The 230,686-nt window shown below is 61.7% G+C and carries 191 protein-coding genes, 2 tRNA genes and 4 pseudogenes (2 of these 197 cut by a window edge); 92 read left to right on the forward strand and 105 right to left on the reverse strand.

Features of this window, described 5'->3' with window-relative positions; genetic code table 11:
• The 7 genes in view from BFQ01_RS13515 to BFQ01_RS13545 are tightly spaced (at most 51 nt apart) and all read right to left on the reverse strand, a layout consistent with a single transcriptional unit that may run on beyond the window.
• Positions 1-343, reverse strand: the 5' end (the start) of a protein-coding gene (locus BFQ01_RS13515; RefSeq protein WP_065925655.1) for a glycosyltransferase. It extends 755 nt beyond the left edge of the window; only the first 343 of its 1,098 coding nucleotides appear in the window; the start codon lies at positions 341-343; its stop codon lies beyond the left edge, outside the window.
• Between the two features lie 39 nt (positions 344-382).
• Positions 383-1,147 carry a hypothetical protein gene (locus BFQ01_RS13520; protein ID WP_027604939.1) on the reverse strand — a complete coding sequence of 255 codons (765 nt, stop codon included), beginning with the start codon at positions 1,145-1,147 and terminating at the stop codon, positions 383-385.
• 51 nt (positions 1,148-1,198) lie between these two features.
• Entirely contained in the window at positions 1,199-2,155 is a 957-nt protein-coding gene (locus tag BFQ01_RS13525) for a glycosyltransferase family protein (RefSeq protein WP_065925656.1), read from the reverse strand.
• Between the two features lie 23 nt (positions 2,156-2,178).
• Positions 2,179-3,576, reverse strand: coding sequence for a PIG-L deacetylase family protein (locus tag BFQ01_RS13530; protein WP_065925657.1), 1,398 nt, complete (start codon positions 3,574-3,576; stop codon positions 2,179-2,181).
• Positions 3,573-4,469, reverse strand: coding sequence for a GNAT family N-acetyltransferase (locus tag BFQ01_RS13535; protein ID WP_065925658.1), 897 nt, complete (start codon positions 4,467-4,469; stop codon positions 3,573-3,575). The genes BFQ01_RS13530 and BFQ01_RS13535 overlap by 4 nt, the downstream gene beginning before the upstream one ends.
• Positions 4,469-5,599, reverse strand: a complete 1,131-nt coding sequence (locus BFQ01_RS13540) for a glycosyltransferase (RefSeq protein ID WP_065925659.1) — start codon at positions 5,597-5,599, stop codon at positions 4,469-4,471. Before BFQ01_RS13540 ends, BFQ01_RS13535 begins: the two co-directional genes overlap by 1 nt.
• Positions 5,583-7,340: a carbamoyltransferase family protein gene (locus tag BFQ01_RS13545; RefSeq protein ID WP_027604944.1), complete on the reverse strand. Its 1,758-nt coding sequence runs from the start codon at positions 7,338-7,340 to the stop codon at positions 5,583-5,585. Before BFQ01_RS13545 ends, BFQ01_RS13540 begins: the two co-directional genes overlap by 17 nt.
• 277 nt (positions 7,341-7,617) lie before the next feature.
• On the opposite strand from BFQ01_RS13545, the gene BFQ01_RS13550 reads away from it, so the two are divergent.
• Positions 7,618-9,717 carry a TonB-dependent receptor family protein gene (locus tag BFQ01_RS13550; protein WP_065925660.1) on the forward strand — a complete coding sequence of 700 codons (2,100 nt, stop codon included), beginning with the start codon at positions 7,618-7,620 and terminating at the stop codon, positions 9,715-9,717.
• Between the two features lie 170 nt (positions 9,718-9,887).
• On the opposite strand, the gene BFQ01_RS13555 is transcribed toward BFQ01_RS13550, so the two are convergent.
• The 12 genes from BFQ01_RS13555 to glnE form a co-directional block, all read right to left on the reverse strand.
• Positions 9,888-10,814 (reverse strand): ABC transporter permease, encoded by a 927-nt coding sequence (locus tag BFQ01_RS13555; protein ID WP_065925661.1) that lies wholly within the window; start codon positions 10,812-10,814, stop codon positions 9,888-9,890.
• The gene (locus BFQ01_RS13560; protein ID WP_065925662.1) at positions 10,811-11,797 is read right to left on the reverse strand and encodes an ABC transporter permease; all 987 of its coding nucleotides are present in this window, start codon (positions 11,795-11,797) and stop codon (positions 10,811-10,813) included. Before BFQ01_RS13560 ends, BFQ01_RS13555 begins: the two co-directional genes overlap by 4 nt.
• Complete coding sequence (locus BFQ01_RS13565; protein WP_065925663.1) at positions 11,790-13,313, reverse strand: sugar ABC transporter ATP-binding protein; 1,524 nt, start codon at positions 13,311-13,313, stop codon at positions 11,790-11,792. The genes BFQ01_RS13560 and BFQ01_RS13565 overlap by 8 nt, the downstream gene beginning before the upstream one ends.
• Positions 13,313-14,299: a sugar ABC transporter substrate-binding protein gene (locus BFQ01_RS13570; protein ID WP_065925664.1), complete on the reverse strand. Its 987-nt coding sequence runs from the start codon at positions 14,297-14,299 to the stop codon at positions 13,313-13,315. The genes BFQ01_RS13565 and BFQ01_RS13570 overlap by 1 nt, the downstream gene beginning before the upstream one ends.
• A 190-nt stretch (positions 14,300-14,489) precedes the next feature.
• Positions 14,490-15,932 carry a lipopolysaccharide kinase InaA family protein gene (locus BFQ01_RS13575; RefSeq protein ID WP_065925665.1) on the reverse strand — a complete coding sequence of 481 codons (1,443 nt, stop codon included), beginning with the start codon at positions 15,930-15,932 and terminating at the stop codon, positions 14,490-14,492.
• On the reverse strand, positions 15,932-16,684 hold the full coding sequence (locus BFQ01_RS13580; protein ID WP_065925666.1) for a lipopolysaccharide kinase InaA family protein: 753 nt from the start codon (positions 16,682-16,684) through the stop codon (positions 15,932-15,934). The genes BFQ01_RS13575 and BFQ01_RS13580 overlap by 1 nt, the downstream gene beginning before the upstream one ends.
• Entirely contained in the window at positions 16,681-17,415 is a 735-nt protein-coding gene (locus BFQ01_RS13585) for a lipopolysaccharide kinase InaA family protein (RefSeq protein ID WP_065925667.1), read from the reverse strand. Before BFQ01_RS13585 ends, BFQ01_RS13580 begins: the two co-directional genes overlap by 4 nt.
• On the reverse strand, positions 17,415-18,221 hold the full coding sequence (gene rfaP, locus BFQ01_RS13590; RefSeq protein ID WP_065925668.1) for a lipopolysaccharide core heptose(I) kinase RfaP: 807 nt from the start codon (positions 18,219-18,221) through the stop codon (positions 17,415-17,417). The genes BFQ01_RS13585 and rfaP overlap by 1 nt, the downstream gene beginning before the upstream one ends.
• Positions 18,218-19,342 carry a glycosyltransferase family 4 protein gene (locus tag BFQ01_RS13595; RefSeq protein ID WP_065925669.1) on the reverse strand — a complete coding sequence of 375 codons (1,125 nt, stop codon included), beginning with the start codon at positions 19,340-19,342 and terminating at the stop codon, positions 18,218-18,220. The genes rfaP and BFQ01_RS13595 overlap by 4 nt, the downstream gene beginning before the upstream one ends.
• Positions 19,342-20,403 (reverse strand): lipopolysaccharide heptosyltransferase I, encoded by a 1,062-nt coding sequence (gene waaC, locus BFQ01_RS13600; protein WP_065925670.1) that lies wholly within the window; start codon positions 20,401-20,403, stop codon positions 19,342-19,344. The genes BFQ01_RS13595 and waaC overlap by 1 nt, the downstream gene beginning before the upstream one ends.
• Position 20,404: 1 nt before the next feature.
• Positions 20,405-21,439: a lipopolysaccharide heptosyltransferase II gene (gene waaF, locus BFQ01_RS13605; RefSeq protein ID WP_027604956.1), complete on the reverse strand. Its 1,035-nt coding sequence runs from the start codon at positions 21,437-21,439 to the stop codon at positions 20,405-20,407.
• A 54-nt stretch (positions 21,440-21,493) separates the two neighbouring features.
• Complete coding sequence (gene glnE / locus BFQ01_RS13610) at positions 21,494-24,433, reverse strand: bifunctional [glutamate--ammonia ligase]-adenylyl-L-tyrosine phosphorylase/[glutamate--ammonia-ligase] adenylyltransferase (protein ID WP_065925671.1); 2,940 nt, start codon at positions 24,431-24,433, stop codon at positions 21,494-21,496.
• Positions 24,434-24,816: 383 nt separating this feature from the next.
• Between glnE and aceE the strand changes: the two genes are divergently transcribed.
• The 4 genes from aceE to msrA all read left to right on the forward strand — a co-directional run bounded on the left by aceE (position 24,817) and on the right by msrA (position 32,831).
• Positions 24,817-27,462: a pyruvate dehydrogenase (acetyl-transferring), homodimeric type gene (aceE, locus tag BFQ01_RS13615; protein WP_065925672.1), complete on the forward strand. Its 2,646-nt coding sequence runs from the start codon at positions 24,817-24,819 to the stop codon at positions 27,460-27,462.
• Positions 27,463-27,473: 11 nt separating this feature from the next.
• Positions 27,474-29,114 carry a dihydrolipoyllysine-residue acetyltransferase gene (gene aceF, locus BFQ01_RS13620; RefSeq protein WP_065925673.1) on the forward strand — a complete coding sequence of 547 codons (1,641 nt, stop codon included), beginning with the start codon at positions 27,474-27,476 and terminating at the stop codon, positions 29,112-29,114.
• Positions 29,115-29,417: 303 nt separating this feature from the next.
• Positions 29,418-32,111, forward strand: coding sequence for a putative bifunctional diguanylate cyclase/phosphodiesterase (locus tag BFQ01_RS13625; protein WP_065925674.1), 2,694 nt, complete (start codon positions 29,418-29,420; stop codon positions 32,109-32,111).
• A gap of 72 nt (positions 32,112-32,183) precedes the next feature.
• Complete coding sequence (gene msrA / locus BFQ01_RS13630; RefSeq protein WP_065925675.1) at positions 32,184-32,831, forward strand: peptide-methionine (S)-S-oxide reductase MsrA; 648 nt, start codon at positions 32,184-32,186, stop codon at positions 32,829-32,831.
• A 104-nt stretch (positions 32,832-32,935) separates the two neighbouring features.
• Here msrA and BFQ01_RS13635 read toward each other — a convergent pair whose 3' ends face one another.
• Positions 32,936-33,772 carry a 23S rRNA (adenine(2030)-N(6))-methyltransferase RlmJ gene (locus BFQ01_RS13635; protein WP_065925676.1) on the reverse strand — a complete coding sequence of 279 codons (837 nt, stop codon included), beginning with the start codon at positions 33,770-33,772 and terminating at the stop codon, positions 32,936-32,938.
• Positions 33,773-33,947: 175 nt separating this feature from the next.
• On the opposite strand from BFQ01_RS13635, the gene BFQ01_RS13640 reads away from it, so the two are divergent.
• Positions 33,948-35,225 carry an O-acetylhomoserine aminocarboxypropyltransferase/cysteine synthase family protein gene (locus tag BFQ01_RS13640; protein ID WP_065925677.1) on the forward strand — a complete coding sequence of 426 codons (1,278 nt, stop codon included), beginning with the start codon at positions 33,948-33,950 and terminating at the stop codon, positions 35,223-35,225.
• Here BFQ01_RS13640 and BFQ01_RS13645 read toward each other — a convergent pair.
• From BFQ01_RS13645 to putP, 3 genes are all read right to left on the reverse strand, one after another.
• Positions 35,211-35,936: a DUF4123 domain-containing protein gene (locus tag BFQ01_RS13645; protein WP_065925678.1), complete on the reverse strand. Its 726-nt coding sequence runs from the start codon at positions 35,934-35,936 to the stop codon at positions 35,211-35,213. The two genes, BFQ01_RS13640 and BFQ01_RS13645, sit on opposite strands and share 15 nt — an antisense overlap.
• 15 nt (positions 35,937-35,951) lie before the next feature.
• Positions 35,952-37,967 carry a type VI secretion system Vgr family protein gene (locus BFQ01_RS13650; RefSeq protein WP_065925679.1) on the reverse strand — a complete coding sequence of 672 codons (2,016 nt, stop codon included), beginning with the start codon at positions 37,965-37,967 and terminating at the stop codon, positions 35,952-35,954.
• Positions 37,968-38,170: 203 nt separating this feature from the next.
• The gene (gene putP / locus BFQ01_RS13655; RefSeq protein ID WP_065925680.1) at positions 38,171-39,655 is read right to left on the reverse strand and encodes a sodium/proline symporter PutP; all 1,485 of its coding nucleotides are present in this window, start codon (positions 39,653-39,655) and stop codon (positions 38,171-38,173) included.
• Positions 39,656-40,115: 460 nt separating this feature from the next.
• Between putP and putA the strand changes: the two genes are divergently transcribed.
• Both putA and BFQ01_RS13665 read left to right on the forward strand, forming a co-directional pair.
• Positions 40,116-44,069, forward strand: a complete 3,954-nt coding sequence (gene putA, locus BFQ01_RS13660; protein ID WP_065925681.1) for a trifunctional transcriptional regulator/proline dehydrogenase/L-glutamate gamma-semialdehyde dehydrogenase — start codon at positions 40,116-40,118, stop codon at positions 44,067-44,069.
• 152 nt (positions 44,070-44,221) lie between these two features.
• A complete protein-coding gene (locus BFQ01_RS13665; protein ID WP_065925682.1) occupies positions 44,222-46,024 on the forward strand; it encodes an acyl-CoA dehydrogenase in 1,803 nt (600 codons plus the stop codon).
• On the opposite strand, the gene BFQ01_RS13670 is transcribed toward BFQ01_RS13665, so the two are convergent.
• Together BFQ01_RS13670 and BFQ01_RS13675 are read right to left on the reverse strand one after the other, a co-directional pair.
• Complete coding sequence (locus BFQ01_RS13670) at positions 46,021-46,311, reverse strand: cell division protein ZapA (RefSeq protein ID WP_017526490.1); 291 nt, start codon at positions 46,309-46,311, stop codon at positions 46,021-46,023. The genes BFQ01_RS13665 and BFQ01_RS13670 overlap by 4 nt on opposite strands.
• Positions 46,308-46,538: a hypothetical protein gene (locus tag BFQ01_RS13675; protein ID WP_003187970.1), complete on the reverse strand. Its 231-nt coding sequence runs from the start codon at positions 46,536-46,538 to the stop codon at positions 46,308-46,310. The genes BFQ01_RS13670 and BFQ01_RS13675 overlap by 4 nt, the downstream gene beginning before the upstream one ends.
• Positions 46,539-46,829: 291 nt before the next feature.
• Here BFQ01_RS13675 and BFQ01_RS33335 point away from each other — a divergent pair.
• The 5 genes and pseudogenes from BFQ01_RS33335 to selO form a co-directional block, all read left to right on the forward strand.
• Positions 46,830-47,585 (forward strand): annotated as a pseudogene (locus tag BFQ01_RS33335) (MCP four helix bundle domain-containing protein); the annotation flags it as partial.
• Positions 47,577-48,440 (forward strand): methyl-accepting chemotaxis protein, encoded by an 864-nt coding sequence (locus BFQ01_RS33340; RefSeq protein ID WP_370671258.1) that lies wholly within the window; start codon positions 47,577-47,579, stop codon positions 48,438-48,440. The pseudogene BFQ01_RS33335 and the gene BFQ01_RS33340, both read left to right, overlap by 9 nt.
• A gap of 335 nt (positions 48,441-48,775) precedes the next feature.
• Positions 48,776-50,518: a potassium/proton antiporter gene (locus BFQ01_RS13685; RefSeq protein WP_027604969.1), complete on the forward strand. Its 1,743-nt coding sequence runs from the start codon at positions 48,776-48,778 to the stop codon at positions 50,516-50,518.
• A 52-nt stretch (positions 50,519-50,570) separates the two neighbouring features.
• On the forward strand, positions 50,571-53,954 hold the full coding sequence (gene mscK / locus BFQ01_RS13690) for a mechanosensitive channel MscK (protein ID WP_065925684.1): 3,384 nt from the start codon (positions 50,571-50,573) through the stop codon (positions 53,952-53,954).
• 48 nt (positions 53,955-54,002) lie between these two features.
• Positions 54,003-55,466 carry a protein adenylyltransferase SelO gene (gene selO, locus BFQ01_RS13695; protein WP_065925685.1) on the forward strand — a complete coding sequence of 488 codons (1,464 nt, stop codon included), beginning with the start codon at positions 54,003-54,005 and terminating at the stop codon, positions 55,464-55,466.
• Between the two features lie 18 nt (positions 55,467-55,484).
• Here selO and BFQ01_RS13700 read toward each other — a convergent pair whose 3' ends face one another.
• On the reverse strand, positions 55,485-55,886 hold the full coding sequence (locus tag BFQ01_RS13700) for a helix-turn-helix domain-containing protein (RefSeq protein WP_027604972.1): 402 nt from the start codon (positions 55,884-55,886) through the stop codon (positions 55,485-55,487).
• Positions 55,887-55,892: 6 nt separating this feature from the next.
• On the reverse strand, positions 55,893-56,180 hold the full coding sequence (locus tag BFQ01_RS13705; protein ID WP_065925686.1) for a type II toxin-antitoxin system HigB family toxin: 288 nt from the start codon (positions 56,178-56,180) through the stop codon (positions 55,893-55,895).
• Between the two features lie 235 nt (positions 56,181-56,415).
• Here BFQ01_RS13705 and trxC point away from each other — a divergent pair, with 235 nt between their 5' ends.
• Entirely contained in the window at positions 56,416-56,850 is a 435-nt protein-coding gene (gene trxC, locus BFQ01_RS13710; protein WP_065925687.1) for a thioredoxin TrxC, read from the forward strand.
• A gap of 58 nt (positions 56,851-56,908) precedes the next feature.
• On the opposite strand, the gene BFQ01_RS13715 is transcribed toward trxC, so the two are convergent.
• Positions 56,909-57,679: a ParA family protein gene (locus BFQ01_RS13715; protein WP_053139210.1), complete on the reverse strand. Its 771-nt coding sequence runs from the start codon at positions 57,677-57,679 to the stop codon at positions 56,909-56,911.
• Between the two features lie 337 nt (positions 57,680-58,016).
• Here BFQ01_RS13715 and BFQ01_RS13720 point away from each other — a divergent pair, with 337 nt between their 5' ends.
• From BFQ01_RS13720 to BFQ01_RS13815, 20 genes are all read left to right on the forward strand, one after another.
• Positions 58,017-58,736 (forward strand): beta-ketoacyl synthase chain length factor, encoded by a 720-nt coding sequence (locus tag BFQ01_RS13720; protein WP_065925688.1) that lies wholly within the window; start codon positions 58,017-58,019, stop codon positions 58,734-58,736.
• A complete protein-coding gene (locus BFQ01_RS13725) occupies positions 58,712-59,524 on the forward strand; it encodes a lysophospholipid acyltransferase family protein (RefSeq protein WP_027604977.1) in 813 nt (270 codons plus the stop codon). Before BFQ01_RS13720 ends, BFQ01_RS13725 begins: the two co-directional genes overlap by 25 nt.
• Positions 59,502-59,771: a phosphopantetheine-binding protein gene (locus BFQ01_RS13730; protein WP_027604978.1), complete on the forward strand. Its 270-nt coding sequence runs from the start codon at positions 59,502-59,504 to the stop codon at positions 59,769-59,771. Before BFQ01_RS13725 ends, BFQ01_RS13730 begins: the two co-directional genes overlap by 23 nt.
• Before the next feature lie 9 nt (positions 59,772-59,780).
• On the forward strand, positions 59,781-60,035 hold the full coding sequence (locus BFQ01_RS13735) for an acyl carrier protein (RefSeq protein ID WP_003187949.1): 255 nt from the start codon (positions 59,781-59,783) through the stop codon (positions 60,033-60,035).
• Positions 60,032-60,577 carry a COG4648 family protein gene (locus tag BFQ01_RS13740; protein WP_065925689.1) on the forward strand — a complete coding sequence of 182 codons (546 nt, stop codon included), beginning with the start codon at positions 60,032-60,034 and terminating at the stop codon, positions 60,575-60,577. Before BFQ01_RS13735 ends, BFQ01_RS13740 begins: the two co-directional genes overlap by 4 nt.
• Entirely contained in the window at positions 60,574-62,244 is a 1,671-nt protein-coding gene (locus tag BFQ01_RS13745) for an acyl-CoA synthetase family protein (protein WP_065925690.1), read from the forward strand. Before BFQ01_RS13740 ends, BFQ01_RS13745 begins: the two co-directional genes overlap by 4 nt.
• Positions 62,245-62,519: 275 nt before the next feature.
• The gene (locus BFQ01_RS13750) at positions 62,520-63,254 is read left to right on the forward strand and encodes a glycosyltransferase family 2 protein (RefSeq protein WP_065925691.1); all 735 of its coding nucleotides are present in this window, start codon (positions 62,520-62,522) and stop codon (positions 63,252-63,254) included.
• Positions 63,251-64,186, forward strand: coding sequence for an LpxL/LpxP family acyltransferase (locus BFQ01_RS13755; RefSeq protein ID WP_065925692.1), 936 nt, complete (start codon positions 63,251-63,253; stop codon positions 64,184-64,186). Before BFQ01_RS13750 ends, BFQ01_RS13755 begins: the two co-directional genes overlap by 4 nt.
• Positions 64,170-65,711, forward strand: coding sequence for an HAL/PAL/TAL family ammonia-lyase (gene hutH / locus BFQ01_RS13760; protein WP_065925693.1), 1,542 nt, complete (start codon positions 64,170-64,172; stop codon positions 65,709-65,711). The genes BFQ01_RS13755 and hutH (BFQ01_RS13760) overlap by 17 nt, the downstream gene beginning before the upstream one ends.
• Positions 65,704-66,132 carry an acyl-CoA thioesterase gene (locus tag BFQ01_RS13765; RefSeq protein ID WP_065925694.1) on the forward strand — a complete coding sequence of 143 codons (429 nt, stop codon included), beginning with the start codon at positions 65,704-65,706 and terminating at the stop codon, positions 66,130-66,132. The genes hutH (BFQ01_RS13760) and BFQ01_RS13765 overlap by 8 nt, the downstream gene beginning before the upstream one ends.
• Positions 66,126-66,818, forward strand: coding sequence for an outer membrane lipoprotein carrier protein LolA (locus BFQ01_RS13770; RefSeq protein ID WP_065925695.1), 693 nt, complete (start codon positions 66,126-66,128; stop codon positions 66,816-66,818). The genes BFQ01_RS13765 and BFQ01_RS13770 overlap by 7 nt, the downstream gene beginning before the upstream one ends.
• Complete coding sequence (locus BFQ01_RS13775; protein ID WP_065925696.1) at positions 66,808-69,120, forward strand: MMPL family transporter; 2,313 nt, start codon at positions 66,808-66,810, stop codon at positions 69,118-69,120. The genes BFQ01_RS13770 and BFQ01_RS13775 overlap by 11 nt, the downstream gene beginning before the upstream one ends.
• Before the next feature lie 33 nt (positions 69,121-69,153).
• The gene (locus tag BFQ01_RS13780) at positions 69,154-70,401 is read left to right on the forward strand and encodes an NAD(P)/FAD-dependent oxidoreductase (RefSeq protein WP_065925697.1); all 1,248 of its coding nucleotides are present in this window, start codon (positions 69,154-69,156) and stop codon (positions 70,399-70,401) included.
• Entirely contained in the window at positions 70,398-71,132 is a 735-nt protein-coding gene (locus tag BFQ01_RS13785) for a class I SAM-dependent methyltransferase (protein ID WP_065925698.1), read from the forward strand. Before BFQ01_RS13780 ends, BFQ01_RS13785 begins: the two co-directional genes overlap by 4 nt.
• Positions 71,129-71,611, forward strand: coding sequence for a hypothetical protein (locus tag BFQ01_RS13790; RefSeq protein WP_065925699.1), 483 nt, complete (start codon positions 71,129-71,131; stop codon positions 71,609-71,611). Before BFQ01_RS13785 ends, BFQ01_RS13790 begins: the two co-directional genes overlap by 4 nt.
• Positions 71,608-72,774 (forward strand): beta-ketoacyl-[acyl-carrier-protein] synthase family protein, encoded by a 1,167-nt coding sequence (locus tag BFQ01_RS13795; RefSeq protein WP_065925700.1) that lies wholly within the window; start codon positions 71,608-71,610, stop codon positions 72,772-72,774. Before BFQ01_RS13790 ends, BFQ01_RS13795 begins: the two co-directional genes overlap by 4 nt.
• Entirely contained in the window at positions 72,771-73,232 is a 462-nt protein-coding gene (locus BFQ01_RS13800; protein ID WP_027604991.1) for an ApeP family dehydratase, read from the forward strand. The genes BFQ01_RS13795 and BFQ01_RS13800 overlap by 4 nt, the downstream gene beginning before the upstream one ends.
• Complete coding sequence (gene fabG, locus BFQ01_RS13805; RefSeq protein WP_065925701.1) at positions 73,229-73,957, forward strand: 3-oxoacyl-ACP reductase FabG; 729 nt, start codon at positions 73,229-73,231, stop codon at positions 73,955-73,957. Before BFQ01_RS13800 ends, fabG begins: the two co-directional genes overlap by 4 nt.
• A complete protein-coding gene (locus BFQ01_RS13810; RefSeq protein WP_065925702.1) occupies positions 73,957-75,183 on the forward strand; it encodes a beta-ketoacyl-ACP synthase in 1,227 nt (408 codons plus the stop codon). The genes fabG and BFQ01_RS13810 overlap by 1 nt, the downstream gene beginning before the upstream one ends.
• 25 nt (positions 75,184-75,208) lie before the next feature.
• On the forward strand, positions 75,209-75,655 hold the full coding sequence (locus BFQ01_RS13815; protein ID WP_065925703.1) for a hypothetical protein: 447 nt from the start codon (positions 75,209-75,211) through the stop codon (positions 75,653-75,655).
• Positions 75,656-75,765: 110 nt separating this feature from the next.
• Here BFQ01_RS13815 and BFQ01_RS13820 read toward each other — a convergent pair whose 3' ends face one another.
• Positions 75,766-76,674: a LysR family transcriptional regulator gene (locus BFQ01_RS13820; RefSeq protein ID WP_065925704.1), complete on the reverse strand. Its 909-nt coding sequence runs from the start codon at positions 76,672-76,674 to the stop codon at positions 75,766-75,768.
• A 172-nt stretch (positions 76,675-76,846) separates the two neighbouring features.
• Between BFQ01_RS13820 and BFQ01_RS13825 the strand changes: the two genes are divergently transcribed.
• A complete protein-coding gene (locus tag BFQ01_RS13825) occupies positions 76,847-78,067 on the forward strand; it encodes an MFS transporter (protein ID WP_370671259.1) in 1,221 nt (406 codons plus the stop codon).
• A gap of 26 nt (positions 78,068-78,093) precedes the next feature.
• Here BFQ01_RS13825 and BFQ01_RS31460 read toward each other — a convergent pair.
• The 11 genes and pseudogenes from BFQ01_RS31460 to pilM all read right to left on the reverse strand — a co-directional run.
• Positions 78,094-78,588, reverse strand: a pseudogene (locus tag BFQ01_RS31460) (cytochrome b/b6 domain-containing protein); the annotation flags it as partial.
• Between the two features lie 195 nt (positions 78,589-78,783).
• Positions 78,784-79,851: a uroporphyrinogen decarboxylase gene (hemE, locus tag BFQ01_RS13835; protein ID WP_065925707.1), complete on the reverse strand. Its 1,068-nt coding sequence runs from the start codon at positions 79,849-79,851 to the stop codon at positions 78,784-78,786.
• Positions 79,852-80,094: 243 nt separating this feature from the next.
• Positions 80,095-81,513: an FAD-dependent oxidoreductase gene (locus BFQ01_RS13840; protein ID WP_053140574.1), complete on the reverse strand. Its 1,419-nt coding sequence runs from the start codon at positions 81,511-81,513 to the stop codon at positions 80,095-80,097.
• A 32-nt stretch (positions 81,514-81,545) separates the two neighbouring features.
• Positions 81,546-85,991, reverse strand: a complete 4,446-nt coding sequence (gene gltB, locus BFQ01_RS13845; protein ID WP_065925708.1) for a glutamate synthase large subunit — start codon at positions 85,989-85,991, stop codon at positions 81,546-81,548.
• A gap of 351 nt (positions 85,992-86,342) precedes the next feature.
• Positions 86,343-87,887: an SPOR domain-containing protein gene (locus BFQ01_RS13855; RefSeq protein WP_065925709.1), complete on the reverse strand. Its 1,545-nt coding sequence runs from the start codon at positions 87,885-87,887 to the stop codon at positions 86,343-86,345.
• A gap of 10 nt (positions 87,888-87,897) precedes the next feature.
• Entirely contained in the window at positions 87,898-88,998 is a 1,101-nt protein-coding gene (gene aroB, locus BFQ01_RS13860) for a 3-dehydroquinate synthase (RefSeq protein ID WP_027605004.1), read from the reverse strand.
• A gap of 123 nt (positions 88,999-89,121) precedes the next feature.
• Positions 89,122-89,640, reverse strand: coding sequence for a shikimate kinase AroK (gene aroK / locus BFQ01_RS13865; RefSeq protein WP_003171222.1), 519 nt, complete (start codon positions 89,638-89,640; stop codon positions 89,122-89,124).
• A gap of 4 nt (positions 89,641-89,644) precedes the next feature.
• Positions 89,645-90,901 (reverse strand): annotated as a pseudogene (locus BFQ01_RS13870) (type IV pilus secretin PilQ); the annotation flags it as partial.
• 138 nt (positions 90,902-91,039) lie between these two features.
• Positions 91,040-92,011 carry a pilus assembly protein PilP gene (locus BFQ01_RS13875; RefSeq protein ID WP_065925711.1) on the reverse strand — a complete coding sequence of 324 codons (972 nt, stop codon included), beginning with the start codon at positions 92,009-92,011 and terminating at the stop codon, positions 91,040-91,042.
• Positions 92,008-92,559 (reverse strand): PilN domain-containing protein, encoded by a 552-nt coding sequence (locus tag BFQ01_RS13880; RefSeq protein ID WP_065925712.1) that lies wholly within the window; start codon positions 92,557-92,559, stop codon positions 92,008-92,010. Before BFQ01_RS13880 ends, BFQ01_RS13875 begins: the two co-directional genes overlap by 4 nt.
• Complete coding sequence (gene pilM, locus BFQ01_RS13885) at positions 92,556-93,212, reverse strand: type IV pilus biogenesis protein PilM (RefSeq protein ID WP_065925845.1); 657 nt, start codon at positions 93,210-93,212, stop codon at positions 92,556-92,558. Before pilM ends, BFQ01_RS13880 begins: the two co-directional genes overlap by 4 nt.
• A gap of 221 nt (positions 93,213-93,433) precedes the next feature.
• On the opposite strand from pilM, the gene BFQ01_RS13890 reads away from it, so the two are divergent.
• A complete protein-coding gene (locus BFQ01_RS13890; RefSeq protein ID WP_370671260.1) occupies positions 93,434-95,893 on the forward strand; it encodes a penicillin-binding protein 1A in 2,460 nt (819 codons plus the stop codon).
• Positions 95,894-96,029: 136 nt separating this feature from the next.
• On the opposite strand, the gene BFQ01_RS13895 is transcribed toward BFQ01_RS13890, so the two are convergent.
• The 3 genes from BFQ01_RS13895 to rpmE all read right to left on the reverse strand — a co-directional run bounded on the left by BFQ01_RS13895 (position 96,030) and on the right by rpmE (position 98,534).
• A complete protein-coding gene (locus tag BFQ01_RS13895; protein WP_027605010.1) occupies positions 96,030-97,298 on the reverse strand; it encodes a malic enzyme-like NAD(P)-binding protein in 1,269 nt (422 codons plus the stop codon).
• A 181-nt stretch (positions 97,299-97,479) separates the two neighbouring features.
• Complete coding sequence (locus BFQ01_RS13900; RefSeq protein WP_065925714.1) at positions 97,480-98,286, reverse strand: thermonuclease family protein; 807 nt, start codon at positions 98,284-98,286, stop codon at positions 97,480-97,482.
• Positions 98,287-98,300: 14 nt separating this feature from the next.
• Positions 98,301-98,534, reverse strand: a complete 234-nt coding sequence (gene rpmE / locus BFQ01_RS13905; RefSeq protein WP_005784030.1) for a 50S ribosomal protein L31 — start codon at positions 98,532-98,534, stop codon at positions 98,301-98,303.
• A 230-nt stretch (positions 98,535-98,764) separates the two neighbouring features.
• Here rpmE and BFQ01_RS13910 point away from each other — a divergent pair, with 230 nt between their 5' ends.
• From BFQ01_RS13910 to BFQ01_RS13955, 10 genes are all read left to right on the forward strand, one after another.
• On the forward strand, positions 98,765-100,984 hold the full coding sequence (locus BFQ01_RS13910) for a primosomal protein N' (protein ID WP_065925715.1): 2,220 nt from the start codon (positions 98,765-98,767) through the stop codon (positions 100,982-100,984).
• A gap of 110 nt (positions 100,985-101,094) precedes the next feature.
• Positions 101,095-102,831 carry an arginine--tRNA ligase gene (gene argS / locus BFQ01_RS13915; RefSeq protein ID WP_027605013.1) on the forward strand — a complete coding sequence of 579 codons (1,737 nt, stop codon included), beginning with the start codon at positions 101,095-101,097 and terminating at the stop codon, positions 102,829-102,831.
• A 1-nt stretch (position 102,832) separates the two neighbouring features.
• Positions 102,833-103,534: an SPOR domain-containing protein gene (locus BFQ01_RS13920; RefSeq protein WP_027605014.1), complete on the forward strand. Its 702-nt coding sequence runs from the start codon at positions 102,833-102,835 to the stop codon at positions 103,532-103,534.
• Positions 103,535-103,792: 258 nt separating this feature from the next.
• The gene (gene hslV, locus BFQ01_RS13925) at positions 103,793-104,323 is read left to right on the forward strand and encodes an ATP-dependent protease subunit HslV (protein WP_010563201.1); all 531 of its coding nucleotides are present in this window, start codon (positions 103,793-103,795) and stop codon (positions 104,321-104,323) included.
• Positions 104,324-104,360: 37 nt separating this feature from the next.
• Positions 104,361-105,698 (forward strand): ATP-dependent protease ATPase subunit HslU, encoded by a 1,338-nt coding sequence (hslU, locus tag BFQ01_RS13930; RefSeq protein ID WP_027605015.1) that lies wholly within the window; start codon positions 104,361-104,363, stop codon positions 105,696-105,698.
• A gap of 79 nt (positions 105,699-105,777) precedes the next feature.
• Entirely contained in the window at positions 105,778-106,155 is a 378-nt protein-coding gene (locus BFQ01_RS13935) for a gamma-butyrobetaine hydroxylase-like domain-containing protein (protein WP_065925716.1), read from the forward strand.
• 249 nt (positions 106,156-106,404) lie between these two features.
• Complete coding sequence (phaC, locus tag BFQ01_RS13940; RefSeq protein ID WP_065925717.1) at positions 106,405-108,084, forward strand: class II poly(R)-hydroxyalkanoic acid synthase; 1,680 nt, start codon at positions 106,405-106,407, stop codon at positions 108,082-108,084.
• Positions 108,085-108,219: 135 nt separating this feature from the next.
• Positions 108,220-109,065, forward strand: a complete 846-nt coding sequence (phaZ, locus tag BFQ01_RS13945) for a poly(3-hydroxyalkanoate) depolymerase (protein WP_027605018.1) — start codon at positions 108,220-108,222, stop codon at positions 109,063-109,065.
• Between the two features lie 88 nt (positions 109,066-109,153).
• A complete protein-coding gene (gene phaC / locus BFQ01_RS13950) occupies positions 109,154-110,836 on the forward strand; it encodes a class II poly(R)-hydroxyalkanoic acid synthase (RefSeq protein ID WP_065925718.1) in 1,683 nt (560 codons plus the stop codon).
• A 27-nt stretch (positions 110,837-110,863) separates the two neighbouring features.
• Complete coding sequence (locus BFQ01_RS13955) at positions 110,864-111,484, forward strand: TetR/AcrR family transcriptional regulator (RefSeq protein ID WP_065925719.1); 621 nt, start codon at positions 110,864-110,866, stop codon at positions 111,482-111,484.
• A 38-nt stretch (positions 111,485-111,522) separates the two neighbouring features.
• Here BFQ01_RS13955 and BFQ01_RS13960 read toward each other — a convergent pair whose 3' ends face one another.
• Positions 111,523-112,185: a response regulator transcription factor gene (locus BFQ01_RS13960; RefSeq protein WP_065925846.1), complete on the reverse strand. Its 663-nt coding sequence runs from the start codon at positions 112,183-112,185 to the stop codon at positions 111,523-111,525.
• A gap of 371 nt (positions 112,186-112,556) precedes the next feature.
• Here BFQ01_RS13960 and BFQ01_RS13965 point away from each other — a divergent pair, with 371 nt between their 5' ends.
• From BFQ01_RS13965 to BFQ01_RS13990, 6 genes are all read left to right on the forward strand, one after another.
• A complete protein-coding gene (locus BFQ01_RS13965; protein WP_065925847.1) occupies positions 112,557-113,138 on the forward strand; it encodes a fimbrial protein in 582 nt (193 codons plus the stop codon).
• Between the two features lie 98 nt (positions 113,139-113,236).
• Entirely contained in the window at positions 113,237-114,004 is a 768-nt protein-coding gene (locus BFQ01_RS13970) for a fimbrial biogenesis chaperone (RefSeq protein ID WP_235865639.1), read from the forward strand.
• 8 nt (positions 114,005-114,012) lie between these two features.
• Positions 114,013-114,780, forward strand: coding sequence for a fimbrial biogenesis chaperone (locus BFQ01_RS13975; protein ID WP_065925721.1), 768 nt, complete (start codon positions 114,013-114,015; stop codon positions 114,778-114,780).
• Positions 114,781-114,938: 158 nt separating this feature from the next.
• Positions 114,939-117,524 carry a fimbria/pilus outer membrane usher protein gene (locus BFQ01_RS13980; RefSeq protein WP_083244881.1) on the forward strand — a complete coding sequence of 862 codons (2,586 nt, stop codon included), beginning with the start codon at positions 114,939-114,941 and terminating at the stop codon, positions 117,522-117,524.
• Positions 117,511-118,530: a fimbrial protein gene (locus tag BFQ01_RS13985; protein ID WP_370671256.1), complete on the forward strand. Its 1,020-nt coding sequence runs from the start codon at positions 117,511-117,513 to the stop codon at positions 118,528-118,530. The genes BFQ01_RS13980 and BFQ01_RS13985 overlap by 14 nt, the downstream gene beginning before the upstream one ends.
• A gap of 18 nt (positions 118,531-118,548) precedes the next feature.
• Entirely contained in the window at positions 118,549-119,070 is a 522-nt protein-coding gene (locus tag BFQ01_RS13990; protein ID WP_065925722.1) for a fimbrial protein, read from the forward strand.
• Between the two features lie 69 nt (positions 119,071-119,139).
• Here BFQ01_RS13990 and BFQ01_RS13995 read toward each other — a convergent pair whose 3' ends face one another.
• From BFQ01_RS13995 to BFQ01_RS14005, 3 genes are all read right to left on the reverse strand, one after another.
• Positions 119,140-120,120, reverse strand: coding sequence for a phasin family protein (locus BFQ01_RS13995; protein ID WP_065925723.1), 981 nt, complete (start codon positions 120,118-120,120; stop codon positions 119,140-119,142).
• Between the two features lie 12 nt (positions 120,121-120,132).
• Positions 120,133-120,555, reverse strand: coding sequence for a phasin family protein (locus BFQ01_RS14000; RefSeq protein WP_027605028.1), 423 nt, complete (start codon positions 120,553-120,555; stop codon positions 120,133-120,135).
• A gap of 105 nt (positions 120,556-120,660) precedes the next feature.
• Positions 120,661-120,936, reverse strand: coding sequence for a polyhydroxyalkanoic acid system family protein (locus BFQ01_RS14005; protein ID WP_027605029.1), 276 nt, complete (start codon positions 120,934-120,936; stop codon positions 120,661-120,663).
• A gap of 144 nt (positions 120,937-121,080) precedes the next feature.
• On the opposite strand from BFQ01_RS14005, the gene ubiE reads away from it, so the two are divergent.
• The 12 genes and pseudogenes from ubiE to BFQ01_RS14060 all read left to right on the forward strand — a co-directional run bounded on the left by ubiE (position 121,081) and on the right by BFQ01_RS14060 (position 131,179).
• Positions 121,081-121,851, forward strand: a complete 771-nt coding sequence (gene ubiE / locus BFQ01_RS14010; RefSeq protein WP_003171186.1) for a bifunctional demethylmenaquinone methyltransferase/2-methoxy-6-polyprenyl-1,4-benzoquinol methylase UbiE — start codon at positions 121,081-121,083, stop codon at positions 121,849-121,851.
• On the forward strand, positions 121,851-122,474 hold the full coding sequence (locus BFQ01_RS14015; RefSeq protein ID WP_065925724.1) for a ubiquinone biosynthesis accessory factor UbiJ: 624 nt from the start codon (positions 121,851-121,853) through the stop codon (positions 122,472-122,474). Before ubiE ends, BFQ01_RS14015 begins: the two co-directional genes overlap by 1 nt.
• A complete protein-coding gene (ubiB, locus tag BFQ01_RS14020) occupies positions 122,471-124,075 on the forward strand; it encodes a ubiquinone biosynthesis regulatory protein kinase UbiB (protein WP_065925725.1) in 1,605 nt (534 codons plus the stop codon). The genes BFQ01_RS14015 and ubiB overlap by 4 nt, the downstream gene beginning before the upstream one ends.
• 41 nt (positions 124,076-124,116) lie before the next feature.
• The gene (hisI, locus tag BFQ01_RS14025; RefSeq protein ID WP_012721796.1) at positions 124,117-124,509 is read left to right on the forward strand and encodes a phosphoribosyl-AMP cyclohydrolase; all 393 of its coding nucleotides are present in this window, start codon (positions 124,117-124,119) and stop codon (positions 124,507-124,509) included.
• A 2-nt stretch (positions 124,510-124,511) separates the two neighbouring features.
• On the forward strand, positions 124,512-124,844 hold the full coding sequence (locus BFQ01_RS14030) for a phosphoribosyl-ATP diphosphatase (protein WP_027605032.1): 333 nt from the start codon (positions 124,512-124,514) through the stop codon (positions 124,842-124,844).
• Between the two features lie 26 nt (positions 124,845-124,870).
• Positions 124,871-125,149 carry a twin-arginine translocase TatA/TatE family subunit gene (locus BFQ01_RS14035; RefSeq protein WP_003171180.1) on the forward strand — a complete coding sequence of 93 codons (279 nt, stop codon included), beginning with the start codon at positions 124,871-124,873 and terminating at the stop codon, positions 125,147-125,149.
• Positions 125,150-125,159: 10 nt separating this feature from the next.
• On the forward strand, positions 125,160-125,570 hold the full coding sequence (tatB, locus tag BFQ01_RS14040) for a Sec-independent protein translocase protein TatB (protein WP_065925726.1): 411 nt from the start codon (positions 125,160-125,162) through the stop codon (positions 125,568-125,570).
• Positions 125,567-126,358: a twin-arginine translocase subunit TatC gene (gene tatC, locus BFQ01_RS14045; RefSeq protein ID WP_027605034.1), complete on the forward strand. Its 792-nt coding sequence runs from the start codon at positions 125,567-125,569 to the stop codon at positions 126,356-126,358. Before tatB ends, tatC begins: the two co-directional genes overlap by 4 nt.
• Positions 126,355-127,062, forward strand: coding sequence for a 16S rRNA (uracil(1498)-N(3))-methyltransferase (locus BFQ01_RS14050; RefSeq protein ID WP_065925727.1), 708 nt, complete (start codon positions 126,355-126,357; stop codon positions 127,060-127,062). The genes tatC and BFQ01_RS14050 overlap by 4 nt, the downstream gene beginning before the upstream one ends.
• A gap of 217 nt (positions 127,063-127,279) precedes the next feature.
• Positions 127,280-128,251: pseudogene (locus tag BFQ01_RS33345) on the forward strand (methyl-accepting chemotaxis protein); the annotation flags it as partial.
• A gap of 141 nt (positions 128,252-128,392) precedes the next feature.
• A complete protein-coding gene (locus BFQ01_RS33350) occupies positions 128,393-129,106 on the forward strand; it encodes a methyl-accepting chemotaxis protein (protein ID WP_370671261.1) in 714 nt (237 codons plus the stop codon).
• Positions 129,107-129,271: 165 nt separating this feature from the next.
• Positions 129,272-131,179 (forward strand): methyl-accepting chemotaxis protein, encoded by a 1,908-nt coding sequence (locus BFQ01_RS14060; protein WP_065925729.1) that lies wholly within the window; start codon positions 129,272-129,274, stop codon positions 131,177-131,179.
• Positions 131,180-131,191: 12 nt separating this feature from the next.
• On the opposite strand, the gene BFQ01_RS14065 is transcribed toward BFQ01_RS14060, so the two are convergent.
• The 22 genes from BFQ01_RS14065 to hutC form a co-directional block, all read right to left on the reverse strand.
• A complete protein-coding gene (locus tag BFQ01_RS14065) occupies positions 131,192-131,926 on the reverse strand; it encodes an amino acid ABC transporter ATP-binding protein (RefSeq protein WP_027605038.1) in 735 nt (244 codons plus the stop codon).
• Positions 131,919-132,878 (reverse strand): amino acid ABC transporter permease, encoded by a 960-nt coding sequence (locus BFQ01_RS14070; RefSeq protein WP_065925730.1) that lies wholly within the window; start codon positions 132,876-132,878, stop codon positions 131,919-131,921. The genes BFQ01_RS14065 and BFQ01_RS14070 overlap by 8 nt, the downstream gene beginning before the upstream one ends.
• A 94-nt stretch (positions 132,879-132,972) precedes the next feature.
• Complete coding sequence (locus BFQ01_RS14075; RefSeq protein ID WP_065925731.1) at positions 132,973-133,770, reverse strand: transporter substrate-binding domain-containing protein; 798 nt, start codon at positions 133,768-133,770, stop codon at positions 132,973-132,975.
• 210 nt (positions 133,771-133,980) lie between these two features.
• Positions 133,981-134,790 carry a transporter substrate-binding domain-containing protein gene (locus tag BFQ01_RS14080; protein ID WP_065925732.1) on the reverse strand — a complete coding sequence of 270 codons (810 nt, stop codon included), beginning with the start codon at positions 134,788-134,790 and terminating at the stop codon, positions 133,981-133,983.
• Positions 134,791-134,967: 177 nt separating this feature from the next.
• Entirely contained in the window at positions 134,968-137,538 is a 2,571-nt protein-coding gene (gene mdoH / locus BFQ01_RS14085) for a glucans biosynthesis glucosyltransferase MdoH (protein WP_065925733.1), read from the reverse strand.
• Positions 137,531-139,210, reverse strand: coding sequence for a glucan biosynthesis protein G (locus BFQ01_RS14090; protein WP_235865643.1), 1,680 nt, complete (start codon positions 139,208-139,210; stop codon positions 137,531-137,533). The genes mdoH and BFQ01_RS14090 overlap by 8 nt, the downstream gene beginning before the upstream one ends.
• A 323-nt stretch (positions 139,211-139,533) precedes the next feature.
• Positions 139,534-139,971 (reverse strand): D-aminoacyl-tRNA deacylase, encoded by a 438-nt coding sequence (gene dtd / locus BFQ01_RS14095; RefSeq protein ID WP_065925734.1) that lies wholly within the window; start codon positions 139,969-139,971, stop codon positions 139,534-139,536.
• Complete coding sequence (gene pip, locus BFQ01_RS14100) at positions 139,968-140,939, reverse strand: prolyl aminopeptidase (RefSeq protein ID WP_065925735.1); 972 nt, start codon at positions 140,937-140,939, stop codon at positions 139,968-139,970. Before pip ends, dtd begins: the two co-directional genes overlap by 4 nt.
• Positions 140,940-141,042: 103 nt before the next feature.
• Complete coding sequence (locus BFQ01_RS14105; protein WP_065925736.1) at positions 141,043-141,972, reverse strand: alpha/beta hydrolase; 930 nt, start codon at positions 141,970-141,972, stop codon at positions 141,043-141,045.
• A 353-nt stretch (positions 141,973-142,325) separates the two neighbouring features.
• On the reverse strand, positions 142,326-143,273 hold the full coding sequence (locus tag BFQ01_RS14110) for a choline ABC transporter substrate-binding protein (protein WP_065925737.1): 948 nt from the start codon (positions 143,271-143,273) through the stop codon (positions 142,326-142,328).
• 131 nt (positions 143,274-143,404) lie between these two features.
• Positions 143,405-144,205, reverse strand: coding sequence for an N-formylglutamate deformylase (hutG, locus tag BFQ01_RS14115; protein ID WP_065925738.1), 801 nt, complete (start codon positions 144,203-144,205; stop codon positions 143,405-143,407).
• Positions 144,206-144,216: 11 nt separating this feature from the next.
• Positions 144,217-145,422: an imidazolonepropionase gene (gene hutI / locus BFQ01_RS14120; RefSeq protein WP_065925739.1), complete on the reverse strand. Its 1,206-nt coding sequence runs from the start codon at positions 145,420-145,422 to the stop codon at positions 144,217-144,219.
• Between the two features lie 15 nt (positions 145,423-145,437).
• Entirely contained in the window at positions 145,438-146,847 is a 1,410-nt protein-coding gene (locus BFQ01_RS14125; RefSeq protein WP_065925740.1) for an amino acid permease, read from the reverse strand.
• 160 nt (positions 146,848-147,007) lie between these two features.
• Complete coding sequence (gene hutH / locus BFQ01_RS14130; protein WP_137211651.1) at positions 147,008-148,546, reverse strand: histidine ammonia-lyase; 1,539 nt, start codon at positions 148,544-148,546, stop codon at positions 147,008-147,010.
• A gap of 33 nt (positions 148,547-148,579) precedes the next feature.
• Positions 148,580-150,088: a histidine ammonia-lyase gene (hutH, locus tag BFQ01_RS14135; RefSeq protein ID WP_065925741.1), complete on the reverse strand. Its 1,509-nt coding sequence runs from the start codon at positions 150,086-150,088 to the stop codon at positions 148,580-148,582.
• Positions 150,089-150,142: 54 nt separating this feature from the next.
• On the reverse strand, positions 150,143-150,967 hold the full coding sequence (locus BFQ01_RS14140; protein WP_051429333.1) for a quaternary amine ABC transporter ATP-binding protein: 825 nt from the start codon (positions 150,965-150,967) through the stop codon (positions 150,143-150,145).
• Entirely contained in the window at positions 150,964-151,815 is an 852-nt protein-coding gene (locus BFQ01_RS14145; RefSeq protein WP_027605053.1) for an ABC transporter permease, read from the reverse strand. The genes BFQ01_RS14140 and BFQ01_RS14145 overlap by 4 nt, the downstream gene beginning before the upstream one ends.
• Positions 151,816-151,886: 71 nt before the next feature.
• Positions 151,887-152,852 (reverse strand): ABC transporter substrate-binding protein, encoded by a 966-nt coding sequence (locus BFQ01_RS14150; protein WP_027605054.1) that lies wholly within the window; start codon positions 152,850-152,852, stop codon positions 151,887-151,889.
• Between the two features lie 70 nt (positions 152,853-152,922).
• The gene (locus BFQ01_RS14155; protein WP_065925742.1) at positions 152,923-154,383 is read right to left on the reverse strand and encodes a purine-cytosine permease family protein; all 1,461 of its coding nucleotides are present in this window, start codon (positions 154,381-154,383) and stop codon (positions 152,923-152,925) included.
• Positions 154,384-154,525: 142 nt separating this feature from the next.
• Positions 154,526-156,196 carry a urocanate hydratase gene (hutU, locus tag BFQ01_RS14160; RefSeq protein ID WP_027605056.1) on the reverse strand — a complete coding sequence of 557 codons (1,671 nt, stop codon included), beginning with the start codon at positions 156,194-156,196 and terminating at the stop codon, positions 154,526-154,528.
• A 406-nt stretch (positions 156,197-156,602) separates the two neighbouring features.
• The gene (locus tag BFQ01_RS14165) at positions 156,603-157,163 is read right to left on the reverse strand and encodes a HutD/Ves family protein (protein ID WP_065925743.1); all 561 of its coding nucleotides are present in this window, start codon (positions 157,161-157,163) and stop codon (positions 156,603-156,605) included.
• The gene (hutC, locus tag BFQ01_RS14170; RefSeq protein WP_223841674.1) at positions 157,160-157,870 is read right to left on the reverse strand and encodes a histidine utilization repressor; all 711 of its coding nucleotides are present in this window, start codon (positions 157,868-157,870) and stop codon (positions 157,160-157,162) included. The genes BFQ01_RS14165 and hutC overlap by 4 nt, the downstream gene beginning before the upstream one ends.
• A gap of 147 nt (positions 157,871-158,017) precedes the next feature.
• Here hutC and BFQ01_RS14175 point away from each other — a divergent pair, with 147 nt between their 5' ends.
• Positions 158,018-159,382: a formimidoylglutamate deiminase gene (locus tag BFQ01_RS14175; protein WP_065925744.1), complete on the forward strand. Its 1,365-nt coding sequence runs from the start codon at positions 158,018-158,020 to the stop codon at positions 159,380-159,382.
• A 129-nt stretch (positions 159,383-159,511) separates the two neighbouring features.
• Here BFQ01_RS14175 and BFQ01_RS14180 read toward each other — a convergent pair whose 3' ends face one another.
• From BFQ01_RS14180 to BFQ01_RS14205, 6 genes are all read right to left on the reverse strand, one after another.
• Entirely contained in the window at positions 159,512-160,081 is a 570-nt protein-coding gene (locus BFQ01_RS14180; protein ID WP_027605060.1) for a lipocalin family protein, read from the reverse strand.
• Positions 160,082-160,111: 30 nt separating this feature from the next.
• The gene (locus tag BFQ01_RS14185) at positions 160,112-160,366 is read right to left on the reverse strand and encodes a hypothetical protein (protein WP_027605061.1); all 255 of its coding nucleotides are present in this window, start codon (positions 160,364-160,366) and stop codon (positions 160,112-160,114) included.
• A 176-nt stretch (positions 160,367-160,542) separates the two neighbouring features.
• Positions 160,543-161,553: a class 1 fructose-bisphosphatase gene (locus BFQ01_RS14190; RefSeq protein ID WP_027605062.1), complete on the reverse strand. Its 1,011-nt coding sequence runs from the start codon at positions 161,551-161,553 to the stop codon at positions 160,543-160,545.
• Between the two features lie 110 nt (positions 161,554-161,663).
• A complete protein-coding gene (locus BFQ01_RS14195) occupies positions 161,664-163,016 on the reverse strand; it encodes a DUF3999 domain-containing protein (RefSeq protein WP_065925852.1) in 1,353 nt (450 codons plus the stop codon).
• On the reverse strand, positions 163,016-166,531 hold the full coding sequence (locus tag BFQ01_RS14200; RefSeq protein WP_065925745.1) for a DUF2339 domain-containing protein: 3,516 nt from the start codon (positions 166,529-166,531) through the stop codon (positions 163,016-163,018). Before BFQ01_RS14200 ends, BFQ01_RS14195 begins: the two co-directional genes overlap by 1 nt.
• A gap of 133 nt (positions 166,532-166,664) precedes the next feature.
• Positions 166,665-169,115, reverse strand: a complete 2,451-nt coding sequence (locus BFQ01_RS14205) for a glycogen/starch/alpha-glucan phosphorylase (protein ID WP_065925746.1) — start codon at positions 169,113-169,115, stop codon at positions 166,665-166,667.
• 238 nt (positions 169,116-169,353) lie between these two features.
• Here BFQ01_RS14205 and BFQ01_RS14210 point away from each other — a divergent pair, with 238 nt between their 5' ends.
• A complete protein-coding gene (locus tag BFQ01_RS14210) occupies positions 169,354-169,788 on the forward strand; it encodes a YkgJ family cysteine cluster protein (RefSeq protein ID WP_024072902.1) in 435 nt (144 codons plus the stop codon).
• Between the two features lie 247 nt (positions 169,789-170,035).
• Here the strand turns inward: BFQ01_RS14210 and typA are convergent, their stop codons facing one another.
• Complete coding sequence (typA, locus tag BFQ01_RS14215; protein ID WP_032890153.1) at positions 170,036-171,856, reverse strand: translational GTPase TypA; 1,821 nt, start codon at positions 171,854-171,856, stop codon at positions 170,036-170,038.
• 139 nt (positions 171,857-171,995) lie between these two features.
• Positions 171,996-173,450 (reverse strand): tRNA uracil 4-sulfurtransferase ThiI, encoded by a 1,455-nt coding sequence (gene thiI / locus BFQ01_RS14220; RefSeq protein ID WP_065925747.1) that lies wholly within the window; start codon positions 173,448-173,450, stop codon positions 171,996-171,998.
• A gap of 334 nt (positions 173,451-173,784) precedes the next feature.
• Here thiI and glnA point away from each other — a divergent pair, with 334 nt between their 5' ends.
• The 5 genes from glnA (at position 173,785) to ntrC (ending at position 179,345) form a co-directional block, all read left to right on the forward strand.
• Complete coding sequence (glnA, locus tag BFQ01_RS14225; RefSeq protein WP_024072899.1) at positions 173,785-175,191, forward strand: glutamate--ammonia ligase; 1,407 nt, start codon at positions 173,785-173,787, stop codon at positions 175,189-175,191.
• Between the two features lie 275 nt (positions 175,192-175,466).
• The gene (locus tag BFQ01_RS14230; RefSeq protein WP_065925748.1) at positions 175,467-176,006 is read left to right on the forward strand and encodes a chorismate mutase; all 540 of its coding nucleotides are present in this window, start codon (positions 175,467-175,469) and stop codon (positions 176,004-176,006) included.
• 98 nt (positions 176,007-176,104) lie between these two features.
• Positions 176,105-176,530 carry a cupin domain-containing protein gene (locus BFQ01_RS14235; RefSeq protein ID WP_065925749.1) on the forward strand — a complete coding sequence of 142 codons (426 nt, stop codon included), beginning with the start codon at positions 176,105-176,107 and terminating at the stop codon, positions 176,528-176,530.
• A 296-nt stretch (positions 176,531-176,826) separates the two neighbouring features.
• On the forward strand, positions 176,827-177,912 hold the full coding sequence (gene glnL / locus BFQ01_RS14240; protein ID WP_024072896.1) for a nitrogen regulation protein NR(II): 1,086 nt from the start codon (positions 176,827-176,829) through the stop codon (positions 177,910-177,912).
• Positions 177,909-179,345, forward strand: a complete 1,437-nt coding sequence (gene ntrC, locus BFQ01_RS14245) for a nitrogen regulation protein NR(I) (RefSeq protein ID WP_027605069.1) — start codon at positions 177,909-177,911, stop codon at positions 179,343-179,345. Before glnL ends, ntrC begins: the two co-directional genes overlap by 4 nt.
• A gap of 529 nt (positions 179,346-179,874) precedes the next feature.
• Here the strand turns inward: ntrC and BFQ01_RS14250 are convergent.
• Positions 179,875-180,315 carry a hypothetical protein gene (locus tag BFQ01_RS14250; RefSeq protein WP_053140400.1) on the reverse strand — a complete coding sequence of 147 codons (441 nt, stop codon included), beginning with the start codon at positions 180,313-180,315 and terminating at the stop codon, positions 179,875-179,877.
• On the opposite strand from BFQ01_RS14250, the gene BFQ01_RS14255 reads away from it, so the two are divergent.
• On the forward strand, positions 180,314-180,769 hold the full coding sequence (locus tag BFQ01_RS14255; protein ID WP_046070509.1) for a tRNA (cytidine(34)-2'-O)-methyltransferase: 456 nt from the start codon (positions 180,314-180,316) through the stop codon (positions 180,767-180,769). The genes BFQ01_RS14250 and BFQ01_RS14255 overlap by 2 nt on opposite strands.
• Positions 180,770-180,883: 114 nt before the next feature.
• Here the strand turns inward: BFQ01_RS14255 and secB are convergent, their stop codons facing one another.
• From secB to BFQ01_RS14270, 3 genes are read right to left on the reverse strand one after another with little or no spacing between them, the layout of a single operon-like run.
• Positions 180,884-181,363 carry a protein-export chaperone SecB gene (secB, locus tag BFQ01_RS14260; protein ID WP_014716520.1) on the reverse strand — a complete coding sequence of 160 codons (480 nt, stop codon included), beginning with the start codon at positions 181,361-181,363 and terminating at the stop codon, positions 180,884-180,886.
• Between the two features lie 42 nt (positions 181,364-181,405).
• Complete coding sequence (grxC, locus tag BFQ01_RS14265) at positions 181,406-181,660, reverse strand: glutaredoxin 3 (protein WP_010213876.1); 255 nt, start codon at positions 181,658-181,660, stop codon at positions 181,406-181,408.
• Between the two features lies 1 nt (position 181,661).
• Positions 181,662-182,075, reverse strand: coding sequence for a rhodanese-like domain-containing protein (locus tag BFQ01_RS14270; protein ID WP_065925750.1), 414 nt, complete (start codon positions 182,073-182,075; stop codon positions 181,662-181,664).
• Positions 182,076-182,226: 151 nt separating this feature from the next.
• Here BFQ01_RS14270 and gpmI point away from each other — a divergent pair, with 151 nt between their 5' ends.
• The 4 genes from gpmI (at position 182,227) to BFQ01_RS14290 (ending at position 187,362) form a co-directional block, all read left to right on the forward strand.
• Positions 182,227-183,753 carry a 2,3-bisphosphoglycerate-independent phosphoglycerate mutase gene (gene gpmI / locus BFQ01_RS14275; RefSeq protein WP_065925751.1) on the forward strand — a complete coding sequence of 509 codons (1,527 nt, stop codon included), beginning with the start codon at positions 182,227-182,229 and terminating at the stop codon, positions 183,751-183,753.
• Between the two features lie 185 nt (positions 183,754-183,938).
• The gene (locus BFQ01_RS14280) at positions 183,939-185,234 is read left to right on the forward strand and encodes a murein hydrolase activator EnvC family protein (RefSeq protein WP_065925752.1); all 1,296 of its coding nucleotides are present in this window, start codon (positions 183,939-183,941) and stop codon (positions 185,232-185,234) included.
• A gap of 30 nt (positions 185,235-185,264) precedes the next feature.
• Positions 185,265-186,581 carry a S41 family peptidase gene (locus BFQ01_RS14285; RefSeq protein WP_027605074.1) on the forward strand — a complete coding sequence of 439 codons (1,317 nt, stop codon included), beginning with the start codon at positions 185,265-185,267 and terminating at the stop codon, positions 186,579-186,581.
• Between the two features lies 1 nt (position 186,582).
• On the forward strand, positions 186,583-187,362 hold the full coding sequence (locus BFQ01_RS14290; RefSeq protein WP_065925753.1) for a divergent polysaccharide deacetylase family protein: 780 nt from the start codon (positions 186,583-186,585) through the stop codon (positions 187,360-187,362).
• On the opposite strand, the gene BFQ01_RS14295 is transcribed toward BFQ01_RS14290, so the two are convergent.
• The 7 genes from BFQ01_RS14295 to BFQ01_RS14325 all read right to left on the reverse strand — a co-directional run bounded on the left by BFQ01_RS14295 (position 187,353) and on the right by BFQ01_RS14325 (position 193,052).
• Positions 187,353-188,108, reverse strand: a complete 756-nt coding sequence (locus BFQ01_RS14295; RefSeq protein ID WP_065925754.1) for a substrate-binding periplasmic protein — start codon at positions 188,106-188,108, stop codon at positions 187,353-187,355. The genes BFQ01_RS14290 and BFQ01_RS14295 overlap by 10 nt on opposite strands.
• A gap of 66 nt (positions 188,109-188,174) precedes the next feature.
• Positions 188,175-188,945: an imidazole glycerol phosphate synthase subunit HisF gene (hisF, locus tag BFQ01_RS14300; RefSeq protein ID WP_003171107.1), complete on the reverse strand. Its 771-nt coding sequence runs from the start codon at positions 188,943-188,945 to the stop codon at positions 188,175-188,177.
• Between the two features lie 9 nt (positions 188,946-188,954).
• Complete coding sequence (gene hisA / locus BFQ01_RS14305; RefSeq protein ID WP_027605077.1) at positions 188,955-189,692, reverse strand: 1-(5-phosphoribosyl)-5-[(5-phosphoribosylamino)methylideneamino]imidazole-4-carboxamide isomerase; 738 nt, start codon at positions 189,690-189,692, stop codon at positions 188,955-188,957.
• A 39-nt stretch (positions 189,693-189,731) separates the two neighbouring features.
• Positions 189,732-189,989, reverse strand: a complete 258-nt coding sequence (locus BFQ01_RS14310) for a DUF2164 domain-containing protein (RefSeq protein WP_065925755.1) — start codon at positions 189,987-189,989, stop codon at positions 189,732-189,734.
• The gene (gene hisH, locus BFQ01_RS14315) at positions 189,990-190,628 is read right to left on the reverse strand and encodes an imidazole glycerol phosphate synthase subunit HisH (protein WP_065925756.1); all 639 of its coding nucleotides are present in this window, start codon (positions 190,626-190,628) and stop codon (positions 189,990-189,992) included. It lies immediately after the preceding gene.
• Positions 190,628-191,221 carry an imidazoleglycerol-phosphate dehydratase HisB gene (gene hisB / locus BFQ01_RS14320; RefSeq protein WP_017849940.1) on the reverse strand — a complete coding sequence of 198 codons (594 nt, stop codon included), beginning with the start codon at positions 191,219-191,221 and terminating at the stop codon, positions 190,628-190,630. Before hisB ends, hisH begins: the two co-directional genes overlap by 1 nt.
• A gap of 169 nt (positions 191,222-191,390) precedes the next feature.
• Complete coding sequence (locus tag BFQ01_RS14325) at positions 191,391-193,052, reverse strand: OFA family MFS transporter (RefSeq protein ID WP_065925757.1); 1,662 nt, start codon at positions 193,050-193,052, stop codon at positions 191,391-191,393.
• A gap of 325 nt (positions 193,053-193,377) precedes the next feature.
• Here BFQ01_RS14325 and BFQ01_RS14330 point away from each other — a divergent pair, with 325 nt between their 5' ends.
• The 4 genes from BFQ01_RS14330 (at position 193,378) to BFQ01_RS14345 (ending at position 197,100) form a co-directional block, all read left to right on the forward strand.
• Positions 193,378-195,588 (forward strand): AsmA family protein, encoded by a 2,211-nt coding sequence (locus BFQ01_RS14330; RefSeq protein ID WP_065925758.1) that lies wholly within the window; start codon positions 193,378-193,380, stop codon positions 195,586-195,588.
• On the forward strand, positions 195,585-196,652 hold the full coding sequence (mutY, locus tag BFQ01_RS14335; protein WP_065925759.1) for an A/G-specific adenine glycosylase: 1,068 nt from the start codon (positions 195,585-195,587) through the stop codon (positions 196,650-196,652). The genes BFQ01_RS14330 and mutY overlap by 4 nt, the downstream gene beginning before the upstream one ends.
• Positions 196,649-196,921, forward strand: coding sequence for an oxidative damage protection protein (locus tag BFQ01_RS14340; protein ID WP_027605083.1), 273 nt, complete (start codon positions 196,649-196,651; stop codon positions 196,919-196,921). The genes mutY and BFQ01_RS14340 overlap by 4 nt, the downstream gene beginning before the upstream one ends.
• A gap of 103 nt (positions 196,922-197,024) precedes the next feature.
• Positions 197,025-197,100, forward strand: a tRNA-Phe gene (locus BFQ01_RS14345).
• A 129-nt stretch (positions 197,101-197,229) separates the two neighbouring features.
• Here BFQ01_RS14345 and BFQ01_RS14350 read toward each other — a convergent pair.
• From BFQ01_RS14350 to BFQ01_RS31480, 5 genes are all read right to left on the reverse strand, one after another.
• Positions 197,230-197,499 carry a hypothetical protein gene (locus tag BFQ01_RS14350; protein WP_027605084.1) on the reverse strand — a complete coding sequence of 90 codons (270 nt, stop codon included), beginning with the start codon at positions 197,497-197,499 and terminating at the stop codon, positions 197,230-197,232.
• Positions 197,500-197,593: 94 nt separating this feature from the next.
• Positions 197,594-199,198 carry a hypothetical protein gene (locus BFQ01_RS14355; protein WP_065925760.1) on the reverse strand — a complete coding sequence of 535 codons (1,605 nt, stop codon included), beginning with the start codon at positions 199,196-199,198 and terminating at the stop codon, positions 197,594-197,596.
• A gap of 85 nt (positions 199,199-199,283) precedes the next feature.
• On the reverse strand, positions 199,284-200,249 hold the full coding sequence (locus BFQ01_RS14360; protein WP_065925761.1) for an arsenic resistance protein: 966 nt from the start codon (positions 200,247-200,249) through the stop codon (positions 199,284-199,286).
• 41 nt (positions 200,250-200,290) lie between these two features.
• Entirely contained in the window at positions 200,291-200,572 is a 282-nt protein-coding gene (locus tag BFQ01_RS31475) for a type II toxin-antitoxin system RelE/ParE family toxin (RefSeq protein ID WP_256097741.1), read from the reverse strand.
• 16 nt (positions 200,573-200,588) lie between these two features.
• Positions 200,589-200,783 carry a type II toxin-antitoxin system RelB family antitoxin gene (locus BFQ01_RS31480; protein WP_074848438.1) on the reverse strand — a complete coding sequence of 65 codons (195 nt, stop codon included), beginning with the start codon at positions 200,781-200,783 and terminating at the stop codon, positions 200,589-200,591.
• 199 nt (positions 200,784-200,982) lie between these two features.
• On the opposite strand from BFQ01_RS31480, the gene BFQ01_RS14365 reads away from it, so the two are divergent.
• Both BFQ01_RS14365 and BFQ01_RS14370 read left to right on the forward strand, forming a co-directional pair.
• A complete protein-coding gene (locus BFQ01_RS14365; protein WP_065925762.1) occupies positions 200,983-201,954 on the forward strand; it encodes an alpha/beta hydrolase family protein in 972 nt (323 codons plus the stop codon).
• A gap of 17 nt (positions 201,955-201,971) precedes the next feature.
• Positions 201,972-202,376, forward strand: a complete 405-nt coding sequence (locus BFQ01_RS14370; RefSeq protein WP_027605088.1) for a hypothetical protein — start codon at positions 201,972-201,974, stop codon at positions 202,374-202,376.
• 74 nt (positions 202,377-202,450) lie between these two features.
• On the opposite strand, the gene gabP is transcribed toward BFQ01_RS14370, so the two are convergent.
• Positions 202,451-203,842: a GABA permease gene (gene gabP, locus BFQ01_RS14375; RefSeq protein WP_065925763.1), complete on the reverse strand. Its 1,392-nt coding sequence runs from the start codon at positions 203,840-203,842 to the stop codon at positions 202,451-202,453.
• Positions 203,843-204,397: 555 nt separating this feature from the next.
• On the opposite strand from gabP, the gene BFQ01_RS14380 reads away from it, so the two are divergent.
• The 5 genes from BFQ01_RS14380 to BFQ01_RS14400 all read left to right on the forward strand — a co-directional run bounded on the left by BFQ01_RS14380 (position 204,398) and on the right by BFQ01_RS14400 (position 208,561).
• Positions 204,398-205,171 carry an ABC transporter ATP-binding protein gene (locus BFQ01_RS14380; RefSeq protein ID WP_065925764.1) on the forward strand — a complete coding sequence of 258 codons (774 nt, stop codon included), beginning with the start codon at positions 204,398-204,400 and terminating at the stop codon, positions 205,169-205,171.
• Positions 205,172-205,184: 13 nt separating this feature from the next.
• Positions 205,185-205,937: an ABC transporter substrate-binding protein gene (locus BFQ01_RS14385; protein WP_065925765.1), complete on the forward strand. Its 753-nt coding sequence runs from the start codon at positions 205,185-205,187 to the stop codon at positions 205,935-205,937.
• A 74-nt stretch (positions 205,938-206,011) separates the two neighbouring features.
• Positions 206,012-206,704 carry an ABC transporter permease gene (locus BFQ01_RS14390; protein WP_027605092.1) on the forward strand — a complete coding sequence of 231 codons (693 nt, stop codon included), beginning with the start codon at positions 206,012-206,014 and terminating at the stop codon, positions 206,702-206,704.
• Positions 206,704-207,393, forward strand: coding sequence for an ABC transporter permease (locus BFQ01_RS14395; RefSeq protein WP_065925766.1), 690 nt, complete (start codon positions 206,704-206,706; stop codon positions 207,391-207,393). Before BFQ01_RS14390 ends, BFQ01_RS14395 begins: the two co-directional genes overlap by 1 nt.
• Positions 207,374-208,561, forward strand: coding sequence for a methyltransferase (locus BFQ01_RS14400; RefSeq protein ID WP_065925767.1), 1,188 nt, complete (start codon positions 207,374-207,376; stop codon positions 208,559-208,561). The genes BFQ01_RS14395 and BFQ01_RS14400 overlap by 20 nt, the downstream gene beginning before the upstream one ends.
• Before the next feature lie 240 nt (positions 208,562-208,801).
• On the opposite strand, the gene bcsQ (BFQ01_RS14405) is transcribed toward BFQ01_RS14400, so the two are convergent.
• From bcsQ (BFQ01_RS14405) to BFQ01_RS14455, 11 genes are all read right to left on the reverse strand, one after another.
• Positions 208,802-209,731, reverse strand: a complete 930-nt coding sequence (gene bcsQ / locus BFQ01_RS14405) for a cellulose biosynthesis protein BcsQ (protein ID WP_065925768.1) — start codon at positions 209,729-209,731, stop codon at positions 208,802-208,804.
• A gap of 175 nt (positions 209,732-209,906) precedes the next feature.
• Positions 209,907-211,031, reverse strand: coding sequence for an alginate O-acetyltransferase AlgX-related protein (locus tag BFQ01_RS14410; RefSeq protein ID WP_065925769.1), 1,125 nt, complete (start codon positions 211,029-211,031; stop codon positions 209,907-209,909).
• 12 nt (positions 211,032-211,043) lie between these two features.
• Positions 211,044-212,459 (reverse strand): MBOAT family O-acyltransferase, encoded by a 1,416-nt coding sequence (locus BFQ01_RS14415; protein WP_027605097.1) that lies wholly within the window; start codon positions 212,457-212,459, stop codon positions 211,044-211,046.
• 17 nt (positions 212,460-212,476) lie between these two features.
• Complete coding sequence (locus tag BFQ01_RS14420; RefSeq protein WP_065925770.1) at positions 212,477-213,142, reverse strand: DUF4397 domain-containing protein; 666 nt, start codon at positions 213,140-213,142, stop codon at positions 212,477-212,479.
• Positions 213,142-213,807 (reverse strand): SGNH/GDSL hydrolase family protein, encoded by a 666-nt coding sequence (locus BFQ01_RS14425; RefSeq protein ID WP_065925771.1) that lies wholly within the window; start codon positions 213,805-213,807, stop codon positions 213,142-213,144. The genes BFQ01_RS14420 and BFQ01_RS14425 overlap by 1 nt, the downstream gene beginning before the upstream one ends.
• A 17-nt stretch (positions 213,808-213,824) precedes the next feature.
• On the reverse strand, positions 213,825-217,664 hold the full coding sequence (locus BFQ01_RS14430; RefSeq protein ID WP_065925772.1) for a cellulose biosynthesis protein BcsC: 3,840 nt from the start codon (positions 217,662-217,664) through the stop codon (positions 213,825-213,827).
• Positions 217,646-218,842, reverse strand: a complete 1,197-nt coding sequence (gene bcsZ, locus BFQ01_RS14435; protein WP_027605101.1) for a cellulose synthase complex periplasmic endoglucanase BcsZ — start codon at positions 218,840-218,842, stop codon at positions 217,646-217,648. The genes BFQ01_RS14430 and bcsZ overlap by 19 nt, the downstream gene beginning before the upstream one ends.
• Positions 218,839-221,106: a cellulose biosynthesis cyclic di-GMP-binding regulatory protein BcsB gene (gene bcsB, locus BFQ01_RS14440; RefSeq protein WP_065925773.1), complete on the reverse strand. Its 2,268-nt coding sequence runs from the start codon at positions 221,104-221,106 to the stop codon at positions 218,839-218,841. The genes bcsZ and bcsB overlap by 4 nt, the downstream gene beginning before the upstream one ends.
• Entirely contained in the window at positions 221,103-223,322 is a 2,220-nt protein-coding gene (bcsA, locus tag BFQ01_RS14445) for a UDP-forming cellulose synthase catalytic subunit (RefSeq protein ID WP_065925774.1), read from the reverse strand. Before bcsA ends, bcsB begins: the two co-directional genes overlap by 4 nt.
• Positions 223,319-224,368 carry a cellulose biosynthesis protein BcsQ gene (gene bcsQ, locus BFQ01_RS14450; protein ID WP_083244882.1) on the reverse strand — a complete coding sequence of 350 codons (1,050 nt, stop codon included), beginning with the start codon at positions 224,366-224,368 and terminating at the stop codon, positions 223,319-223,321. Before bcsQ (BFQ01_RS14450) ends, bcsA begins: the two co-directional genes overlap by 4 nt.
• A 573-nt stretch (positions 224,369-224,941) precedes the next feature.
• The gene (locus BFQ01_RS14455; RefSeq protein WP_065925775.1) at positions 224,942-225,352 is read right to left on the reverse strand and encodes a hypothetical protein; all 411 of its coding nucleotides are present in this window, start codon (positions 225,350-225,352) and stop codon (positions 224,942-224,944) included.
• Positions 225,353-225,540: 188 nt separating this feature from the next.
• On the opposite strand from BFQ01_RS14455, the gene BFQ01_RS14460 reads away from it, so the two are divergent.
• From BFQ01_RS14460 to BFQ01_RS14485, 5 genes are all read left to right on the forward strand, one after another.
• Positions 225,541-225,616: transfer RNA gene (locus tag BFQ01_RS14460), tRNA-Thr, on the forward strand.
• Between the two features lie 164 nt (positions 225,617-225,780).
• On the forward strand, positions 225,781-227,109 hold the full coding sequence (locus BFQ01_RS14465; protein ID WP_065925776.1) for a tyrosine-type recombinase/integrase: 1,329 nt from the start codon (positions 225,781-225,783) through the stop codon (positions 227,107-227,109).
• Positions 227,110-228,013: 904 nt separating this feature from the next.
• Complete coding sequence (locus tag BFQ01_RS14470) at positions 228,014-228,994, forward strand: integrase domain-containing protein (protein ID WP_065925777.1); 981 nt, start codon at positions 228,014-228,016, stop codon at positions 228,992-228,994.
• Positions 228,991-229,266 carry a hypothetical protein gene (locus tag BFQ01_RS14475; RefSeq protein ID WP_065925778.1) on the forward strand — a complete coding sequence of 92 codons (276 nt, stop codon included), beginning with the start codon at positions 228,991-228,993 and terminating at the stop codon, positions 229,264-229,266. The genes BFQ01_RS14470 and BFQ01_RS14475 overlap by 4 nt, the downstream gene beginning before the upstream one ends.
• A 435-nt stretch (positions 229,267-229,701) precedes the next feature.
• On the forward strand, positions 229,702-230,686 hold the 5' end (the start) of the coding sequence (locus BFQ01_RS14485; protein WP_065925780.1) for a metallophosphoesterase family protein. The gene runs 2,159 nt beyond the window's last position; 985 of the gene's 3,144 nt are visible here — the first part of the coding sequence; its start codon is at positions 229,702-229,704; the stop codon falls past the right edge of the window.

Below are 230,686 nucleotides of genomic sequence, written 5' to 3' on the forward strand. Positions count from 1 at the left end.
CGGCCCGCACCTGCGGCAGGTGCTTGAGCACCGGTAAAAGCACTCGCGCGACACCGATGCCATCTAGCAGTACAACCTGCACATCCTCAGGCAGGGCCTTCTGGAAGCGCGCACGCATCCAGGGCATCAGCCACTTCCACAGGTGCCGCCCCTTGAGCCTGGCGGATGAGAGGTTCCACTCGACGGCCTGTTCGACCAGGCCATCGCTGCCAGCGGCGCTGCCCTGAAGCAACCAGGTGTGCACCGGTACATCGCTGTCGGCCTGGGCCAGTATTTGCTGATGAACCTTCTGCACCGAAGCGAATGCAGAGCCACCAGCCCACATGATGTTGAGAATACTCATCGAAAAAACCTTATGCGGCGTTGGTGTGGCTCGTCGTATTTACTGGCGGATCAACCAACCGATGCCGACCCCCAGGATCAGCATGAGCACCAGCTTGACCCGCTCTCGCCGCTTGCGCCGCGCCTTGGTCAAGCGCTCTTCCGCCGTCGCCACATGCAAACCGAAACCGGTGTGCAAGACCGCATCGCCCTCCAGGGTGACGGCGCCCAGGTTCAGCTGCGCGTAACGCCTGGAAAGCCCTTTCTCACCCTCGAACCCGGCATAGGGCGCACATAACCGGTATTCCTTGATACGTCGCAGCCCCGGGTTCAGCGAGAACCCTTGCCACTCAGGCTTGTCGGACAGCAAGGAATAACAAGGTACCCCGCCAATCACCTCGCGCGGCCCCAGATGAATATAGGGGCTGTGCACCTGCAAGTCGTAAACGTAATTGCGCAACCAGACTTGGAGAATATCGGGACGCTGCTCCAGCACTGTCTTCGAATCCTCGACAAAACCGGGTCGATAAAACGCCCAGTCATCTTCGCAATGGAATATGTACGGGGTCTTGACCGACCCGTAGGCCAAGTCGATGGATGCCAATTGCCCCAGCTTCGGGCGGTTGATCAGGAACGTGCAATGGCCGAGCCAATGCTCGGGAATCGCCAGGCGTACCGCGTCATCGCCAGAGTCTTCGGTAATGAAGACTTCGCGGATGGCCGCTGTATTGAACAGATCGAAGCTCGCGAGCGTGCGCTTCAGCAAATCGAAGCGACCACAACTGGTCACGACGAGCGTTATATCGCTTTGAGCGGAGAATTGCATTCAAGCCTCGATAATATCATAAGGCCACCAAGCGCGGCCACCTGGCAGATATCAAACGCCTAGTTTCAAGCGCAGCGTTTCCAGCAAACTCAACGGTGCCCGGGGCCGCAGCGGCGGCTTCAGCGCCTCGACAATGCGCTGGCCGATGCGCGCAAAGCTGAACTGGCTGACCGCGAGGTCCTGCCCGTTGCGCGCAATCTCGGCCGCCAGTTGAGGATTGGATCGCAATGCAGCGAGTTTTTCCTGCAACTGGGGAATGTCTTTATAGAACACCACATTGACCATGTCCTTGAAGCCAAGGGCCTGGTTTTCCCCGGCACCCTGGTCAAACGCCAGCAGCACACAACCACAGGCCATGGCTTCGAAGTTCTTGATCATATACTCGCCCATGCCCACGTCGGCACTGACGAAAAAACGAATCCGGTTGAGGGTTGCGCAGTATTCCTCACCGGATTTGGTGCGCGTAACCACCAAAGGTTCAACGCGGGCCAACTCATCGAGCAATGCCTTGCGACCACTGTAGGCCACGCTGTTGGTGCTGCCGACAAATGCCAGCTCAATGTCGCGCTCCAATCCCTGGGCCTGCAACAGCGCCTGATCGTAGCCCTTGGGCACGAACACCGCATCGAAGCCTTCGGCGCGCAGGCGCTCGGTCACCATATGCCCCGAACTGATGACCCGCACCCACGGCAAGCGACGGTAATGGGCACTGAACTTGCCCGTGTACTTGCAGGGAATGTAGTTCTGGTAGGCATCGTGTTCGAGGATCACCAGGTTCGGGATCGTACGGATAAAGCCGGCCTGGCGAATCTCCTGCTTGAACCGCAGGAAGAACACGATGCGGTCATAACGGCTCACGTCGACTTCACGCTTGAAGTAACCGCGCAGGTTGCGCTGCTCAGCACTGCTCAGCCAGCGGGTATCACACTCGCAGTGCTCGGCAATGCCTTCGTACAGGCGATCGAGAATCGCGCGCTGTTCTTTCTGTACCAGAAACAAAACTTTCATGACCTTCCCTTTCACAACTGCCGTCACAAACGCCAGAACAACTCATGCCGTCGTACGGCCTTGCGGAAAAACTCGTTCTCACCATAAGGCGACCGCGCCCGTCCCGCCAAGACCCGTTGCAGCCAGCGCCGCACACGACGCTTGAACGGCGGGGCGGGTTGCAGGTCATGCATCATGCCCAGCGCCATGGCCTTGTCGCGCTGCCGGGCCGGCGACAGCGACAGGCTGCACGGCCACAGTTCCAGCGCGTCATCGAACAGCGGCGGCAAGGCAATACCGGTGCCCGCGTCGCCCATGGGCCAGCGGTCGTTGTCATGCAGGTGGTTGGCGTAGCCGAGCACGGTGGTCGGCTGCCACTCCAAACCTTGCAAGGCTTCGATCACCGCTTGCTGCGCACAGATGTGGTCCGGATGAGGATCCAGGACCGGATGGGGCAAGACGATCACTTCAGGGCGTGCGGTCAGCAGCAACTGACGCAGATCGGCGAGCAGGTTTTGCCAGGTCGGCAGGCCATCGGCATCCGCCGGCAACGGGAAAGGGTTGAATTGGCGGAACAGGCGGGTATCCGACAGGTCGGCCTCGCGCGAAGCGATCGGCTGATCAGGCGCAGCGCGCATCGCCGGCAGTTGCAGGCAGAAGTAACCCAGCTGCACACAGTGTGCCTGTGGTACGCCGGCCCAAAGCGGCACGGCAATGCTGTCCCAGGCACGCAGGCGCCCTTTGGTCCGCGCGGCATCGACCAGATCCAGGCCCATGCGCTGATAGTGCTCGGCTTCGATTTCACCGGCGGTAAGGGTCACGATCCACGGCTTTTCGGCCTGGCTGTAAAGGCCGAAGGCAGCCAATTCGGCATCGTCGGCATGAGGCGCGATAACCATGACCCGCTGCGCCGAATAATCCGGCGTACCCCAGGCCCACAGCCGAGGAGCGCCCTGCAGGCTGCAAAAGCGCCCGCGTAAACGCAACTCACCGGACATCAGGGCCGGCGCCCAGCCACTGAGGTTCAGGTAGCGAACGCCATTCACCCCGCGCTCGAAGGCCTGTCGGTCAGTGCTCTCTCCGCCCAGAATCTCAATGGCCGGATCCAGGAAGCGTCCCAACCAACCACTCTTGACCTTGATAGCCAATACCAGGGTCGCCTCGGCTTGCAGCGGCGAATCCACCCGCAGCCGGTCACCGTCGAAGCGAACCCCGGCCACCTCGGCATCCGTCGAAAACCGGTATCGGTAGTCTTCGTTGGGCGCATAAAACAGATGGTCGGCAAACCATGCCTCGTGGGCGATCCAGGCCAGCACACCGAGCGCCAACGGCAGCCACCACGCCACCCAGATACCAATCACCACCAGCAGCAGCAAGCCGATCAGCAAGCCGACCCGTTTGTTGCGCCGATGGCGCTTGAGCAATTGCTGTTTGCGGCTCATACGGTCAGCACCGGCACAGGGTTGCACCAACGGTCCTTGTACTCGCGGTCGGCACGCCCGAAGGAGAAACGCAGCGGCTTGCCGACTTCACGTGCCTGTTCCCAGGCGCCCTGGGTATTGAGGAAGCTCAGGACACTCCCCGGGCTGAACGCCCGGGTTTCAGGGTCGACGCCACCGTTGACGTACTCCACGCTGATCCACTCCGGCGACTCGACCCGGTACACCAACTGGACCGCGATGGGCGCATCATTGAGGAAGATCACCGAACCGATCAGCCATTCGCGCAGCAGCTCGATCACCTCGGCCATGCGTTCGGCGCCGGTGGCGACAAAGCCCCAGCGACGCAGGAACAGGTCGCAGTAGATCGCCGCCAGCTCCTCGCTGGAAAACTCGCTCACCGGTCGCACCACCCCACCGGCCTCTTCGAGCAAGCGCAGTTCGCGACGCTGGTTGTAGCGAAACTTCTTCGACAGTTCTTCCGGGGTGCGGGCCATGGCCAACTGTTCGGCCTGGGGCTTGAGGCCGCTGAAACGGCCTTCATTCAGGGCCGACAAATAGCGTGCACGGTGCCGCAAGGGCGCCTGGGCTGCAGGCGCGGCGGGCAGGATCAACTCGGCGTTGCCCAGGTCGAACAGGCCTTTTTTGCCGCGCTGCTTGAGCACATCCTTGGACAAGGCCAGGTCGCGCCCCCAGGTCGCGATGCAGGCTTGAAGCTCGCCGCCCTGCTCCCAGGCCAGGTAACGCACCGGGATGTCGGCCAGCCCGGCCAGACGTTCGATCACTTGTGGGTGGGTCGCGACACTGCCGCCAAAACGCTGCCAGGCATCGCTGTAGACCGGCGCATCGACGACGGACCAGCCACGCTCGCGCCAGCCTTGGAATCGATTGAGCATCAAGCCCCCGCGGTCAGTTCAATAACGTGTGGCAATTGCCAGAAGGTATCGCGTACCGCCTGATCCGAGAAACGCTCGCGCAGGCGCTCCAGCATCATTTCGGCGCACTGCCGTTGCTGGTGTTGATCCATTGCTGCCAGATGCCGCAGCCCCTGGGCAAGGTGTTCGGCATCGCCGAAGGGAAACAGGATACCCACGCCCTCGACCACCTCCTTCGCACCGCCACAGGCCGTGGCCAGCAACGGGACGCCGGCCGCCATGGCTTCCAGCAGCACCATGCCAAAGGGTTCATGGTCGGAGCTCAGGGCAAACACATCGAATGCCCGGAAGTACCGACGCGCATCCGGCACCTGGCCGAGGAACAGCACCTTGTCGGCAATGCCCAGCTCCCGTGCGAGGGCCTTGAGGTCCTGCTCCAAGCGCCCGCTGCCGAGGATCGCCAGGCGGCTTTCGGCCGGCAAGTGCGCCAGCGCCTGGGCAAAGCCCTTGAGCAGTGTGGCCTGGTCCTTGTCCGGGTGCAGGCGGCCGACATTGCCGACCACCCATTCGTCCGGCGACAACCCCAACGCGTCGCGCGCCTCATGTGCAGGCACCTGTGTGGCCTGCAAGGCGTCGACGTCGATGCGGTTGTACAACGTCTGGATGCGTGCCGCCGGCCAGGTCGGCAGGCAACGGCGCAGATCGTCACGCACCGCGTCGGAAACCCCCAGCAGGCTCAGACGCTTGCGGAAGATCCCGGCAAACAGCCTGCGACTGCGACGCTGATAGTCACCAAAGGCGTGATGCACGCCAATCACCGGCAGCCGTGTGCCGAGCAAGGCGATGTAGATCGGCTTGAAACGGTGCGCGATACAAAAACTGAAGTTGCGCGACGCGGCGATCTTGCGCAGTTCACGAATGGCACCCAGCTTCAGGCCACGAATGGCCTTGGAGCTGAATTCCATGAACAACACTTCATCGGACGCACAACCGGCGGCCACGTGCGGGTCGGCGACCCCGGTGAGAAACACCGTGGTCACCTTGTAGCCGGAGCCTGCGAACAAACTGGCGTACTGCCGCGCGCAGTCCAGGAATGGCCCGTCATAGCCATGGCAGAACTGCAGGACGTGGCGTTCAGCCGAGCGCGTCATAAGGGTCCACGCCGTCCTTGACGACCAGGATGTCTTCCATGATCAGGTACTGCAGGTCGGAGCCGAAGAACATGTTCAGCGCGTCGGTCGGCGAGCAGATCATCGCTTCGCCACGACGGTTGAGCGAGGTGTTCAGGGACACGCCGTTGCCGGTCAGTACTTCCAGCTCTTTCATCATGTCGTAGTAGCGCGGGTTGTATTCGCGCTTGAGCACCTGGGCGCGGGAGGTGCCGTCTTCATGCACCACTTCCGGCACGCGGGTCTTCCACTCTTCCGACACTTCAAAGGTGAAGGTCATGAACGGCGCCGGGTGATCGACCTTGATCATCTGCGGGGCCACGGTGTCGAGCATCGACGGGCAGAAAGGCCTCCAGCGCTCGCGGAACTTGATCTGGTGGTTGATACGGTCGGCCACGCCGGTCGCACTTGGGCAACCGATGATCGAACGACCGCCCAAGGCACGCGGGCCAAACTCCATGCGGCCCTGGAACCAGGCCACCGGGTTGCCGTCGACCATGATCTTGGCAATGCGCTTGGGCATGTTCTCGATCCTGCGCCAGTTCGGCTTGCTCTCGTGCTTGGCGCAGGCGGCGATCACGTCTTCGTTGCTGTAGGACGGGCCGAGGTAGACGTGTTCCATCTTCTCCACCGGTACACCACGAGCGTGGGACACGTAGGCGGCGGCACCGACGGCGGTGCCGGCATCGCCGGACGCCGGCTGCACGAACAGCTCTTTCACGTCGTCACGGGCAATGATCTTCTGGTTCAGCTTGACGTTCAGCGCGCAGCCGCCGGCGAAGGCCAGCTTGCCGGTGTCCTTGAGGATATCGCCCAGGTAATGGTCGATCATCTGCAAGGCCAGCTTTTCAAACAGCGCCTGCATGCTGGCGGCGTAGTGAATGTACGGCTCGTCGGCGATGTCGCCTTCGCGCTTGGGGCCCAGCCACTCGATCAGTTTCGGCGAGAAGTAGAAGCCCTTGCCCTTCTCTTTATAACGGCGCAGGCCAATGACGTTGGCGTAGTCGGTGTTGATCACCAGCTCGCCGTTTTCAAACGAGGCCAGGCGCGAGAAGTCGTACTTGCTGGCATCGCCGTACGGCGCCATGCCCATGACCTTGAACTCGCCGTCGAGCATCTCGAAACCGAGGAACTCGGTGATCGCGCCGTACAGGCCGCCGAGGGAGTCCGGATCGTAGAATTCCTTGATCTTGTGGATCTTGCCGTTTTCGCCGTAGCCGAAGAACGTGGTGGCGTACTCACCCTTGCCGTCGATGCCGAGGATCGCGGTCTTCTCCTGGAAGCCGGAGCAGTGGTAGGCGCTGGACGCGTGGGCCAGGTGGTGTTCAACCGGTTCGATCTTGATTTTCTTCGGGTCGAAGCCCAGTTGCTCCAGGCACCAGACGATCTTGTTGCGATAGCGCTTGTAGCGACGGTTGCCCATCAGGATCGCGTCAAGTGCGCGGTCCGGGGCGTACCAGTAACGCTTGGCGTAGTGCCAGCGCGCCTCGCCGAACAGGCTGATCGGGGCGAACGGGATCGCCACCACATCAACGTCGGAAGGCTTGATGCCGGCCTGTTCCAGGCAGAACTTCGCCGACTCGTAGGGCATGCGGTTCTTTGCATGTTTGTCGCGTACGAAGCGCTCTTCTTCGGCGGCCGCGATCAGCTTGCCGTCGATATACAAGGCTGCGGAAGGATCATGGCTAAGGGCGCCGGACAGGCCAAGAATCGTCAATGCCACAGGGGTCTAGCCTCTTTTAGTCTGCATGCAGGCGGGTTGCGCCTGAAAAAAGTGTGCTTCCCGCCTGGGCAGGAAACAGCTAAAGGGCGGGATTATAGCTCAAAAGCAGTGGGAAGCTGTTAGCGGCAAGAGTCGCCTGCACCATCGCCGTGTGTGCAGTGCGAGCGCGCTGATGGGTCGCGTAGCCGAATTCCAGAATGATAAAAATCTTCCCAGTCACTAAACTCGCGCCCTTTTGCGCGTTTACACCCTAAGCGCCACGGATTCCGGCTGACTCATGACCCCTCTCGCTCGCTTCAACCTGTTGCTGCCCGGCCTGCTCGCCCTGTGCGGCGTCGCCCAGGCTGATGACCCCGCGCTGATCCTCGACCCCAGCGTCGTCACCGGCTCGCGCAGCGCCAGCCCGACCTTCGACCTGCCCTACTCGGTGGACGGCATCAGTCGCGAGCAGATCAGCGACGGCCAATTGGGCATCAACGCCTCCGAAGCCCTGGCCCGCGTGCCCGGCCTGGTGGTGCAGAACCGCCAGAACTATGCCCAGGACCTGCAGATTTCCTCCCGTGGCTTCGGCGCCCGCTCGGCCTTCGGTGTGCGCGGCATCAAGCTGATCGCCGACGGCATCCCCGCCAGCACCCCGGACGGCCAGGGCCAGGCCGCCACGTTCAACCTCGACACCGCCGAGCGTATCGAAGTGCTGCGCGGCCCGGCCGCCACCCTGTATGGCAGCAATGCCGGCGGCGTGATCCAGATGTTTTCCCGCGATGGCGAAGGCCCGCCACGCATCGGCGCCGAAACCCTGGTGGGCAGCGACGGCCTGAACAAGAACCACCTGAGCGCCGAAGGCGCGGCAAACGGCGCAGGCTTTGTACTCGACGCCTCGCGCATGGATACCAACGGCTACCGCGACCACAGCAGCGCCCGTCGCGACCAGACCTTCGCCAAGCTCAATGTCCAACCGGATGACGACAGCAGGCTGGCGCTGATCTACAGCAGCCTGGAGCAGAACGGTACCCAGGACCCACTGGGGCAAACCTGGGACGCCTACAAGGCCGACCCGCGTTCGGTGAGCAGCAATGCGCTGACGTACAACACACGCAAAAGTATCGATCATCAGCAATTGGGCATGAATTATGAACGGTACTTCGGCGATGCGACGCTGCAGGTGAACGGGTATACCGGGCGGCGGAGTGTGGTTCAGTATCTGTCGATCCCGGACAGGTTCGGCAGTGGCGCCGCCAATCCGGCTAACGCTCGCGGCGGTGTGGTAGCTTTCGACCGCAAGTTCTATGGCGGCTCCCTCCATTGGTTGCAACCTATCACCAGCGCACCCGGCGAGCTGACCCTGATCACCGGCCTCGACTACGACCGCAGCCAGGATGATCGCCAAGGTTATTCCAACACCGTCAATGGGGTGCATGGTGTCAAAGGGGCCTTGGGCCGCGATGAAATCGATACCGCCACCAGCCTCGACCCGTTCGTGCAAGCCAACTGGCTGCTGGGTGACTGGACCCTGCAAGCCGGCCTGCGCCACAGCACCATGGAAATGGACGTAGACGATCACTTCCTCAGCGACGGCAACGACAGCGGCAGCAAGACCTACCAGAAGAACACGCCGTCGATCAGCGTCATGTACGCCTTCACACCTGACTTGCACGGTTATGTAAGCGCGGGCAAAGGTTTCGAAACCCCAACCCAGGCCGAGTCCGCGTATTCCAGCACGGCGAACGGCTTCAACTTTGCGCTCAAGCCATCGGTCAGCCAACAGTATGAAGTTGGCCTGAAAGCTCGCATTGGCCAGGACACCCGCGTGAATGCGGCCCTCTTTCAGATCACCACCGAGGACGAACTGGTAGTGCAGCAATCCAGCGGAGGGCGCACCACTTACCAAAACGCCGGCCGCACCCTGCGTCGCGGCTTCGAACTGGGCATCGAAAACCAACTCGCCGAACACTGGAGCACCAACCTCGCCTACACGCGCCTGCAAGCCACCTATGACAGCGACTTCACCAGCGGCACAACTGCCGTCGACAAAGGCAACTACCTCCCCGGAGTGCCGCAAACCACGCTGTTCGCCGAGCTGAACTGGAAACCCCGGGACTGGGTCAGTACCGCAGTCGAAGGCCTGTACCGCAGCAAGGTCTACGTCGAAGACACCAACAGCCAACACGCCGCGCCGGGCTACAGCGTGTTCAACTGGCGCGCACGGTTCGAGCAGAAGGTCGAACACTGGACCTTCCACCAGACCCTGCGCCTGGATAACCTGCTGGACCGCCAGTACGTCGGTTCGGTGATCGTCGGCGACGGCAATGGCCGCTACTACGAAGCGGCGCCTGGGCGCTCCTGGTATGCCGGGGCGGGTGCCGAGTATCAATTCTGAACGCACCACACCTTCAATGTGGGAGGCCCCGCGCTGTCGCGCAGCAAACCGGAACCCCTGTGGCAAGCCCGCTCACCACCGGAATGCGGGCGCCTGAAATTGTTTATGCCCTAAGGGGAGTTTGCTCATGCCCCCAAGCGTCGGATGGAGTCCAGCTTTGGGGTGCAACACTAGACGCGCTCCAGCATCCGCCGACTGGCGAAACTGAAGCTCAGCACGATAAAGATCAGCACCCCGGTCGCCACCTGCTGCCAGTAGAAATTCCAGCCGATCAGCAGCAGCCCGTTGGCGATCACGTTGATAAACAACACGCCCAGCAGGGTCCCCGGAACATTCGCCCGTCCCTGTCGACTCAAGGTGGTGCCGATAAACACCGCGCCAATCGCATTGAGCAAAAACGCGTTACCGGACAGCGGCACATAGGCGCTGACTGTCGAGCTGAGCAACACGCCGGCCACCCCACAGGCCAGGGAGGTTGCCAGGGCCACGATGGTGACGATGCGCCGCACCGATAACCCCGAGTAATACGCCAGCAGCGGCTGGGTGCCCTGGGCCAGCAACTCACGGCCCAGGCGTCCGCGCGCCAGGGCCAGGCCGTAGAACAGCGCCAGCCCCACTACCACCAGCAGCGGTGTCAGCCCCATGAGTTGAGGCTTCAAGCCTTGGCTGATATAGATCGGCTGGCCGCCGTCCGAGAGCAGTTGCTGGGCGCTGGTGCCGATAAACAACGTGCCAAGGGTGGCCAGGAACGGACTGATGCGCAGCCCGGCAATCAGGCCGGCATTGACCAGCCCCACCAGCAGCGCCGCCGCCAGCGCGCCCGTGGCCGCCACCGCCCAGCCATGGCCGCCATTGAGCAGCACCACAAAGCTGAAACTGGCAAAGTCCAGCGCCGTGCCCACCGACAGGTCGATGCCACCGGCCGCCACCGCGTAGGTCATGCCGATGGCGACAATCGCCAGCAGCACGAAGTTGTTCAGCACCAGGCTTTGCAGGTTGCCTGCGCTGAGGAAGCCCGGCGCTTGCAGCGCAAACACCACGACAATCAGGGTGAACACCAGTGGCAATGTCAGCGGCAATACTGCGCGTGCGCTCATGCCGTCGCCCCTCGGTTCAATGCACTGGACGCCGCGACGACCAGCAAGATCAACATGCCCTGCACACCATTGACCCAGAAGCTGGAGAGGTTAAGCAGTTGAAAGCCATTGATCAGAAAACCAATCAACAGCGCCGCCAGCAACGTCCCCGGAATGCTCGCCACCAACCGGCGGGAAAACACCACGCCGAGAAAGGCGATCGCCACCACCGACAGCAGCATGTCGCCGGAGCCGGTGGTGCTGCCGCTGAAGAACGCAGCCGAACACAGCGCAGCCACGGCGGCGCACAGACCGGACAGCAGATAGCTCGACAACACGTAGACGGGCACACCAATGCCCGCCGCTTCGGCCGCCTGGGGGTATTCGCCCACCGCATGCAGGCGCAGCCCATAGGCCGAGTGCTGAATCAGCAGCGTCAGCACGCCCGCCGTCACCAGCAGTACCCAGGCCAGGGCCGGTACGCCCAACCAGGCGCCGCCACTGAGCAGGTCCAACAGCGGCGAGTCCGTGGAGACCACCGTGTTCTCCGTCAGCACCAACTCCAGCCCGGCCAGTACATTCATGCTCGCCAGGGTCGCCAGCAACGGCGGCAAACGCAGCACCACCACGGCCAGCCCATTCAGCAAGCCGACCGCCAAACCGCAGCCCAGGGTCAGCAGCAACGTCAACCCGAGATCCAGGCCGGCATTATTGAGGCGGCTGAATACCGCCGCGCACAAGCCCAGGTTGGCCGCCAGCGACAGGTCCAGCCCTCCAGCCACCACGTTCGAACCGCCGCCGATAATCACGCAGGTGAGCCCGAAGGCCAGCACGCCGAGGATCGCCGACTGGCTGAACACATTGGCCAGATTACCCACCGACAGAAAATTCGGCGCAGCCACGGCAAACCCCATCAGGATCGCCACAAAAACCCCCACCGACCCACGGCGCAGCACCAGCACCCACAATCGCTGCGATAACCCAGGCGTCGCCGCTTCAAGCATGTTCCACCTCTCGAGCGCTTAAAGCCGCAGCAGCCACGGCCCCCGTCGCACAGGCCAGCAACTGATCGCTGTCCGCCTCCCCGGCACGGAATTCACCGGCGATCTCACCCCGATGCAGCACCAGGATTCGGTCACTGATCCCCAACAACTCCGGCAAATCCGACGACAACACCAGCACCGCCGCGCCCTCTTCCACCAAGCGTCCGATCAAGCGATATATCTCTACTTTGGCACCCACATCCACGCCCACACAGGGCTCATCCAACAGGTACACCGCCGAGCGGCGGCTCAGCCATTTCCCCAGGGCGACCTTCTGCTGGTTGCCACCACTGAGCTGGCTGACCGCCACTTGGGGCCCAGGCGCCTTGATCGCCAATTCGTCGATCAGCCGCAGGCTTTCCGCCTGCTCCTTGCGGCGGCTCAACAAGCCCCAGCGGCTGAACCGCCCGAGCCCCGCCAGCGTCAGGTTTTCCAGCACCGAAAGCACTGGCGAAATCCCCTGGCTGCGCCGCTCTTCCGGCACCAGCGCAATGCCCTCGGCAATCGCCTGGGCCGGCGAACGCAGGCGCAGCAAACGCCCGTCCAGATGCACACTGCCGCTGTCGGCGCGCTCGACACCGAAGAGTGTCTTGAACAACTCCTTGGCTCCCGAGCCGACCAGCCCGGTCAGGCCGACGATTTCTCCGCGCCGCACGTCCAGATCGATCTGCCGATAGCGCCGCGCCAGGCTCAACCCGCGTACCTGCAACAGCGGCGCTCCCAGTGCAACCTTGGCCTTGGGGTACATCTCCTGCACCTCGCGATTGACCATCAGCCGCGCAATCTCGGCGCTGGACGTATGCCGGGGCTGCACCACCGCCACGTCCCGACCATTGCGCAGCACCGTGACTTCATCGCACAGACTGTCGATTTCCTGCAGGTAATGGGAGATGTACAGGATGGATAAACCCTGGTCGCGCAGGCGCTTGACGATGCGCAGCAACTGGTCGACCTCGCGCTTGACCAACGCCACGCTGGGCTCGTCGAACACCAGGATCTTCGGCTGGCGAATCAACGCCCGGGTGATTTGCAGCACCTGGCGTTCGGCGCTGTTCAGCTCGCTCACCAGCGCACCGGCGGGCAATTGCAGATCAAAATATTCCGCCAGCAAGCGCTCGGCTTCACGTTGCTGCCGACGTCGATCCACAAAGGGCCCGCGCCGCAATTCATGCCCGAAAAACAGCGCCTCGCCCACGGTAAAACTGGCGGGCAACAGACGCTCCTGATGGATGAACTGCACGCCCAGCGCATCCACCTGACGCGGTGACAAGGCGGCGTACGACTGGCCATCGATACTCACCTGCCCCGCGTCCGCCTTGTGGATGCCGGCCAGGATCTTGATCAAGGTCGACTTGCCCGCACCGTTCTCCCCCACCAGGCCGTGGATGCTGCCGCGTTCGACTTTAAGGCTTGCGTCATCCAGCGCCAGGGTGGCGCCAAAGCGTTTATGCAAGTGTTGCAGGACCAATGCCGGCATCAGTCACCCCGCAGTTGCTGAACCTGGTCCAGGTTGGCCGCGGTGGTCAGCAGCGTGGCCACATGGGTTTCCTTGGGCAGGTCTCGTTGCCCGGCAAGGTAGCGCGCCACGTTCTGCACAGCGGTCTTGCCGATCAACGCCGGCTGCTGCGCCACCACCGCCCCCACCGGCGAATTTGCCTGGCCGAGCAGCGCCAGCACTTCCGGCGTACCGTCGACGCCGTAAGTCTTGATCTCGGTGCGCCTGGCATCGATCAGCGCCTTGCTCGCGCCCAACTGCGGAATGTCCCACGCCGACCAGATCGCCGAGACGCTGCCCGCCGGGTACTTGTTGAGCAGCGCCGAGACTTGGGAATAAGCATCCTGCACGGTGTTGGGGATCACGTCGCGAAGCTCCGGCTGGATGATTTCCAGCTGGGGGTAATCCTTGAGCGCCAGCTTCAACTGGTCATAACGGATCGCACACACCGGCACGCCGTAGAAACCGTTGAACACCAGGATCTTGCCTTTGCCGCCGGCGTCCTTGATCAATTGTTCGGCCAACGCCTTGCCGGTGGCGACGTTGTCGGAGGTGGTGTTGTTGAGGCTGTACTGGGACGGTGCATCGATGGTGAACAGCGGGATGCCAGCCTTGCTGATGCGCTTGAGCCAGGGATCGATCACGCTGAGGGTGCCGAGGGTCTGGATCACGGCGTCGGGCTTCTGGGTGACCACGGTTTGCAGCTGGGTCACCAGGTTCTTGTCGTTACGCCCGGCATCGAGGGTGATCGGCGTGCCGCCCAGGCGCTTGATCTCATCGACCTGGGCCTGGAACGCCTTGATATCGAAATAGTGACTGGTGCCGGTCATGCTCACGGCAATGCGCTTGCCGGCCAGGGACGGCACAGCCTCATCGCCCTCGGCGGCCTGGACACCGACGACATGGCCCAGCAACAGCGCGGCGCCAAGGCAGATCAAACGGGAAAGCGAGGAAAGGCTGGAAGGCATACAGGGCTCCGCTGCGACGGGTGAAAGGGTTCACCAAGAGGCATTGCAGAGCCCGTGCCAGGTTTTTTATTACATCAAATCAAGGGGATAACGTTTGCGGGTTAAGGCGGGCTGTCGTTCTGGGCCAACAACTGTCTGATAACTGTTGCTCAGGCAACAGCTCTTGATCGGTCACCCTGCGCGGGAACGGTCAGGTCGGTTGCTTCGGCAAACGCTGATCAATCAGCTGATACAACGCACTACTCTCAGGCCAGTTCCGCATAAACCGCGCACGGTCCCTGGCATACGCCGGGGCGAAGCTGGCGGCAGAGCTGTGTTGGCACATCGCGTCGAGGTCGATCAGCGACCAGCGATCCTTATCCCAGAACAGGTTATGGCCCTTGAAGTCGCCATGGCTGATGCGCTCGCGAATCAGCTCGGCGAACAACTGGTCCAGCGCCAACAGTTCGTTTTCCGGCGCGTCACCGTGTTCGATATAGGGCGCGAACCGCTCGATGATGTCCGGGCCCGGCAGGTATTCGGTGACCAGGTAAGCGCGGCTGCGCAGCCAGAAAAAACGCTTTTCCAGGACGGCCAGCGGCTTGGGCGTGGCGATGCCGAGGAAGGCCAGGCGATTGCCTTCGCGCCAGGAATGCCAGGCGCGGCTCGGGCGCCAGAAGCGCTTGAGCCAATGGGCAACGCCCTTGATGTTGTAGCGCTTGATCACCAAGGGCCGGCCGGCTACGTCGACCTTGGCCACGCTGGCCGCACCACCGGTCTTGTACAGGTGGCCCTGGTCGAGCAACGCATCCGCCTGCTCCAGCACCGGCAGCATCGCCGGTTCTTCCTCGCGACGGATCGCACGCAAGGCAAAGGCGCCACGCACCACACTGAACAGCGTGCAGTCGCGGCCCACCTTGTTCAACAAGTCCTTCAGGCGCCAGGCGCTGACCTTGCGCACCTGTTTTTCCAGGGCTTGCAGGGGCAAGGCGTGCTCGCCGTTGCTCAGCAGGTAGTACACCAGCAGTTCTTCGGTAAACGGCTCGAGGTTTTTCGGCAACTGGGCGAAAAACACCCCGAGGTTTTCCAGCACGCGGTTGCGCGACAGTGGCTTGCCCGCCTCCTCCACACGAATGCCGGCGCCATCGATCAAGTACAGCTTGCCGTCCTGGCGCAGCAGGTTGTCCAGGTGCAGGTCTTCCTGCCACAGGCCCTTGGCATGCATCTGGCCGATCGCACCCAGGGCCTCGGCCAGCACGGCGGTTTGCTCCTCGGCCAGTGGCGGTAGCGCTTCAACGGCGTGCCAGGCATCGGCCAGGCTCTCGGCACCTTCGATAAACTCGAACAGCAGCCAGCCGCCCTCGCCGTCCTGCAAGCCATCGGCGAGCAACAGCGGGGTGGTCAGGCCTTGCTCGGCCAGCAGGCGTACGCCGCTGAGTTCACGCTGGAAATGCCGTGCGGCCTTGCTGCCCACTAATAATTTGGCCAGCACCGGACGCCCGCGCCATACCGCCGCGCCCACGTAACGCTCACCCGGCAATACCCGCAACAGGCTCAGCAGTTGCAGTTGGCCCGGGCCGGCGGCATCCGCCAGGTCGATGGTGAGGGGCAGGCTCGGCCTGCGACCGGCGCTTTTCAACTCGGACAGGCGCATCAGCGGTTCTCCTTGTGGCTACGCCGCTTCGTCAGGCGTTGCAGCCAGGTGGTGACGAGTGCGCTGCCTTCGGGCTGATCGAGGTAAGCCGCCAGCAGTTGACGCACCTGGGCGTCGGACCACTGTGGCGCACGGCGCAACAACGGCTCCAGGTCCTTGACCCGGTCACGCCAGCCGAACAACAGCGGGCGGGTTTTCTCCAGGTCGATCAACTGCGCGGCGTAGCCGTCACCGGTGGCCTGCAGGAAAATATGCTTGGGGTAGAAACAGCCATGCACCTGGCCGACGCTGTGCAGGCGGCGCGCCAGTTGACCGCAGGCCAGCAGGATCGCGCAGTGCTGGGCATCGCTGAGTTGCGCCCATTGCTCCAGCAATGAATCCAGGTCATTCCAGCCGTCCAGGGCACGGGTCAGCAGCATCGCGCGGTGTTCACCGGCGACTTTGCGCTCGCCGTAGAACGCCGCCTGCAGCGCCGGGATCCCGAGCTTGCGGTAACGGCTGATATTGCGGAACTCGCGGGAGAAACTGGGCTCGCCCAAAGGCCGGTGCAAGCTGCGCGTGAGGTAGTTGCTCTGGCGCTTGAGGTAATAGCCGTGGCCGTCGAGCTCCAGGCGAAACACGCTGCTCCAGCCGCCACGGCTGGTGTTCGGCTCGTCCACCGCGTCCAGTTGCCGGGCCCACAGGGCGTCGAATGTCGCGAGGCCGTGGCGCTCCAGCAGGGCGCGATCTTCAGCCGCCAGGAAATCACTCATTCACGTCCCTCGAAAAACTTCACTACGTGGCGAATCCGCCGTTTGTCCGACTCACTCAGGTGCCGACACCCACGGTACTGCATGTAGAAGCGCAGGCGCTGAGTGGCCGACAAGTGATACTTGGCCACTTTGTCCAGGCAGGCCAGGTCCTTGGTGATGCGGTACTTGAGCCAGAAACCGCGCCAGAAATCACCGTTGGGGCAATCGATCAGGTACAGGGTGGCCTGGTCGTCGATCAGCAGGTTGCGCCACTTCAAGTCGTTATGGGTAAAGCGATGATCGTGCATGGTGCGCGTGTATTCGGCGAGCTGGCGACTGACCGCGCTGACCCACTTGGGGTCGCGCAGGCGCGCATCCTTACGTTCGGCCAGGACCGAGAGGTCTTCGGTCCTCGGCAACTCGCGGGTGATCATTGCGCCACGATCATAGGCCAGGCCGCTGCGCTCCAGGCCCCAGGCGACCACATCGGCGGTGGGAATGCCCCACTTGGCGAAGCGCTTGAGGTTCTGCCATTCGGACTTGACCCGCGGCTTGCCCAGGTAGCGCCGCAGGCCCTTGCCGGCACCGGTATAGCGCTTGACGTAGTAATTGACCCCGCCACGCTCCACCCGGATCACTTCCGACAGCGGGTCGCGGGTCAGCCGCTCGCCTTGCAGGGCAAATACCGCTTCGAGGCTTCCAAAATCATCCGCCAGGGCGGCGTAGGCAGGCTCCAGGTTCCAACCCGCCATCAGATCGCATCCCCATAACGTTGCTTGCGCGCGTAGAGCTTGTCGGCCTTGCGCTGCATCAGGCCCAGGGACGCCGACTGCTCGGCCAGGACCTGGCGCAACGGCTGGCGGAAGTAGCCCTTGAGGAAGCGCAGTTTATCGCGCCGGGTCAGGCCGATGTCCAACGCCGAGTAATACAGCGCGGAGAGGTCCTTGTCGCGCCAGCGCAGCGGCAGATGGGCGCGCATTTGCGCCCGGTGCAGGTCGATCACCGAGAGCTTGATGTTGCGTGGATCGATCGGCTTGGACGTGTCCAGCAGGAAGTGGCACAGGTAGCAGTCGCGGTGATTCACGCCGCCCCGGTGCATGTCGCCGACCATGCGCGCCAGTTCGGCCGTGAGCGCATGGCGCAGTGCAGGTGTGGGCGGTTCGGCGACCCAGTTGACGGTCAGGTCTTCAAGGCTGATGGTCGGCGCCAGCTCTTCGGTGATGATGAACGAGTGCTGGTCCGCCGGGTTGCTGCCCTTTTCGCCGAAGGCCACGCCGGTCATGGTCGGTACGCCGATCGCCTGCAAGCGGTGAATGGCATCCCATTCCAGGCCTGCGCCGAGCACCGGCAGCTTGGCGGTGATCAGGTTCTTGAAGATTTCCGCCCAGCCGATGCCGCGGTGGATTTTGACGAAATACGGGCGGCCATCCACCTCGGTGCGCAGCGTGCGACGCGCCGCCAGTTCACGGAATACCTGGCCTTGCAGTTTCTCGACTTCGGCGAAGGCATCACGCCCGGCCCATAACGTCTTGAACGGTTCGGCAAGAATCAACTTCATCGTTTTGGCTCCGCCAGAATCACATCCGCAGCGTGCTGCGGCATGCTGTAGAGGTCGGCCGTCTCGGCGAAGGCCAACCCATTGCGGCCCCAGGCCGCGCGCTGTGCAGAATCGGTCAACATCTGCGCCAGGTACTGGTTCAACTGAGCCTGTTCAAACGGCTCGTCCAGCACCAGGCCGCTGTCGGCTTCGGCGATGTAATGGGCATAACCACACACGGCCGAGACCAGCACCGGCAACCCGGCCACCAGGGCTTCGAGCAACACGGTGCCGGTGTTTTCGTTGTACGCCGGGTGGATCAACAGGTCGGCGCCCAGCAGGAAGCGCGGAATATCGCTGCGCCCCTTGAGGAACTGCACGTTATCGCCCAGCCCGAGGGTGGCGCTTTGCAGTTGGAATACCTTGGGGTCGTCCTGGCCAATTACAAACAGGCGCGTGCGTTTTTTCAGCTCGGCCGGCAACGCGGCGACGGCCTTAAGGCTGCGGTCGACGCCCTTGGTCTTGAAGCCGGAACCGATTTGCACCAGCAGCAGGTCGTCATCACCCAGGTTGAACTCCTTGCGGAACCCCTCACGAATCTCGGCCGCATTCGGCGGCGCTCGGCGGTCCTGGGCAATACCCGGTGGCAGCAGGTGGAAGCGCTCCAGCGGCGTGTCGTAATGCTTGATGAACAGCGGCTGCTGCACTTCGGAAATCATCAAGACTTCGGTCTTGGCGTCCTTGGCAAACACCGCGCGCTCGTACTCGGCAAAGTGGCGATAGCGGCCAAAACTGCGGTACAGCGAATGGCGCAGGTTTTGTGCCTTGTCTTCGAAGCAGCCGTCGGCGGCGTAGTACACGTCCAGGCCGGGCATCTTGTTGAAGCCGATCAGGCGGTCCACCGGGCGCTTGGCCAGGTCGGCCTCCATCCAGGCGCTGAGCTTCTCGTTGCGCCGATGGTTGAAGAACGCCTTGACCGGCGCCACCAGCACTTCGAAGCCGGGCGGAATGTCGCCCTCCCAGATCAGCGTGTAGACACGAATCTGATGGCCGCGCCGCTGGCACTCCAGGGCGATGCGCATGAAGTCGCGCTGCAGGCCGCCGAAGGGGAAATATTTGTACAGAACAAAAGCCAGTTGCATCAGTGCAGCTCCTCAGCCAGTAACAACGTGCTCAGCCGGGTTGCCACACGCTCAGGGTTCAAGCGCGTGAAACACAGGGGCGACTCGCGCTTGATGTCGAACCGACGCAGGTCGTCGGCCGTCGGTTGATAGGTACATTGTTTTTGCAGGCACGGCGCACAGGCAAAGTCGCTGGCCAGGTGAATCTGGCCCTTGCCGTAGGCGCCGGTCAGGCCGGGGTTGGTGGGGCCGAACAGGGAAATGGTCGGCACATCCAGCGCCGCCGCCAAATGCCCCAGCCCAGTGTCCACCGCCACACAGGCGCGGGCGCCGGCCAATACCCGGGCCACGCCGGCCAGGTTCAGCTTGGGCAGCACTTCGGCGTTGTTCAGGCCTTGGGCCAGGCGCTCCGCACGGGCCTTTTCGGCGGCGTTGCCCCAGGGCAACTTCACGTCCACGCCCAGGCGGCCCATACGTTCAGCCAACTCGCGCCAGTAGGCCTCGGGCCAATGCTTGGTGTCCCAGGTAGTACCGTGCAGCAGCAGGACGAAGGGCTTTTTCGGCGGCAGGCCGAGCAGTTTTTCGGTGCTGAGGCCGTAGTCGCCCAGGCCTTTGGGCAAGTCATAGCCGAGGGCCACGGCGAACAGTTGGCGCAAACGCTCCACCGCATGCTGCCCACGGGCCACGGCCAGGCGCCGCGAGTAGAAGCGCGCCGCAATCGGCTCACGGGCCGAGTGTTTGTCGAATCCGGCCACCGGAGCCCGCACGTAGCGGGTCAGCCAGGCGCTTTTGAACAGGCCCTGGGCATCGATCACCAGATCGTACTTGGTCGACTGGACTTGCTGCTTGAAGCGCCGCCACTCGCCGCTCTTGAAGGTTTGCCAGAGGTTCTTGCGCCAGCGGCGGATCGCCACCGGGATGACCTTGTCCAGCGCCGGGTGCCAGGTGGGGATTTCAGCAAAGCCTTCTTCCACCACCCAGTCGAAGCGAATGCCGGGGATCGCCCGTGCCGCGTCAGTCAGTGCCGGCAAGGCATGGATCACGTCGCCCAGGGATGAGGTCTTGATTACCAGTACCCGCAACTCAGTGAACCTCGACCACGTCGCCCTGCAATCGCTGCAAGGCATCGGTTACCGGCTGCGGCAGCAATTGGCGCAGGCAGTTGTAATGGCCGAAGCGGCAGGTGCGATCAAAGCACGGGCTGCACTCCAGCCCCAGGCGCACCACTTCGACCTGGTCGGCCAGCGGCGGGGTAAAGCCCGGCGAGGTGGAGCCGTACACCGCCACCAACGGGCGGTTCAGCGCAGCGGCCACATGCATCAGGCCGGAGTCGTTGGACACCACGGCGTCCGCACAGGAGAGCAAGTCGATGGCCTCGGCCAGGGACGTGTCGCCACTGAGGTTCACCGCTTCTTCGCGCAGGCCCGGGATCAGGCGCTGGCGAATGTCTTCACCCACCGAGTGATCGTTTTTCGAACCGAACAGCCACACCTGCCAGCCTTCGCGAATCTTCATCTCGGCGACTTTGGCGTAGTGGTCCGACGGCCAGCGCTTGGACTCGCCAAACTCCGCACCGGGGCACAGGGCCAATACCGGACGATCCAGGGCCAGGCCGAACTTGGCGAGTGCCGCATCGCGGGTCACCGGGTCGATCTGCAGGCTGGGGCGCGGGTATGGCTTGGGCAGCTCGGCGCCCGGCGCATAGGCCAGGGCCATGAAGCGTTCGATCATCAGCGGGTAACGCGCCTTGTCCAGCGTGCGTACATCATTAAGCAGCACATAACGAAACTCGCCGCGCCAGCCGGTGCGCTTGGGGATACCGGCAAAATACGGCACCAGCGCCGACTTCAGCGAGTTGGGCAGCAGGATCGCCTGGTCGTACTGGCCCGCCAGGGATTTGCCGATGCGGCGGCGGGTCGCCAGTTCCAGGGCACCGTGGCCGAGCGGAAAGCTCAAGGCCTTGCGCACTTCGGGCATGCGCTCAAGGATCGGCCGGCTCCACTCGGGGGCAAGCACGTCGATCTGGCAGTCCGGGTAGCGCATACGCAGGCTCTGGAACAGAGTCTGCGCCATCACCATGTCACCGACCCAACTGGGCCCAACGATCAGAATATTCATGTAGTTTCCACAAACGATGCGGGGAGGCTTATGCCTCCCCGCCCTAATAGTGTTTCAACCCAACCCCAGCGCCTGCCAGATTCGCATCACCTGGCGCCGTTCGTCAGCGAACTGATCACCGGGTACCGTACCGGCCTCGTTCTGCAAGGCCTGGCGATGCGCGGCGGAACGGTAGGCCTTATACACCTCGCGCAGCAGATGGGCATCGGCGGCGGGCATCAAACCCACCTGCTCCAGGCCTTCCAGAATGCGGATATTGTCGGTATAGCGCAGCAACGACGGATGTTGCGCAGACCACGCCAAAGCCGCGTATTGCACCATAAATTCAATATCGACGATACCTCCGGCGTCCTGCTTGAGGTCGAACAGCACCGTGGCGTCGAAGGCATTGGCGCCGGTGCCGGCCGCCGTGGCCTTGGTACCCAGGTTGTCACGCATCTTGGCGCGCATCTCGCTGACCTCCTGGCGCAACTTCGCCAAGTCGCGCTCACGCCCCAGCACCTTAGCCCGTACCCGCTCGAATGCCTGGCCCACATCCTGGCTGCCCACCAGCACCCGCGCGCGGATCAGGGCCTGATGTTCCCAGGTCCATGCTTCATTTTGTTGATAGCGGTCAAACGCCCCGAGGGAACTGACCAGCAACCCGGATGCGCCGGATGGGCGCAGGCGCATGTCCACTTCATACAACTGGCCGGAGTTGGTCTGGGTGGTCAGCAGATGAATGATCCGCTGGCCCAGGCGCGTGAAGAACTGCGCGCCGTCGATCGGCTTGGCGCCGTCGGTCTCGGCCTGCGGGTCGCCATCGTGGATAAACACCAGGTCCAGGTCCGAACCATGCCCCAGTTCGATGCCGCCGACTTTCCCATAACCGACAATGATGAACCCAGGATCGCACAAGGTGCCGTCCAAACGCTGCGGCGAGCCGTGGCGGGCCACCGTCTGGCGCCAGGCCAGGGCCAGCACTTGTTCGAGGATGGCTTCGGCGAGCCAGGTCAGGTAGTCGCTGACTTTCATCAACGGCAGGCTGCCGGCGATTTCCGAAGCGGCCACGCGCAGGCGGTGGGCCAGCTTGAAGTGCCGCAGGGCTTCCATCTGCTGTTCAAGATCATCCTCGGGGATGCGCGTAAGGCGCTCGCGCAACTCGGCGGCAAGTTCCGGCGCCAGCGGTGGCTTGAACAGGCGGCCTTCGTTGAGCAACTCATCCAGCAGCAGCGGGAAGCGCGTGATCTGCTCGGCGATCCACGGGCTGGCGGCGCACAGGGTCAGCAGGCGGCGCAGGGCGTCGGGATTTTCCGTCAGCAGCACCAGATAGGCGGAACGCCGGGCGACGGCCTCCACCAGCGGCAGTACACGCTCCAGCACCAGGTCCGGGTTGGCGTGCTCGACGGCCTGGGCCAGCAAGCGCGGGATAAAGGCATCCAGGCGTTCACGCCCCAGGCGCTGCATGGCCCGCAGTTGCGGGCTGTTGCGCAGGCTGGCCAAGGCTTTAAGGGCCTTGGTGGCGTCGGTGAAGCCGCCTTCAGCCAATTGACGGCAGGCGGCCTCTTCATCCTGGGACTCTTCCCACAGCGGCAGCCATTCTCCGCCCACGACCAACTCGCTTTCCGCCCCTTCTTCTTCATCAGGATCCGCAATCACCTGGCGGAAGTGCCAGTCCACACGGCCACGCCAATGCATCAGGCGCTCATGAAAGGCCGCCCAGTCGGCAAACCCGAGCATAAAGGCAATGCGCGCCTGGTCTTCAGGGCTGTCCGGAAGCATTTGGGTCTGGCGGTCGGCAATCGCCTGGATCGCATGTTCGGTGTAACGCAGGAATTCATAGCCATTACGCAACTCGGCGATCACCGCCGGCGGCAGGTAGCCCTGGCCTTCCAGGGTGCCGAGCACCTTGAGCAGCGGCCGCTGCTGCAGGCTGAGGTCGCGGCCGCCATGGATCAGCTGGAACGCCTGGGCGATAAATTCCACTTCGCGGATGCCGCCCGAGCCCAGCTTGATATTGTCGGCCATGCCTTTGCGTCGGACTTCCTGCTGGATCAGCTGCTTCATGGTGCGCAGCGCCTCGATGGCGGAAAAGTCCAGGTAACGGCGGTACACGAACGGCCGCAGCATATCGAGCAGCTGCGCACCGGCCATTTGGTCACCGGCGACCACGCGCGCCTTGATCATGGCATAGCGTTCCCAGTCGCGACCCTGGTCCTGGTAGTACTGCTCCAGCGCGTTGAAGCTGAGCACCAGGGCGCCGGCCGAACCGTAGGGACGCAGGCGCATGTCGACACGGAACACAAAGCCGTCGACGGTCATCGGGTCGAGGGCCTTGATCAATTTTTGACCAAGACGAATAAAGAACTCCTGGTTATCCAGGGAGCGCTTCACGCCCACGGTTTCGCCGCCCTCGGGGTAGGCGAAGATCAGGTCTATATCCGACGACAGGTTCAGCTCCACCGCACCGAGCTTGCCCATGCCGAGGATGACCATATGCTGCGGCTCGCCGCTGCGCCGCCCGGTCGGTGTGCCGAACTGCACGCAGTGGCGCTGGTACAGCCATTGGTAGGCCTGGTCGATGCTGGCGTCGGCCATGTCGGAGAGGTCACGACAGGTTTGCACCAAGTCGGCCTGACGGGTCAGGTCGCGCCAGATGATGCGCACTTGCTGGCGCGTACGCTGACGACGCAGTACGCGGCCCAGCTCATCTTCTGTTTCGGCCTGTTGCACGGCACCGGCAATCTGCCCGCACAGCTCGCCCGGCGCAAAGCCGCGGTCCAGCTCGCCCCAGGCCGCCAGCTCGAGCAACATCAAAGGGTCACGAACACTCTGTTCAATGACGAAATCACTGGCGGCGCACACCCGGGCGAAGTCGGCCCACCGTTGCGGCGTCCACGAAGAAAGGCCATGATCGTCGTCCAGCGCGGCCACGGCGTCACGAAATGACTGCTCGGCCCGCTGGGCCTTTGGCAACAGAATGGCCGGCAGTTCGGCCAGCGTTGGAAGGCTCATGGTCTATCCTTGGTCGGCGTGTAAATGGCTTGCTGCTGTGAAGGCAAGCACCGCGCTCGATGAAGGACTGTCGAACAAAGGTGATAAATAGCTGAAAATATGTAATTTTTGGCAGGCAACATTAAACTTCTACCTTTTCTTGTTCGCAAAAGATCAACAATAACGATTATGCTCACCAGCCAGACCGAGCAATCCGCTCGGTCTTGTGTAGTTTTACTACTCGTATATACATTCGAAAGGCTGAAATGGCCGACGATTTGTAGTAAAACTACAGGACGCCGAAGCAACCTTCGGCCATCCAAGAATTTATGTCGTCTGCCCACAAGGCCAGTCGCAAACTTCAGGCAACCGATTCTGGTAGCCTTTCCGCCCTGGAGCAAGCCATGCAAGACCTCGATCCCGTCGAAACCCAGGAATGGCTGGACGCCCTGGAATCGGTTCTCGACAAAGAAGGCGAAGACCGTGCTCACTACCTGATGACCCGTATGGGCGAACTCGCGACCCGCAGCGGCTCGCAACTGCCCTACGCCATCACCACGCCATACCGCAACACCATCCCCGTCACCCACGAAGCACGCATGCCTGGCGACCTGTTCATGGAACGCCGCATTCGCTCGCTGGTACGTTGGAACGCCATGGCGATGGTAATGCGCACGAACTTGAAAGATTCTGACCTGGGCGGTCACATCTCCAGCTTCGCTTCCAGCGCAACCCTGTATGACATCGGCTTCAACTACTTCTTCCAGGCCCCGACCGAAGAACATGGCGGCGACCTGATCTACTTCCAGGGCCACACCTCGCCAGGCGTCTACGCCCGTGCGTTCATGGAAGGTCGCATCAGCGAAGAGCAAATGAACAACTTCCGCCAGGAAGTCGACGGCCAGGGCCTGTCGTCCTACCCGCACCCTTGGCTGATGCCTGATTTCTGGCAGTTCCCGACGGTATCCATGGGCCTGGGCCCGATCCAGGCGATCTACCAGGCACGCTTCATGAAGTACCTGGAAGCCCGTGGCTTCATCCCGGAAGGCAAGCAGAAAGTCTGGTGCTTCCTGGGCGACGGCGAGTGCGACGAGCCGGAATCCCTGGGTGCCATCTCCCTGGCCGGCCGCGAGAAGCTGGACAACCTGATCTTCGTCATCAACTGCAACCTGCAGCGCCTCGACGGCCCGGTTCGCGGCAACGGCAAGATCATCCAGGAACTCGAAGGCGTGTTCCGCGGTGCCCAGTGGAACGTGACCAAGGTCATCTGGGGCCGTTTCTGGGACCCACTGCTGGCCAAGGACGTCGACGGTATCCTGCAACGTCGCATGGACGAAGTCATCGACGGCGAGTACCAGAACTACAAGGCCAAAGACGGCGCGTTCGTACGTGAACATTTCTTCAACACGCCTGAACTCAAGGCGATGGTTGCCGACCTGTCCGACGACGAGATCTGGAAACTCAACCGTGGCGGCCACGACCCGTACAAGGTCTATGCGGCGTACCACGAAGCGGTCAACCACAAAGAACAACCGACCGTCATCCTGGCCAAGACCATCAAGGGTTATGGCACCGGTGCCGGCGAAGCGAAAAACACTGCGCACAACACCAAGAAGGTTGATGTTGAAAGCCTGAAGCTGTTCCGCGACCGCTTCGACATCCCGGTCAAGGACGAAGAGCTGGAGAACCTGCCGTTCTTCAAGCCGGAGCCGAACAGCGCCGAAGCCCGCTACCTGAGCGAGCGTCGTACCGCACTGGGCGGTTTCGTGCCACAGCGCCGCGCCAAGAGCTTCAACATCCCTACACCTCCGCTGGATACCCTCAAGGCAATCCTGGACGGCTCGGGCGACCGTGAAATCTCCACCACCATGGCCTTCGTGCGGATCCTCGCGCAGCTGGTCAAGGACAAGGAAATCGGCTCGCGTATCGTCCCGATCATCCCGGACGAAGCCCGTACCTTCGGTATGGAAGGCATGTTCCGCCAGTTGGGCATCTACTCCTCCGTCGGCCAGCTCTACGAGCCAGTCGATAAAGACCAGGTGATGTTCTACAAGGAAGACAAGAAGGGCCAGATCCTCGAAGAAGGCATCAACGAAGCGGGCGCCATGAGCTCCTTCATCGCTGCCGGCACTTCGTACTCCAGCCACAACCAGCCGATGCTGCCGTTCTACATCTTCTACTCGATGTTCGGCTTCCAGCGTATCGGCGACCTGGCTTGGGCAGCGGGCGACAGCCGTACCCGTGGTTTCCTGATCGGCGGTACCGCCGGCCGTACCACACTGAACGGCGAAGGCCTGCAACACGAAGACGGTCACAGCCACATCCTGGCTGCCACCATCCCGAACTGCCGCACCTTTGATCCAACCTACGGCTATGAGCTGGCGGTGATCATCCAGGACGGCATGAAGAAGATGACCGAAGAGCAGCAGGACGTTTTCTACTACATCACCGTGATGAACGAGTCCTACCAGCAGCCAGCCATGCCGGCCGGCGTGGAAGAAGGCATCATCAAGGGCATGTACCTGCTCGAAGAAGACACCAAGGAAGCGGCGCACCACGTGCAGCTGATGGGCTCCGGCACCATCCTGCGTGAAGTCCGTGAAGCGGCGAAGATCCTGCGTGAAGAGTTCAACGTCGGCGCCGACGTCTGGAGCGTTACCAGCTTCAACGAACTGCGTCGCGACGGCCTGGCCGTAGAGCGCAACAACCGCCTGCACCCGGGCCAGAAGCCTGCGCAGAGCTATGTCGAAGAGTGCCTGGCCGGCCGTAAAGGTCCAGTCATTGCCTCTACCGACTACATGAAACTGTTTGCTGAACAAATTCGCCAGTGGGTCCCGTCCAAGGAATTCAAAGTCCTGGGCACCGACGGTTTCGGTCGCAGTGACAGCCGCAAGAAGCTGCGTCACTTCTTCGAAGTCGACCGTCACTTCGTGGTGTTGGCAGCCCTGGAAGCCTTGGCTGACCGCGGTGAGATCGAACCCAAGGTGGTAGCTGACGCTATCGTCAAGTTCGGGATCAACCCGGAAAAACGCAACCCACTGGACTGCTGAGGAGATTTTTTGTGAGCGAACTCATTCGCGTACCTGACATCGGCAGCGGTGAAGGTGAAGTAATCGAGCTGTTTGTGAAGGTCGGCGACACCGTCGAAGCCGACCAGAGCATCCTGACCCTGGAATCGGACAAGGCGAGCATGGAAATCCCTGCTCCCAAGGCCGGCGTGGTCAAGAGCCTGAAAGTGAAGCTGGGCGACCGCCTGAAAGAAGGCGACGAACTGCTGGAACTGGAAATCGAAGGTGCCGCTGATGCGGCCCCTGCGGCGGCACCTGCTGCCGCTGCTGCACCGGCGCCTGCCGCGGAAAAACCTGCCGCTGCTGCCGAGGCTCCTGCAGCCCCGGCTGCTGCTCCAGCCGCAGCGACTGTCCAGGACATTCATGTTCCGGACATCGGTTCGTCGGGCAAGGCCAAGATCATCGAGCTGCTGGTCAAGGTCGGCGACACCGTCGAAGCCGACCAGTCGCTGATCACCCTGGAGTCCGACAAGGCCTCCATGGAAATCCCATCGCCGGCTGCCGGCATTGTGGAAAGCATCGCGGTCAAGCTGGAAGACGAAGTCGGCACTGGCGACTTCATCCTCAAGCTGAAAGTACAAGGCGCTGCACCGGCTGCCGCTCCAGCCGCTCCGGCTGCGGCAAAGGCTGAAGCTGCACCGGCCGCTGCCGCCCCTGCGCCTGCTGCAAAAGCCGAGGCCGCTCCGGCCCCTGCTGCTGCACCTGCGCCAAGCGGTGCCAAGGTTCACGCTGGCCCGGCGGTACGTCAACTGGCCCGTGAGTTCGGCGTCGAGCTGAACGCTGTGTCGGCCACTGGCCCACACGGTCGCGTGCTGAAGGAAGACGTGCAGGTCTACGTCAAAGCCATGATGCACAAAGCCAAGGAAGCTCCGGCTGCCGGCACTGCTACTGGCGGCGCGGGCATTCCACCGATCCCGGTGGTGGACTTCAGCCGCTTCGGCGAGACCGAAGAAGTGCCGATGACCCGCCTGATGCAAATCGGCGCGTCGAGCCTGCATCGCAGCTGGCTGAACATTCCGCACGTGACCCAGTTCGACCAGGCCGACATCACCGACCTGGAAGCTTTCCGCGTTGCGCAGAAAGCCGTGGCCGAGAAGGCCGGCGTGAAACTGACCGTGCTGCCGCTGCTGCTCAAGGCCTGTGCGCACCTGCTCAAGGAGCTGCCGGACTTCAACAGTTCGCTGGCGCCAAGCGGCAAGGCGATCATTCGCAAGAAGTACGTGCACATTGGTTTTGCCGTCGACACGCCGGATGGCCTGCTGGTACCGGTCATCAAGAACGTCGACCAGAAGAGCCTGCTGCAACTCGCTGCCGAAGCGGCTGCACTGGCTGCCAAGGCCCGTGACAAGAAGCTCACCGCAGACGACATGCAAGGCGCGTGCTTCACCATCTCCAGCCTCGGTCACATTGGCGGTACGGGCTTCACGCCAATCGTCAACGCGCCGGAAGTGGCGATCCTGGGTGTTTCCAAGGCCACCATCCAGCCAGTCTGGGACGGTAAAGCGTTCCAGCCGAAGCTGATGCTGCCACTGTCGTTGTCCTACGATCACCGTGTGATCAACGGCGCGGCTGCTGCACGCTTCACCCAGCGCCTGAGCCAGTTGCTGAACGACATCCGCACCATCCTGCTGTAAGCCACAGCGGCCTCCCTTTCATCGGGGAGGCCTGGTTGCAACGATTTCCGAGCGCCACGCTCGTACCTCAACCCCGTCAATTTGGCGGGGCTTTTTTTGCTTTTCTCTACAGACAGAACAGGGTTGTACACCTTCTGTCATCCTGACTGAAGAATTCCTCCGCCTGGCCGATAACCCCCTTATAGCACTTAGCCTTCATCCTCTCTTGTCAGCCCGCGCCGCATGATGCAACCTTGCCGCAGGCAACAGTAAAGAGGGCGTGAGCCCGGCGCCGTGCGCGTTATTTGAAGTGAGTTCCCCCCCATGAAAAGCCAACCCGATGTCGCCCGTATGGCGGCCGAGGTAGTGACGCAGTTACCGGTGCCTTCGCGCCTCGGTATGCTGCGTTTCGAGCGGCTTAATGAGGCAAGCTGGGCCCTTCTGTACCTCGACCCTAACTGCGAGCGCCAATTCGGCCTGTCGGCGGTCGAGCTGTGTGCGCTGCTCGGCACCCCCTTCGCCAGCCTGATGGAGCCTCAGGCGCGCTATCAACTGCACGACACCATCCAACAGCAACTGAGCGACAGCCCTCACTATCTGGTGCGCTACACCCTGCACACCAACGATGGCCCCCTGAGCCTGCTGGAAATGGGCGAAGCCTACAAACAACACAATCGCCATCTGCTGCGCGGCTACCTGATGGTGGTCGACGGCCTGTTCAACGAAGTCTCCCTGCCCGCCCCGACGGAGGACCTGGAAAGCCAGAACAGCCGCCTGCAGATCGCCCTGGAGCTCAACCAGCGCGCCCAGCAGGAACAACTGCAGCACCTGGAGCGGGTGCGCGCCCAGCAGGAGCTGATCCTGTTGCTGGCCCGCCAGCGCTACACCGCCAACAATTCGCTGCAGGAAGCCGCAGAGCTGATCACCCGCAGCGCCTGTGACATCTACCAGATCGACTGCGCAAGCATCTGGAACCTCGAAGGCCAGCGCCTGGTACCGATCTCGGCCTACCACCGCGATGACCAGCAGCACCACCTGCCTGAGCCCATCGACGCCAGTTGCTTTCCGGATTACCTGGAAGCCCTGCACACCAGCCGGGCAATCGACGCAACCAACGCGATGCGCGACCCGCGCACCCGGGAAATGGTCGAAAACCTGCGCGCCAGGGACGTCCACGCCATGCTCGATGCGAGTATCCGCGTCGACGGCCAGGTGGTGGGCGTATTGTGCCTGGAACAGGGAGGCAGCCCGCGTGCCTGGCAGGCCGATGAGATTGCCTTTGCCGGCGAACTGGCCGACCAGTTCGCGCAAGTGATCAACAACCACAACCGCCGTACCGCCACCAGCGCCCTGCACCTGTTCCAGCGTGCCGTGGAGCAAAGTGCCAATGCCTTTTTGCTGGTCAACTGCGACGGCGTGGTGGAGTACGTCAACCCAAGCTTTACCGCGATTACCCAATACAGCGCCGAAGAAGTCCACGGCCACCGCCTGGCCCAGCTGCCGGCCCTGGAAAACCTCAGCGAACTGCTGTTCGACGCACCGTCGAGCCTGGCCAAGAGCAACAGCTGGCAGGGCGAGTTCAAGAGCCGACGTAAAAACCTCGAGCCCTACTGGGGCCAGCTGTCGATTTCCAAGGTATATGGCGACAACCGTGAGCTGACCCACTACATCGGCATCTACGAAGACATCACCCAGAACAAGCTGGCCCAGCAGCGCATCGAACGCCTGGCCTACACCGATAACCTGACCAACCTGGGCAACCGTCCGGCATTTATCCGCAACCTTGATGAGCGCTTTGCCCGCGACAGCGACAGCCCGATCAGCCTGTTGCTGGTGGACATCGACAACTTCAAGCGCATCAACGACAGCCTCGGCCACCAGACCGGCGACAAGCTGCTGATCAGCCTGGCCCGCCGCCTGCGCAACAGCCTGAGTGCCGGAGGCAGCCTGGCGCGTTTTGCCAGTAACGAATTCGCGGTGCTGCTGGACGACACTGACCTGGAAAGCGGCCAACAGGTGGCCAGCCAACTGCTGGCGACCCTCGACAAACCGATGTTCGTCGACAACCAACTGATCAGCGTCACCGGCTCCGTGGGCCTGGCCTGTGCACCGCTGCATGGCCGTGACCCGCAGACCCTGATGCGCAACGCCGGCTTGGCCCTGCACAAGGCCAAGGCCAACGGCAAACACCAGGTACAGGTGTTCACCGAAGCCTTGAACGCCGAGGCCAGCTACAAGCTGTTCGTGGAGAACAACCTGCGTCGTGCCCTGACCCAGAACGAACTGGACGTGTTCTACCAGCCCAAGCTGTGCCTGCGCAGCGGCCGCTTGCTGGGCATGGAAGCGCTGCTGCGCTGGAACCATCCGGAAAAGGGCATGATCCGCCCCGATCAGTTCATCAGCGTCGCCGAAGAGACCGGTTTGATCATCCCGATCGGCAAATGGATCGCGCGCCAGGCCTGCCGCATGAGCAGGCAACTGAGCGCCGCTGGCATGGGCAATTTGCAGGTAGCAATCAACCTGTCGCCCAAACAGTTTTCCGACCCGGACCTGGTCGCCTCGATCGCCACGATCCTCAAGGAAGAACAGCTGCCGGCCAACCTGCTGGAACTGGAGCTGACCGAAGGCCTGCTGCTGGAAGCGACCGAAGACACGCGCCTGCAACTGGACCAGCTCAAGAGCTTCGGCCTGACCCTGGCCATGGACGACTTCGGCACCGGTTACTCGTCGCTGAGCTACCTGAAAAAATTTCCCATCGACATCATCAAGATCGACCGCAGCTTTATCCACGAAATCCCGGACAACCAGGACGACATGGAAATCACCTCGGCCGTGATCGCCATGGCCCACAACCTCAAGCTCAAGGTAGTGGCCGAAGGCATCGAGACCCCCGAGCAACTGGCGTTCCTGCGTCGGCACCGTTGCGACGTTGGCCAGGGCTACCTGTTCGACCGGCCGATCCCCGGTGCAGAGCTGCTCGAGAAGCTTAGACGCTATCCGCGCGGGCCAATCGCCTGACAGCGCTGTAACACTCGGGCACACTGGCTGTCTGAAATTTACCGCTAACTCAACCTGACGAGAGGACTGCTCATGGTCTTGCGCTCGGAAATTCTGGTGAACAAAAACGTGCTGCCTACTCAAGAACAAGCGTTGCCTGGTCGTGAAACCCCGATGAACCTGCCGCAGACGCACTTCGTCAACGGCAACCCGCTGCTGGGCCCATTCGTCGACGACGTCGGCTTCGCGATCTTCGGCCTGGGTTGTTTCTGGGGCGCCGAGCGCAAGTTCTGGCAGCGCGATGGCGTGGTCAGCACCGTGGTCGGCTATGCCGGTGGTTTCACGCCGAACCCGACGTATGAAGAAGTCTGCTCGGGCCTGACCGGCCACAGCGAAGTGGTGCTGGTGGTGTATGACCAAGCCAAGGTGAACTACGAAGACCTGCTGAAGATGTTCTGGGAACTGCACAACCCGACCCAGGGCATGCGCCAGGGCAACGACATCGGCACCCAGTACCGCTCGGTGATCTATGCGACCACGCCTGAGCAACTGGCGGCGGCAAAGGCCAGTGCCGATGCCTATCAAGCAGAATTGACCAAGGCCGGCCTGGGCACCATCACCACCGAAATCGAAGAGGCGCCGACGGTGTACTTCGCCGAGGCGTATCACCAGCAGTACCTGGCGAAGAACCCGCAGGGCTACTGTGGGATCGGCGGTACCGGCGTGACTTGCCCGATCTGAAGATCGGAGCTGCAAGTTTCAAGCTGCAAGTGGTGTTTTCTGCTCTCACTTGCAGCTTGCAGCTTGCAGCTTGAAGCTTGAAGCTTGCAACTTGCAACTTACAACTACTCAGCTATGAGCCAATCCATCTGCCACCCACCCTGGGTCTGGCCAAGCTTCCTGGACAGCCACGGCAGCAGCTCACGCAACTCCTCTTCCAGGCCCCACGGCGGGTTGGCAATCGCCAGGCCCGAGCCGGTCAGGGTGTTGGGCGTGTCCAGCGGATGCACCAGCAATTCCACGCGCAGCAACTTCGGCGCACCGGTGCCGGCCAGGTCCTGGTAGAAGCGACGCAGCATGCGCTGGTCCTTCACCGGGTACCAGATCGCCGCGACAGTCTGGCGCATACGGCTGACGGCTTCCTTGAGGGCGGCGGCGCAGCGCTGCATTTCGTCGAGCTGTTCAAACGGCGGATCAATCAGCATCAGCGCACGTTTTTCCGGCACCGGTAACAGCGCGCGCGGCACATGCCAGCCTTCGCCCAAATGAACCTTGACCCGACGATCGCCCTTCATGTTGTCCTTGAGCAACACGCCGTCTTCCGGGTGTTTTTCATTGAGCAGCACGCGGTCCTGGGGGCGCGTAAGGCGGCGCGCCAGCTCCGGCGAGCCCGGGTAGTAGCGCAACTGGCCATCGGGGTTCATCTCGTGCAGCACGCGCATGTAGTCGGCGGTCAACGGCGGTAGATCGTCGGCGCCCCACAAACGCGCGATACCTTCCAGGTACTCACCCGTGCGATTGGCCTGATCACCTTGCAGGTCGTACAGACCAATCCCGGCATGGGTGTCGAGGTAGGCGAACGGCTGCTCCTTGCGCGACATCAGGGCGATGAGGCGGGTCAAGGTCAGGTGTTTGAAGACATCGGCGTGGTTGCCGGCGTGAAAGGCGTGACGATAATTCATGGTTGCTCCTGCGCAGGGGGCGAAGTTTACCTTCTAAGGGCGCAAAGGTGCAGGGCCGCATGCCGGGCGGTGCTTATGCCGCAAACGCAGGCAGCCCGTTGAAAAAAATCTAAATGCCGACGGCAAGGCGGATTTATTGTGGCCTTCCACCACTCCAGGGAGGTCAATAACAATCATGAAAGACGCCACCATCGCGCTGCACCACGGTTTCAAGTCGGACCCGACCACCAAGGCCGTCGCCGTGCCGATCTACCAGAACGTCGCCTTCGAATTCGATAACGCCCAACACGGCGCCGACCTGTTCAACCTGGACGTACCCGGCAATATCTACACGCGCATCATGAACCCCACCAACGATGTGCTGGAGCAGCGCATCGCCGCCCTTGAAGGCGGTATCGCAGCGCTGGCAGTCTCGGCCGGCAGCGCGGCGATCCACTACGCAATCCAGACCTTGACCCGTGCGGGTGACAATATCGTCACCACTCCGCAGCTTTATGGTGGCACCTACACCCTCTTCGCCCACCTGCTGCCGAGCTTTGGCGTGGAGGTGCGTTTCGCCCGGGACGATTGCACTGCAGCCATCGCCGAACTGATCGATGACAACACCAAGCTGGTCTACTGCGAAAGTATCGGCAACCCCGCGGGCAATATCATCGACATCGAAGCCCTGGCCGACGTTGCCCATGCCCGTGGCGTGCCGCTGGTGGTGGACAACACCGTGGCCACGCCGATCCTGTGCAAGCCGATCCAGTTCGGCGCCGACATCGTGGTGCACTCGGTGACCAAATACGTCGGCGGCCATGGCAACTCCCTGGGCGGTGTAATTGTCGACAGTGGCACGTTCCCGTGGACGAAATACGCGGATAAATTCCCCGGCCTCAACCAGCCCGAGCCGGCCTATCACGGCGTGGTCTATACCGAAAAATTCGGCCCCGCCGCCTTCATCGCTCGTGCCCGTACCGTGCCGCTGCGCAACACTGGCGCAGCATTGGCACCGATGAATGCCTTCTTGCTGCTGCAAGGCTTGGAGACGCTGGCCTTGCGCATGGAGCGTCACACCGAAAACGCCCTGAAAATCGCGCAATTCCTGCAAAGCCATGCCGAGGTTGAATGGGTGAGCTACGCCGGCCTGCCGGACCACCCGCACCACGCATTGGCGCAGAAATACATGCAGGGCAAACCGTCGGCGATCCTGTCCTTCGGCTTGAAGGGCGGCTTTGATGCCGGTGTGCGCTTCTACGACGCCCTGCAAATCTTCAAGCGCCTGGTCAACATCGGCGACGCCAAGTCCCTGGCCTGCCACCCGGCTTCCACCACTCACCGACAGATGAACGAGCAGGAACAGGCCAAGGCCGGCGTGAAGCCGGAGATGATTCGCCTGTCGGTGGGCATCGAAGCAATTGAAGACCTGGTCGACGACCTGCAACAGGCGCTGGCCTCAACTCAACTCTGAGTCCAGGTAGCCCGCCAGCGCTTCAGCGCTGATGTCCGTACTGCGCGCGAAGTAGGCGACCTTGTGCCGCAAGGTCGCCGGCGTAAAAGCGGCATACAGGTCGGGGCGCTGCTCTTCAAGCCACTGCAGCAGGTTGTCGATCAGGGTCTGTGGCGACTGCGCGGCCAGGTGTTCCAATAACGATTCAGGCACTCGCCACCAGGGACTGGCTTTGGCCGCCGTTACCGACGCCGTCGCAACGCCCAGCGACTGGCCATTGATCAGGTACCGCTGGAACACCGGCAACACCGCGCCGATTTCATCGCCCAGCTTCTGCACGATCGGCAGGAACTGAGCGCCATCCCAGAAGCGCAGGAACACACTCCGCTCATCGGGAAGCAGTATCTTGGTCAGGCTTTGCAGGTGGGCGACTACGGCTTCCAACGGACTGGACGAAACCGCGAGCCACCCCCAATCCGTAGCTTCAGTGGTTGCAATCCAATCGAGGAAGGCACTGTCGGATTCGACAATCCCTACGCAGGGCATCACCTCACCCCACTCGGCATAGGCCGTGCCTGCCCAGATCGCTTGAGGCGGCATCCCGGCTGCCGAGACTTTCCAGGCAGCCAGCGGTTTCGCATCACTGGCACTGCTCAGCACCACATAGAGCCGCTCGTTGGGGAGTAGAGGGCATTGTGCAAGCCAGTCATCGGGGGTCAAGGGTTGAGACATCAGGATAAATTCCTTTTAAGGTTGAATGGGCGGGGAGACACCGCACTGCCCGGCACTGCAGCGTTGGCACTCTTCGCAAAACGGCGCGTTTCGTTTCAGGCTGGCGACCTGTATCCGGCTTAGGGGTGCGGGAATAACCGCCAGCAATGCCGCCTTCACCCCAGGCATCAATGGCGAAGCCGCCGGAGCAGGCGCGCCTCCCAGCTGAATCGGCGCGCTGCTGAAGATCCCGTCTGCCGACAGCGTAATCGACTGCCCACCGGCCTGAATTGTCACGCTTGCGCCCGCCTCTATAACGACGCTCTGCCCGGCGCCAATCTGGATGGCCCGCCCGGCCCGCATCTGCTGCGAACCACCGACCACCAGATGATCGTCCTGCTTGAGTTCGGTCAAACGATTGCCATGGGTGATGCGCTGCTCTTCGCCATGCAGTTCATGGTACGACTCACCGCCCACCCTGATGCGGCATTGATTGTCGATCTGCACCTGCTGGTCGTGCAGCACATGTTGGGTCCAGTCCCGCTGGGCGCGCAGGTAGATCTCCTCGGCGCCCTTGCGGTCTTCGATGCGCAGTTCGTTGTAGCCACCGCCACCGGGGCTGCTTTGGCTACGGAAGATGCTGCGGGTCTTGTCTGCCGGCAGGTCGAGGGGAACCGGCGTCGCCGCGTTGGGCAGGCAGCCCATCACCAGCGGCATGTCCATATCTCCATTGACGAACCCCACCAGCACTTCCATGCCCACGCGCGGGATAAGCACCGAACCATATCGGTCATGGGCCCAACCGCTGGCCACCCGCAGCCAGCAACTGGAATGATCGTTATGCTCGCCAACGCGATCCCAGGCCAGTTGCACCTTGACCCGGCCGTATTCGTCGCAATGGATTTCACTGTCGACGGGGCCGGTGACCACGGCGTTCTGGTAACCCGACAAAGTCGGCCTCGAGTGCTCAGGTGAGGGCGGGCGGAAGATCACGTCCCACGGAGTCGCCACACATTCATTGCGATACCCCTGAAGAAAATCTCCACCGCCAACCTCGGTGACAGCCTCCTCCAGAACCTGGGGCTGCCTGCCTTCGTGGGTAACTTGCGTCACCAGCCACACGTCATTCCATTCGTCCCGCGGATGCCCAGTCAACTTGAGGAACCGGCCGCTGCTCAATGCAGGGTCATCGCCGCTGGCACGAGCTATTCGATAGTCGCTACGGTGCCGCTCCAGGCCACGTTGCGCGAGGTATTTGCCGTGGGGGCGATCGGAAAAATGACCGGGGTAGGCCTGCGCCTCAAACCGTGGAAGCTGTTCGCCGACCACGCCACTCTCCAGCACCAGGCTCGGCTTGAGAAAGTCGTAGTCACGCAGGTTGACCGCGGTGGTGCGGGTTTCCAACCGCAGCGCAAAGCGCTTGATGGCCGGCGTATCCGCCACCATCCCGGAGCCCGGCATGTAGGGCGTAGGCTGATCGGGCGGGGCGAAAACGGTCTGGTCATCGCCAAACACCAGCAGGTGTCCTTCGGGCGAATGCTGGAAGTGATAGTGAATCCCCTGTTCGGCACACAGGCGCTGAATGAAGGCCAGGTCGCTCTCGCCAAACTGCACGCAATACTCGCGCTCGGGATAGGCGCCACTGAGGTGAAATTCGAATTGGTCGGCATGGAGCTGCTGCTCCGCCAGCACCTGCGCAATGATCTGCGGCACCGTCTTGTGCTGGAAGATCCGCTGGTGACTGCTGTGCGCGAGATAGGCCAACTGCGGCACAAGGCTGATCTGGTAACGCGTCAGCCGCCGCCCGGAATCGCCCTGCGCCACCCGATAAACCAGGCCGTGGACGCCATGACCGTGAGCGTCGAAGCCCAGGTATGCCGGACGATGCAGCAGGCTTTCCAGGTCCAGGTCGGGCTGTTCGCTGATCAGTTCAAGATCAAAACGATACGGCTGGCTGATGGCTTCGCGGCCCTGGAACTCAAACACCTTGAGTTCAGTCGACACACCGTCGAGGGTCAGGGTAAAGGCACTCTGATTGGCAGGAGCGAACATCCAGTGTTTCTCTGCGAGGGGTAGGCGGGAGATTCTGCACCACTGCCTCACCCTGCCGGGCACAGCCCAAATAAATCAGTAAAACCCTACATGTGTACGTAGGAGTCCTACTCAGTCCAGCTCGAATCGCACGCAAAAAAAGACCCGCCATCCGTAGGACGCGGGCCTTCTTTTAATTCATCGAGCGCTCAGCGCCCGGCGAATCACTTATTGAGGTTGTAGTCTTTTTCCGCCGCATCAAAGCGCTCGACCATACCGGCTGTCGGTGCGCCCAGCTTGCTTACGAAATAGATGGCCAGGCTGGCGAAGATGAAGCCAGGGATGATTTCGTAAAGGCCCAGCAGTTCGAAGTGCTTCCACACGATCACGGTGATCGCGCCGACCAGGATGCCGGCCAGTGCGCCGTTGCGGGTCATGTTTTTCCAGATCACCGAGATCAGCACCACAGGGCCGAACGCAGCGCCGAAACCGGCCCAGGCGTAGCTCACCAGCCCCAGGACGCGGTTGTTCGGGTTGGCGGCCATGGCGATGGCGATCAGGGCAACCACCAGCACCATCACGCGACCGATCCACACCAGCTCAAGCTGGGAGGCGTTCTTGCGCAGGAACGCTTTGTAGAAATCTTCGGTCAGGGCGCTGGAGCACACCAGTAGTTGGCAGCTCAAGGTGCTCATCACGGCGGCGAGGATGGCCGACAGCAGGACACCGGCAACCCATGGGTTGAACAGGATTTTTGCCAGTTCGATGAACACACGCTCAGGGTTTTCGGTGACGGGACCGGCGACCTCAGGGTGCGCCGAGAAGTAAGCGATACCGAAGAAGCCCACCGCCACGGTACCGGCCAGGCACAGGATCATCCAGGTCATGGAGATGCGACGCGCCTTGGCGATCGACTTCACCGAATCCGCCGCCATGAAGCGCGCGAGGATGTGCGGTTGACCGAAGTAACCCAGGCCCCAGCCCATCAACGAGATAACACCGATGAAAGTGGTGTTTTTCAGCATGTCGAAACTGGTCGGGTCCTTGGCTTCAATCGCCAGGAACGTAGTGTCCACACCGCCGGTGGCCAGCAGCACAATGATCGGCGTCAGGATCAGCGCGAAGATCATCAGCGTGGCTTGCACGGTATCGGTCCAGCTCACGGCCAGGAAACCACCGATAAAGGTGTAGGCAATAGTCGCTGCAGCACCGGCCCACAGCGCGGTCTCGTAGGACATGCCGAAGGTGCTTTCGAACAGACGGGCACCGGCCACGATGCCGGAAGCGCAGTAGATGGTGAAGAACACCAGGATCACCACCGCAGAGATGATCCGCAGCAGACCGCTTTTATCTTCGAAACGGCTGGAGAAGTAATCCGGCAGCGTCAGGGCGTCACCGTTGTGCTCGGTCTGTACCCGCAGGCGACCGGCCACGAACAGCCAGTTGAGGTAGGCACCGACGATCAGGCCGATGGCGATCCAGCTTTCCGACAGGCCGGACATGTAGATCGCGCCCGGCAAACCCATCAACAACCAGCCGCTCATGTCGGAAGCACCGGCGGACAAGGCTGTCACCACGCTACCGAGGCTGCGACCGCCCAGGATGTAATCGGAAAGGTTGTTGGTGGAGCGATAGGCCATCAGGCCGATCAGCACCATTGCTGCGATGTAGATCACGAATGTGATCAGGGTTGGATTACTTACGCTCATATGAGTGACGCCCTGGCTTTGTTTTTATGTAGCGGCGGTCTGTCAGACGGCCACCCACTGGTCAGTGAGTAAACGTACCTGCGTGCCGCGCATTTATGACTGACGTTTCCCCAGGAAAGCCGCCAGCCGATGAACCAAACCCTAAAGTCGGTTGCACCTTGGGCGCGAATGCTATTCAACAAAGTAAATAAGGTGCAACCAGTTTCTTGGGAATAAGTTGCACCCAGGTGTAAAACACAAAAAACACTGGTTTTTTGCTCCTTTTCGGAGCAAGAACAGCCGATCTCAGAAGCAAATGCACCAAGCCGAAGCAGATTCCGTCGACGGCCGATTTTTTCCGATCATGCGTCGAAAAATTCATCAACAAAATGGGTTGCACCCGGTTGCACCTCTCCCTGAGCAAAGCTAATCTTGCCGCCAGCTGATGCCACTCGGTAGTGGCACCCATGAGGATAAGAAAATGGCTACGACCACCCTTGGGGTCAAACTCGACGACCCGACCCGCGAACGCCTCAAGGCGGCCGCGACCTCCATTGATCGCACGCCGCACTGGCTGATCAAGCAGGCGATTTTCAATTACCTGGAGAAACTCGAGGGTGGTGCAACCCTGACCGAGCTCAACGGCTTGAGCAGCAAGGACGCTGACGACGCAGGCGAAGTCCAGAGCGACCACGCCCACCAGTGCTTCCTTGAGTTCGCCGAGAGCATCCTGCCGCAATCCGTACTGCGCGCTTCGATCACCGCCGCTTACCGTCGCCCCGAGCCGGAAGTGGTGCCGATGCTGATCGAACAGGCCCGCCTGCCGGTGCAAATGGCCGAAGCCACCAACAAGCTCGCCGCTTCGATTGCGGAAAAACTGCGCAATCAGAAGAGTGCCGGCGGCCGTGCCGGGATTGTTCAGGGCCTGCTGCAGGAATTCTCGCTGTCGTCCCAAGAAGGCGTAGCCCTGATGTGCCTGGCCGAAGCACTGCTGCGGATCCCGGACAAAGGCACCCGCGACGCGCTGATCCGCGACAAGATCAGCACCGGCAACTGGCATCCGCACCTGGGCAACAGCCCGTCGCTGTTCGTCAACGCCGCCACCTGGGGCCTGCTGCTGACCGGCAAACTGGTCGCCACCCATAACGAAGCCGGCCTCACCTCATCCCTGAGCCGCATCATCGGCAAGAGCGGCGAGCCGATGATCCGCAAGGGCGTCGACATGGCCATGCGCCTGATGGGCGAGCAGTTCGTGACCGGCGAAACCATCGCCGAAGCCCTGGCCAACGCGAGCAAATTCGAAGCCAAGGGTTTCCGCTATTCCTACGACATGCTTGGTGAAGCCGCTCTCACCGAACACGACGCGCAGAAATACCTGGCCTCGTACGAACAAGCCATTCACTCCATCGGCAAAGCCTCCCACGGCCGTGGGATTTATGAAGGCCCGGGTATCTCCATCAAGCTGTCGGCCCTGCACCCGCGTTACAGCCGTGCGCAGTACGAGCGCGTGATGGATGAGCTGTACCCGCGCCTGCTGTCCCTGACCCTGCTGGCCAAGCAATACGACATCGGCCTGAACATCGACGCCGAAGAAGCCGACCGCCTGGAGCTGTCGCTGGATCTGCTCGAGCGCCTGTGCTTCGAACCGCAGTTGACCGGCTGGAACGGCATTGGCTTCGTGATCCAGGCCTACCAGAAGCGTTGCCCGTATGTGATCGACTACGTCATCGACCTGGCACGCCGCAGCCGCCATCGCCTGATGATCCGCCTGGTAAAAGGCGCGTACTGGGACAGCGAGATCAAACGCGCCCAGGTCGAAGGCCTGGAAGGCTATCCGGTGTATACCCGCAAGGTGTACACCGATGTTTCCTACATTGCCTGTGCACGCAAGCTGCTGTCGGTACCGGAAGTCATCTACCCGCAGTTCGCTACGCACAACGCCCATACCTTGTCGGCGATTTACCATATCGCCGGTCAGAACTATTACCCCGGCCAGTACGAGTTCCAATGCCTGCACGGCATGGGTGAACCGTTGTACGAGCAGGTAGTAGGCAAGGTTTCCGAAGGCAAGCTGAACCGTCCGTGCCGCGTGTACGCACCGGTCGGCACTCACGAAACACTGCTGGCCTACCTGGTGCGTCGGCTGCTGGAAAACGGCGCCAACACCTCGTTCGTCAACCGCATCGCCGACCAGTCCATCTCGATCCAGGAGCTGGTGGCCGATCCAGTGGCCAGCATCGAGCAGATGGCGACGCTGGAAGGCGGCTTCGGCCTGCCGCACCCGCGTATCCCGCTGCCCCGTGACCTGTACGGCAGCGACCGTGCCAACTCGGCCGGTATCGACCTGGCCAACGAACACCGCCTGGCATCGCTGTCCTGCGCCCTGCTGGCCACTGCCCACAACAACTGGAAGGCCGCGCCGATGCTCGGTTGCGCCGCCAGCGATCAAGCGGCGGCACCGGTATTGAATCCGTCCGACCTGCGTGACGTGGTCGGTCACGTGCAAGAAGCCACCGTCGAAGACGTCGACAACGCGATCCAGTGCGCCATCAGCGCCGGGCCGATCTGGCAGGCCACCCCGCCCGCCGAACGCGCCGCGATCCTGGAACGTGCCGCCGACCTGATGGAAGGCGAGATCCAGCCGCTGATGGGCCTGCTGGCCCGCGAAGCCGGCAAGACCTTCGCCAACGCCATCGCCGAAGTGCGTGAGGCCGTGGACTTCCTGCGCTACTACGCGGTACAGGCTCGCAACGACTTCACCAATGACGCCCACCGCCCATTGGGCCCAGTGGTGTGCATCAGCCCGTGGAACTTCCCGCTGGCGATTTTCAGTGGGCAAGTGGCTGCCGCACTGGCCGCCGGTAACCCGGTCTTGGCCAAGCCAGCCGAACAAACCCCGCTGGTGGCTGCACAAGCCGTGCGCATCCTGCTCGAAGCCGGTATTCCCCAAGGCGTACTGCAATTGCTGCCGGGCCAGGGTGAAAGCGTCGGTGCGCGCCTGGTGGGTGATGATCGCGTCAAGGGCGTGATGTTCACCGGTTCCACCGAAGTCGCGCGCCTGCTGCAACGCAATGTCGCCGGGCGCCTGGATGCCCAGGGCCGTCCGATCCCGCTGATCGCCGAGACCGGCGGCCAGAACGCGATGATCGTCGATTCCTCGGCGCTCACCGAGCAGGTGGTCATCGACGTGGTGTCCTCGGCCTTCGACAGCGCCGGTCAACGTTGCTCGGCCCTGCGCGTGTTGTGCCTGCAGGAAGATTCGGCAGACCGCGTGATCGAAATGCTCAAGGGCGCCATGGCTGAATGCCGCCTGGGCAACCCGGAACGCCTGTCGGTGGACATCGGCCCGGTGATCGACGCCGAAGCCAAGGCCGGCATCGAGAAACACATCCAGGCCATGCGCGACAAAGGCCGCAATGTGTACCAGGTGGCGATTGCCGACGGTGAAGAAATCAAGCGCGGCACCTTCGTGATGCCCACCCTGATCGAGCTGGAAAGCTTCGACGAACTGCAACGGGAGATCTTCGGCCCGGTGCTGCACGTGGTGCGCTACAAGCGCAAGGAGATCGACCAGCTTATCGGCCAGATCAACGCGTCCGGCTATGGCCTGACCCTGGGCGTACACACCCGTATCGACGAGACCATCGCCAAGGTGATCGACAACGTCAATGCCGGTAACGTCTATGTGAACCGCAACATCGTCGGTGCCGTGGTCGGCGTGCAGCCGTTCGGCGGCGAAGGCCTGTCGGGCACAGGCCCGAAAGCCGGTGGTCCGCTGTACCTGTACCGCTTGCTGTCAACCCGTCCTACCGATGCGATCGAGCAATCCTTCGTACGTGGCGACAAGCTGGCGGCACCGGATGTACGCCTGCGCGACGCCTTGAGCCAACCGCTGACCGCCCTGAAAACCTGGGCCGACAGCAATAAGTTCAGCGAGCTGAGTGCGCTGTGCAGCCAGTTCGCCGCGCAGTCCCAAAGCGGTATCACCCGTCAATTGGCCGGCCCGACCGGCGAGCGCAACAGCTACGCCATCCTGCCTCGCGAGCACGTACTGTGCCTGGCGGACGTGGAAGGCGACCTGTTGACTCAACTGGCGGCGGTATTGGCGGTCGGCGGTTCGGCGGTATGGCCGGAAACCGACTTGACCAAGGCCGTGTTCCCACGGTTGCCGAAGGAGATTCAGGCGAAAATCAAGCGCGTGGCCGACTGGAGCAAGGACGAGGTGGTGTTTGACGCCGTCCTGCACCACGGCGATTCCGACCAACTGCGTGGGGTGTGCCAGCAAGTGGCGCAGCGTGGCGGGGCGATTGTCGGGGTACATGGTTTGTCTCAGGGCGAGACCACGATTGCCTTGGAGCGCCTGGTGATCGAACGTGCGTTGAGCGTTAACACCGCTGCTGCCGGCGGTAATGCCAGCCTGATGACCATCGGCTAACTGAATGTGGGAGGGGGCTTGCCCTCTCCCACATTTGATCGCATTTCAATTCCCCTCCCCGCGTTCTGCCTCTTCATCACCCAGATCAATCTTGCTATCCAGTCTTTATTCGCGCACTTAGACTCAGGCCAATTCCCCAAAGGTAATCCGCCATGTCCGAGACGCTGCTCAGTTCCCGCAATCTGGCTTTCGAGCTGTACGAAGTCCTCGATGCCGAGGGCCTGACCCAGCGCGAGCGGTTTGCCGAGCACAACCGCGAAACCTTCGATGCGGCCATCAGCACGGCCCGCAACATTGCCGAGAAGTACTTCGCACCACACAACCGCAAGAACGACGAGAACGAACCGCGTTTTGAGGACGGCAAGGCGATTCTGATTCCGGAAGTGAAACCGGCGGTGGATGCGTTCCTTGAAGCCGGTTTCCTCAATGCGGCCCGCAGCTTCGAAGCCGGTGGCATGCAGTTGCCGACCCTGCTGTCCCAGGCCTGCTTCGCTCACTTCCAATCCGCCAACGCGGCCTCGACGTCCTACCCGTTCCTGACCATGGGCGCCGCCAACCTGATCGAAAGCTTCGGCACCGAGGAGCAAAAACAGCGCTTCCTGCAACCAATGATCGAAGGCCGTTTCTTCGGCACCATGGCCCTGACCGAGCCCCACGCCGGCTCATCGCTGTCGGATATTCGTACCCGCGCCGAGCCCGCGGCTGACGGCAGCTATCGCCTCAAAGGCAACAAGATCTTCATCTCCGGCGGCGACCACCCGCTGTCGGAAAACATCGTGCACATGGTGCTGGCCAAGCTGCCGGACGCGCCCGCCGGGGTGAAGGGCATTTCGCTGTTTATCGTGCCCAAATTCCTGGTCAACGACGACGGCAGCCTCGGCGCGCGCAACGACGTGCTGCTGGCCGGGCTGTTTCATAAGATGGGCTGGCGTGGCACCACGTCCACGGCACTGAATTTCGGCGATAACGGCAACTGCGTCGGCTATCTGGTGGGTAAACCGCACCAAGGCCTGAGCTGCATGTTCCAGATGATGAACGAGGCGCGCATCGGTGTCGGCATGGGCGCGGTGATGCTCGGTTACGCCGGTTATCTCTATTCGCTGGAATACGCCCGCGAACGCCCGCAAGGCCGCTTGCCCGACAGCAAGGACCCAGGCACCGCGCCGGTCTCGATCATCCAGCACGCCGATATCAAGCGCATGCTGCTGACGCAAAAAGCCTACGTCGAAGGTGCCTTTGACCTGGGCCTGTACGCCGCGCGGCTGTTCGATGACACCACCACACTGGAGACCGAGGCCGAACGCAAACAGGCCCATGAACTGCTGGACCTGCTCACCCCCATCGTCAAATCCTGGCCCTCGGAGTTCTGCCTCAAGGCCAACGAACTGGCGATCCAGATCCTCGGCGGCCATGGTTATACCCGCGAATACCCGGTGGAGCAGTATTACCGCGACAACCGCCTGAACCCGATCCACGAGGGCACCCATGGCATCCAGTCCCTGGACCTGCTGGGGCGCAAGCTGGCGCAGAACGGCGGCGCGGGCCTGAAGCAACTGATCCGGCTGATCGCCGACACGGGCGCGCGGGCACAGGAATATCCAGGCCTGACGGCATTGAGAGAGCCGTTGGAGCACCTGGTCAGCCGCCTGCAAAGCGTGACCATCGGCCTGCTGACGGATCTCGCCCAGGGCAAGGTCAACAGCAGCCTGGCGAACTCGGCGCTGTACCTGAAGGTATTCGGGCATACGGTGATTGGCTGGCGCTGGCTGGAACAGGCGATTCGCGCCGAAGAAGGGCTGGCCAAGGGCAATGTGGCCGATGTCGCCTTCTATCAAGGCAAGCTCCAGGCCGCCCGGTACTTCCTGACTTGGGAGATTCCGGGCTGCCATCATGAACTGGTGATTCTGGAGGCACGGGATGATACGTGCCTGGGCATGCAGGATGAGTGGTTCTAGGGCTGGATCGCCTTGGAAATCACCTCGACCGTGGCGCTGACTTGCTCTTGGTAACGGTCGAGTTCCTGCTGGTGAGCCTGCTGCATTTCGATCTGCTCGGCGCACAGGTTCAGCGCCGCCAGCACCAGTAGCTTGTCACCGATCAGGGTCGGGTACTTTTTCTTGGTGGTGGCCAGGGAGGCCTTGAGCATGGTCACGGCGTGCATCAGGGTTTTATCTTCCCCCGCCGGGGCCTTGATCGAGTAATCCTCTCCGAGAATCGAAACGACCTTTATCCCTTCATTCATGCGCTGACAGGGCCTGCGCTCACGCGCTCAACCAGCGCCTGGATACGTGCTGCGGTGGCGCCGTGCTTTTCTTCCTGCTCCATCAGGTTCAGTTGCAGGCTGTCGTTCTCATCCTTGGCGCGAGCCAGTTCGGCCTTGAGGGATTCGTTGCTGCCCAGTAGCTCCTGATTCTGCTGTACCAGGTCGCTGACCAGTTGTTCCAGTTGGCTGAGGGATGCTTCTAACATTTTGATTTCTCGGGCTTTTTCAAAGGGCGGTGACGATAAAGAAAATTCACCTCGGATGCCAGGGTTATCCCTGGCGCGCAGCCCGTTTTTTAAGGGCCGGGCCACGCTTTCGAGCCTTAGTGACTGCATTTCCCCCATCTGGTTCCTGAATCCGCGCAACCCCTCGTCAGATGCGACAAAAACGCACAGCCCCCTTTAGACTTTAGTCGTATGCCCGATAGAGAGGCACACCCCGTCTCATGACCGCACGGATTGCGCCTCTCCCAGGATTTCCGCATGTCGCTTCGTAATATGAATATCGCTCCGAGGGCCTTCCTCGGCTTCGCGCTTATTGGCGCGTTGATGTTGTTTCTAGGCGTGTTCGCCCTGAACCAGATGAGCAAGATCCGTGGCGCCACTGAAGACATTACCTTGTCCAGCGTGCCAAGCATCCGCGCCCTGGACGAGTTCACCCAACTGACCCTGCGCCTGCGCGTGCTGTCTTACCGCTTGCTGACCAACCGCGAGCCGGATGTGCAGCAAAAGACCCTGGAAGCCTTCGAACTGCGCAACCAGCAGATCCGCACCGCCCAGGGCGTCTACGAGAAACTGATTGAAAGCAGCGAAGAACGTAGCACCTACAACGAATATGTAAGCCTGCTGGGCCAGTACCATCAGATTGAAGAGCGCATGAAGAGCCTGTCACGGGCCAACCAGATGGATGAGCTGCGCAGCCTGCTTAACACCGAATTGCTGAGCAACTCCGAGCAGGTCAACGCCGTGCTGACGCGCCTGCTGGACCTCAATAACAAGATGGCCCTGGCCACCAATCAGGAGGCCGAAGACCAATACAACACGGCCTTCAACCTGGTCGTGGGCCTGCTGGTGATCGCCACGCTGCTGACCCTGCTGTTTGCCTGGCTGCTGACCCGCAGCATCACCCTGCCGATTTCACAGGCACTGGAAGCGGCGGAAGAAGTCGCCGAAGGCAACCTGACACGGCCGATCAAAGTCGACGGCAACGATGAGGCCGGGCGCCTGCTCGCCGCCATGGCCAAGATGCAGGACAAACTGCGCGACACCCTGCAACGCATCGCCGGCTCCGCCACCCAACTGGCTTCCGCCGCCGAGGAACTGAACGCCGTCACCGACGAAAGTGCCCGTGGCCTGACCCGGCAAAACAACGAAATCGAGCAAGCCGCCACCGCCGTCAACGAGATGACCAGCGCCGTTGAAGAAGTCGCACGCAATGCGGTGAGCACCTCGGAAGCCTCGCGCAACGCCACCACGTCTGCTGGCGACGGCCGCGACCTGGTGCAGGAAACCGTCAGCGCCATCGAGCGCATGAGCGGCGATGTGCAAGCAACCGCCACCCTGATCGGCGAACTGGCCAATGAGTCGCGCGATATCGGCAAAGTGCTGGACGTGATTCGCGGCCTGGCCGACCAGACCAATTTGCTGGCCCTGAACGCGGCGATTGAAGCCGCGCGCGCCGGTGAAGCCGGTCGCGGGTTCGCGGTGGTCGCCGATGAAGTGCGGGCCCTGGCCCATCGTACCCAGCAGTCCACCAGCGAGATCGAGCGGATGATCGGCAGTATCCAGGCCGGTACCGAGCACGCGGTGGACTCGATGCGCAACAGCACCGAGCGGGCGGAGTCGACGCTGAACATCGCCAAAGGCGCAGGGATGTCGCTGGACACCATCAACACGGCGATTGTCGAGATCAACGAGCGCAACCTGGTGATCGCCAGCGCTGCGGAAGAACAGGCGCAGGTGGCGCGGGAAGTGGACCGCAACCTGGTGAACATTCGTGATCTGTCGGTGCAATCCGCTACGGGCGCCAGCCAGACCAGCGCCGCGAGCAGCGAATTGTCACGCCTGGCGGTAGACCTGAACGGGATGGTAGGCCGCTTCCGCCTCTAACGCCCTGCACTGGCTAAAATGTGGGAGGGGGCTTGCCCTAATGCCGGTCAGTTAAGGCTTTTTGTAGGAGCGAGCTTGCTCGCGAAAAACGCCCAGGCAACGCGTTCATTCTCGATAAGCGCGGTGGCCCTGAGTTCTTCGCGAGCAAGCTCGCTCCTACAGTGAATCACTTTCGCTTAACTGAACGGCATTAGGGCTTGCCCCTCCCAAATTTAGTTATGCGTGAATCAGAAAAAGCTTTTTGACAGCACCGCAATTCAACAGGTTAGAATCCCTGGCACGCAGACTGCATGGTCAGTTTGCGTCCCGTCTTATTTGCCCATGGAGTACTGCCTTTGAATGCGACGACCATCAACAGCCTGTTCTTGATCGGCGCGTTGCTGGTGAGTGCGAGCATTCTGGTGAGTTCTCTTTCCTCGCGCCTGGGTATCCCGATCCTGGTGATCATCCTGGCCGTGGGCATGGTGGCCGGCGTCGATGGCGGCGGCATCATTTTCGACAATTACCCGACTGCCTACCTGGTGGGCAACCTCGCGCTGGCAGTGATCCTGCTCGACGGCGGCTTGCGTACACGGGTGGCGAGTTTCCGCGTGGCACTCTGGCCGGCATTGTCCCTGGCCACGGTGGGGGTGTTGATTACCACCGGCCTCACCGGCATGGCGGCGGCCTGGCTGTTTGACCTGAATATTATCCAGGGCCTGCTGATCGGTGCGATTGTCGGCTCGACCGACGCCGCAGCGGTGTTCTCGCTGCTGGGCGGCAAGGGCCTGAACGAACGGGTGACCGCCAGCCTCGAGATCGAATCCGGCAGTAACGACCCGATGGCGGTGTTCCTCACCGTCACCCTGATCGACATGCTCGCCAGCGGCCAGACCGGCCTGCACTGGAGCCTGCTGACCCACCTGGTGCGCGAGTTCGGCATCGGTGGCATCGTCGGCCTCGGCGGCGGCTGGCTGATGCTGCAAATGGTCAACCGCATCAACCTGGCCACCGGCCTGTACCCGATCCTGGTGATCGCCGGCGGCCTGTTCGTGTTCGCCCTGACCAACGCCTTCCATGGCAGCGGCTTCCTCGCCGTGTACCTGTGCGGCCTGGTGATCGGCAATCGCCCGGTGCGTAGCCGCCATGGCATTTTGCATATGCTCGACGGCATGGCCTGGCTCGCGCAGATCGGTATGTTCCTGGTGCTGGGCCTGCTGGTCACGCCCCATGATTTGCTGCCGATTGCCCTGCCGGCCCTGGGCCTGGCGCTGTGGATGATCCTGTTTGCGCGGCCGCTGTCGGTGATGGTCGGCCTGCTGCCGTTCAAAGCCTTCCATGGCCGTGAAAAGGCTTTTATCGCCTGGGTCGGCCTGCGCGGCGCGGTGCCGATCATCCTGGCGGTGTTCCCGTTGATGGCCGGCCTGCCCCATGCGCAGCTGTACTTCAACCTGGCGTTCTTTATCGTGCTGGTGTCGCTGCTGGTACAGGGCACCAGCCTGCCGTGGGTGGCCAAGCTGCTCAAAGTGACCGTTCCGCCGGACCCGGCGCCGATCTCCCGCGCAGCCCTGGAAGTGCACGTCACCAGCGAGTGGGAGCTGTTCGTCTACCGCCTGGGCGCAGAAAAATGGTGCATCGGCGCGGCCCTGCGCGAGCTGAAAATGCCCGAAGGCACGCGCATCGCGGCCCTGTTCCGTGGCCAGCAACTGCTCCATCCGTCGGGTAGTACGGTGCTGGAAGTCGGCGATCTGCTCTGTGTGATCGGCCATGAACACAACCTGCCGGCCCTGGGCAAACTGTTCAGCCAGGCACCGCAACGCGGCCTCGATTTGCGCTTCTTCGGCGACTTCGTCCTCGAAGGCGACGCCCAGCTGGGCGCGGTTTCAGCGCTGTATGGCCTCAAGCTCGAAGGGATCGACCCGGACATGCCGCTGAGCCGCTTCATCACCCAGAAAGTCGGCGGCGCGCCGGTAGTGGGCGACCAGGTGGAGTGGAACAACACCATCTGGACCGTCGCGGTCATGGACGGGAACAAGATTGGCAAAGTCGGCGTCAGATTCCCCGAAGGAAGTCGCCCGGGCCCCGGACTCTTCCTCTAAACTGCGGGGCGACAGCACGCCCCCGATTCTTCACCTTGCTCGATCGGTCTCTATGCCAACCCTGCGCACTTTTCTCGCCACTGCCCTGCTGGGCCTGACCCTTTGTGTCGGCAGCGTCTACGCCGCCGACCCGCCCAGCGCCGACGCCATCCAGCAAACCCTGGACAAGCTGCCTGATCGCAAACTGCCCGACGCCGACATGAAGGCGCTGCAGTCGATCCTGCAACAGACCCTGACCTACCTGGACAACAAGCAGGATTACGAGCAGCGCCTGGTCGACCTCAAGCGCCAGCTGGAAGACGCGCCGCGCCAGACCAGCGAGAACCAGCGCGAACTGACCCGGCTCAAGGCCACCAAGGTCATTCCGGTAGCCCAACGCTACGCCACCCTGCCGGTGCCGCAGCTTGAGCAATTGCTGGTGCAGCGCAGCACCCAGCAAGGCGACCTGCAAAAGGAACTGGCCGACGCCAACAGCCTGACCATCGCCGCCCAGACCCGTCCCGAGCGCGCCCAGACCGAAATCAGCAGCAGCCAGACGCGCATCCAGCAGATCAATGCCACCCTCAAGGCCGGCAAGGACAATGGCAAAGCCCTCAGCAGCGACCAGCGCAACCAACTGAATGCCGAACTGGCCTCCCTGAATGCCCTGATCCCCCTGCGTCGCCAGGAACTGGCCGGCAATAGCCAGCTGCAGGACCTGGGCAACAGCCAGCACGACTTGATCCAGGAAAAAACCGCGCGCCTGGAACAAGAGATCCAGGACCTGCAAACCCTGATCAACCAGAAACGCCTGGCCCAGTCCCAGCAGACCGTCACCCAACAGTCCATCGAAGCGCAAAAGGCCGGCGGCAGCAGCCTGCTGGCCACAGAAAGCGCGGCCAACCTGAAGCTGTCCGACTACCTGCTCAAGAGTACCGACCGCCTCAACGACCTGACCCAGAAGAACCTGCAGACCAAGCAACAGCTGGACACCGTGACCCAGAGCGATTCGGCCCTGGACGAGCAGATCAATGTGCTCAAGGGCAGCCTGCTCCTCTCGAAGATTCTGTATAAGCAGAAACAAGCGTTGCCCCGCCTGACGGTGGACCGCGACCTGGCGGACGATATCGCCAACATTCGCCTGTACCAGTTCGAGGTCAACCAACAGCGCGAGCTGATCAGCTCCCCCAGCACCTATGTGGATAACCTGCTGGCCAACCAGCCGCCGGCCGACGTCACCCCGCAACTGCGGCGCACCCTGCTGGAACTGGCGATCACCCGCAGCGACTTGCTGGAGCGCCTGAGCCGCGAGCTGAGCGCGCTGCTCAACGAATCCATCACCCTGCAACTGAACCAGAAACAACTGCTCAGCACCGCCACCACCCTGCGCGCGACGCTCGATGAACAGATGTTCTGGATCCCCAGCAACAAGCCGCTGGACACCGAGTGGCTGGAAACCGTGCCGGCGCACCTGAGCAAGCAGGTCACCACCCTGCCATGGGCCTCCAGCGTCAGCGAGCTGTACGACGGCCTGACCCAGCGTCCGCTGCTGTTTTTGCCGTTGCTGCTGTTGATCGGTGCCCTGTTGTGGCGCCGCAACGCGTTGTACGCGCGCCTGAAAAGAGTCCACCTGGACATCGGCCACTTCAAACGCGACAGCCAATGGCACACGCCCCAGGCGATCCTGGTAAATATCCTGTTGGCGATGCCGGTAGCACTGGGCCTGGCGCTGTGCGGCTACGCGCTGCAGATCGACGCACGTGGGCAGAACGCCAACCTGGGTGCAGCGCTGTTGCAGATCGCCCAGGCATGGCTGGTGTTCTACACCGCCTACCGCATCCTGGCGCCGGGCGGCGTGGCCGAGTTGCACTTCCGCTGGGAAAAGCCCCAGGTCGAATTCCTCCAGGGCTGGGTACGCAAGCTCGGGCTGGTGGTGCTGGCCCTGGTGGCCGTGGTGGCGATTGCCGAGCATCAACCGGCGGCGCTGGCCGACGACGTGCTGGGCATTGGTGTGGTCCTGACCTGCTACGCCCTGATGGCCTGGCTGCTGGGACGCCTGCTGCTGCACAGCCCGACCCACGAAAAAGCCTCGCTGTTCCGCAAAGCCGTGGGCCTGCTGTTTACCGCCCTGCCTGTCGCGCTGTTCATTGCCGTGTGCTTTGGCTACTACTACACCGCACTCAAGCTCAGCGACCGGCTGATCAACACCCTGTACCTGCTGATGTTCTGGCTGGTCATCGAAGCCACCTTCGTCCGCGGCCTGGGCGTTGCCGCCCGACGCCTGGCCTATTCCCGCGCCCTGGCCAAACGCCAGGCCGCCAAGGAAGCCGGCGAAGGCGAAGCGGTGATCGAAGAGCCGACCCTGGATATCGAACAGGTCAACGAACAATCGATGCGCCTCATCCGCCTGGCGCTGCTCGGCGGCTTTATCGCGGCGCTGTACTGGGTATGGTCGGACCTGATCTCGGTATTTTCCTACCTGGACAACGTCACCCTGTACGAATACACCAGCGGCACCGGTGCCAATATCAGCATGGTGCCGATCAGCATCGGCGACCTGCTCGGCGCGCTGATCATCATCGGCATCACCTTCGCCCTGGCGCGCAACCTGCCCGGCCTGCTGGAAGTGCTGGTGCTGTCCAAGCTGGACCTGGCCCAGGGCAGTGCCTACGCCACGACCACCTTGCTGTCCTACATCATTGCCGGCGTGGGCTTTGTCTCGACCCTGTCCACCCTCGGCGTGAGCTGGGACAAGTTGCAATGGCTGGTGGCCGCGCTGTCGGTGGGGTTGGGCTTCGGCATGCAGGAGATCTTCGCCAACTTTATCTCCGGCATCATGATCCTGTTCGAGCGCCCGGTGCGCATCGGCGACACCATCACCATCGGCAACCTGTCGGGCACGGTGAGCAAGATCCGCATCCGCGCCACCACCATCACCGACTTCGACCGCAAGGACATCATTGTCCCGAACAAGACGTTCATTACCGGGCAACTGATCAACTGGTCGCTGACCGACACCATCACCCGTGTGACCCTCAAGCTGGGCGTTGACTACGGCTCCGACCTGGACCTGGTGAAGGAATTGTTGCTCAAGGCTGCGCGAGAAAACCCAAGGGTGTTGAAGGAACCGGAACCCCATGTGTACTTCCTCAACTTCGGCGAAAGCACCCTCGACCACGAACTGCGCATGCACGTGCGCGACCTCGGCGACCGCAACCCGGTGATCGACGAAGTGAACCGCTTTATCAACCGCGAGTTCAAGAACCACCACATCAACATCTCGTTCCGGCAGATGGAGGTGTACCTGAAAAACCTCCACGGCCAGGAGTACAAGCTGGTGCCGGTGGAAGACGAGAAGAGAACCATCGTCGGACCGGCCGACGCGCAAGATGTGCCGGAGCCGCCGGACGGCAAAGTGGCGGATGCACCCGAGCCACCGCCCAGCAAACTCGACTAAACGCCCTATCCCCAGCAGAATGCTCGGACATTCTGCTGGAGATGGCCGGTGAAAGCCCTCGACGAACTGACCTTCGACAACCGCTTCGCACGCCTGGGCGACGCGTTCTCAACCCACATATTGCCCGAGCCCCTCGACGAACCGCGCCTGGTGGTGGCAAGCAATGCCGCCATGGCCCTGCTCGACCTCGACCCGACAGTGGCCGAAACACCGGTGTTTGCCGAGCTGTTCAGCGGCCACAAGTTGTGGGCCGAGGCCGAGCCGCGGGCGATGGTCTACTCCGGGCACCAGTTCGGCGGCTACACCCCGCAGTTGGGCGATGGCCGCGGGTTGCTGCTCGGCGAGGTGTACAACGAGGCCGGCGAACATTGGGACCTGCACCTCAAGGGTGCCGGGATGACGCCCTACTCGCGCATGGGCGATGGCCGCGCGGTGCTGCGCTCGTCGATTCGGGAGTTCCTGGCCTCCGAAGCGCTGCATGCACTGGGCATCCCCAGCAGCCGCGCGTTATGCGTGATCGGCTCCAGCACCCCGGTCTGGCGTGAGAAGCAGGAACGTGGGGCGATGGTGCTGCGCCTGGCGCCGAGCCATATCCGCTTCGGGCATTTCGAATATTTCTACTACACCAAGAAACCAGAGCAGCAGGCGGAACTGGCCGAGCACGTGCTTTCACTGCACTACCCCGAGTGCAAGGAACAGCCTGAACCTTACCTCGCTATGTTCCGCGAAATCGTCGAACGCAATGCCGAGATGATCGCCAAATGGCAGGCCTATGGCTTCTGCCACGGGGTGATGAACACCGACAACATGTCGATCCTCGGCATTACCTTCGACTTCGGGCCGTTTGCGTTTCTGGATGACTTTGATGCGCACTTCATCTGCAACCATTCGGACCATGAAGGACGTTACTCCTTCAGCAACCAGGTGCCCATCGGCCAGTGGAATCTCAGCGCGCTGGCCCAGGCGCTCACGCCGTTTATCAGCGTCGATGCCTTGAAAGAAGCCCTTGGCCTGTACCTGCCGCTGTACCAGGCTCACTACCTGGATTTGATGCGTCGCCGTTTGGGGCTGACCACGGCCGAAGACGACGACCAGAAGCTGGTGGAGCGCTTGTTGAAGCTGATGCAGAACAGCGGCGTGGATTACACGCTGTTCTTCCGGCGCCTGGGGGATGAATCGGCGGCGCTGGCGGTGGCGAAGCTACGCGATGATTTTGTCGACCTGGCCGGGTTTGATGCCTGGGCCGAGCTGTACACCGCCCGTGTTGCGCGGGATGGAGATGACACCGAAGAACAGCGCCGTGGGCGGATGCACGCAGTGAACCCGCTGTACATCCTGCGTAACTACCTCGCACAGAACGCTATCGCTGCCGCCGAATCAGGCGATTACAGCGAAGTGCGGCGGTTGCATGAGGTACTGAGCAAGCCGTTCGAGGAGCAGGCGGGGATGGAACAGTACGCGCAGCGACCGCCGGATTGGGGCAAGCATTTGGAGATCAGTTGTTCGTCGTGATACACGCCATGCTCGCGATTAGATGAACAGGTCGACCGGCACCTTGAAAAAATCCGCCAGCCAACGAATCTGTCGCACGTTCAGCTGGCGTTTTCCACTGAGGATTTCCGAGACCACCGATTGAGCACCCACACCCGGCAAATCACTCTGAGTCAGGCCATGCTCCTGCATCATTGATCGCAATACGTCGACACCGCTCGCTTCAGGCATTGGCCAATGCTCCAGGTCATAAGCCTCGACCCAGTCACCGATGATATCGACCACGCCCATCAACGGATGGGCTTCGTCGTCCCCTACGATATCCAGTAATTCGTCGAGCGCCTCCACCAGCACATCGTAGTCAGCCTCGGTTTTGGGCTTGCGCAGCAGCGGTGATACGAATTGCCAATGCTCGGCCACCTGCTCAATCAGCACACTCATTTTCAGTCACTCCTTCCATTTACCCTTGTCGTATTCCCGATGGTCCAGCACATGTCGAATATAGAGCCGCTGCATTCGGTAGCGCACAATCGCAATGAGTCGTAGCTTGTTACCACCGATGTTGAAGACGTGTAACGCCCCCACTTTATCCACGGTAGGAAAAATCGATTTCAACGCCGCGAAGTCCTCAGGATTGAGGACTTTGGCTTTCCGATACCACTCATCCAAAGCACTGGCTGAATGAGGCCACTTCAACTTGGCATTTCGGATTTGTTTCGCACTGATTACGCGCATGCAACATCCCTATCGCATATTGCTATGAAGGTTAAACCCGAACGCCGACTATCGCAATTTGCTATGGCGTCGAACGGACCGGCGGTGCTATTTCGAACAAGCACTTCCAGCCTAGATAGGCATGCGTCAATCGACATTCGCGAATCTGTTAGCACATGCGTCGTCGCCCCCGAGCTTGATAAAGCTGATACCCGACTCCAGATAGGATGCATTGGCCACATCCACGGAGCCCACCATGTCCGACCCTCTCGTTATCCCCTGCCCCCATTGCAACGGCCTCAACCGCATCCCCGGAGAGCGGCTGGGAGATACGCCCAAGTGCGGGCGCTGCAAGCAACCGGTTCTACTGAGCAAGCCTTTCGAGCTGAAGCAAGGCGATTACGCCAGCCAGATCAAGGGCGACCTGCCGCTGCTGGTGGACGTGTGGGCCGACTGGTGTGGGCCATGCAAGTCGTTCGCGCCGGTGTTTGAACAGGCGGCCGGGCAGCTGGAAGGCAAGTGCAGGCTGGCCAAGCTGGACAGCGAGGCCAATCAGCAGCTGTCGGCGCAGTTGGGGATTCGTTCGATCCCCAGTCTGATTCTGTTCAAGAACGGCCGCGAAGTGGCGCGCCAGAGTGGGGCGTTTCCGTTGCCGCAACTGATGAGCTGGTTGCGTAGCCAGGGGGTGTAACCGGACCTTGAGGACAATGCAATTCAAATGTGGGAGGGGGCAAGCCCGCTCCCACAGGTCAGGCATTTTCCAGCAGGTTATGCAGCTCCACAAATTGCAGAGTGAGCTTGTGCCGTGGATCCAGGTGGATCAGCGGCTTGTTCTCCTGGTGCGACTCGCGCATGCGCACCGAGCTGGCCAGGTACACCGGCAGCACCGGTAAGCCCTCGGCAATCAACTCATCGAGCATCTGCTGCGGCAGGCTCGCCCGCGCTTGGAACTGGTTGACCACGATGCCTTCCACTTCCAGGCCTTCGTTGTGGTCTTCCTTCAATTCTTCGATTTCAGCCAGTAGCCCGTACAGAGCCTGGCGCGAGAAGCTGTCGCAATCGAAGGGGATCAGCACACGATCAGCGGCAATCAGCGCCGAAACCGCATAAAAGTTCAGTGCTGGCGGGGTATCCAGGTAGATCCGGTCGTAATCTTCGCTCAGTTCATCGAGCAGCTTTCGCAGCTTGTTGATCTTGTGCTTGGCCTCAAGCTTGGGCTGCAGGTCCGCGAGTTCGGCGGTGGCGGTGATGACGTGCAGATTATCGAAGGGGGTTTCGTAGATATCGACCTTGTTCTTCTTCGAAAACGGCCCGGAAGACAGGGTTTGCTTGAAAAAGTCCGCTATCCCCATGGGGATGTCGTCGCCAGTCAGCCCGGTCAGGTATTGGGTTGAATTGGCCTGTGCATCGAGGTCCACCAACAGGGTTCGATAGCCTTCGCTGGCGCTGACCGCCGCCAGGTTGCAGGCGATGCTCGACTTGCCAACACCGCCTTTTTGATTGAACACCACGCGCCGCATGGAAAAACCTCCGTGTATCAATGAATGTCCGAGTGTAGAGGGCAAAAGCGCCTGTTAGCTACCTCGTTCATCGATGCATTGCTGCATTGCATCGGGTCTGTCATAGGTCACGTACAAATGAAAAGGAAGTGTCCGACGATCCAAGTTACCCCTCATTGAAGGACAATCTGTAAACCTTCCCGTCTTATTTGTAATCGGCCTTGCACAATTCTTTACCAAAGTTTGCTAGAACCCCGCAGCACCGGGATAATGCGCGCCACTCGGCGATTGCTCCTTGTCCCGGTATTCGGGGCCAAAAGCCGCACATGGAAGCCCGCAGGGGCGGGATAACTTCTCAGTGATCAACTTCAACATCGCCCAATGGCGCGCCTGGGCCCCCGGCTTGGAAAGCGCGGACGACTGGCACGCCTGGTGCCAGGCCCCGGTGTTGCTGCCTGCCAGCGCTGCCTCGCCCGACGTGTCGTTCCTGCCGGCCATGCAGCGCCGCCGCCTGAGCCGCCTGGCGCGCATGGCGTTCAGCGTAGGCTGGCCGCTGGCCGACGGCCTGCAAGACTTGCCGCTGGTGTTTATTTCCCGGCATGGCGAAACCCCGCGCACCCTCGACATCCTCAGCGACCTGGCCAACGACCAGCCGCTGTCGCCGACCCAATTCAGCCTGTCGGTGCACAACGCGGTGATTGGCCTGTGGTCGATCCTGCGCAATGAAACCAGCGAAATGACAGCCCTCGCCGCCGCCGGCGATGGCCTGGAGCACGGCATGCTCGAAGCCGCGGCCCTGCTCAACGAAGGCGCTCCGGCGGTATTGCTGGTCATCACCGAAGAACAGCCGCCCGAGGCCTACGCCAGTTGGATCGTTGACGTGCCGTTTCCCTACGCCCTCGGCCTGCTGCTGACACCAGGCGACGAGTGGCAACTGGAACTCAGCGCCGGCACTGTCCAACCCACTCAAACCCAGTGGCCCCACGCCCTGAACCTGCTGCGCACCCTGCTTACCGAACAGGGCGCCTGCCAACATGCCTGGAAGAACCGTGTATGGAACTGGCAACGCAAGTCGTGAACGATAAGCCACGGGATGCCTACTACTGGCGCCTGTTCGCCACTGCCGCGAGCTTCTTCGTGTTCGGCGTCGGCGGGTTGTGCCTGCGCTTGCTGGTCTTTCCCCTGCTCAGCTGCCTGCCGGGCAACGTAGAAAGGCACCAGCGCCGCGCCCGCCATACCATCAGCAAGCTGTTCTGGTTCTTTATCCGCCTGATGCAGCGCGCCGGCGTGCTGACCTACAGCGTCGAAGGCGCCGAACGGCTCGGCCAGCCAGGCCAGATGATCATCGCCAACCATCCGTCGTTGATCGACGTGGTGTTCCTGATCGGCCTGATGCGCCAGACCAATTGCGTGATCAAGCAGAGCCTGTTTCAAAACCCGTTCACCCGTGGCCCGGTGCGCGACGCGGGTTATATAAGCAACGACGGCAGTGCAGACATGCTCGACGCCGCCGCTGACGCCCTGCGCAACGGCCAGACGCTGATCATCTTTCCCGAAGGCACCCGCACCACACCCGGCGTGGCGCCCGCCTTTCATCGCGGGGCCGCCGCCATTGCCCTGCGCGGTGCGACAATCATCACCCCGGTAGTGATCAAGGTCAGCCCCACCACCCTGACCAAGGCCGAACCCTGGTATCGCATCCCTAAATGCCGTTTTCACTTCAGTTTGCGCGTGGGGGCCGATATAGAACCACAGGCGTTCGCAACACTGGGGCCCGCGCCCCAGGCCTCACGCAAGCTCAACGATTACCTGCACCACTATTTCATTAAGGAGCTCGCCGAAGATGAGCGACCAACACCGCCTTGAGCACGACATAAAGCTGTTGATCATCGAGGCCCTGGGCCTGGAAGACATCAGCGCCGACGACATCGGCAGCGACCAAACCCTGTTCGGCGAAGGCCTGGGCCTGGATTCGGTAGACGCCCTGGAATTGGGCCTGGCGATCCAGAAAACGTACGGCATCAAGATCGATGCCGACGCCAAGGACACCCGCAATCACTTCACCAACGTGGCCAGCCTTGCGGCGTTCGTCACGGCCAGACAGGCAGCTTGAGACCGGACCATGCAAACTCGTGACGATATTTTCAACACCCTGCGCGATGCCTTGGTGGAACTGTTTGAACTGCCCCCGGAGCGCGTCACCCTCGACGCCAACCTGTATCAGGACCTGGAGATCGACAGCATCGATGCCGTGGACCTGATCGACCATATCAAGCGCCAGACCGGCAAGAAGATCGCCGCCGAAGAGTTCAAGGCCGTGCGCACCGTCAACGACGTGGTTGAGGCGGTGTACCGTCTGGTCCAGCCTGCCGCATGAGCCGGCTGATCGGCCTTGGCCTGTTATTGGCGGGGCTGCTGTACCCGTTTGCGGTGTATTACGGCACCGAGCACTTTGCGCCCTGGCAATTCGGCCTGCTGCTGGGCAGCCTGTGGCTGCTGCGCGCGGTCACGGGTGCGGCGCGCCCCGGCAGCCGCTGGATGGCGTTGGCGGTGATCGTGTTTTGCCTGGCCCTGGCCTGGTTCGACAACCCGCACCTGTTGCGCTGGTACCCGAGCCTGGTCAGTGCGTTCATGTTGGCGCTGTTCGGCCTGAGCCTGAAATACGGCCCGCCGATGGTGGAGCGTCTGGCGCGCATGACCGACCCGGTGCTGCCGCCTCACGCGATTGTGTATACGCGCCAGGTCACCGTGGTGTGGTGCGTATTTTTTCTGTGTAATGGCCTGCTCGCCGCCGCCCTCACCCTATGGGCGCCGTTGAGCTGGTGGACGTTGTACAACGGCTTGATCGCCTACGGGCTGATGGGGCTGTTGTTTGCCGTGGAATGGCTGGTACGACAAAGGGTTCGAGGCCGCGTATGAATGGGTTGAATCTTGAGCATCTGTTGCTCGAGCCGCTGGAACAGCGTTTGGTGACTACCGAACCTGCGATGAATCACGCCCAGCTGTGGGAACACTCCCTGAGCCTGGCCGCCGGGTTGCAAGCCCGTGGCATACAGCGCCTGGCCCTGCACCTGGAAGACGCCGGCCTGCTGGCGATTGCACTGCTGGGCGCCTGGCGCGCCGGGGCCAGCGTGCTGCTGCCCGCCGATCTGCAACCCCAGACCCGCCAACGCTGGGACGCGGTTGTCGACGCCTGGCTGACTGAAGCGGCAGACCTGGACGCGCTGTATCAAGCACCGTTGAGCCCGGCCGCCCTCGACCTAGACACCTGCCAACTGAGCCTGTGCACCTCCGGCTCCAGCGGCGAACCCAAGCGTATCGACAAGACCCTGCGCCAGCTCGCCAATGAAGTCCAGGCCCTGGAAGCCCTGTGGGGCGCCGACCTGAAAGACGCCTGCATCATCGGCAGTGTCGCCACCCAGCACATCTACGGTTTGCTGTTCCGTGTGCTGTGGCCGCTGTGCGCCGGTCGCAGCTTTGTGCGCCGCCAGCTGGCGTTTCCGGAAGACATGCAACGCGCCAGCCGCGAACACCCGCAATTCGCCTGGGTCGCCAGCCCGGCGCTGCTCAAGCGCATGGGCGACAACCTCGATTGGCCGGCGCTGAGCCAGGTATCGCGGGTATTTTCGTCGGGTGGCGCCCTGCCCATCGAGGCGGCCGGCAGTCTTTACGAGCGCTTGCAGCAATGGCCGACCGAGATCCTCGGCAGCTCGGAAACCGGCGGCATCGCCTGGCGCCAGGGTGCGCAACCCTGGCAGCCGTTCGCCGATGTACACCTGAGCCAGGACGCCGACGGTGCCCTGCGCATCGCCTCGCCGTACTTGCCCGTCGGGCACATAGAACAAACCGCTGACGCGGCGCGCATCCATGCCGATGGTCGCTTCGAGCTGCTCGGGCGCCTGGACCGTATCGTCAAGCTGGAAGAAAAACGCATCTCCCTGCCCATGCTCGAGCAGGCGCTGATGGCCCACCCGTGGGTCGCCGAAACGCGCCTGGGGGTGGTGCAGGAAAACCGCGCATCACTCGGCGCGCTGGTGGTGCTCAGTGCCGACGGCCTGCACGCCTTGCGCAACCAGGGCCGACGGACTGTCACCCAGACCCTGCGCCACCATTTGAGCCAGCATTGCGAAGCCCTGGCGCTGCCACGTCGCTGGCGGCTGCTGCGCCAGCTGCCGCTGAATGCCCAGGGCAAACTGCCCCAGGCCGATGTAGCCGCGCTGCTGCTGGCGCCCCGGCCCAAGGCGCCGGAAGTGCTGGAGCAAGTCGAAGTCGATGGCGAATGGACCTTGCAACTGAGCGTGCCGCCGGACCTGGCCTATTTCAGCGGCCACTTCCCGGTCACTCCGGTATTGCCCGGGGTGGTCCAGGTGGAGTGGGCGTTCAACCTCGGCCAACAACTGCTCGATCTGCCGTCGACCTTTGCCGGCATGGAAGTGCTCAAGTTCCAGCAACTGGTGCGCCCCGGCGACCGTATCGAACTGCACCTGCGCTTCGACCAGGAACGCGGCAAGTTGTATTTCGCCTACCGCAACGGCGTCGCGGCCTGTTCCAGCGGCCGCATCCAATTGGAAGCCGCCCATGCATAAGCTTCTGTGGCGAGCGGGCTTGGTATGGTTAACGGGCATCCTGTGGCGAGCGGGCTTGCCCCGCGTTGGGCCGCGTAGCGGCCCCAAAACCTGCGCCGGAGGTCTGTCTGACACGCTTCGGTTACCTTACTGGGGCCGCTCCGCGGCCCAACGCGGGGCAAGCCCGCTCACCACAACAAGCCCGCTCACCACAACAAGCCGGCTCACCACGACAAGCCGGCTCACTACAACAAGCCGGCTCGCCACAGGTTATTTACCAGACGGTGAGGGACACCATGCATAACCCCTGCGCCCTGATCCCGGTCTACAACCACGAAGCCGCCGTGCCCGCCGTGGTCCACAGCCTGTTGAACAGTGGCCTGCCGTGCCTGTTGGTGGACGATGGCAGCAGCCCGGCCTGCGCAGCGGTGTTGGCGCAACTGGCGCGGCTGGACAATGTCACCCTGCTGACCCTGCCGACCAATCAGGGCAAGGGCGGCGCAGTGATGGCAGGCTTTCGCGAAGCGGCGCGCCTGGGCTTCAGCCACGCCTTGCAGGTCGACGCCGACGGCCAGCACGACCTGCGCGAAGTCGAGACGTTTATCGACGCGTCCCGCAGGCAGCCCAACGCAATCATCTGCGGCTATCCCGAATACGACGAAAGCGTGCCCAAGGGCCGTTTGTATGCGCGTTACCTGACCCACGTGTGGGTGTGGATCAACACCCTGTCGCTGCAGATCCGCGACTCGATGTGCGGCTTTCGCGTGTACCCGCTGGCACCGGTGCTGGCGCTGATGGACTCGGCCTATATCGGCACGCACATGGACTTCGACTCCGACATCCTGGTGCGCCTGGCCTGGCGCAACCAGCCGATGCGCTGGCTGCCGACCCAGGTGCATTACCCCGCCGACGGCCTGTCGCACTTCCGCCTGTTCCGCGACAACGTGCGCATCAGCGCCATGCACACCCGCCTGTTCTTCGGCATGTTGGTGCGTGCACCGCTGATCCTGTGGCGACGGTGGCAGGCATGAGCGACAGCACCAAGCATTGGGCTGACCGCGAAGAGCGCGGCAGCTACTGGCTGATGAAATTCACCGCCCTCGCCGCCAAGGTCCTCGGCCGCCGCCTGCTGAGCCCGGTGCTGTACGGCATCGTGTTGTACTTCTTCCTGTTCGGCCGCACCGCGCGCCAGAGCGCCTGGCAATACCAGCAGCGCCTGGCCGACTGGAGCGGGCGCGATGAACTGCGCCCCAGCCAGCGCAGAGTCTTCGCCCAGTTCATGGCCTTTGCCGATGCCCTGCTCGACAAACTCGACGTGTGGAACGGCAAGCTGCGCCTGGAACAGATCGAGATCAACGACCCGGCGAAACTGCGCGGGCAACTGCGTGGTGGGCGCGGGCAGATGCTGGTGGGCGCCCACCTGGGCAACCTCGAAGTGTGCCGCGCGCTGGCGGAAATCGGCGAACAGGTCACCATGAACGTGCTGGTGCACACCAAGCACGCCGAACGTTTCAACCGTCTGCTGGGCGAAGCCGGTGCCACCCACTTGCGCCTGATCCAGGTCAGCGAGCTGGACCCGGCCACCATGCTGCTGCTCAGCCAGCGCCTGGACGACGGCGAGTGGCTGGCGATTGCCGGCGACCGCGTGCCCTTGCATGGCGGGCGCACGGTGCGCGTGGACTTCCTCGGCCATGACGCTGCCTTCCCCCAAGGCCCATGGTTATTGGCCGGGCTGCTGAAATGCCCGGTCAACCTGCTGATGTGCCTGAAACACCAGGGCCGCTATCGCCTGAGCATCGAGCCCTTCGCGCAATTGATCGAATGGAAACGCAGCACCCGCGAGCAGGTCATCGCCCTGTGGACCGCGCGCTACGCCGCACGCCTGGGCCAGTTCTGCCTGGAAGCGCCCCAACAATGGTTCAACTTTTACCCTTTCTGGAAGACCGATGACGACGCATCTTGAGCCGGTAACCTTTGGCGAATGCCCCCTGCGCATCGAAGACGTGCTGGCCCTGGCCAACCGTCAGGTGCCGACCCAGCTGCAAGGCGATGCCGCCTATCGCCAACGCATTGCCAAGGGCGCGCAGTTCCTCGACTCGCTGCTGGACAAGGAAGGCGTGATCTACGGCGTAACCACCGGCTACGGTGACTCCTGCGTGGTCGCGGTGCCGTTGCAACACGTCGAGGCCCTGCCCCGTCACCTGTACACCTTCCACGGTTGCGGCCTGGGCAAGTTGCTCGACGCCCAAGCCACCCGTGCGGTGCTGGCGGCGCGCTTGCAGTCGCTGTGCCACGGTGTCTCCGGGGTGCGCGTGGAACTGCTGGAGCGCCTGCATGGGTTCCTCGAACACGACGTGCTGCCACTGATCCCGGAAGAAGGCTCGGTGGGCGCCAGCGGTGACCTGACGCCGCTGTCCTACGTGGCCGCGACCCTGTCCGGCGAGCGCGAAGTGCTGTTCCGTGGCGAACGTCGCCAGGCAGCCGACGTGCACCGCGAACTCGGCTGGGAGCCGCTGGTCCTGCGCCCCAAAGAGGCCCTGGCGCTGATGAACGGCACCGCGGTGATGACCGGCATCGCTTGCCTGGCCTTCGCCCGTGCCGACTACCTGCTGCAACTGGCCACGCGCATTACGGCGCTGAACGTGGTGGCGCTGCAAGGCAACCCGGAACACTTCGACGAGCGTCTGTTCGCCGCCAAGCCACATCCGGGGCAGATGCAAGTCGCCGCCTGGCTGCGCAAGGACCTGGCGATCGACGCGCCGACCGCGCCACTGCATCGCCTGCAGGATCGCTACTCGCTGCGCTGCGCGCCCCATGTCCTCGGCGTGCTCGCGGACAGCCTGAACTGGCTGCGTTCGTTTATCGAGATCGAGCTGAACAGCGCCAACGACAACCCGATCATCGACGCCGAAGAAGAACGCGTGCTGCACGGCGGACATTTCTACGGTGGGCATATCGCCTTTGCCATGGACAGCCTCAAGACCCTGGTGGCCAACGTCGCCGACCTGCTCGACCGCCAGCTCGCCCTGCTGGTGGACGTGCGCTACAACCACGGCCTGCCGAGCAACCTGTCCGGTGCACCGGCGGACCGCGCGATGATCAACCACGGCTTCAAGGCGGTGCAGATCGGCACCAGCGCCTGGACCGCCGAAGCACTGAAAAACACCATGCCGGCCAGCGTGTTCTCGCGCTCCACCGAGTGCCACAACCAGGACAAGGTGAGCATGGGCACCATCGCCGCCCGCGATGCGATCCGCGTGCTGGAGCTGACCGAACAGGTCGCCGCCGCCACCCTGCTCGCCGCCAACCAGGGCGTGTGGCTGCGCGCCCAGGCCGACGACGCACGCCCGTTGCCCCCGGCGCTGGCGGCCATGCATGCAGAGCTGGCCCAGGACTTCCCGCCGGTCATCGAAGACCGTGCCCTCGAAGGCGAACTGCGCCTGTGCCTGCAACGCATCGCCGAGCAACACTGGAGGCTGCATGCGTAGCCCTGGCGTACTGCACAGCGACACCGAAATCCTGGTGCCGTTTTTTGACGTCGACACGATGAACGTCGTCTGGCACGGGCATTACGTGAAGTACCTGGAAATCGCACGCTGCGCGCTGCTGGACAAGATCGGCCACAACTACACGGCCATGCTCGAAGCCGGCTACGCCTGGCCGGTGATCGACATGCAACTGCGCTATGTGCGCGGTGCGGTGTTCGGCCAGACGATCAACGTGCGCGCCAGCCTGGTGGAATGGGAGAACCGCTTGAAGGTCAATTACCTGATCACCGACCTGGCCAGCGGCGAGCGCCTGACCCGCGCCAGCACCGTGCAGGTGGCGGTGGAAATCGCCAGCCGCGAGATGCAGCTGGCCTCGCCCAAAGTATTCACCGACGCCGTCGAAAGGGCCCTGAAATGCTGACCCCGTTCTCTGTAGGAGCGAGCTTGCTCGCGAAGATCGTCAACGATAACGCGGGTTTCCTGATACCCCGCGGCGCTCTCGGGTTTTTCGCGAGCAAGCTCGCTCCTACAGTGTTGGTGTTGTTTGGTTTTTCTGGGGCGGCACACGCCTTCGACCTGCAACAACTCAGCGACCAGTTGGCCAAACCCTCAGTGATCCACGGCAGCTTCACCCAGGAAAAACACCTGCGTGCGCTGCCGCAGCCATTGGTCAGCCAGGGCACCTTCGTCCTGGCCAAGGACCACGGCCTGCTGTGGCTGCTGAAAACCCCGCTGCAACAGGACTACCGCATCAGCGCCCAGGGTATCGCCCGGCGTGACGCCAACGGCTGGCAACTGCTGCCGAACAAGAGCGCCGGTGCCGAACAGAACCGTCTGTTCCTCGCCGTGCTCCAGGGCGACAGCAGCGGCTTGCAGCGCGACTTCGAGCTGCAACTGCAAGGCGAAGCCCGGCAATGGAAGCTCACGCTGCTCCCGCGTTCACTGCTGCTCAAGCAGGTATTCACCCAGATCAATATCGATGGTGGTGAGTTGGTGCAGAAGATCGAACTGCTGGAAACCCAGGGCGACAGCACCGTGCTGCGCATGCAGGACAGCAGCGCCGGCCAGCCATTGAGCGACGCGGAGCAACACGACTTTGCCCAGTGAGCGCCTGCTGCCCCGCCTGTTCCTGATCCTGCTGGTGGCCGTGCTGGCCCTGGCCGGCTGGCAGTGGCGCCACGGCGCACCGCTGTCGGCCAACCTGATGGAGCTGGTGCCGGGCAGTACGCCGGACGCCCTGGAACTGCAAGCCGAACAGCGCATGCAGGAGCCACTCAACCGCGAAATGCTGGTGTTGGTGGGGCACGCCGATCGCCAGCAAGCGGTGGCCGTGGCCCAGCAATTGGGCGAGCGCTGGCAGGCCAGCGGCTTGTTCGAGAAGGTGCAATGGAACCTGCAAGCCGACCTGCCGGCACTGCGTGAACAGTTGCTGCGCGGACGCCTGGCGATGCTCTCGGCCAAGGACCGCGAACAACTGATCGACCACCCGGACGCGTTCATCCAGCAACGGGTGCAGTCGCTGTTCGACCCCTTCACCGGCTTCAGCCTGGTGCCGAGCCAGGACGACTGGCTGGGCCTGACCGGGCGCATCCAGAACAGCCAGCCGCAACGCGGCTCGGTGCAACTGGACATCGGCAGCGGCGCCTTGATCGCCGATGCCGACGACAAGAGCTGGGTGCTGCTGCGCGCACGCACCACCGGCAATGCCTTCGACATGAAACTGCCGCTGCAGGTGGCGGATCTGCTCCAGGCCAGCCGCACGCAGGCCGGCGAACACGGCGCGCAATTGCTCGCCGCCAGCGGTTTGCTTTACGCCGCCAATGGCCAGCAGCAGGCCACGCGGGAAATCACCTGGGTCGGCGGCGGCGCCACCGTCGGCATTCTGCTGTTGCTGTTGCTGGCGTTCCGCCGCGGGCGAGTGCTGCTGGCGTTTGTACCGGTGCTGGTGGGCATGCTGTTTGGTGCCGTCGCTTGTGTGGCGCTGTTCGGCCATATGCATGTGATGACCCTGGTGCTCGGCTCCAGCCTGATCGGCGTCGCGGTGGATTACCCGCTGCACTACCTGTCGAAAAGCTGGAGCATGAACCCCTGGCGCAGTTGGCCGGCATTGCGCCTGACGCTGCCAGGGCTGAGCCTGAGCCTGGCCACCAGTTGCATCGGCTACCTGGCGCTGGCCTGGACGCCCTTCCCGGCCTTGACGCAAATCGCGGTGTTCTCCGCCGCGGGCCTGGTCGGCGCCTACCTGTCAGCGGTGTGCCTGCTGCCGGCACTGCTCAAGGGTGTCGAACTGCGCCCGGCACAATGGCCGCTGCGCGTCGCCGAATGCCTGTGGCGGGTGCGGGCCGCCTTGCTCAAGCGTGTGCCCAGTCCGGTGCTGCTGGTGTGGGTGCTGCTGTTCTGCGCCGGCGGCCTTTGGCAGCTGAACAGCAAAAACGATATCCGCCAGTGGATCGGCGCGCCGCCGCAGTTGCTGCAAGAGGCACAGGCCGTGGCGCGCATTACCGGTTTCCAGCCCACCAGCCAGTTTTTCCTGATACGGGCCGACAACCAGCCGCAGTTGCTGGAGCGCCAAGCCGCCCTGGGCCAACGCCTGGACCAGTTGGTGAATATGGACAAGCTCCAGGGTTACCTGGCGCTCAACCAACTGGTCAGCCTGCCCGCCGAACAGCAGCAACTGCGCGATGCCCTGAGCACACTCCCACAGCATTGGCAGCCGCTGCTGGACCTCGGCGTGCCCGCCAGCGCGCTGCAAGCCGAAGTCGCGCAACTGCAAGCGCTGCCTACCGAAGACATCGACGCTGCGCTGGTGGGCCCTTTGGCCGAACCCTGGCGCACCCTGTGGCTCGGCCCGGTGGACGGCGGCGTGGCGGCCATGGTCAGCCTGCAGGGTTTGAACAACCCGGCGCTGCTGCGGGTGCAGGCCGTGGACCTGCCCGGCGTGCAGTTGGTGGATCGTCTCGGGGATTTGAACCGTGTATTCGCCGACACGCAGATCAGCGCCGCCGAATTGAAGTTGATGTCGTGCGTACTGATCGTGCTGTTACTGATCCTGCCGTTCGGCTTCGGCGGGGCCTTGCGCATCGTCGCCCTGCCGTTGCTGGCGGCGCTGTGCAGCCTGGCCAGCCTGGGTTGGCTGGGCCAGCCGTTGACCCTGTTCAGCCTGTTCGGGTTGCTGCTGGTCACGGCCATCAGTGTCGACTATGCGATTTTGATGCGCGAACAGATCGGCGGCCCCGCGGTCAGCCTTTTAGGGACGCTGCTGGCAGCGCTGACGACCTGGTTGTCGTTCGGCCTGCTGGCGGTGTCCAGTACCCCGGCAGTGAGTAATTTCGGCCTGTCGGTCAGCCTGGGCCTGGCATTCAGCTTTATGCTGGCCCCCTGGGCCGGCCAACGGAAACACGCCTCATGAATGTAGTTATCGCCAAAGCGGCAAGGAGCCCTCGTGCCCATAGTTGAAATGGAACGTCGCCAGGTCGTGGTGATTGGTGCCGGGCCATCCGGCGCGATTGCCGCCGCACTGCTCAAACGCAAAGGGCATGATGTATTGATCATCGAGCGCCAGCATTTCCCGCGCTTCTCGATTGGCGAAAGCCTGCTGTCGCACTGCATCGATTTTATCGAGGAAGCCGGCATGCTCGACGCCGTGCAGGCGGCGGGATTCCAGGTAAAAACCGGTGCCGCGTTTGCCTGGGGCGAGCGTTACAGCGCGTTCGATTTCGGTGACACCTTCAGCAACGGCAAGCCCACCACCTTCCAGGTGCAGCGCGGCGAGTTCGACAAGTTGCTGGCCGATCAGGCCGCCCAGCAAGGCGTCGACATCCGCTACGGCGAAACCATCGTCGGCGTGGATTTCTCCGGTGAGTGCCGCTACCTGCATGTGCGCCGTGAGAACGGCAGCGAGTACCACATCAAGGCCAAGTTCGTGCTTGATGCCAGCGGCTACGGCCGCGTACTGCCGCGCCTGCTCGACCTGGAGGCGCCGTCGCATTTCCCGCTGCGCCAGGCGGTGTTCACCCACGTTGAAGACCGCATAGAACACCCAGGCTTCGACCGCACCAAGATCCTGGTCACCACGCACCCTACGAAGCGCGACATCTGGTTCTGGACCATCCCGTTCAGCAACGGTCGCTGCTCGGTGGGTGTGGTCGCGGCCAAGGAGCATTTCGACGGCCGCGACAGCGATCTCGACGCTTGCCTGCGGGGTTTTATCGATGAAACCCCAAGCCTGTCCGGTGTACTGCGTCACGCTGTGTGGGATACCCCCGCGCGCACCATCGGCGGCTACTCGGCCAACGTCAAAACCCTGCACGGCCCCGGCTTTGCGCTGCTGGGCAATGCGGCGGAATTCCTCGACCCGGTGTTCTCCTCCGGCGTGACCATCGCCATGCGCTCGGCGAGCATGGCCGCCGGCGTGCTGCATCGTCAGCTCAAAGGCGAAACGGTGGACTGGCAAACCGAGTTTGCCGAGCCGCTCAAGCGCGGTGTCGACACCTTCCGCTGCTATGTCGAAGGCTGGTATGCAGGCACCTTCCAGGATGTGATTTTCCACCCCGGCAGCTCACCGGACATTCGCCGGATGATCAGTTCGATCCTCGCAGGTTACGCGTGGGACGAACGCAACCCGTTTGTCAGCGAGCCCAAGCGGCGTTTGCGGATGTTGTCGGAAATTTGTGCGAGTGAACCGGTATGACGTCTCAATACCTGAGTAAAAACTACGTCGAAGAAACCCGCTTCGGCTTCTGGTTCCTGCGCAGCCATACCTGGCAGCACCATGTATTGCGCGTGGCAATCAACGACCTGCGCAGCCTGTTCACCGACCCGTTGCCCGAGGCGCCGGTGCTGCTGGACGCCGGTTGCGGCCAGGGCAAGTCATTCCAGTACTTGCAGCAGGTGTTTGCCCCCGCGCGCCTGATCGGCCTGGATGCCGACCCCCACAGCCTGGAACTGAGCAAGGCCGAAGCCGCGCGCCAGGGCTTGGCCATCGAATTGATCGGCAGTGACTGCGCCACCCTCGATGTGCCGGACGCCAGCGTCGACATCCTGTTCTGCCACCAGACCTTCCATCACTTGGTTGAACAGCATCGCGCACTCAAGGAGTTCTACCGGGTGCTCAAGCCGGGCGGTTACTTGCTGTTTGCCGAATCCACCGAAGCCTATATCGACACCTGGGTCATTCGCTGGCTGTTCCGCCATCCCATGCATGTGCAGAAAAGCGCCGAAGAGTACCTGCAGATGCTCCGCGAGCAGGGCTTTGAGTTCGACCCGCAGAACGTTTCGTACCCCTACCTGTGGTGGAGCCGTTCCCGCGACTTCGGCCTGCTGGAGCGCTGGGGCCTGCGTAACCCGCCGCCGGTGGGCCAGCGTGAGGAAACCCTGGTCAACTGCGTGGCGCGCAAACCCCTGGCGAGCGCCGCACCATGATGCGCAGCCTATTGATCGGTTGCCTGTTGCTGCTGAGCGCCTGCGCCAGCCAGCCGCCGCTGCCTGAAAAAAACCCGGCCTTGGCCTTGCCGCTACAGCTGCATGTGCAGCGCCTGGCAGACGGCCAGAGCCAGGACTGGCTGCTGGTGATCCAACGCGAAGGCGGCGCACTCCGCTGGTCGATGATGGACCCCCTGGGCATTCCCCAGGCCCGGCAAAAACTGATCGATGGCCAGTGGCAGGCCGACGGTCTGCTGCCGCCCAATCCCCAGGCACGCGAGCTGTTTGCCGCACTGTTGTTTGCCTTGGCCTCGGCCGATGACGTGCGCGCTCTCTACCCTGGCGCCCAGGCGATGGACCTCACGCGCACCCTGCCGGGCCATTGGCAGATCGTCTACCAATCGTCAGAAGTCTTCAGTGTGAACATGAGCGGCCAGCCCTTGAGCTACCGCATCACGCCGCTCGGTGCCGCCCGATGAGCGCCTACCTCAATGCCCTCGGCGTGATTTGCGCCCTTGGCCGTGGCCAGGCCGCCGTCAGTCGCAGCCTGTTTGCCGGCGACTGCTCGGGGATGCGCGCCGAAAGCGGCTGGGTGCCGGAGCGCACGCTGCCGGTAGGCAGTGTGCACGGCGAGCTGGCGACCATCCCGGTGGAACTCGGCCAGCAAAGCAGCCGCAATAACCAACTGCTGCTGGAGGCGGCGTTGCAAATCGAGGGCGAGATTCGCCAGGCGATCCACCGCTATGGCGCCTCGCGGGTCGGGGTGGTGCTCGGCACCAGCACCTCGGGCATCGACGAAGCCAGCCGCGGTATCGCCCAGTACCTGCGCGATCAGCACTTCCCCAGCGACTATGACTACCAGCAACAGGAACTCAGCGCCCCGGCGAATTTTCTCGCCGACTGGCTACAACTGAGCGGCCCGGCCTATGTGATTTCCACCGCCTGCACCTCCAGCGCCCGGGCCTTGATGAGCGCACAACGCCTGCTCGACCTGGGAGTGTGCGACGCGGTGCTCTGCGGCGGCGTCGACAGCCTGTGCAAGCTGACCCTCAATGGGTTCGGCGCGTTGGAAGCGGTGTCCAACGAACGCTGCAACCCGTTTTCGGTGAACCGCAACGGCATCAATATCGGCGAAGCGGCGGTGCTGTTCCTGATGACTAAAGCGCCTGCGGCGATCGCCCTGCTGGGCAGCGGTGCGAGTTGCGATGCGCACCATATCTCCGCGCCGGAACCCACCGGCAAAGGCGCGTTGCAGGCGATGCGCAAGGCACTGGCCAGCGCAAAAGTGCAGCCCGGGCAGATCGGCTACCTGAACCTGCACGGCACCGCCACCCAACACAACGACGCCATGGAGAGCCTCGCCGTCGCCAGCCTGTTCCCCGACGGCGTGGCCTGCTCGTCGACCAAACCCATGAGCGGCCACACCCTGGGCGCGGCCGGCGCGCTGGAAGCAGCGTTCTGCTGGCTGAGCCTGGCCCACGGCCGGGTGCCGCCGCACGTTTGGGATGGTCAGGCCGACCCCGCGCTGCCCGCCCTGCAATGGGCGCAGGCGGGGGACACCTTGGAAAAACCCCGACTGATGAGCAACTCGTTTGCCTTCGGCGGCAACAATGTCAGCCTGATAATCGGAGAGGCCCCATGACCGATTGGCCACTCGCCGAACTGCTGCCCCACGCGGGCGACATGATCCTGATCGACCAGGTGCTGTCGTTCGATGAAGAGCAGATTCACACCCGCCTCACCGTCAAGCCCGGCGGCCTGTTCAACCGCCCTGACGGCAGCCTGCCGGCCTGGGTCGGCGTCGAGTTGATGGCGCAGAGCGTCGCCGCCTACGCCGGCTGCCGTGCCCGTCAAAAGGGTGAAGCGGTGGAACTGGGCTTCCTGCTCGGCACACGCAAGTTCGAGTGCAACGTGGAACACTTCCCGGCCGGCGCCGAGTTGAACATCCACGGCCTGCGTTCCCTGGAAGACGACAACGGCATGGGTGTGTTCGAATGCCACCTCACCGGTAGCGGTATCCAGGCCAGCGCCCGCTTGAATGTATTTCGACCGCCCCAGGCGGCCAACTATTTAGATGAATCGAAGGACGAAACGCCATGACTGAACCCGTACTGGTCACCGGCTCCAGCCGTGGCATCGGCCGCGCCATTGCCCTGCGCCTGGCCCAGGCCGGGCATGACATCGTGCTGCATTGCCGCAGCGGTCGGGCCGAAGCCTGCGCGGTACAGGTCGAGATCGAGGCCCTGGGCCGCCAGGCGCGGGTGCTGCAATTCGATGTGGCGGACCGCGCCGCGTGCAAGCAGATCCTTGAAGCCGATGTTGAGCAACACGGTGCTTATTACGGCGTGGTGCTCAACGCCGGCCTGACCCGCGACGGCGCCTTCCCGGCCCTGTCCGAAGACGATTGGGACGTGGTGATGCGCACCAACCTGGATGGTTTCTACAACGTGCTGCACCCGGTGATGATGCCGATGATTCGTCGTCGCGCAGCCGGGCGTATCGTGTGCATCACCTCGGTCTCCGGGTTGATCGGCAACCGTGGCCAGGTCAACTACAGCGCCTCCAAGGCCGGCCTGATCGGTGCGGCCAAGGCCCTCGCCATCGAACTGGGCAAGCGCAGGATCACCGTCAACTGCGTCGCCCCCGGCCTGATCGACACCGCCATGCTGGATGAAAACGTACCGGTGGAAGAGCTGATGAAGATGATCCCGGCGCAACGCATGGGCACCCCGGAAGAAGTCGCCGGTGCAGTGAATTTCCTCATGTCGGCCGAAGCCGGCTATATCACGCGCCAGGTCCTGGCCGTGAATGGAGGCCTGTGCTGATGAAACGCGTCGTCGTCACCGGCATGGCCGGCGTGACCTCCCTGGGCAGCGACTGGGACACCATCGCCGCCAACTTCCGCGCCAACCGCAGCGGCATCCGACGCATGGACGAGTGGGAGCGTTTTACCGAATTGAACACGCGCCTGGCCGGGCCGGTCGATGATTTCGTCGTGCCCGCCCATTGGACGCGCAAGCAGCTGCGCAGCATGGGCCGCGTCTCGCGCCTGGCGGTGTGGGCCGCGGAACAGGCGTTGCAGGACGCGGGCTTGCTCGGTGACGAGTCGATCAAGGACGGGCGCATGGGCGTGGCCTGTGGCTCGTCCACCGGCAGTACCGATGAGATCAAGGCCTTCGGCAATATGTTGCTGAACTCGGTGGCCGAGGGGCTGAACGCCAACTCCTACGTGCGCATGATGCCCCACACCACGGCGGCGAATATCAGCATCTTCTTTGGCCTCACCGGGCGGCTGATCCCCACGTCCAGCGCGTGCACCAGCGGCAGCCAGGGCATCGGCTATGCCTATGAAGCGATCAAGTTCGGCCGCCTGCCGTTGATGCTCGCCGGCGGCGCCGAGGAGCTGTGCCCCACCGAAGCCATGGTGTTCGACGCGCTGTATGCCACCAGCCTGAAGAACGATGCGCCGCAGACCAGCCCACGTCCCTACGACAGCGGCCGCGACGGCCTGGTGATCGGCGAAGGCGGCGGCATGCTGGTGCTCGAAGAACTGGAACACGCACTGGCGCGGGGTGCGCATATCCATGCCGAGATCGTCGGCTTCGGCAGCAATGCCGACGGCCAGCACACCACACGCCCGGAACAGAAAACCATGCGCCGCGCCATGGAGCTGGCCCTGGAAGATGCGGGCCTGGAGCCTGCCGCCATCGGCTACGTCAACGGCCACGGCACCGCCACCGACCAGGGCGACATCGCCGAGACCCAGGCCACCAGCAGCCTGTTCGGCAGCCGCATGCCCATCAGCTCGCAGAAAAGCTTCCTCGGCCACACCTTGGGCGCCTGCGGTGCGCTGGAATCGTGGTTCAGCATCGAGATGATGAACCGCGACCAATACGTGCACACCTTCAACCTGGACTCCGTCGACCCGCACTGCGGCGAGCTGGATTACCTGCAGGGTGAATTTCGCGAGATGCATCACGACTACGTGATGAACAACAACTTTGCCTTTGGCGGCGTCAATACGTCGCTGATCTTCCGCCGCTGGTCCTGACTTTTAATCGATTGGAGAATACGGAATGTCTTCCTTGCTACGCGCTACGCTGATCACCCTGGCCCTGCTGACCACCGCCGGCTGTACCAGCAAACCGATCCTCAACACCCAGCACGACCTGCCGGCCGACGCTCAGGTCAGTGAAGAGAAAATGAAAACGGTGATCGTCAATGCCCTGCAAAAACGCGAATGGACGGTGCAACGCCTGAGCCCGCAGCTGGTGCAGGCCGAGATCACCGTGCGCAACCAGTACTATGCGGCCATCGACATCCGCTACACCCGCAGCAGCTACGCCATCACCTACCGCGACAGCCGCCAACTGGGCTACAAGGACGGCAAGATCCATCGCAACTACAACCGTTGGGTGAACAACCTGGACAGCGACATCATGGCGGGATTGCGCAGCAATGGCGTGAGTGGTGAGGCAGGGTCGGCAGCGCAGTTGTTTGAGCAGACGGGAACGTCGAAGTAAAACCAAGGCCGGGCACAACCTCTGTGGCGAGCGGGCTTGTCGAATCGTCGCACCGCCAGCGTTGGGCTGCGTAGCAGCCCCATTAAGATCACCGCGTTTTTTCAGGCAGATCACAGCGTCAGATTTGGGGCTAGCCCGGTCACCACCAACAACTCCACAAACGCCTTCGCCATCGGCGTTTGTGCGCCTTTGCGCTGCACCAGCCATACCGCCGTCACCGCCTCCTGATCCAGCAAGGTGCGATAGACCACGCCATCGATGCGTATCCGTTGGTACGACGCCGGCAGCACCGACACGCCCAAGCCCGCCGCCACCAACCCGATGATGGTCATCGCCTCCCCCGCTTCCTGGGCGAAGTGCGGGCTGAAACCGGCATCGCGGGCCAGGTTGAGCAGTTGGGCGTACAGGCCACTGCCGTAGGTGCGAGGGAAAAATACAAAGGGTTCCTCCGCCAGTTGCGCAAGGTGCAGGCCACGCTCACTGCCCTCCACTAAGGGGTGGTCAGCGTTTAATACGGCAACCAGCGGTTCGCGCATCAGCTCAATCACACTCAATGAGTCCGGCAGCGGCAGCGGACGCATCAGCCCAACCTGGATCGACTCATCCACCAGCGATTCGGCCACTTCGGTGCTGCTCATTTCCTGCAGGTTCAGGTGCACCGCCGGGAAGGCTTGGCGAAACGCGAAGATCGCCTGCGGAATCGTGGAGTTGAACGGCGCCGACGAGGTGAAGCCAATCTTCAATTCGCCCAGTTCCCCCAACTGCGCACGGCGGGCCACGTCCGCCGCCTTGTCGACCTGGGCCAGCACCAGCCGCGCCTCGTGCAGGAACAAGCGCCCGGCCTCGCTCAGCTCGACCCGACGATTGGTACGCTCAAACAAGCGCGCGCCCACCTCCTGCTCCAGCGCCTGGATCTGCTGGCTCAATGGCGGTTGCGAAATCCCCAGCACCTGCGCGGCGCGGCCAAAGTGCAGCTCCTCGGCGACAGCGATGAAGTACCGCAGGTGACGTAGTTCCATGCCAGCCTCATTAGGTCGTAAAAGCTATCAAACGGGTCGAACAATATATTGGAAAGAATCATTAGCCAGCTATATTCTTTTTTGCATTGCCAGTCCTGGCAGGCTTTTCCTCCCCGAGGTCTCCGTGAAATCTGCTGTCGCTCCATTCGCCCAAGAAGTCCCGCCCACCGCCCTGGATGAGGTGGTGGCGCAGCTCAATGACGCGTACATCGAAAAAGGCACGCCGATGTTCATGCGCACGGTGCTGGCGCTGTTCTCCGGCGGCTTCGCCACGTTCGCCCTGCTGTATTGCGTGCAGCCGATGATGCCGGCGCTGTCCCACGAGTTCTCCATCAATGCGGCACAAAGCAGCCTGATCCTCTCAGTGGCGACGGCGATGCTGGCGCTGGGCTTGCTGATTACCGGGCCGATTTCCGACACCCTGGGCCGCAAGCCGGTGATGGTCGCCGCGTTGTTTTGCGCAGCGCTGGCGACCATCGCCAGCGGCTTGATGCCGTCCTGGGAAGGGATTTTGCTGATGCGTGCGCTGGTGGGCCTGTCCTTGAGCGGCCTGGCTGCCGTGGCGATGACGTACCTGAGCGAAGAGATCCACCCCCAGCACATCGGCCTGGCCATGGGCCTGTACATCGGCGGCAATGCCATCGGGGGCATGAGCGGGCGCCTGATCATTGGCGTACTGATCGACTTCGTCAGTTGGCACACCGCAATGCTGATCATCGGCGCCCTGGCGTTGATTGCCGCCACGGTGTTCTGGAAGATTCTCCCCGAATCGCGCAACTTCCGCGCCAGCAGCCTCAAGCCACGCAGCCTGGTGGACGGCTTCGTCATGCATTTCAAGGATGCCGGCCTGCCGTGGCTGTTCCTTGAAGCCTTCCTGCTGATGGGCGCGTTCGTGACGATGTTCAACTACATCGGCTATCGCCTGCTGGCAGACCCGTATGACCTGAGCCAGGCCGTGGTGGGCCTGCTGTCGCTGGTGTACCTCTCGGGCATCTACAGCTCGGCGAAAATCGGCTCCCTGGCCGACCGCCTCGGCCGCCGCCGCGTGCTCTGGGCCACCATCGTGCTGATGCTCGCCGGCATGGCCCTGACCCTGTTCACCCCACTGTGGCTGGTGGTGCCGGGCATGCTGATCTTCACCTTCGGCTTCTTTGGCGCCCACTCGGTGGCCAGCAGCTGGATCGGGCGCCGCGCGGTGAAAGCCAAGGGGCAGGCGTCGTCGCTGTATCTGTTTTGCTATTACGTAGGCTCAAGCATCGCCGGGACAGCGGGCGGATTCTTCTGGCACTTCGGCGGATGGAACGGCATCGGCGCGTTTATCGTGGCGCTATTGATGGGTGCGTTGCTGGTGGCGTTGAAGTTGGCAAAGTTGCCGCCGCTGACCGCCCCTTGAACAACCGGCGCCTTGAACAACATCCGCGCCATCACCCGCTTGCCTCGGCGCTCATGCATGACCACGGCGCCGATATGCAGGACCAGTATCAGCAGCAACCCCACACACGAGAGCACATGCACACGGGTATACAGGGCGATGCGGGCCGGGTCGTTGTCGAGGGGGGCGATGGAGAGCAGGTTAAAGATATTGATCGGGCGATCCATCATCAGCACGCCGGTCGCCAACACCACGGCGAGCACCAGGTACATGGCCTTGTGAACCAGCAACGCCAGGTATTCCTGCAGTGTTCGCTTGACGGAAAAGTCCAGGCCGTGGGCAAAGGAACAATAGACCCGCAAGACAAACACCGGAATATAGACAGTGGTCAGCGACACATTGAAGAACGCCACCCACGCCTTGACCGAGGCGGGCACGCTGAATACAGCCACGAAAAAACCCGACAATAACGCCCACACAATAATGACAGCCGAAACCCAATGCAGCAGTTTCTGGCTCGTTGAATACGCTGAAGTGTTCATCCTGATATCACCTGACAATAAACGCCATGCACTGGCGAGAGGAAGAGTCGGGTAGGATTTTTACCGAGGCAAGTTACCGGAGGCTGTAGGAGAAATCCCAAAGCACCCACACTACCAAGGCAGGACTTAACGAACGCTGAAACGCAACGAATCCCCCTTCGTCAAGCAAAGGGGGATCCGATTCAGGCGGGAATATTACGGGTGGTATTGCGCTGACAGCTCGTGCACGGCCTGCAGGAACGCACCCGCATGGTCCGGGTTCACTTCCGGAGTGATGCCATGGCCGAGGTTGAACACGTGGCCGCTGCCTGTGCCGTAGCTGGCCAGGATGCGACCGACTTCGGTGCGGATTGCTTCCGGCTTGGCGTACAGCACGGTCGGGTCCATGTTGCCTTGCAGCGCGACCTTGTCACCGACACGACGACGGGCATCGCCGATATCGCAGGTCCAATCCAGGCCCAGTGCATCCGCGCCAGCGTCGGCGATGCTCTCAAGCCACAGGCCACCGCCCTTGGTGAACAGGATGACCGGCACTTTGCGGCCTTCGTGTTCACGGATCAGGCCGCTGACGATCTTGCGCATGTAGGCCAGGGAGAATTCCTGGTACGCCGCCGCGGACAGGTTGCCGCCCCAGGTATCGAAGATCTGCACGGCTTGCGCACCGGCCATGATCTGGCCGTTGAGGTAGGAGGTGACCGACTGGGCCAGCTTGTCCAGCAGCAGGTGCATGGCTTGCGGGTTGTCGTAGAGCATGGCCTTGGTCTTGCGGAAGTCTTTCGACGAGCCGCCTTCGACCATATAGGTGGCCAGGGTCCATGGGCTGCCGGAGAAGCCGATCAGCGGCACGCGGCCGTTCAGCTCGCGGCGGATGGTGCTGACGGCGTCCATCACGTAGCCAAGGTCTTTGTGCGGGTCGGGGATCGGCAGGGCTTCGATATCGGCCAGGGTGCTGATGACTTTCTTGAAACGCGGGCCTTCGCCGGTCTCGAAGTACAGGCCTTGGCCCATGGCGTCAGGGATGGTGAGGATGTCGGAGAAGAGGATGGCCGCGTCCAGTTGCGGGTAGCGATCCAGTGGCTGCAGCGTGACTTCGCAGGCGAACTCCGGGTTCATGCACAGGCTCATGAAGTCGCCGGCGTGGGCGCGACTGGCGCGGTATTCCGGCAGGTAGCGACCGGCCTGGCGCATCATCCACACAGGGGTGACGTCCACGGGTTGCTTGAGCAGGGCACGAAGGAAACGGTCGTTCTTGAGGGCAGTCATGTCGGCATCCGCAAAAAAAGTGCGGGCATTTTCTCAGAGCGCGACGCAAAAGGCACGGCAAGAGCGGTGCCTTTTGTCTATCGGGTCAATTTGTCGCGGTAGCTAGCTGTGGTGAGGGGGCTTGCCCCCCGTCGGGTTCACCGCAGATCAAAGGGGCTGCTTCGCAGCCCGGCGCGGGACAAGCCCGCTCACCACAGCAAGCCCCCTCCCACAGTTTGATCCCCTTTCAACCTGGGATCAGGGTCAGACTTGCAGGTAGTCCAGGATCCCTTCGGCGGCATTGCGGCCTTCGAAGATCGCCGTCACCACCAAGTCAGAGCCGCGCACCATGTCGCCACCGGCGAAGATTTTCGGGTTGCTGGTCTGGTGCTTGTACTGGCCTTGTTCCGGGGCGACAACGCGGCCCTGGCTGTCGGTCTGGATCTCGAACTGCTCGAACCACGGCGCCGGGCTTGGGCGGAAACCGAAAGCGATGACCACGGCGTCGGCCGGGATGATCTCTTCGGAGCCCGGGATCGGCTCGGGGCTGCGGCGGCCACGGGCGTCCGGTTCGCCGAGACGGGTCTCGACCACCTTCACGCCTTCGACGCGGTCTTCACCGACGATGGCGATCGGCTGGCGGTTGTAGAGGAATTTCACGCCTTCTTCCTTGGCGTTCTTCACCTCTTTGCGCGAGCCGGGCATGTTGGCTTCGTCACGGCGATACGCACAGGTCACCGACTTGGCGCCCTGGCGGATCGAGGTACGGTTGCAGTCCATCGCGGTGTCGCCGCCGCCGAGGACCACGACCTTCTTGCCTTTCATGTCGACGAAATCTTCCGGCGACTTTTCAAAGCCCAGATTGCGGTTGACGTTGGCGATCAGGAAGTCCAACGCGTCGTAAACGCCCGGCAGGTCCTCACCGGCAAAGCCGCCCTTCATGTAGGTGTAGGTGCCCATGCCCATGAACACCGCATCGTATTCTTCGAGCAGTTGCTCCATGGTCACGTCTTTGCCGATCTCCGTGTTCAGGCGGAACTCGATGCCCATGCCGGTGAAGACTTCGCGGCGATTGCTCAACACGGTCTTTTCCAGCTTGAACTCGGGGATGCCGAAGGTCAGCAGGCCGCCGATTTCCGGGTTCTTGTCGAACACCACCGGGGTCACGCCGCCGCGCACCAGCACGTCGGCACAGCCCAGGCCCGCCGGGCCCGCACCGATGATCGCGACACGCTTGCCGGTCGGCTTTACCTTGGACATGTCCGGACGCCAGCCCATGGCGAACGCGGTATCGGTGATGTACTTCTCCACCGAACCGATGGTCACCGCGCCGAAGCCGTCGTTCAGGGTGCAGGCACCCTCGCACAGGCGGTCCTGCGGGCACACCCGGCCGCAAACTTCCGGCAGGGTGTTGGTCTGGTGGGACAGCTCGGCGGCGGCGAGGATGTTGCCCTCGGCCACCAGCTTGAGCCAGTTGGGAATGAAGTTGTGCACCGGGCACTTCCATTCGCAATACGGGTTACCGCAACCCAGGCAGCGGTGGGCCTGATCGGCCGAATGCTGGGGTTTGAAGGGCTCGTAGATTTCCACGAACTCTTTCTTGCGTTGACGCAACAGTTTCTTCTTCGGATCTTTGCGCCCGACATCGATGAACTGGAAGTCGTTATTCAGACGTTCAGCCATGTTAAAACCTCATCAAACTCTTCAGGCGCATATCACTGCGGGTTGGCACGGATGCTGGAAAGCAACGATTTCAGGTTGGCAGCCTTGGGCTTGACCAGCCAGAAACGACGCAGGTAATCATCGAGGTTTTCGGCGAGGTTACGCCCCCATTCGCTGCCGGTCTCCTCGACGTACTCGTCCAGCACGTGCTGCAAGTGGTTCCGGTAGGATTCCATGGCTTCGCCGCTGATCCGCTGGATCTCGACCAACTCGTGGTTGACCTTGTCGACGAAGGTGTTGTCCTGGTCGAGCACGTAGGCGAAACCGCCGGTCATGCCCGAACCGAAGTTGTAACCGGTCTTGCCCAATACCGCGACAAAGCCCCCGGTCATGTACTCGCAGCAGTGATCGCCAGTGCCTTCCACCACGGTGTGGGCACCGGAGTTACGCACGGCGAAACGCTCACCGGCCGTACCGGCGGCGAACAGCTTGCCACCGGTGGCACCGTACAGGCAGGTGTTGCCGATGATGGCACTGTCCTGGGTCTTGTAGACGCTACCTTTGGGCGGAACGATGACCAGCTTGCCGCCGGTCATGCCCTTGCCTACGTAGTCGTTGGCGTCGCCTTCCAGGTACATGTGCAGGCCGCCGGCGTTCCAGACGCCGAAGCTCTGGCCCGCAGTGCCCTTGAAGCGGAAGGTGATTGGCGCTTTCGCCATGCCCTGGTTGCCATGCTTGCGTGCGATTTCGCCGGAGATGCGTGCGCCGATGGAACGGTCGCAGTTGCAGATATCCAGGGCGAATTCGCCACCGCTGGCATCGCTGATCGAGGAACCGGCCATCTCGACCATTTTCTCGGCCAGCAGGCCCTTGTCGAACGGCGGGTTGCGATCCACCTGGCAGAATTGTGGCTTGTCTGCCGGGATGTGATCGCTGCCCAACAACGGCGTCAGGTCCAGGTGCTGTTGCTTGGCGGTCTGGCCTTCGAGGATGTCCAGCAGATCGGTGCGTCCGATCAGCTCTTCCAGGGAACGTACGCCGAGCTTGGCCAGCCACTCACGGGTTTCTTCGGCGACGTAGGTGAAGAAGTTCACCACCATGTCGACGGTGCCGATGTAGTGATCCTTGCGCAGCTTTTCGTTTTGAGTGGCGACGCCGGTGGCGCAGTTGTTCAGGTGGCAGATGCGCAGGTATTTGCAGCCCAGGGCGATCATCGGCGCGGTACCGAAACCGAAGCTCTCGGCGCCGAGGATGGCGGCCTTGATCACGTCGAGGCCGGTCTTCAGGCCGCCGTCGGTCTGCACCCGCACTTTGCCGCGCAGGTCGTTGCCGCGCAGGGTCTGGTGGGTTTCCGCCAGGCCGAGTTCCCACGGCGCGCCGGCGTACTTGATCGAGGTCAGCGGCGATGCGCCGGTGCCGCCGTCGTAGCCGGAGATGGTGATCAGGTCGGCATAGGCCTTGGCCACGCCGGCGGCGATGGTACCGACGCCCGCTTCTGCGACCAGTTTCACCGAGACCAGGGCCTGCGGGTTGACTTGCTTCAGGTCGAAAATCAGCTGCGACAAGTCTTCAATCGAGTAGATGTCGTGGTGCGGCGGCGGCGAGATCAGGGTCACGCCCGGTACCGCATAACGCAGCTTGGCGATCAGGCCATTGACCTTGCCGCCCGGCAGTTGGCCGCCCTCACCGGGCTTGGCGCCCTGGGCCACCTTGATCTGCAGCACTTCGGCGTTGACCAGGTATTCCGGGGTCACACCGAAACGGCCAGTGGCAACCTGCTTGATTTTCGAGCTCTTGATGGTGCCGTAGCGCGCCGGGTCTTCACCGCCTTCACCGGAGTTGGAACGCGCGCCCAGGCGGTTCATGGCTTCGGCCAGGGCTTCGTGGGCCTCAGGCGACAAGGCGCCCAGGGAAATACCGGCAGAGTCGAAGCGCTTGAGGATCGATTCCAGCGGTTCGATTTCGCTGATGGCCAGCGGCGTATCCAGGGTCTTCACCTTGAACAGGTCGCGGATCATCGACACCGGGCGGTTATCCACCAGCGCGGTGTATTCCTTGAACTTGGCGTAGTCGCCCTGCTGCACGGCGGCTTGCAGGGTACTCACCACGTCCGGGTTGTAGGCGTGGTATTCGCCACCGTGCACGAACTTGAGCAGGCCACCTTGCTGGATCGGCTTGCGCGCGCTCCAGGCTTCGGCGGCCAGGGCTTTCTGTTCGGCTTCGATGTCGACGAAACGCGCACCCTTGATGCGGCTCGGCACGCCACGGAAGCTCAGCTCGCAAACTTCTTCCGACAGGCCGATGGCTTCGAACAGCTGCGCGCCACGGTAGGAGGTGACGGTGGAGATGCCCATCTTCGACAGGATCTTCAGCAGGCCCTTGGTAATGCCCTTGCGGTAGTTCTTGAACACCTCGTAGAGGTCGCCCAGTACTTCACCGGTACGGATCAGGTCACCCAGCACTTCATAAGCGAGGAAAGGGTACACCGCCGAGGCGCCGAAGCCGATCAACACCGCAAAGTGGTGCGGGTCGCGGGCGGTGGCGGTTTCCACGAGGATGTTGGAGTCGCAGCGCAGGCCTTTTTCGGTCAGGCGGTGGTGCACCGCGCCGGTGGCCAGAGACGCGTGGATCGGCAATTTGCCTGGAGCGATATGACGGTCGGTCAGCACGATCTGGGTACGCCCGGCGCGCACGGCTTCTTCGGCCTGGTCGGCGACGTTGCGCACAGCGGCTTCAAGGCCGAGGCTCTCGTCGTAGTTCAGGTCGATGATCTGGCGGTCGAAACCCGGCCGCTCCAGGGTCATCAGCGAACGCCACTTGGCCGGGGAAACGACCGGCGAGCTGAGGATCACGCGGGAGGCGTGCTCAGGCGACTCCTGGAAGATGTTGCGCTCGGCACCGAGGCACACTTCCAGGGACATCACGATGGCTTCGCGCAGCGGGTCGATCGGTGGGTTGGTCACCTGGGCGAACTGCTGGCGGAAATAGTCATACGGCGTGCGCACGCGCTGGGACAGCACGGCCATCGGCGTGTCATCGCCCATGGAGCCGACCGCCTCGTAGCCCTGCTCGCCGAGCGGGCGCAGGACCTGGTCGCGCTCTTCGAACGTGACCTGGTACATCTTCATGTACTGCTTGAGCTGGTCGATGTCGTAGAACGCCGAACCGTGGTCGTTGTCTTCCATGGTCGCCTGGATGCGCAGGGCGTTCTTGCGCAGCCATTGCTTGTACGGGTGACGGGACTTCAAGCGGTTGTCGATGGCATCGGTGTCGAGGATCTGGCCGGTTTCGGTGTCCACGGCGAGGATCTGGCCAGGGCCTACACGGCCCTTGGCGATAACGTCTTGCGGCTTGTAGTTCCACACGCCGATTTCCGACGCCAGGGTGATGAAACCGTTGGTGGTCGTGACCCAGCGGGCCGGGCGCAGACCGTTACGGTCGAGCAGGCACACCGCGTAGCGACCGTCGGTCATGACCACACCGGCCGGGCCGTCCCACGGCTCCATGTGCATCGAGTTGTACTCGTAGAATGCACGCAGATCCGGGTCCATGGTCTCGACGTTCTGCCACGCAGGCGGAATGATCATACGCACGCCACGGAACAGGTCGATGCCGCCGGTGACCATCAGCTCGAGCATGTTGTCCATGCTGGAGGAGTCGGAGCCCACGCGGTTGACCAGTGGGCCGAGCTCTTCCAGGTCCATCAAATCGTTGGCGAACTTGGTGCGACGGGCCACGGCCCAGTTGCGGTTGCCGGTGATGGTGTTGATCTCGCCGTTGTGGGCGAGGAAGCGGAATGGCTGGGCCAGCGGCCATTTCGGCAGGGTGTTGGTGGAGAAGCGCTGGTGGAACACGCAAATGGCGGTTTGGAGGCGCTCATCGCTCAGGTCTGGATAGAAGGCGGTCAAGTCCGCCGGCATCATCAGGCCTTTATAAATGATGGTCTTGTGGGAAAAGCTGCAGATGTAGTGGTCGACATCGGCGGCGTTGGCCACGGACGAGCGACGACGGGAGGTGAACAGCTTGATCGCCATATCCTGGTCGCTCAGGCCGTCGCCTGCGATGAACACTTGTTCGATCTGCGGCAGGCGCTCCAGGGCCAGGCGGCCGAGCACGCTGGTGTCGATCGGCACTTTACGCCAGCCCACCAGCTGCAGGCCGGCAGCGATGATCTCGCGGTTCATGTTCTCGCGAGCGGCTTCGGCTTTGACCGGGTCCTGGTTGAAAAATACCATGCCCACGGCGTACTGCTTGGGCAGGTCGACCGCGAAATGCTCCTTGGCGACCGCGCGCAGGAACTGGTCGGGCTTTTGAATCAGCAAGCCGCAACCGTCACCGGTCTTGCCGTCGGCGTTGATCCCACCGCGGTGGGTCATGCAGGTCAGGGCCTCGATGGCCGTTTGCAAAAGGGTATGACTGGGCTCGCCCTGCATATGGGCTATCAGGCCGAAACCGCAGTTATCCTTGAATTCATCGGGTTGGTACAGACCTGCTTTCATAGACACTTTCTCACCAGGCTGCCTCTTATATCGAGGCAAATTTCTTTTCAATTCAACCGGTTACCTTCCACGCCGAACGTACGCCGGCTTAGCGGGGGCAAAAGGGAGGTCATTGTACACACCGACACAGACGCTCACAAATTTAGCGACGAAATGTCGCAAATCTATGTCGCATTTATGAAAGGTTTAAAGCGATATGCTGTGCTAGTCAAAACTTTTTTAATTCTGACCGCTACGACTCAAAAGCTACTGTAACGCAGACACCACAAAGCGCGCGGCCTGGAGGGGCTGCACGCCTTGCGATCTTTTTTGAGGTGCCGGGAGGGCGGCCTGGGTAAGGCCGCCGGATCTTCAGCGAGTTGCTGCCAGTTCTTGTTGAACGCTGGCGACAGTGCGAGCCCAAGGTTTACCAGCCTGAACCTTCGCTGGCAAGGCTTTGATGGCGGAATCAGCTGCGGCACGGCTTGGGAAACTGCCGTAGGTGATCACGTAGAGAGGCTTGCCGTTGAGCACTTTCTTGAAATAACGGTATTCGCCGCCCTGCTCTTTCACGAACGCCTGGGCGTTCGCTTCGGAGCTGGTGCCGAGGATCTGCACGACGAAGTTGCCGGTGGGCTGGCTGCTGTACCAACTGCTGCCGGCCTTGGCGACGGTGGCTGCCGGCTTTTCAGCCGGTTTGGCGGCTGGCGCCGGAGCCGGCTTCGCCACTGGCGCCGCGGGCTTGGCAGTGGCAACGGTCGGTGCCGGGGTCGGCTTGGCGGCTGGCGCCACAGGGGTCGCTGGCGTACCTGCGGGAACGCCCGCAGGTGGCGCAGTAGTGGTCACGGTCGGCGGTGTGGCGCTGGAGCCTTCCACCGGCACACCGTCGTCGCCTTCGGAGATACCACCGGCTTCTTCCGCGAGCGGGCCACGCATCACCGGCTGGCCCACCATCGGCAGGTTGGTCGGCTGACCGGAATTGGCGAACTCGACATTCGGCGTGGGCTTGCCCAGTGGCAACTGCGCCTGTTCGGTTGGCGCACCGGCGGTGGTCGGCGCCTTGCTGCGACCCGGAATCAACCAGGCGGCGGCAACAGCAACCACGACAACGGCGGAAATTGCCAATACGTGCTTCTTAGGCATAGTGAACCCCATCTTTGGACGCTTGACCGCAGAGCGGCTGGCAATCATGGCTTCGATCATGGCATCGCGGGCGACCTGGTTGATGGTGCCAGGCCAGCCGTCGGAGCTTTCGTGAATATCAGAGATCTGCGCAGCGGAGAAAAGTTCGATGCCCTGCCCTGCGCCTTCGAGGCGTTGAGCCAGGTATTCCCGGGTTTCGTCCTCTTCGTACGGTTGCAGTTCGATAACGTGGAACAGCTCCTGATCACCGCTGATCTGCTCCAGATCGGCGATCAACGACGATTCACCGAACAGGAACACATGGGGGCGACCTTCCGGCGTGCCCGCCGCCAGCGCCAACAGCGCTTCCAGGGCGGACTCGTCGAGCTGCTCGGCGTCATCCACCAGCAGGTAGACTTCCTGGCCGGTCAGACCCAGTTGCACCACCTGCTTGAGGATCGCATTCGGCTCGGCAGTGGCCACATCCAGCGCCTGGGCTACCTGACGCAGCACGCCCGCCGCATCACCGGCGCCACGGGCAGATACCACCACGCTCTGTACGGACTGTTTGTTGGTACTGGCCACCAGGGCCTGGCGCAGCAAGGTCTTGCCGCTGCCCAACGGGCCCGTGACAACCAGCAGCAGCTGGCTGTAGCGCGCGAGATGGTGCAGTTGCCCCAGCACCGGCTTGCGCTGGGCCGGGAAAAATTTGAAACCAGGCACCCGTGGAGCAAAAGGGTCGTGGCTTAACTGGTAATGGCCGAGGAACGCCTCGTCGGCATGCAAACTAGTCATCGGGATCTTATTAACCTTTCAGCTGAGCCAGGGCGCGGTAATCCGCTCCCAGCGTGGCCTGTAAAATCTCTTTCGGATAATCGTCGGTCACTACCGCTTCGCCCATATGGCGCAACAGCACCAGTCGCAGGCGACCGTCGATCACTTTCTTGTCTATCGCCATATGTTCGAGGAAGTCCGCCTCAGTCATCTCTTCCGGCGGGATAACCGGCAAACCGGCACGCTGGAACAGGCGGATGCCGCGATCCCGCTCCTGGGCGCTGATCCAGCCCAGACGTTGCGACATTTCCAATGCCATCACTGTGCCAGCCGCTACGGCCTCCCCATGCAACCACACACCATAGCCCATGTGCGTTTCGATCGCATGGCCGAAGGTGTGGCCCAGGTTCAAGGTGGCCCGCACACCGGACTCCCGCTCGTCGGCATTCACCACCAGCGCCTTGGCGGCGCAGGAGCGGGAAATCGCCTCGGTGAGCGCAACCTGGTCGAGTGCGCGCAGGGCGTCCACATGTTCTTCCAGCCAGGCCAGGAAGGGTTCGTCGCAGATCAACCCGTACTTGATGACTTCCGCCAGGCCCGCCGACAGTTCCCGCGGTGGCAAGGTGTTGAGGGTCGCGGTGTCGATCAGCACGGCCTGGGGTTGGTAGAACGCGCCAACCATATTTTTGCCCAGGGGGTGGTTGATACCGGTCTTGCCGCCCACCGACGAATCGACCTGGGACAACAGGGTGGTCGGCACCTGGATAAAGTCCACGCCGCGCTGGTAGCAGGCCGCCGCAAAGCCGGCCATGTCGCCGATCACACCGCCGCCCAGGGCAATCACGGTGGTTCGGCGGTCATGGCGTGCGGTCAGCAGGCCATCAAAGATCAGTTGCAGGGTTTCCCAGTTCTTGTGGGCTTCGCCATCGGGCAGAATCACGGAGATCACTGAGTACGCCGCCAGGCTGCGGCTCAGACGCTCAAGATACAGCGGCGCGACCGTCTCGTTGGAGATGATTGCCACCTGCCGCCCGGCAATGTGCGGGGCCAGCAATTCGGGCTGGTCCAGCAGACCTTCGCCAATATGGATCGGGTAGCTGCGCTCGCCTAGATCGACCTTAAGTGTCTGCATGTGTCCCCGCGTTGAAGATGTATTGACGACCGGTAACGTCGAGATCTGACGTTGCCTGATGGCTACGCCACACCCCGCAGGGTGATAGCGCGCCGCCGAGAATAGCGCATTTCGGGCCTGGCTTTAACGGGGTGGCAGCCGTTGCAGGCGCTCGAGAATGTCGAGAACCACCATCCTAGGCGGCCGCTCATCGGTTTCCACCACCAGATCGGCGATTTCCCGATACAGCGGATCGCGCAGCGCGAGCAGGTCGCGCAAGGTTTTTTCCGGGTTCGCCGTGCGCAGCAAAGGACGATTGCGATCACGGGCGGTACGCCCCACCTGCTGCTCGACCGACGCATGCAGATAGACCACCCGACCACCGGCATGCAGCGCCCGCCGATTTTCATCGCGCATCACCGCGCCGCCGCCGGTGGCCAATACCACGCCATCGCAGCCGCACAGCTCGGCAATCATCGCCTGCTCGCGGTCGCGAAAGCCCAGCTCGCCTTCCTTATCGAAGATCCATGGGATATTGGCACCCGTGCGCAATTCAATTTCCTTGTCGGAATCTTTGAATGGCAGGCGCAGCTCTTTGGCCAGCAATCGGCCGATGGTGCTTTTTCCAGCCCCCATCGGTCCTACAAGAATCAAATTTCGCACAGAATCAACGACTCACAGCAATCGCCTGGTTATTCATAATACGCGGAGTCAGGAATACCAGCAGCTCGGATTTTTTCTCCGCCAGCACATCGCGCCGGAAAAGGCGGCCAAGATACGGCACATCGCCCAAAAATGGCACTTTATCTACCACTTTGCTTTGGGTATTGGAGAAAACCCCGCCGATGACGATGGTCTCGCCATCCTTGACCAGCACCTTGGCATTCACCTCGTTTTTCTTGATCGGCGGTACGTCGTTGAGTTTGTTGAGATAGTCGGGCTCATCCTTGGTGACCTTGACCACCATGATCACATGGTCATCGGGGGTGATCTGCGGCGTGACCTCCAACGACAGGGACGCCTCCTTGAACGACACCGAGGTAGCACCTTGAGAGGTGGATTCCTGATAGGGAATTTCGGTGCCCTTCAGAATGCGCGCGGTTTCCTTGTCGGAAGTGACCACCTTGGGCTGCGAGACGATTTCGCCATTGCCGGTTTTCTCCATGGCGGTCAGTTCCAGGTCCAGCAGGAGGTTATCGGTGATAAAGGCGATGCCCAGGCCCGAGGTACCAGTGAGTGAACCCAGGTCGACAAATGGCGAGCCGGGCACGTTTTCCGGCGCCTGGGCACCGTCCGGCAAAGGCTTCTGGATCCCCCCGGCAGCCCAATTCCCGCGATTGAGCCGCCCACCCCAGTGCGCGCCCAGGCTTTTGTCGTAGTCGACATTGGCCTCGACAATACGCGCTTCGATCATCACCTGGCGCACCGGCACATCCAGTTGCGCCACGATCCGCCGCAACTCTTCCAGGCGCTCGCCGGTCTGGAAGGCAATGATGTTATTGGTGCGGTCATCCACTGCCACTGAACCACGCTCATCGGTCGTGCCTTCAAAGCCGCTCACCGACTGAAACAGCTTGGCCAGGTCTGCCGCCTTGGCGTGGTTGACTTGCAGTAGCTCACGGCGCAGCGGCGCCAGGTCAGCCATCTGCTTGCGCGATTCCAGCGCCAGCAGTTCCCGTGCAGCCAACTCCTCGGCCGGCGCCACCAGCAGGACACCAGCCTTTATCCGTTTATCCAAGCCTTTGGTTTGCAGCACCAGGTCCAGCGCCTGATCCCAGGGCACGCCTTTGAGCCGCAGGGTGATAGAGCCCTGTACGTCATCGCCGACCACCAGATTGAGGCCCGCCACGTCGGCGATTTGCTGCAAGGCAGCACGCAGTCCGATGTCCTGGAAGTTGAGGTTCAGCTTTTCACCGCTATAGGCGCCCGAACCCGCGCTGCCGGGAGGCGGTAGCTGGATCAGGTCCACACGATTGGGCACAGCAGCAGCCATCGGTGCCGTGAACGCTATCCATAGCGCGACACCGAAGGACGAGAAAGTCCTTTTCATTGTTTGATTCCGTTATGAGTTGACGTTTAGCACGAGGGTTCGCGGACGCTCCAGCCATCCCCCCTGTTCATCGGGAAATAACTCGACCAGTTCGATATGGCCGTCATGAATCGCTGTAACTCGACCATGATCCGGACCCAGATAGTCGCCGACTGCCAGGCGGTGCACGGTTGAGGCCTGGCGCAGCAAGGCGAAGGTCTGCGCCCCACGGGACAACGTGCCGACCATCTCGAACTGATCCACTGGGTGGCCTTCCAAGGCTTCCCGCGGGCGAGCGAGGTCCGGCGCAGCGGCCGTCCGCCCTGGCGCGCGGTCGACTTGCAGGGCAATGGGCTGGAACGGATCGCGAATACCAGAAGCACCGTATACAAAGGGTTGCCTTTGCATGACAGCCGCGTCCCGCTTGATGCCTTGTCGCTCATGCCAATAAGTCTTGGCCAGCAGATCAAGGTGCAGCAGTTTGCCGTCACGTCGCATGGCAATATCGTGCGCCGTGGCGATTCGCGAAAGGCCGCCCAGGGCACTCACAAACGTCGCCAGGTCGTGATAGGTACCGGTGGCGCCGATGCGAACGGGCTGTTCGTGATAGAACGGCCTAGACAGCTTATCCAGCGGAGTGACGCTCTCAATCACCAAACCGTTGGCCAGCGCCATCCTGGCGATGTCCTCAAGAAAGCCGGGCATTTCGGACTCTTCGGGCATTTGCTGCAAAAGCCTGCCGACCTTCTCCTGCATAAGCTGGACCTGGCGAGCCCGCTCTTCAAGATCGGCAGCCAGGACGGCCTTTTCCGCGAGTTGCTGCTGCAAGCCCACTTCCTGCACCTCGACCTCGCGCAAGCGCTCCCGCGACGGGCTGAGGTACACAAGGTCGCCCAACAGCATCACTACGCCGGCCAGCGCGCAGCCCAGCAAGATCCTGCCAGGTAAGGGCCATTTGGCAGCATTGTGAGTCAGCGCGGAAAATTCGAGCCAGGACCGGCTCATGGCTGGGCCTCGGAAGACTCTCCCTGGCCCACCATCAACTGGAATTCAGTGTTGCCGCGAGCGCCTTCGGTTCGTACATGCTGCAGGCGAGTGGCGTGGGCGCCTTCGGATGCCTCCAGGCGACGCATCAGTTGGGCAATATCCTGGCTGGATTCAGCACTGCCGCTGATACTCACCGTATCGCCTTTCGCCACGACCTCATGCAAATGCACACCGTCGGGCACCGCACGGGCCAACTGATCCAGCAGCTGTGCACCGGCGGAGCGATTATCGTGCAGGTCCTGCACGACTTTCATCCGCTCCGCCAGTTGCTGGCTTTGCACCTGGAGGTCATCAATGGTCTCGATACGCGAGTCCAGGACGCCGACGTCCTTGCGCACATGATCGTTTCGCGTCACCTGCCGGTCGATCGCCTGGTCGATCACCTGGTCCGCCAGCCACACCGTCGCGAGCGCCACACAGGCAAACGCCACCAGCAGTATCAGGAAATATTTACGCCGCCGCTCAACCAGCGCCTGGCGCCAAGGCAAAAGATTGATTCGTGTCATCCAGCGAAACTCCTCAGGGCCAACCCGCAAGCGACTCCCATCCCAGGGGCATCCACGATCCACTGGGCACCATCGACTCGATGACCCGGCGTGAAGCTGGCGAAATCCTGACGGCAAGCGCGCGCCAATGCAAACCCTTCGACATCCACCACCCTGGGCACCAGCCCCGCCAGGGCCAACACGGCTTCACGAACCTCGACGTGCTCCTTCAGACACGCCGCCAGCAACACCTCGACCTGCGCGGAATCCTGCGTCGACGGCCCCTGGACCTGAAAGTCCAGCGCCACCTCGTCCAGTGGGTAGGGAATGTATTGCTCTGCCTCCACCTGGATCCTCCGGGCCATTTCGTCGTCGCCAAGCCCCGCCTGCATTTCGATGACCCGTGTAATGACCGAAGGACCGGAAACGGCGACTGCCGCCTGCCTGGCTGACGTGCGCAGCCGGGAGAGCGCCATGTACAGCGCATGGCCTATGCCTTCCAGGTCCAGCCAGACGCCGTCGACTACCGCCTGGGCCGGCAGCGCCTGTGTGGCGTAGCCCTGCACGGTGTAACGGTTGGCTGAACAGCTCAGCTCTACCAACTTGATCCCTGCCTCATTGATGTCGACGCCAAGGACGGTGTCGACTTTGCGCCTGAAAAATCCCTTTCCCATAAAACTCCCCAAAGCTTTGCCTGTCTTAACGCCTGATTGCCGCCGGAAGCCCTGCATTCGGTCGACTTGTTGAGCCGACGCGAATGACGCCCCAAGGCGAAAAATGCTTTAATGCCCAGCGTTTTTCCCCGCTTTTTATCTGCAGCTCGGGTCGATCCATCGTTTGCCATGCATGCCCCGACGCGTAACCCATTCTTTTCTCTGGAAATCCAAAAGCCTTGATCCGTCTGCTGAAGTTTTTCGGGTACTCCATTGTCGCGATCGTCTGCGGGCTGCTGCTCGTACTCAGCGGGGCCTACCTCTACCTTAGTCCGGGTTTACCCTCCGTAGAGGCCCTCAGAAGTATCCAGTTGCAGATTCCTTTGCGGGTCTACAGCAGCGATGAAAAGCTGATCGCGGAGTTCGGCGAAATGCGCCGCACACCGATCCGTTTTGCCGACATTCCACCTAATTTCATCAGCGCATTGCTGTCGGCCGAAGACGATAATTTTGCCAACCACTATGGCGTCGACCCCAGCAGCCTGGTGCGTGCGGCCACACAACTGGTAAAAAGCGGACACATTCAATCCGGCGGCAGCACCATCACCATGCAGGTGGCGAAGAACTTCTTCCTCACCAGCGAGCGCAGTTTTTCGCGCAAAGCCACTGAAATCCTGCTGGCATTGCAGATCGAACGTCAGCTGACCAAGGACGAGATCCTCGAGCTGTACGTCAACAAGATCTACCTGGGCAACCGTGCCTACGGGATCGAAGCGGCCTCGCAGGTCTACTACGGCAAGTCGATTCGTGACGCCAGCCTGGCGCAGATGGCCATGATTGCCGGCCTGCCCAAGGCCCCTTCGCGCTTCAACCCCCTGGCCAACCCGGCGCGCAGCAAAGAGCGCCGCGACTGGATCCTGGGGCGCATGTACAAGCTGGGCAAGATCGACCAGGCCGCCTATGAAAGTGCGGTGGCCGAGCCGTTGAACGCCAGCTACCACGTGCCGACGCCGGAGGTGAATGCCCCGTATATCGCTGAAATGGCGCGTGCGGAGATGGTCGGTCGTTACGGCAGCGAGGCCTACACCGAAGGCTTCCGCGTGACCACGACGGTTCCGAGCGACTTGCAGGACATCGCCAATGACTCCGTGCATTCCGGCCTGATCACCTACGACCAGCGCCACGGCTACCGAGGCCCTGAGTCGCGCCTGCCAGGCAAGACCCTGAGCGCCTGGACGGCCGAGCTGGGCAAACAGCGTGCGATCAGCGGCCTGGAACCGGCCATCGTCACCCAGGTGAAGAAAGATGGCGTGCAGGTACTGACCCGCACCGGCGAAGCCCACGTGGCCTGGGACAGCATGAAATGGGCACGCCCGTTCCTGAACACCAACAGCATGGGCCCGATGCCGAAGCAACCGTCGGATGTCGCGCAAGTGGGTGACCTGATCCGCGTGCAACGCCAGAAGGACGACAGCCTGAAATTCAGCCAAGTGCCGCTGGCCCAGGGCGCACTGGTATCGCTGGACCCGCAGAACGGTGCAATCCGCGCCCTGGTGGGTGGCTTCGCGTTCGAGCAGAGCAACTACAACCGGGCCACCCAGGCCAAGCGCCAGCCAGGCTCGAGCTTCAAGCCGTTCATCTACAGCGCCGCCCTGGATAACGGCTACACCGCCGCCAGCCTGGTCAACGATGCACCCATCGTGTTCGTCGACGAGTACCTGGATAAAGTCTGGCGCCCCAAGAACGACACCAACACCTTCCTCGGCCCGATCCGTATCCGCGAGGCGCTGTACAAGTCGCGCAACCTGGTGTCGATCCGCTTGCTTCAGGCGATGGGTGTAGGCAAGACCATCGACTACATCACGCGCTTTGGCTTCAACAAGTCGGACCTGCCGCCGAACCTGTCCCTGGCCTTGGGTACCGCGACCCTCACGCCGATGGAAATCGCCACTGGCTGGAGCACCTTTGCCAACGGCGGCTACAAGATCGCGCCGTACCTGATCGACAAGATCGAAAGCCGCAACGGCGACACCCTGTTCACCGCCAACCCACCACGTGTGCCGGGTGATGTGGTCAACGGCATCGCTGCGACGGATGGCCTGGCGGCGCCAGGCAATGGCGGCATCACCATCGAGCCGACTCCAGGAACCGCGCCAGCCACCACCCCCGCTGCAACCGAACCGCAGGCACCCGCCGTGGCCGAGCGCATTGTGGATGGCCGTACCACCTATATCCTCAACAGCATCCTCGAAGACGTAATCAAGAAGGGTACCGGCCGTCGCGCCCTGGCCTTGGGCCGCGCAGATATCGCGGGCAAGACTGGTACCACCAACGAATCCAAGGACGCCTGGTTCTCCGGCTATAACGCCGACTACGTGACCACCGTGTGGACCGGCTACGACCAGCCGGAAAGCCTTGGCCGCCGCGAGTTCGGCGGCACCGTCGCGCTGCCGATCTGGATGAGCTACATGGGCGCCGCCCTGAAAGACAAGCCGCTGCACACCCAACCGGAGCCGGAAGGCATCCTCAGCCTGCGGATCGACCCGATCAGTGGCCGTGCGGCCTCGCCGAGCACGCCGAATGCGTATTTCGAACTGTTCAAGAGCGAAGACACTCCGCCGTCGGTCAATGAGCTGGGCAACGGCATCGTACCGGGCAGCCCGCTGCCGGCGGATGAGGCGGCGCCGATCGATCTCTTTTAGAGAGCGGCAAGCTGTCAGCTACAAGCGGCAAGTTAAGAACTGCGATGTGCCGCTCTTGAACTTGCCGCTTGCAGCTTGAAACTTCCCCATAAAAAAACCCGGCGTTCTGAGCCGGGTTTTTTTATGGGTCTACGGCTTAGCCGTTGAACACATCATCCACGCTTTGCAGCGGGTAGTTTTTCGGATACGGCAGGGTGGCCACACCGGTCTCGATCGCGGCCTTGGCCACGGCATCGGAGATCAGGGTGATCAGGCGCTTATCCATTGGTTTCGGGATGATGTACTCACGACCGAATTCCAGCTTGGCGCCACCGTAGGCGTCGCACACATCCTGAGGCACCGGCAGCTTGGCCAGTTCACGCAGGGCGTTGGCGGCAGCCACTTTCATCTCTTCGTTGATGCGCTTGGCGCGAACGTCCAGGGCACCACGGAAGATGAACGGGAAGCCCAATACGTTGTTGACCTGGTTCGGGTAGTCCGAACGACCGGTGGCCATGATCACGTCGTCGCGGGTGGCGTGGGCCAGTTCCGGGGCGATTTCCGGATCAGGGTTGGAGCAGGCGAACACGATCGGGTTGGCCGCCATGGACTTCAGGCCTTCAGCGCTCAGCAGGTTCGGGCCGGACAGGCCGACGAACACGTCGGCACCGTTCAGGGCGTCAGCCAGGGTACGCTTGGAGGACGGGTGGGCAAACATCGCCTTGTACTGGTTCAGGTCGGTACGCTCGGACTGGATCACGCCCTTGCTGTCGACCATATAGATGTTTTCCAGCTTGGCGCCCATGCTGACGATCAGCTTCATGCAGGAGATGGCCGCAGCGCCGGCGCCCAGGCAGACGATCTTGGCGTCAGCCAGGGTCTTGCCGGCGATTTCCAGGGCGTTGATCATGCCGGCCGCGGTGACGATCGCGGTGCCGTGCTGGTCATCGTGGAATACCGGAATGTCGCACTGCTCGATCAGGGCCTTTTCGATCTCGAAGCACTCAGGTGCCTTGATGTCTTCCAGGTTGATGCCACCGAAGGTGATGGAGATGCGCTTGACCGTGTCGATGAAAGCCTGCGGGCTCTCGGAATCGACTTCGATATCGAAAACGTCGATGCCGGCGAAGCGCTTGAACAGCACGCCCTTACCTTCCATGACTGGCTTGGAGGCCAGTGGGCCGAGGTTACCCAGGCCGAGAATCGCGGTGCCATCGGAAATCACTGCAACCAGGTTGCCTTTGCCGGTGTACTTGTACGCCAGTTCGGGGTCGCGGGCGATTTCACGTACGGGCTCGGCCACGCCAGGGCTGTAGGCCAGCGACAGGTCGCGGGCGGTGGCGGTGGCTTTGGTGAGCTCTACACTCAGCTTTCCTGGACGAGGATGGGCATGATATTCGAGAGCGGCAGTTTTCAAATCAGACATATCGGCATTCCGCTTTTACTGTTGGTCGACGGACCGCCGAGGATACTCGTGTCGTAAAGTCCCTACAAGACTGGGCAGTCACAGGTGTCAAGGGCCCTGCACTAAGACTTTCGGCCAAGAGCCACGGGATACAAGGGCTCAACTGTTCACAATCGACTTAAAAAATGTCTACAATTTTTTCTCAGTGCGTCGATTTGAGCATGCTTGGATCGGTCAACGGCAGAAGCCAGCGCGCCTGACCTTTTTTCAGCCCGCCACGTCGCGAGCGATCCTGTACCCAGCCCCGCGCCTCAACAGTGCGGCCTTGCAGACCATTGAGCCCGACAGCGTCGAATTGACTGACCAGAGCAGGCGAGACACGTAATACCAATGATCCCTGCATTTCAATCCAGATACCGCCGCGATTGCGCTTTACCTGGCTGACCCGGCCACTGACCACGGCAAACCCGGAGCGCTTGAGCTGCGCCACAGACTGTATCGGCGATTGGCGCCACAGGCCCAGGCGCGCGCTACGGGCGCTGTTTTCAGCCGCCTGCTGACAGGCGACGAGATCGACATTCGGCGCCACGCCAACCTGGAACCCCAGGCCCTCGGCCAACAGTTGCGCCTCCAGGTTCCCGCCGTCGGCACCATAGAGGTGGGCCAGGGTGCGACCGTAATGATCCTTGCGCTCACGCCCCGGCACCAGGCCGACACGACCACCGCTGGCACCCACCAATGCCTGCAGGCGTTGACGCGCGGCGACCGCGAAAGGCTCGTCGGCGCGCCCCTTCTTGCCTGTTTCCGGGGCATTGATACCGATCATCCGCACACTGCGGCCATCCTTGAGGCGCACCGTGTCGCCATCCACCACCCGCTGCACTTCCACGCGGGCCAGGGCCGTCGGCGCCGGGCAGAATACCTCGGCCTGCACGGCCGTCACCCAAATTACAGGCACAAAAAAGGCGCCCGCAAGGGACGCCTTTTTCAACAGCTGGCAAAAGCCCATAAGGCTTTTGAGCCTTACTCTGCTGGAGTAGCAGCAGGCTTCTTGCCGAAAGCACCAAAGCGATCTGCGAAGCGCTGTACACGGCCGCCGGTGTCCAGAGTTTTCTGCTTACCGGTGTAGAACGGGTGGCACTCGTTGCATACGTCAGTACCCAGTGGCTTGCACAGGTTCGAGCGAGTTTCGAACTTGTTGCCGCAGCTGCAGGTCACTTCGATGGTTTCGTACGCTGGATGGATATCGGCTTTCATGGTGACTTCCTCGGGCTAGCGTGCCGCCACTCGACACTATTGTCGAATACCGCACGTAATTAGGCCGCGGATTCTACCAGACCTTTTTAAACGCGCAAGCGGCGACACCCATCGCGTGTCAACATAAAAGCACCTTTCATCAGAAAACTGGCGGCTACCCCAAGCCTCCCCCGGTCTGCTAGGCTCCCGCCCCTGCGCCACCGCCTGCCTTTATAGATGAGACCTCTCGCGTGCCCGACGCCATTTTGCGCCTAGCCCTGCCCTCGCCCCTGCGCCGCCTGTTCGACTACCGAGCCCCGGCCGGTGTGCTGCGTGCGCAGTTGCAGCCGGGCATGCGCGTGCGCGTGCCGTTTGGCCGTCGAGAGATGATCGGCATCTTGGTGGAAGTCGCCGACCACAGTGAAGTGCCGGCCGAGAAGCTCAAGCCGGCCATCGCCATGCTCGATGCCACGCCGCCGTTGCCGCCCGCGCTGTTCAAGCTGTGCCTGTGGACCGCCCAGTATTACCAGCACAGCCTCGGTGACACGTTGAGCTGGGCACTGCCGGTGCTGTTGCGCCAGGGTGAACTGGCCGAAACGCGCCAGGAACGCTTCTGGTCGACGGTGCCCGGCGCACGCCTCGACGACCCACGCATCGCCCGCGCCCCGCGCCAGCGTGAAGCCCTGGCAACCCTGGCCCAGCACCCCCATGGCGTCGCCCATCAGCTATTGAGCAAGCTGATGCTGAGCAAGGACAGCCTCGACCTGTTGCTGGCCAAGGACTTGGTGCAGGTGGAAATCCGCAGGCACGCCCCCGACCCGCGCCACGAACACTGGCTGGCCCAGCCCGAACTGCCGCTGAACCCTGAACAACGCGCCGCCTATGAAGCGATTCGCGCAGGTTTCGACAGCTTCCATGCGTTCCTGCTGGCGGGCGTCACCGGCAGCGGCAAGACCGAAGTCTATTTGCAGCTGATCCGCGAAACCCTGCAGGCCGGCAAACAGGCACTGGTGCTGATCCCCGAGATCAACCTGGGCCCGCAGACCCTGGCGCGCTTCGAACAGCGTTTCAATGCGCGCATCGCCCTGGTGCATTCGGCGGTCAATGACCGTGAGCGCCTGGAGTCGTGGCTGGCGGCGCGGGATGGCGAAGCCGACATTATTATCGGCACCCGCTCGGCGCTGTTCACGCCGATGAAAAACCCCGGGCTGATCATCATCGACGAGGAACACGACGGCTCCTATAAGCAACAGGAAGGCCTGCGCTACCACGCCCGCGACCTGGCGCTGGTGCGCGCACGCCAGGAAGACATCCCGATTGTGCTGGGCTCGGCCACACCCTCCCTGGAAAGCCTGCACAATGCCTACACCGGTCGTTACGGGCTGCTGCGCCTGAACGAGCGCGCCGGCGGCGCCAAGCAACCCCGTTTCCTGCGCCTGGACGTAAAAAGCCGGCCGCTGGACAGCGGCATTTCCGGGCCGATGCAACAAGCCATCGGCCAGACCCTGGCGGCCGGCCAGCAGGTCTTGGTGTTTCTCAACCGCCGAGGCTTTGCACCGACGCTGCTGTGCCATGACTGCGGCTGGATGTCCGAGTGCGAGCGTTGCGATGCGCGCATGACCGTGCACCAGCGCCATGGCGAACTACGTTGCCACCATTGCGGCCATGTGGAACGTGTACCGCGCCATTGCCCGCAGTGCGGCAAGGTCGACCTGCGCCCGGTGGGTGCAGGCACCGAGCGCGCCGAGGAGCGCCTGGGGATTCTGTTCCCGGACTACCCGGTTTTGCGGGTCGACCGCGACAGCACCTCGCGCAAGGACGCGATGAACCAACTGTTCGCCACCATCCAGAAGGGCCAGCCGTGCATCCTCGTGGGTACACAGATGCTCGCCAAAGGGCACCACTTCCCACGGGTGACCCTGGTGTCGATCCTGGATGCCGACGGCGGCCTGTTCTCCGGCGACTTCCGCGCCAGCGAGCGCATGGCGCAGTTGATCGTGCAGGTCGCCGGCCGCGCCGGGCGTGCCGAAGAGCCGGGCAAGGTGATTATCCAGACCCACCTGGCCGACCATCCGCTGCTGATTCAACTGACCGAACAAGGCTACTTTGCCTTCGCCGAACAGGCGCTGAGCGAACGTCGCTCCGCCGGCCTGCCGCCCTTTGCGCACCTGGCGCTGTTGCGCGCCGAAGCCCATAAACCAGGGCAGGCCGAGGGTTTTCTGGATGAAGCCTGCAGCGCCGCCGAACGCTTGCTCGGCGAGCTGGGGCTGAGCGGCATCGAACTGCTAGGACCGGTACCCGCGCCCATGGAGCGTCGTGCCGGGCGTTATCGTGCCCAGCTACTCTTGCAGGCCACGTCCCGCGCACCGCTGCATCGGCTATTAAGTAGCTGGTTACTTGCGCTGGAGCAAATGCCCAGTGGCCGCCAGGTGCGATGGTCGGTGGATGTAGACCCGGTAGATTTGTATTAAGCCTGGCCATAGGTCCTGCGAAGGTTGGCAAGCCCGCCCTCGCCACGGATAATGCCCAGTTTTTCCACCTGCGCATCGCGCGCCGCCGCTTGCGGTCGAAAGAGAACACCATGAAAGACACCATTCGCCAGCTGATCCAACAAGCCCTCACCCAACTCGTCAACGAAGGTGTGTTGCCTGAAGGCCTGACGCCGGCGATCCAGGTGGAAAACACCCGCGACAAGACCCACGGCGACTTCGCCAGCAACATCGCGATGATGCTGTCCAAGCCGGCCGGCATGAAACCGCGCGACCTGGCGGAAAAAATCATCGCCGCGCTGCCTGCCGACGAGAGCGTTACCAAGGCCGAAATCGCCGGCCCGGGCTTTATCAACTTCTTCCAGAACACCCAGGCCCTGGCTTCACGCCTGGATGCGGCACTGGCCGACGCCAGGATCGGCGTACGCAAGGCCGGCCCGGCTCAGCGCGTGGCCATCGACCTGTCGGCACCCAACCTGGCCAAGGAGATGCATGTCGGTCACCTGCGCTCGACCATCATCGGCGACGGCGTGGCCCGGGTACTGGAGTTTCTCGGCGACACCGTGATCCGCCAGAACCACGTGGGCGACTGGGGCACCCAGTTCGGCATGCTGATGGCCTACCTGCAGGAAAACCCGATCACCAGCAACGAGCTGTCGGACCTGGAGAACTTCTACCGCGCCGCCAAGAAGCGTTTCGACGAATCCGAAGAGTTCGCCGACCGCGCCCGCGGCCTGGTGGTCAAGCTGCAAGCCGGCGACAAGGAATGCCTGGAACTGTGGGGCCGCTTCCGCGAGATCTCGCTGTCCCACTGCCAGGAAATCTACGAGCTGCTCAACGTCAAGCTGACCATGGCCGATGTAATGGGCGAAAGCGCCTACAACGACGACCTGATCAACGTGGTCAACGACCTCAAGGCCAAGGGCCTGTTGGTGGAGAGCAACGGCGCGCAGTGCGTGTTCCTCGAAGAATTCAAGACCGCCGACGGCGAGCCGCTGCCGGTGATCATCGTCAAGGCCGATGGCGGCTACCTCTACGCCACCACCGACCTCGCGGCCGTGCGCTACCGTAGTGGCGTGCTCAAGGCCGACCGTGCGCTGTATTTCGTCGACCAGCGCCAGGCCCTGCACTTCCAACAGGTGTTCGAAGTGGCACGTCGCGCCGGTTTCGTCACCCATCCGATGCACATGGAGCACATGGGCTTCGGCACCATGAACGGCGCCGATGGCCGCCCGTTCAAGACCCGCGACGGCGGCACCGTCAAGCTGATCGACCTGCTCAACGAAGCCCAGGACCGCGCCTACAACCTGGTGAAGGAAAAGAACCCGGAGTTGGCGGAGGCCGACCTGCGCAATATTGCCCGCGTGGTGGGTATTGGCGCGGTGAAATACGCCGACCTGTCCAAGCACCGCACCAGCGACTACAGCTTCAACTTCGAACTGATGCTCAACTTCGAGGGCAACACCGCGCCGTACCTGCTGTACGCCTACACCCGCGTGGCCGGTGTGTTCCGAAAGCTGGGCAAGGACTTCAGCGAAGTCGAAGGCCGGATCGTGCTGGACGCGCCCCATGAACAGGAGCTGGCCGCCAAGCTCGCGCAGTTCGGCGAAGTGCTGAACAGCGTCGGCGAGAAAGGCACGCCGCATATCCTGTGCACCTACCTGTACGAAGTCGCCGGGTTGTTCTCCAGCTTCTACGAGAACTGCCCGATCCTCACCGCCGACGACGAAGCCCAGAAGCAAAGTCGCCTGCGCCTCGCCGCACTGGCTGGACGGACCCTCAAGCAAGGCCTGGAACTGTTGGGCCTGGAAACTCTGGAGCGTATGTAAGTTGGCTGCCAAGAAAAAACCTGCACCCAAGCGCGGCGCCAGCCGCTACCAGGCCCCGGCGAAGAAGCCGATCCCGGGTTGGTTGTGGATGGCGATCGGCCTTACGGTCGGCGCGTTCATTGTGTTCCTGATGAAGCTGGACCCAGGCCAGGGCGATGACGTCAAACGGGTCAAGCAGGAGCAGCAGAAGGCCACGAAAATGGCTGAAGCCAACAAGACTGCGCCGAGCCCGACGGCACCGGTAAAGCCGAAGTACGATTTCTATACGCTGCTGCCGGAATCGGAAGTCATCGTGCCGCCTGACGCCGTGCCGGAGAAAACCCTGCCGACGCCGCAAGTGCCGACCACCCCGGTAACCCCTGCGGAAGCGGCGAAAATCGACACGGCGCGGGCCCAGGCGGCGTTGGCCGGGATTACTCCGCCGCCAGCACCACCGGTTGCCGAAACCAAGGCCGCGCCGGTGACCAAGTTCTTCCTGCAGGCGGGCTCGTTCCCGAAGCAGGCGGATGCGGATCGTGTGCGTGCGCAGATCATTCTGCTGGGCCAGACGGTGACGGTGGAGTCCGGCACGGTGAAGGACGCAACCTGGTATCGCGTGCTGGTGGGGCCGTTCAGCAACCGCGAACAGCTGACCGTGGCGCAGAAGCAATTGGCCGGCGCCGGGTTTAGCAACCTGTTGTTACAACAGCGCCAGAGCCGCTGATTCAAACTCAACACCGATCAAAATGTGGGAGGGGGCTTGCCCCCGATAGCGGTGTATCAGTCACCGAAAATATTGACTGATCTACCGCCATCGGGAGCAAGCCCCCTCCCACATTTGGTTTTGCAGCGCCCTGAAATGTGTGTCAGACCGATAAACACCACTCGTCCGCCTTAAACCCCCACGGTTGAAATCCCCCCCGCCACCCCCATATGAGTTTCCATCAGGGCATTTTCGCCCCGCTGCGTGGAGACTCTCCCCTTGACCACCATCGTTTCAGTACGTCGCCACGGCAAAGTCGTCATGGGCGGCGACGGCCAGGTTTCCCTGGGCAATACCGTGATGAAAGGCAACGCCAAGAAAGTCCGTCGCCTGTACCACGGCCAGGTCCTCGCCGGGTTTGCCGGTGCCACCGCCGACGCCTTCACCCTCTTCGAGCGTTTCGAAGGCCAACTGGAAAAACACCAGGGCCACCTCGTACGCGCCGCGGTCGAACTCGCCAAGGAATGGCGCACCGACCGCTCCCTCAGCCGCCTGGAAGCCATGCTGGCCGTCGCCAACAAAGATGCGTCCCTGATCATCACCGGTAACGGCGATGTGGTTGAGCCTGAACATGGCCTGATCGCCATGGGCTCCGGCGGTGGTTATGCACAAGCCGCAGCCAGCGCACTGTTGAAGAAAACCGACCTGTCGGCCCGCGAAATCGTCGAGACTGCCCTGGGCATCGCCGGCGACATCTGCGTGTTCACCAACCACAACTTCACCATTGAGGAGCAGGACCTCGCCGAGTAAGCCGTAGGCTTATTCCCGCTTGAGGCCGCCAAACACTATGTCCATGACTCCCCGCGAAATCGTCCATGAACTCAATCGCCATATCATCGGCCAGGACGATGCCAAGCGCGCGGTTGCCATCGCGCTGCGTAACCGCTGGCGCCGGATGCAACTGCCCGAAGAATTGCGCGTTGAAGTAACACCGAAGAACATCCTGATGATCGGCCCGACCGGCGTCGGTAAAACCGAGATCGCGCGACGCCTGGCCAAGCTGGCCAACGCGCCGTTCATCAAGGTCGAAGCGACCAAGTTCACCGAAGTCGGCTATGTGGGCCGCGATGTCGAGTCGATCATTCGTGATCTGGCCGACGCTGCCCTGAAGCTGCTGCGCGAGCAGGAAATGACCAAGGTCAGCCACCGCGCCGAAGACGCCGCCGAAGAACGCATCCTCGACGCCCTGCTGCCACCGGCGCGCATGGGCTTCAACGAAGACGCCGCACCGGCCTCGGATTCCAACACCCGCCAGCTGTTCCGCAAGCGCCTGCGTGAAGGCCAGCTGGATGACAAGGAAATCGAGATCGAAGTCGCTGAAGTCTCTGGCGTCGACATTTCCGCACCGCCTGGCATGGAAGAAATGACCAGCCAGTTGCAGAACCTGTTCGCCAACATGGGCAAGGGCAAGAAGAAAAGCCGCAAGCTCAAGGTCAAGGACGCGCTGAAGCTGGTGCGCGATGAAGAAGCCGGACGCCTGGTCAACGACGAAGAGCTCAAGGCCAAGGCCCTGGAAGCCGTTGAGCAGCATGGCATCGTGTTTATCGACGAGATCGACAAGGTCGCCAAGCGCGGCAACTCCGGCGGCGTCGATGTATCCCGCGAAGGTGTGCAGCGCGACCTGCTGCCGCTGATCGAAGGCTGCACCGTCAATACCAAGCTGGGCATGGTCAAGACCGACCACATCCTGTTTATCGCTTCGGGTGCGTTCCACCTGAGCAAGCCAAGCGACCTGGTGCCCGAGCTGCAAGGCCGCCTGCCGATTCGCGTAGAGCTCAAGGCGCTGACCCCCGGCGACTTCGAGCGCATCCTCAGCGAACCCCATGCGTCGCTCACCGAGCAGTACCGTGAGCTGCTGAAAACCGAAGGGCTGGGCATCGAGTTCCTGCCGGACGGCATCAAGCGCCTGGCGGAGATTGCCTGGCAGGTCAACGAGAAGACCGAGAACATCGGTGCGCGCCGCCTGCACACCTTGCTTGAGCGCCTGCTTGAGGAAGTGTCCTTCAGCGCCGGCGACATGGCCGGGGCGCAGAATGGCGTAGCGATCAAGATCGACGCCGACTACGTCAACAGCCACCTGGGTGAATTGGCGCAGAACGAGGACTTGTCACGGTACATTCTGTAAGCCGCAAGCTGTAAGCTACAAGCCGCAAGTTGAGCACATTCAACTCGCAGCTTGTAGCTTGCAGCCCAAGGTGTCCCCAATGCCGAAATTCCCCACCGCTGTTAATTTGCACAAAACCTCCAACACCCTCGGCCTCACCTATGGGCCCGACGAGGTCTACCAGTTGCCCGCCGAACTGCTGCGGGTGCATTCGCCTTCCGCCGAGGTCCAGGGCCACGGCAAACCCATCCTGCAATTCGGCAAGCTCAACGTGCGCCTGACCAAGATCGAACCGGCCGGCCAGTACGCACTGAAATTGACCTTCGACGATGGCCATGACAGCGGACTGTTCACCTGGGACTACCTCTACCAATTGGCCGTGCGTCAGGACGCGTTGTGGGCCGATTATCTTGCCGAGCTCAAGGCAGCCGGCAAAACCCGCGATCCGAGCGAGTCGGTCGTGCGGCTGATGCTCTAGTCCAGGCTTCTTGCTCTTTAGAGGGCATTTTCTAATTTCATCTGCTTGAATGCCCTGTCGCGTGGCCAACGATTGGCCCGCTTGCGAAAAAAATTAAACTCGGGTAACCAATGGAACTGGCAAGTTCCCTGCATTTGACGATGCGGTATCAACGGTCACCCGAGTCGCAGTACCTGGCTTGTGTTGTGTATCGAAACCTGGTGCGCAGCGGTACCCGGTACTCGTCTTTCGGACAATGGAGCGTCGTAGATGAGTAACAAGAACAACGATGACTTGAAACGCCAGGCCTCGGAAAACACCCTGGGGCTCAACCCGATCATCGCGTTACGTAAAAAGGATTTACTGGCCTCGGCCAAGATGGTGCTGACCCAAGCCATCAAGCAACCGTTGCACAGCGTCAAGCACGTCGCCCACTTTGGCGTTGAATTGAAGAACGTGATGTTCGGCAAATCGCAGCTGCAACCCGAAAGCGATGACCGTCGCTTTCACGACCCAGCCTGGAGCCAGAACCCGCTCTACAAACGCTACCTGCAAACCTACCTGGCGTGGCGCAAGGAACTGCACGACTGGATCGGCGACAGTAACCTGTCGGACCAGGACATCAGCCGCGGCCACTTCGTGATCAACCTGATGACCGAAGCCATGGCTCCTACCAACAGCGCGGCCAACCCGGCGGCGGTCAAACGCTTCTTTGAAACCGGCGGCAAGAGCCTGCTCGACGGCCTGTCGCACCTGGCCAAGGACATGGTGCACAACGGCGGCATGCCGAGCCAGGTCAACATGGGCGCGTTCGAAGTGGGCAAGACCCTGGGCATCACCGAAGGGGCGGTGGTATTTCGCAACGACGTGCTGGAGCTGATCCAGTACAAGCCGATCACCGAACAGGTGCACGAACGCCCGTTGCTGGTGGTACCGCCGCAGATCAACAAATTCTATGTATTCGACCTGAGCCCGGAAAAGAGCCTGGCGCGCTTCTGCCTGCGCAATGGGCAGCAGACCTTTATCGTCAGTTGGCGCAACCCGACCAAGGCCCAGCGCGAATGGGGCCTGTCGACCTATATCGAGGCGCTCAAGGAAGCGGTCGATGTAGTCACGGCAATCACCGGAAGCAAGGATATCAACATGCTCGGCGCCTGCTCCGGCGGAATCACCTGCACCGCCCTGCTGGGCCACTACGCGGCGCTGGGTGAGAAGAAGGTCAACGCCCTGACCCTGCTGGTGAGTGTGCTGGACACCACCCTGGACACCCAGGTGGCGCTGTTCGTGGATGAGCAGACCCTGGAAGCGGCCAAGCGCCACTCCTACCAGGCCGGCGTGCTGGAAGGCCGCGACATGGCCAAGGTGTTTGCCTGGATGCGTCCCAACGACCTGATCTGGAACTACTGGGTGAACAACTACCTGCTGGGCAATGAGCCGCCGGTGTTCGACATCCTGTTCTGGAACAACGACACCACGCGCTTACCGGCGGCGTTCCATGGCGACCTGATCGAACTGTTCAAAAACAACCCGCTCGTGCGCGCCAATGCCCTGGAAGTGTGCGGCACGCCGATCGACCTCAAGCAGGTCACGGCCGATATCTATTCACTGGCCGGCACCAACGACCACATCACCCCCTGGCAGTCGTGCTACAAGTCGGCACAGCTGTTTGGTGGCAAAGTGGAATTCGTGCTGTCGAGCAGCGGGCATATCCAGAGCATCCTCAACCCGCCCGGTAACCCCAAGGCGCGCTACCAGACCAGCGACAGCCTGGCGGGCAAGCCACTGGAGTGGCAGGAGAATGCGACCAAGCACACTGATTCGTGGTGGTTGCATTGGCAGGTGTGGCAAGCGGAACGTGCGGGCAAGCTGAAGAAGGCACCGACGGTATTAGGCAACAAGACGTACGCCGCAGCCGAAGCGGCGCCGGGTACCTATGTGCATGAACGCTAGTCCTGTAGGAGCGAGCTTGCTCGCGAAAGGCTCAAGATCAACACGGGACATCAGCTATCCCGCGTTATCGTTGACGACCTTCGCGAGCAAGCTCGCTCCTACAAGGGATTGAAGTACCTATCGAAGGGTTCCCCCATGCCGCAACCGTTCATCTTCCGTACCATCGACCTGGATGGCCAGACCATCCGCACGGCGGTACGCCCGGGCAAGCCCCACTTGACGCCGTTGCTGATCTTCAACGGCATCGGCGCCAACCTTGAGCTGGTGTTTCCGTTCGTCCAGGCCCTGGACCCGGACCTGGAAGTGATCGCCTTCGATGTGCCGGGCGTGGGTGGCTCCTCGACGCCCAACCGACCCTATCGATTTCCCGGCCTGGCCAAGCTCACCGCACGCATGCTGGACTACCTGGACTATGGCCAGGTGAATGCGGTGGGCGTGTCCTGGGGTGGCGCGTTGGCGCAGCAGTTTGCCTATGACTACCCGGAGCGCTGCAAGAAGCTGATCCTGGCGGCGACCGCTGCCGGGGCCTTTATGGTGCCGGGCAAGCCGAAGGTGCTGTGGCTGATGGCGAGCCCCCGGCGTTATATCCAGCCGTCCCACGTGGTGCGCATTGCACCGATGATTTATGGCGGTTCGTTCCGCCGCGATTCGAAACTGGCCGCCGAGCACGCGAGCAAAGTGCGCTCGGCCGGCAAGCTGGGCTACTACTGGCAACTGTTCGCGGGGTTGGGCTGGACCAGCATCCACTGGCTGCACAAGATCCGCCAGCCCACCCTGGTGCTGGCCGGGGACGACGACCCGCTGATCCCGCTGGTCAACATGCGCATGCTGGCCTGGCGCATTCCCAACGCACAGTTGCACATCATCGATGACGGCCACCTGTTCCTGATCACCCGGGCTGAAGCCGTGGCGCCGATCATCATGAAGTTTCTCGAGGAGGAGCGCATGCGGGCCGTGATTCACCCGCGACCAGCGGTGTAAGGAGCACACCGCCGCGCAACTTGCCGAGAACCGACTATGGTTCTGAATTGGCGTGCCTGTTGATGGCTTGACGAAGGAGTGTTGGCTCATGCGAGAAAGACCCGTGACGAACCCGGCGCCCACCCCTGCCGCGTTCATCAACGCACAAAACGCGATCACCGGCCTGCGCGGTCGGGATTTGCTGTCGACCTTGCGCAGCGTTGCCGCCCACGGCTGGCGCAACCCGGTGCATACCGCCCGTCATGCCCTGGCCCTGGGCAGTCAACTGGGTCGTGTGCTGCTGGGTGAGACCGTGCACGAGCCCAACCCACGGGACAGCCGCTTCAGCGACCCGACCTGGACGCTCAACCCGTTCTACCGACGCAGCCTGCAAGCCTATTTGAGCTGGCAGAAGCAGACCCGCCAGTGGATCGATGACAGCTCACTGAGCGCCGACGACCGCGCCCGCGCACACTTTGCCTTCGCCTTGATCAACGACGCCGTGTCGCCCTCCAACACCCTGCTCAACCCGCTGGCCGTCAAGGAGCTGCTCAACTCCGGCGGCAACAGTGTGGTGCGCGGCGTGAGCAACCTGTTCGACGACCTGCTGCACAACAACGGCCTGCCGCGCCAGGTGAGCAAACAGGCCTTTGAAGTCGGCAAGACCGTGGCCACCACCCCAGGCTCGGTGGTATTTCGCAATGAGCTGCTGGAGTTGATCCAATACAAGCCCATGAGCGAAAAACAGTACGCCAGGCCGCTGCTGATCGTGCCGCCGCAAATCAACAAGTACTACATCTTCGACCTGAGCCCGGCCAATAGCTTCGTGCAGTACGCCCTCAAGAACGGCCTGCAGACCTTCATGGTCAGCTGGCGCAACCCTGATGTACGCCACCGCGAATGGGGCCTGTCCACCTATGTGGCGGCGCTGGAGGAAGCGCTCAATGTCTGTCGGGCCATCACCGGCGCCCGCGAGGTCAACCTGATGGGCGCCTGCGCCGGTGGCCTGACCATCGCCGCCCTGCAAGGCCACTTGCAAGCCAAGCGCCAGCTGCGTCGTATCTCCAGCGCCAGCTACCTGGTGAGCCTGCTGGACAGCCAGATCGACAGCCCCGCCATGCTGTTCGCCGATGAGCAAACCCTCGAGGCGGCCAAGCGTCGTTCCTACCAGCAAGGAGTGCTGGACGGCCGCGACATGGCCAAGGTGTTCGCCTGGATGCGCCCCAACGACCTGATCTGGAACTACTGGATCAACAATTACCTGCTGGGCAAGAAACCGCCGGCCTTCGACATTTTGTACTGGAACAACGACAACACGCGCCTGCCCGCCGCACTGCATGGCGACCTGCTCGATTTCTTCAAGCACAACCCGCTGAGCCATCCCGGCGGCCTGGAAGTGTGCGGCACGCCCATCGACCTGCAGAAGGTCACGGTGGACAGCTTCAGCGTGGCCGGGATCAACGACCACATCACGCCGTGGGACGCGGTGTATCGCTCCACGCAATTGCTGGGTGGCGAGCGGCGCTTCGTGCTGTCCAACAGCGGGCATATCCAGAGCATCCTCAACCCGCCGGGCAACCCCAAGGCCAACTACGTCGAAAACCCCAAGCTGAGCAGCGACCCGCGTGCCTGGTACTACGACGCCAACCACGTCGAAGGCAGTTGGTGGCCGCAGTGGCTGGCGTGGATCCAGCAGCGCTCGGGCGTACAGCGCGAAACCCTCACCGCCCTGGGCAACCAGAACTATCCACCGATGGAAGCGGCGCCCGGCACCTACGTGCGAGTGCGCTGAGCTCAACGATCAGATTAAGAAGACTGGATGAAGACCCGCGACCGTATCCTTGAATGTGCCTTGCAGTTGTTCAACCAGAAGGGCGAGCCGAACGTGTCGACCATGGAGGTGGCCAATGAAATGGGGATCAGCCCCGGCAACCTCTACTACCACTTCCATGGCAAGGAGCCACTGGTGCTCGGGCTGTTCGAGCGCTTCCAGGGCGAATTGGCGCCGCTGCTCGACCCGCCGGCGGACGCGCAACTGCAGGCCCAGGATTACTGGCTGTTCCTGCACCTGATCGTCGAACGCATGGCCCAATACCGGTTTTTGTTCCAGGACCTGTCGAACCTGGCGGGGCGCCTGCCGAAACTGGCCAAGGGCATTCGCAACCTGCTGACCGCACTCAAGCGCACCCTCGCGTCCTTGCTGGCGCGCCTGAAGGCGGACGGGCAACTGGTCAGTGACACCCAGGCGCTGGGCCAGTTGGTGGAGCAGATCACCATGACCCTGCTGTTCTCCCTGGACTACCAACGCATTCTCGACCGTGAGGGCGAGGTGCGGGTGGTGGTGTATCAGGTCATGATGCTGGTGGCGCCGCATCTGCTACCTGCGGCGCGGCAGGCCACGGAGCGATTGGCGCTGCGCTATCTGGACGATCATGTTTAAGCATTATCCGAAAACCTGCGGCGGACATTTGAGCCGAATCAATCAAACTCCCCGAATTGCTGGGTAAACTTGAACAACTCACTGTCATTCTTGATTCCCAATTTTCTATAAGCCGATTGTTTCTGCGTACTGATCGTACTCGCACTGCGTGAGAACTTTGCGGCAATCGAATTCACCGACATTCCATCCAGAAAACACCGCAGCACCTCCTGTTCTTTAGGCGTAAGACAGGCGTGCAAGCGCAACGGCGTTGCATAGTCCATTTTCGACTTCATACTCACGACTTCCAGCATTGACTGCATGCCCTGCAAAGCAGGCACCATGCAAGGCTGCAGATAAATTCGACCTTGGGCGACGGTTCGAATAGCCGTGATCAACTCCGTCAGGTTCTGGGTTTTACCCAGGATTCCCCAACAGCCAGCCTTCAGCGACAGTGATACGGTAGCGGGCGTGTAATGCGAACAGACAATCAACGGCCGGCACTGGCTGAAGCGCCGGTTCAGCGCTTGTATAAGACTCAGGCCATCGTTGTCCGAAGGGGCCAGGATGAAGTCCATTACCACCACATCCGCCGGACGCCGCGCAAGGGCTTCCAGTAATTCCTTGGCCGTCCCGAAAGAGCCGACCACATGGAGGTCGGCCTCGTTGCTCAACCCCAACTCGATCCCCTGCCGAAGCATCGCATGGTCATCTAGCAGCATGACGGTATACGTGGTGGATATTGAAGTAGGCATAAATAAACCCGCATAAGTAAATACAACACCGCAACATTATTCGCTGCTGCGAGCACGGTATACCCTGCCCCATCAAGGGATCAACATAGCGGGGCAATAAGCGTTACCCCTTCAGCAACATCCTACAGATAATTCCCAGTACTACAGACAATTCCTAAGTTAACTCGATTATTTTTCGAACTATCACGAGATAAAACTCGCCACTTCGCTATAGATGCCATCTGGCACTGCACGCCAAATTATATAACCGCCATTAGAGACTAGTTCGAAACGAACTACAGGTGCTGCTTTTTTACCTGTGGCGGCTCTCGTTTATTAAAATCACGACCGGAATCATCATGAAATTTACCGCTATCTCCACCGCTGCAACACTTCTTGCCCTGACGGCTGCGTTATCACGGCCCGCATTCGCCACCAACGACGGGGTCATCAACTTCACGGGGTTGGTGACCGATGTGACCTGCACCGTCGAGGGTGCCGCACCTGGCACAGGCGCAGTGGTCAAGGACGTCAACCTGGGCGGCGTCTCTGCTTCACGCCTGGCAACCGCTGGCAGTCGCGCCAACCTCACCGGTTTCACCATTCGCATTGGCGGGCCCGGCGAAGGCAGTTGCACCAACGGCCGCACGGCCATGGTGGCTTTCGACCCAACCAGCCCAGCCATTGACGTCGCTACCGGCCGCTTGAACATCGACGGCTACGACGACCCTTCCGACACCACCAACGCCAAGAACGTACAGGTCGAAGTCACAAACCGCGACGGCTCGCCGATCAACGTCTACACCGAAAAATCCGAGGGCGTTGTGATCGCCGATAACCAGGCCATTATCCCGCTGGCAGCCCAAATGTACGCCAGCGGCGCCGCAACCGAAGGCACGGTGAAAACACGCGTCGGCTTCCTGGTCGAATACGCCGAGTAAGGGATAACACGTCTGCACACGCAGACCTCGAACCCAGGACCTGCAACTGCGTTGCGGGTCCGCCCCCAGACTCGAAGAGACTTCAAATGATTAAAAGAATGGCCCGCCGTGCTCTCGCCACCTGTGCCCTCGGACTGCTGTCGCTGCACGCGCTCAACGCCCATGCCGGCATCATTGTCCATGGCACACGCGTGATCTACCCCGCTGAGCAGCAGGAGGTCGTTGTGCGCCTGGAGAATAAAGCCGATCGTCCGGCATTGGTACAGACCTGGCTGGATACGGGCGACCGAAACTCGACACCAGCGACTGCGCGGACTCCGTTCACCCTCTCACCGCCGATGTTTCGCATCGAACCGCACCAACAACAGGCATTGCGCCTGCGTTATTCCGGCGCCCCGTTGCCTACTGATCGCGAAAGCCTGTTCTGGTTGAACATATTCGAAGTGCCGCCGACTTCCGCCGACGCCGCGCAAAACAACCAGATCGAATTGTCGTTTCGCACTCGCTTGCGGGTCTTCCTGCGCCCACAAGGATTGCCATACCCCGTCAGCAGCGCGGCAACCAAACTGCAGTGGAAACTGGTCCCCCATAACCATGGGTTCGCCCTGCAAGCGACCAACCCCACGCCCTACCATATTTCGCTGGCATCGGTCGCGTTGCTGAGCGAAGGCAAACGGTTCAACAAGGCGCCGAGCCAGGCGGCCAATGACGGTCTGTTATTGCCGGCCGGAGACATGAAACTGTTTGCATTGCCCCAGTTGCGTATTCGTCCCAACGGCAACCCCCAGGTCGAGTTCGTTTCCGTCAGCGATTTTGGCGCCCGCGTGCAGCACACGGCGGCTGTCACCCTTTCGTCCGCAGGATAACCCGCAGCATGAACGCGACTTTGATCTCACATTGGCTAACCAGACTCAGCCTGTTGACGCTTGCACTGATCTGTCCCGTCATGGCGCAGGCAAGCGTTGTGATCAGCAGCACACGGATCATCTATCCGCAACAGGACAAGGAAGTCACAGTAAGGCTGGAAAGCAAGAATCAGGTACCCGTCCTGATGCAGGCATGGCTGGACAAGGGTGACGAGCACTCTACCCCGGACGCCGGCGGAATCCCCTTTGTTGTCACGCCGCCGATCTTTCGTATCGAGCCAGGCCGGCAACACGTCGTGCGCCTGGCATACACCGGCGAAACGCTGCCGTCTGCGCAGGAAAGCCTGTACTGGTTCAACTTACTCGAAGTGCCTTCGCAGGCCCAAGATGCCGACCAGGGTAACCAGTTGCAACTTGCCTTCCGCTCCAGGATCAAGGTGTTTCTCCGACCGCCCAGCCTGCCCTTTGCGGCCGAAGCCGCGCCGGCCAAATTGCAGTGGCGCAGCGTAACCACCGAGCACGGCCCGTCACTGGAGGTCTATAACCCGACCCCCTATTACGTGAATTTCGACAAGATCGAAGTGGTCGCGAAGGGGCAGCGCCATGCGCGCAAATCCGCCGCATCGAGCGGCGACAATATGGTGGCGCCCGATAGCCGCAACCACTTCCAGATTGCAGGGCTTGCGTCGTTGCGTACGGCCGAGATGACCGTGGAGTTCCAGACGCTCGACGACTTCGGGCTCACGATCCAGCACAGCGCCAAGGTGTCGCCATGATCGCCCCACCCTGAGTTCATCAGGGTCCAGTCCCTGCCTCTCGAGGTTGATTGACCCGCCGCAGCACAAATCAAACACGTCCGTTCAGTACTTGTTCGTCAGGACAGGGCCGCGCTTTGTCGCAATTCGGACCACAACTTTCCCCGGGAACGGTATCCATGAGTTCGAAAACACCGGCCAGACCCGAAAACGGGTTTATATCGCCTTTCAGGTTGACGCTTGTAGCTCAAGGTCTATTGCTGTTGGGGGGCGCCCACACTGCAGCGGCCCAAGACGCCACGCATTCTGTATTCAACCCGGCCTTTTTTCCCGGCGGGGCAGCGGGCTTGCAGGTCGACATTTCAAAGTTCAACCAAGGCAACGTCGTGCTACCCGGCAGCTACCGTGCGGAGGTTTATCTCAACGGCCAATGGATAGGCAGAGAGACGCTATCGTTCAAGGCCATGGACGGACAAGACACTGCGCAGATGTGCCTTGAGCGTGACGCGCTCTTCAGGTTCGGCATCGACATGGAGGCGGTCGACAGGCAATCGACCGACGCCGTATTTTCCGCATGCGCCGATATTGCCAGCTACCTGCCAGGCGCCAGCAGCCGGTTCGATTCTGGTGAAAATCGCCTTGACCTGCAGATCCCGCAGATTTACCTCGCACGCAAGGCTCGGGGCTATATCGATCCCAAACACTGGGACAGTGGCATCGACGCAGCCTTCGTGCGTTACAACGCCAACACCTTTGCCACCCAAACCAGGCATCAGTCGCTCAACTCCAACTACCTGGGCCTGAACACCGGGCTCAACCTGGGCGACTGGCATTGGCGCCACAACGGCAGCTACAGCCAATCATCGGTGGGCTCTGGCTACCAGAGCAGCAGCACCTACGTTCAGCGTGAAATGAGCTCGCTGCAGTCTCAATTGATGGTCGGCGAAATCTACACGCCGGGCGAGCTGTTCGACAGCGTCCGCCTGCGGGGTGCGAGCCTGTTCAGTGATGACCGGATGCTGCCTGATTCCCAGACCGGTTTTGCCCCCGTGGTGCGCGGCGTTGCCGAGACCAACGCGCGGGTTACCGTGCGCCAGCGCGGGGTACTGCTGGATGAGGTGTCGGTGGCGCCCGGGCCGTTTGTACTCAATGATTTATTCCCTACCGGATATGGCGGCGACCTGACCGTCACGATCACCGAGGCGGATGGCCGTCAGCGGGAGTTCATCGTCCCCTTTGCGGCCAACGCCAACCTCCTGCGACCCGGCCACCACCGCTATTCGCTGAGCATCGGCCAGCTCGATGAACTTGGCCTTCGGCACCCTCCCACACTGATGCAGGCGACCTACCAGCATGGCCTCAGCAATCTACTGACCGGCTATACCGGCGCGGTGGTGGGCCAAGACTACAATTCACAATTATTGGGAACGGCACTCAACACGCCATTGGGTGCGGTGTCGTTTGACTTGACCCACTCCAATGCCCATGTACCTGGGCACGGTTCGCGGGAGGGACAAAGCCTGCAACTGCGCTACAGCAAGAATTTCGCAGACACCGGCACTCACTTCGCATTGGGGGCCTACCGCTATTCCACTGAAGGGTTCCTGAGCGTAGGCGATGCCGCACGGATTCGCGACCTTGCCATCGACGGACTCAGCCTCGACAGCGTCTCGCGCCTGCGCGACAGAATGGACATAAGCCTCAACCAGAGCCTGGGCAACGGCTCGGTTTACCTGACCGGTTCTTCGCAAAACTATTGGAACCGCACAAGTGGCAACCTGACCTTTACCGCGGGATACAGCGGCACCTGGAAGGGCCTTCACTATACCGTCAGTGCACAGCGCACCCGTGACCTGTTGAGCGACCGAGTCGACAAGCAGGTGGATCTGACCTTGAGCCTGCCCCTGGGCAGCGGCGCGCGTTCGCCGACCCTGACCACCACGGTCTATCACGGCGACCAAAACAGTGGCGAGCGCGTGAACGTCGGCGGCAGCCTTGGCGAACGCAGCGAATTCAGCTATGGCCTTGGTGCCAGTCGAACCCGAGGCAGTGGTAACGCCGCGAGTGCCGATATGAAATACCAGGCCAGTCATGGCGTGCTGTCTGCCGGTTACGGGCAGAGCAGCGACTACCGCTCGGTATCGCTGGGGATGACCGGCGGCATCGTTGCCCACGCCGGCGGCGTGACCTTCGCTCCGGAGCTGGGCGACACCATCGGCATCGTCCAGGCGCCCGACGCCCAGGGTGCGCGGATCAACGGTAACCACAGCGCGCAAGTCGGTAACAGCGGCTACGCCGTGGTACCCCACCTTACCCCGTATCGCCAGAACGTCGTGGAGCTGGACCCGAAGGATCTTTCGGTCGATGTGGAACTCAAGACCGCCGCCCAGAACGTAGCGCCCCGTGCCGGTTCGGTGGTGAAGCTTAAGTTCGAGACGGTCAGCGGCCAGGCCATGTTGATCACGGCACTGCGCGAGGATGGCAGCTCCTTGCCGTTTGGTGCGGATGTGTTTGATGAGGACGGCGCGAGCGTCGGGGTGGTCGGGCAGGGTGGTCAAGCCTTTGTTCGAGTGTCTCGTACACAGGGACCATTGACGATCAAGTGGGGCCCCCATGCCGGCGCCGCATGCCAGTTGCATTACGACTTGGGCGCACAGTCGAACATTGCCGGCACCCAACGGTTGCTTAATCTCGACGCGGGCACCTGCCGGCTCGATACAGCACAGCACATGCCACCGTCGAGCGAGCGCAATGCAAGCAGTTGATCCGGCGCAGGCAAGCACGCCCAGTGCACTGCTTGCCTGCAACCGCCCTATTTCTTTTGCGGGACTGAAGATGAAACGCGCCATACAACTCATGTCAACAGTGCTGGTCCTTGGCTCGCCGATTGCGGCTCAAGCGGCGTGTGACAGGTATCAGAACGACACATTCACACTCACCCTTCCGTCCACAATCGTCGTACCGGACAGCCTCCCAGTGGAGTCTGAAATTGTCATTAAGGAATTCACTGGTACGGCACCCAATTACACCATGAATTGCGGCCACACTTTAGGAACGATCACCGGGCGCTACAGCGCAAGGTCTCACGTAAAGTACTACGAGACCGAAGTTCCTGGTGTGGGTGTACACATGCGCATCCGACATTCCGGCTCGCTTTACCCTTTCTTTGCCATGCAGAGCCTACAACGCACATTCAGCGGCCCCATCACCAGCTTCATGGCCGCGGAGTTGAGGTTCTATAAAGCCGGGCCTGTAACAGACGGGACAGTGCCTGCCGGTAACATTTGGGTGAAGAGACTGGATAACCGTCCGGAGAGTTTTACCCTGAGGCTCGGCAACGCAGTGCGCTTTGTCAGGCCCGCCGCCACCTGCGACCTGGCAACCGGCGACGTCAACCGCACGATCTCGCTCGACCCGGTGCAAGTCGGCGCATTCAATAACGCAACGACCGCGGGCCCACGCAACTTCGAGTTAACCGCAAACTGCACCAACGCTTCCAACGTGACCTTCCGCTTTTCCGGTACCCCCGCACCTGGCAATGATCGGCTCTTCGCCAATACGGGCACTGCCGGTGGCGTCGCCCTGTGGCTGTATTCGCGCATTGGCGGTGGTATCCAGAACATCCTCGCCAACGGCACCGAAAACACCCGCACGGTGCCGGTCTCCGGGGGGCGCGCGGTGCTGCCGCTGGGTGCGGCCTATCACAAGAACGGCACGGTCAGCCAAGGCAGGCTCGAAACGACCGCGACCGTCAACATCACCTATAACTAAAAACCTGAGGAGTATGTAATGAGGATTCGAGCCCTGCCCCTGCTGCTGGCTATCACCGCGAGCCTGGCCGCCACTGCGGTCCAGGCCGCAACCACGGGCACCTTGCGCTTTACCGGCCAGGTCAATGCCGGCACCTGCAACCTGGCCGCCGGTGATGTGACCCGCACCATCACCCTGCCCTCGATCAAAGTATCGGATTTTGATTCATCCGAAGAAGTGGGTACGACAAATTTCGACATTACCGCCGAGTGCGAATCGGACATTCAAAATGTGTTCTTTCTGTTCGCGGGCACTCCGTCCAGCGGCAACGGCGCATTGTTCGCCAACACCGGAACCTCAGCCGGGACGGCGCTCTCGCTTTCCCACCGAAACGTCGCTGACATTCCCGCCAATGGTTCTGTCGCCCAGCGCACCCGCCAGATCGCCACAAGCGGCGCAAGAGCGTTGTTACCGATGAATGCGTCGTACCGGAAAACCGGCTCCGCGATTACCGCAGGTACCCTGGACAGCACTGTCACCGTTTCCATCACTTATAATTGATGGGGTAACCGCGCACAAAAAAAAGCCCAGCCTTTGCAGGCCGGGCATTTTTTGCGCGTCCCGGAAAAATCAGGACTGACTGGTTGGCGTCGGGGTGACCGGCGTTGCAGTCGGGGTGGCGGCAGGCGTGGGTGCCGACACCGAGTTGGCCGCCGAAGCAGCCGGTGCCGTGGTTGCCGGCTTGGCGGCAACAGCAGGCTTAGGCGCTGCCGGTTTTTTCGCTGCAGCTGGCTTCTTCGCCGCAGCAGGTTTGGCGGCTGGCTTGGCCACCGGTTTCGCGGCGGCGAGCTTGGCTGCAGGTTTAGCAGCGGCAGGCTTGGCCGCGGGTTTGGCGGCTGCGGTTTTGGCTGCGGGCTTAGCGGCCGGTTTTGCGGTGGCCTTGGCTGCTGGCTTGGCCGCAGGTTTGGCAGTTGCTTTCGCAGCCACGGGTTTAGCTGTGGTCTTGGCAGCCGGTTTGGCCGCTGCGGTTTTGGCAGCCGGTTTAGCGACTGCTTTTACAGCTGCCTTGGCCGCGGGTTTTGCAGCTGGCTTGGCGGCAGCTTTCACCAGAGGTTTGGCAGCCGTTTTAGCCGCTGGTTTGGCAGCGGCCGTTTTTGCAGCAGGCTTGGCAGCCGGCTTAGCTGCAGCCGCTTTCACAGGAGCCACTTTGGCACCGGTGAGTTTTTCGATCTGCTTGGTCAGGGTATCGACCTTGCCGTGCAATGCCTTCAATTCAGCTTTACTCGGCACGCCCAGGCGCGAAATAGCACTGTTGAGGCGCTTGTCCAGCGCCCCTTCAAGCTCGCCCCAAGTACCCAATACCTGTTTCTTCGCATCGCTGATGCGCGAACCGGCAGTCGCTTTAGCAGCGCCTACTTGTTTACCGACTGCGCTCTTGGTCAACTTCTCGGCTTTCTCGCCGTCTTTAACCAAGGTCTCGAAGAGTTTGCTGCCGTCACTGTCGATCTTCGAGTAAACGCCTAAACCAGCCAGCCAGATCTTGCGGGAGTATTCTTCAACTTTCCCGACCCACGAGCTGCCTTCTTTCTGAGTAGTCTTTTTAACAGCCATCCCGATGTCTCCTTAGTGTTTACGCGCGACACGTTCGAGCAATGCCGTCAGCTCTTCGAGCTTAGCAGAGAGTGTCTCCACGTCATGTTTAGACGCAATGCCAATTCGATTCAAGGCACTGGCAACGCGAGTATCAAAAGCTTTTTCAACTTTATCCAGCTGAACTTCTACCAGACCTTTGACCGCGGAGACATTACTCTTTACTTGATCAATCTGACTGTTGGCCGCATCAAGTTGTTCCACTGCAACTTTTTTGCCTTTACTTTCAACATGTTGACCGGTTTTAACCAGCTCTTTGAAGTAGTCGCCGCCCTCGCTGCCGACCTTCGCGTAGGCACCAAGACCCGCCAACCAGATCTTGCGGGCATAGGTTTTAACGTCACTCAACGCGCCGGTCTGAGCATCGATTTTTTTCTTCAGGATAACTTTGGCCATGGTGCACCTCACGCAGAAAAGGGGGGAGGAACGGCCCGCAGGAGTTGAGGACCTGGGCACAAAGTAGGCTGGAAAATTAGAATCGGCACCCTAAGTACTCGCGGATCAGGCCAAGGCTTTATCCAGGGCTTTCTCGATTTCGGACTTGATGGTGCCACTCATGGCCGACATCAACAGGCCCAGTTCCACATCAATGCGCAGCGAATCATCCGCCACCAACACGGTGCCTTTAACCCCCGAACGCTTGAGGTTCAAGGTATCGCCGGACCACGAGGGCTCCAGGCCATATTGCTCCTGGAGTTTATGCGCCAACTTCTCGGCCTTTGCGCGTGCCCCTTCTTTACCCAGGGAATGCGCACGCTCAACGGTTATACGGGCCATTGCAATGACTCCTCTTTATAGGGATTTGAATACCTTGAATGCGGCAAAAGGTCTCGGTGCCTGCCTATCTTACCTGCAGCCTTGCCAAGACAAAGCAGGCCTTGGGGATTATCATGTCCCGCATTCTCTTTTGGTGACAGCGATATGACTGATCAGCGCAAAGGCAGCGATGCCGAACCCACCACTCACTTCGGCTTCAAGAACGTCCCGGAAAGCCAGAAAGCGGAAAAAGTCGCTGAGGTATTCCACTCCGTGGCGGCCAAGTACGACCTGATGAACGACGTGCTCTCCGGCGGCATGCACCGCCTGTGGAAACGCTTCACCATCGAGCTGTCGGGTGTACGCACCGGCAACCGCGTGCTGGACATCGCCGGCGGCACGGGCGACCTGGCGGCCAAGTTTTCCAAGCTCGTCGGCCCTACCGGCCAGGTGGTGCTGGCGGACATCAACGGCTCGATGCTCAAGGTCGGCCGTGACCGCCTGCTCGACAAAGGCGTGGCCGGCAATATCGAATTCGTCCAGGCCGACGCTGAAAAGCTGCCGTTCCCCGACAACCATTTCGACTGCGTGACTATCGCCTTCGGCCTGCGCAACGTGACCCACAAGGAAGACGCGATCCGCTCGATGCTGCGCGTCCTCAAGCCGGGCGGTCGCCTGTTGGTACTGGAGTTCTCCAAGCCGACCAACGCGCTGATGTCCAAGGTCTACGACACCTACTCCTTCGCCTTCATGCCGTTGATGGGCAAGCTGATCACCAATGACGCCGAAAGCTACCGCTACCTGGCCGAATCGATCCGCATGCACCCCGACCAGGAAACCCTGAAGTCGATGATGGTAGAAGCCGGTTTCGACCGCGTGACCTACCACAACATGACTTCGGGCATTGTCGCCCTGCACCGTGGCATCAAGCCCTGATGCTGCTCAAAGGCCTTCTCGCCAGCGTCGAACACGGTATCAACCGTGTACTGCGCCTGGACAGCACCGCCCTGGCACGGCTCGCGCACTTGAACGGCAAGGTCATCGCCGTGGACTGCACCAGCCCCGCCCTGCAGCTGTTTATCCTGCCCAGCGATGAAGGCCTGCTGCTCGCCACTCAATGGGCTGCCGAAGCCGACTGCACCCTGCGTGCACCGGCCTCCAGCCTGTTGCACCTAACGCTGAGCCGCAACAAGACCGCCATCCTCCACGGCCCCGAAGTGCACCTGGAAGGCGACAGCGCGGTCCTGATGGACCTGGCCGCCGTACTGCAGGACCTGGAACTGGACTGGGAATACGAGCTGTCCCGCTGGATCGGCCCCGTCGCCACCCAGTTGATCAGCGGGCACCTGCGCAGTCGCACGCGCTGGTACCAGCAGGGGTTCGCCAGCCTCAACCAGAACCTTGCCGAATACCTGAGCGAAGAATCGCGCACCCTGGTCGGAGAACGCGAAGCGCAAGCGCGCTTTCGTGAGCTCGACAAGGCCAAAATCGACCTGGAACGCCTCGAGGCCCGCTTCGAGCGCCTGAGCCGTTCCCTTGATCCAAGCGATAACGCATGAAGCTGCTCGCCGTCCGCCGTTTGTTCCGTATCCAGCGCGTCGTAATCCGCTACCGCCTCGATGACCTGCTGTTCGCCCTGCCTTTGCCGTGGTTCCTGCTGGCGGTGCGCTATGTGCTGCCGTGGCGCTGGTTCCCGCGCAAGCAGCTGGAGTTGAGCCGGGGCGCGCGCCTGCGCCTGGCGTTGCAGGACCTGGGGCCGATCTTTATCAAGTTCGGGCAGATCCTCTCCACGCGCCGCGACCTGCTGCCCGAAGACATCGCCGACGAACTGATGCTGCTGCAGGATCGCGTGCCGCCGTTCGATTCGCAGCAGTCGATGAAGCTGATCGAGGAGCAGCTGGGCAAGAAGATCAGCGAGGTGTTCAGCCGCTTCGACGTCGAACCGCTGGCCTCGGCCTCGGTGGCGCAAGTGCACGCCGCGCAGTTGAAGAGCGGCGAAGAAGTGGTGGTGAAGGTGATTCGCCCGGGCCTCAAGCCGATCATCGGCCAGGACCTGGCGTGGCTGTTTATCCTGGCCCGCGCCGCCGAACGTTTCTCTGCCGATGCGCGCCTGCTGCACCCGGTGGACGTGGTCGCCGACTACGAGAAAACCATCTACGACGAACTCGACCTGCTGCGCGAAGCGGCCAACGCCAGCCAGCTCAAGCGCAACTTCGAAGGTTCGCCGTTGCTGTACGTGCCGCAGGTGTATTGGGACTGGTGCCGCCCGAAAGTGCTGGTGATGGAGCGCATCTACGGCGTGCAGGTCACCGACCTCGCGACCCTGGCCGACCAGCGCACCGACATGAAGATGCTTGCCGAGCGCGGCGTGGAGATTTTCTTCACCCAAGTGTTCCGCGACAGTTTCTTCCACGCCGACATGCACCCCGGCAATATCTTCGTCAGCACCGTCAATCCATGGAGCCCGCAGTACATTGCGATCGACTGCGGCATCGTCGGCAGCCTGACCCCGGAAGACCAGGACTACCTGGCGCGCAACCTGTTCGCCTTCTTCAAGCGCGACTACCGCCGCGTGGCGCAGTTGCACATCGATTCGGGCTGGGTGCCGGCGGAAACCAAGCTCAATGAATTCGAAGCGGCGATCCGCACCGTGTGCGAGCCGATCTTTGAAAAGCCACTGAAAGATATCTCCTTCGGCCAGGTGCTGATGCGCCTGTTCCAGACCGCGCGGCGCTTCAATATGGAAGTGCAGCCGCAGTTGGTGTTGCTGCAAAAGACCTTGCTCAATATCGAAGGCCTGGGCCGCCAGCTGTACCCGGACCTTGACCTGTGGAACACCGCGCAGCCTTTCCTGGAACGCTGGATGCGCGAGCGCATGAGCCCCAAGACCATGCTGGGCAACTTGCATAGCCAGATGGAACAACTGCCCCACCTGGCCAACATGACCCGCGACCTACTGGAGCGCATGTCCCAGCCCCACGCCAAAGACCCGGAACCGCCATGGCGCAAGCGCAAGGACGATTGGTTCCTGCGCCTGCTGGGCGCCGCGCACCTGGTGGGCGGGGCAATGCTGGCCATTGGCGGACCGCTGAACCAACTGGGCCACTGGCCGGCCGGCATCATGGTCGCCGTGGGTGTTTATCTGATCGTGCGTCGATAGCCCATCCGGTTATACACTGTCGCAAATTGCCGGAGCCGAAGATGAAAGACTGGCTGGACGAGATCAAGTGGGACAGTGACGGCCTGGTGCCGGCCATTGCCCAGGACTACAAGACCGGGCGCGTGCTGATGATGGCCTGGATGAACCGCGAGGCCCTGAGCCTCACTGCCACTGAGCAGCGCGCCATTTACTGGTCACGTTCCCGTGGCAAACTGTGGCGCAAGGGCGAAGAGTCCGGGCACGTGCAGACCCTGCACGAGATGCGCATCGACTGCGACGCCGACGTGGTGATCCTCAAGGTCGAGCAGATCGGCGACATCGCCTGCCACACCGGCCGCCACAGCTGCTTCTATCGCGTGTTCGAGAACGGCGAATGGAAGGTTGTAGAGCCGGTGCTCAAAGACCCGCACGCCATCTACTCGGCAGGACACTGACCATGAGCGATACCCTCAACCGTGTGGCCCAGGTGCTGGAGGACCGCAAAGGTGCGGACGCCGACAGCTCCTACGTCGCCAGCCTGTACCACAAGGGCCTGAACAAGATCCTGGAAAAACTCGGCGAAGAGTCCATCGAGACCATCATCGCGGCCAAGGACGCGCAAATCAGCGGCGATTGCAGCGATGTCATCTATGAGACCGCCGACTTGTGGTTCCATAGCCTGGTCATGCTCGCCCAACTGGGGCAGCATCCACAGGCCGTGCTGGATGAACTGGACCGTCGCTTCGGCTTGTCCGGGCACGCCGAAAAGGCATCGCGCCCGTCCGCTTAAATAACTTTTACTAGAGGATTTGCAGCATGGGCATTTTTGACTGGAAACACTGGATCGTCATTCTGGTAGTGGTGGTACTGGTATTCGGCACCAAGAAACTCAAAAACCTCGGCACCGACGTGGGCGAGTCGATCAAGGGCTTCCGTAAAGCCATGAACGACGATGAGAAGCCTGCCGACCCGGCCGCCAACCCGGTGCCACCGGCCCAGCCTGTACACCCCCAGGCCACCCAGCCGATCACCGAGCGTCGTACCTTCGACGTGCAGGCTGAAAAAGTCGAAGAGCCGACCCGCAAAGACTCGTGAGCACTGACTAATGTTTGGTATCAGCTTCTCTGAACTGCTGCTCGTCGGCCTGGTTGCCTTGCTGGTACTGGGGCCGGAACGCCTGCCCGGTGCCGCGCGCACGGCCGGCCTGTGGATCGGGCGCCTGAAACGCAGTTTCAACGCCATCAAACAGGAAGTTGAACGGGAAATCGGCGCCGACGAGATCCGTCGCCAACTGCACAACGAACATATTCTGTCGTTGGAGCAGGAAGCCCGGAAGATCCTGTCGCCGGTGCAGGAGCCCGCCAAACCGGTGGAGCCTGGGGCCGAGCACAGCATCGCGCCTGCGGTGGATACCCCGCCCGCCACCCCGACCCCGACCGATCCAACCGAGCCTGCGCCGACGCCCGCTGCGTCGCCCGCGCCCCATGACCCTACATTGCCGCCGCGAGCCCCATGAGCGCTGATAAACCGGAAAACGACCAGCATATGCCGCTGGTCTCGCACCTGACCGAGCTGCGGACCCGCCTGCTGCGTTGCGTGGCCGCGATCTTCGTGATCTTTGCCGGGCTGTTCGCCTTTACCCAGCAGATCTACACCTTCGTCTCCACGCCACTGCGCCAGTACCTGCCGGCCGGCGCGACGATGATTGCCACCGATGTGTCATCGCCCTTCCTGACGCCGTTGAAGCTGACGATGATGGTCTCGCTGTTCCTGGCGATCCCGGTGATCCTGCACCAGATCTGGGGCTTTATCGCACCGGGCCTGTACAAGCATGAGAAACGCATCGCCGTGCCCTTGCTGGTATCGAGCATCCTGCTGTTCTACACCGGCATGGCCTTCGCCTACTTCCTGGTGTTCCCGTTGATCTTCAAGTTCTTCGCCGCCGCCACCCCGGCCGGCGTGGAGATGATGACCGACATCACCAGCTACCTTGACTTCGTCATGACGCTGTTCTTCGCCTTTGGCGTCGCCTTCGAAATCCCGGTGGCCGTGGTGTTGCTGGTGTGGATCGGCGTGGTCAACGTGCAGTACCTGAAGAAGATCCGCCCGTACGTGATCATCGGCTGCTTCGTGGTCGGTATGATCCTCACGCCGCCGGACATCTTCTCCCAGACCCTGCTGGCCGTGCCGATGTGGATGCTGTTCGAGATCGGCATACTGTTCAGCGGCCTGATCAGCAAGCGTGGCGATCACCCGGATGACCAACCCGCCGACGACGACCAGCCGCCAGCGACCCAGCCGTGAACCTGCTGCTGCTGTTCGATGCCGACTTTATCGCGGCCGACCGGGTGATCCTGCGTGATCGGCGCCTGGTGCATATGCAGGAAGTCCACCGTGCCGTCGTAGGCGACAGCCTGCGGGTCGGGCGCCTTGGCGGGTTGATGGGCAACGCGCAATTGCTGCGCCTGGAAGCCCGCGAAGCCGAACTGCAAGTGAGCTTCGACCAACCACCGCCGGTCAAACTGCCCCTGACCCTGCTGCTGGCCCTGCCACGTCCGAAGATGCTGCGCCGGGTCCTGCAAACCGTGGCGGCCATGGGCGTGCCGAAAGTGGTGCTGGTCAACAGCTACCGGGTGGAAAAAAGCTTCTGGCAGACCCCCTTCCTGGAGCCCGAGGCCATTCGCGAACAACTGATCCTCGGCCTGGAACAGGCGCGGGACACGGTACTGCCGCAAATCGTTATCGAAAAGCGCTTCAAGCCCTTCGTCGAAGACCGCCTGCCGGCCATGACCGCAGGCACCCTTGGCCTGATTGGCCATCCAGGCGACTACCCAGCCTGCCCCCGTGGGCTGGATGAACCGGTCACCCTGGCCATAGGCCCGGAAGGTGGCTGGATCCCCTATGAGGTGGACCTGCTGGCCAAGGCCGGCTTGCAGCCGGTGCAATTGGGCGCCCGCATCCTGCGCGTCGAAACGGCCGTCACCGCCCTGCTCGCCCGCCTTTTCTAACCACACCGCATAACCCTGTGGGAGGGGGCTTGCTCCCCCCCACAGGGGACAGCGTCGCTACAGAATTCCGTATGCAAGCCGATAACCCGTGAATAAGTCCAAGCTTTGTTCCAGGGGAGTTCGCAGCATGTATCGTTGGTTAGCCGAAAAACTGGGAAATGTCAGCGTCAAAACCAAGCTGGCGGTGGGCTTTGGCCTGGTATTGCTGTTGACACTGATGATCACCTTCACCGGCTGGAGCGGCCTGGGCGACGTGATCAGCCGTGGTGACAAGCTGGGTTACATCTCCAGCCTCAACGGCTTGACCAAAGACCTGCGCCTGGCACGCCTCGACTACGAGATGCGCCGTGGCGAACAAGGCCCGACCGCCGTCAGCGAGCTGCTGAACAAGCTGGACACTGGCCTGAAGACCGCACGCAGCCTGATCGAACAACCCACGGATGCCGCCCTGGTCGATGAGCAATTGGCCGCCGTGGACCAGTACAAGCGCGCGTTCAACGATATGGTGCAGGCAGGCACCAACCGCGAAAATGCCCGCAGCAAGCTGGGCGATACCGCCGATAATGCGGTACTCAAGGTCAGCGAAGTGGAGAAATCCCTGCTGCAAGGCGACAGTGTCACGCTGTTCAACAGCGTGGTGGACCTGAGCAAACTGATCCAGCAAGCGCGCTTCCAAGTACGGGGCTACACCTACAGCGGCAAGGTCGAGGCCGAGCAGCCCGCGCTGGATGCCATCGACAACGCGCTGAAAAAAATCACCAGCCTCACCAGCCAAATACCTGATCAGTATTCAGCCAACCTGCAACAGGCCAGCGTCTCACTGCAAGCCTACCGCGCCGCCGTCAGCCAATACCGCGACTCTCAAGTGGCCAGCGCAGCGGCACTCAAGACCATGTCTGCCCAGGGCGATATCCTGCTGGGCCACAGTGACAAACTGACGGTTTCCCAGACCGCGGTACGCGATGCGGATGCCGCGCAAGCCAAATACTTGCTGCTAATGGCCACCGTGCTGGCGCTGATCTTCGGCCTGGTTGCCGCCTGGGCCATCACCCGCCAGATCATCCTCCCCCTGAACCAGACCCTGCAGGTCGCCGAGCGTGTCGCGTCGGGCGACCTGAGCCACAACCTCACCTCCTTGCGCCAGGATGAGCTGGGCCAATTGCAACGCGCCATGCAAAGCATGACCATGGGCCTGCGCGAGTTGATCGGCGGCATCAGTGAAGGGGTCACCCAGATCGCCAGCGCTGCCGAGCAACTGTCGGCCGTGACCGAACAGACCAGCGCCGGGGTCAACAGCCAGAAAGTCGAGACCGACCAGGTGGCCACCGCCATGAATGAAATGGCCGCTACCGTGCAGGAAGTGGCGCGCAATGCCGAGGAAGCCTCGGAAGCCGCGCTGGCCGCCGACCAGCAGGCCCGTGAAGGCGACAAAGTGGTCGGCGAAGCGATCGCCCAGATCGAACGCCTCGCCACTGAAGTCGGCAACTCCACGGTCGCCATGGCCGATCTGAAGCGCGAAAGCGACAAGATCGGCAGCGTGCTCGATGTGATCAAGTCCGTGGCCCAGCAAACCAACCTGCTGGCCCTCAACGCAGCCATTGAAGCGGCACGGGCCGGTGAGGCCGGACGCGGTTTCGCGGTGGTGGCCGATGAAGTACGCAGCCTGGCCCAGCGCACCCAGAAGTCCACCGAAGAGATCGAAGAGCTGATCGTCGGCCTGCAAAGCGGCACCCAGCAGGTGGCGAACATCATGGACAACAGCCGTGGCCTCACCGACAGCAGTGTCGAGTTGACGCGCCGCGCCGGCAGCGCCTTGGAGAACATCACACGCACGGTCTCGACCATCCAGGCGATGAACTCCCAGATCGCCACCGCCGCCGAGCAGCAAAGCGCCGTGGCGGAAGAGATCAATCGCAGTGTGTTGAACGTGCGTGATATCTCCGAGCAGACGGCTTCGGCCAGTGAAGAGACTGCCGCATCGAGTACCGAACTGGCGCGCCTGGGCACCCATCTCCAGGCGCTGGTCGGCCGCTTCCGGGTCTGACCCCTTCCCCGCGTGGCGACCCGCCCTGGGTCGCCGCCTGCAATCTGTGAAATTTCCTACGCGTTTATCAGCCCCACCTCTGCGCCGAGAGAACTAGCGTTCAATTCAGCTCAATGTGCCTGCGCATGTTGAGAACGCCCACTGTTCACTTGTCGGAGGTTGATCATGCTTCGTCGAATGACTTACCTGTTGGGTGACGCCAGTGTCACTCTCAAACTGGCCCTGGGCTTCTCCCTGGTCCTGGCATTGAGCCTTGTGATTGCCGTGACTGGCTGGCAAGCGCTGGCCGCGTCCCTTTACCGCTCGCAAACCCTGACCGTGCTCGCGCAACTGGCCGTGACGGGTGAAGAACTGCGGGCCGACAGAATCGTCTACCGAACCCTGGACGATACCAACAGCCTCAACAAATTGAGCGTGAGCATAGAAAAAATCGACGGATTCCTGAGCGAGCTTTCCAACCGGCTCAAAGTCCCCAAATCCATTCAATACCTGCAGGAGATGACCCGCCTCTCCGCAACGTTCAAAACCACGCTCAAGGAGGTGCCTGCCCTGGTCGAGAAACGTGAGAGTGCCCGTGAACAACTGAAGCAGAGCTCCGTACGCACCGGTGACGTGCTGGCACAACTGGCCAGCGACTTACCCGACCAGGAGGATGAAAAAGCCCTCGATGCCATCGAAAACCTGCGCCAGGCCATAGAGCAGGCGGAGGATCGCGCCCAAACCCCTGCCTGGGCCGCCAGCTCGCTGGATGCCTACGCCCAGGCCGTCAGCGACGCCGAGCGTAACCTCGAACTCGCCCAGGCTGGCGTAGCAAAATTGCCGGTCGACAGCGGCGCCCTGAAAAATACCGTGCTCAGTATCCGCACCCACCTCACACGCCTCAAGGACACGCAACTCACAACCGAAGGCGCGCAAAATCAATTGGAACAGCAGCTGGACCAACTGCTCGCCCAGAGCGATCTCTTGAGCCAGGACCAGACTCAACGACGCGAACGCGAAGCCGAACAAGCCCGCACCCAAACCCTTGGTACGACCGCTGCAGCCTTGCTCCTCGGAGCCCTGGCGGCCTGGCTGATTGCCGGGCAAATCGTGAAACCGCTGCGCAAAGCGCTGTCCGCCGCCAATCGCATTGCGCAAGGCGACCTGAGCCATGACGTGCAATCCCGACGGCGTGACGAGTTGGGTCAACTGCAACGCAGCATGAGCCAAATGACGCTGAACCTGCGGGGGCTGATTGGCAACATCAGCGACAACGCGCGGCAAATTGCCAGCGCCGCCGAGGAGCTCTCCACCGTGACCGAACAAACTCGCGCAGGGGTGAATAATCAGCGCGATGAAACCGAGCAGGTCGCCGCCGCCATGAACCAGATGCTCGCCACCGCCCAGGAGGTTGCGCGCCACGCCGAGCAGGCGTCCCTCGCCGCCGGACAGGCCAATCAACAGACTGAGCTGGGCGATCAGGTGGTGACGGATGTCGTGGCGCAAATCGAGCACCTTGCCCATGAAATGGCGCGCGCAGGCCAGGCCATGATTGGGCTGCAACGGGAAAGCCAGAAAATCAGCAGCGTGCTGGATGTGATCAAGTCCGTGTCACAGCAGACCAACCTGCTGGCGCTCAACGCTGCGATAGAAGCCGCACGGGCCGGCGAGGCCGGTCAAGGCTTCGCGGTGGTCGCCGATGAGGTGCGCGGTCTCGCCCAACGGACCCAGCAGTCCGCCGAGGAAATCGAAGAGCTGATTGGCGGCCTGCACAGCGGAACCCAACAAGTGGCCGACATCATGGATTACAGCCGCACCCTGACCGACAACAGCGTCGGCCTGGCCCGCAACGCCGGGGACTCCCTGACGGAGATAGCCCGCACGGTGTCGGTCATCCAGGAAATGAACCCGCAGATCGCCGCTGCCGCCGAGGAGCAAAGTGCGGTGGCCGAAGAGATCAATCGCAGCGTATTGAAAGTACGCGACGCCTCGGAGCAAACCGCCGCCGCCAGTGAACAGACGGCAGCGGCCAGTATCGAACTGGCGCGGTTGGGAACGGATTTGCAGCAATGCGTGGGGCGGTTCAAGGTATGAACGCCCCGCGCCCTATAGCACCTGGCGCAGGAACGCCTGGGCACGCGGGTCTTTGGGCGCCGCGAAGAACTCGGCCGGGGCCGCATCTTCCAGCAACTTGCCATGATCGAAGAACAGCACCCGGTCCGCCACTTCACGGGCAAAACCCATTTCGTGAGTGACGCAGACCATGGTCATGCCTTCCAGGGCCAGGGTCTTCATCACGTCCAGCACCTCGCCGACCATTTCCGGGTCGAGGGCCGAGGTGGGCTCGTCGAACAGCATCACCTTGGGCTCCATCGCCAACGCCCGGGCAATCGCCACGCGCTGTTGCTGGCCACCGGAAAGCCGCGACGGGAACTCGTTGGCTTTCTGCGCAATGCCGACCTTTTCCAGCAGCGCCAGGGCCTTGGCTTCGCGCTCTTTCTTACCGCGCTTGCGCACGACTTTTTGCGCCAGGCACAGGTTTTCCAGCACGGTCATGTGGGGGAACAGGTTGAAGTGCTGGAACACCATGCCGACTTCACGGCGATAGGCATTCACATCGGTTTTCGGGTCGGCCAGTTGCAGGCCATCGATGCTCACCGAGCCGGAATCGAACTCTTCCAGGCCATTGAGGCAACGCAGGAACGTGGACTTGCCGGAGCCGGACGGGCCGATCACCACCAACACTTCGCCCTTGGCCACCTGGGTGGTCACATGGTCCACCGCGCGCACCACATGCCCGCGGGTATCGAAGACTTTTACCAGATCGCGGACTTCAATCACTTTGGGCGAGCCTCCGCTCAAGCCGGCTGGCCATTTTCGACAGCGGCAGGTTGATCAGCAGGTACAACCCTGCGACGCAGAACAGGATTTCAAACGGCGAGAACGAGGTGGTGATCACTTCGCGACCGCTTTTGAGCAGCTCGGTAATCGCGATCACCGAGACCAGCGAGGTGTCTTTCACCAGGCTGATAAATTGCCCGGCCAGCGGCGGCAACACGCGCTTGAAGGCCTGCGGCAGCACCACATGACGCATCGACTGGCTGGCGCTCAGGCCCAGGGAGCGAGCCGCCTCGTTCTGGCCACGGGTGATGGACTGCACCCCCGCGCGGACGATTTCCGCCACATAGGCGCCGGTGAACAACGACAGGGCGGCGATCCCGGCGAATTCCCGGGACAGGTTGAGCACCGTGCCGATAAAAAAGTAGAAAATGAAGATCTGCACCAACAGTGGCGTACCACGCACCAGCTCGACGTAGATCGTCGACAGATCGCGCAGGGTCGGGTTATTGGACAGTCGGCACAACCCGGTTGCAAGACCGATCGCCAGGCCGAGAATCCCGGATACCACCGACAGCCACAACGTGGTCCACAGCCCCCACATCAAGGGGCCCAACGCCCAATGGCGGTTAACCCCGATGACATCGCCTTCGGCCACATCATCGCCGCGCGCCACTTGCAGGCTGTTGTCGGCCACGCTCACGCGTTGTTCGACGCCGGCATCGTTGCGCAGGGTGACTTCGGCCACATCGCCCTTGCGGACCAGCTCCACGACAGTGGAGATGTCCGCAGCGCGCTGGGACTCTTCGGCCTGGTAGGCGAAGTATTGCGGGACCCGGTTCCAGCGCCATTCGTAGGACATCAGCGAGGTAGCGTAGTACAAGGCGCCAGCCAGGCCGACCAGCACGACGACGGTCAGCAGGTGCCAGGGCCATTGGGCTTTTTTCTGTTTCATCTACTCAGCATCCAAAAAATTCGAGGCCCGCACACTTGAGGTGGCAAGCCCGCTCCCCACATCAAGCCCTCTCGCAACAGAAAACAGTCCCGCTTTATTCCATGTCCTTGAGCCACTCGGAGCTCTTGAACCACTTGTCATGGATGCGATCGTAGGTGCCGTCGTTCTTGATCTGGTGCAGGAAATTGTTGATGAAGTTGATGCTGTCGTAGTCACCCTTCTTCAGGCCGAACGCCAGGGGTTCAAAGGTGAAGGGTTCTTCGAGGAACACCAGCTTGCCGTTACCGACTTTTTTCTCGGCGACCACGTTGTATGGCGCGTCATACACAAAGGCATCGGCCTTGCCGTTGACCACGTCCAGCACACCTTCCTGCTCGTTGTCATAGCCGTGGTACTTGGCCTTGGAGATCAGCTTCTTGGCGACCATCTCACCGGTGGTGCCGAGCTTGGAGGTCAGGCGGTACTTCTCGTCGTTCAGGTCTTTGTAGGACTTGATGGTGCCTTCCAGCTCCTTGCGGATCAGCAGGGTCTGGCCAACCACAATGAAGGGTTCGCTGAAGTTCAGGCGCAGGTTGCGTTCCTGAGTCAGGGTCATGCCGCTGCCGATCATGTCGAACTTGCCGGTGAGGAACGCCGGGATGATGCCGTCATAGCCGGTGGACACCAGCTCCAGCTTGACACCCATAGACTTGGCCATGGCCTTGAGGATATCGACCTCGAACCCAATGATTTCGCCGCGTTTGTCGGTCATTTCGAACGGCATGTAGGTCGGGTCCATGCCGACTTTCAGCGTGCCGCGCTTGACCGCATCATCGATGGCACCGGCCTGGGCGGCATTGGCCGCAACCAGCGCGGCGACGCCGAGCAGCAGCATCGAAAGATACTTTTTCATCATCAAGTCCCCTGAACGATTCTTATACGGTCGGCGCGCAAAAGGGCTGCACCAATTCGGGGTGCGATCCTAACCCACTCATTGCCTGTCACAAAGGTTTCACGGGTATTTGTTATCTGCGTATGTCGGAAAAGTCCCACAACAACGCAGCCAGCTGCTGGGATAGACGCTTGCGTTGGTAGCGCTGGCAACGGATTGATGTGTAAGAAGCTATGACTTCCAGTCGACCTCTACCAGCCAGTCCATGTCCTTGAACCACTTGTCGTGCAAGCGATCGTAGGTCCCGTCCTGGGCGACTTGATTGAGGAAATGGTTGATCCAGTTGAGGCTGTCAAAATCGCCTTTCTTCACGCCAAACGCCAAGGGTTCAAAGGTGAACGGCTGTTCAAGCGCCAGCAGCTCGCGGTTTTCCGGCAAGCTCAGGGCGATCAGGTTGTAGGGCGCATCGTAAATAAAGGCATCGGCGGCACCGTTCACCACTTGGCGCACAGCTTCCCGGGGCGTTGCAAAACTGCTCAAGCGCGCCGCCCCCAGGAAGCGTTGCGCCGCCGCCTCGCCAGTGGTGCCCTGGACGGTGGTGACACGGTAAGTGGCGTCGTCCAGGTCTTCGACACTGGCGACCTTGTCCTTCAGGCTGGGGTGCAGCAACACGGTTTGCCCCACCACGATAAAGGAGTCGCTGAAATTCAGCTTCAGGTTGCGCTTCTGGGTGACGGTAATGCCGCTGCCGATCAGGTCGAACTTTTTCGCCTGTAGCCCAGGCAGCAACTCGGTATAGGGCACGCTGACCAATTCAAGCTCAACGCCCAGGGCCTGGCTCATCACCTTGAGCAGGTCGATTTCAAAGCCAACGATACGGCCCTCTTTATCGGTCATTTCAAAGGGGACATAGGTGGGCGTAGTACCCACTTTCAACACACCACGCCGAACCGCATCGTCGATGGCACCGGCCTGCACCAGACCAGCGTGAATCAATGCAATAACGCCGATCAGCAATGCCGAACAATACCTTTTGATCATGAATCCCCCTGTGACCGAGTCAAATTTGGGGGGCGATCCTACCCCACTCGCGGGCACGCAAATACGCCTCGGACAAGGGACTTTTGTTTCGAAATAACAAGGAGTTAGAGCGATAGAGAAACGCTGTAGGACCAGCGCTTCGAACGCCCCCGAAGTGAACCCTCGGGGGCGCCTGAATCAGGCCGGTTGGGCCTGGGACGACAGCGGTTGCAGCGGCAGTAACGGCGCGTGCGGGTCGGCCTTGATCGAATTACGCCAGGCAGCGAGCCACTCGGCATGCCCTTCGCTCCAGACCTGTTCATGCAAGCGGGCCAGGGCTACCGGGTCGCTGAGCAACGCCAGGCGTTCGCCGTTGTTGAGGCCGGCAGGGCCGACTTTCAACGCGTGGCGCACACGCTCGGCACGCAGGTACTCGATCGGCTCGGCCTGACCGTGACGCGAGGTCGCCAGGGCACAGGCCAGGGCGTTCTGCTGCGGGTCGACCACCGAGCGCACAAAGCCGTCTTTCAGCGCGTGCCAACGGTTTTCGTGGGTGTACTTGTCGGTGGACAGCAACGCTTGCGGCGGATTGTATTCCTCAGGGATCAGGAACAGGCTCTCATCGCGGGACTTCAGGCCAAGGTTGACCCGGCTGGAGATCACCGACACCGGGATCGACAGCATCAACGAACCGACGATCGGTACCAGCCACCACAGGAAGCTCGGGTTCAACCACACCACCAGCAGGGCCCAGAAGAAGCCCAGCAGGGTCTGCGTGCCGTGACGCTTGATCGCTTCGCCCCACGGGGTGGAGTCGTCGTCACGCTGCGGCGAGTTCCAGGTCGCGGCCCAGCCGAGGAACGCGGCGAGCACGAAACGGGTGTGGAAAATCATCCGCACCGGCGCCAGCAGCATGGAGAACAGCATCTCCAGCAGCATGGACATCGTCACCTTGAACTTGCCACCGAACTCCTTCGCACCTTTGGCCCAGATCAGGATGATGCTCAGCAACTTCGGCAGGAACAGCAGCACGATGGTGGTGGAGAACAGCGCCACCGCCTTGTCCGGATGCCATTGCGGCCACAGTGGGTACAACTGGCGTGGCGCCATGAAGTACTGCGGCTCCATCAGGGTGTTGACCGCCAGCAAGGCCGTCGACAGCACCAGGAACAGGAACCACAACGGCGCCGACAGGTAGGACATCACGCCGGTCAGGAACACCGCGCGGTGCACCGGGTGCATGCCCTTGACCAGGAACAGGCGGAAGTTCATCAGGTTGCCGTGGCACCAGCGACGGTCACGCTTGAGTTCATCCAGCAGGTTCGGCGGCAGTTCTTCGTAGCTGCCCGGCAGGTCGTAGGCAATCCACACGCCCCAGCCGGCACGGCGCATCAGCGCCGCTTCAACGAAGTCGTGGGACAGGATGGAACCTGCGAACGCACCTTTACCCGGCAATGGCGCCAGGGCGCAGTGCTCGATAAACGGTTTCATGCGGATGATCGCGTTGTGACCCCAGTAGTGGGATTCACCCAACTGCCAGAAGTGCAGGCCGGCGGTGAACAGCGGGCCGTACACCCGGGTGGCGAATTGCTGCATGCGCGCATACAGGGTGTCCATGCCCGACGCACGCGGCGCGGTCTGGATAATCCCGGCATCCGGCGTGGCTTCCATCAGGCGCACCAGGCTGGTCAGGCATTCGCCGCTCATCACGCTGTCGGCGTCGAGAACCACCATGTACTTGTAGTCGCCGCCCCAACGACGGCAGAAGTCGTCGAGGTTGCCGCTTTTACGCTTCACGCGACGGCGACGGCGGCGATAGAAGATCTTGCCGAAGCCACCCGCCTCACGGCAGACGTCGAGCCAGGCTTGCTGCTCGGCGATGCAGATGTCGGCCTCGTTACTGTCGCTGAGCACGAAGAAGTCGAAACGATCGAGGTCACCGGTGGCGGCCACCGATTCGAACGTCGCGCGCAAACCGGCGAATACCCGCGGCACGTCTTCGTTGCAGATCGGCATGACCAGCGCGGTGCGCGCCTCTTTCGGGATCGGCTCGTCGCCGGCACTTTTACCGGAAATCCGGTATTTATCGTGGCCGGTGAGCAGTTCGAGGAAGCCCATCAATGCAGTCCAGAAACCGGCCGAGACCCAGCAGAACAAGATCCCGAACATGATCAGGATGCTGGTCTGCAGGGCGTAAGGCAGCACCTGGGTGGCGGTTTGCAGCAGGGTCTGGTTGCGGATCTCGTCGAAGTCGACCAGCGACCAGCCCTGGTACGGCATGATGCCTTTCATGTACCAGCCGGCCACGATGGTCTGGCCGAGCATCAGCACCAGCAGGATATAACGACGAATCGAACCCACGGTACGCCAGCGGGCCGCCGGCAATACGCGCTCATCCTTCGGCGGGGTCGGCGGGTTGCTGCGGCCGGTGATCCGTCGCCAGCCGCGCACCAGGATATTGGTGCGCCACGGTTCAGGCACCACGCGGGTACGGCGGATCGGCGGCGTGGCCTTGAGGCACACGCGCCCACTGGCGTCGAGCCCGAGCATTTCGGCGTCTTGCAGCTCTTCGGCCGTGCTGAGGGTCAAGCGGCGACCCACCGACGCCTGGGCGGCGTCGACGGGTGCATCGAACGCCTTGGACGACAAGCGCTCGTGCAACTCGGTGAAGGATGTGCAGCCCGCCAACTCGGCGCGCTGCTCAGCGGTCATCGGAAGATGCGCCAGGTACTCGGAGAGAGTCTCTGGCTGGACTTGAGAATTACTCATCGGCAGGCAACTGATAGCTCCAGGTTTCGGTCAGGACTTGCTCGGTCTTGATCGGCTCCGGTGTGGCTGGGGCAGCTTCTGGCTGCTTGGCTTCCTTGTCTTTCGCGTCTTTCTTGGCCTGTTTATCATGCTGCTTGGCCAGGACCTTGTCGGCCTTCAGCACCTGGGTGGAAACATGCTCAGGCTCAGGCGGCGTGATGTCCTGGACCAGGGCTGCACGCATCTCGGTCGGCTTGCCTGCGTCCTTGATCTTCATACGCAGGGTCAGGCGCCAGCCTTTGGTGTGTTCGTTGTAGCGCACGCTGTTTTCTACCAGCTCCGCGTTGTCACTCACGCTCACCTGGCTGCGCACCGGGGCGTCCGGCAGCAGTTTCTTCAAGGACGGGCCCTCGAAGTCCACCAGGTAAGCCACGCTGCCATCCGGCTGACGGATCAGGTTGGATTGCTTCACGTCACCGGTGGAGCGCAGGGTCTGCTTGACCCAGGCGCTGTCCGGCGAATGGAACGCGGCATCATCGAGGGTCCAGTGCAGGCGGTAGGCCACTTCCAGCGGCTTGCCGACTTCCGGCAACTCGGCCGGGCTCCAGAACGCAACGATGTTGTCGTTGGTTTCATCGGCAGTCGGGATCTCGACCAGGTCGACGGAGCCCTTGCCCCAGTCGCCTTCAGGCTCGATCCACGCGCTTGGACGCTTGTCGTAGTTGTCGTCGAGGTCTTCGTAGTGGCTGAAGTTGCGACCGCGTTGCAGCAGGCCGAACCCACGCGGGTTCTCCACGGTGAAGTTGCTGACCGACAGGTGTTTAGGGTTGTTCAGGGGGCGCCAGATCCACTCGCCGTTGCCGGCATGGATCGACAGGCCGCTGGAGTCATGCAACTCGCGACGGTAGTTGAGCACCTTGGACGGCTGGTTGGCGCCGAACAGGAACATGGAGGTCAACGGGGCAACGCCCAGCTTGCTGACCTTGTCACGCAGGAACATCTGGGATTTCACATCGACAACCGTGTCGGTGCCCGGACGCAGGATCAGGCGATAGGCGCCGGTCGCACGTGGGGAATCCAGCAGGGCAAAGATCACCAGGTGCTTGTCACCCGGTTTTGGACGTTCGATCCAGAACTCGGTGAAACGCGGGAATTCTTCACCCGACGGCAGCGCGGTATCGATCGCCATGCCACGGGCGGACAGGCCATAGACCTGGTCCTTGCCGACGACGCGGAAATAGCTGGCGCCGAGCATGGTCATGATTTCGTCTTGCTTGTCGCCCTTGTTGATCGGGTACAGCACACGGAAACCGGCGTAACCCAGCTGTTCAGTGGCTTTAGGATCAAACTTCACGTCGCCGAAATCGAAGCGAGTCGGGTCGTATTTGATTTCCTGGACGCTGTCGGCGGTCACTTCGTTGATTTTCACCGGTGTATCGAAATGCATACCCTGGTGATAGAAGGACAACTTGAACGGGGTGTTCTGATCGGCCCATTCGGCTTTTTCATTGCGGAAACGAATCTTCTGGTAGTCCGCGAACTTCATTTCGCGGAACTCGTTCGGCAGATTGCTGCGCGGAGCTTCGTATTTCTGCCCGGCCAGCTCTTTTGCCTTGGCCGACACATCATCCAGACTGAATGCCCACAGTTGACCCGCGCCGAACAGGCAAAACAGGGCGGAGCCCGTCACCAGTGCGTTTCGTAACCGTTTGGCAGACAATTTTGGTGCATTACAGGGACTAACAATCACGAGCAACCCTCGCCGAAAACAGATCAAAAAACCAACGGCCAGCTATCTATATGCCAGGTTGGCGAGCATTGTTCCGACTCCCCAGGGTCCAAATGATTCCCCTGAGGCCGTCGGACAAGTCTCTACCTAAGTCAAAAATGGACCAAACAACGCTGATCCCCGTAGCGCGCGATTATCTAGTAGCCCGCGAGACAACGCATCAGGGACAACGAAGTATTTGTAGCGAAACCCTACGTTTTTAGGCATTAAAGTCGTTTTTAATACATTCATGTCTGTAAGAGAAAGGTCACAGGGCCATCATTGACCAGATGCACCTGCATATCTGCGCCAAAACGCCCCGAGGCCACCTTGCCATGCAATTGTTGCGCTTGTAACAGCAAGTGATCAAAAAGCGCCGCTCCCAGGGCCGGCGGTGCAGCGGTTGAGAAGCTTGGCCGCAGGCCGCTCTTGGTATCCGCCGCCAGGGTGAACTGCGACACCAGCAGCAATCCGCCATCGATATCCTTCAACGACAGGTTCATCTTGCCCTCGTCGTCGCTGAACACCCGGTAGTTAAGCAGCTTGTGCAGCAGTTTGTCGGCGCTCTCGGGCGTATCTGCAGGTTCGACGGCCACCAGCACCAGCAAACCTTGGTCAATCGCTCCGACGATTTCGTCCGCCACTTCGACCCGGGCGCTACGCACCCGTTGCAGCAAGGCCTTCATGCTTCTTCTGGCGGCAGATCAAGCAGGCGCCGTGCCAGTTCGCCGGTCGCGCGCACCAGTGCATCGGTAATCCCGGGCTCGGACGCCGCATGACCCGCTTCACGAATGACCTGCAGTTCGCTGTTCGGCCAGGCCTGATGCAGCTCCCAGGCGTTATCCAGCGGGCAGATCATATCGTAGCGGCCATGGATGATGACGCCAGGCAGATGGGCGATCTTGTGCATATCGCGAATCAGCTGGTTGGGCTCCAGGAAGGAGTTGTTGGTGAAGTAGTGGCACTCGATACGGGCGATGGACAGCGCGCGCTGAGGCTCGGAAAAACGCTCCACGTGCTGCGGGCTCGGGCACAGGCCGAGCATGCGCCCTTCCCAGCCGGACCAGGCCTTGGCGGCGTGCATCTGGGCGATCTGGTCGTTGCCGGTCAGGCGCTTGTGGTAGGCCGCGATCATGTCGTGACGCTCATCGGCGGGAATCGGCGCGATGTAGTCCTGCCAGTAGTCCGGGAACAGGCGGCTGGCACCAGCCTGGTAGAACCATTCGATGTCCTGGGGGCGGGCGAGGAAAATACCGCGCACGATCAGGCCATGCACACGTTCGGGGTGGGTTTGCGCGTAGGCCAGGGCCAGGGTCGAGCCCCAGGAGCCGCCGAACAGCACCCATTTGTCGATGCCAAGATGTTCGCGGATGCGCTCGAGGTCGGCGACCAGGTCCCAGGTGGTGTTGTTTTCCAGGCTGGCGCGCGGGGTGGAACGGCCGCAGCCACGCTGGTCGAAGGTGACGATGCGGTACAGGTTGGGATCGAAATAGCAGCGGCTCTGGGCATCGCAACCGGCGCCAGGGCCACCGTGGATGAATACGACAGGCAAGCCTTCGGGGGAGCCACTTTCATCGACGTACAGCGTGTGGGTGTCATCGACGGCCAGATCGTGCCGGGCGTAGGGTTTGATCTGCGGGTACCAAGTCTGCATTGCGCGCTCCGTAGGGGGTCGGGTTCATCCCTGGGGGGACGTCTTTTATTTTGCCGTCTGGCACTATAAACCCGAATTGTGCAATGAGCATGTCCTTGAGCGCTTAGAGCTGCGTCAGTAGTTCGCTCCTCAGGTAATCCAACAGGTAGCCGTACAGCCGATCCACCTCCGGGGCCTGGCCCTTTGCGCGTAGACAGCCGTGGACCAGGCCTTTGCCCGGATACAACCGCGCAGGCACACCGGCCTGTTGCAGGCGCTCGGCGTACAGCATGCCGTCGTCGCGCAGCGGGTCGAATTGGGCTACTGCGATCAAGGCCTTGGGCAAACCACTGAAATCCTCGGCCAGCAGCGGCATAGCATAGGGCGATGGTTTAGCCAAACCACGCAGGTAGAGCGCCAGGTAGTAGTCGGTGTCGGCAGTGCTGAGCAGCGGCGCGTCCATGCAGTCACGGCGCGAGGGCAAATCAGCCGGGCCGCCCAGTCCGGGGTAAATAAGGACCTGGGCCCGCGGCATAGGCTGGCCATCATCGCGCAACCCCAGGCACAACGCCGCCGCCAGGTTGCCGCCCGCACTGTCACCGACCACTGCCAGGCGTTGCCGATCGATGGCGTGTGGCGCCTGCCCTTTCTGGATCGCCTGCCACACTGCGCGGCAATCGTCGTAGGCGGCCGGGAATGGGTGCTCGGGCGCCAGGCGGTAGTCGATGGCGATCACCAGCACCCGGAGGGCATTGGCCAGCTCGAAGCAGATGACGTCGTGGGAATCCAGGCCGCCGACCACCCAGCCACCGCCGTGTATATAGAGGAGACATGGCCAGCCGTCGGCGGGTGGCGGTGTGGGGGGCAGATAACTGCGCACGTCCACGCCGGCCAGGGTGAAGTCCGTGAGCTGCAAGCCTTCCGGTTTCGGCGGGGTGAATGCCTGGCACATGCGTTCGTAACTTTGGCGCAGGCTCGCCAGGGAAGAGTCGGCGCTGGTGAAAGACTCGGTTTTTTCAACGAACGCGACAAGTTGCGGGGATATCGGGTACATACGCAATGATCTCTGGCGCGGCAGGTTCAAGGTCGGAGGTTTCCGATTGCGATGGATCAGTCACTTGATAGGTGGCCCGGCATGGCGCTATCGGGGCAGTCGTATCTACACATCTTCGGTGAAAGCATAACCTGAGGTAATGAAGCCCTTGTGGTGAGCGGGCTTGTCGAATCGTCGCACCGCCCGCGCTGGTCTGCGAAGCAGCCCTAAAACCCCACACGCTGAGTACTAACAGAAAAATCCCGGCGCCTTTATTGGGGCTGCTTCGCAGCCCAGCGCGGGGCAAGCCCGCTCACCACAGCGTTATGCGTCAACCCTTAAGATACCCATGGCTATCGGGGGCTGCACTTGGCTTAGGGTTTGAGGTAGGCCTGGAGCGACGCCAAGCCATCGCTGCCATCAAATGCTGTAACCCCGGCCAACCAGCGCTGCAAATCCTCGGGGTGGTCGCGCAGCCATTGCCTGGCCACGTCCTGCGGTGACTGGCGCTCCATGATCGGCACCATGAGCTGGCTTTCCTGGGCCGCGGTGAAGGTCAGGTTCTCGAGCAATCGGTTAGCGTTGGGGCAGCGTTCGGCGAAGTCCGGCGCGGTCACGGTGGAGACCGTGGCGCGCCCTTCGTCAGGACCGAACACGTCTTCGCTGCCAGTGAGATAGGCCATTTTCATATTGATGTTCATGGGGTGCGGGGTCCACCCGACAAATACCACGAACTCCTTGCGGTTCACCGCGCGCTGCACCGCCGCCAACATGCCAGCCTCACCGGAAGCCACCAGCTTGAAGCCGCCCAGGCCGAAGTGGTTGGTGTCGATCATTTTCTGGATATCGGTATTGGCGCCGCTGCCGGGCTCGATGCCGTAGATCTTGCCGCCCAGCTTGTCCTTGAAACGGGCGATGTCGGCAAAGGTCTTCAGCCCGGCATCAGCCACGTATTGCGGCACGGCCAGGGTGGCCTGGGCATCGGCGAGGCTGGGTTTATCAAAGACCTTGACCTGCCTGGCGGCCAGAAACGGCGCGATGTTGTTGTCCATCGCCGGCTTCCAATAGCCGAGGAACACGTCCAGGCGTTTATCGCGGATACCGGCAAAGATGATCTGCTGCACGGCGCTGGTCTGCTTGCTGTCATAGCCCAGGCCGCTGAGCAGCACGTCGGCCATGCCCGAGGTGGCGACCACATCGGTCCAACTGACCACGCCCATGCGAATGGATTTGCAGGAGGCCGGTTCGGCGGCCATGGCTTGGGCACTGAGGAGTGCGGCGCCGGTGAGGGTCAACAGGTAACGGTTGAACAGTCTTCTCATGAAAGAGGTCTCACTCGGCAGCTTTTATTATGGGAAGTGGCGTCTGGTGCGCCATAACCACAACCTTACCGAGCGAGACCTCTCCCAACACGACCTGTGGCGACTGTGAGTTGCACAGGGGCGACCGTTCGTCACTCGTAGCGCTTGCGCCCCCACGCCAGCAAGCCTTCCAGCAGCTGCTTCAACACCACCTGCGTCGGCTCGGCCAGATCCGGGCGATAGCGGAACGGCTCGAACTCTTCCATATACGTGCTCTGGCACAATTCCAGCTGCACCGCATGGATATCCTGCGCCGGATTGCCGTAATGGCGGGTGATATGGCCGCCCTTGAAGCGCCCGTTCAATACATGGGTGTACTGAGGATGGGTGGCACAAATGGCCTCGAGCTGGCTGGCCAGTTCCGGATCACAGGCGGCGCCGTTGAAGGTGCCCAGGTTGAAATCCGGCAGTTTGCCGTCGAACAGGTGCGGGATCACCGAGCGGATCGAGTGCGCATCGAACAGCAACGCATAACCGAACTCGGCCTTGAGCCGCGCCAGTTCCTCTTGCAGCGCGCGGTGATACGGGCCCCAGATCTTTTGCAGGTAACTGGCGCGCTCTGTCTCGCTCGGCTCCAGACCTTCGCGGAACAACGGCACGCCATCGAACAGGGTCGCCGGGTACAGGCCCGTGGTGGCACCGGCGTACAGCGGCTTGTCGTCCGAGGGCCGGTTCAGGTCAATGACAAACCGCGAGTACTCCGCCGACAGGGTGCTGGCACCCAGCGCTTCGGCGAAGTCATACAGCGTGGGGATGTGCCAATCGGTGTCCGGCAGGCTTTGCGCTTCGGGGATCAACCCGGCTTCCACCGCAGGCGTCAGGCGCAGGCCGGCGTGGGGCATGCTGATCAGCAGCGGCACACGGCCTTGTTTGAAGTTCAGAACCTTATCCACAGCAGTGCTCCTTATAGAGTGACGTCGACGCCGTGGCGCACGACGCGTTTATCCAGCTCACCGCCCAGCCAATAGGCGAGGTCGGCGGGGCGATCAATCTGCCAGGCGACAAAGTCGGCGACCTTGCCCACTTCCAGGGACCCATGGGTGTCGCCCATGCCCAGGGCGGTGGCCGCATGTTGTGTGACACCGGCCAGGGCTTCTTCCGGGGTCATACGGAACAGGGTGCAGGCCATGTTCAGCATCAGGCGCACCGACAACGCCGGCGAGGTGCCGGGGTTGAGGTCACTGGCGATGGCGATCTTCACGCCGTGCCTGCGCAGGGCGTCCATCGGCGGCAGCCGGGTTTCGCGCAGGAAGTAGAACGCCCCCGGCAGCAACACGGCGACGGTGCCGGCAGCGGCCATGGCGATGGCGTCTTCTTCGGTCATGAATTCCAGGTGATCCGCCGACAGCGCGTGGTAACGCGCCGCCAGGCTGGAGCCGTGCAGCGACGACAGCTGCTCGGCATGCAGTTTCACCGGCAGGCCGAGTTGCTGGGCGACCTTGAACACCCGCTCCACCTGCTCGGTGGAAAACGCCAGGTATTCGCAGAACGCATCCACCGCGTCCACCAACCCCTGCGCCGCCAAGGCCGGCAGCATTTCATTGCAGATGTGCTCGATGTAATCGTCGGCGCGGTCCTTGTACTCCGGCGGCAATGCATGGGCCGCCAGGCACGTGGCACGCACGCTGACCGGCAGCGCTTCGCCCAGGCGCCGAGCCACACGCAACATCTTGCGCTCGTTGGCCAGGTCCAGGCCGTAGCCGGACTTGATCTCCACCGTGGTCACGCCATCGCGCAGCAGGCTGCGCAGGCGCTTATGGGCGCTGGCGAAGAGTTCATCCTCCGTGGCGGCGCGGGTGGCGCGCACGGTGCTGGCAATACCGCCGCCCTTGGCCGCGATGTCGGCATAGCTCACGCCCTCGAGGCGCTGCTCGAATTCGCCGCTGCGATTGCCACCAAACACCGCGTGGGTGTGGCAGTCGATCAGCCCGGGGGTGACCCACGCGCCTTGCAGGTCATGCACCTGGGCGTAATCCGCCGTCGGTACTTCGCTGCGCGGACCGATCCACTCGATGAGCGAACCGGCGGTGACCAGGGCGGCATCCTCGATGATCGAGTATTTGCCCTGGGCCATGGTTGCGACGTGGCAGTGTTGCCAAAGGGTTTTCATCAACGCCTCCCTAAGTTATCGATGAGACAAGGCCGGGTCGTAATGGACCTTGGCCGCTTGCCCGGCGGCGGGCTTGACCCACAGCAGATAGGCAACGACCAGCAACACGATCCACACCGCACCGACCAGCAAGGCCGCCTGGGTGTCCGGGAAGTAACCGAGCACGCCAAACACAAACAGCATGAACACGATGGCCGCAGCCGGCGCGTAGGGCCAGAACGGCACCGGGAATTTCAATTCGGCGACCTGCTCTTTCGTCATCGAGCGGCGCATGGCGACCTGGGTGAACAGGATCATCAGCCACACCCATACGGTGGCGAAGGTGGCAATCGACGCGATCAGCAGGAACACGTTTTCCGGGATCAGGTAGTTGAGCAGCACACCGCCGAGCAAGGCGGCGCCCATCACCACCACCGTCATCCACGGTACGCCTTGCCTGGACAACCGGGCAAAGCCCTTGGGCGCCTGCCCTTGCTGCGCCAGGCCGTACATCATGCGGCCGGCACCGAAGATGTCGCTGTTGATAGCCGACACGGCCGCCGAAATCACCACGATATTGAGGAGGGTCGCCGCCGAGCCTATCCCGAGGTTGCTGAAGATCTGCACGAACGGACTGCCCTGGCTGCCGATCTGCGGCCATGGGTAGATGGCCATCAAGACAAACAACGTCAGCACGTAGAACAACAGGATGCGCAGCGGCACGGCGTTGATCGCCTTGGGGATCACGCGCTGCGGGTCCTTGGCTTCACCGGCGGTGATGCCGATGATCTCGATGCCGCCAAACGCGAACATCACCACTGCAAACGAGGCGATCAGCCCACCAATGCCGTTGGGCATGAAGCCGCCGTGGGCCCACAGGTTGCTCAGGCCGCTGGCCTGGGTTTCGCCGGCCGAGTGGATGCCGAACAGCATGATGCCGAAACCGCCGAGGATCATCGCCACGATGGCGCCGACCTTGAGCAGCGACAGCCAGAACTCCATCTCGCCAAAGACCTTGACGTTGCACAGGTTCAGGCCGCCGATCAAAAACACGATGCCGAGCACCCAGACCCAGCGTGCGACCTCGGGAAACCAGAAGCCCATGTAGATGCCGAAGGCGGTGACGTCGGCGAGACAGACGATGATCATTTCAAAGGCGTAGGTCCAGCCCAGGATAAAACCGGCCAACGGGCCCAGGTAGGTGCTGGCGTATTGGCCGAAGGAGCCGGAGACCGGGTTGTGCACGGCCATTTCACCGAGGGCGCGCATCACCATGAACACTGCGGCGCCGCCGATCAGGTAGGCCAGCAGCACGGCGGGGCCAGCCATCTGGATGGCCGAGGCGGACCCGTAGAACAGCCCGGTGCCGATCGCGGAACCGAGGGCCATGAAGCGAATATGTCGGGCGCTCAGCCCGCGTTTCAAACCCTTTTCTTGCTGGTGCATTTCTCGTCCCTAATTATTTTTATCCTGAGAAAGTTGTTTGTGGTGAGCGAGCTTGCTCGCGCTCGAGTGCGAAGCGCTCGCGGCCTTTTTTGGGGCTGCTGCGCAGCCCGGCGCGAGCAAGCTCGCTCACCACAGAGAGCCATGCCGTTGTCTGAACCGCTTACAGGCTCGGCAGCAACGTGGCCGGCACCAGCTCATTCAGGCAGCGGCTGGCGAGCAGTTCGCTGGCGGCGATGATGTCCGGGGCGAAGAAGCGGTCCTTGTCGTAGAACGTCACTTTGTCGCGCAGGATGCCACGGGCTTTTTCCAGCTTCGGCGAGGTTTTCAGGCCTTCGCGCAGGTCCAGGCCCTGGCACGCGGCCAGCCATTCCACGGCGAGGATGCCGCGGGTGTTCTCGGCCATTTCCCACAGGCGCTTGCCGGCAGCCGGGGCCATCGACACGTGGTCTTCCTGGTTGGCGGACGTCGGGATGCTGTCGACGCTATGGGGATGAGCCAATGCCTTGTTCTCACTGGCAAGGGCGGCGGCGGTCACCTGGGCGATCATGAAACCGGAGTTCACCCCACCATTGCCCACCAGGAACGGCGGCAGTTGCGACATGTGCTTGTCCATCATCAGCGAGATGCGACGCTCGCTCAGGGAGCCGATTTCGGCGATGGCCAGGGCCATGTTGTCAGCGGCCATGGCCACTGGTTCGGCGTGGAAGTTGCCACCGGAGATCACGTCACCCTCAGCGGCAAATACCAACGGGTTATCGGACACGGCGTTGGCTTCGACCACCAGTACCTCGGCCGCCTGGCGCAACTGGGTCAGGCAGGCGCCCATGACTTGTGGCTGGCAGCGCAGGGAGTACGGGTCCTGCACCTTGTCGCAGTTCTGGTGCGACTGCGACACCTGGCTGCTCTCACCGAGCAGGTCACGGTAGGCCGCCGCCGAATCGATCTGCCCACGTTGACCGCGAGCCGCATGAATACGGGCGTCGAACGGCGAGCGCGAACCCAGCACCGCTTCCACGGTAAGGCCGCCGCACGCCAGGGCGCCGGCGAACAGGTCTTCGCCCTCGAACAGGCCACGCAGGGCATAGGCGGTGGACACCTGGGTGCCGTTGAGCAGCGCCAGGCCTTCCTTGGCGGCGAGGGTCAGCGGCGTCAGGCCGGCGACTTTCAGCGCGTCGGTGGCTTCCAGCCATTCGCCCTTGTAGCGCGCCTTGCCTTCGCCCAGCAGCACCAGGGACATGTGCGCCAACGGCGCCAGGTCACCGGAAGCACCAACGGAGCCTTTCAGAGGAATATGCGGGTACACCTCGGCATTGATCAGCGCAATCAGCGCGTCGATCACCTGCCGGCGAATCCCGGAGAATCCACGGCTGAGGCTGTTGACCTTGAGCACCATGACCAGCCGCACCAGCGCATCGCTGATCGGCTCACCGACGCCGGCGGCGTGGGACAACACCAGGGAACGCTGGAGGTTTTCCAGGTCTTCGCTGGCGATGCGGGTCGAGGCCAGCAGGCCGAAACCAGTGTTGATGCCATAGGCGGTGCGGTTCTCGGCGAGAATCTGTTCCACGCAGGCCACACTGGCTTCGATCTGGGCCGAGGCACTGTCATCCAGACTGAGGGTTACCGGCTGCTGGTAGATGGCCCGCAGTTGGGCGAGGCTCAGTTGGCCTGGAATCAGGTTTAGCGCAGTCACATTCATGCTCCTTGTGAATTATTCTTTTGAAATAAGTGTTCAGTGCAGATTCGGTAATGCGGTGTCCTTGAGCACCTTGGCGGCAGCCGCAATATCCGGCGCCAGCCAACGGTCCTGCTCATAGGCCGGCACCACTTCACGCAACAGGCGCCAGGCGCGATCGGTGCCCGCGCCGAAGCGCTGGCCTTTCAGGAATTCGAAGGCCTGGGCCGCCAGCAGGTACTCGATGGCGAGGATCTGGGTGACGTTGGCCACTACCTGGTGCAGCTTGAGCGCGGCGTTGGTGCCCATGCTCAGGTGGTCTTCCTGCAGCCCCGAGGTGACGAAGTTGTCCAGCACCGCCGGTTGCGCCAACTGGCGGTTCTGTCCGCACAGCGAGGCGGCGACGTACTGCACGATCATCATCCCGGAATTGACCCCTGGGTTGCTCACCAGGAACGCCGGCAGGCCGCTGACGTGGGGGTTGATCAGGCGGTCGAGGCGGCGTTCGGCCACCGAGCCGATTTCGGCCAGGGCAATCGCCAGCATGTCGGCGGCCAGGGCGACGGACTGGCCGTGGGGGTTGGCCTGGGACACCACGCGGTAGTGGTCCGGCGTGCCGAGCACCAGCGGGTTGTCGGTGGCGCTGTTGAGTTCGGTCTCGATCTGGCGAGTGGCGTGTTCCACCTGGTCGCGCGCCGCGCCGTGGATCTGCGGGATCGAGCGCAGGCTCAGGGCGTCCTGGGTGCGGATGCCTTTGCTGCTCGCAATCACTTCACTGCCATCGAGCAACGCACGCAGGTTGCGGCCGACATGCTGCATGCCCGGGTGCGGCTTGAGGGCGATGATTTCTTCGTCAAAGGCGTCGATCTGGCCGCGTTGTGCCTCGAAGCTCATGGCGCCGATCACGTCGGCCCATTGCAGCAAGTGATGGGCGTCGGCCAGGGCCAGGCAGCTCAGGCCGGTCATGCACGGCGTGCCGTTGACCAGGCACAGGCCGTCCTTGGCGCCGAGGACCACCGGCTGCAAACCTTCTTCGTCCAGGGCCTGTAGCGCCGGGACGATCCGGCCGCGATAGCTCACATTTCCGACACCCAGCAGCGCCACGCCGACATGGGCCATATGGGTCAGGTAACCCACCGAGCCCTGGGACGGTACTTGTGGCGTGATGCCGTGGTTGAGCAGCGCCAGCAGCGAATGCACCACCTGCGGATGCAGGCCGGATTTGCCGTGGCTGTAGTTGATGACCGCCGCGCAGATGATCGCGCGGGTCTGCTCGTCGCTGAGGACCGGGCCGACGCCACAGGCGTGACTCAACAGGGTATTGCGCGACAGCTGGCTCAGTTGCTCGCCTTTAAGCGACACGTTGCACAATGCGCCCAACCCGGTGTTCACGCCGTAGGCGCGTTCGCCGCTGGTAACGATGCGCTGCACGATGGCCTGGGCATTGTCGATACGCGCCCAGGCCTGGCCCGAGAGTTCGAGCACCGCACCGTGACGGGCCACGGCGACCACGTCCTGCCAGCGCAGGGGGGTGTCGGCGATGATGATTTTTGCTGCCTGGGACATTGTTGACCTCTTCATATTCTCTACAGCTTTGCCGGCCTCACCACAGAACCTGGGTCAGACCACCGCCGCACGCCGCTGGACAAACCGATCCACATACTCATCCGCCGGCGAATGCAGGATCTCCCGCGGCGTGCCGACCTGGATCAGCCGGCCGTCCTTGAGAATCGCGATGCGGTTGCCGATACGCACGGCCTCGTCGAGGTCGTGGGTGATGAACACGATGGTCTTGTGCAGGGTCTTTTGCAGCTCGAGCAACTGGTCCTGCATCTCGGCGCGGATCAGCGGGTCGAGGGCGCTGAAGGCTTCGTCCATCAGGATGATGTCGGTGTCAGCGGCCAGGGCGCGGGCCAGGCCGACACGCTGGCGCATGCCGCCGGAGAGCTGGTGCGGGTACTTGTTTTCGTAGCCCTTGAGGCCCACGGTTTCGATCCAGTGCAGCGCGCGTTCAGCGCAGACCTGCTTGGTTTCGCCACGCACCTTGAGGCCGTAGGCGACGTTGTCGAGCACGCTCTTGTGGGGCAGCAGGCCGAAGCTCTGGAACACCATGCTGATCTTGTGCCGACGGAATTGGCGCAGGGCGTCCATGTCCAGTTGCAGGATGTCTTCGCCGTCCACCAGGATCGCGCCGCTGGTGGGGTCGATCAGGCGGTTGAAGTGGCGCACCAGCGTGGATTTGCCCGAGCCCGACAGGCCCATGATCACGAAGATCTCACCGGTGCCGATGCTCAGGGACAAATCGTTCACGCCGACCACGCAGCCGGTCTCGGCCAGCACCTGGTCCTTGGTCTTGCCCTGGCCAACCATCGCCAGCGCCTCCTTGGAGCGGGCGCCGAAGATCTTGAAGACGTTTTTAACTTCGATTTTGCTGACAGTAGTCATTTGCTCGCCTCATGCCGTGGACGACCATAGGCCTGGGTAATGCGGTCGATGACCACGGCGAGAATCACGATCGCCAGCCCGGCTTCGAGGCCACGGCCGACGTTGAGGGTCTGGATGCCGACCAGGACGTCTTCACCCAAGCCACGGGCGCCGATCATCGAGGCGATCACTACCATCGACAACGCCATCATGGTGGTCTGGTTGATACCGGCCATGATGCTCGGCAGCGCCAGCGGCAATTGCACGCCGAACAGCTGTTGCCAGCGGTTGGCACCAAAGGCGTTGATGGCTTCCATGACTTCGCCGTCGACCTGGCGAATCCCCAGGTCGGTCAAGCGAATCAGCGGCGGTGCGGCATAGATCACCGTGGCGAAAATCGCCGGCACCTTGCCCAGGCCGAACAGCATCAGCACCGGGATCAGGTACACGAAGCTGGGCATGGTCTGCATGATGTCGAGCAGCGGCATCAGCACCGAACGCAGGCGATTGCTGCGCGCCGACAGGATGCCCAGCGGGATGCCGATCAACACCGAGATCACCGTGGCAACCATCATCAGCGCCAGGGTCTGCATCAGCTTGTCCCACAGGCCGACCGCGCCCACCAGGAACAGCAAACCAACGATCACCGCCGTGGTCAGCACCTTGCGGGTGGCATGCCAGGCAACGGCGCCGACGATGGCCAGCATCAACCACCAGGGGGCGGCGCGCAGCAGCCCTTCCAGGTTGACGATGGCCCACAGCAGGGTGTCGGAGATGTGCCGGAACACATCGCCGTAGTTGGTGACCAGTGAATCCACCCAACCATTGACCCAGTCGGCGATGGAAAACGTAAAACTCTCAGGAAACATAGCGTGCTCTCGATCCAGTGGGTTGTGGCCAGGCGCCCGGCTACCCATGAGGGTAGCCGTGCACACTTGACCTACAAGGCCGCGTCGATTTTCTTGGCTGCCTCGTCGCTCACCCAGGCGTGCCAGACTTCAGGATGTTCCTTGAGAAAAATTTTCGCCAGTTTCGGCGACTCAATGCGCTCCTTGGCCATGCGCCCCAGGTTCTGGTTCAGCAGGTCGATGGGCAAGTTGACTTTTTCCAGCACGGCCACCAGTTCCGGGGCTTGTTCGTGGAAGGTCTTGGACAGGCCGACCTTGATGCTCACGGTCTTATCCACACCGGGTTTTTCTTCCAGCTTGACCAGGTCGACCTGGCCCATCAGCGGGGTTGGCGACCAGTAGTAGAACAGGATCGGCTCGCCACGCTTGTAGCTCGACAGCACCGCCGCATCCAGCGCCGGGCCGGTGCCTGGGCGGAAGTTGGTGTAGGTGCTTTCCAGGCCGTAGCTCTTGAGCATTTCGCTGTTGTCCAGCTCGCAGGTCCAGCCGGCCGGGCAGTTGTAGAAACGGCCCTTGGACGGTTCTTCCTGGTCCTTGAACACCGCGGCGTACTTGGCCAGGTCGGCGATGTTTTTCAGATCCGGCGCCTTGGCTTCCAGCTTGCGCTTGGCGTCGCCTTCGATCACGTAGCGCGGTACGTACCAGCCTTCGACGGCGCCCACCACCGGGGCACCGACACCGACGACTTTGCCGGCCTTCTCGGCCTTGTTCCAGACTTCGCTGCGGCCGACCCATTCTTCGGCAAACACTTGGATGTCGTTGCTGCTCAGGGCGTTTTCCATGGTGATGGAGTTGCCTGGCAAGCTGTCGGTTTTGCAGTCGTAGCCTTTTTCCAGCACGGTTTGCAGGATGTCGGTGAGCAACATGCCGCTTTCCCAGTTCAGGCCGGCGAATTTCACCGGTTTGCCGGATTCACACCAACCGGCCGCCTGGGCGCCAGCAGTGGCCAGCAAGCCCGCGGAAAACACGGTGGCCAACAGGGTCTTATGCATTTTCATTGTTGTGACGCTCCCAAATCTTGAAATGGATTACGGCAGTCAGTAGGCATCCTGCCCTGTCCACGTCCCATCAGGCCTGTGCAACCAGCCCGTTTGTCGTCGTCGGTGCAGCGCCCTGCTCTGTCGGCAGGGTCAGGTGTTCAGGCGTTGCGCGAGGCCACTTTTTCGCCGCCCAGTAATAGAGCGCGGCGGGAAGAACCAGGCCGATGATCCAGGAAATATCCACATCCCCCAGGGCCGCCACCAGGGGACCGGTGTAGAACTTGGTGGAGATGAACGGCAATTGCACCAGCACACCGAAGACATACACGCTGATACCGAGCAGGTTCCAACGGCCATAGCGCCCGTTCGGATCGGCCAGCGCCGGCACGTCGTAGCGATCGCGGGTGATGCAGTAGTAGTCGACCAGGTTGATCGCGCTCCATGGGGTAAAAAACGCCAGCAGGAACAGGATGAAGGACTTGAACGCCCCCAGGAACGAGTGCTGCCCGAGCAAGGCGATCAGGGTCGCCGTACCGACGATGGCCAGTACGAAAAACAGGCGCTGCAAGCGCGTGACCTCGAGGCGACCGCGAAAGCCGCTGATGATCGTGGCAATGCACATGAAGCTGCCGTAGGAGTTCAGCGTGGAGATGGTGACCTTGCCGAACGCGATGCTGAAATACAGCAGCGCCGCAGTGGCTCCGGCACCGCCCAGGCCGACGATGTAGGCCACTTCGTGACCGGCAAATTGCCCGTTGGACATGGCCGCGGCAAACACGCCGAGGATCATCGCCACTTGTGCACCCACCACCGAACCTGCGCCTGCGGCAAGAAAGGTTTTCAGCGAGGACGTGTTGCTCGGCAGGTAGCGTGAATAGTCCGCCACGTACGGGCCGAAGGCGATTTGCCAGGAGGCCGCGAGCGACACCGCCAACAGGAAGCTGCTCCAGCTGAAGTGTCGGATTTGCAGGAGTGCGCCTACGTCGGCCTGGCTCATCAGACGGCTGAACAGGTAGACAAAGGCAATCACGCCAATGACGCTGGCAACGCGGCCGATGAAGTGGATCACCCGGTAACCGAGCACCGTGACCAGCACGATGACACTGGCGAAGATCAGGATCCCGACGCTGTCGCTGACACCAAACAACTGGCCCAGGGCCTGGCCGGAAAGCACGGTGCCGGTTGCGGTGAAACCAAGGTACATCAGGCAGACCAGCACGATCGGAATCGCCGCGCCGTACACACCGAACTGCACCCGACTGGAGATCATCTGCGGCAGGCCCAGCCTGGGCCCTTGCGCCGCATGCAACGCCATGACGCCGCCGCCCAGCAGTTGACCGATCAACAGACCGATCAACGACCAGAACACATCACCGCCCAGCACCACGGCCAGGGCCCCGGTGACGATCGCCGTGATCTGCAGGTTGGCACCCAGCCACAGGGTGAACTGGCTCAAGAGACGACCGTGTCTTTCCGCTTCCGGGATGTAGTCGATCGAACGCCTTTCGATCAACGGGGTGGTGCTTGCACGCGCGTCACTTGCAGCCATGGGTGTTCAACCTCTGATGGATTGTCTTGGGGGTCGCCGCCGCTCAACTGTGGGAGGGGGCTTGCTCCCGATAGCAGTGGGTCAGTCACCAGACCTATTGGCTGATACACCGCCATCGGGAGCAAGCCCCCTCCCACATTGGTTACTTGATCATTGGAAGATTGAGGCCCTGCTCTTTGGCGCAGTCGATGGCGATCTGGTAACCGGCGTCCGCATGACGCATCACACCGGTGGCCGGGTCGTTGTGCAGCACGCGGGCGATGCGCTCGGCCGCTTCGTCGGTCCCGTCACAGACGATCACCATGCCGGAGTGCTGGGAGAAGCCCATGCCCACGCCGCCACCGTGGTGCAGCGAAACCCAGGTCGCGCCGCTGGCGGTGTTGAGCAAGGCGTTGAGCAGCGGCCAGTCGGACACGGCGTCGGAACCGTCCTGCATGGATTCGGTTTCGCGGTTGGGGCTGGCGACCGAACCGGAGTCCAAGTGGTCACGACCGATCACCACCGGTGCCGACAGCTCGCCGCTACGCACCATCTCGTTGAACGCCAGGCCGAGCTTGGCGCGTTGGCCCAGGCCAACCCAGCAGATACGCGCTGGCAGGCCCTGGAAGCTGATGCGCTCGCGCGCCATGTCCAACCAGTTGTGCAGGTGTGCGTCATCGGGGATCAGCTCTTTGACCTTGGCGTCGGTCTTGTAGATGTCCTGCGGGTCGCCCGACAGCGCAGCCCAGCGGAACGGGCCGATGCCACGGCAGAACAGCGGACGGATGTACGCCGGTACGAAGCCTGGGAAGTCGAAGGCATTTTCCACGCCCTCTTCCTGGGCCATCTGGCGGATGTTGTTGCCGTAGTCGAAGGTCGGGATGCCTTGCTTCTGGAAGTCCAGCATGGCTTTGACGTGCACCGCCATCGACTGCTTGGCGGCCTTGATCACGGCAGCCGGTTCGGTCTTGGCGCGGGCGCGGTATTCGTCCCAGGTCCAGCCGGCCGGCAGGTAACCGTTGAGCGGGTCGTGGGCGCTGGTCTGGTCGGTAACCATGTCCGGGCGCACGCCACGCTTGACCAGTTCCGGCAGGATTTCAGCGGCGTTACCCAGCAACGCGATGGAGATGGCCTTGCCTTCCTTTGTGTACTTGGCGATGCGGGCCAGGGCGTCATCGAGGTCGGTGGCCTGCTCGTCGACATAGCGGCTGTTGAGGCGGAAATCGATGCTGACCTGCTGGCATTCAATGTTCAGCGAGCACGCGCCAGCGAGGGTTGCGGCCAGAGGCTGGGCACCGCCCATGCCGCCGAGGCCGGCGGTGAGGACCCAACGACCCTTCAAGTTGCTGTCGTAATGCTGGCGACCGGCTTCGACGAAGGTTTCGTAGGTGCCCTGGACGATGCCCTGGCTGCCGATGTAGATCCAGCTGCCGGCGGTCATCTGGCCGTACATGGCCAGGCCCTTGGCATCCAGTTCATTGAAGTGCTCCCAGCTGGCCCAGTGCGGTACCAGATTGGAGTTGGCGATCAGCACACGCGGGGCATTGCTGTGGGTCTTGAACACGCCGACCGGCTTGCCGGATTGCACCAGCAGGGTTTCGTCGTCATTCAGGTGGGTGAGGCTCTCGACGATCTGGTCGTAGCACTCCCAGTTGCGCGCTGCACGGCCAATACCGCCGTACACCACCAGTTCCTTGGGGTTCTCGGCCACTTGCGGATCGAGGTTGTTCATGAGCATGCGCAGCGGCGCTTCAGTCAGCCAGCTTTTGGCGGTGAGCTTGTTACCGCGGGCGGCGCGGATTTCGACGTCACGGTATTTTGTAGGCTTGGTCACAACAAGAACTCCTCGGCGATCGATGCGCGAACATGGATGGTGCGAAGGAGAGTCTTACGCACACATCTTTACTTGTACATACAAGCATATGCAATCAAGCGGCCAACTTTCCGAGAGAGGTGTTAGGATTTTTCCGAAAAGCGTGTGCGAGCCTTGTAAATTAAGGCTTCGAGGCGTGATGAAATTTCTTGCGAAGGGGTTTTATAGCGAGGGAGGTGTGTCACGACAGCGCGGTTTTGCACCGAGCTGGGGCGTTCGGTAACAAATTGGTGCAGGGACTGGAAACAGATTCTATAAGCGACACAAAAACAAATGTGGGAGGGGGCTTGCTCCCGATTGCGGTGTGTCAGCCCAGGATATACCCACTGATCCACCGCTATCGGGAGCAAGCCCCCTCCCACATTTTTTAACCCCGCGGGGTCAGTTCGATGATGCAGCAGCGACCCGTGACGGAAATATCCAGCAGACCGCTGTTACCGTCCACTTGCAGGCAATCGTGATGGCCCAGTACCTCGTCCAGCACCTTCACTTCATCCGCCACACTGAACACCAGCACCGTCTGCGCCGTGCTGAAAAACCGTTGCACACCATCCACCCACTGCAACCGCGCATGGTAACGCTGGGGCGAGTAGATCAGGTTGAAGTCGCGGATCGGCCCGGTAATCAAGCGGCATGAAACCTGGCTGTCGCCTTTGAAGGCGAACGGTTGCAGCGGTAACAACCCGCGCTGCTCCTCGCCATCCACGGTCAGCACCATGCCTGCGCCTTTGATCACGGTGATCACGCGCTGGTAGCCAGCAAAGGTGGAAAACCCGCCAGACTCGCCGATATCGGCAATCGACAGGCGCCAGCCGAAGCCTTCCAGGCCCTCGCCGGCATCGCGGGTGATTTCTTCGGTACTGCCGCCGCCGTTTTTCCACGGCATGCGCGCGTAATCGGCGGCGCGCCAGACTTTTACTGCACTCATTTACTGAACCGTCCTTCCAGACTGTGGCGGGAACCGGGGTGGATCAAACGCGCGGCAGTCACCGGCTGACGACCGGACCAGGTACGCCGGCGAATCAACAGGCACGGCTCGCTCGGCTCGATCTGCAGCAACTTGCACTCGGCAACGTCGGCGAGAATCGCTTCGACCACATGCTCGCCTTCGGTCAACGGCGCCACCTGGTTGAGATAGGCATAGGGGGTTTGCAGGGTGAAGTCCTGTTGCAGGTACTCCGGCGCGACCAGGGCGTTGACGAAACGGTCCTCGATTTGCACGGGAATATCGTTTTCGTAATGCACGATCAACGAGTGGAACACCCGCCCGCCTTCGCGCATTTCCAGGGCGACGGCGCGCTCGGAACCGGCAGCCTCTTCGCCCAGGGTGATGACCTGGCAGGTATGCCGATGACCGCGGGAGGCGATCTCATCGGCAATGTTGTGCACTTCGAACAGCGCCGACTGGCTCTTGGGCTCGGCGACGAACGTACCGACACCTTGCATGCGCACCAGCAAACCTTCGGCGGTAAGCTCGCGCAGGGCACGGTTGATGGTCATGCGGCTGAAGCCCAACTGGCTGACCAGTTCGCTCTCCGACGGTACGCGGTAATGGGGCGGCCAGTTGCCGTTGAGGATCTGCTGGCTGATCATCTGTTTGACGCGGGCATACAAGGGCGCCGGACTTTCGTCCATGTGGGCAGCCAGTGAAGACTTGGCGGGCGGAGTCGGCACAGGGAATCCTTGCAAGGGGAAAAGATGCATAGATTGCCGGAGTTTACCGAGCAGGCAAACGTCTGTATATGTATATACAAATAAACACACGACCGGGGTGCTCTAATCATGTCCGCTTTCTTTGCCGAACGCGCGCTGCTGCCTAGTGGATGGGCCAACGATGTACGTCTTGAAGTCAGCGCCGATGGCCTGCTGACACAGGTTGAGGCCAACGCCAGCGCAGACGGTGCCGAACGGCTCAGGGGCCCGGTATTGGCGGGCATGCCGAACCTGCACTCCCACGCCTTTCAGCGCGCCATGGCCGGGTTGGCCGAAGTGGCCGGCAACCCGAATGACAGTTTCTGGACCTGGCGCGACCTGATGTACCGCATGGTCGGCAAGATCAGCCCGGAGCAACTGCAGGTGATTGCCCGCCAGCTGTACATCGAGATGCTCAAGGCCGGCTACACCTCGGTGGCCGAATTCCACTACGTGCATCATGACGTCAGCGGTCAGCCGTACGCCGACCGCACGGAACTGTCACGGCAGATCAGCCAAGCCGCAGCGAGCAGCGGTATCGGGCTGACGCTGGTACCGGTGCTCTATACCCACTCCGGGTTCGGCGGCCAGGCGCCCAATGAGGGCCAGCGACGGTTTATCAACAGCACCGAAAACTACCTGGATCTGCAGGCGCGCCTCAAACCGATTCTGGCGGCGCGGCCGGCGCAGCAACTGGGGCTGTGCTTCCACTCGCTGCGCGCGGTTACGCCACAGCAGATCAATGAGGTATTGGCCGCCAGCGACAAGACGTGCCCGGTGCATATCCATATCGCCGAACAGCAAAAGGAAGTCGACGACTGCCTGGCCTGGAGCGGCAAACGCCCGTTGCAATGGCTGTACGACAACGTCGAGGTCGATGAACGCTGGTGCCTGGTGCACGCGACCCATGCCAACCCGGAAGAAGTGACGCGCATGGCCACGAGCCGCGCGATTGCCGGCTTGTGCCTGACCACCGAAGCCAACCTGGGCGACGGGATTTTCCCGGCCGTGGATTTCCTCGCCCAGGGCGGACGCCTGGGCATCGGTTCCGACAGCCATGTATCACTGAGCGTGGTGGAAGAACTGCGCTGGCTGGAATACGGCCAACGCCTGCGCGATCAACGGCGCAATCGCTTGTATCGCAGCGACCAGCCGATGGTCGGCCGTACGTTGTTCGATGCGGCGCTGGACGGCGGCGCACAAGCGCTGGGGCAGCCGATAGGTCGACTGGAAGTGGGCAAGCGTGCGGATTGGATTGTGCTGGACGGTAACGATCCCTACCTGGCGACTGCCAGCGAGGATGGGATTCTCAATCGCTGGCTGTTTGCCGGCGGTGATCGGCAGGTGCGCGATGTGCTGGTGAACGGCAAGTGGGTGGTGCGCGATGGGCGGCATGCCGGCGAGGAAGAAAGCAACCGGGCGTTCACTGAAGTCTTGAGAGATTTGCTGAGCTGACAGGCAACACATAACAAATGTGGGAGGGGGCTTGCTCCCGATTGCGGTGTGTCAGCTAGAAATAATCTGCTGATACACCGCTATCGGGAGCAAGCCCCCTCCCACAATTGGATCTGTAGTGATCCTGGGTTATTGCGAAGTCTTCGCCATCTGCTTATCCGACGTGCGCCAGATCAACCGCGTGGTGTCATACCCTTGCTGCCGCGCCCTGCTCAACAGGTCTTCACGGGTGTCCGCACTGACCGTCGGCGTGCGCGAAAGGATCCACATATAGCGCCGGCTCGGGCTGCCGACGATGGCGGTCTTGTAGTCATCGCTGACATACAGCACCCAGTAATCGCCCTTGGCGACGCCTGGCAGCAGTGACGTAAACCAGTTGTTGAATTCCACCCAGAGCTTGTCGGTCTTGCCAGGCACCTGCGGCGTGGCCGTGCCCTTGGCTTCTTCCCACTTCCACTCGGTGGTGAGGCAGCGGTTGAATACCGACATATCGCCATCAGGCAGCAATGTGTAGCGGGCTTCGGACTGCGCGCAGTTGCGCTGGAAGTACATCGGCAATCGAGCCAACTCATACCAGGTGCCCTGGTAACGCTTGAGGTTGACGTTGCTCGCTGTCTTGGGTTGCAGATCGTCGCCAGAATGGCTGGCGCAGCCCGCCAAAAACAGGCTGGCGCAAAGGAACAAAACAAAACGCATCATTCTTCTTCTCCCGCAGGCTTTCGCCCCGGTTTACTTCAGGCCTTGCCCGGAAAACATCAGAACTTTGTCACCGGCATATTGAACGCTGATAAAGCTGTTTTTATCGCCCCATGTGCAGCTGGACATGCCCAGTGCGCCGGAACAATCGGTCGGCTTGCCCAGCAGCGACTCCACCTCGGCCTTAGGCATGCCGGCCGACAACTTTGCGTAGTTTTCTTGATTGACCTTGCTGCAAGCGGCCAACAGCACGCAAAAGGCCAGCAAAGCGAGACGGCGTAACGACATGGAATAACTCCTGGAGGGACGAAGCAGCTTGGGTATCTGCCAGAAGCTTAGAAGGGAAAAGAGGTGTCTGGTTCCCGACGAACGAAAACAAAAAAGCCCCGAAAACGCTGAAACGTTTCGGGGCTTCTTTAAGGGTGAACCGGCTCACAACAACGCCGTTCACTTATCGCCGCAGCTTACTTCTTGTGGTAGGCGGTCACACGCTCAACTTCTTCCTTGGAACCCAGGAACACCGCCACACGCTGGTGCAAGCCGTCGGGCTGGATATCGAGGATGCGCTGGTGGCCGTCGGTGGACGCACCGCCCGCCTGTTCTACCAGGAAGGACATCGGGTTGGCTTCGTACATCAGGCGCAGTTTGCCCGGTTTGGACGGCTCGCGGCTGTCGCGTGGGTACATGAACAGGCCGCCACGGGTCAGGATACGGTGTACGTCGGCCACCATCGCCGCGACCCAACGCATGTTGAAGTTCTTCTTCAACGGGCCTTCTTCGCCTTCCATCAACTCGTTCACATAGCGCTTGACCGGCTCTTCCCAGTGGCGCTGGTTGGACATGTTGATCGCGAATTCCTGGGTGGAAGCCGGAATGGTGATGTCTTCATGGGTGAGGACGAAGCTGCCCATTTCACGGTCCAGGGTGAAGCCTTTGACGCCATCGCCCAGGGTCAGCACCAGCATGGTCTGTGGGCCGTAGATCGCGTAGCCGGCAGCGACCTGCTCAGTGCCCGGCTGCAGGAAGGCCTTTTCGTTCAGGGCTTCGTTCTGGCTCAGGTATTCGTTCGGGCAACGCAGTACCGAGAAGATGGTGCCGACCGGGGCGTTGATGTCGATGTTGGACGAACCGTCCAGTGGGTCGAACACCAGCAGGTAGGCGCCCTTCGGGTATTTGCCCGGGATCTGGTAGGCATTGTCCATTTCTTCGGACGCCATGCCGGCCAGGTGACCGCCCCATTCGTTGGCTTCGAGCAGGATTTCGTTGGAAATCACGTCGAGCTTCTTCTGCACTTCGCCCTGCACGTTTTCAGTGCCCATGCTGCCCAGGACACCACCCAATGCGCCTTTGGACACGGCGTGGCTGATTTCCTTGCAAGCACGCGCCACCACTTCGATAAGGAAGCGCAGATCGGCAGGCGTGTTGTTGCTGCGGGTCTGCTCAATCAAATAGCGACTCAAGGTAACGCGGGACATGGAAGGCTCCGATGAAGGGGGGGGCTAAAAACCCGCGCAGTTTAACGCGAGTCGGGGGTGTATTTCCTCCTATCAGAGGATTTAAACCCAATAGAGTTCATGGACTTTATTTAACGTGCCTCCGGCGGCTTGCGCAGCAAACTGTAGGCCATGCCTCCCAGCGCCGCCACGCCGAGCAGTAATACGGCCCAGAGTCCGAGTTTTTTCCAGTTCGGCCCGCTGTCGACAGCCGCAGGGACCGCTGGCGAAGTGACCGCGACGGCCCCGGCCACCTTGGCCTGTCCCAAGGTGTTGAGGCGCTCGGCGGTGTAATCCGGGATCAGCGTCGACAACGGCAGGTTCGCCGCCTTCACCGAAGCATTCCCCAGCGCCAGCGTGAACGGCGGCTCGCTCCGCGCCAGGAACACCAACTGCGTGGCGCGCACCGCGAAGTGCAGGGCCGGCGCTTCGACGCCCAGGCCACCGCCGCGCTCGTCGACCTGCAACTTGAGTTCGGCGACCGTCTGGCCGGGCAGTTGCAACTCGTCCTGCACCACGTCCTGGCCATTCTGGGTCAGGCGGTAGAGCAGACCATTGCTCAGCGGCTGCCAGGCTTGATTGCTGTCACGTCGCCCCGCCAGGGTCACCGGCGCCAGCGTATTGGGCTGCTTCAACTCGATACGCAAACGTTCGACGCTCAGCCCTGCAGGTAACTTCCAGCTGTACTCACCCGCCTTGAGCCGCGTGCCCGAGAGCGGCTGCGACCATACCAGCGGCAGCGGCAGGCTGCTGCTGGTGGCACTGGCCAACCTGGCCGAGGTCAGCAACGGTGCCGCCTGCCCCTTCCACACCAGGCGCAGGTAACGCGCGGACTGGCCCGGCAAACTGACGTCATGCTGCTCGACCCGCTCGTCGGCAAACGACAAACGCGCCACTTGCCCATCCCCCCAGGATTGCCAGTGCTGCAAGTCATCACTGGCTTCAATGCTGAAGCGCTGGAAGCCCTCCTGCTCGCGGCTCCAGTCCAGGCTCAACTGCTGCAACGGCGCCTTGATTTTACTGGCATCGAGCACCCAGCCACGCAGCACCTGCTTGCCGGGCTTGGGTGCGGTGGACGGTTTGATTTCCACCAGGGTGCCTTCGGCCGTGGTTTTCATCACCACACCGGGCAAGGTTGCCTGGGTGTCGGCGGCGTACAGCGGGAACCACTTCACGTCGGTGACTTCACGACTTTCGGTGCGTTGCGACGCTTGACGCGACAGCGCGTAGGCCTGGGGTTCACCGGCAGCGTTAAACACCCGCACATCGCTGAGGTCAGCCTGGCGCGCATTCAGTTGCACGGCCAAGGGCAACTCAAGGCGATACCAGGGGCCGTTGCCGCTGACGCTCAGCGGCACCTGGCGGCTGAAGTCGGCCGGCGTTTCCTGCGCCCACACCGACAACGTCGTACACATGCCCAGCACGACCACGCTCAACTTACCGATCAAGAGGATGCTCCTTCAGTGTCCAACACAGGTTCGGCACGCTTGGGCGGCAGCGGCGCAAAGTAGCCCACCACCAGCAACAACCCGCCCACGCCGATAAACGACACGATCCGCGCCAGGCCGCCACGGTTGCTCAGCTCGACAAAGAACAGCTTGGCCACCACCACCGCGATCAGCGCCGCGCCGATCAGCCACACTTCGCGACGATGGCGCAGGTGACCGCCGATCATCAGGCCGAGGGCGATCAGGGTCCAGACAATCGACAGGCCGGCTTGCACCAACATCGATTCCAGCAACCCATCCAGATGGAACGGCACGCCGCCCCAGTGGTGTGCGGTGCGCATCACCAGGGCCGTAAAGAACGCGAACAGCGAAATACCGGCAATGCCTTGGGCGATCAATTCAGCACGCGGCCCGCGTTGCGGCGCCACGCTGCGCGACCACAGGTACACGCCCAGCAGCGCAAACAGCAAGCCGAGGTCCAGCGGGTTGAGCAACGGCACATAGGGCAGCGGCCTGGCCGTGCCGTCGCTGAAGGTATTCGCCAGCCAGAACCAGCCCAGCATCAGCACCGCCAATGGGAGTGCCGCCAGCACTCGATATTCCCGTGGATACGCCGACACCGGCCACGGCCAGCGACGCGGTGCAGCAGCCAGCACCAGGTACAGACTTGGCAGGATTGCCCAACCCAGCCAGCGCCAGGCGTTGTATTCGCTCGACAGCAACAACAGGCCGTAGCGCAGCTCCAGCGCCAATACGCCGATCAGCATCCAGCAACCCAACACGTGAGCAACGCTCAGGACGGTGGCCGGCAACAGCGTCGCCAAACGCCGCAGCGCGATGAAATGCACCCCGAACACCGCCAGCCAGGCCAGCCAGCCGTAGTGCGCTGCCGGGTGGTAATAATTATGCGCAGACACCAGCAATACCATCCCCGCCGCCGGCATCAACAGGGTGCAGAGCATGCCCAGGGAGGCCCAGCGCAGGCGCGTCGCGAGCAACGCCCAGATCGCCACGCTGACCGCCGCACTACCCAGCAGGAGCGCACCCCGCAGCTCATCGGGTATAAACCGCAGCACTTCAGCGATCAGCGCCAACGCCCACCACGCCGCGCCCCACACCAGCAGCAGGTCCGACAGGCGTTGCAGCTTGAGTACGGCAAACACCGGCGCATGGGGTTCACGCTGCAGGCGCCAGGCACCGATCAAGGCGGCCAGGCCCAACACCATCGGTGTCCAGAACCCGCTATGCCCCAGGGGACGCAGGCCCTCGCTGGTCAAAGGCCCGAGCAGCTCCGGCACCGCCAGCAGGAACGACGCGCCGCCGATCACTTGCAGCAGTAACCCGAACACGAAACTGACGCGCTGTTGCAGGTACAGGCTCAACCAGATGATCAACAACCCACTGGCCGCCCACACACCGCTGGCGCTTTCCCATGGCAGTACAAACAGCACGGCAAGGTTGATCAGCACCAACCCGGCCAGCAGCACCACGGACAGCCCGCGCAACAGCCGTACATCGCTGCGCACCATGTCATCGCGCGCCGCCAGCAGCATGCCGCCGATCAACGCCAGGCCGATCAACGACGCGCTGAGCAGGCCGCTCCAGCCGGCGTTGAATACCGCTGCCGAGTCGCCGCCTTGCAAGCGCAGCAGGAACAACGCCCCGGCCAGCAGTTGCACGGCAAACGCCGTGAACAGGAAGGTGCGCGAGCCAATCCGCAAGCCGATGAACAGGGTCGCCAGGCCGGCGAGCGCCCAACTGATGGCAGTGCCTTGAGTCAGCAACAACAGCGGCGCGAGCAGGTACACAAAGGCCAGGCCGAGGCTGGCCAGAACCGGCAGGCCCTTGCGCTCCCACTCCGCCGCCTGCTCCGTCGCGGCCCTGCGCAGTTGGTCGAAGCTGAACAGCAACGCCGCGCCCAGCAGCAACGCCCCCAGGGGCGCCCCCTCCAGCAGCGTGTGTTCGCCGATGCGCAGCTCACTGAGAAACGCCAGCGCCGAGCCCAATTGCAGCAACAGGCCAAATGCCCGCGCCAACGGCCGCTGCTGGCGCAAGCCGAGCCAGAAGATCCCGGCACCTTCCACCGCCCAGGCGGCTGCGGTCCATCGGGCATCGAGGCCCAGGGGAATCGCCAGGCTGGCAAAGATCACCCCCAGGGCCAGGCAGGTTTCCGCCAGCAGCAAGGCGCGCCCGCCATTGAGCACGCGGGCCAGGCCCATGTAGAGGATGCCCAGGCCCAGCGCGCTGAATGCTGCGGCGAACTCAAGGTGCTGCACCAGCGCGAACTGCAGGCCAAACCCCACCAGCGGCGGGCCGAACAGCATGCTGCCATCAACGTAATCGCCCTTGGCCGCCGACCAGCGCAACAACGCATCGCGACCTTCGGGGGCGTCGCCCATCTCCCGCAATTTGCGCCGGGCGAACAACAGGCCGATAGCCAGGTACATCAGGAAAAACAGGATCAGGAACGGCTCGGTACTCCACAGCAACTCAGGCGTATAGGAACGCATGCCCCAGGCAAAGCCGATACCGAAGGTGCCGACAAAGCCGATCAGGTTGAGCAGGCGCCAGGCCTTGAACCAGGCGATGGCGAGGATACCGGCATTGAGCAGGGCAAAATAACTGAACAGCGCGACATGATTACCGGCGCCGGTGGACGTGAGGATCGGCGCCGCGAAGCCGCCGAGCGCTGCCGCACAGGCCAGTCCCAGCGCATCCTGGGTAATCGCCAGGATCGCCGAGAACACCGTGACCGCCACCAGCAGGCCCAGCGCCGCGCTCGGGTCGATCAACGGGTGCAGGCGCATCGCGGCAAACACCGTCAGGTACAGCACCGCGATCCCGGTGCCTTGCAGCATCAAGCCGTAGTTGCTGTTGCGCAGCCGCAGCCACCAGCCCAGGCCCAACAGGCCAAGGGCCGCCGCCGCAACGCCGGCGTAACGCAGTTCGATCGGCACCACCATACCTTCGGTGGCGTAGCGCAGCAGGAACGCCAGGCCGAGAAACAGCAGCACCACGCCGACACGCAGCACGGTGTTGCCACCAAACAGCCAATTGCGTGCGCCGCTGATGGCGCGTTCGATCAGGTTGGGGCCACGGGGAGCGGCAGGTTCTTGAGGCGGGCGTGGCGTCGGGGCAGGCGTCCAGACGTCATCCGGCAAGGGCTGGCTCGGTTCGGCGACCATGGCGACAGGCGTCAATTCAGCCGGCAGCTCCCACACCAGTTCAGGCGCCTTGGCGACAGGTGCCGCCTCAGGGACAGGCGGCTCGACGATGACAGTGCGTGTCGGCGTGGGTACTTCCAGTTGCCGCAGGCGCTCACCCAGGGCGATCAACGCCTTCTGCGTGGCTTCCAACTGAACAGCCTGTTGCTGCGCCTGGGCCGCCAGCTTCGACAGGCGAATCGCCTGGCCAATGCCCAACCCCAACAGCGCACCAATGCCCGCATCATAGAACGACTCATCGAGCGTCCAGCCGAGCACCAGGCCAATCAGCATGAAAATCCATTGCATGGTCGATATTCCCTAAACAAACCGTGCTGTAGGAGCGAGCTTGCTCGCGAAGAACGCAAAGATACCGCGTTAAATCAGAAAGCACGCGTTATCGTTGGCGTTTTTCGCGAGCAAGCTCGCTCCTACAGTAGATCTAGTCGAGGGCTTTCCAGATTTCCGTAGCGTACTCGCGGATCGTCCGGTCCGACGAGAACCAGCCCATCCGTGCGGTATTGAGCACCGCCGAACGCCACCACGCCTTGGAATCATGCCAATGCGCTTCGACCCGCGCCTGGGCGTCCCAGTAGGAATCGAAGTCGGCGCAGACCAGGAAGCGGTCGTAGTCGATCAACCCGTCGATCAAGCCCACATAGCGGCCCGGATCGTCCGGCGAGAACACCCCGCCCCGAATCGCTTGCAGCACATCGTTCAGACGATGGGACGCCGCAATATCGGGCCCGGCGTTGAATTCCCCGGCGTGTTTACGTGCCTCGACCTGCTGTGCGCTGAGACCGAAGATAAACATGTGATCGGCGCCCACGCGCTCGTGCATCTCCACGTTGGCGCCGTCCATGGTGCCGATGGTCAGCGCGCCGTTGAGGCCGAACTTCATGTTGCTGGTGCCCGAGGCTTCAAAGCCGGCGGTGGAGATCTGCTCCGACAAGTCCGCCGCCGGGATGATGCTTTCCGCCAGGCTGACGTTGTAGTTGGGCAGGAACACCACCTTGAGCAGCCCACGTACGGTCGGGTCGTTGTTGACGGTGCGCGCGATGTCGTTGGTCAGCTTGATGATCAACTTGGCCTGGTGATAGCTGGCCGCCGCCTTGCCCGCGAAGATCTTCACCCGTGGCACCCAGTCGGTGCCCGGCTCGGCACGGATCGCCTGGTACAGCGCCACGGTGTGCAGCAGGTTGAGCAACTGGCGCTTGTATTCGTGGATACGCTTGACCTGCACGTCGAACATCGCCGCCGGGTTCACCGAAATGCCCAGGCGCTCATGGATGATCTCGGCCAGCGCACGCTTGCTGTGCAGGCGCTGGTCGGCAAAGGCTTTGCGGAAGGTCTGTTTCTCGGCGAAGGTTTCCAGCTCGCCCAGGCGGGTTTCGATGTTGTCGAGAATGTCCGGGCCCAAGGCTTCCACCAGCATATCGGTGAGCTTGGGGTTGGCCTGGTACAGCCAGCGGCGGAAGGTAATGCCGTTGGTCTTGTTGTTGATGCGCTCCGGGTAGAGCTTGTGCAGTTCGGAGAACACCGTGCTGCGCATCAGTTGGGTGTGCAGGCCGGACACGCCGTTGACGCTGTGGGAGCCGAGGAACGCCAGATTGCCCATGCGCACACGGCGGCCGTTGTCTTCTTCGATCAGTGACACAGCGCGCAGCACGTCGAAGTCATGGATGCCCTTGGCGCGCAGCGCATCGATGTGCTGGGCGTTGATCAGGTAGATGATCTGCATGTGCCGGGGCAGCATGCGCTCCATCAGGCCGACCGGCCAGGTTTCCAGGGCTTCGGGCAACAGGGTGTGGTTGGTGTACGACAGGGTTTCGACGGTCACATCCCACGCGGCTTCCCACGGAATGTCGTGCAGGTCGACCAACTGGCGCATCAACTCAGCCACGGCGATCGAGGGGTGGGTGTCGTTGAGTTGGATCGCCGCGTGTTCGCCCAGGCTCAGGACCGAGCCGTGCATGTTTTTGTGGCGGCGCAACAGGTCTTGCAAGGAGGCGGCGACGAAGAAGTATTCCTGGCGCAGGCGCAGTTCCTGCCCCGCTTCGGTGCTGTCCGCCGGGTAAAGCACTCGGGAGATGCTCTCGGCGCGGGCCACTTCGGCGACGGCGCCCAGGTGGTCACCGGCGTTGAAGCGCTCCAGGTGCAGGTCTTCCACCGCACGGGCACGCCACAGGCGCAAGGTATTCACGCTGGCGCCGCGCCAGCCGACCACCGGGGTGTCGTAGGCAACGGCACGCACGGTTTCGTTGGGCGTCCACACTTGGATCAGCTTGCCGGAGGCATCCGGCAGGGTCTCGACGCTGCCGCCAAAGCCAATCGGGTAAATCACCTCGGCCCGCTCGAATTCCCACGGGTTGCCGAAATCCAGCCAGCGTTCGGTCTGTTCCTGCTGCCAGCCATCGACAATCGCCTGGCGGAACAAGCCGTGCTCATAACGAATGCCATAACCATGGCCGGCGATGCCCAAGGTCGACATGCTTTCCATAAAGCACGCGGCCAGACGGCCGAGGCCGCCGTTGCCAAGCGCCGCGTCGGGCTCCAGCAGGCGAATGCGTTCGAGGTCCACACCCAGCTCGGACAAGGCTTCGCGAGCGATCTCCAGCACGCCGAGGTTGCTCAGGCTGTCGTAGAGCAGGCGGCCGATAAGGAATTCCAGGGAGAGGTAATAAACCCGCTTCTGGCCTTTGCGGTAGATACGCCGCGTGTGATCCATCCAGTGGTCGACCATCTGGTCGCGGGCGGCCAAGGCAATGGCTTCGAACCAGTCATGGTCGAAGGCATGGTCCGGGTCTTTGCCCACCGCGTAGGTGAGTTTGGTCAAGACAGCATCGCGGAATGCGGCTACCTCTGCTTCTCGTGCAAGCGGTTCCTGAGACATCGGTGTGACCTCGGGCGAGATTGAAAGAGTTGCTAGAGCCTAGTCGGTCTGACAGACGGTAGACGCTCTGGTTCGGCAGTTTTTTAACTCATTCACCTTTACAGGCATTTGATGCAGGGGTCGTGCCCGATCGGCCCATGTCCAGCCTTTGAGCTGAAATACGCAAAATATTGTTCAAAAAACCACCAATCCCGGTATGATCGCGCGCCCGGATACAGCCCCACCTTTTGGAACCCCGATGAAGCCTCAACTGATCGCCGCCGCGGAACTCGACCGTCTCGAGACTTGGCAGAAATATTCCGCCCATATGTGCGGCGGCTGCGTGTCCAGCTGCTGCACGCTGCCGGTTGAGGTGAAGATCAAGGACCTGATCCGCATTGGCATCGTCGATGAATTCGAGCGCGGCGACCCGCCGAAGAACATCGCCAAGCGGTTGCAGAAGGAAGGCATCGTCGAGCGCTACAACAACAAATCCGAGATTTTTACCCTGCAGCGCATGAGCAACAACGACTGCCTGTACCTGGATCGTAAGACGCGCTTCTGCACTATTTATGACAAGCGCCCGGATACTTGCCGCAACCACCCGAAGATCGGGCCGCGCCCGGGGTATTGCGCGTACAAGCCGAAGGAAGTGGTGCGCGAGACCAAGTTCAAGACCCTCGACAAGTTCTGATCACAACCTTGTAGTTAGCGGGCTTGTTGTGGTGAGCGGGCTTGCCCCGCGCTGGGCTGCGAAGCGGCCCTAACCCGGTCTCTGCATTTTTCCAGATAAAACTCAGGTGCCTGGATTTGGGGTGGCTTCGCCACCCAGCGCGGGGCAAGCCCGCTCACTACAAGAGCCCGCACAACACAAATTGCAGGCATAAAAAAACGCCCCCGGCCTTTCGACCGGGGGCGTTTTTCATTCAGCCTGAGTTAACTCAGTTCTTGGCTTTCTTGGCAGCGCGGGTACGCTCGCCTTCGTCCAGGATCTTCTTACGCAGGCGGATCGACTTAGGCGTGACTTCGCACAGCTCGTCGTCCTGGATGAATTCCAGGGCCTGTTCCAGGGTGAAGCGAACAGGTGGGACCAGGGCGATGGTTTCGTCTTTGCCCGAAGCACGCATGTTGTCGAGCTTCTTGCCTTTGGTTGGGTTGACGCCCATGTCGTTGTCACGGCTGTTCAGGCCAACGATCTGGCCGTTGTAGATCTCTTGACCGTGCTCAACGAACAGCTTGCCACGCGCCTGGAGGGTTTCCAGGGAGTAGGTCAGTGCCTTGCCGGTTTCTACCGATACCAGGACACCGTTCTGACGGCCGGACATGTCGCCGGACTTCATGGTGTCGTAGCGATCGAAGATCGAGGTCAGGATGCCAGCACCGTTGGTCAGGGTCAGGAACTGGTTACGGAAACCGATCAGACCACGAGCAGGAATGTTGTATTCCAGACGCACACGGCCTTTGCCATCCGGCACCATGTTGGTCAGGTCGCCTTTACGCAGACCCATCTCTTCCATGACCTTGCCCTGGGATTCTTCCGGGGTGTCGATGGTGACGTTTTCGAACGGTTCCTGCTTCACGCCGTCAACCTGACGGATGATCACTTCTGGACGACCAACGCCCATTTCGAAGCCTTCGCGACGCATGGTTTCGATCAGTACCGAGAGGTGCAGCTCACCACGGCCGGAAACCTTGAACTTGTCAGCCGAGTCGCCTTCTTCAACGCGCAGTGCAACGTTGTACAGCAGCTCTTTGTCCAGACGTTCCTTGATGTTACGGGAAGTCACGAACTTGCCTTCTTTACCGCAGAAAGGCGAGTCGTTTACCTGGAAGGTCATGGAAACGGTTGGCTCGTCGACGGTCAGAGGCTTCATCGCCTCAACGTTGTCCGGCTGGCACAGGGTGTCGGAGATGAACAGGGAGTCCATGCCGCTCACGCAGACGATGTCGCCAGCGAAAGCTTCTTCAACGTCGATACGGTGCAGACCGTGGTGACCCATCAGCTTCAGGATACGACCGTTACGCTTCTTGCCGTCGGCGCCGATAGCAACAACCGGGGTGTTCGGCTTGACGCTACCACGAGCGATACGGCCAACGCCGATAACACCCAGGAAGCTGTTGTAGTCCAGTGCCGAGATTTGCATCTGGAACGGACCATCACGGTCAACTTTAGGCGCCGGTACGTTGTCGACGATCGACTGGTACAGCGGGGTCATGTCTTCAGCCATGTCGGTGTGTTCCAGACCGGCAATGCCGTTCAGGGCCGAGGCGTAGACGACTTTGAAGTCCAGCTGTTCTTCGGTGGCACCCAGGTTGTCGAACAGGTCGAAGATCTGGTCCAGAACCCAGTCCGGACGCGCGCCTGGACGGTCAACCTTGTTGATGCACACGATCGGACGCAGGCCGGCTTCGAAAGCCTTCTTGGTCACGAAACGGGTTTGCGGCATAGGGCCGTCTTGAGCGTCAACCAGCAGCAGAACGGAGTCAACCATCGACATTACGCGTTCTACTTCGCCGCCGAAGTCGGCGTGGCCCGGGGTATCCACGATGTTGATGTGGTAGCCGTTCCAGTTGATAGCGGTGTTTTTTGCCAGGATGGTAATACCGCGCTCTTTTTCCTGGTCGTTGGAGTCCATCACGCGCTCGTCGTTGAGCTCGTTGCGCTCCAGGGTGCCGGATTGACGCAGGAGTTTGTCTACCAGGGTGGTTTTACCATGGTCAACGTGGGCAATGATGGCGATGTTACGTAGATTTTCGATCACTTGTGTATCTCGATCAGAGGATTCGGTGTGCTGACAGGTCGTGGCAGCGATTAACAGTAGAGTCAGGCCTTGCCGTTACAGCTTGACGGCAGAGTCGGGGGGCCGGTGACGCAGGCCACAGGCAAACAGCCCCGGGCTCTTAGCTCGGTCGATAAACGCGCACATTGGCATGCCCCTCACTGAGCAAATGGTGGGCATGCAGGCGACTCATCACGCCTTTGTCGCAATACAACAGGTACTGACGGCTGTTATCCAGTTCCTTGAAACGCGCGTTCAATGCATAGAACGGCAGCGTTTGTACGTCGATGCCGGCGACTTCCAGCGGCTCATCTTCAGCGGCATCCGGGTGACGGATGTCGATGACGATTTGTCCGGCCAGGGCTTCGCTGACTTCTTCGATCTGCACATCCTGGCCCAGTTCGTCGATAACACGATCGATCGGGACCAGCTTGGCGTTCTCGAGCGCACGCTCCAGAACCGCCATATCAAACTGTTGTTCTTCGTACTCCACGCGGTTGCGCTTGGCGTGGGTCTTGGGGTTCACCGAAATGACCCCGCAATATTCAGGCATGTGCTTGGCAAAGTCGGCGGTGCCGATTTCTTCTGCCAAGTCGATGATGTCCTGCTTGTGGCTGGCGATCAGCGGACGCAGTACCAGCTTTTCAGTCACGCAATCGATCAGTGACAGGTTCGGCAGCGTCTGGCTGGAAACCTGGGAAATCGCTTCACCGGTCACCAGCGCGTCGATCTGCAACTGATCGGCGATTCGGGACGCAGCGCGCAACATCATACGCTTCAAAACTACGCCCATATGACTGTTATCGACTTTACCGAGAATTTCGCCCAGCACTTCCTCGAACGGTACGCTCACAAATAGCACGCGCTGGGAGCTGCCGTACTTCTTCCAGATAAAGTGCGCAACCTCCATCACGCCCAATTCGTGTGCACGCCCGCCCAGGTTAAAGAAGCAGAAGTGGCTCATCAGGCCGCGGCGCATGATCTGGTAGGCCGCTACCGTGGAATCGAAACCGCCGGACATGAGGACCAGGGTCTGTTCCAGGGCGCCCAGCGGGTAGCCGCCGATGCTGTCGTGCTGGCTGTGAATCACAAACAACCGTTGGTCGCGAATTTCCATGCGCACTTCAATTTGCGGCGCCTTGAGGGAAATTCCGGCGGCGCCGCACTCGCGACGCAGCTTGCTGCCGACGTATTTCTCGACGTCCATGGAGCTGAACGGGTGCTTGCCGGCACGCTTGCACCGCACCGAAAAAATCTTGCCTTCAAGGCTGTCGCCGAAGTGCCGTTTGCATTTTTCGGTGATGTCGTCGAAGTCCCCCAGCGGGTACTCATCCACCTGCAGGAAATGCGCGATACCCGGCATGCAGCTCAGGCGCTCGGTCATGTCCTTCAAGGCTTTGACGTCGGTCAGGCGGGTTTCCAGCTCGAGGTTGTCCCACACACCGTTCACCACCACAGCCGGGTCCAGATCGCGGAGCACGGCACGGATGTTCTTGGCCAACTGACGGATGAAACGCATCCGTACCGGTCGGCTCTTGATGGTGATCTCGGGGAAGACTTTAACGATTAATTTCATGGAAACAGCGCGCGCAGGGCCTGCCGAAAAAGGGGGGCGCGGATTATAGCGGAAATCGTTCAAGGTTTAACCAGTTAATATGCACAACACTCGACTCGCACTAAAGAGGTGCATTTGCATCGCCTTGCGCCACATTTCGGTGCTCGTATTTCAGGCTTTTGTCGCTATGTACCCTTTATAGGGCGTTTTTGGAGCAAAAAACCCATGTTGGCGCACTGGCATGCAATTTGCTCTCTTGTGAGGCAGGTTGCCATGGCGGACTATCCGCGCCGGCATCACCCACATTCTAAGGGCTAACTCCACTACCCCAGCCCGAAGCCACCCGGAGGACACTATGTCGAAGTCGGTTCAACTCATCAAAGATCATGACGTTAAATGGATTGATCTGCGCTTCACGGACACCAAAGGCACTCAGCACCACGTGACCATGCCGGCTCGCGACGCGCTGGATGATGCTTTCTTCGAAGAAGGCAAAATGTTCGACGGCTCCTCCATCGCTGGCTGGAAAGGCATCGAAGCCTCCGACATGATCCTGATGCCGGACGACAGCACTGCCGTCCTCGACCCGTTCACCGAAGACCCTACCCTGATCATCGTCTGCGACGTGATCGAGCCTTCGACCATGCAAGGCTACGACCGCGACCCACGTGCGATCGCCAAGCGTGCCGAGGAATACCTGAAGTCCACCGGTATCGGCGACACCGTATTCGTAGGCCCGGAGCCGGAATTCTTCATCTTTGATTCGGTCAAGTTCAAGTCCGACATCTCCGGTTCGATGTTCAAGATCTTCTCCGAACAAGGTTCGTGGATGTCCGACCAAGACGTGGAAGGCGGCAACAAAGGCCACCGTCCAGGCATCAAAGGTGGCTACTTCCCGGTTCCGCCGTTCGACCACGACCACGAAATCCGTACCTCCATGTGCAACGCCATGGAAGAAATGGGCCTGGTCATCGAAGTTCACCACCACGAAGTGGCGACTGCCGGCCAGAACGAAATCGGTGTGAAGTTCAACACCCTGGTCGCCAAGGCTGACGAAGTCCAGACCCTGAAGTACTGCGTACACAACGTGGCTGATGCCTACGGCCGTACCGCTACCTTCATGCCTAAGCCACTGTACGGCGATAACGGTTCGGGTATGCACGTTCACCTGTCCATCGCCAAAGAAGGCAAGAACACCTTCGCTGGCGAAGGTTATGCCGGCCTGTCCGACACCGCCCTGTACTTCATCGGCGGCATCATCAAGCACGGTAAGGCCCTGAACGGCTTCACCAACCCGTCGACCAACTCCTACAAGCGTCTGGTCCCAGGTTTCGAAGCGCCGGTCATGCTGGCCTACTCGGCTCGCAACCGTTCCGCCTCGATCCGTATTCCTTACGTATCCAGCCCGCGCGCTCGCCGTATCGAAGCTCGCTTCCCGGATCCAGCAGCCAACCCATACCTGGCCTTCGCTGCCCTGGTCATGGCCGGCCTGGACGGTATCCAGAACAAGATCCACCCTGGCGACGCCGCCGACAAAAACTTGTACGACCTGCCGCCTGAAGAGGCCAAAGAGATCCCACAAGTGTGCGGCAGCCTGAAAGAAGCCCTGGAAGAGCTGGACAAGGGCCGTGCGTTCCTGACCAAAGGCGGCGTATTCAGCGACGACTTCATCGATGCCTACATCGAGCTGAAAAGCGAAGAAGAAATCAAAGTACGCACCTTCGTACACCCACTGGAATACGAGCTGTACTACAGCTGCTGATCCGGTAGCGCTGCTTAAGGTGGCGTGATGCGAAAAGACCTCCTTCGGGAGGTCTTTTTTTGCCTGGGGATTGTCAGGTGGCTGCTCGGCGGTCGAGCATATGGCTGACCATCGAAGACGGAGGGCGGTGGATTTGGGGTTGGCTTGAGCCCTACGCGACCACTGTAGGAGCGAGCTTGCTCGCGAAAAACGCCAGGGCACCGCATTTCTTCAACATTTACGCGTTATCGTTAACGACCTTCGCGAGCAAGCTCGCTCCTACAGGGGGATTTCCTTTGAAACATCGACTTGCGTTCACTTTGTTCTTTATCAGCGCCAGTGCATTGGCTGCGCCACCTACGCTTGAGCCTTTACTCAACAGCATCGCCGAACGCCTGGAAATCGCCGACCAGGTGGCGCTGAGCAAATGGGACAGCAAAAAACCGGTGGAAGATAAGAAGCGCGAACAAGAAGTGATCGCCAGCGTTGTCGCCCAGGCGCCGAGCTACAAACTGGCACCCGCCGCCGCCGAGCAATTCTTCTCGGCCCAGATCGAGGCAAACAAGCTGGTGCAGTACACCCACCTGTCCGATTGGCAGTTCCAGGGCAAGGCACCCGACGATCCGCGCCCGGACCTGGTGAAGCAGATTCGCCCGCAGCTGGATCAATTGCAAACACGCCTGCTGCAACAACTGGCGGACTTCACCCCCCAACGTACCGACCCGCAGTGCCCTCACTGGCTGGCCGAAGCGGTGCATGAGCCGCTGAACGACCCGCTGCGGCAACTGGCGATGATCCGCGCCACGGCTGAGCTGTGTATTCGCACAGGCCAATAACGGATGACACCCACATTATTTTAGGCACCTTCCGGCATCCCTCCCCGAACAGCGATCGTAGCCTTACCGGCCACTCAGCGAACGGGATGAAACCAACCATGGAAGCCCTCAAATGCTTGATCGCAACAGCGGCCTGCTTGTCTGCCCTAGGCTGCAGCAGCCAGCCGAAAGTCGTCGTGCAAATCGAAAAGGAAATCCTGCTGCAGAGCAGCGCTTCATGGGACGGAACACCTTACAAGGCTTATCCCTCCGGCCCGCCGGAACTCACGCTGTTGCGGCTCAAGATCCCCGCGAATACGCAGTTACCCTGGCACAGCCACCCCATGCCGAACGCAGCGTATATCCTCTCGGGCGAGTTGATCGTTGAAGCCCGTAAAGGTGGGCAAGCCCTCACCCTGACACAAGGGCAAACCCTGGCCGAGATGGTAGGCACAGTCCATCGCGGCAGAACCGGGAGCACACCGGTGGAACTGCTGGTCTTTTACGCCGGCAGCGCGGGCATGCCACTCTCCCAGCCACACTGATAAAGCCCCACCACTGAGATCGCTCTCGCACAGCCGCCGAGAGCACTCTCTCATCACTTCCTGAACAAACCTCACAAAACCGCACTATATTGGTGCGACGACCTGCACCCTTCCCACTGACTCACCCCATTTTGGTTCGAAACTTCCCGGCCAAGCTGGCAGAACGCCACAGTTTCGCGCCTTAAACCCCTATTTCAGGGGATTAACGCTTCTTTTCGGAGCCTTGGTTTGGTTTTTGCATTTTCCTTGTATCAGCGCGTGCCTCAAGCCCGCGCCTTGCTCCAAAAGAGGTCCCGATGACCATCAGCGATGCACTGCACCGTTTGTTACTCGACAATCTGACTACCGCGACCATCCTGCTCAATGACGACCTGCGCCTTGAGTACATGAACCCGGCGGCGGAGATGCTCCTGGCCATCAGCGGCCAGCGCAGCCATGGGCAGTTCATCAGCGAATTGTTCACCGAGTCGGCCGAAGCCTTGAGTTCATTGCGCCAGGCGGTGGAGCAGGCACATCCGTTCACCAAGCGTGAAGCGATGCTCACGGCACTGACCGGCCAGACGCTGACCGTCGACTACGCCGTCACCCCGATCTTGAGCAACGGCGCGACCCTGCTGCTGCTCGAAGTGCACCCCCGCGACCGCCTGTTGCGCATCACCAAGGAAGAAGCCCAGCTGTCCAAGCAGGAGACCAGCAAGATGCTGGTGCGCGGCCTGGCCCATGAGATCAAGAACCCGCTGGGCGGCATTCGCGGCGCGGCGCAGTTGCTGGCCCGCGAGCTGCCGGACGAGCACCTCAAGGACTACACCAACGTCATCATCGAAGAGGCTGACCGCCTGCGTAACCTGGTGGACCGCATGCTCGGCTCCAACAAGCTGCCGTCGCTGGCGATGACCAACGTGCACGAAGTACTTGAGCGCGTCTGTCAGTTGGTAGAAGCCGAAAGCCAGGGCTGCATCACCTTGGTGCGCGACTACGACCCGAGCATTCCCGACGTGTTGATCGACCGCGAGCAGATGATCCAGGCGGTGCTCAACATCGTGCGCAACGCCATGCAGGCCATCAGCAGCCAGAACGAGCTGCGCCTTGGCCGCATCAGCCTGCGCACCCGTGCCCTGCGCCAGTTCACCATCGGCCACGTGCGCCATCGCCTGGTGACCAAGGTCGAGATCATCGACAACGGCCCAGGCATTCCTGCGGAACTTCAGGAAACCATCTTCTTTCCCATGGTCAGCGGCCGCCCGGACGGTACCGGGCTGGGCCTGGCCATTACCCAGAACATCATCAGCCAGCACCAGGGTCTGATCGAATGTGAAAGCCATCCCGGCCACACCACGTTCTCGATCTTTCTGCCTCTGGAACAAGGAGCCCCATCGACATGAGCCGTAGTGAAACTGTGTGGATCGTCGATGACGACCGTTCTATCCGCTGGGTCCTCGAGAAAGCCTTGCAACAGGAAGGCATGACCACCCAGAGCTTCGACAGCGCCGACGGGGTGATGAGCCGCCTGGCGCGCCAGCAGCCCGACGTGATCATCTCCGACATCCGCATGCCCGGCGCCAGTGGCCTGGACCTGCTGGCGCGGATTCGCGAGCAGCACCCGCGCCTGCCGGTGATCATCATGACTGCGCACTCCGACCTGGACAGCGCTGTCGCGTCCTATCAGGGCGGCGCCTTCGAGTACCTGCCCAAGCCATTTGATGTGGACGAGGCCGTGGCGCTGGTCAAGCGCGCCAACCAGCACGCCCAGGAACAGCAGAACCAGGAAGCCCCGCCGACCCTGACCCGCACCCCGGAAATCATCGGTGAAGCGCCGGCGATGCAGGAAGTGTTTCGCGCCATCGGGCGCTTGAGCCATTCCAACATCACCGTGCTGATCAACGGCGAGTCGGGTACCGGTAAAGAGTTGGTGGCCCACGCCCTGCACCGCCACAGCCCGCGGGCGGCCTCGCCGTTTATCGCGCTGAACATGGCGGCGATCCCCAAGGATCTGATGGAGTCCGAGCTGTTCGGCCATGAGAAAGGCGCGTTCACCGGCGCAGCCAACCTGCGTCGCGGCCGCTTCGAACAGGCGGACGGCGGCACGCTGTTCCTCGATGAAATCGGCGACATGCCGGCCGACACCCAGACCCGCCTGCTGCGCGTACTGGCGGACGGCGAGTTCTACCGCGTGGGCGGGCACACACCGGTCAAGGTCGATGTGCGCATCATCGCCGCGACTCACCAGAACCTGGAAACCCTGGTGCACGCCGGCAAGTTCCGTGAAGACTTGTTCCACCGTCTCAACGTGATCCGCATCCACATCCCACGTATGTCGGACCGTCGCGAAGATATCCCGACCCTCGCCCGCCACTTCCTCAGCCGCGCCGCCCAGGAGCTGGCCGTCGAGCCGAAGCTGCTGAAAAGCGAGACCGAGGAATACCTGAAGAACCTGCCATGGCCCGGCAACGTGCGCCAGCTGGAGAACACCTGCCGCTGGATCACCGTGATGGCGTCCGGCCGCGAAGTGCATATCGGCGACCTGCCGCCGGAGCTGTTGAGCCTGCCGCAGGATTCGGCACCGGTGACCAACTGGGAACAGGCGCTGCGCCAATGGGCCGACCAGGCCCTGGCACGCGGCCAGTCGAACCTGCTGGACAGCGCCGTACCGGCCTTCGAGCGGATCATGATCGAAACCGCCCTCAAGCACACCGCCGGCCGCCGTCGCGATGCCGCCGTGTTGCTGGGTTGGGGTCGCAATACCCTGACGCGCAAGATCAAGGAGCTGGGCATGAAGGTCGATGGTGGTGATGACGATGAGGGCGACGACGCCTGATCTCCAATCTACCGAGGTCTAATGTGGGAGGGGGCTTGCTCCCGATAGCGGTGGATCAGTCAGATAGATATCGACTGACACTCCGCCATCGGGAGCAAGCCCCCTCTCACATTTGGACCTCCACACGGACTCAGAACCGTGCACCGCTTCAATGCACCCTGTTCTAGCATCGCGCACACGTTCCAAGCCCGAGGCAAGCCTCTTGTTAAAAAAATGCTGAACCCCGAAAACACCAAAGCCCCGTATTCCGGGGCTTTGCGCTTTCTGGAGAAATTTTTTGGCACAACTCAGCCACTCTGGCACGCGCCCTGCAATAACCCCAGTACAACCCAGTTTCGGGGACCTTGGTACAGGCAGGCCGAGAATCCCCTCTTTACACACGGGGTGCTTGATGCGAACCGCGTCGCGCTCCACACCGCTTTCGGGAACCTCGGTACAGGCAGGCCGGGGATTCCCTCTTTAACACCGAAGCCTCTGGCTTCACCCCGTTTTGGGAGCCCTGGTACAGGCAGGCCGGGAACTCCCTCTTTTATTGCTCTTGGAGATGGATCTCCAGCCGCCAGCGGTCATCGACCTCCTCGCCCTTCCACTCCCCGCGCAACGGCCGAGCCGCCACCAGGTTCAGCAGCAAGCCCGCATCGGTCTTGCGCACGCGCCAGTTCACATCCTTGTCGTTGACCTTGAGCTGCCCGCTGGCGGCTTTGCCTTGTGCATCGAACAACAGCGCCACGGTGCCGTCGATGTGCTCGCCGTGCAGCTTGGGTTCGCTGTTGAACCACACCACCACACCGTCCGCCGCCGTCTCTATCTGCTGCAACTCGACCGGGTCAGGGGTGGTCAGGCGGCCGATCATCAGGCCCACCATCAGGCCGACAATCGCCAATGAGCCCATGACCCTCGGCATTAGCTTCGGTCTTGGGTCTTCTTCAGGGGTAGAATGCAGCGCATCTTTGCCTTCGGAGCCGTGCATGTTTCACGTCATCCTTTTTCAACCAGAAATTCCGCCGAATACCGGCAACGTTATCAGGCTGTGCGCCAACAGTGGCTGCCACCTGCATTTGATCGAGCCCCTGGGCTTCGACATGGACGACAAGCGCCTGCGCCGTGCCGGCCTGGACTACCACGAGTATGCCACCCTGCAGCGCCATGCCGACCTGGCCAGCTGCCTGGAAAGCCTGGGCCACCCACGGCTGTTCGCGTTCACCACCAAGGGTTCGCGACCGTTCCATGATGCCAGCTTCGCCGAAGGCGACGCCTTCCTGTTCGGCCCGGAAAGCCGTGGCCTGCCGGCCGACGTACTCGACGCCCTGCCGGACGGGCATCGCCTGCGCCTGCCGATGCGCGAAGGCTGCCGCAGCCTGAACCTGTCGAACACCGTCGCCGTTGCCGTCTACGAAGGCTGGCGCCAACTCGGCTTCAAGTAACACACATAACAAATGTGGGAGGGGGCTTGCCCCCGATGGCGGAGTGTCAGTCGACATCTACGTGACTGATCCACCGCTATCGGGAGCAAGCCCCCTCCCACATTGGGTTCGAGATTACTGAACCGTCGGTGCGCCTTCCTGTTGCATGCGCTGCAGCTCTTGAGCGTACAGGGCATCGAAGTTCACCGGAGCCAGCATCAACGCCGGGAACGAACCACGGGTGACCAGGCTGTCCAGGGTCTCGCGGGCATACGGGAACAGGATGTTCGGGCAGAACGCACCCAGGGTGTGGCTCATGGACGCTTCGTCCAGGCCCTGGATCAGGAAGATACCGGCCTGTTGCACTTCAGCGATGAAGGCCACTTCTTCGCCATTCTTGACGGTGACCGACAAGGTCAGCACGACTTCGTGGAAATCGCCTTCCAGTGCCTTTTGACGGGTGTTCAGGTCCAGGGCAACGCTTGGGGTCCATTCCTGGCGGAAGATAGCCGGGCTTTTCGGCGCTTCGAACGACAAGTCACGCACATAGATACGCTGCAGCGAAAATTGTGGGCCTTGGGCTTCTGCTGCTTCGGTGTTCTGTTGGTCAGTCATCGCAGATCCTTCTTGATCTTGGGGTCTTTTAGGGGTTAGGAGTCAGACGAGCAGCAGCGCATCGAGTTTACCGGCGCGCTCCAGGGCAAACAGGTCGTCGCAACCACCGATGTGTTTGGCGCCGATCCAGATCTGCGGCACTGACGTGCGCCCCGCCTTCTGGGCCATTTCGGCACGCACCTGGGGTTTGCCATCGACCTTGATCTCTTCGAAGGCAACGCCCTTTTTCTCCAGCAGGGCCTTGGCCCGCATGCAGTAAGGGCACCAATCGCTGGAATATACGACGACCTGGCTCATATCACTTCACCAGCGGCAGGTTATCGGCGCGCCAGCTGCTGATGCCACCGGACAGCTTGGCGGCGGTGAAACCGGTCTTGAGCATCTCGCGGGCGTGGGTACCGGCGTGCTGGCCCTGGGCGTCGACCAGGATGATGGTCTTGGCCTTGTGCTTTTCCAGCTCGGCCAGGCGCGCGATCAGCTTGTCCTGAGGAATGTTCAGGGCACCGACGATGTGGCCGGCGGCGAAATCCTTGACTGGGCGGATATCCACCACAATGGCCTCATCCTTGTTGACCAGCGCGGTCAGCTCCGACGTGCTCAGGCTGCGGCCACCACGGCTCAATTCGTGAGCGATCAGCAGCGCCAGCAGGATGACGAAGGCACCCACGAGCAGATAGTGGGCAGTGGCAAATGCAATCAGGTGATCAACCATCAAGGAGGTTCCAGGGCGTTAAAATGGCGGTAAGTATACACAGCCGTCAGGGGGGGCCAACCCCCGTAAAGCGGTGACGTGGTCGGAACTTCGCTTTAAACTGCCACTCCCTTTTCAATTGCCTTCCTTTATTACCGCCGCGAGAGGATCTATGACTACCACGCCTAAACCTTTGGTCCTGATAATTCTCGATGGCTTCGGACACAGTGAAAGCCACCACGACAACGCGGTGTACGCGGCCAAGAAGCCCGTACTCGACCGCCTGACCGCGACGGTGCCCAACGGCCTGATCTCCGGCTCGGGCATGGACGTGGGCCTGCCGGACGGCCAGATGGGCAACTCGGAAGTCGGCCACATGAACCTCGGCGCCGGACGAGTGGTCTATCAAGACTTCACTCGCGTGACCAAATCGATCCGCGATGGCGAGTTCTTCGAGAACCCGACCCTCTGCGCAGCGGTAGATAAAGCAGTGGCCGCCGGCAAGGCCGTGCACTTCATGGGCCTGCTGTCCGACGGCGGCGTTCACAGTCACCAGGACCATCTGGTGGCAATGGCCGAGCTGGCCTTCAAGCGCGGCGCCGACAAGATCTACCTGCACGCCTTCCTCGATGGCCGCGACACCCCGCCAAAAAGCGCGCAATCCTCCATCGAGCTGCTGGACGCCACTTTCGCCGCCCTGGGCAAGGGCCGCATCGCCAGCCTGGTGGGCCGCTACTTCGCCATGGACCGCGACAACCGTTGGGACCGCGTGTCCCAGGCCTACAACCTGATCGTCGACGGCCAGGCCGAATTCCACGCCGCCACCGCCCAGGAAGGCCTGGAAGCTGCCTACGCCCGTGGCGAGAGCGATGAATTCGTCAAGGCCACCACCATCGGCGAGCCGGTCAAGGTCGAAGACGGCGACGCCGTGGTGTTCATGAACTTCCGCGCCGACCGTGCCCGCGAGCTGAGCCGTGTGTTTGTCGAAGACGGTTTCAAGGAATTCGAGCGGGCGCGCCAGCCAAAAGTCCAATACGTCGGCCTGACCCAATACGCCGCCAGCATCCCGGCCCCCGCTGCCTTTGCTGCCGGCAGCCTGGACAACGTGCTGGGCGACTACCTGGCGAAGAACGGCAAGACCCAGCTGCGTATCGCTGAAACCGAAAAATACGCCCACGTGACCTTCTTCTTCTCCGGCGGCCGTGAAGAACCGTTCCCAGGCGAAGAACGCATCCTGATCCCTTCGCCGAAAGTCGCCACCTACGACCTGCAGCCGGAAATGAGCGCGCCGGAAGTCACCGACAAGATCGTCGACGCCATTGACCACCAGCGTTACGACGTGATCGTGGTCAACTACGCCAACGGTGACATGGTCGGCCACAGCGGCAATCTGGAAGCTGCGACCAAGGCCGTGGAATGCCTGGACCTGTGCGTCGGCCGCATTGTCGAGGCCCTGGAAAAAGTCGGCGGCGAAGCGCTGATCACCGCCGACCACGGCAACTGCGAGCAGATGTCCGACGAAACCACCGGCCAGGCCCATACCGCCCACACCACCGAGCCGGTGCCGTTCATCTACGTCGGCAAGCGCGACTTCAAAGTGCGTGAAGGCGGCGTGCTGGCGGATGTGGCACCGACCATGCTGATGCTGATGGGGTTGGAGAAGCCCAAAGAGATGACCGGGACCTCAATTCTGGTCTGATCTCAACAAACATGTGGGAGGGGCTTGTCCCTTCCCACATGGGATCTGCGGTGTTTGGTAGATGTCTTTTTGCCATACCACCGCCGCTCGGCACCTATCTTGCCTTCCAGGCCGAATTGGGCGTTTTTTTTGCAGCGCTTGGCGGGCATACTAGGCCGTCCCTTTCCCTGGTGTCGCCCGCCTCTATGCTTCGCGCCTTGATTAGCCTCGCTCTTGTCTGCCTGCTCCAACCGGCGTTTGCCGACGAGCGCGCACAAACTCAACAACAGTTGGACGCTACGCGTCAGGACATTACCGAGCTGAAAAAACTGCTCGGCAAGCTCCAGGAAGAAAAATCCGGGGTGCAGAAAGACCTGCGCGGCACGGAAACCGAAATGGGCAAGCTGGAGAAGCAGGTCCAGGAGCTGCAAAAAGAACTAAAGAAGAGCGAGTCGGAACTGGAGCGACTCGACGCTGAGAAAAAAAAACTCCAGAGCGCACGCGTTGAACAGCAACGCTTGATCGCGATCCAGGCCCGCGCCGCCTACCAGAGCGGCCGCCAGGAATACCTCAAGTTGCTGCTCAACCAGCAGAACCCGGAGAAATTCGCGCGCACCCTGACCTACTACGACTACCTGAGCAAGGCCCGCCTGGAGCAACTGAAAAGCTTCAACGAGACCCTGCGCCAGTTGGCCAACGTCGAACAGGAAATCGCCAACCAGCAGTCGCAGCTGGAGGACCAGAAAGCCAGCCTCAACGCCCAGCGCGACGAGCTGGACAAGGTCCGCAAGGAGCGCCAGCTGGCCCTGGCCAAGCTCAATGACGACGTGAAGGCCCGCGACGCCAAGCTGCAGGCCCGCGAGCAGGACCAGGCCGACCTGGCCAAAGTGCTCAAGACCATCGAAGAAACCCTGGCACGCCAGGCACGCGAGGCCGAAGAGGCGCGACAGAAAGCGCTGATCGCCCAGCAGGAAGCGGAAAAAAAGCGCCAGCGTGAGGCCGAACTGGCAGCCACCACCGATGCCCCGGCGCCGCGCAAACCGGTACATGCCGCCCCTGGCCCGCTGGTTTCCAGTGCCGGCGAGTCGTTCGGCGGCCCTTTTGCTTCAGCCCGCGGCAAACTTCCATGGCCGGTTGATGGTCGACTGCTGGCACGCTTTGGGGAAACCCGGGGCGATGACACCCGTGCCAAGTGGGACGGGGTGATGATCAGCGCCTCTGCCGGCAGCCAGGTCCACGCCGTACATGGCGGGCGCGTGGTGTTTGCCGATTGGCTGCGGGGCGCCGGTTTGCTAGTGATTCTCGACCACGGTAATGGCTATTTAAGCCTTTATGGCCACAATCAGACGTTACTCAAGTCGGCAGGTGATGTTGTAAAAGCCGGTGAATCTATCTCCACTGTCGGTAACAGTGGTGGCCAGGACACCCCGGCGCTGTACTTCGCTATTCGTCAGCAGGGTCGCCCGAGCGATCCCGCACAATGGTGCCGGTCCCAAGGATAGGGTCGCATCTACATTAGGAGTTCGTTCGACATGCTGCATTTGTCCCGCCTCACTTCGCTGGCCCTGACGATCGCCCTGGTCATCGGCGCGCCTCTGGCTTTTGCCGACCAGGCCGCCCCGGCTGCACCCGCCGCCACGGCCGCGACCACCAAGGCGCCATTGCCGCTGGACGAGCTGCGCACCTTTGCCGAGGTCATGGACCGGATCAAGGCCGCCTATGTCGAACCTGTAGACGACAAGACCTTGCTGGAGAATGCCATCAAGGGCATGCTCAGCAACCTTGATCCGCACTCCGCCTACCTGGGTCCGGAAGATTTTGCCGAGCTGCAGGAAAGCACCAGCGGTGAGTTCGGCGGCCTGGGCATTGAAGTCGGCGCCGAAGACGGCAATATCAAGGTGGTCTCGCCCATCGATGACACCCCGGCGTCCAAGGCCGGCATCCAGGCCGGTGACTTTATCGTCAAGATCAACGGCCAGCCGACCCGCGGCCAGACCATGACCGAAGCCGTCGACAAGATGCGCGGCAAGATCGGCCAGAAAATCACCCTGACCCTGGTGCGCGACGGCGGCAACCCGTTTGACGTGACACTCACCCGTGCGACCATCGTGGTCAAGAGCGTGAAGAGCCAGCTGCTGGAGTCTGGCTACGGTTACATCCGCATCACCCAGTTCCAGGTCAAGACCGGCGACGAAGTGGCCAAGGCCCTGGCTAAGCTGCGCAAGGACAACGGCAAGAAACTCAGCGGCATCGTGCTCGACCTGCGCAACAACCCGGGCGGCGTGCTGCAGTCGGCGGTGGAAGTGGTCGACCACTTCATCACCAAGGGCCTGATCGTCTACACCAAGGGCCGTATCGCCAACTCCGAGCTGCGCTTCTCGGCCACCGGCAACGATCTCAGCGAGAACGTGCCATTGGCCGTGCTGATCAACGGCGGCAGCGCCTCGGCCTCGGAAATCGTCGCTGGCGCCCTGCAAGACCAGAAGCGCGGCGTGCTGATGGGCACCACCAGCTTCGGCAAAGGCTCGGTACAAACCGTGCTGCCGCTGAACAACGATCGCGCCCTGAAGATCACCACCGCGTTGTACTACACGCCGAACGGCCGCTCGATCCAGGCCCAAGGCATCGTGCCGGACATCGAAGTGCGCAAGGCCAAGATCACCAACGAAATCGACAGCGAGTACTACAAGGAAGCAGACCTGCAAGGTCACCTGGGCAATGGCAACGGCGGTGCCGACCAGCCAACCGGCAGCAGCAAGAAAGCCAAGCCGATGCCGCAGGACGATGACTACCAGCTGGCCCAGGCGCTGAGCCTGCTCAAGGGCCTGAGCATTACGCGCAGCCGTTGATATGCGTGTTGCCCTGATCATCGCTGTGCTGTGCAGCCTGGCAGGGGTCGCCCAAGCGGCCCCTGCCGGCGAATTCCACAAAGCCTACCTGACCCTCATCATCGACGACCTGGGGCAAAACCTGCCCCGGGATCGTCGCGTGCTGGCCCTGCCTGGGCCGGTGACCACGGCGATCATGCCCGACACGCCCCACGCCGCCGAATTCGCCCGCGAAGCGCACAAGGCCGGCAAGATCGTGATCCTGCACATGCCCATGGACCCCGCCACCGGCCCGTTCGCCTGGCACCCGGAACTCTCCATGGAAGAACTTGGCCAACGCCTGGACGCCGCCTTCAAGGCCGTGCCCTACACCGCCGGCATCAACAACCATATGGGCAGTCGCATGACCGCCCAGCCGGCCGCCATGGCCTGGCTGATGGCGGAACTGCAGCGGCGCAACAAATTCTTCGTCGACAGCCGCACCAGCGCACAGACCGTGGCCGCCGCCGAGGCGCAGAAGATCGGCCTGGCCCATGTCTCGCGGGATGTATTCCTCGATGATGAGCGCACCGAAGCGGCGATTGCCACGCAGCTGCAAACCGCGATCAAGCTGGCGCATAAACAGGGTTCGGCGGTGATGATCGGCCACCCCTATCCGCAGACGCTGGCGGTGCTCGAGCGCGAATTGCCCAAGCTCCAGGCCCAGGGCATCGAGTGGATTGATATCAAGCTGATGATCAGTGTGCGCAGCAATCAAGCCATGCCGGGGCACGGCAAGAACGGCGTCTACCGCTACAAATAGTCCGCCATGATCTGTTCCACCCGCCCTTCAGAGCGCAACTGATCCAACGCTGCCTGCAGCCTGGCTACCGTCTCATCCGGCACATCCTTGTTCAGCGCCAGGTACAACTGGGCACTGTTGAACCGCAGCACAGTCTTGAGCCCGGTCACACCGACCTGGCGCGCCAGGTAACGCCCGGCCGGGTCGCCGGTGGCCCACAGGTCGATCTGGCCATCCACGAGCTTTTGCGCGTTGTCCTGGTCACGCAACACCACCACCGGGTTAAGGCCCTGCTTCTCCAGGGTCTCGGCGATGGCATCGCCTTTATAGGCGCCGATCCTGTAGCGGCGCGCATGCTCCAGGTCGTCGAGCTGGATCTTGCTGTCGGCCTTGGCCAGCAGCACCCAGTCGTCCGGGCCGATGGGGCCGACCCACTTGAACAGCGCTTCACGATCCGGCAGGCGCGCCATCACAAACACGCCATAGCCGGGTTTCTCCAGGGCGAGCTTATAGATTCGCTCCCAGGGAAAACGCAGGGTGAGATTGTAGGAAATGCCGGCACGCTTGAAGGTTTCGCGCACGATGTCCACGGCGATACCTTCGATGTTCTCGTCCCTGGCGAAGTTCTTGCCGTTCTTGGCCATGTTGTAGGGCGGGAAATTTTCCGTCAGCAACACCAGGGAGGCGTCGGACGGCTCTTCGGCGTGGGCCGCACTCACCATGAAGATGGAGGTGCTGGCGAGGGCAAGCAGCAGGGTCTTGAACATGAAGGCTACCGGAATCCATGGCAAGCGCAGAGAGTGCCGCGCGCCTGCCATGGTGTCCAGCAACGTTTAGCGAACGACGATACCGCGCGCCGCCATGTAGGCCTTGGCCTCGGGAACGGTGTATTCGCCAAAGTGAAAAATACTCGCCGCCAGCACCGCGCTGGCATGGCCTTCGATGACGCCGTCGGCCAGGTGTTGCAGGTTACCGACGCCGCCGGAAGCGATCACCGGAATACCCAGCGCATCGCTGATGGCGCGGGTCACGCCCAGGTCGAAGCCGTTCTTCATGCCGTCCTGGTCCATGCTGGTCAGCAGGATTTCCCCGGCGCCCAGGCCTTCCATCTTCATCGCCCACTCCACCGCGTCCAGACCGGTCGGCTTGCGACCGCCATGGGTGAAGATCTCCCAGCGCGGGGTTTCGCCCGGGCCGGAGACTTTCTTGGCGTCGATGGCGACCACGATGCATTGCGAGCCGAAGTGCTGCGCGGCTTCGCCGACGAACTCCGGGTTGAACACCGCAGCAGTGTTGATCGAGACCTTGTCCGCACCGGCATTGAGCAGGTTGCGGATGTCCTGCACAGTGCGCACGCCACCGCCCACGGTCAGCGGGATAAACACCTGGCTGGCCATACGCTCGACGGTATGCAACGTGGTGTCGCGACCATCGACGCTGGCAGTGATGTCGAGAAAGGTGATCTCGTCGGCACCCTGCTCATCGTAGCGACGGGCGATTTCCACCGGGTCGCCGGCGTCACGGATGTTCTCGAACTTGACGCCCTTGACCACGCGACCGTTGTCGACGTCCAGGCAAGGGATGATGCGTTTGGCCAGCGCCATGGTCAGTCCTCAGCCGTTGTAGGCATCGCAGTAAGCCTGGGCTTCGGCGACGTCCAGGGTACCTTCGTAGATCGCGCGGCCGGTGATGGCGCCGATGATCCCTGGCGCCTTGGCGTCCAGCAGCGACTTGATGTCGCCCAGGTTGTGAATGCCGCCGGAAGCGATCACCGGAATCTTTGTCGCCGCCGCCAGCGCCGCGGTGAACGGCACGTTGCAGCCCTGCATCATGCCGTCTTTGGCGATGTCGGTATAAACGATGGCGGACACGCCGTCGGCTTCGAACTGCCTGGCCAGGTCGATGACTTGCACGGTGCTGATTTCAGCCCAGCCGTCGGTGGCGACGAAACCGTCCTTGGCGTCCAGGCCCACGATCACCTTGCCCGGGAACGCGCGGCAGGCTTCGGCGACGAAGGCCGGGTCTTTCACGGCCTTGGTGCCGATGATCACGTAGCTCACGCCGGCCTTGACGTAATGCTCGATGGTTTCCAGGGAGCGGATACCGCCGCCGATCTGGATCGGCAGGTTCGGGTAGCGCCTGGCGATCGCGGTGACCACCTCGCCGTTGACCGGCTGGCCTTCGAAGGCGCCGTTCAAGTCCACCAGATGCAGACGCCGGCAGCCCCCTTCCACCCATTTGGCAGCCATGCTCACCGGGTCATCGGAGAACACGGTGGAATCTTCCATACGGCCTTGGCGCAGACGGACGCAGGCGCCGTCCTTGAGATCGATAGCGGGGATAATCAGCATCTGGCAAACCTTATTCGATATTCAGCAATGCTTGGGAAATCAGGGTTTCTCAAGCGACCACAGGTCGCTTTCGATGCTTTCGAACCTTTCTTTAAGGAGCGTCTGCGTATCGAAAATCGCCCTGTTGTAATAGTGCGGAGCCACTTCGGTGGTGAACAGCTCAAGAATCTCGGCGACCTCGAACGAGCCCAGCTTGAGCTCGAAGCGGTCTTCCATGAAGCGCTTGATCTTGAGGGTAGCCTCACTTTCCTGCTCTGGCGTGAGGTTCAAGATCGGCAGCTTCGGCTTCCTGGCCATTTACCAGCGCCCATCCCAGGCGGCGAAGTTCTGCAGCAATTGCAGGCCATGGGTATGGCTCTTCTCCGGGTGGAACTGCACGGCAAAACGCGAACCTTCGGCCAACGCAGCGGCGAAGTCGACGCCGTAGTGCCCACCCCCCACCACCTGGCGCGGTTTACCGGCGGCGATGTAGTAGCTGTGCACGAAGTAGAAGCGCGCCATGTCCGGGATGTCGTGCCACAGCGGGTGATCCACCGCCTGGCTGACTTCGTTCCAGCCCATGTGCGGGACTTTCAGGTGGGCGCCGTCTTCGTGCAGGTCCTTGCCGAAGAACTTCACCTGGCCGGGGAACAGGCCGATGCAGTCGACGCCGTCGTTCTCTTCACTGCGATCGAGCAAGGCTTGCATGCCCACGCAGATGCCGAGGAACGGACGATCCTGGCTGACTTCGCGCACCAGGCTGTCAAAGCCCAGGCGACGGATCTCGGCCATGCAATCGCGGATCGCCCCCACACCGGGGAACACCACGCGGTCGGCTTCGCGAATCACGCTGGCATCGCTGGTGATCAGCACCTTGCCGGCCCCTACGTGTTCGAGGGCCTTGGCCACCGAGTGCAGGTTGCCCATGCCGTAATCGATAACCGCGACCGTCTGCATTACAGGACGCCCTTGGTCGAGGGCATCTGCCCGGCCATGCGCTCATCCAGCTCCACGGCCATGCGCAGCGCGCGGCCGAAAGCCTTGAACACGGTTTCGATCTGGTGGTGGGTGTTGGTGCCACGCAGGTTGTCGATGTGCAGGCTGACAAGTGCGTGGTTGACGAAGCCCTGGAAAAATTCCTGGAACAGGTCGACGTCGAAGCCGCCCACGGTGGCGCGGGTGTACGGCACGTGCATCTGCAGGCCTGGGCGGCCGGAGAAGTCGATGACCACACGCGACAGCGCTTCGTCCAGCGGGACATAGGCGTGGCCGTAGCGACGGATGCCTTTTTTGTCGCCGATGGCCTTGGCAAACGCCTGGCCGAGGGTGATGCCTACGTCTTCCACCGTGTGGTGGTCGTCGATATGCAGGTCGCCCTTGCTGACGATATCCAGGTCGATCAGCCCGTGACGGGCGATCTGGTCCAGCATGTGCTCAAGAAAAGGTACACCGATATCAAATCGGGCCTTTCCGGTGCCATCCAGGTTGATCGAGGCTTTGATCTGGGTTTCCAGAGTGTCGCGCTCGACGGACGCCTTACGTTCGGCCATCACCAGCTCCGCAAAATCATTGGGCGAAAAAGGCAGCCATTATAGGGGCGCGGGCGCTAAACAGAAACATCGAAGGGGATAAGACTGACGAGTTGAGGCGGGGAATGTCGGGGATAGACATGTATACACAAGCGGGCGCTCCAGGATGGTGCGCCCGCTTGTATTCAACTTAGTGGAACAGTACCGCCGTCTTCTGCAGGGTCACCCACACACCCCACGCCAACGGAATACCCACCACCAGCCAGGCGGCAATTGCCAATGGCACGGTGCCGGGCGCCGCTTTCCACTCCAGGGAAGTGGTGGCATCAGCCCCTTTGTCATGGCCCAGCGCTTGCTCTGCGGCAAGTTCTGCATCGGTCATGAAGTACTTGTCGGCCACCGGGCGGACCAGCATGTTGCAGATAAAGCCCAGCACCAGCAGGCCGGCGAGGATGTACAAGGTGATGTCATAGGCCGCAGCGCGTTCAACGCCGATGCTCAGTTGATACTCACGCAGGTAGTTCACCAGCACCGGGCCCAGCACGCCCGCCGCTGCCCAGGCGGTCAGCAGGCGACCGTGGATCGCGCCGACCATCTGGGTACCGAACAGGTCGGCCAGGTAGGCCGGGACGGTCGCAAAGCCACCGCCGTACATCGACAGGATGATGCAGAACGCCGCCACGAACAGCGCCACGTTGCCCAGGTGCCCCAGGTTCGGGATCAGCGCATACAGGGCAAAGCCCAGGGCGAAGAACACGAAGTAGGTGTTTTTACGCCCCAGGTAGTCGGAGAACGAAGCCCAGAAGAACCGACCACCGATGTTGAACAGGCTCAGCAGGCCGGTGAAGCCCGCAGCGATGGCGGCAATCGACGCCAATTGCCCGGCGTCCAGTTGGCCAAACGGCACATCGACACCCAGCAGCTTGCCACCGAACACTTCCTGCAGCAGCGGCGAAGCCATGCCGAGGATGCCGATACCGGCCGACACGTTCAGGCACAGCACCAGCCATACCAGACGGAATTGCGGGGTTTTCCACGCCACATTCACGTGCACGTGACGGTGGGTGATCATCGCGTTACTGGCTTTTTTCGCCGGTGCGGTCCAGCCCTCAGGCTTCCAGCCAGTGGGTGGAACGCGGTAGGACAGCGCGCCGCCGATCATGAACACGAAGTAGATCGCAGCCATGACCAGGAAACTCTGCCATACGCCCACGCTAGTCGGCGAAGCAAAATGCCCCATCAGCGCAGCAGCCAGCGGGGCGCCCACCATTGCGCCGCCGCCGAAGCCCATGATCGCCATGCCGGTGGCCATGCCGCGCTTGTCCGGGAACCACTTGATCAGGGTCGATACGGGCGAGATATAGCCCAGGCCCAGGCCGATACCGCCAATGACCCCGGAGCCGATCCACATCAGCCAGATCTGGTGGGTATAGATACCCAGCGCCGAGATCAGCAGGCCGCCACACCAGCACAACGCCGACACAACACCGGCCTTGCGCGGCCCGGCATGTTCCAGCCAGCCACCCCAGATCGCTGCCGAGCAGCCCAGGAAGATGAAGAACAGGGTGTAGATCCAGCCCAGCATGGAGATGGGCCAGTCGCATTGGGACGAGAAGACTTGGGCGATGAAGCTCATGTCCGGCGCACAGGCAACCGGTTTAGTGATACCCAGCGCCTTGGACAGCGGCAGCCAGAACACCGAAAAGCCGTAGGCCATGCCGATGCACAGGTGGATGGCCAGGGCGGCCGGTGGAACCAGCCAGCGGTTGAAGCCGGGCTTGGCGATAATGCGCTCCTTGGACAGGAACGCAGGCTGGGCGGCAGTAGTGCCGGCCACAGTGCTAGTGCTCATTGATGAATCCCCCAGTTATTAGTATGCGTTCGTCAGGCGCTCTCTCCCTCGGCCTTGCACGCAAAGCGTGGCCGTTTTTGTAGAGTGAAGCTCCATTTTGGCGCGACGATAAGTCGCAGAAGGCGAACGAACGGCCGAAGATTAGCATTAGCGAGTGACAGAAAAACCAAAATGACATCATCTTTTTGCGATTTTTCGGTTTTATTGGCGTCAAAAACCCGTTTTCGCCCCTATGGATACAATGTAACGATCGGTGACCTGACGCAGGCCGTCGGGCGTTATACTCTGCGGCTAAATTTTGAAATCGACATACAAGGACTCGCCCATGAAAGCGTTCGGCAAAATCCTGGGTCTGGTACTTCTCGGGCTGTTGCTGATCATTGTGGCTCTGGGCTTCGCCCTGACCCATCTCTTCGATCCCAACGACTATAAAGACGAGATTCGCCAGATTGCCCGCGACAAGGCCCACATCGAGCTGACGCTCAATGGCGATATCGGCTGGAGCCTGTTCCCCTGGCTCGGCCTGGAACTGCACGAAGCCAGCGTGGCGACCCTGACCACGCCGACCCAACCCTTCGCCGACCTGCAAATGCTTGGCCTGTCGGTACGCGTGCTGCCGCTGCTGCGTCGCGAGGTGCAAATGAGCGATGTGCGTGTCGAAGGCCTGAACCTGCGCCTCAACCGCGACAAGCAGGGCCATGGCAACTGGGAAGACATCGGCAAGACCGCGCCGGTGGCAACTGCCGGAACCCCCGCGCCAGCGCAAGCGCCTGCCGAGCCCGAAGCGGAAAAACCGTCCAAGCCGATCCGCCTGGATATCGACAGCCTGACGGTCAACAACGCCCGCGTCGAATACAACGATGAACAGACCGGCAAGCAATTCAGCGCCGAAAGTATCCAGCTGAGCACCGGCGCCGTGCACGAAGGTGCGAGCATCCCGGTGAAACTCACCGCCTTCTTCGGCAGCAACCAGCCAGTGATGCGCGTCAAGACCGAGCTCAACGGCAACCTGCGTATCGAACGCGCGCTCAAGCGCTACCAGTTCGAAGACATGAAAGTCACCGGCGAAGCCACTGGCGAGCCGCTGCAAGGCAAGACCGTGACCTTCTCCACACAAGGCCAGTTACTGGTGGACCAGGCGGCCAATATCGCCGAATGGACCAACCTGAAGCTCTCGGCCAACCAGTTGCGCGCCTTGGGCGAACTGAAGGTCAACGACCTGGACAAGACCCCGCAACTCAGCGGCGCGCTGTCCATCGCCCAGTTTGACCTGGCCAAGTTCCTCGACAGCGTCGGCAACCCGCTGCCGCCCATGGCCGAGGGCAGCCTGAGCAAGGTCGAGCTGGTCAGCCGCCTCAAGGGCACGCCGACCAGCCTGGCGCTGGAAGACCTGAACCTGAAACTCGATGGCAGCACCTTTACCGGTCGTATCGCCGTGGACGACTTTGCCAAGCAGGCGCTGCGCGTGCAGCTCAAGGGCGATACCTTCAACGCCGACAACTACCTGCCGGCCAAGTCCGAATCCGCCAAGGGCGCGACCGCCGCCCGCCAGGCCGAAGTGCAGAACAGCGAAGCCGGCGCCATGGCGGCCGGGGGCACCACGCCACTGCCGGAAGCACCGACCAAAGGCGCCTGGAGCACCGACAAACTGCTGCCATTGGCCCATCTGCGCAAGCTGGATGTGAATGCCGACCTCGCCTTCGGCCAACTGACCCTGAGTAAATTGCCGATCCAGAATGCCGTGCTGAAAGCGTCCGGCGTCGACGGCCAACTCAAGCTCGACACCCTGAGCGGCGGGCTCTACAACGGCACCTTCCAGGCCAACGGCAGCCTGGACGTGCGCCAGGACATTCCGCTGCTGGCCCTGCAAAGCCGGATCAGGCAGGTGCCGGTCGAACGCATCCTGCAGGCCCAGGGGCAAACGCCGCCGGTGAAAGGCCAGGTCACCCTCGACAGCAACCTCAGCGGCCGCGGCAACAGCCAGAAAGCCCTGATCGACAGCCTCAACGGTACCGCCAGCTTTGTGATCAACAACGGCGTGCTGCTCAACGCCAACCTCGAGCAGCAACTGTGCACCGGTATCGCCCTGCTCAACCGCAAGACCTTGAGCGGCGAACAACGCGGCAAGGACACACCGTTCCAGGAGTTGAAGGGCAACCTGACCTTCCGTAACGGCGTCGCCAACAACCCCGACCTGAAAGTGCGCATCCCCGGGCTGGCGGTCAATGGCAACGGTGACGTCGACCTGCGCGTACTGGGCATGGATTACCGCGTCGGCATCATCGTCGAAGGCGACCAGCGCGAAGTACCGGACCCGGCCTGCGAAGTCGGCGCCAACTTCCAGGGCATCGAAGTGCCGTTGCGCTGCCGTGGCCCACTGGAACTCGGTGCCAAGGCCTGCCGCCTGGACAAGGACGGCCTGAGCCAGGTCGCGATCAAGGCGGCCGGCAACAAGCTCAGCGAGAAGCTGGAAGAGAAGCTCGACAAGGTCAATCCGCAGCTCAAAGATGCTTTGAAAGGCCTGTTCAAACGATGAAAAACGAGCAGTTTTCAACGGCGGTGCTGGACTGGTACGACCGCCACGGCCGCCATGACCTGCCCTGGCAACAGGGCATCACGCCTTACCGGGTGTGGGTTTCGGAGATCATGCTGCAGCAGACCCAGGTCAGCACGGTGCTCAATTACTTCGACCGCTTCATGGCCTCCCTGCCAACGGTCGAAGCCCTGGCCGCCGCGCCGGAGGACGAAGTGCTGCACCTGTGGACCGGCCTGGGTTATTACACTCGGGCGCGCAACCTGCAAAAGACCGCGAAAATCATCGTGGCCGAGTACGGCGGCGAGTTTCCCAGGGATGTGGAAAAACTCACCGAGTTGCCCGGCATCGGCCTGTCCACCGCCGGCGCGATTGCCAGCCTGAGCATGGGCCTGCGCGCGCCGATCCTCGATGGCAACGTCAAACGCGTGCTGGCGCGCTTCACCGCACAAGAGGGCTACCCCGGCGAACCCAAGGTGGCCAAGCAGCTGTGGGCCACCGCGGAGCGCTTCACACCCCATGATCGTGTCAACGCCTACACCCAGGCGATGATGGACATGGGCGCCACCCTCTGCACCCGCAGCAAGCCCAGCTGCCTGCTGTGCCCGCTGGAAAAAGGCTGCGAAGCCCACCTGCTCGGCCTGGAGACACGCTACCCGATCCCCAAGCCGCGCAAGAGCATCCCGCAGAAGCGCACGCTGATGCCGATGCTGGCCAATGCCGAAGGCGCCATCCTGCTTTACCGCCGCCCCTCCACCGGCCTGTGGGGCGGCTTGTGGAGCCTGCCCGAACTGGACGACCTGCAAGACCTCGAACACCTGGCCAACCAGCACGCTCTCGAGCTGGGCGAGCACCAGGCACTGCCGGGGCTGATCCACACCTTCAGCCACTTCCAGCTGGCCATCGAACCCTGGCTGGTGCAGGTCGAGGAATCCGCCCATCACGTGGCCGAGGCCGACTGGCTCTGGTATAACCTCGCCACCCCGCCGCGCCTGGGCCTTGCCGCCCCGGTAAAGAAACTGCTGAAACGCGCGGCCGATGTATTGAACGCAGGAGAGTCGTCATGACCCGCACCGTAATGTGCCGCAAGTACAACGAAGAATTGCCAGGCCTGGAACGCCCTCCGTACCCAGGTGCGAAGGGCCAGGACATTTTCGATCACATCTCCGCCCAGGCATGGGGCGACTGGCTGAAACACCAGACGCTGCTGATCAATGAAAAACGCCTGAACATGATGAACGCCGAAGACCGTAAATACCTGTCAGGCGAAATGGACAAGTTCTTTTCCGGCGAGGATTACGCCAAGGCTGACGGCTACGTGCCGCCTGCTCAATAATTGATCAAAAATCGGGGTCGGCACGTAAGCGACGGTAATAATTAAATATTTTTTGAAAACTTGCTTGACGACCCCCTGAAAAACCCGTTTAATGCGCCCCGTTGCCCAGATAGCTCAGTCGGTAGAGCAGGGGATTGAAAATCCCCGTGTCGGCGGTTCGATTCCGTCTCTGGGCACCACTAATTAGTTTCAGGTGGTGCAAAAACCACCCGAAAGCCCACAAGAAGCCCGCCCAGTGCGGGCTTTTTGTTGTCGGGGATTTATAGATGCCGCCTGGGGCGATCGAGCATCGCCCCAGGGGATTTCAGTTAGCTGCGATCCGACATCAATGTGAACACTGCCACCCGCTCCTGATCGGATATCTCAAAGCCGCGCTCTTCCACCCGATCCAGCCAGCCCTGGGCTGACAGCTGCTCGCCAAAGCGTACCAGGCGCCCGTAACGCTCGAAGACCGCCCTCAACACATTGATCATCGCCGGATAGCTGCAACCGCCATCAAAGCCAATGCTCAGCCTTCCGATTCGCGAGCGCTCAATTACGTAGCCACTGACGGGCCGCTTAAAGTCCTTTTTCGTCATATCCCTGTGCTTCCAATACGGCAAGTTCAAAAAACGGCACAGCCAATTTGACCGACCGGTCACTCGATCGGCAAACATACAGCAAGGTGCCAGGTCACTTCAGCAAAAACACCATCAGCGGGTTGTCGTTCAATCGCCCCTCTAGGCTCGGCTGCAGGCGATCCAGGGGCGTTCCCGGCAACAGCGTCGTTTCCTTGCGTGCCACGATCACCCAGGCAGGACGGGGCAAAGCATCCAGCCGTCCAACCTCGTTACCCGCGATAAACACGGGCTGCTCGTCGTGGTCCAGGTTCATCATGTAGCGCACGGCCCAGGTATCACGCCCCAGGTTGAGAAACACCAAGGTACCCGGCTGCTTCACGCGAAGCGCCTCCACCTGCCCCACGAATCTCCGGGTATCGAACTGCAAATCCTTGGCCGGCTCCACGACAGCCACCAACACCAGCCATTGCGCCGCCAATGCAACGAGGCTAAGCCACACCAGTCGCTGCGGCCGTCGCCAGACACCCAGCGCAGCCACTTGCAGCACCAACAGGACAGCAATCAGTAGCGGCAACGAAACGTTAGGCCAGTAACCGTGCTTCTGCCACCCATGCCGACAGACAAACACGGCAACCACGCACAGCGCCGGCAGCGCCGCGACAAGCCATTCATAGCCCCTGCGCACGCCCAAGAGCCAGCCTTGCGCCTGAAGCAGCCCATAGGCCGCGACAGCCGCAAACATCGGCACCATGGGCAGAATGTAATAGGCACGCTTGAAATGCGGCACCGACAAGCCAAGCAGGATCATCAACCCACAGGCACCGAGCCGCACCACCAATTGCACCGGATCATCAAACCGCTCCGCCCAACGATGACGCAGCGCAACCAATGTGACCAACGCCAGCGGCACCACGGGGAAGTAACGGTACAGGCTCAGCTGGAAGTAGAAATAGAACGGCTCGCCGCTTTCATCAAGGCGCCCGCCCACTTGCATATTGAACACTTCATCGGCAAACCCATCGCCGCCGCTGATGCGCGCCAGCTTCACCAACAGCCACCAACAGGCCGCCAGCAACACCAGGCCGACGATGCCGTGGATCAACACCTGCCTGACCCGCGCTCCAGGTCTGCCCAGCGCCCAATACACGCACACCACGCCGCAGACTTCGATCAAGCCCAGCGGGCCGCGTATCGCGAAACCCAGGATGAACAGCGGGAACACCGCAAGTTGCCTGAGCCGCGAACCCAGGCGCTCACCACTGTGCAGCAGGTAGAAACTGCCGACACACAGCACCGCCACCATCTGGTCCAGGCATACCGAGCGGGACTTTTCGAGCAATTGGGTGGTGAGCAACGTCAGCAGCACCGTGAGCAACGCCCACGGGCGACTCGCCGGGACCAGCAAGCGATAGATCAAGGCTACGACCCCGGCGGATGCAAGGGCAGTGGGCAGCACATTGGCCAAATGGTTGGGCGCACCGAACAACCGGGCAAATACGTAACTGAAGAAGGTCGCGGTACCAGGGTAGTCCGCGTAAGGCTGCCCATAGGTGGTGGGGAAAAGACTCGCGCCATGGCGAAACATTTCCTGCAGGAACAGCGCCCAGCGCCCGTCAAAGCCCTGGGGTTGCTGGTCCCAGATACCCAGCGTGAACAGCAACAGCGCGAACAGGAAAATGCCCAGGGACTCCAGGCGGAAACGGTTGCAGTGATCCATGGGTTGGCCTGTCAGGTAGGGAACGCCGACCTAGGGTGCCGAACGTATCCCTAATAGCACCTGAACAAACCTGAACATTCACGTTTCACCGACCAGCAGGCCACACCAGCCTCGGGATCAGGCGCACGTAGATCAACTCGCCCACCAACTCGACCAGGGTTTGCAGGATCACCGCCGTCGCCGCCACGCCGCGCACGTCTTCTGGCAACGCCAGGGCCAGCGGCAACACCACCAATGAGTTACGCGTCGATGCGCTGAACGTCACCGCCCGTGCCGTCGCCGCCGGCAGCGCGAACAGCCTCGCAGCCAACGCCCCGATCACCGGCGCCAGCAACAGGAACGCCACGTACACCGGGATCACCGGCAGCAACAGGTTAATGTCACGCACCACCGAAGTGATTTGCGAACCGATCACCACCACCAACACCAGCGCCATCGCCGGCACCGGCAACCATGCCCAGGCGTCGCTCCAAGCACTGACGCCCGACGAGCGCCGTGCCAGGAATGTGGTGATCACCGCCAGCCCCATGGGCAGCACGATCAACAACAGGAACGCCTCGATAAACGGCCCCGCCTGCACCACCACCCCGGACTGCGCCCCCAGCATCAACCCCAGGTACACCGGCAACAGCAGCAACTGCAGCAACAACAGCACCGGCGTCGCCGCCAGCATCAAGCGCGAGTCGCCTTTACCGATATGGGTAAACACCACCACATAGTCGATACACGGCGTCAGCAACACCAGCAATGCGCCCACCAGCAACGCCGGGCGCTCCACCAGGCCACGGGTCAACCCCCACACCAGCAGCGGCACGAGGATGAAATTGGCCAGCAGCAGCGCCGACAGAAAGCGCTTATGGCCCAAGCCCTGGCGCAGGTCCAGAAAAGGAATTTGCAGGAACATCGCATACATCAACACCGCGATGGCGGGCGTGACCAGCGCGCCGAGGCCCTGGGCCAACGAAGGCGCGAGCAGGCCGAACGCACCAGCCAGGAGGACAGCGGCGAAGTAGAGGGGGATCTGGTGGTGTTCGAGGGTGTCGCGGGTCATGAAAACGCTCTGGTGGACCGCAGAGGTGCAAGCCTATGCGTCTACTGGCGCGAGGTCGAGTGCAGCGGACCGGTCGCCTCTGAAGGATATTCTTGGCGTGTATGCAATACGGTCAGGATCTCGACCTGTTCCATAACGCGATAGACGACCCGATAGTTTGGATGAACAACCATTTCACGAGTGCCGGACAAGCGCCCTTGCCTGAATCCGTATGGCATTGACGATAAACCCTCAGCGGCCGCCACAATCGTACGGTGCAACGAAGCGGCGGAAGCGGCGTTGTACTGCTCGATGTAATCAATAACTTCGGTCAAGGCGACGATAGCCTCAGGTCGCTATTTAACGAGCAGCACGACGAGCTTTGCGCCTCTCTTCCAGCATCCTCTCGACTTCTGCCATTGCCTCATCGTGTGGAATACTTGGGTGAGGATCATCAATGGAAGCCTGTACCTTGGCACGAAACCAACGGTCGTAGCTGGCAGCCTGCTCTTCAGTTTCAAACTCTGAAACGATGGGAGAACGTGGGATGCTCATGGCGACCTCCGGAATAGGTGCCTGCCAGTCTAATCTGTCCATGGTTTGCTGTCGTTTCTCTCGGATCTATGGCTTTCGCCGGGGCTCTGCACGCTTTGCGAGCGCCGAAGGTTAATGACCCAATCAAAGGGCAGACAAGTGCTGGCAAACTGGCTAGCTGTTACTAAAAAATAATAATCCACGCAGGGGCTTCGAAACGATGAATTTGAATGACGCCTCTTCAGTAGAACTTGCAACTACACCCCAAAATAGCCAAAGCGAATCCTTCAAGGAATCCGCCGCAGACGGCCACCCCCTCGGCGGCTTCACCTGGCGCCACCCGCGCACCGACCTAGAACGCCCGGTCGTCATCATCAACGCCGCCACCTCCGTGCGTTGCCGCCACTACTCACGTTTCGCCGACTACCTGTTTGCCAACGGCTTTGACGTGATCACCTACGACTATCGCGGCATCGGCGAGTCCCGCAGCGGTTCGTTGCGTGGGTTCAAGGCGTCGTGGTCGGATTGGGGCACGCTGGATTTCGAAGCGATCCTGCTGCGGGCGCAGCGGGAGTTTCCAGGCCAGCCGATTGATGTGGTCGGCCACAGTTTTGGTGGCTGTGCGGCGGGGCTGGGCGCATCCGGCGCGGTGATCCGGCGAATCGTGACCGTGGGCGCGCAGTTCGCCTACTGGCGCGATTACGCCGCCGCCGGGCGCTGGCAGATGTTTGCCAAATGGCATGTGGTCATGCCGATGGTCACGGCACTCTGCGGATATTTCCCCGGCAAGCGCCTGGGTTGGCTGGAGGATACGCCGGCAGGCGTGGTGCGCGACTGGAGCACGCCAACGCCCAGGTATGAGACGCGGCCCAGCGGGCGGGCCCTGGCGGACTTGCCATTCAGTCGCGTGAAGGCGCAGGTGCTGGCGATCAGCATCACCGATGACCCCTTCGGCACCGTGGCGGCGATTGAACGGTTGCTGGGTAACTTCGACGGCAGCGAGCGCACCCATCTGCGCATCGCCCCGGAAGACATCGGCGAAAAACAGGTCGGACATTTCGCGTTCTTTCGCAGGGAGTATCAGGATCGGTTGTGGCCGATTGCACTGGCCTGGCTGCAACACGGTCAATTAACGGCGGATACCCTTGGGATTTCCCTCAACCTGCGCTTCAATACCCCACCCAGATCCTGACCCAAGGACGTGAGCCCATGGCCTCGCCGAACAAGCAGCAAAAACGTGCCCACCGGGCCAAGGCCAAGGCCAAGCAGAACCGCACCCAGCGCGCCGTCGCGAGCAAACCGGATGCGTTTGCCGGCGATGACGACCGGATTGACCTTGAGTCAGTGGATTTGACCGAGCTGTTCGTGGAGATGCGCACCGCCGGCGAGACCAGCCAGCAGGCCCTCTGCGCGGTATTCCTGGCCCACCCGCTGCTCGCGCTGGTGCTGGAGCAGGAAGGCGAAGAAGAAGCCACCGACTTTATCCTGGCGGCACTGATCGAGTATCGGCAGTGGGCCACCGACAGCGACGATGAAGCCGCCGCACTGGCGTGGATCGAATCGCCGCAGTTCCAGGCGGATTACGTCGCCGCATCCGAGGCCCTCACCAACTAAAACCAAATGTGGGAGGGGGCTTGCCCCCTCCCACATTTGAACTGCGGCGCAATCGAGCACCGCATTCCATCACATCAATTCAGCACCGCAGCGCCCACTCTCTGCGCCTTGCGACGGCTGGACACAAACAACCCCGCCGCCACTACCAGCAAGCTCAAGACCCCGGTCGCGATGATCTCGACCCGATGCGCTTCCTGGAACAGCATGATGGTCAATGTGCCGACGATGAATACCATCACCGCGTAGGTCAGGCCTGGGAACAGCCACATCTTGAAGACAATTTTCTCGCCCGCCGCCATGCGCTTCTGGCGCATGCGCAGTTGCGACACCGCAATCACCAGGTACACCAGCAGCGCGATGGCGCCAGAGCTGGCCAGCAGGAATTCGAACACCGCTGCCGGCGCCACGTAGTTGGCAAATACCGCCAGGAACGCCGCGCCGGTGGACAGCAATACCGCCCAGTAAGGCGTGCCGCTTTTGTTGGTGCGCTTGGCCACGGCCGGTGCATCGCCGCGACGGCCCAGGGAGAACAGCATGCGCGAAGCGGTGTACAGCGCCGAGTTCAGGCAGCTGGTCACGGCAACCAGAACCACCAGGTCGACGATCAGCTTGGCGTTCGGGATACCCATGCGTTCCAGCACGGTCTGGTAGGAACCTACCGCCGCCAAGGTCGGATCATTCCAAGGCACCAGGGACACGACGATGAAGATCGACAACAGGTAGAACAAACCAATCCGCCAGATCACCGAGTTGGTGGCCTTGGTGATTTGCTGGCCCGGGTTCTTCGATTCAGCGGCGGCGATGGTGACGATCTCGGTGCCCATGAAGGAGAACATGGTGGTCAGGATCGCTGCCAATACCGCGCCCATGCCGTTGGGCATAAAGCCTTGGGTGTCAAAGAGGTGGGAAACGCCGCTGACCTGGCTGGTAGGAAGGAAGCCGAAAATCGCCGCCAGGCCGAGGATCACAAAGCCCACGATCGCCACGACCTTGATCAACGCGAACCAGAACTCGAACTCACCGTAGTTCTTCACGCTGAACAGGTTGGTGGCCGTCAGCAGCAACGTGATGATCAGCGTGAAGGCCCAAATGGCCACATCCGGGAACCAGGCGTTGAGAATGGTCGCGGCGGCGTTGGCTTCCAATGGAATCACCAGCACCCAGAACCACCAGTACAGCCAGCCGATGGTAAAGCCGGCCCAGTGACCGATCGCACGGTCGGCATAGGTGGAGAACGAACCGGTGTCCGGCGACGCCACGGCCATTTCGGCCAGCATGCGCATCACCAAGACCACCAGCGTACCCGCTGCGGCATATGCCAGCAGGACCGCAGGGCCAGCGGCAGCAATCGCGTGGCCGGAGCCGACAAACAAACCGGCACCAATGACGCCGGCAATCGACAGCATGGTGACGTGACGCGGTTTGAGCCCCTGTTCGAGGTCATTGGAGCTTTGCGTACTACTCATTGACACACCTTTGCGAGGAATTGCGAAAACGGTCCGCCCGGCCTGGGCTCTTCCTCGTGAAAAGAAACCAACAGGGCGTTCTTTATTTTTTACGCAAGATTTGCGCCAAAATGTTACAAAACCGCGATTGACGCGGCCTGCAGGATGATTCACCAGTCATCGCAAGTCATTGAGAACAATGGCATTTCGCTATAGCGTTACCGTGCGACTCACTTTCAAGACGAACAAGCGCACCAAAAACACACACGAAAAGTACGCGGCGCGCCATAAAAGGGCCGATAGCTACCGTTTGCCCGTTTAACCCTTCCAACACCCGGCCAAAGCTGGCACCATCGCGCCCTTTTTCACGCGAAGCCTGCGGATTCACGGGTTAAAACGGTTGTTCGGTTGTTGATGGCGCGACACCCTGCTGTGCCGATGCGACACCCTGCCGCACACCGCCCGTTTACCGCCCGCCGCGCTGTTGGCCGCCATCAGGACGCTATGCTAGCTTGGCGCCTCGCCAGGAAGGCGGCCCAACAGCGAAGATCGCAATGAACACAATGAGGACCCCACATGGCCGAGGCCACGCCCGCGCTTGAAATCCGCAACTTGCATAAACGCTATGGTGAGCTGGAGGTACTCAAAGGTATCTCGCTGACCGCTCGCGACGGCGATGTGATCTCGATCCTGGGTTCCTCCGGTTCCGGCAAGTCCACGTTCCTGCGCTGCATCAACCTGCTGGAAAACCCGCACCAGGGCCAGATCCTCGTGGCCGGCGAAGAGCTCAAGCTCAAGGCCGCGAAAAACGGCGAGCTGATGGCCGCAGACGGCAAGCAGATCAACCGCCTGCGCAGCGAAATCGGTTTTGTGTTTCAAAACTTTAACCTGTGGCCGCACATGAGCATCCTCGACAACATCATCGAGGCCCCTCGCCGTGTGCTCGGCCAGAGCAAGGCCGAGGCAATAGAAGTGGCCGAAGCCCTGCTGGACAAGGTCGGCATCGCCGACAAGCGCCATGCCTACCCCGCGCAATTGTCCGGCGGCCAGCAACAACGGGCGGCCATCGCGCGCACCCTGGCGATGCAGCCCAAGGTCATCCTGTTCGACGAACCCACTTCAGCCCTTGACCCGGAAATGGTCCAGGAAGTACTTAATGTGATCCGCGCGCTGGCCGAAGAAGGCCGCACCATGCTGCTGGTCACCCACGAAATGGGCTTCGCCCGTCAGGTCTCCAGTGAAGTGGTGTTCCTCCACCAGGGCCTGATCGAAGAGCAAGGATCGCCACAGCAGGTGTTTGAAAACCCGCTTTCGGCGCGCTGCAAACAATTCATGTCCAGCAACCGCTAACGGAGCAACATGCATGCAGAACTATAAAAAATTCCTTCTGGCCGCGGCCGTCTCGATGGCGTTCAGCGCCACGGCCATGGCAGAAACCTTGACCATGGGGATCGAAGCGGCCTACCCGCCGTTCAACAATAAAGACGCCAGCGGCCAAGTGGTCGGCTTCGACAAAGACATCGGCGACGCCCTGTGCGCCAAGATGAAAGTCGAAAAGTGCGACGTGTATGTGTCCGACTGGGACGGCATCATCCCGGCCCTGAATGCCAAGAAGTTCGACTTCCTGGTGTCCTCGCTGTCGATCACCGACGAGCGCAAGCAAGCCGTCGACTTCACCGACCCGTACTACTCCAACAAGCTGCAGTTCATCGCGCCCAAAGCCACCGCAGACTTCAAGACCGACGCCGCCTACCTGAAGGGCAAGGTCATCGGCGCCCAACGCGCGACGCTGGCCGGCACCTACCTGGAAGACAAGCTGCCTGACACCGAAGCCAAGCTCTACGACACTCAGGAAAACGCCTACCTTGACCTGACGTCCGGCCGCCTCGACGGGATCCTCGCCGACAAGTACGTGCAGTACGAATGGCTCAAGAGCAAAGACGGCCTGGCCTACGAGTTCAAGGGCGACCCGGTTGTCGAGAGCGACAAGATCGGTATCGCCGTACGCAAGGGCGACCCGCTGCGCGAGCGCCTGAACAAAGCCCTGGCAGAGATCAAGGCAGACGGCACCTACAAGAAGATCAACGACAAGTACTTCCCGTTCAGCATCGAATGACCTGAACGGCCTGCCCGGCGCGCTCACTTGAGCGCGCCGGCTTTCAGCAATGCCTGCCGCGATATGAAGACACCATGAATTTCGATCTCTACGGATTCGGCCCGGCGCTCGCTGCCGGCGCGCTGATGACCGTCAAACTGGCGCTCACGGCGTTATGCCTGGGGCTGGTACTCGGCCTCGCCGGTGCCCTGGCCAAGACTTCCCCGTACAAGCCGTTGCAATGGCTGGGCGGTACTTACTCGACAATCGTTCGCGGTGTGCCGGAGCTGCTGTGGGTGCTGCTGATCTACTTCGGCACGATCAACGCCATGCGCTCACTGGGTGAGCTGCTCGATATTCCCGACCTGTCCCTCAGCGCCTTTGCCGCTGGCGTGATCGCCCTGGGCCTGTGTTTCGGCGCCTACGCCACGGAAGTGCTGCGGGGTGCAATCATCTCCATTCCCAAAGGCCACCGCGAAGCGGGTGTGGCGCTGGGTCTGTCGAAGTTTCGTATCTTTACCCGGTTGATCATGCCGCAGATGTGGCGCATCGCCCTGCCGGGCCTGGGCAATCTGTTCCTGATCCTGATGAAAGATACCGCGCTGGTCACGGTCATCGGCCTCGAGGAAATCATGCGCCATGCGCAGATCGCCGTAACCGTCACCAAACAGCCTTTCACCTTCTATATGGTCGCCGCATTCATCTACCTGGGCCTGACGTCGCTGTCGATGGTGGCCATGCACTTCCTGGAACAACGCGCCGCCCGCGGCTTCGTGAGGACGACGTAATGGAATGGGAAGTCATCATCAAGTGGCTGCCGAAGTTTATCCAGGGCGCCATCCTGACCCTGGAGCTGGTGAGCATCGCTGTGATCCTCGGCCTGATCCTGGCCATCCCCCTGGGTATCGCGCGCTCGTCCAAGCACCTGTCTGTGCGCGCCCTGCCCTACGCCTATATCTTTTTCTTTCGCGGCACGCCGCTGCTGGTGCAGTTGTTCCTGGTCTATTACGGACTGGCCCAATTCGACAGCATCCGCTCAAGCTTCATGTGGAAGTACCTGCGCGATCCGTTCTGGTGTGCCACCGCCACCATGACGCTACACACCGCCGCGTACATCGCCGAGATCCTGCGGGGTGCCATCCAGGCCATTCCGCCTGGGGAAATCGAAGCCGCCCGTGCGTTGGGCATGTCCAGGCCCAAGACGCTGTTCTACATCGTACTGCCCCGGGCCGCGCGCATCGGATTGCCGGCCTACAGCAACGAAGTGATCCTGATGCTCAAGGCCAGCTCGCTGGCGAGCACCGTGACCCTGCTGGAACTGACCGGCATGGCCAGGACGATCATCGCGCGCAACTACCTGACGGTGGAGATGTTCTTCACCGCCGGCGTGTTCTACCTGCTGATCTCCTTCCTGCTGGTACGCGGCTTCAGGCTGCTGGAACGCTGGCTGCGCGTCGATGCCTGCCAGGGACGTTGAAGCCCGCTTCGAGGCGCTGGATGCGTTTCTGATCGAGCACCAAGGGCTGTGGCGACCACGGCCCTTTACTCATCGGCAGTTGCCTTGGGAAACCGAGCATCCGCAACTGGCCCGATGGCTGCGTCAACGCTCGTTGTCCGACGCGGAAACCAGTCATAACCATCCCCACACCCTACCGGCGCCGGCGCCTTTTCCCTCACTGGCCCGCGAAGCCTTGCGCCTCAGTGCTGTGGATAAGTTACCGACGCAGCCCCTGCAACCGGCGGCGCGCCGCCTGAATGTCGACGTACCCGGGCGCAAGTGGCAGCAAATCGAAGCCTTCGGCGCCGCGCTGCAGTTTGCGCAAACACCCCGGCATTGGCTGGACTGGTGCGCCGGCAAGGGCCACCTCGGCCGCCGCCTGCTGCACACCAACCAACAGCTGACCTGCCTGGAATGCGACCCGGCGCTGATCGCGGCAGGCCAGGCCTTGAGCGACCACCACGGCCTGCCCGTCACCCACCGCCTGCAAGATGTCATGGCGAACGTGAGCCTAGACCCCGAGCACACCTCCGTCGCCCTGCATGCCTGCGGCGACCTGCATGTGCGCCTGCTGCAATTGGCCAGTGCCGCCGGCTGCAAGCAACTGGCCGTGGCGCCGTGCTGCTACAACCGCATCAACACGGACGCCTACCAGCCGCTGTCCGAAGCGGGCCGTGCTTCAGCCTTGCAGTTGTCGGTCGACGATCTTGGCCTGCCCCTCAGCGAAACCGTCACGGCCGGTAAACGCGTGCGGCTGCAGCGGGACATCTCCATGGCGCGCCGCCTGGGTTTCGATCAGTTACAACGCCAGTTACGCCACTGCGACGAGTACCTGCCTACCCCTTCCCTGCCCGCCGGTTGGCTGGACAAACCCTTCGCCGACTACTGCCAGGCGTTGGCCAGTATCAAAGGGTTATCCACAGGTGAACAGGATTGGGCGGCGCTGGAAGCGCACGGCTGGCAACGTTTGGCCGAGGTCAGGAACCTGGAGTTGCTGCGGGGGCTGTTTCGGCGCCCACTTGAAGTGTGGCTGGTACTGGATCGGGCACTGTTTCTTGGCGAACGTGGCTACAGGGTCGAAGTGGGCAGCTTCTGCGAAACCACACTGACACCACGCAACTTGATGGTGCTTGCCGAGCGCGATTAAGGGGCAGGATTGTCGCACCCCAGCCTGTGGATAACTCTGTTGATGGAATCTTTACAAGGCCTGTGGCTACCTGCGCTACAGGCAAAAAGCCACGTTGTTCATTTTTTGTTCACAGAATAAAACGCACGTAAAACAGGCAGTTGCGGGGTGTTGAGAATGGCTCCACAACCTGATCATTTCGCGACAGCCCAAACAACCAATTGTGCATAAGCATCTGGCGTCAAGCACATAAACCGGCATTTACAGTTGCTTTTTGCGGGCAATCAGCAGACGGCAAAGCTCATTGATATCGTCACCGGCCAGGCTCAACGCCTGGCTGTCCAGCGGGTCGGCGCCGAACGCCAGGGCTTCGCTGATCCCTACGTCGTGATGCACCTCAAACGGCTCTTTCGTCCCCAGTCGCTGCCGGAATGCCTCAACCATATCCAGGCTGAAGGCACTGTCCTCATCCAGCTGGTTAAGCACGTAGTGAACGTGCGGCGCTCGGTCGCGCTCAAGGTGCGGCGCCAGCAGCCCATCGAGTTGGTCCAGGGTTCCCAGGGACGCCGCGTCGGCCTGGGCGACCACCAGCACCACATCCGCCACGCTCACGGCTTGATGGAAATAGACGCTGTTACCGGCGGGGGTATCGAGGATCACCGTGTGGCGGGCGTCCAGGCCCAAGGCGTGCAGCCGCTGCGCCAGCCAGTACGGTTCATGTTTCAGCCAGCGCTGCAGGGTGTCCTGCTGCTGGATATCGGTGTCGCCAAAGGTAATGACGCGGCTGCCGACAAAACCGGGCTGCTGGATGTGTTTCCAATGCGCATTCTGCAGGCTGGCGAGGCCGATGCCCGGTGAGGTCGGAGCGACACCGAAGTGACGGCGCAAGGCGTTTTGCGGGTCCAGGTCCACCGCCACCACCGATTCGCCCAGGCGCTGCAAACCACTGCTCAACAGGGTGGCCAGGGTGCTGCGCCCCACGCCTCCGTTGACCGACACCAGCGCCACCACGCAAGGGCGCCGCTCGGCCTTCTCCATCAGTGCGGACTGTACAGTGGAATCTTGAGGGGGAAAGGGGGTGCCATCCTCCACGGGAATGCTGCCAAAAAAGTGCAGTCGCGAATTCAGGCCACGGGGGTCACGCCTGACATCTTTGCCAAGCAGAGCAAGAAGACCGTCGGTAAAGCTCATAGCGCACCCTCCTCACGGCGAAGCTTAAAGACGTGAAAAGGTCAGCTGATACGACTGCTTACCGCAGGTCTTCTTATGGTCGCCCTTGTGCAGGCAGTCTGCTTCAAGCGCACAAAAGTGTCATTATTTTGATGGCTAAGCCGTCTATTTTTTAGATAAACGGCAAAGCGTCAAATTACCGACCAATACTGATCGCATCGTATGGGGTCTGCAGATCCCGCTCTGGAATTTCCCAAATCAACAACTTCGGCGGGGTTTGCTTGAACGCCGGGCTGTCGAAGTACGCCTTGGCTGCGCCGGAGAACTCGCCGCCGTCCTTGCTGAAATTGCCCACGGGAGCGTTCAGGGCTTTCTGCAGGAAGCCGACAAAGTTGGAATTGCGCGAGAACGAAGTACCGATCAGTGCCACATTGGGCAACCCGGCGTCGCCGAACAGGTCATCAGTGTTGCTGGTGGCGCCACCCGCTTCGTGGGCGGAGCTGGCCGCGACCGACTCTCCCGGGGGCTGCAACTTCGGCGGTAACCAGTCGAGACCGGCCAGGCGCACCAGATCACCGGGGCGCACGGCAAGCGGTGCCTGGGTGATCTCAAAGGTTTGCTCGGGCGTAGCCTTGATCTCACGTTGCTGGATGCGTTTTGCCAGCGCCTGGGCGCCGGCGTTGGAGCCGATTTCGCTCCAGTGGGTGTCGGTGCGCAGGTATGCCTCGGGCCCGAGGGGTTTTAAGGAATCGGTGAGGTCCAGCGCGGACACTCCAGCGGTCTGCAAAGTGGCCGTCCAGTCCTGAATCCGGCTGTTGAGCACTGCCGGTCGGTACAAGCCACACAGCTGGGCAACCGCAATGCGGCTCTTGTCCGGTACCACCACCACTTGCAGCTCGATACCTTTTTCACCCAGTTGCCGCTGCAGGTCGATCACGGCCTGGGCCTTGGTCTGTGCGTTGGCCTGGGCGTGGCGGTTGATGCGCAGTTCATCGCTGATAAACAGCCAGCCCGGGCAACCCGGCCGCACGCGTGGGCCGGTGTCGCCGAACGCCAGCCAGCTTGCGCCACGTTCCAGGTTGGCCGCCTGGATCGCCATCGGCGCCTTGGCCAGTTCCTTGGCGAAACGGTGGGTCAACTCACCGTGCAGCAGCATGTCGCTGTCGACCTTGGCGGGCAAGAAGCTGATCGGCCCCTTCACCATCAGCCAGGCGCAGGACAGCAGCCCCGCCGCCAGGAAGGGCACCAGCACCCAGGCCGCCAGGGGGCTGGTGCGAACAGCCAAGTCGCTCGGAGGAGTCGGCGCGGTAGGAGCGGGCATGGTCGGGCGTCCTTAGAACTGAAAGTACAGAAACGGTACGGCGTCGCGGCTGGCGATCAGCGCGAACGACAACACAAACCCGGCCACCGGCCACAACGAAGCGGCCACCACAAACCAGGGCTGGGTACCGAAACGCTGCTCGCAACGCACCTGCCAGATCGGCGCAATGATGCATACCAGGCCCAGCAACGCCGCCATGCCGTGGGCCGGGCGCATGGCCACGGCCATGGCGTCACCCAAGGCCACGCCATGCATACCGAACTGGCCGGCGTACATGGTCAGTGCCGAATGGAAGTCCGGCGCGCGGAACAAGGTCCAGGCCAGGCACACAAACAGCAACGTCAGGATGTGCGACAGCACCGGCGGAATGCGCGGCAGGCTCGACCGCGACCAGGCGCGATCCACACACAGCGCGATACCATGCGCCGCCCCCCACAACAGGTAGTTCCAACTGTCGCCGCCGTGCCACAACCCGGCGATTGCCATGGTCAGGAACAGGTTGCGATAGGTACGCCACACGCCGTCGCGGTTACCGCCCAGGGCGATATACAGGTAGTCGCGCAACCAACTGGACAACGACAAGTGCCAACGACGCCAAAAGTCCTGGATGCTGCTGGCCAGGTACGGGCGGTTGAAGTTTTCCGGGAAGTGAAAACCCAGCATCAGGCCCAGGCCGATGGCCATGGCGCTGTAGCCGGCGAAGTCGAAGAACAGTTGCAGCGAATAAGCCAGGCAACCGATCCACGCATCCACCAGGCTGGGGTTTTCCAGGTGGAAGGCAATGTCCACCAACGGCGACAAGGTGTCCGCCACCAGCACTTTCATGCCCATGCCGATCATGAAGCGCCGCGCACCGAGGGAGAAATTCGGCCAGTTGAAATAACGCTGGTTCAGTTCCCGGCGAACCCAGTCATAACGGATGATCGGGCCTGCAATCGAGTGGCCGAACATCGAAATGTACGTGGCGTAATTGATGAAGCTGCGTTCCACCGGCACCGTATGACGGTGCACGTCCACCAGGTAGGAAATCGCCTGCAGCACGATAAATGACAAGCCGGCCGGCAAGGCCACGCGCTGCCAATCCAGCGGCATGGCGCCGTACCAGGTGATCACCTCGCTCACGGTACCGGCGACGATGTTGGCGTACTTGTACCAACACAGCACCGCCGTGTTGAACACAATCAACGCGATCAACAGGCGCACCCGGCCTTTGCCGTCCTCACGGGAACGGTCCACCAGCAGGCCGCCGACCCATGCCACCACGGTCAACACCATGTGCAGGAACAGGAACAACGGGCTCAGCCAGCCGTAGAACAACCAGCTGCCGATCAACAGGATGACGTTGCGCCAGCTCGGACGAGCCAGGGCATAGATCAACAGGAAGGCCGGCAGGAACAGCGTGAGGAATTCGAGTGAGGCAAAGACCATGGTGGTGTCGGGCCCGATCAGTTAGCGAGTGCGTCGGAAGCGAACAGCAACTTCGAACCTGCAGCCGAAGGGACGGCCAGCACGCTATAGCGCTCACCCGCCTTGAGGGTGAACGTCAGCGGTTGGCCCACCGGAGCACCGGCGCACTTGAGCTGCACCGACAATTCCAGCGGGTTGATCATGCGGCGTTGCAACGAACCTTCGGCCACCTTCTTGAACAGCTCGGCCTTTTGGGCCACGGCTTCCAGGCTGGCGTCGGCGCAGGCGGCATCGGCGTTGATAAAGGCCAGGGAAGCCTTGAGCGCGTTGAAGTCGTCCGGTTGCTCACGCACCACCAACTGGCGCGTGGCGCCCTGGGCGTCGACCAACGCGACCACGGTGGCGAATTCGCCGGGGGCCACGGTCACCGACAGGTCGGCGTTTTTGCCGTCGCGGCTCAACACGCCCTTGATCGGCTTGTCACCCCCCACCACCGGCAGGAAGGCCGACACGGCTTTATCCCCGCTCAACACCAGGCTGGCCTTGGAACCGTCCGCCACCAGCTTCAACTCGCCGGGAGTGCCATTGGCAAAACGCAGGAACGCTGCGTCTTGCTCCGGCCCGGTGGGGTACAACGGGATGTCGGCGCTGTAGGCGCTGACACTGGCGAGCAAGGTCGCCAGGCCCAGAGTCATGCGTTTCATTATTTGCTTCCTTTACCGTAGGCCGATGGCGGCAGGTCGCCCAGAGCCGTACCAATGGCCTTGGCCCATTTCTGGTAGCCGTCGATGGTGAAGTGCTGGCCGTCAGTGGTGATCCACTCGCCCGGCTTGGAGAAGGCCAGCGAATCGATGTAGGTGCACGGCGCCACGTTACTGGCCAGGAAGGCCGACATCAGCTTGGTGCGGGTGTCGTCCTTCTTGTACTGGGAACCGACCTTGCCCCACGGCGGACCGACCCACACGCACTTGGTGCCGGTGTCGGTGATCGCCTTGGTCAGCGAGGTCACGCTTTTCCAGGCCCAGGCCTTGGGGAACACCGGGTTGGTGTACGAGCCCATGGTGTCGCCGATGATCAGCACGACAACGTCGGGTTTGTCCTTGGCAATCAGTTCCTGGATCGGCGTGGTGCTCATGGCGTTCTTGCCGTAGATCACCGCTTTGCCGGTGGGCAGGCGCTCGCCGCCACACTCGACTTTTTTCGGTACGACCCAATCCGCCGCACCAGCACCGCAGGCACCGATGGAATGAACCACCGCGCCTTGCTTGGTCAGGTTGTCTTGCAGCGGGTTGAGCAACGAATCGGGAAAGCTCATATGACTTTCGCCCAGTACCAGCATGGTTAGGCCGGCAATCGCAGAAACAGGCATGAATGACTCCGATTTAATCAGTTGGAATAAGGGGAACGGTACGGGCTGACCGGCAAAGGCATAGGTCCGCTCAGGTCTTCGAACAAGTAGCGCAGATAGGCATTACCCGCGTACTGGCGGTAATCCTGGGCGTTATCGAGTCCGATTTCACCTCCCAGGTAGAACCGCGAGCTGAGACGGTATTCGGCAGCCGCGTTGAAGCTGTAGCCGACGCCGGTTTTGCTGGTGCTCTCGTACTTGGGATTACCCCTGGACGCTTGCAGCGTGCTTTCGCCCGGGAAGAAATCCGCCCCATCTTGCGCGATATGCTGCAGGCCTACCGAACTTTTTACCTGGTAACTGAAGCGATCAAAGCTTTGTGCCCAACGAATCGGCACGCCCAGGGAGAAGAAGCGCTGCGGACTGAAGTAACCACCGTTGCCGTAGGTGTAGAAGTCCTGGTTTTCCTTGAAGGTCATCGCCGAGCCGCTGATACCCAGGGTCAACGTGTCCCGCTGGTTGTTGCGCAGATACCAGTAGATGCCGCTGCCCAGTTCCAGGCGGGTGTTGTCTTCGACGTTATTGCCCAGCAATTCATGCAGCGACGCGTAGCCGTAGACGCCCAGCTTCTGGTTGTCATAGCTCAGCTCACCACGGCCGCCGTTGGCGGTGACGCCGCCCCATTTGTTGCCATCGCCGTCTTCGGAACCCGCGAAGGAAGTGACACTGTCGGTGACCGGACGCCGGGAAATATTGGCGCCATAGCGGAAGTTCGAATTGGCCTCGAACGGACGCGAGACACTCACGCCACCCACCAGGGTGTTGTAGAGGAAGCCCAACGGGCTGACCCCGACGTCGGCCTTGAGGCCTTCATCCGGATTCTCGAACGCGACGGCCAAGCCAACACCGGTGTCGCTCTGGGAGCCCGCCGGGGTGGTGGTGCCTTTGCCGAAACGCGACAACGCATCGCTGCCCACGCTGCCCGCACTCAAGTGCACCGGCGTGACGCGCAACGCTATGGTGTTATCGCCCACCGGCATGCGCGCTTCGAACGGCGCTTCCACATCGGTGATCTTGCTCAAGCCTTTCTCGCCGTTATTGCTGCGCACGCTCAAGCCCTGCACCACATACCCGGTACGGTCACGCAGGATGGTATCCAGCGCACGCCGTGCCGGGCTCAGCTCGGGGCTGTCGATGGAGGCGATGGTCGACGGCGGCACAAACGGGTCGCTCAGGTCGTTGGACGTCGCGCTGGCAAACGCGCTGGACGTGACGGTCTTGGTCGGTGCATCGATCGGCGGCGGCACGGCGCCGGCGACAGTCAGGTCGGTGACCTGGCGGCGCTGGCCCGGCAAGCCCACGAAGGGGTTATACGATTTGCCCTGAGGTTCGGCCTGGGCCACCTGGGTCCTGGCCTTCATCGCGGTTTCAATCGCCAGGGCCTTGCGCAGCAGTTCAGCGGCTTCGCTGTTCTTGCCCAGGCCCTGATAGATGCGTGCCGCCGAAGTGAGGATCTCCGGGTTGCCCGGTTCGAGCGCCAGGGCCTTGTCGCTGGCCGATTGCGCCAGGCTGCGGTCGTTGCCTTTCAGGGCGATGTCCGCCAGACCCAATTGCAGGCGCGCATTGTTCGGGTTCTGCTGGATCAACGGCGTGTACAGCTCCATGGCCTTCTTGCCATTGCCGCTGGCCGCGTACATGCGCGCCAGGGCACCGACACCCAATGCGTCGTTCGGGCGCTGGGCCAGGGCCGGGGAAAGCATGTCGTAGGCCGCCACCAGGTCGTTCTTCTCGCGCAGGGCGTCGGCCTGCTTGACCCGGTACAGGTAGATCAAATCGTCATAGCGCTGGCGACCGATCTCGGTCAACGGCTGGCCTTGCACTTCGCGCAGGATCTCGCCCGCCTCGCTGTACTTGTTGGCCTTGAGCAGTACGTTGGCGTACAGCAGTTTCTGGTCGACGGTGGGGTTGGGGTTGTTCTCCACCACTCTCTGCATCATGTCCAGGCCGAACTGCGGGGCGCCCACTTCAACATAAGCAGCAGCCAGCACCGCCACGCGCTCAGGTTTTTGCCGGGTCAGCGACTCGGAACGACCAAGCAGCGCCAGGGCTTCCGGACGCTGGCCACGGCGCGCTGTTTCGATGGCGATGTCCGTCTGCTGATGCAGGGCGATATCGATCGCCAGCTCGTTCATGTCCGCCGTGCGCTGGGCGGTGGGGATGCGCCCGAGGGTGGCCTCGGCTTGTTTCCACTCGCTCAGTTCAGCCGACAACAGGGTACTGGTGTACAGCGCATCCGGTTGGTTGGGCTGGGTCTTGAGCAGGCCGTCGATCAGGGCACGCGCATTGCGGATCTGACCGTCGCGCAGGTACATGCGCGCCAGGGCAAAGCGGGTCCAGGGGTTTTCCGGGTCGGCGTCGAGGGCCTGGCGGTAGGCGGCTTGCGCAGCCTTCAGGTCACCGCGCTGCTCGGCCAGTTTGCCGACCTGGGTAGCGCGCAGTGCGTTGATTTTCACGCTCGGCGCAAACTTGGCGCGCTGGGCCGGAGACACCGAGTCGATCAGCTTCAGGGCTTCATCCGGCTGGCCGGATTGGGACAATACGTTGATCAAACCGCTGAGCGCATCCGGGTCGCCAGGGTGACGGGCCAACACCTTGCGGTAGCCGGCTTCGGCAACGTCGAACTGGTTGTCCTGGGCCTGGAAACCGGCCAAGGCGATTGCCGCCCCCGGTTGGCCCGGGTTCAGGCGCTCGGCCTGGGCCACCAGGTCACGGGCCTGGGCACCGCGGCCGGCGCGCTGGGCATCACGGCTCTGGCTGATCAGGTTCCAGTAACGCACGTCGTTCAGGGCCGACTGCCATGCGGCGCCACCGGGCAAGCGCGTGGCCTGCACCAGGTAGTTTTCCGCATCGCTGAAACGCTCTTGCTGTTGACGCAACACGCCCATGCCACCAAGGGCATCGACGTCATTGGATTTTTGCGCAAGGCGCGCCGTGAGCAGTGGCTCGGCGGTTTTCAAGTCGCCGTCGTCCAGGGCCTTGAATGCCTTGGTCATCTGCGGATCACGCTGCCAGGCACCGCCGCCCTTGCCTTGGGCGATGCCCTTGTCCATGAGCGCGCGGATCTCGGTGTCATCCGGGTGCACGGTGAGAAATTGCTGGAACAGCGCCACCTGGTCCGGCTTCGGTGGGCCGAGCCAGACCAGCGCAAAGCGCCAGGTTTCATCGGCGTTGCCGCCCACATCGTTGTTCGAGGCCAGCTTGGCCAACGCACGGATACCGTCCGGCCGGGTTGCCGGGTTACGTGCCAGGTGCTTGGCCAGGAACAGCGCAACGATCGGATCGTTGGGCCGCTCACGGGTCAGGCGCTGCAGGCCGGCAATGGCCTCATTGGTGCCCTTGGCGGTAAAACCCAGGGTGTTGTAGTACTCACGGGCAATCAGGCCCTGGGGCTGGCGGCCCTGGAAAATCTGACGGTACAAGGCCACAGCCTTTTCGCGCTCGTCTTCGGGCTCACCCAATTCACGCGCCTGCTCCAGCAGCTTGGCATTTTCCGGCATGTTGACGGTGATGTCCTGCTCCAGCTGCAACGCCTGGCGCGGCACCGGGCTCAGCGCTTGCAGTCGGGCCAGGTACTTTTGCGCCTCGGCCGGGTGGTTCTGCTGCATCTGGATCAGGCCGATGCCATAAAGCGCGTCCGGCTGCTCGGGGCTCAGGTTAAGCAGTTTCTGCCAGGTCTCCAGGGCCCGCTCGGGGTTTTTCTTCGCCTGCCAGTAGTAGCCCTGCTCGATCAGCAGGGACTGCGGGTCGCTGGTTTCAGCGAAGCTGGCGGTCGAGGCCAGGGCGGCGAGAATCGCAATGGCTAGCGTGTGACGGCGCATGCTGCCTCCCAGGAAAGTTTGACCGTACCATCTTGTTCAAAACGGTACTTCTGATCGGAAAAGCCTTGGCTGAACAGGCTGAGCATGTAGTCGTAGTAGATCGGCTGCGCGCTGTCCGGCGCCGAGGGCGCCAGGGCTTTGTTGAGCGCGTCGTCGACCTTGGCCTTTTGCAGTTGTGCCAGGGCGGTTTCGCCACGGGCCTGGAAGAAGGCAATGGTCGACGCCGAGAAGCCGATCGGCGAATAGCCGTTGTTCTTCTCGACTTCGCCGGTGGTGACGTGGATTTTCTCCGGCGGGAAGCCGGTGGCCGCCGCAGCCGTCGCCCGGGACATGCCCCCCAGGGACTTGAGCATGCCCGCCGCGAGTGGATCGGCCTTGGCGGTCATGCCGGCCCACATGTAGGTGCGGATCGCGTCGTAGCTGCCCAGGTCATCGGAGAACGGGTCGACCACAAACAGCCCGGTGTTGGCACTGGTCGCGCGGTAACCGACCCAGTTGGCCGCCAGGCCATGGGGGTTGCTCGCGGTGTCGGCGAGCATCCGCGCGTTGCTTTCGGCCACTTCGTTCCAGCCGGCATTCGGCCGCTCTTTATGGAAGCGACGTAGCTGCGCCAGCACCTGGTAGCTCGGGTTGAACCGCCACAGACCACCGGCATGGGCGTAACCCACCGGCCCCGGCAACAGCATCTTGCCCAGGCCCGGCACACGCACGATCAGGTTGCGTTCCACATTGGCCAGCACCAATTGCGCATCGGCGCGGTATTGCGGTGCATTCCACACGCGGGCCGCTTCAAGCAGGGCGTAGGCCATCCACAAATCCGCGTCGCTGGCAGAATTGGGGTCGATCACGCCCCAGGTGTTGTCAGGCTTTTTGCCCCACAACCAACCTGGCAGGTTCTGGCCGATATCGGCCCCCGACATGTTGGCCTTGGTCCAGGTCCACAGCTTGTCGAAGCTGCCACGGTCGTTGCCGACCAGGGCGAAGAACATCGCGTAGGACTGCCCTTCGGAGCTGCTCTCGGTAGGCTTCATGGAGGAGTTGAGCACGCGGCCGTCGTCCTGCACGAAGCGCTTGGCATAGTTCTGCCACAACGGCCAGTCGCAGCTCTGCGCCTGCGCCACACCAGCACACATCAGCGAGCCCAGCGCTATCAGGGCCATGCTACGCAGCGGGCTCATGCCAACCGCCGTTTTGCACGGGCACGCAGCGACAGGTAGATCAGCGACGTGACCACCGCCAGACTGAGGAAGGTGATCAACAGCATCCACCCCAGGTGCTGGGACAGTTGCCACTGCATGAACTTGAAGTAGTTGAGCTTGCCGACGTAGTACTGCTCGTCCGCCACCAGCGAGCTGATCTGCGTGCCTTGCACCACCGCCAGGCTGCCCTGGATCGAATCTTTGTAGTCGTCGCCGCCGATCAGGGCGGAGGTAGCTTCCAGCAGGCCTTGCGGCTGGTTGCTGGCGATCAGGACCACGCTGCGCCCGGACTTGAGCGGCGATTGGAAACCGGCCAGCCAGGTGCTGCTGCTCAAGCTGTTGAAGGTGATCCCGGTATTGGCCTTGTGGATATTGGCCGCCGGATCGGGGCTGACCCAACTGCGCACATAACGCGGCAGGTCCGACAACAGGAACTGATGCTGCGCGCCATCGCTGGTCGCCGGCAGGTACTGCTGCCACTGCTTGAGCAGCGGTTGGTTGGCGGCGGTGGCGAGCACCAGCAGGTCCTTGTCGGCGACGCTTTGCACATCTTTGGCCTGTACCACTTTCACGGCAGTCGCCGGGTAACCGGTGGCTTCGCCGAAGCGGCCGAGCACGGTCAGGTAAGCGGTGATTTCATCGGTGCCGAAGTTGTCCGGCATGACCACGGCGGATTCCGACAGGTCGGCCAGGCGCGTGAACGGGAAACCGGAGTCGTTGAACACACCCAGGTTAGGCATGGCGATGTAGTGCTGGTAACCGGTGACATCGAGGGTCGAGTCCGGGTCGACGGAACCGCGCATGTTGTCGACGATAATGTCGCGGCATTCGCCTTCCTTGATGTAGTCGTACATAAAGCGCAGCTGCAGCTTGGACTTGGGCGATGCCGAGCTGATCGGCAACAGGGTCGTCACTTCACGGGGCAGGCTTTCGTCTTTCTTCAACTGGTCGAGCAGGGTTTGACCGCCGCCCAGGTTGGTCACCGACGGCAGCGCCACGGACTTCATGAACTGGTCATTCAGACCGATCAGCAGCGCGGAATTGGTCGACACCTGCTGTGGGGTGTAACGGTATTTGAGGTGCAGCGGCACGCCTTCTTCACGCCAGTTGAACAGGTCAGGCGGCAGGCGCATGTCGACGCTGATGGCGCCGGGATTGTAGCCCGACACACTGAGTTTCTGCTGCTCGACCAACTCACCGAGGCGCACCGGGCGGTTGCTCGGCAGCCAGTTCGGGGCGTCATAGGGACGGCGCGGCGCGAGGGCTTCGAGCTTGGTGATGACCACGCTGTTGCCGGCCAATACCGGGCTACCCAGCACCACGGCGGTGGCGGCGCGCTTGAGCTCTTGCGCGTCACGGCCGGTGACGATCAGCAGCTTGCCATTGGCGTCGCTGGGGTTGGCGATCAGGGTCAACGTCGGGCCGGTCGGCTTGGCGATGGCGACACCGTGCACATCCATGGCTTCGGCGGTTTGCACCAGCACGATGGCATTGCCCTTGGCCGGCAGCTCGCCGAGGGTGGTCGGGAAGGTCGCGCCACGGTAGCTGGCGAGGCCGCCGATCCAAGACGACAACGCACCGGCCGCTTCCAGGGCGGCACTGTCCGGCGCGGTGGCGAACACGAACGGCAGGCTCACCCGGCGCGCGTCACGCTTATCGAAGAATGGCAGCGGCAGCACGGCCAGGTCGTCCTTGAGGACGATCGGCTCGACCTGCACTTTCAGCTCACTGCTGTTGCTGATCTTGGCCCACAGGCTGCTGTGCAACGGGTCTTCGCAGGACATGGTGTAGTGACCGATGAACTGCAGGCTCAAGCGGTTGAATTCGGTGATCAACTTCGGCGGGATCTGCACCAGTTGTTCCTGCTGAGTGCCGGCCCCCTCTTTGGGCAACGCCAGGCTGGCGGCTACTTCGCCGTTGACCAGCACGTTGATCTGCGACAGGTCCGCCAGCAACGCCGGCGAGTAGCTGTACTTGAGCAACAGTTGCGCGCCCTTGACCACTTCGTCGGCACGAATGTCGAAGTTGACGCTGTCGGAAGACTCCACCCCTTGCAGGTTCATGGTGTCGCGACGCCCCAATTGCTTGAGGGTCAGGCTGTAGCCGTTGTCGGTGCTTTGCACGGGCACGGTGGTCACCGCTTGCTCGGCAGCTTGCGCCAGGGTATTGAAACCCATCAGCGAGGCGATCATCAGCGCGAGTGCACGGCGCGGATGAGGGCGAGCGAAAATCTTCGAGGTCATGGCTTGTCCATCAGCGTATCAAGCGGTTTTTTGGGGGTGCGGCTCAAGGCCAGACGCAGTTCGTGTAGGGTGGCGCGGCCGAGGGTGAACAGGCCGCCGATGCCGATGGAGCTGACTTCGCGCAGGGCCGCCAGCGGCGTATCCGGTTGGCCGGCGCCCCAGCTCGCGGCCCAGGTGTCGGCGCGGGAGAAGGTCAGGCGTACCAATTCGCTTTGCTGGCGCAGGCTGAGGGGTTCGAACTGGGCGCCGATCTGCGCCCCTTTGCTGAACACCACGCGCGCATCGAACAGGCTGTCCTGGCCGTTGCGCGAAAGCACCAGTTGCACGCGCTCGCCCTGGGTGATCGAGTGACCATCGGTGAGCATCAGGCCGAAGCCGTTCTGCGAGAAATCCTGGGTAGTGCCATCCAGCACTCGGCCGTCGGCACAGATAATGCTCACCGGTAGCTTGGCGCTGACGCGCGGCTCGGAACGCACCTGGCGCGCCTCCGAGGCCACGGCGACGGCGGCGCTGGTGATGATCAGGTTGTAGAGGGTCCAGGTCAGGTTGATCGCCACCGTCACAGCCGTGGACGCATCGCCCCAGATCAACTGATGGATACCAAAGCCCAGGCCGACCAGGTTCACGGCCAACAGCACCAGGTAAGGGCGCGCCAGCTTCCAGTCGAAGAACTGCTTGTCGATGATGCCGCCCTTGTCGGTGACGTTGAAGCCACCGGCCTTGGGGTTGACCAGCGCCACCAGCACCGGCGGCAGGATGTACCAGGCCAGTACGGTCTCGTATACCTCGTTCCAGAACGAGTGCCGGAAGCGGCCCTGGATACGTGAGTTGGTCAGGCTTGAATGCACCAGGTGCGGCAGTACATAAGCGACGATCATCAGCGCCGAGGCATGGAAAATCTCCGCGCCAAAGACCAAATAGGCCAGCGGTGCGGTGAGGAATACCAAACGCGGCAAACCATAAAAGAAGTGCAACATAGCGTTGGCGTAGCAGATGCGCTGGCCCCACTTGAGGCCCTTGCCCAGCAACGGGTTGTCGGTGCGGAAGATCTGCGCCATGCCCCGCGCCCAGCGAATCCGCTGGTTGATGTGGCGCGACAGGCTTTCCGTGGCCAGGCCCGCGGCTTGCGGGATCGCCAGGTACGCCGTGTTGTAGCCCAGGCGGTTGAGCTTGAGCGCGGTGTGGGCGTCTTCGGTCACGGTCTCGACGGCTACCCCGCCGATTGCCAGCAGCGGCTCACGGCGAATCACCGCACACGAGCCGCAGAAGAAGGTGGCGTTCCACAGGTCGTTGCCGTCCTGCACCAGGCCGTAGAACAACTCGCCCTCGTTGGGCACGGCGCGGAAGGTGTCGAGGTTCTTTTCGAACGGGTCCGGCGAGAAGAAGAAGTGCGGCGTTTGCAGCATCGCCAGCTTCGGATCCTTGAGGAACCAGCCAAGGCTGACTTGCAGGAAGGAGCGCGTCGGCACGTGGTCGGCGTCGAACAGCGCGACGTATTCGCCGTCGGTGACCTTCAACGCTTCGTTGAGATTACCGGCCTTGGCGTGGAAGTTGTTGTCGCGACGGATGTAGTTGACCCCGACCTTGCGGCAGAACTCGCGAAAGTCATCACGGCGGCCGTCATCGAGCACGTGCACACGCAGCTTGTCCTTGGGCCAGTCCATCGCCTGGGCGGCGAAGATGGTCAGTTTTACGATGCTCAGCGCTTCGTTATAGGTGGGGATGAACACATCCACCGTCGGCCATTCTTCCGGCTCGGTCTTGAGCCACACCGGGGTGCGACGCAGCGGCCAGGCGGTTTGTACGTAGCCGAAGATCAGCACGATCAGGGCGTAGAACTCGGCGGCGACCAGGCCGTAGCCGAAGAACATGTCGAGCCAGGTTTCAAAGCCCAGGGTGGAGGTGAGTCGCCAGAACATGTAGCGCAGCGAGGCCACCAGCGACAATACCACCAGCGCGAGGATTGCCAGGCGCCCCGGGATCTTGCGCAGCACCAGCACCGCCATGAAGCACACAACGGCAAACAGGCATTGGCTGTAGAGGTCCAGCGGCGCACTGATAACGCCAAAAAACAGCAGGGCACCGAGCACGCAACTGGCAAATACCAGCACCGTACGTAGCGCTGCAGGCCAGCGATTGAAGCGCGCGATGGCGCCATTCAGGCGCTGTTCAGCGCGCCCTTCGACGAAGGGCGTGGAGGACGTATTGTCGGTCATGGAAGGTCCGAGTCGATGCGTTCGAGCAAGGCGCGGCACAGGGCGTGGACGTCCTGGCAGCCGATACTGTTGACGGTAGGGTCGAGGGGATCACGCCCGTAGGCCTGGGCTTCGCTGAACGCCAGGTCGCGGTGTACCGTGCCCAGCAGGGCACTGCCGAGGCGCGTCTTGAACACCTCGGCCATGTCCAGGCTGAAGCGGTGGGCGGCGTCCAACTGGTTGATCACATAAAAGCGTTGTGGCGGTTTTGCGCGTTGCAGGTATGGCACCAGCACGCTGTCCATCTGCTCCAGGGTGCTGAACGACGCCACATCCGACTGCACCACCACCAGCACCGCGTCGGCAACCGACATGGCTTGGCGGAGGTACACGGTGTTGCCCGCCGGTACGTCGATGATGACCGTGTCCTGGCCGTTCAGCTTAAGGCTGGCCAAACGCTTGCCAAGCCACTCGGGATCCTGACCCAACCAGCGATTCAAGCTCTGCTGCTGCTCGTGGTCAGTGCCACCGAACGCCACCAGGCGGCAACCGCCAAAGCCGCGTTCAGGCAGGGCTTCCCAGCTTTCGTTAAGCAAGCTGGTAGCGCCGATGCCAGGGAAGTCGAGGCCCAGGCACAGGTGGTGACGCAGGGCGTTTTGCGGGTCCAGGTCGAGGGCAAGCGCCGGGTGCCCCTGGCGCTGCAAGCCACTGGCAATCGCAGCAGACAAGGTGCTACGGCCGACACCCCCTTTAACCGAAACCACCACCACCACTTTCGGCGTGGACTGCTCCGAATACACCTCGCCTTGCGTGCCCGGTACCACTTCGGACCGTGGCAGGTGGTCGGCGGCGCCATGGTTCAGCTCTTCGAGCAAACGCAACAACGGGGCCGATGGGGCTTCGTCCAAGAGAGCTGCCACTGCAGGCGGGGGAGCAACAACCTCCGGGCTTTCCAGGACCTCTACTTCGTCCTCGATAAACTCATGGATAAAGTCGATTTCGCGGTAGCCATTCGGGTTGGCACCCAGCTTGTTGAATAGTTTTGAAATGTCATCTGCTCGACTCACTCACTGCCCCTCCCCACCTGGTTTGCGCTTTAAAGGCGATAAAAAGGTCAGCGAAGAGCTGACCTTGTATTTTTATAGTTATGTGTTGGCCGAGGCATTCTGTGATATCACATTGATGGTGTCAGTATTTTGATGCTTTTAGCTCGATATTATCCGACGAACGGCGTGGCGCCATTTTTATGACGAATCCAGCGATAAAAATGCATTCGTTGTAAGAACATGAACTTGCACCGATTTATCGTGATTTTTGTTGGCCTGATGGTCAAAAACGGCACAAATCTGACATACCCATAAACAAATAATCCGTTGCCTCAAATCTGTCTCGAAAATTTGCCTACACGATTTTGCGATTAAACCCACTATTCATATCGCGCGACAGAATACGCAAACCGCGCCTGGATTCAAGGCAAAACCCGCCCGGCGGTCGCCCGCGACGTCTATACACAACTAAGCAAAACCCACGCCGCTGGACACTTCCTCGACCCTCAATGAACCCACCCATTGAACCAAGAGGATACCCAGCACGAGCGCGAACGCGTTGACCATCGTCAGCCAGCGGACAACTGCTCAGGCTTATTGATGAACCCGCCGCTCGGTGAATTCATAATCACCCTGGCAATCGCTGGTGGGGTCCGCTGCCACACTCACGTAATGCACGGTGTCCGGGTCCACCAGCTTATAGGTGTACACATCCGGCGAACGCACCCCATCGGTGCGCAACTCGTTCTTACCGTCGGCCGCCGACCACGACCCCTGCTCGGTCCGAATCACCTGCGTCTGCTGCGCATCGCGAAAGAAGGTAATGGTGAAACGGCCATCGGCCTTGAGGTGGTTGGTCCACGACAGGAACTGACAGTTGCCGGTTTCCGAACGCAGGCCTTTCCAGGTACCGACCAGCGCGGGGTCGTTGCCGGGCTTGGTAATGGAGCACGCGCTGAGAGCGGCGGTGAGGAGGATGAGGCACAGGGAGAGAATCCGTTTCACGTGGGGCTTCCTTAGGCAGGGATGAACTCAACATCGCACCGGCCAGACCGCCCGACGACGAGGGAAGAATCCTACCCGCGCTTGCCGGAAAAAGGGGCGTTCGTGAAAAAAGCTCAGGTTCTGCAAAAATAGTCAGAATTCAGGGGTTTACAGAACGTTGCCAATCGCTATAATCGTCGCCCTAACACGCCGGTATAGCTCAGTTGGTAGAGCAACTGACTTGTAATCAGTAGGTCCCGGGTTCGACTCCTGGTGCCGGCACCACATTAGGCTCCACTGCATTCCACCGAATGCTCTGGAAGCCCCGAAAACCCGCCCTTTGGCGGGTTTTTTCGTTCCAGGACCCTCCGTCGGGATCCAACAAAATCCCCCTTCCCCGAGGGTATGTTAGGGGTACTGCGATTTCCCGGTCAGGAGCGCGTACCCCTATGCCACGTCTAGCGATCCCCCTCAGCGACCTGCAATGCCGCACGGCCAAAACCCGCGAACGCGCCTACAAACTGTTCGACGGCGGCGGCATGTACCTTTTCGTCAAACCCAATGGCGTGAAGACCTGGCGCTTGAAGTACACCAAGCCCAGCGGCAAGGAAGGTACGCTCATCATTGGCAATTACCCCATAGTTACCCTTTCCGTCGCACGACGTAAGCGAGACGAAGCCAAAGCGTTCCTGCTCGACAACCTCGACCCAATGGAAGAAAAGAAGAAGGCCAAGATCGTAGCCCAGCGGGCGGCATTGCTTTTCGAAACCGTTGCCCTGGAGTGGCACGCCGACATGTCCCGTCGCTGGACCGAAGGCCACGCAAAAACCGTGATGAGCCGACTGCGTACCCACGTCTTCCCGCTGATCGGCCAACGACCCATCGCTGAGCTCGATACCCATGACCTGCTAGAGATCACCCAGCGCATCAAGGAACGCGGCACCATGGATGTGGCGTTAAGGGTACAGAACTACTTATCCACCATCATGCGCGGGGCCAAAAGGGCTCGTCAGATCACCATGAATCCTGCACTGGATCTGGCAGGCTCAATTCACGCGCCGCGCACAGTCCATCGCCCGGCCCTATCCCTCAACCGCCTACCCGAACTGCTACACCGTATCGACAACTACAACGGCCGCGAGCTGACGCGCCTTGCTGTGCTGCTAACTTTGCATGTATTCGTCCGCTCCAGCGAACTGCGCTTCGCTCGATGGAGTGAGTTCGACCTTCAACGCGCCATGTGGGAAATCCCCGATACTCGTGCACCGATTGAAGGGGTACGCAACTCCACACGTGGGACCAAGATGAACGGCGACATTCAAATGGTTCCTCTATCGCCGCAGGTCATTGAAATACTGGAGCGCCTGCGCAGCCTCAGTCGCTTTTCAGAGTTAGTGCTACCGGGCGACCACAAGTACTGGAAGCCCATGTCCGAGAACACGGTGAACACCATGCTCCGCAACGTCGGCTATGACACCAGCAAGGACGTGTGCGGCCACGGCTTCAGGACCATGGCCTGTAGCGCTCTGCTGGAGTCCGGGTTATGGACCGACGCTGCCATCGAAAGACAAATGAGCCACAAGGAACGCAACCGCGTGCGCGCCGCCTATATCCACAAGGCCGAATTCCTCGAACAGCGCAGGCTGATCATGGCGTGGTGGAGCAACTACATCGACGCCAACCGCCATGGGCATGTGACGCCCCACGAATTCGCTCACCCGGTCGGTGACAACATTACCGCCCTACAAAATAGCCGTGGCGCATCCAAACGTGGGTAAGCCTATAAGATCACCGCAGTCCGCCCTTCAACGCGGGTCCATCCAAGCGGGGCTGCAAAGCCGCCCTGCTTGGATGGACCTCACTTAAAAAATCTAAAGCCCACGCAACTGTCTGTGGAAAACCACTGATTTCCACCGGTGGATAATTTCATCCACAGCCGCAGAATTGCCGAAAATTCGAGCCTTGACCCAAATTATCCACAGGCGTAGAAAAGATCGGGCAAGTGCTGTCGTTGACAGCAACCCAGGTAGCCAGAACCTTTAAGGCTACGCCACACCGTGGTGGTTCTCCCAAAGTGCGATTAGCGTCCGGCGGCTCGCACGGTCACTCACCGAGTGATGGATGCCTACTTCAGATCATTGCCATTGCGGCAAATACATCCCCCTACCCAGCTGCCCTGCAGCAATCTATCCGCTTGGCCATTTCACTGCGCCAGACTGCGCCCGTCTCTTTCTTCCGGAAAGAGACGGGCGCTCCAACCGCTGCTGCAGCCCAACTCGTACAAGGCTTTGCGGCATTCCCCCTCGTGACAATCGGCGTGACAAACACCGAAGTCACTAGGAGCAGCGATGCCGATGATGGTGCCGCAGTCCAGGGAATGGACTGCACCTGACTGACAGTCAGGCATGTCCCGGTCATCGCCTCACTGCCTTCACCCGACTCAGGATCTCGCGGCACCGGTCTCGTCAGCCAGTGCAGCCTCCACCCGCCCACTTCTGAGGAAGTGCTCAGGAGGCCAGATCATGAGATGCCCAAGCTCCCGGTCGTAAGGAGCCGCCAGTCCCGCGTTAGCGGACAACCCTCACCGGTCGCAGGGGCCTTGATCCCTGATAACACTCAACATTCTTGGCGGGATGACGTGGGGAAAGTTTTAAAAGTTTTAGCTTCGAGAGGAGTTCGATCATGGCACTGGTGGGCAAACGAGGTGGCCGCAATTTTGGCTATGGCCGACAACTGAGCTATGCCGGGCCGCAGGCATTGCGCGATCTATTTGGCTGCGGGCATTACGGCACGGTCAAAGCACACAGTGATCGCTGGCAGGCGTTTGTACGCTGGTGTCGGTCGGAGGAAGGGCCGGGGTTTAACGATGCGCGGCAGATTAATTGGCAGACCTTGCTGGACTACGCCGGACATCTGCGCCAACAAGTTGAACAAGGTGAGCTGGCCATCGCCACTGCGCAAAACCGGTTGTCCAGTGTGAATCGGACCATGGCCGCACTTCGCGGTGATCAGTATGTGAAAGTGCCGAGCCCGAGTAAGGCGCTGGGAATGCGGCGCACCAGTGTTCGTCGTTCAGCGCCGCAATGCCAAGATCGCGAACAGGTGAAGCGGATCGTCGACATGCTTTGCGAAAACCAGCAGCCGCACGCCGCGGCCATCGCTCAGTTAGCGCGAGCCACCGGTATGCGCTTGCGCGAGGCGATTTTGGCCGACCTTCCCCGTCTAAAACGTGAAGCCAAGCAATTCGGCAAAATCAACATTCAGGACGGCACCAAAGGTGACCGTTCAGGCGCGTCAGCACCTCGTTGGGTTACGGTAGATGATCATATTCGTGACGCGCTGAGGTTTGCCGAAAAGGTCTCGCCCGACGGCAGCCGCAACCTGCTTGCACCGAACGAACGCTACCTCGATTTCTTGCAGGGAATCGTCCGCACCGCACGGGACATCCTCCATCAGCACAACCTCAAAGGCTTCCACGAATTGCGGGCAGCCTATGCGTGCGAACGCTATGAGCAAATCACCCACCATCCCGCCCCCATCAACGGTGGTCATTGCTATCAACTCGAACGACGCCTAGATCAGGATGCCCGAGTACAAATCAGCTATGAGCTGGGGCACAACCGTATCGTCGTGGTGGCCGCTTACATTGGTGGTCGAGCATGAGCACGGCATTCGATATGGATCTGTTCCTGGCGGGCGTCCTGACCGGGTCGCATACCACGCGGCAACGCCACCTGCATCAGGCGAAGGCTATCCAAACAGCAATCGCTGAGCGCTGGCAACGCGACAATCCATGGACTTGGCAGAGAAAACACCTTGCGTGGTTTTTGAATCACCACCTAAACCAGCACACTGAATCGACGCGCTATTACTATTTGCTGACCATGCAATTACTCACTCATCGCTTAGGAAAACCCTGGCAGTTCAACCTCTAAACGAAGGTCAGAAAACGGCCGATTCTGTTGAAAAAGTCGGTTTCCCCAAACTGTTCGAATATTGATGGGTAAAAACACCTTTTTTTGCACGCTGCTACGTGAAATCCGAGTCACGCAGCCTCTGCTGAAGGTAAGGATTTCAATCTCAGACGCGTACTTTTCAGCCATGGGAACCAAGCCGGACTTTTTCAACACAATCGGCCAAAAGCAGACCTTTGACCTGTCAAAGAAGCTCAGGAGCTATAAATGAATAGGGGAGGTATTTGCAGAAAAGTCACGTCAGAGTAAGGACGTCCTGACCTCGTCCGATAGTAGCTCAGCTTAGGGGCACTTGCACCGACCAATGGCGCAGGCATTCGCAAACAATGCTCTGGACTGGATAAAATTCAAAATGGATAATGGGGGCAATTAGCCACCACTAAATCATGATGGATTATGAAAAAAATAATACATGTTTCAGATATACACGCTAGCACCACTCCGCTTAAAGGGCAGTCCAGACAATTTCTTGAGAGGTTGAAGGACGCATTTTTGGCGGACATACAGTCACTTGAGGGGGCTGATTCCATCATTTTCTCCGGAGATCTGACCTACTCAGGAAAGATGGAAGAGTTCGAGCTCTGCCAGAAAGAAATAATCGTTCCTATTCGTGATGCCCTCAGGCTAGATAATAAAGATATTCTTTTGGTACCAGGGAACCATGACACGGATTGGAGTGGTTTCAGTTTCTCTACGAAACTAGCAATAAAAAGCCTTCGTAAAGAGCATGACTCTGGAGGTATAGCCGAGCTCCAGGCTGAGTTGCTTTCTGGTGAAAAAAAACCTTATGCAGGATGGTTGGACTTTACTAGTAAGTTCTACGAAGGATCTCAGAGTGTGGTGGAGATAAAAGATTTTTATCAGACTTACAAACATGGAAATGTTGGTATTGCATGCCTTAATACCGGCTGGTCCGCGATTGGAGAGGGTGATAGAGAGAACCTCTTTATCGGGGAGCGGCAGCTAGATGCTGCAATGAAGAGTATCAGTGGCTTCAAGGAAAAGGTCATCATCATGCATCACCCTATGGAGTGGCTACATCCAGAGGAGCGCAGGTTGTTGTCTGCGAAAATAACCAACTTTAAGGTTTCAACCATTTTCTACGGACACATGCATGAATTTAATATTCTTCGGGAATCTTCATTTTCTGAAGACTTTGTGATGAAAATGCAGGCTGGTAGGTTTGATCTGTCAGGAACAGAGAAAAGCGGTTACTCAATCATCAGTGCAAATCATACTGACAATCTTAAGTCAGGAAGAATTCTATTTCGGCGATATGACGAGGCTGCTAAGAAGTTTGCGCCATGGGTAGATAGGTGTCCTCAAGGGCAAATGGATTACGAAGCAGCTCTATCGGGTGGCTTTAATAGAGAAGCGTTTG

Origin of the sequence: Pseudomonas sp. 8 R 14 (genome assembly GCF_900005955.1) — a bacterium.
GTDB lineage: Bacteria > Pseudomonadota > Gammaproteobacteria > Pseudomonadales > Pseudomonadaceae > Aquipseudomonas > Aquipseudomonas marginalis.

What these genes read in the sequence shown, in the direction of transcription:
- BFQ01_RS14470 (WP_065925777.1), top strand. Translation starts at nt 228,014, where the DNA reads ATGGCACTGGTGGGCAAACGAGGTGGCCGCAATTTTGGCTATGGCCGA.
- BFQ01_RS14145 (WP_027605053.1), bottom strand. Translation starts at nt 151,815, where the DNA reads ATGTTTCCTGAGAGTTTTACGTTTTCCATCGCCGACTGGGTCAATGGT.
- BFQ01_RS13725 (WP_027604977.1), top strand. Translation starts at nt 58,712, where the DNA reads ATGGAACTGGCAACGCAAGTCGTGAACGATAAGCCACGGGATGCCTAC.
- phaC (WP_065925717.1), top strand. Translation starts at nt 106,405, where the DNA reads ATGAGTAACAAGAACAACGATGACTTGAAACGCCAGGCCTCGGAAAAC.
- BFQ01_RS13995 (WP_065925723.1), bottom strand. Translation starts at nt 120,120, where the DNA reads ATGGCTGTTAAAAAGACTACTCAGAAAGAAGGCAGCTCGTGGGTCGGG.
- BFQ01_RS14235 (WP_065925749.1), top strand. Translation starts at nt 176,105, where the DNA reads ATGGAAGCCCTCAAATGCTTGATCGCAACAGCGGCCTGCTTGTCTGCC.
- BFQ01_RS14410 (WP_065925769.1), bottom strand. Translation starts at nt 211,031, where the DNA reads ATGCCCGCTCCTACCGCGCCGACTCCTCCGAGCGACTTGGCTGTTCGC.
- rpmE (WP_005784030.1), bottom strand. Translation starts at nt 98,534, where the DNA reads ATGAAAGCCGATATCCATCCAGCGTACGAAACCATCGAAGTGACCTGC.
- hutH (WP_065925693.1), top strand. Translation starts at nt 64,170, where the DNA reads ATGACGACGCATCTTGAGCCGGTAACCTTTGGCGAATGCCCCCTGCGC.
- hutC (WP_223841674.1), bottom strand. Translation starts at nt 157,870, where the DNA reads ATGGACGAAAGTCCGGCGCCCTTGTATGCCCGCGTCAAACAGATGATC.
- phaC (WP_065925718.1), top strand. Translation starts at nt 109,154, where the DNA reads ATGCGAGAAAGACCCGTGACGAACCCGGCGCCCACCCCTGCCGCGTTC.
- BFQ01_RS13575 (WP_065925665.1), bottom strand. Translation starts at nt 15,932, where the DNA reads ATGCGCCTGTCCGAGTTGAAAAGCGCCGGTCGCAGGCCGAGCCTGCCC.
- BFQ01_RS14270 (WP_065925750.1), bottom strand. Translation starts at nt 182,075, where the DNA reads ATGGTTGATCACCTGATTGCATTTGCCACTGCCCACTATCTGCTCGTG.
- BFQ01_RS14390 (WP_027605092.1), top strand. Translation starts at nt 206,012, where the DNA reads ATGAATTTCGATCTCTACGGATTCGGCCCGGCGCTCGCTGCCGGCGCG.
- BFQ01_RS13840 (WP_053140574.1), bottom strand. Translation starts at nt 81,513, where the DNA reads ATGGCTGAACGTCTGAATAACGACTTCCAGTTCATCGATGTCGGGCGC.
- BFQ01_RS14310 (WP_065925755.1), bottom strand. Translation starts at nt 189,989, where the DNA reads ATGGCCAGGAAGCCGAAGCTGCCGATCTTGAACCTCACGCCAGAGCAG.
- mscK (WP_065925684.1), top strand. Translation starts at nt 50,571, where the DNA reads ATGCCAACCCTGCGCACTTTTCTCGCCACTGCCCTGCTGGGCCTGACC.
- BFQ01_RS13815 (WP_065925703.1), top strand. Translation starts at nt 75,209, where the DNA reads ATGTCTTCCTTGCTACGCGCTACGCTGATCACCCTGGCCCTGCTGACC.
- BFQ01_RS14430 (WP_065925772.1), bottom strand. Translation starts at nt 217,664, where the DNA reads ATGCGCCGTCACACGCTAGCCATTGCGATTCTCGCCGCCCTGGCCTCG.
- BFQ01_RS14155 (WP_065925742.1), bottom strand. Translation starts at nt 154,383, where the DNA reads ATGGCTGCAAGTGACGCGCGTGCAAGCACCACCCCGTTGATCGAAAGG.
- BFQ01_RS14150 (WP_027605054.1), bottom strand. Translation starts at nt 152,852, where the DNA reads ATGAAAATGCATAAGACCCTGTTGGCCACCGTGTTTTCCGCGGGCTTG.
- BFQ01_RS13550 (WP_065925660.1), top strand. Translation starts at nt 7,618, where the DNA reads ATGACCCCTCTCGCTCGCTTCAACCTGTTGCTGCCCGGCCTGCTCGCC.
- BFQ01_RS14185 (WP_027605061.1), bottom strand. Translation starts at nt 160,366, where the DNA reads ATGTCGTTACGCCGTCTCGCTTTGCTGGCCTTTTGCGTGCTGTTGGCC.
- BFQ01_RS13790 (WP_065925699.1), top strand. Translation starts at nt 71,129, where the DNA reads ATGATGCGCAGCCTATTGATCGGTTGCCTGTTGCTGCTGAGCGCCTGC.
- BFQ01_RS13895 (WP_027605010.1), bottom strand. Translation starts at nt 97,298, where the DNA reads ATGTCTGATTTGAAAACTGCCGCTCTCGAATATCATGCCCATCCTCGT.
- BFQ01_RS13665 (WP_065925682.1), top strand. Translation starts at nt 44,222, where the DNA reads ATGTCCGAGACGCTGCTCAGTTCCCGCAATCTGGCTTTCGAGCTGTAC.
- aceE (WP_065925672.1), top strand. Translation starts at nt 24,817, where the DNA reads ATGCAAGACCTCGATCCCGTCGAAACCCAGGAATGGCTGGACGCCCTG.
- BFQ01_RS13535 (WP_065925658.1), bottom strand. Translation starts at nt 4,469, where the DNA reads ATGCTCAATCGATTCCAAGGCTGGCGCGAGCGTGGCTGGTCCGTCGTC.
- BFQ01_RS14415 (WP_027605097.1), bottom strand. Translation starts at nt 212,459, where the DNA reads ATGGTCTTTGCCTCACTCGAATTCCTCACGCTGTTCCTGCCGGCCTTC.
- BFQ01_RS14465 (WP_065925776.1), top strand. Translation starts at nt 225,781, where the DNA reads ATGCCACGTCTAGCGATCCCCCTCAGCGACCTGCAATGCCGCACGGCC.
- BFQ01_RS13530 (WP_065925657.1), bottom strand. Translation starts at nt 3,576, where the DNA reads ATGAGCCGCAAACAGCAATTGCTCAAGCGCCATCGGCGCAACAAACGG.
- BFQ01_RS13800 (WP_027604991.1), top strand. Translation starts at nt 72,771, where the DNA reads ATGACCGATTGGCCACTCGCCGAACTGCTGCCCCACGCGGGCGACATG.
- glnA (WP_024072899.1), top strand. Translation starts at nt 173,785, where the DNA reads ATGTCGAAGTCGGTTCAACTCATCAAAGATCATGACGTTAAATGGATT.
- BFQ01_RS14420 (WP_065925770.1), bottom strand. Translation starts at nt 213,142, where the DNA reads ATGAAACGCATGACTCTGGGCCTGGCGACCTTGCTCGCCAGTGTCAGC.
- BFQ01_RS14080 (WP_065925732.1), bottom strand. Translation starts at nt 134,790, where the DNA reads ATGATCAAAAGGTATTGTTCGGCATTGCTGATCGGCGTTATTGCATTG.
- BFQ01_RS14105 (WP_065925736.1), bottom strand. Translation starts at nt 141,972, where the DNA reads ATGTACCCGATATCCCCGCAACTTGTCGCGTTCGTTGAAAAAACCGAG.
- BFQ01_RS14015 (WP_065925724.1), top strand. Translation starts at nt 121,851, where the DNA reads ATGCTGCTCAAAGGCCTTCTCGCCAGCGTCGAACACGGTATCAACCGT.
- hutI (WP_065925739.1), bottom strand. Translation starts at nt 145,422, where the DNA reads ATGAAAACCCTTTGGCAACACTGCCACGTCGCAACCATGGCCCAGGGC.
- BFQ01_RS13580 (WP_065925666.1), bottom strand. Translation starts at nt 16,684, where the DNA reads ATGAGTGATTTCCTGGCGGCTGAAGATCGCGCCCTGCTGGAGCGCCAC.
- pilM (WP_065925845.1), bottom strand. Translation starts at nt 93,212, where the DNA reads ATGGGAAAGGGATTTTTCAGGCGCAAAGTCGACACCGTCCTTGGCGTC.
- BFQ01_RS13675 (WP_003187970.1), bottom strand. Translation starts at nt 46,538, where the DNA reads ATGTTAGAAGCATCCCTCAGCCAACTGGAACAACTGGTCAGCGACCTG.
- BFQ01_RS13810 (WP_065925702.1), top strand. Translation starts at nt 73,957, where the DNA reads ATGAAACGCGTCGTCGTCACCGGCATGGCCGGCGTGACCTCCCTGGGC.
- hisI (WP_012721796.1), top strand. Translation starts at nt 124,117, where the DNA reads ATGAAAGACTGGCTGGACGAGATCAAGTGGGACAGTGACGGCCTGGTG.
- BFQ01_RS13990 (WP_065925722.1), top strand. Translation starts at nt 118,549, where the DNA reads ATGAGGATTCGAGCCCTGCCCCTGCTGCTGGCTATCACCGCGAGCCTG.
- BFQ01_RS14290 (WP_065925753.1), top strand. Translation starts at nt 186,583, where the DNA reads ATGCGTGTTGCCCTGATCATCGCTGTGCTGTGCAGCCTGGCAGGGGTC.
- trxC (WP_065925687.1), top strand. Translation starts at nt 56,416, where the DNA reads ATGTCCGACCCTCTCGTTATCCCCTGCCCCCATTGCAACGGCCTCAAC.
- BFQ01_RS13735 (WP_003187949.1), top strand. Translation starts at nt 59,781, where the DNA reads ATGCAAACTCGTGACGATATTTTCAACACCCTGCGCGATGCCTTGGTG.
- BFQ01_RS13785 (WP_065925698.1), top strand. Translation starts at nt 70,398, where the DNA reads ATGACGTCTCAATACCTGAGTAAAAACTACGTCGAAGAAACCCGCTTC.
- BFQ01_RS14370 (WP_027605088.1), top strand. Translation starts at nt 201,972, where the DNA reads ATGGCCTCGCCGAACAAGCAGCAAAAACGTGCCCACCGGGCCAAGGCC.
- msrA (WP_065925675.1), top strand. Translation starts at nt 32,184, where the DNA reads ATGGTCTTGCGCTCGGAAATTCTGGTGAACAAAAACGTGCTGCCTACT.
- bcsB (WP_065925773.1), bottom strand. Translation starts at nt 221,106, where the DNA reads ATGACCTCGAAGATTTTCGCTCGCCCTCATCCGCGCCGTGCACTCGCG.
- hutH (WP_065925741.1), bottom strand. Translation starts at nt 150,088, where the DNA reads ATGTCCCAGGCAGCAAAAATCATCATCGCCGACACCCCCCTGCGCTGG.
- BFQ01_RS13820 (WP_065925704.1), bottom strand. Translation starts at nt 76,674, where the DNA reads ATGGAACTACGTCACCTGCGGTACTTCATCGCTGTCGCCGAGGAGCTG.
- BFQ01_RS14365 (WP_065925762.1), top strand. Translation starts at nt 200,983, where the DNA reads ATGAATTTGAATGACGCCTCTTCAGTAGAACTTGCAACTACACCCCAA.
- hisA (WP_027605077.1), bottom strand. Translation starts at nt 189,692, where the DNA reads ATGCTGATTATCCCCGCTATCGATCTCAAGGACGGCGCCTGCGTCCGT.
- BFQ01_RS13985 (WP_370671256.1), top strand. Translation starts at nt 117,511, where the DNA reads ATGCAAGCAGTTGATCCGGCGCAGGCAAGCACGCCCAGTGCACTGCTT.
- hisH (WP_065925756.1), bottom strand. Translation starts at nt 190,628, where the DNA reads ATGCAGACGGTCGCGGTTATCGATTACGGCATGGGCAACCTGCACTCG.
- rfaP (WP_065925668.1), bottom strand. Translation starts at nt 18,221, where the DNA reads ATGAAGTTGATTCTTGCCGAACCGTTCAAGACGTTATGGGCCGGGCGT.
- BFQ01_RS14060 (WP_065925729.1), top strand. Translation starts at nt 129,272, where the DNA reads ATGCTTCGTCGAATGACTTACCTGTTGGGTGACGCCAGTGTCACTCTC.
- tatB (WP_065925726.1), top strand. Translation starts at nt 125,160, where the DNA reads ATGTTTGGTATCAGCTTCTCTGAACTGCTGCTCGTCGGCCTGGTTGCC.
- BFQ01_RS14475 (WP_065925778.1), top strand. Translation starts at nt 228,991, where the DNA reads ATGAGCACGGCATTCGATATGGATCTGTTCCTGGCGGGCGTCCTGACC.
- BFQ01_RS13520 (WP_027604939.1), bottom strand. Translation starts at nt 1,147, where the DNA reads ATGCAATTCTCCGCTCAAAGCGATATAACGCTCGTCGTGACCAGTTGT.
- BFQ01_RS14175 (WP_065925744.1), top strand. Translation starts at nt 158,018, where the DNA reads ATGTCCGCTTTCTTTGCCGAACGCGCGCTGCTGCCTAGTGGATGGGCC.
- BFQ01_RS13745 (WP_065925690.1), top strand. Translation starts at nt 60,574, where the DNA reads ATGAATGGGTTGAATCTTGAGCATCTGTTGCTCGAGCCGCTGGAACAG.
- BFQ01_RS14325 (WP_065925757.1), bottom strand. Translation starts at nt 193,052, where the DNA reads ATGAGCACTAGCACTGTGGCCGGCACTACTGCCGCCCAGCCTGCGTTC.
- BFQ01_RS14075 (WP_065925731.1), bottom strand. Translation starts at nt 133,770, where the DNA reads ATGAAAAAGTATCTTTCGATGCTGCTGCTCGGCGTCGCCGCGCTGGTT.
- hslU (WP_027605015.1), top strand. Translation starts at nt 104,361, where the DNA reads ATGTCCATGACTCCCCGCGAAATCGTCCATGAACTCAATCGCCATATC.
- hutH (WP_137211651.1), bottom strand. Translation starts at nt 148,546, where the DNA reads ATGAATGTGACTGCGCTAAACCTGATTCCAGGCCAACTGAGCCTCGCC.
- BFQ01_RS14330 (WP_065925758.1), top strand. Translation starts at nt 193,378, where the DNA reads ATGAAAGCGTTCGGCAAAATCCTGGGTCTGGTACTTCTCGGGCTGTTG.
- BFQ01_RS13560 (WP_065925662.1), bottom strand. Translation starts at nt 11,797, where the DNA reads ATGCTTGAAGCGGCGACGCCTGGGTTATCGCAGCGATTGTGGGTGCTG.
- BFQ01_RS13875 (WP_065925711.1), bottom strand. Translation starts at nt 92,011, where the DNA reads ATGAGCCGGTCCTGGCTCGAATTTTCCGCGCTGACTCACAATGCTGCC.
- putA (WP_065925681.1), top strand. Translation starts at nt 40,116, where the DNA reads ATGGCTACGACCACCCTTGGGGTCAAACTCGACGACCCGACCCGCGAA.
- BFQ01_RS14340 (WP_027605083.1), top strand. Translation starts at nt 196,649, where the DNA reads ATGACCCGCACCGTAATGTGCCGCAAGTACAACGAAGAATTGCCAGGC.
- BFQ01_RS13595 (WP_065925669.1), bottom strand. Translation starts at nt 19,342, where the DNA reads ATGCAACTGGCTTTTGTTCTGTACAAATATTTCCCCTTCGGCGGCCTG.
- BFQ01_RS13650 (WP_065925679.1), bottom strand. Translation starts at nt 37,967, where the DNA reads ATGTTCGCTCCTGCCAATCAGAGTGCCTTTACCCTGACCCTCGACGGT.
- BFQ01_RS14005 (WP_027605029.1), bottom strand. Translation starts at nt 120,936, where the DNA reads ATGGCCCGTATAACCGTTGAGCGTGCGCATTCCCTGGGTAAAGAAGGG.
- BFQ01_RS14280 (WP_065925752.1), top strand. Translation starts at nt 183,939, where the DNA reads ATGCTTCGCGCCTTGATTAGCCTCGCTCTTGTCTGCCTGCTCCAACCG.
- ubiB (WP_065925725.1), top strand. Translation starts at nt 122,471, where the DNA reads ATGAAGCTGCTCGCCGTCCGCCGTTTGTTCCGTATCCAGCGCGTCGTA.
- secB (WP_014716520.1), bottom strand. Translation starts at nt 181,363, where the DNA reads ATGACTGACCAACAGAACACCGAAGCAGCAGAAGCCCAAGGCCCACAA.
- aroB (WP_027605004.1), bottom strand. Translation starts at nt 88,998, where the DNA reads ATGCAGACACTTAAGGTCGATCTAGGCGAGCGCAGCTACCCGATCCAT.
- BFQ01_RS13740 (WP_065925689.1), top strand. Translation starts at nt 60,032, where the DNA reads ATGAGCCGGCTGATCGGCCTTGGCCTGTTATTGGCGGGGCTGCTGTAC.
- gabP (WP_065925763.1), bottom strand. Translation starts at nt 203,842, where the DNA reads ATGAGTAGTACGCAAAGCTCCAATGACCTCGAACAGGGGCTCAAACCG.
- BFQ01_RS13565 (WP_065925663.1), bottom strand. Translation starts at nt 13,313, where the DNA reads ATGCCGGCATTGGTCCTGCAACACTTGCATAAACGCTTTGGCGCCACC.
- BFQ01_RS13640 (WP_065925677.1), top strand. Translation starts at nt 33,948, where the DNA reads ATGAAAGACGCCACCATCGCGCTGCACCACGGTTTCAAGTCGGACCCG.
- dtd (WP_065925734.1), bottom strand. Translation starts at nt 139,971, where the DNA reads ATGAAGGCCTTGCTGCAACGGGTGCGTAGCGCCCGGGTCGAAGTGGCG.
- BFQ01_RS13540 (WP_065925659.1), bottom strand. Translation starts at nt 5,599, where the DNA reads ATGACGCGCTCGGCTGAACGCCACGTCCTGCAGTTCTGCCATGGCTAT.
- BFQ01_RS13795 (WP_065925700.1), top strand. Translation starts at nt 71,608, where the DNA reads ATGAGCGCCTACCTCAATGCCCTCGGCGTGATTTGCGCCCTTGGCCGT.
- BFQ01_RS14030 (WP_027605032.1), top strand. Translation starts at nt 124,512, where the DNA reads ATGAGCGATACCCTCAACCGTGTGGCCCAGGTGCTGGAGGACCGCAAA.
- waaF (WP_027604956.1), bottom strand. Translation starts at nt 21,439, where the DNA reads ATGAATATTCTGATCGTTGGGCCCAGTTGGGTCGGTGACATGGTGATG.
- BFQ01_RS13970 (WP_235865639.1), top strand. Translation starts at nt 113,237, where the DNA reads ATGGCCCGCCGTGCTCTCGCCACCTGTGCCCTCGGACTGCTGTCGCTG.
- BFQ01_RS14385 (WP_065925765.1), top strand. Translation starts at nt 205,185, where the DNA reads ATGCAGAACTATAAAAAATTCCTTCTGGCCGCGGCCGTCTCGATGGCG.
- BFQ01_RS13525 (WP_065925656.1), bottom strand. Translation starts at nt 2,155, where the DNA reads ATGAAAGTTTTGTTTCTGGTACAGAAAGAACAGCGCGCGATTCTCGAT.
- putP (WP_065925680.1), bottom strand. Translation starts at nt 39,655, where the DNA reads ATGAGCGTAAGTAATCCAACCCTGATCACATTCGTGATCTACATCGCA.
- hemE (WP_065925707.1), bottom strand. Translation starts at nt 79,851, where the DNA reads ATGACTGCCCTCAAGAACGACCGTTTCCTTCGTGCCCTGCTCAAGCAA.
- BFQ01_RS13900 (WP_065925714.1), bottom strand. Translation starts at nt 98,286, where the DNA reads ATGGGCTTTTGCCAGCTGTTGAAAAAGGCGTCCCTTGCGGGCGCCTTT.
- glnL (WP_024072896.1), top strand. Translation starts at nt 176,827, where the DNA reads ATGACCATCAGCGATGCACTGCACCGTTTGTTACTCGACAATCTGACT.
- fabG (WP_065925701.1), top strand. Translation starts at nt 73,229, where the DNA reads ATGACTGAACCCGTACTGGTCACCGGCTCCAGCCGTGGCATCGGCCGC.
- argS (WP_027605013.1), top strand. Translation starts at nt 101,095, where the DNA reads ATGAAAGACACCATTCGCCAGCTGATCCAACAAGCCCTCACCCAACTC.
- BFQ01_RS33350 (WP_370671261.1), top strand. Translation starts at nt 128,393, where the DNA reads ATGAATGAAATGGCCGCTACCGTGCAGGAAGTGGCGCGCAATGCCGAG.
- BFQ01_RS14210 (WP_024072902.1), top strand. Translation starts at nt 169,354, where the DNA reads ATGAAGCCTCAACTGATCGCCGCCGCGGAACTCGACCGTCTCGAGACT.
- BFQ01_RS14070 (WP_065925730.1), bottom strand. Translation starts at nt 132,878, where the DNA reads ATGAAACAGAAAAAAGCCCAATGGCCCTGGCACCTGCTGACCGTCGTC.
- mutY (WP_065925759.1), top strand. Translation starts at nt 195,585, where the DNA reads ATGAAAAACGAGCAGTTTTCAACGGCGGTGCTGGACTGGTACGACCGC.
- thiI (WP_065925747.1), bottom strand. Translation starts at nt 173,450, where the DNA reads ATGAAATTAATCGTTAAAGTCTTCCCCGAGATCACCATCAAGAGCCGA.
- hisB (WP_017849940.1), bottom strand. Translation starts at nt 191,221, where the DNA reads ATGGCCGAACGTAAGGCGTCCGTCGAGCGCGACACTCTGGAAACCCAG.
- BFQ01_RS13570 (WP_065925664.1), bottom strand. Translation starts at nt 14,299, where the DNA reads ATGCCTTCCAGCCTTTCCTCGCTTTCCCGTTTGATCTGCCTTGGCGCC.
- BFQ01_RS14035 (WP_003171180.1), top strand. Translation starts at nt 124,871, where the DNA reads ATGGGCATTTTTGACTGGAAACACTGGATCGTCATTCTGGTAGTGGTG.
- BFQ01_RS13855 (WP_065925709.1), bottom strand. Translation starts at nt 87,887, where the DNA reads ATGACTAGTTTGCATGCCGACGAGGCGTTCCTCGGCCATTACCAGTTA.
- BFQ01_RS14355 (WP_065925760.1), bottom strand. Translation starts at nt 199,198, where the DNA reads ATGGATCACTGCAACCGTTTCCGCCTGGAGTCCCTGGGCATTTTCCTG.
- BFQ01_RS13705 (WP_065925686.1), bottom strand. Translation starts at nt 56,180, where the DNA reads ATGCGCGTAATCAGTGCGAAACAAATCCGAAATGCCAAGTTGAAGTGG.
- BFQ01_RS14200 (WP_065925745.1), bottom strand. Translation starts at nt 166,531, where the DNA reads ATGCAATGGATTTTCATGCTGATTGGCCTGGTGCTCGGCTGGACGCTC.
- ubiE (WP_003171186.1), top strand. Translation starts at nt 121,081, where the DNA reads ATGACTGATCAGCGCAAAGGCAGCGATGCCGAACCCACCACTCACTTC.
- BFQ01_RS13700 (WP_027604972.1), bottom strand. Translation starts at nt 55,886, where the DNA reads ATGAGTGTGCTGATTGAGCAGGTGGCCGAGCATTGGCAATTCGTATCA.
- tatC (WP_027605034.1), top strand. Translation starts at nt 125,567, where the DNA reads ATGAGCGCTGATAAACCGGAAAACGACCAGCATATGCCGCTGGTCTCG.
- BFQ01_RS13935 (WP_065925716.1), top strand. Translation starts at nt 105,778, where the DNA reads ATGCCGAAATTCCCCACCGCTGTTAATTTGCACAAAACCTCCAACACC.
- BFQ01_RS14350 (WP_027605084.1), bottom strand. Translation starts at nt 197,499, where the DNA reads ATGACGAAAAAGGACTTTAAGCGGCCCGTCAGTGGCTACGTAATTGAG.
- BFQ01_RS14000 (WP_027605028.1), bottom strand. Translation starts at nt 120,555, where the DNA reads ATGGCCAAAGTTATCCTGAAGAAAAAAATCGATGCTCAGACCGGCGCG.
- pip (WP_065925735.1), bottom strand. Translation starts at nt 140,939, where the DNA reads ATGCAGACTTGGTACCCGCAGATCAAACCCTACGCCCGGCACGATCTG.
- BFQ01_RS14380 (WP_065925764.1), top strand. Translation starts at nt 204,398, where the DNA reads ATGGCCGAGGCCACGCCCGCGCTTGAAATCCGCAACTTGCATAAACGC.
- BFQ01_RS13975 (WP_065925721.1), top strand. Translation starts at nt 114,013, where the DNA reads ATGAACGCGACTTTGATCTCACATTGGCTAACCAGACTCAGCCTGTTG.
- BFQ01_RS13880 (WP_065925712.1), bottom strand. Translation starts at nt 92,559, where the DNA reads ATGACACGAATCAATCTTTTGCCTTGGCGCCAGGCGCTGGTTGAGCGG.
- BFQ01_RS13555 (WP_065925661.1), bottom strand. Translation starts at nt 10,814, where the DNA reads ATGAGCGCACGCGCAGTATTGCCGCTGACATTGCCACTGGTGTTCACC.
- BFQ01_RS14190 (WP_027605062.1), bottom strand. Translation starts at nt 161,553, where the DNA reads ATGTCCCGCGTTACCTTGAGTCGCTATTTGATTGAGCAGACCCGCAGC.
- BFQ01_RS13730 (WP_027604978.1), top strand. Translation starts at nt 59,502, where the DNA reads ATGAGCGACCAACACCGCCTTGAGCACGACATAAAGCTGTTGATCATC.
- BFQ01_RS13965 (WP_065925847.1), top strand. Translation starts at nt 112,557, where the DNA reads ATGAAATTTACCGCTATCTCCACCGCTGCAACACTTCTTGCCCTGACG.
- BFQ01_RS13955 (WP_065925719.1), top strand. Translation starts at nt 110,864, where the DNA reads ATGAAGACCCGCGACCGTATCCTTGAATGTGCCTTGCAGTTGTTCAAC.
- BFQ01_RS14425 (WP_065925771.1), bottom strand. Translation starts at nt 213,807, where the DNA reads ATGCCTGTTTCTGCGATTGCCGGCCTAACCATGCTGGTACTGGGCGAA.
- BFQ01_RS13750 (WP_065925691.1), top strand. Translation starts at nt 62,520, where the DNA reads ATGCATAACCCCTGCGCCCTGATCCCGGTCTACAACCACGAAGCCGCC.
- BFQ01_RS13635 (WP_065925676.1), bottom strand. Translation starts at nt 33,772, where the DNA reads ATGAATTATCGTCACGCCTTTCACGCCGGCAACCACGCCGATGTCTTC.
- BFQ01_RS14165 (WP_065925743.1), bottom strand. Translation starts at nt 157,163, where the DNA reads ATGAGTGCAGTAAAAGTCTGGCGCGCCGCCGATTACGCGCGCATGCCG.
- BFQ01_RS33340 (WP_370671258.1), top strand. Translation starts at nt 47,577, where the DNA reads ATGCAGGACAAACTGCGCGACACCCTGCAACGCATCGCCGGCTCCGCC.
- BFQ01_RS14205 (WP_065925746.1), bottom strand. Translation starts at nt 169,115, where the DNA reads ATGTCTCAGGAACCGCTTGCACGAGAAGCAGAGGTAGCCGCATTCCGC.
- BFQ01_RS13645 (WP_065925678.1), bottom strand. Translation starts at nt 35,936, where the DNA reads ATGTCTCAACCCTTGACCCCCGATGACTGGCTTGCACAATGCCCTCTA.
- BFQ01_RS14255 (WP_046070509.1), top strand. Translation starts at nt 180,314, where the DNA reads ATGTTTCACGTCATCCTTTTTCAACCAGAAATTCCGCCGAATACCGGC.
- BFQ01_RS13960 (WP_065925846.1), bottom strand. Translation starts at nt 112,185, where the DNA reads ATGCTGCTAGATGACCATGCGATGCTTCGGCAGGGGATCGAGTTGGGG.
- BFQ01_RS14140 (WP_051429333.1), bottom strand. Translation starts at nt 150,967, where the DNA reads ATGACTACTGTCAGCAAAATCGAAGTTAAAAACGTCTTCAAGATCTTC.
- glnE (WP_065925671.1), bottom strand. Translation starts at nt 24,433, where the DNA reads ATGAGCCTTCCAACGCTGGCCGAACTGCCGGCCATTCTGTTGCCAAAG.
- gltB (WP_065925708.1), bottom strand. Translation starts at nt 85,991, where the DNA reads ATGAAAGCAGGTCTGTACCAACCCGATGAATTCAAGGATAACTGCGGT.
- bcsQ (WP_065925768.1), bottom strand. Translation starts at nt 209,731, where the DNA reads ATGAGCTTTACCGACGGTCTTCTTGCTCTGCTTGGCAAAGATGTCAGG.
- BFQ01_RS31480 (WP_074848438.1), bottom strand. Translation starts at nt 200,783, where the DNA reads ATGAGCATCCCACGTTCTCCCATCGTTTCAGAGTTTGAAACTGAAGAG.
- gpmI (WP_065925751.1), top strand. Translation starts at nt 182,227, where the DNA reads ATGACTACCACGCCTAAACCTTTGGTCCTGATAATTCTCGATGGCTTC.
- BFQ01_RS14360 (WP_065925761.1), bottom strand. Translation starts at nt 200,249, where the DNA reads ATGACCCGCGACACCCTCGAACACCACCAGATCCCCCTCTACTTCGCC.
- ntrC (WP_027605069.1), top strand. Translation starts at nt 177,909, where the DNA reads ATGAGCCGTAGTGAAACTGTGTGGATCGTCGATGACGACCGTTCTATC.
- BFQ01_RS14395 (WP_065925766.1), top strand. Translation starts at nt 206,704, where the DNA reads ATGGAATGGGAAGTCATCATCAAGTGGCTGCCGAAGTTTATCCAGGGC.
- BFQ01_RS13670 (WP_017526490.1), bottom strand. Translation starts at nt 46,311, where the DNA reads ATGAATGAAGGGATAAAGGTCGTTTCGATTCTCGGAGAGGATTACTCG.
- BFQ01_RS14400 (WP_065925767.1), top strand. Translation starts at nt 207,374, where the DNA reads ATGCCTGCCAGGGACGTTGAAGCCCGCTTCGAGGCGCTGGATGCGTTT.
- BFQ01_RS14110 (WP_065925737.1), bottom strand. Translation starts at nt 143,273, where the DNA reads ATGAGAAGACTGTTCAACCGTTACCTGTTGACCCTCACCGGCGCCGCA.
- mdoH (WP_065925733.1), bottom strand. Translation starts at nt 137,538, where the DNA reads ATGAGTAATTCTCAAGTCCAGCCAGAGACTCTCTCCGAGTACCTGGCG.
- phaZ (WP_027605018.1), top strand. Translation starts at nt 108,220, where the DNA reads ATGCCGCAACCGTTCATCTTCCGTACCATCGACCTGGATGGCCAGACC.
- BFQ01_RS14180 (WP_027605060.1), bottom strand. Translation starts at nt 160,081, where the DNA reads ATGATGCGTTTTGTTTTGTTCCTTTGCGCCAGCCTGTTTTTGGCGGGC.
- BFQ01_RS13625 (WP_065925674.1), top strand. Translation starts at nt 29,418, where the DNA reads ATGAAAAGCCAACCCGATGTCGCCCGTATGGCGGCCGAGGTAGTGACG.
- BFQ01_RS13715 (WP_053139210.1), bottom strand. Translation starts at nt 57,679, where the DNA reads ATGCGGCGCGTGGTGTTCAATCAAAAAGGCGGTGTTGGCAAGTCGAGC.
- bcsA (WP_065925774.1), bottom strand. Translation starts at nt 223,322, where the DNA reads ATGACCGACAATACGTCCTCCACGCCCTTCGTCGAAGGGCGCGCTGAA.
- bcsZ (WP_027605101.1), bottom strand. Translation starts at nt 218,842, where the DNA reads ATGAGCCCGCTGCGTAGCATGGCCCTGATAGCGCTGGGCTCGCTGATG.
- BFQ01_RS13770 (WP_065925695.1), top strand. Translation starts at nt 66,126, where the DNA reads ATGCTGACCCCGTTCTCTGTAGGAGCGAGCTTGCTCGCGAAGATCGTC.
- BFQ01_RS13585 (WP_065925667.1), bottom strand. Translation starts at nt 17,415, where the DNA reads ATGGCGGGTTGGAACCTGGAGCCTGCCTACGCCGCCCTGGCGGATGAT.
- hisF (WP_003171107.1), bottom strand. Translation starts at nt 188,945, where the DNA reads ATGGCGCTGGCCAAACGCATCATCCCTTGCCTGGACGTCGACAACGGT.
- BFQ01_RS14125 (WP_065925740.1), bottom strand. Translation starts at nt 146,847, where the DNA reads ATGCACCAGCAAGAAAAGGGTTTGAAACGCGGGCTGAGCGCCCGACAT.
- BFQ01_RS14295 (WP_065925754.1), bottom strand. Translation starts at nt 188,108, where the DNA reads ATGTTCAAGACCCTGCTGCTTGCCCTCGCCAGCACCTCCATCTTCATG.
- BFQ01_RS13765 (WP_065925694.1), top strand. Translation starts at nt 65,704, where the DNA reads ATGCGTAGCCCTGGCGTACTGCACAGCGACACCGAAATCCTGGTGCCG.
- BFQ01_RS14285 (WP_027605074.1), top strand. Translation starts at nt 185,265, where the DNA reads ATGCTGCATTTGTCCCGCCTCACTTCGCTGGCCCTGACGATCGCCCTG.
- BFQ01_RS13980 (WP_083244881.1), top strand. Translation starts at nt 114,939, where the DNA reads ATGAGTTCGAAAACACCGGCCAGACCCGAAAACGGGTTTATATCGCCT.
- BFQ01_RS13755 (WP_065925692.1), top strand. Translation starts at nt 63,251, where the DNA reads ATGAGCGACAGCACCAAGCATTGGGCTGACCGCGAAGAGCGCGGCAGC.
- BFQ01_RS14250 (WP_053140400.1), bottom strand. Translation starts at nt 180,315, where the DNA reads ATGCACGGCTCCGAAGGCAAAGATGCGCTGCATTCTACCCCTGAAGAA.
- grxC (WP_010213876.1), bottom strand. Translation starts at nt 181,660, where the DNA reads ATGAGCCAGGTCGTCGTATATTCCAGCGATTGGTGCCCTTACTGCATG.